Source organism: Wolbachia endosymbiont (group B) of Athalia cordata (genome assembly GCF_947251845.1).
Lineage (GTDB): Bacteria > Pseudomonadota > Alphaproteobacteria > Rickettsiales > Anaplasmataceae > Wolbachia.
In genome coordinates this window covers 980,417-1,211,102 of the sequence record NZ_OX366383.1, presented here as the reverse complement: position 1 = coordinate 1,211,102, position 230,686 = coordinate 980,417, and the positions used below count along the sequence as shown (strand labels likewise).

The following is a 230,686-nucleotide window of genomic DNA, read 5'->3' as shown; positions in this document are numbered from 1 at the left end:
GAGATATTTTCTTTGAGCGTTGTTAAAATAAAAAAAACTGCACAACTTAAAAAGCAGAAAATTCCTGAAGTTATAAGTAATCGCTTATGTTTCTTCTTCATTATTATCTTTCAGGCTTTCTAGAATTTTTTTACTTTTAGTATAGCAAGAAACGGTAAAAATCAAATTTCCACCAATCAGTATGAAACTAATAAGGTAAGCAAAAATTACATATGTATTCATAATGCACTGCCAATAAATAACTCACCTGCATCAAAATAAATTAAGCTTCCATCCTTTTGCTGCAACACCAATTTACCACTTTTATCTATATCAGCAAAAATTCCTTCATACAATTTGTCAGCTAACTTTACACTGATTTGCTCATTCATTTTGAATGCTTTTTTTAACCACATTTCTCTTATAGCATAAAACCCATCAAATAGCCATTGCTTTCTTAGCTTATTAAAATTTATTATTAATTCCTTTAACAGATCCATGTTAGACACAGATTCACCGTAATTGCTAATGCACGTTGTGCCTGGAAGTGGCGCATGATTGACATTAATTCCAATTCCTATAATGAGCCAATTTGAATTGGATTTTTTTTCAAGCAATATTCCGCTTATTTTCTTGCCATCGATTAGAATGTCATTTGGCCATTTATGTTGAAGATTGAGATCGTTTATGAATTGATCTCTTGTCATCCCAGTGCTTTGACACTGGGATCCAGAAGAAAAAGTATGGATTCCAGTGTCACGCACTGGAATGACACCGCAGTGGGTTTGATTATTCAAGAAATTTAACGATAATAAAGTATTTCCAACAGCAAGAGCAGTCACAAAAGTCAATTCTGTCAATTTGCTGACATCCGTTTCTTGGTTAATTATCAAACTCGCATAGAGATTACCCTCTGGAGAAATCCAGCTTTTTCCAGTGCGTCCCCTGCCTTCTTCTTGTTTATCGGCAATAATAATAGTTTCATTAGATATCCCTTTCTCAATTAAACCCAATGCTTCTTTATTAGTACTTGGAACTTCTTTGTAATGATAAATACGAAAACCTTCAAGGATCACCTTGTCAGCCCTTTAGTTTAATGAGTGAGTCAAGATCTTCTACATACAAGAAAAGAACGAGATTGATCAGTGAAACTACTGAAGTGATAATGAATAGACCCCTAGAATAAGCAACCTTATTACCACTAGCTTTATCAAAATACATAACTTTCATGATATTTAAATAATAGTAGCATGATATCACACTCGCTATTACAAGGATCAAAGACAGGCTGATAAAGCCAGAATTTATTAAACTTTTGAATATAAAAAATTTAGCGATAAAACCTGCAAGTGGAGGTATTCCCGACATCGAGAGTAATAGTATAGAAAGATGGAATGCTAAAATTGGTTGCTTTTTTCCTATACCAGATAAATTTGCAATATCACAATCATCATCGTCAATTTGTACGAGATATGAGAATAGCCCTATGCTTGTGATGATATATATCACCAAATACATTAAGGCACTATCTGTTCCTGCTTGTGTAAAAATAGAAAGTGAAGCAAATATAAAACCAATGTGACCAATTGAACTGTAAGCAAGCAGCCTTTTTAAGTTTTGCTGACGCAAGGCCCCAAAAGCTGAGATAAGCACAGACAATGCTGAAACGTATAAGAAAATAGGCTGAACATAACTTTTTACATTTACTAACTCTTCATTCATCAATCGAATTAAAAATGTTACAAGTGTAGCTTTTGGGGCCGTAGAAAAAAACGCAGTTACTATGGTAGGTGCACCTTGATAGACATCTGGAGCCCACATATGAAAAGGAGCAATAGCAAGCTTGAAACACAAACCAATAAGGATAAAAACTAACCCAAAAACTATTCCATAAGTTATCTGATGGTTTTGCAAGAATGAACCGAGCTCAGAGAAATTGACTTGTCCTGTATATCCATAAAGCAGCGACATTCCATACAGCATAATGCAGGAAGATAGTGCACTAAGTGTAAAATATTTCACTCCTGCTTCACATGAATAAATCGAATCTTTATTAAAGCTCGCAAGAACATACAAAGATATACTCATCAACTCAAAAGCTAAGTAAAAAGAAATCAGACTATTTGCTGAAACTAAAGTTATCATGCCAAACAGTGCAAAAAGAATCAGTATTGAAAATTCATATTTATAGTCATATTTTGATAAATTCAGCATCAAAAGTATTAAAATTCCTGTGCTGAGAATTAACCCTTGGGCTGACCTGATGTATAAATTGAGTTTTAACAACGAATTAAAGAGAAAAATTTCATTGTTTTCTGCCGAAAGAATTAAAATAATCAAAGTTACCACTGTGCAGCCAAGTGCTAATAAGTTGATAGTTCTGCGGTTAAATATAATCCCAAGCAGTAGCAACACTAACGAGGAGATAATAGAGAACATTTCCGGCAATATCTGTATATAATTCATAGCGCATTATATTTGACTAACAAATTTGCCATACATGGCTTCAAATAATTCAGTGCAAGGGTTGGGTAAAATCCAAGCAAAATAACAAACACTGCAAGCAGAATTAAGACAGAAAATTCTATGCTATCCAAACGGTTATTTAATAATTTAGAATAGCTAACCCCCCATATTATTTGCTTACATAAATTCAGCATATAAACTGCGCTTAAAATAGTGCCAAGTGCGATAAATCCTGTAAAAAACCCTATGCTCTTAAACATCCCAACCATAGCCAAAAACTCACCTGCGAACCCAGATGTTCCAGGCAGCCCTATTGAAGCCATTGAAAATAAAATGAACATAAAACCAAATTTTGGCATTGTGTTTACTATGCCAAAATATTTTGCAATCTCCAAAGTCCCAGTTCGAGTATATAGCATTCCAACACATAAAAATAAAGCAGCAGAAATAAGGCCATGACTAATCATTTGAAATATACTACCCAGTACTCCTTCCTCACAAAATGAAAAGAGGCCAGCGGTAACGATCCCCATATGTGCTATTGAAGAATAAGCTATTAACTTCTTTATATCATCTTGAGCAAACGCAACTAGCGAAGCATATATCACCGCAATAATGCTCAGTACAACAACAAAATTTGAAAAATACAAACTTGCCTGAGGAAGCATTGGAATAGAAAACCTTAAAAATCCATATTCCCCCATTTTAATAAGCAAGCCAGCTAAAATCACAGATCCAGAAGTTGGTGATTGCACATGCGCATCAGGAAGCCAAGTGTGAAATGGAAACATCGGTACTTTTATTGCAAAAGAAATAAAAAATGCAATCCACAGCAATGACTGCACTTCAAGATCAAGGCTTGGCACTAATGTAGCTAATTTTTGTATATTAAACGTTCCAAAAATGCTATAGATGTACACCAATCCAAGTAGGAATAATAATGAGCCAGTTAATGTATAAAGAAACAACTTAAACGTTGCATATACCCTATGTTTTCCTCCCCAGATGCCAATAATAAAGAACATTGGTATTAAAACAGCTTCAAAAAACACATAAAAGCTTATAGCATTCAGTGAAACGAAAAAACCGACTACAAAACTCTCAAGCAGTAGAAACAATGCCATATAGGCTTTTAGGGTCGTATAATTCATTTTGCAGTTGTAGAGTATACAAATTACAAACAAGAAAGTTGTAAGCAGAAGGAAAAGCAATGATATACCATCTATCCCTATTCCAACATTTCTAATTGGGTAGCTGACAAACTGAAAGTCCGCATCGTTATAATCAAATTCTATACAAGCTACAATGCTAAGCAAAAATGGAAGTACAGCAAAAAATAGGGCAAGAAATCTTAAGTGTATAGATTGATGATTAATCCTGATTAAGGGTAAAATCAACGCTCCTATCAGTGGAAGCAAGAATATACTAAGTAACAACACCTTCTATTTAATTCCAATAATATATAAAGCACCGATTATTAGAGTAACAAACATAATAAATGCATAATCAAATATATAACCAGTTTGCAACTTTACAGAACTTTTTGAACATTCATTAACCAACCTTACAACACCATTTGGTCCAAATGAATCAATAGCCTTAACATCAAACTTCCATAGAAGCCTAGATATAAACCTTATCGGTGCAATTATAACAAACTCATACACCTCATCAAAGTACCATTTATTCTGCAAAAACTTAAGTAAAAATTTACTCTTAATTTGCCTAATTACTTGATATTGGTAAATTAGGTACGCAAGAGCTATTCCACTTAGGCTCGCTAAGGTTGGCAGCAGTTTTATAAAGAAATTATGAGTTCCATGCTCATCAATCACCATTAAACTTGATTTCCAAAACGCATTACTAGTTATGTTCAAAATATTTGCTCCCCACACTCCAGAAAATACCGATCCAAAAGCAAGTATCAGTAATGGTATAAGCATAATCTTTGGTGCCTCATGTATATTAATTTTACTTTGTTTTTGGCTATGGAACACAAGAAGCAATAACCTCCAAGAGTAAAACGCTGTGAAGAATGCAACAACTAAGCTTATTACAAAAGCAAAGCTATCCGTGCTATAAGCATGTTCAATTATCAAATCCTTTGAGTAAAAACCTGCAAATGGAAATATTCCAGAAAGCGCAAGAGATCCAATCCACATGAGAGCGTAAGTGCAAGGGATTTTCTTCCAGCAATTTCCCATTTTCTGAATGTTTTGCTCATGATGCATTGCATGAATTACATTGCCAGCACCGAGAAATAGTAGAGCTTTAAAAAAAGCGTGTGTCATTAAATGAAAAATAGCAACATTGTAAGCAGAAAGCCCACATGCCATGAACATATAACCAAGTTGACTGCAGGTTGAATAAGCAATTATTTTTTTTATATCGTTCTGAGTAATCGCAACCGTAGCTGCAAAGAAAGCAGTAAGTGCCCCAACAATAACTATTAATTCTCGTGCCACATTTGATAGCTCAAATAATGGAGAACATTTTGCTACTAAAAATATACCTGCTGTTACCATCGTTGCTGCGTGAATGAGTGCAGAAACAGGGGTTGGCCCTTCCATTGCATCTGGCAACCAAACATGTAAACCAAGCTGTGCAGATTTACCCATACAGCCAATAAAAAGTAATATGCATATTATATGAATTATTTTAAATTCACAGCAGAATGCCCTAATGTTCTGCGTGCCAAGAAGATCAGTTGTGTCAAAAACTTCAGTAAAATTCAAAGAGTGAAATGTATAATAAATGAGAAAGATCCCAATCAATAGGGCAAAATCTCCTACCCTATTCACAACAAATGCTTTAATTGCTGCATTATTTGCAGAATATTTTTGGAACCAAAATCCTATGAGTAAATAAGAACATAGGCCAACCCCTTCCCAGCCAAAAAAAAGCTGCACGAAATTATCGCTTACAACCAGCACAATCATGCAAAACGTAAACAGCGATAGGTAAGAAAAAAACCTCGACTTCCCTTTATCATGCTCCATATAACCGATAGAATAGAGGTGGACTACTAGTGAAACGGTGGTAATAACAATAAGCATTAAGGATGAGAGAGCATCCACACTAATTGCCCAATTTACTTTTAAGATGCTCAATGAAAACAAAGGAAATAAACTCAAGTAATAATTTTCAGAGAAGGTGAGAAAAACATACCAAGATAAAACTGCAGATATTCCAATCCCTGCCGTTGTAACTAACTGACTTTTTCTAAAAAGTGCTGCAAATAGCGAACCAAAAAGTGGCAAAAATACTATTAATTTCAGTATATTCATCATTCTTTCATTAAGTTTGCTTGTTCAACATCTATATTGCCACGGCTCCTATAATATATAACCAATATTGCAAGCCCAACTCCTGATTCTGCTGCCGCAACAGTCAACACAAACATCACAAAAATTTGCCCAACTATATCATTCATAAAGGCAGAAAAAGCAACTAAGTTGATATTAATTGCCAAGAGTAATATTTCTATTGATAACAATATATTGATTATGCTCTTACGGTTGATGAAAATACCGCACACTCCAATAGTGAACAAAACAGCAGCAACTATCAAAAAATGATTTAATCCTATTTCCATTCTACTCCTTTTCCAAATTTAGCCTTAATCAATCTTACAGATGAAGATTGCGTCAATTGCTTTAACACGTTCTGTTTTCTAACTCCTTTTTTCTTGTTCTGCAAAGTAAGAGCAATTGCACCAACAATTGCAACAAGTAGCAAAATGCCAGAAAGATGAAAAGCGTACATGTAGTCGGTGTAGAGCAAATTACCGATAGCTTTCACGTTATTGGTATTATAGTTTATAACATTGCTTATATTCGGTGCTGAGCTGCGAATTACAAAGCTGATGATTAGAAAAAACACAACACATAATATAGCACCAAGAGTGAAATGCTTTGCAAAACCCTGGTGCAATCTTATGTAGTCAATATCGAGCATCATAACTACAAAGAGGAACAACACTGCAACTGCACCGATGTATACTATCAATACCATCATAGCAATAAATTCAGCTCCAAGGAGAATAAAAAGAACTGCAGAATTAACGAAGGTAAAAATTAAAAATAATACTGCATGCACAGGATTTTTTACACTAATCACACAAACAGCAGATAAAATGCTAAGAATCGCAAAAAAATAAAAGAAAAAAGGCATTAACGTACTACTTTCAACGCTACTTACCTAATTAAAGCACTATTACAATAAAGTCAATATCATATTAAATATTTGAAACTCTACCCTTACTTAACCATTGAGGGGTAAGCACTTCTCTCAAGGCGGTCAATGTATCTATTTCTGGCTTTTTTTCCTTCTTTTTACTGACTTCTTCATAAATTTTTGCAATACCAAGTATTAATGCACTAATTACAGGGACTGCTATAAAGACTCCTCCAAGAACTGGATTACCTGTAGCACATAACATCACTCCAATTGCTATAAAACCGACAACAGCAACACCTAAAGCGCTATACATACCGGCTTTGTTGCATGGCTCAAGTAAAAAAAACTGGAAGTTACTGACAGAAATCATTATAAAACAGGTATTTAACCACCAATATGCCAGTCAAAATGAAGGTCAGTAACTGCTACGAATATAACAAATTTCTTCAAAAAAGAGGAAATGTTTTTCATTTTGTTAATCAAGCCATAGAAAATTGGTATGAAAATAGTCCAAAAGTTGCAGGTGGCAATAACATTTATAGTGATAAAGTTGTAATTTTGATACATATAGTAGTCCATTTTTTTAGGATTGGCTTAAGACAAGCAGTTGGTTTCGTAAAAGGTTGTATAGAGCAAATGGGAAAAGACCTCAAAGTCATTAGCTATACTCAAGCTTCTAGAAGATTCAAAAAGCTTAACTTGAAAATTGATGATTGTAGAATTGATAAAAATGGTATGGAAAACATTGAAATAGCTATAGATAGCACCAGTATTTGTATCTATAACAACACCCATCAACGTAATAAAGAAAATGCAAAAGTAAGAAAATATAATGGATATGATCAAGTAAGAAAGTTACATATTATTTTAAGTATAAATAATAAAAAAGTTATAGATATGAAGTACACTAATGGTACTACACTTGATTATCATGCGATATGTTAAAGGGAACAGTAGATAAATATAATATTTCATCTGTTCGCGCAGATGCAGCTTATGATAAAGCTAGTATGTATAAAGTGTGTAAAGGACATAATATAAAACCAATCATTCGACCAATAAAAGGTGCGAAAATCTATGAGAAAATTGATTATCAATTAGAAAGAAATAGCAACATTAATGTGATTAAATTATGTGAAAACTATGAGAACGGTATAAAGAAATGGACACAAGAAACAAAATATGGACTAAGATCCTTTGTTGAATGTTTTTTCTATAGGTTGAAAAAAACGTTTGGGTTTAGTCTCAAGAATAAATCTGAAATAAATCGTGAAAAAGAACTACTAATTAAGTGCTATTTGCTTAATAAATTTACTGATATAGGTATGGCTAAGTTCGAATTAGCTGCATGAATTTACTGTACCTACCTGCCTTATCAGGAGCTATGCAACAAAGCCCCCCGAGATTAGAAAAATTACAAGAGCACTGTAACCTAAGAGCAATTTTTATCAGCAAGTAAATGATTGACAGCAGAATGAAGCTTTTTTCATATAAATCACTGCATATCATATTCTATCGCTCAAGTTTATAAAATAATTGACAATGTTAATTTTCTAATTTATAAATGGATTTTGAAGTGATTACCGAAGGAGGTATAGAGTTTGATTGAAGTATCAGTCCATTATGGTGATGTAGATAGAGCTCTTCCAGTGTTGAGAAAAATAATTCAAAAGGAAGGAAGAGGGCTCAAAATGAAAAAAAAATATCACGAAAAGAAATCAGAGAAAACAGCTAAAAAAAAAGCTGAAGCAAGGAAAAAGAGGTATCAGCAAGAATGCAGAAGACAGCGTTATGGTTGGTAGTTTTTACTAAGGTTAATAATTAGTTATCTTATGAATATTCATGAATATCAAGCAAAGGAAATTTTACACAAGTTTAATGTCCCGGTACCAAAGGGTTTTGTTGCTACATCTGCAGAAGGAGTAGAAACTCAAATAAATCAACTAAAATCTGACGTGTTTGTGGTTAAAGCTCAGATTCATGCAGGTGGTAGGGGTAAGGCTGGTGGCGTAAAGCTAGCAAAGTCAGTTGAAGAAGCTCAACAGTTTGTAAAGAACATGATTGCTATGACTTTAGTTACTCATCAAACAGGGCCAAGCGGGCAGCAAGTAAGAAAAGTGTACGTTGAAGAAGGCTCAAGCATTAAGAAAGAGTATTATTTAAGCCTTGTAATCGACCCGAAGCTCAGTAGGCCAATATTCATATTTTCCTCAGAAGGTGGAATGGACATCGAAGAAGTGGCAAAAAATTCTCCTGCAAAAATTGTGAAATTTGATATTGATTCTGCTACAAGTTTTGATAGCAGCAAGTTAAGCAGCAGTTTTCATTTGAGTCCAGAACAAATAGAAAAGATATCGAACATTGCAAAAAAAATATATGATGCGTTTATTGCAACTGACGCGAGCCAAATTGAAATTAATCCACTGGTTGAAACAAATTCTGGAGATTTTATTGCGCTCGATGCGAAAATTAATTTCGATGACAATGCTTTATATCGTCACCCAGAAATTATGGAACTTCGTGATTATGATGAAGAAGTGAAAGAAGAGATAGAGGCTTCAAAGTATGGGCTCAGTTACATCAAAATGGATGGCAGTATTGGTTGCATGGTAAACGGTGCAGGTCTTGCTATGGCAACAATGGATATAATAAAATACTACGGAGCAGAGCCTGCTAACTTTTTGGATGTTGGTGGTGGAGCGAGTAAAGAAACTGTAACTGAAGCATTTAAAATCATATTGTCTGATAGCAACGTAAAAGGAATTCTGGTTAACATATTTGGTGGTATAATGCGTTGCGATATTATCGCAAGTGGAATTGTTGCGGCTGCAAAAGAAATGAGCATTAAAGTTCCTCTAGTGGTTAGATTATCAGGTACTAATTTTGAAGAAGGAAAAAAAATCTTAGAAGAGTCAGGATTAAATATTATTGCTGCAGATGAACTGGGTGATGCTGCGCAAAAGATAGTAAAAGAGGTAAAATAAAGCATGTCCGTTCTAGTAAACAAAGATACAAGATTAATATGCCAGGGTTTTACTGGTGCACAAGGCACATTTCATTCAGAGCAAGCAATTGATTACGGAACGAAAATGGTGGGAGGTGTAACTCCTGGAAAGGGTGGTAGCACTCACCTTAATTTACCGGTTTTTAATACTGTAGCAGAAGCCAAAGAAAAAACCGGTGCAAATGCTACAGTTATATATGTACCTGCTAAATTTGCTACTGCTGCGATACTTGAAGCAATAGATGCAAAAATAGAATTGATAATTTGTATTACAGAGGGCATTCCTATACTTGATATGGTGAAAGTTAAGCGTGCGCTTATCGGCTCAAAAAGTCGATTGATTGGTCCCAACTGCCCGGGAATTATTACACCTGAAGAATGCAAAATAGGAATTATGCCTGGCCATATCCATAAGCGTGGACACATAGGAATTATGTCTCGCTCCGGAACTTTAACTTACGAGGCAGTAGCACAAACAACCGCTGTTGGTCTTGGTCAATCCACATGTATCGGAATTGGGGGGGATCCAGTTCATGGTATGACATTTGTTGACTGTATGGAGCTCTTTTTAAAAGATGACGATACTCATGGTATTGTAGTTATTGGTGAAATAGGTGGAAACGAAGAAGAAGATGTATCACATTTTGTGAAAACAGAAAAAACTAAAAAGCCAATCGTTGGTTTTGTAGCAGGCCAAACGGCACCTCCAGGAAGACGTATGGGACACGCTGGAGCAATCATCTCTTCCAGCGGTGGAAGTGCTGGTGCAAAGTTAGAGGTTATGCGCAGTGCTGGGATTGCGATTGCAGAAACCCCTGCTGTGATTGGTAGAAAGGTGTTAGAAGTAATGAGTGTCAGTGCCTAGCCTAGGTCATAAAAACCCTATATCCCCAGTCATCAGTATATTTTTTGACCACTCAATCAGTAAATGACCTCCTGGTAAATGTACTGAAGTTTGTTTAGTAGCCAAACACTTACGAAGTATAGATGCAACAAATGCTGCACAAGCCGCACTACCACATGAAGCAGTAATACCTGTTCCTCTTTCCCAAACTCTTAAGTTTATTTCTCCAGATTTTTCTATTTGTGCAATACTAACATTTGTTTTCTGAGGAAATAATTCGTGATTTTCTAGCTTTGGTCCTAAATTCTGCAATGGTATTTCGCTTATGTTATCAACAAAAAAAACTATATGAGGGTTACCAATATTTACTGCAACTGGCTCTTTCAGCATTTCAAGCTCTATAGGTAGATAAAGGGGATCGCATTCACAAGAAAGAGGAATTTCATTCCATTTAAGCAGTGGTTTACCCATATTGACCTTTATTGATTTATCACCTACTTTAAAACATTCTAAGATACGATTATTTATCAGCTCAATAGTGATATATTCAGTACCTTTTTCTAACATTATCAAATATCCAACACAGCGTGCTGCGTTTCCACACATTTCAGCTCGACTACCGTCAGCATTGTAGATATGCATAAAGCAGTTTGCAGCATTAGACATTGTTATAATTATCACTTGATCACAACTGCCTTGATCAGCAATTTGTCTATAATTCCAGTCTAAATTATTTGCTGAACGTGAATCTATGATAACAAAACTATTGCCAGTACCGTGCATCTTTACAAACGGGATCTTGTCTGTTAGGTTACTTACCATTATAGCAAAATTACATAAGTGAAAATTTTTCTTCTAATTACAGCTGTTTTGTATTCTATAGTTTTCTGTAATGTAAGTGCTAAGTCAATACCGGAGAACAGCAAAATGCTCTTTTGGCAAACTGGAGTTAGAAAGGGAGCAAATGTTTTCAATAGAAAAGTTGATAGTGACTTAATCAAAGCAGCAAAGGAATACAAAATTGGTTTTATTCGTCTTGCTCCTGACAAATTTGAAACTACGCAACGTGACTTCCTCTTAGGCAATGTAGACAATTATCCGGGCCTGATTTCCAAAGATCTGAAAGTTCTGAAAGATGTTTTAGATGCTTTTCATCAACAAAAAATACCAGTAGTATTAACGATGCTTAGCTTACCTGGATCTAGATGGAAGCAAAATAATAACGATAAAGATGATTTACGTTTATGGTCAGATCAAGCTTTTCAAAAACAAGCAGCAAAATTTTGGCAAGATCTTGCGAAAGAGCTTAAAGATCATCCTGCTATTGTTGGATATAATATCTTAAATGAACCACATCCAGAAAGGCTTTATAATACTGCAGATTCGGCTATTTATAACGTAGAACAAAGCAAAGTTCAGAAAAATCTATTTGGCTTTTATAGCAGCGTGGTAAACAGTGTCCGCCGAATTGACCTAAAAATCCCTATCATACTGGACAGCAGTAGTTATGGCGATCCTCAGGCTTTCGATAAATTAAAACCACTTAATGATCACAATGTTCTTTATTCATTTCACATATACGAGCCTTTTGTTTATACAAATTTAAAACTAAACCAGGGGAAATTTTTCTATCCAGGATATATTTGTTCTGCTGACACAAATAAAACAGAGTACTGGAATAGAAATACACTCAGATCATATATAGAACCAGTCAAAGTTTTCCAAGAGAGATATAATATACCAAATTATAAGATCTTTGTTGGAGAGTTTGGCGGGCATCGCTGTTCAAAAGGATTAGAGAACTATTTTCGAGATCTTACTTCTATTTTTAATGAATATAATTGGCACTTTGCTGTTTATGGTTTTCGTGAAGACGTGTGGGACGGTATGGACTATGAACTTGGAAACGAGAAGCTTTCATGGAAAGACTGGCAAGCAATTGAAAAAGGTACAATGAAAAAAAATTACTTACCAGATAATCCTATTTTTAAGGTATTGAGAGAGGGGTGGTCAAAGTAAGTTAACTAGTTTTTGGCCACTCATCATAAAAAAATATTTCTTCTATTGGTCTTCTTTTCTTCTTACTTGTTTCAGCGCCATCTTCTTCGTAACCAACCGCTATCACTGACATTACATTAAAATCATCGGATATGTTGAATTTTTCTACTATTTTATCTCTATCAAATCCACCCATTTGATGAGCCATTAAGTTCATAGCTGCAGCCTGTAGCATAAGTGCATAATTTGCTGCACCAGTATCGTGATTAGCCCAAAAATTTTCACCTTTGTCAGATTTACGGAAATTCTTAGCGCTTAGAGATATAATTAGTATTTGTGCATCTTTTGCCCACTTTTGATTAGATTCATCAAGGCAATTTAGCAGCTTTTCCCATGCGCTTTGATTGTTCTGTTTGTTGCATATTACGTATCTCCAGGGTTCATCACCAAAACATGAGGGAGTCAGCCTTACAGCTTCCATTAAAATATCCATGTCTTCCTGAGATATTGCTCTTGTAGGATCGTATGAACGTCCGCTGTGTCTTGCTTTCATCAACGATAATAGATCTTGTTTACTCATCATTTTTAATTTAATAGTGCATAAATAATTCATTGTAGCACAATATGAGCAAAATTTAAATTGCAAAACCTCTCATACACATATATGACATTTAATAAGTTATTTTTATTGGGAAAGTATGTTTATAACACAATCTAGCAGCAGATCAACACTGGCTGAAATATTGTCTTGCGTTTTACTTTTATTCTTGATGGCTCAAATAAGCATACCATTGCAGCCTGTGCCTATCACATTGCAAACTTTAGGAGTAATGCTTATTGGGCTTAAATTTAACCGCAGAACAGCATTCTATTCTGTGCTTACATATCTATCACTTGGTGCAGCAGGATTGCCTGTTTTTGCGAATTTTTCTGGTGGTTATCACATTTTTCTCGGGCCAACAGGTGGATATTTGATTGGCTGTTTAGTTGCTGTTGTAGTAATGAGCAGAGTAAATGAATTACTGAACTCTAAATATAAATCATTTATGTGTAATTCTTTAAGTTGTCTGGCGGGTACAGTCGTAATCTTTATTTGTGGTATTAGTTGGCTTACTATTTACGTGGGTCTGAAACAAGCAATAATGGTAGGTGTTTTACCATTCATCCTTCCTGGTTTGGTAAAAATTTTTCTACTTGTAGCAGCTTTGCAGTATTTGAAAAAGTGATAAGGTTTCGTCCTCATCATTTTATGTGCACTCTTGCATTTCAAGGGTATGGATATTCTCAGAGCTTTGTAGAAAATTACAAAAAGATAGCAAGTAAAGTAATTAGTGATCCTAATACTAAAATCGAAGTAGTTGATAATCTTGACACTATTTGTAGTGTTTGCCCAAACCAGACTAAACAAGGTAAATGTACCACACAAGCTAAAGTTTTAGAGCTAGATAGAAGGCATATGGAAATTTTAGGAATAAAAATTGGCGAGATTTTGACCTGGAGTAAAGCAGTAAAAAGAATTAGAAAGAAAATGTCTTTAGAGAAATTTGACTACGCATGTGAGGAGTGTAATTGGCAACCATATGGAATCTGTAGAAGTGCTCTTTTAACTCATTCTAAATAGTATCTGCCAATTAATAATATCTTTATTATTATATTAGATAAGTAATTTAGCATTTATGAATTTGTAATGTGTTGCGTATAGTTCAAATAAATAAGATTTACTGGTTACGCGCTGCAGCCAATGCCACAACACTAGGATCTATGTTTGTCTGCATGTTAATTTGCGTTGTGATTTTATGGAGGTCTTCTGTTACCTATGCTAGTGAAAATTTGGAGATACAGAAGGTCTTTGATAGTGTTGTCAAGCATATAAAAGCTGATAAAAAATATAAAGATCTTGATGTTATCGAGAGAAAAAGTGACAAATTTAATATCAAAATTTCGCAGAATTCTGGCAAGAATTTTGACATATACTCTATTTTAAAAAAAGCAAAAGATTCCTTTGAGTTAGGAGATAGTGAAACAGCTACTTCTCTCCTCAATCAGATTATCGCAAAATTTCCTTATCATGAAAGTGCTTTAATTGGACTAGGGAATATCTATTACGCTAACAAAGAATTTAAAAAAGCTGTAGAGATTTACACAAGACTGTTAAAAGAATATCCTAGCAACCCTTATGTATTAAAGAATTTTCTGACGATAATCTCACAATATGATCCTAATTTAGCATTGAGTGAAATGTTGAAATTGTATGATACACTCAGAAATAGCGCCCCTTTATCAGCAAATTTAGGTTTGATCTATATGAAAAAAGGGGATTACGTAAAAGCTAAAGAATATATGAAAGCAGCAATTTCTTTAGATCAAAACAATATTTTTTATACCTATAATTTAGCTGTTATTCTAGATAAGCTCTCAGATTTTAAAAATGCCACAGCATGTTATTCAAAGTTGTTGAACATGTCAAAAAATGCAAGTGAAAGAATACCTTTATACAAGGTAGTAGCAAGGCTAAAATTTATACAACTCCATAGTGCGCACCCAGCGATTCCATAAGAGTTGCTTGTATCGCTATTTTTGTTTACAACAACAACATTGAACTATAGAATTATATCTAGAGGGGCAATTAGCTCAGCTGGTAGAGCATCTCGTTTACACCGAGGAGGTCGGCAGTTCAAGTCTGTCATTGCCCATTAGCCTAGTTGAATATTAATATTACAATTATTTCAATCAAAGTATAGAAAATGCAAGACAACATAGTACCAGTTTCAATAGTGAAAGAGCTAGAGGATTCTTATCTCTCCTACGCAATGAGTGTGATCATAAGTCGAGCTATACCTGATGTGCGAGATGGATTTAAACCTGTTCATAGGCGCATATTATACGCAATGTCGAGGGCTGGGTTCGATGCCGGTAAACCGTATAAAAAAGCAGCTCGTATAGTCGGGGATGTAATGGGAAAATATCACCCACATGGTGACATGGCTATCTATGACTCCTTGGTCAGGATGGCTCAAGATTTTTCTCTTCTTTTACCACTTATTGATGGGCAAGGTAACTTTGGTTCGATAGATGGAGATCCGCCAGCTTCAATGCGATATACAGAAGCAAGACTCCACAGAGTGTCGCATTTTTTACTAAATGATATTGACGAAGATACAGTTGATTTTAGGCCAAACTATGATGGAAATGAAACAGAGCCTGTTGTACTGCCTGCAGAATTTCCGAATCTATTGGTAAATGGTGCAAGCGGTGTTGCAGTTGGTATGGCAACCAATATTCCTTCTCACAACCTTGGAGAAATAATAGATGCTTGTATGTTATATATAGATAATCCTGAAGTTACTTTGGATGAGTTACTTGAAGTGATGCCAGGACCGGATTTCCCAACTGGGGGAACGATTCTTGGAAGGTCTGGAATAAGATCAGCATTTGCAACGGGTCGTGGATCAATTGTTGTGCAAGGCAAGACTCACATGGAAGACCTGTCACAAGATAGGCAAGCAATAGTGATTGATGAAATACCTTACCAGGTAAATAAAGTAAAATTAATTGAGAAGATAGGTGAGCTTGTAAAAGAAAAAAGAATTGATGGCATAACAGAAATTAGGGATGAATCTGATAAGTCTGGTATTAGGGTAGTAATTGACCTCAGAAGAAATGCTGAAGCAAGTTTTATACTTAATCAAATATTGGGACTAACTCCACTAAGAAGTAGTTTTAGTGTTAACACTTTAGTCCTCAACAACAACAGGCCTGCTTTGATGTCGTTGAAAGAAATTATAGCTGCTTTTATTGATTTTAGAAAAGAAGTATTAATCAGGAGAACAGAGTTTCGTCTAAGAAAAACGAGGGAAAAAGCTCATATATATATAGGGCTCTACATTGCGGTCTTGAGCATAGATGAAGTGATAAAAATCATCCGTGGTGCAAAAGATCCTGCGGAAGCAAGTAGAGAACTTTTAAATAAAGAATGGAAAACTTCAGCTGAGATAAACACAATTATTGGATTAATCTCAGACAGCACAAGCTTTTTGAAAGACGGAGTGTATAGATTAACTGAGCTGCAAACGAAAGCTATTCTTGACATGAAATTGCAACGTTTAACAGGCCTTGAAAAAGACAAATTAGAAGCTGAGCTAAGTTCAATGATCAACCTGATAAAAGAATATATCGCTTTTCTTGGCTCAGGAGAGAAGTTGATGAAAGAAATAAAAAACAATCTACAAGAAATAAAGAACAGATTTGCTGTGCCGCGAAAAACTTCAATAGAGGAATCAGATACGGACATTGAAGCTGAAGATCTAATTCCACAAGAGGATATGGTGATAACCGTAACTATGAATGGTTATATCAAGCGTGTGAAGCTTTCTCATTATAGAACTCAGCGTCGTGGTGGAAAAGGAAAGCTAGGACAAGGATTAAAAGAAGAGGATGTAACCACAAAATTATTTGTTGGGAATACCCACACTAGCCTTTTATTCTTTTCTAATATTGGCCGAGTTTATAGATTAAAAGTTTATAAGTTACCTCTTGCAGAGCCAACTGCACGTGGAAGAGCACTTGTTAATATATTTCCGCTTAGCGATGGTGAAACTATAACTAATATAATGCCATTACCAAGTGAAAATGACGAAAATCAAAACATAGTTTTTGCTACTGCTCATGGGAACATAAGGCGCAACTCTTTAGCGGATTTTCACTATATTCCAAGCAATGGAAAAATAGCAATCAAGCTCGATGAAGGAGATAAGTTAATATCAGTTAAAGTATGCAATGAAATTGATCATGTTTTTCTTTCAACAAGATTCGGCAAAAGTATCAGATTTGTTGTAAGTGATGTGCGTCAATTTAAAAGTCGCAATTCAGATGGCGTAAGAGGTATCAAACTTGCAAAGAATGACAGCGTGATATCTATGACCATATTAAATGGGATAGGTGTAGCAACAGAAACAAAAGAACTTTACTTAAAAGTTCCACTTGCAAAAAGACTGGGGACTGCAATTAATAACTCCATTGATTCTAAATTGGAAAAGACTTTGAATGATTTAGGAATAGATAACAAACTGTTCTTAACACTTGCAATGAATGAGGAGTTCATATTAACTATTACTGAAAATGGCTTTGGTAAAAGAACTTCTGCGTACGAGTATAGGGTAACAAATAGAGGTGGTGTTGGTATTACAAATATCCTTACTACCGACAGAAACGGTAATGTTGTTGCTAGCTTTCCAGTTGAACAGGGTGATAATATCATGCTTATTACAGATAAAGGAAAGTTAATTCGTATTTCAGTAAATGATATCAGAATTGCAGGACGTAGCACTCAAGGAGTCACTCTGTTTAAAACAGAGAGTAGAGAAAAGGTGGTGTCAGTAGCGAAAATTGAGGATCCCGATTCCACTGAAGATAGTATTTCCGAAATTGAAAACTCTGTTTATTCTTAACTGTATAGCAAAGGTTAAGCAAATAGTGCAAATTTCTATTGATTAATCTATAATATTTAAATTAAAATATATGTCTATGTTCAAGTAGAGATTGATGGATAAGAAGTTAACTAAAAATAAAAAATCATTGACGAATGAGAAGAATAAAAAAACATCTCTTGTTAAAGATTTTGCCAAAAATAAGAGTAGAAGAGATTTTATCACATTAACTACGTGTGCCATGGCAGGTATAGGAGCTGCAAGCGGTCTTTGGCCATTGGTTAAGTCTATGAATCCTTCTGCTGAGGTTTTAGCGATGTCTACGGTTGAGGTTAATCTATCTGATATTCAAGAAGGACAAGGAAAAAAGGTAAAATGGCAAGGTAAGCCAGTATTTATCCGCAAGCGCACAAAACAAGAGATTGAGGCTGCAAGAGCCATAAATGCAGAAAATTTGAGAGATCCTGAATCAGATGAAAAAAGAGTATACAAAGGAAAAGATGAATGGTTAATTATGATTGGAATATGCACCCATCTTGGATGTGTACCAGTTGATCACGCTACAAAAGACGGCAACGGTTGGTTCTGCCCTTGTCACGGTTCATATTATGACACATCAGGCCGAGTAATTGGCGGTCCTGCACCAAAAAATATGGCTATACCTGACTACTTTTTTCCAAGTGAAAATATTGTAGTAATTGGCAAGAAGGCTTAACGGATTTTCATAATTAAAGTAATAAAAGTATATTGCATTTCAAGAAGCACACTGACTTCATAGGCAAAGCTCTTGAAGTCTATCAAGCTAATTTTATACTATGCACATATTCGGGTGATAATTAAGAAACTTGCCTGCCAAATCTTCAGAGTTGACAGCTAAATTTAAAACTTGTTCCTTTGCGTCAGAAAAATTCTGACTAACTTGCTTAAAGTTATTTTCTAACTCTTCGAGGATGGAGCTGAAATTAAAAAAACTTTTCTGCATTTTATCAAGATTTTGAGTTATATAGCTTAATACATAAAGATAGAGACAAGAGGGGAAGAGATATGGTAAAGCAAGAAAAAGCTGAAAGTGAGGGAATAAATGGAGTCACCATATCAATATGAATTAAGGGAAAGAGTGATTTCAGTGGAATCGGGATGGCTTTGTTGCATCGCTCAAGTGAAAAGAACTGGCAGTTACTGACAAAATTCATTATAAATAGCCATTTAACTGTTGAAGAAAAAATATGCCACAGAAAATGAAAGTCAGTAACCAAAACGAATATAACAAATTCCTTGAAAAAAGGGGGAATATTTTTCGTTACATCGATGAAGCTATCGAAAATTGGTATGAAAATAGTCCAAAAATGCAGGGCGGCAACTATATTTATAGTGATAAAGTTGTGATTTTGGTGCATATAATCGTCAGTTTCTTTAGAATTGGTTTAAGACAAACAGTCGGGTTTATAAAAGGGTATTTGCAACAAATAGGAAGAGATTTGCAGCTATTCACAAGCATCAAAAAAAACTTAATATTAAGATAAATGATTGCAGAAAATAATATAGAAGATATCGAAATTGCTATAGACAGTACAGGAATTAGTATATACAACAACACACAGCAAGGAAAATAGCACTGACAGAGTGGCTATGAGCAAACGAGAAAATTGCACGTAATGTTGAATATAAACAACAAAAAAGCCATAGCTGTAAAATACAGTAACGGTGTCTACTCTGATCACTTGTGATTTGCTAAAAGAAGTTGATTTTCAGCATGCCATAAAAGCACTATATGCAGATAGAGCATGTGATAGGCACAAGTTTTATAAGTTGTGTAACGAATATGATATAAAGACAAAAATTCCACCAATAAACAATGCGGCAGAACATCCAGAAATAGATTATATGTCTGACAGGAATGCTGCTATTAGGTTAATAAAATTATACGGTGAAGATGGCATGAAAGAATGGAAAAAGAAGTAAATTATGGGAAAAGATCTTATATTGAAGGGTTTTTCTCAAGATTAAAGCAAATATTCGGATTTAGTTTTAGGAATAAATCTGAGATAAATCGAGAAAAAGAACTAAATGCTATTTGCTTAATAAATTCACTGATATTGGTATGGCTAAATTTGAGATAGTTACATGAATTTACCATAAATCACCATCTCATAAAGTGTGATGGGGAGTGTTAAATAAACTGTGTCAAATCGCATTTTTAGTTCAACTCGATTTTTAACCTACTAGGAAAAAAGATATCAAGTTGAGAGATAGTTAAAGCCCAATCATGTATAGGCATAGTCCATTTTTCTCTTACCTTTTTTATAGCACAATATACCTGTTTATACAAGGCATTTGTGCTAGTAAATGAACCCTTGGTTTTAGTAAATTTTCTGATCTGTCTATGTAGTCCCTCAATAGGATTTGTGGTATAAATTAATTTTCTTACAGGGCCAGAATATTTTAAATAACTAGACAGATTTTCCCAATTATTCTCCCAAAACCAACGGATATTTTTCTCCCCATTTTTCCTCCAGTTCAAGTAAATAATTCTCGGCAATTTCTCTACTTGATATGTTTTTTTCAAATCATTCATGAAAACTTTTGCTCGATGCATATTTCAGTGAATTTCTTATCTGATGTACTATACATTTCTGCTTTAGGAAATACACTGTTTATAGCTTTAGGAAAGCTTTTTAACACAAGCTATCAGAATATCATCTACTCCTCTCTCTTTTAGGTCATTTAGTACTCCCAACCAGAACTTCACTTTCAGCCAAATAAAAACCCAAAACTTCTTTTCTGCCATTTTGCTAATATGTTATACATACATTTGCTTACACAATGCCCGTCCTCCTTGACCTTAAAAAACCATAAACACTATTGGATACACTGATTGCAGCGGACGACTGCGCCATTCGTTGATTACCGGTAACAATTTGTCAGTAATACTTGATATCTCTGCTGCAGATATTTTATATTTCTTCTACATGCGATGCTATATCCCATGCCACTGGCATATGTACTTAAAACCTTTGCTTCAAGTTCGGTTTGTTTGCCTTTTTCTGACTACTTGTGGCTCGAAACTTCCTTCTCTATCTCTTGGTATCAATAGTTCAAATACTTGTCCGTAAAGTCTTTGAATTTCTTCGGTTGTTTTCTTCGCTTTTAGCCGACAAGTGATTTTTTATTTCACCTTCCAGAATCGCTTCCAGTAGCCTTTTTACAAACGGTGTTAATGCACCATCTCTTCCTGTCAATGGTCTTCCTTCTCGTATAGATGATAAGATATTTGTTTCTAATTCTTTATAGTCTACCAAAACGGTAGTTCTGTTTGCTTGACTCATTGTCAAACCTCCATTTTTTTATCAATTTATTACTTTACTTCTCGGTTTGACACAGTTTATTTAACACTTCCCTAAGTACGTAAGAAAAAACACTCCTATACTGAAAGTACAAGCATTTGTTGAGATTATTAGGAATGTAAAACCTAGCAGAAATCTTGATAATTCAAACGCTGAACAACTTCAAGCTATTGATAGAAAAATCCCTTAATTGTACATAGGCCAAGTCGGCTTATGTGTTCTTATTCTCACTTTGTAAACATGCCAATAATTTTATCCATTATTCCGCCCATATTTGCTTCAGCTTGAGTGTGTGCTATCTTACCACCGTGTGAAATTAATTTGGGATCTGCGCCAGGTGATATATTAACAAATTTACTACCAACAACTCCACTGCTAGTGATTAGGGCTGAGCTATCAAATGGGAGTTTTATATCCCTACTTATACACATGTCGATTCGTGCTATGTAGGTAGCTTTGTCGAGTGATACACCAGTTATGCTTCCGACTTCCACACCAGAGATCTTGACACTATCACCAACTCCTACACCGTTAGCATCAGTAAAAAGGCCATGTATTTTATAACAATCCTTATAGTTTTTCTTTATGTAAGATAATTTATCAATAGCGAAGAAGATAAGAAAAACAGTAAAAATTAATACAAATGAACCAGCAGTTATTTCAAGTATATTTGACCTTCGCATCTTTAGTTATTAGGATTCCAGCTTTCATAGTAATTTTTCACCTTTTGGTTTGGGTAGTATGCATCTTTTGTACCTGTTAAATTAGGAATTTTTCTTTTGTTATTATTCACTGGTACTGCATTATCAGTATAATGCAGCCATATATGCCATGCTGGAGGAATTGTTGTAGGCTCAGAAACATTGTCATATATTACCCATCTTTTTCCTTTACTTGATTCATAGTAAGAATTTCCGTTTTCGTCCCTTCCTATAAGTTCACCTTCTCTCCGCAATAGGCTCGTTACTGTATTATAAATTTTAGACAACATAAAGGTGTTAAAACAAAAAGTATTATATATACTAATACTTTAACGATGTATTAACAACAGTTTAATGCAATTACCAATTCTACAAGTTATTATACCAATAATTGCGTCGATGTTCTGCTTTCTTACCAGGAAACATAGGGTGTCCTGGTTTATCTCTTTTTTTACAACGGCAGCTATTTTCTTTATTTCATTAACGTTGCTAGTGAAAACATACAATGGTGAAATTATAACTTATTATCTTGGAGATTGGGCTCCTCCATACGGAATAGAATTGAGAATCGACATATTGAACTCCTTGATTCTAACTTTGGTGAATTTTATAGCGCTGATTAGCGTGCTTTATAGCTTTTATATTAACGAGAAAGAAATTAGCAAAAACAAGATCACTGGTTTTTACTCTCTATTTCTACTGTGCTTAAGCGGACTACTTGGGATTCTAGTAACAAACGACATATTCAATCTTTATGTTTTTTTGGAAATTTCATCTCTTTCTTCTTATGTATTAGTTTCAATGGGAAGGGACAAAAAAGCCCTGATTGCAGCATTTGAATACCTAATTAGTGGTACTGTAGGAGCAACATTTTACTTGTTTGGCATCGGCCTTTTATACTCTATGACCGGAACGCTCAACATGTCTGACATGGCTGAAAGAATAGTACCATTATACGATAATAACATCATAAGACTTGGTACATTATTCATTTTTGTTGGTCTCTCAATCAAAATGGCACTATTTCCACTCAGCAGATGGCTGGTTAACGCATATAGTGAAGCACCTAGCTTCGTTAGCGTATTCTTTTCAGGTACAGTAACCAAAGTGATGATATATGTTTTTATCAGAATCTTTTACACTGTTTTTCAGCAAAATTTTTTCTTACCACTGCATAATGTGATAATTATCCTCGCACTTTGCGCTATTGTATTTGGATCAATATCTGCAATAATCGAAAAAGATATAAAAAGACTGTTTGCTCACTCCAGTATCAGTCAGATTGGCTATATACTTTTAATGCTGGGTTTAAATTCAAAATCAGGTTTGTTTTCAGCAGTTCTTCACATAGTAAATCATAGCATGATAAAAACGTCTTTATTCATGGTTGCAGGGTGTATTTCTTATAAGGTTGGTATGACAAAAATAGAAAATTTATCAGGACTAAAAAAGTCAATGCCCTATACAACACTCGCATTTACTCTACTTAGTTTAGCATTAATCGGTGTACCCTTGACAAATGGCTTTGTAAGTAAGTGGTATATGATGCAAGCAATTCTTGAATCTCATGCATGGGTCTCTCTGATGGTTTTTGCTGTTAGCTCTTTTTTTGCATTAGTATACATTTGGAAAATGGTTGAGAAAATGTATTTTGAAAACAGTACAGCATCAAACGCTGGAATGACACTTAATGAGGTACCATTGCTTATGCTCTTTTGTCTATTATTTATGGCAATTTTAACGGTAATAACTGGGATATATAGTAATCCAATTCGGTTGGTAATTAATAAATTTGCTTTTTGATTTTCTTATGTTTTATTGTATCTAAAAGTCTGTAAAGTTTTCGCTGTGGATAAGCTGAAGAAGATTCACTTATTATTAGTCATGAACGTAATAGCTCTGTTTTGCGTTGGCATTGTTGTTCAATATTCTTCTGCTGGAGGAAAGTGGGCTCCATTTGCAATTCACCAATTGGTCATATTCTCTTTCTTCCTTTTGCTTGCTATAGCTATGTCATTTATAGAGCTAGATTTTTATTTGAAGCACGCTTATTTTTTTTACATAGCAGCAGTAATTGCGCTGTTAGCAGTAAATTTTTTTGGCTCGCATATAATGGGTGCAACGAGATGGATAAGAATTGGGTCAATTAGTTTACAACCATCAGAATTTGTAAAAGTGGGCTTAATACTTGCACTTGCTTGTTATTTTAATAAACAAAGTGTGTATAAAATGATGAAATTTCAAAGCTTATTTAAGCCACTTATAATTATTTTCTTACCTGTATTCCTTGTATTGAAGCAACCTAATTTAGGAACAGCTGTAATAATATTGTTTATAGGAGCATCAATCATATTCACAGCAATAATGGAGAGACCTCATTTAATAATTTTTGGAACTCTTGGCATTTTCGCAATACCAGCTATTTGGCCTTTTTTGCGCCCTTATCACAAGCAAAGGATATTATCATTTTTGGATTCATCAGTAGATCCACTTGGAATAGGTTATAATGCACAGCAATCTCAAATAGCTATTGGTTCAGGAGGTTTGTTTGGTAAGGGATTTATTAATGGAAGTCAAACTCAACTTGGATTTTTGCCAGAGAAACGAACAGATTTTGCTTTTGCGGTACTGAGTGAGGAATGGGGTTTTTTAGGCAGCATGACTTTGGTTTTACTCTATACCACATTGCTTGCTATAATATTCTCCATTGCTTACAGGTCAAAAAATTACTTTTCTAAGTTAATATCTATCGGGGTTTTTGCCTTTTTTAGTGCTCATTTCTTTATAAACATTGGAATGACAATAGGCTTCTTACCTATAATAGGTGACCCACTTCCATTTCTATCCTATGGCGGAAGCACAACTGCTGCGAGCTTAATATGTATAGGATTGCTACTTAGTTCCGTGGCATCTACAAAGGACTTAAAGCTAAGTTTCCGATTTCACCCATAGAAAGAGCTTAGACAACCATCACTCTGCTAATGGTTAACGTCTTATTCTTCAATGAGAATCCCATTTTACGGTGCTTAAATCTATTCCCTCTTGTACCATTTCCAAAAGTGGGCTCATCTCTCTTAGCCGTCCAACATTTTTAGTAACAAGATCTGCTGCATATAGAACTTCATCTTTAGTTGTAAATCGGCCAAGGCCAAATCTAATTGATGAATGCTCAAGATCGTGGCCATTGTTTAGTGATCTTATGACATAAGAAGGCTCAAGGGATGCAGATGTGCATGCAGAACCAGAGCTTACTGCTAAATCCTTGATTGCCATGATAAGAGACTCACCCTCAACATAAGGAAAACTTAAGTTAAGGTTACCTGGAATCCTATTTTCGTAGTCACCATTTAAAACAACATCAGGAAATGCCTCTTTTATTTTGTTGTACAAAATATCTCTCAACTCTTCTAATTTGCTTGCTTCTATTTCCATTTCTTCTTTAGCGATACGTGCCGCTTCACCAAAACCAACTGCAAGGGGAGTAGGAACTGTTCCAGAGCGCATGCCTCTCTCCTGTCCACCACCACTAATTAGTGGCGTCAACCTAACACGAGGATTTTTTCTACGGACATATAATGAACCTATTCCCATAGGTCCATAAATTTTATGGCTAGAAAGGCTCATAAGATCAATGTTCATTTCATTTACGTCTATTGGAACTTTTCCAAAGCTTTGGGCAGCGTCTGTATGAAAAAATATATTATGCTTTCTACACATTGCACCAATTTCTTTGACAGGTTGCATTACTCCGATTTCATTATTTGCCATCATCACTGAAATCAGAATTGTTTTATCAGTGATTGCCTCCTCAAGTTTCAACAAATCTATAATTCCGTTTTGCTTAACGGACAAATATGTAACTTTAAAGCCTTCATTTTCCAGATGTCGACAAGAATCTAAAACGCACTTATGCTCTGTGCAGACAGTTATTATATGATTTCCCTTATTCTTATAAAAATGAGCAACACCTTTGATAGCCATGTTATTTGATTCGGTTGCACCCGATGTAAAGACGATTTCTTTGCTGTCTGCATTCACTAAATCAGCAATGTGCTTCCTTGCTTTTTCTACTGCTTCCTCAGCTGTCCAACCAAATGAATGGCTACGAGAGTGTGCATTACTAAACTCACCAAAATAAGGTATCATCACCTCCAAAACACGAGGATCTACTTTAGTAGTAGATTGATAATCGAGAAATATTGGTAATTTTATTTTAGCATTGCGTATTTTTTCCATATTCATAGTCAGGTTTCAGCATAGAAGTTACAATATTTAGTAGCACTAAAGCTTAATTTTTTCAAGATATTGATCTTACCCAGAAAAAGTAGACAGGTAGTTAAGACGTTTTTTTCATGAAAATGATGAATCAAATTTTTCAGGAATGCAATAGTTAATAGTAGAATGTCTACGTTGTTTGTTATAAAAAATTTCTATGTATTCAAATATTGCGGTTCTAGCTTCTTGTGCGGAGTGTTGTGAGGTATCAATGAGTAATTCCCTCTTTAGTGAACTAAAAAAGCTCTCCGAAATGGCTTTGTTGCATGGCTCAAGTAAAAAAAACTGGAAGTTACTGACAGAAATCATTATAAAACAGGTATTTAACCACCAATATGCCAGTCAAAATGAAGGTCAGTAACTTCCAGTTTTTTTTACTTGAGCCATGCAACAAAGCCATCCTTGATCGCTATGAAATAGTAGATTTTTAACGGGTTTGCGCCTATCAACAGCCATCAATAAAGCATCTATAACTAATTGCTTATTTATTGAATTACTCATTGACCAACCAACTACCATGCGTGAATATAAATCTATTATTGCTGCCAAATATAGCCATCCTTCGTTGGTGTTTATGTATGTAATCCCATATCTTGTTTGGCTGATCAGTGGTGAAATTCTGATCCAATATGTTAGGAGTTATAACTCTATTGTCTGTTTGAAGTTTCTTAGTCTTAAACCTTCGTCTAAGTTGGGCTTGAATGCCATTTTCCTGCATAACATTTTGCACTGTTTTGATGTTATAATTTTTACCTAAAACCTTTAATTCAGCGTGGAGCTCCGTATCTGCATTGTGACGCTTGATATATCTTTTGAATATCTTTTATGAGCTCTTCTCTTGTTGATTTTTTATTACTTTTTTCCTTAGAAATCCATTTATAATAACCACAAGCAGATACGTTCAAAAACCTGCATAGCTCTCTTATTTTACAGCAGTTTTCATGCTCTTTTATAAAAGAATATTTCACTCTTTTTGGTTTGCAAAATATCCCAGGGCTTTTTTTAAAATATCTCTTTCTCTAGTTACTCTTGCCAGTTCTTTCTTTAAATCAAACCGTTCTTTGTCATAAGGAGCCAACTTTCCTTTTCCTGGAAACGCGTCTGTCCCAGACATTTTATCATTGTATTTTTTTACCCACCTGCTTAATGAATCGCCGTTAATACCCAGATCTCTTGCTATTTTTGCTGATGATTGACCTGTTTCTTTAAATTTTAAAAAGTTCATGTTAGTCTCCTATAGTGTTAGTGGAATTTACTTTATGGTGGTGTCAGCCTCTTTGGTGTCATCTCAGCGTCCTTTTTCTTGTCATCTAAGTAGCCCTTTCCTTGTCATTCCAGTGCTTGACACTGGAATCTAGTTTCACCTTATGATGGTGTTATTCAAGTAGCCTCTATCCAAGTGCCCCTTTGGTGTCATCAGAGTAGCTGACACTGGGATCACTGCCATTAAGTTAAGGGGAAGTGATGGACTGTATTGTAAAATCAGGTAAGATCCACAAATTAAAAGAAGTAATGACATGAGTAAAAAAAAGAATAATCATGTTTATAAAAAATAAATTGATGAGTTTAAACTTTATAAACGCACACAGAGCATCCTCAAAAGACTTCTCACGAAAAAGAAAGCTGCCCTTCATTAATGTATTTCTCCTGATTTTTAGAAAGAGTGTAAAGTCATTACAAGTAATGCTTAATGAGTTTGTTCTGCATACAAGAAAAGATTACACAATTACGGCAAGTGCATTTACTCAAGCAAGAAAGAAGCTAAAGCATACTGCGTTTTCAGAGTTAAATGATGATATAGTTTCCCTATACTACCAAGATCAGGAATTTAAAACCCACCATGGCTTCAGAGTACTTGCATTTGATGCTTCAATACTGATTCTGCCAAAGAGCGACAAAATAATAGGCGAGTTTAGCTCAAGAGCAGTATGGAATGGAATCCAGAGATTTGAAGACTATACAAGTGCAACCTTTGAAGTTTGCTACGATGTGCTAAATAATATTGCAATAAAATCTGTGCTAAGTAGAGGTGACAGCTATGAGGTTGATTTAGCGATCGGTATGCTTGAATCCATAAAATCAGACGATTTGTTAATCTGTGATAGAGGATACGTATCTTATCGATTTCTTGCTGAGCTTACAGGAAGGAAAATCAATTATATAATTCGCTGTCCAAGTTCGTCTTTCAATGAAATAAACGCTATGTTTAAGCCGGAAAGCCCATCTAGTACGGTGGTAGTGTCTACCGCACCTATTAAAGTAGCAAGACAGCTACGAAAGCTAGGATTACCTGATGAGATGAAATTCAGGTTAGTCAAAATAATACTTTCTTCTGGAGAAGTTGAAGTGTTAGTAACATCATCTGTTAGATGAGCAAAGTTTTACAGTCGAAGAGTTTGAGAGATTATATTACTTGCGCTGGGGAGTAGAAACATTTTTTTCTAGGCTGAAGGGAAGATTAAATTTAGAGAATTTCACAGGAAAAAGTATTGAAACTATCAAGCAGGATTTTTGGTCAACTATCTTCATCAGTAATCTAGAAAGTATCATGATAGAAGATGATGAAGAGACATTGAGCGCACAGAATAGTAAACTAAAAAAAAGCATCAATAAATCTGTCTCATTTAATGCGATTAAAAACTTAGCCTTTGATATTTTTTCTACAGAGTCAGACATAGACTGCATTATGGATCGACTATCACAGTTATTTTTGATGAACACTTTAGTGGTAAGAAAAGGGAGAAGAGTTGATCGTCATAAGATATCTGATATTCGTTCACTCAACTACCAGAAAAGAGCTAGAAAACATGTGTTTTAAATTCAAGATATCTTTTCAGTATCATTGTATTAGTACATTCTTTGCAAAATAACCTGCAATTATTACTTTTTTAAATAACTTGCACTTTTCAGACTCCCTTTTCTTAAAAATTCACCCTAGTATTTACCATAATTATCAATCACTTCAAATTTTTTGTCCAATCTTAACTTCTCTTTCCCTTAACTTAATGGCAGTGTAAACAAAGTAATCTAAAATATAGAGAAAATACAACGGTGCTTGATACATAGCTATTGCGATTTTATCCTCTTTTTGTCATTTTAGTGCTAGAATGATATTCTGCTAGTGAAGTTTATTCTTTGATATATTAACTATAAATATAGAGAAGTCTTACTAAATAAAAAGGTAAAAGGAACCTCTGAGTAGTGAAATTTTGACTCTATATTACTGTAAGTGGTGCTGTAATAATGTTCTAACAAGCGCGACTTGGCTGAGTATAGAAAAAATTTAAAAAACCGCTATAATTTTACGTAATCTACCAATAAACACCTAAGTTTTTACTGGATTTTGTGATTGATCCTACAGTCAAAAACAAATTTTGAGTCATAAATACTTTTAGTGCCATAATAAAATAGGGAGGTTTGTCAAGTAAAGTTCTTTATTTCATCAGATGCGCTGCCAAATTGTTATGCAAGCAAGTTTTTTAGTTTTCGTATATCCGAAGTAATTCTTGCGCATTGGCCTTGATTAGAGTCGGACATTCTCTATCATTTAATAATGAATGCAATATTTCAATTGCACCTTTAATGTCGTTACTGTGTATCTTTACTATAGCGATAGCTTCTTGGCTTGAATAAGGGTACACCGCATTTGATTCTAAATTACTAATTTTATCTCTATTTGTTTTTTCACCGCTGGAGTGAAGTAAGCTCATTACTTCTAAGTATTGTGCTAACTCACGCAAAATATCAGGAGCATCTTTATCGTCTGCCAAATCATTATAAATAATAGATGCTGTGTCTGTTGGCATTGAATCTGAGATATGATTGAATGCGCGTTCAAAATTTGCTAAATACTCCCAATTTGAATCTATTTCTTCTAGCAGTGACTTATTATCTTTTTTTAAGAATAATACTTCGTAAAATTTGTCACCTGCAGTTATAGATTGTTTTGTGTTATCAATGTTGCGCAATAAGTATAATGTGATGCCAACTAACATTGGCGCGAGTGCAAGCAGAAAGATGTATTTTTTCATGGTAATATTCCAAATAGTTATATATTTATACATTAATGCTTTTGATTTGCAAAAACATATTGACATAGTGATTATATCACATAATAATATTCTTAGAGTTGTTTGAATAGTTGGAGATTAAAATATTTCTAAAGTAGAAATAAAGACAGCAGTATCAAGCTAAATTATTTTTTGTCGGATTTATCCGATGTACCCTCAACCTTTTATAGGTTGAAGTCTAAATTTGAGAGTTTGATCCTGGCTCAGAATGAACGCTGGCGGCAGGCCTAACACATGCAAGTCGAACGGAGTTATATTGTAGCTTGCTATGGTATAACTTAGTGGCAGACGGGTGAGTAATGTATAGGAATCTACCTAGTAGTACGGAATAATTGTTGGAAACGGCAACTAATACCGTATACGCCCTACGGGGGAAAAATTTATTGCTATTAGATGAGCCTATATTAGATTAGCTAGTTGGTGGAGTAATAGCCTACCAAGGCAATGATCTATAGCTGATCTGAGAGGATGATCAGCCACACTGGAACTGAGATACGGTCCAGACTCCTACGGGAGGCAGCAGTGGGGAATATTGGACAATGGGCGAAAGCCTGATCCAGCCATGCCGCATGAGTGAAGAAGGCCTTTGGGTTGTAAAGCTCTTTTAGTGAGGAAGATAATGACGGTACTCACAGAAGAAGTCCTGGCTAACTCCGTGCCAGCAGCCGCGGTAATACGGAGAGGGCTAGCGTTATTCGGAATTATTGGGCGTAAAGGGCGCGTAGGCTGGTTAATAAGTTAAAAGTGAAATCCCGAGGCTTAACCTTGGAATTGCTTTTAAAACTATTAATCTAGAGATTGAAAGAGGATAGAGGAATTCCTGATGTAGAGGTAAAATTCGTAAATATTAGGAGGAACACCAGTGGCGAAGGCGTCTATCTGGTTCAAATCTGACGCTGAAGCGCGAAGGCGTGGGGAGCAAACAGGATTAGATACCCTGGTAGTCCACGCTGTAAACGATGAATGTTAAATATGGGAAGTTTACTTTCTGTATTACAGCTAACGCGTTAAACATTCCGCCTGGGGACTACGGTCGCAAGATTAAAACTCAAAGGAATTGACGGGGACCCGCACAAGCGGTGGAGCATGTGGTTTAATTCGATGCAACGCGAAAAACCTTACCACTTCTTGACATGGAAATCATACCTATTCGAAGGGATAGGGTCGGTTCGGCCGGATTTTACACAAGTGTTGCATGGCTGTCGTCAGCTCGTGTCGTGAGATGTTGGGTTAAGTCCCGCAACGAGCGCAACCCTCATCCTTAGTTGCTATCAGGTAATGCTGAGTACTTTAAGGAAACTGCCAGTGATAAGCTGGAGGAAGGTGGGGATGATGTCAAGTCATCATGGCCTTTATGGAGTGGGCTACACACGTGCTACAATGGTGTCTACAATGGGCTGCAAGGTGCGCAAGCCTAAGCCAATCCCTAAAAGACATCTCAGTTCGGATTGTACTCTGCAACTCGAGTACATGAAGTTGGAATCGCTAGTAATTGTGGATCAGCATGCCACGGTGAATACGTTCTCGGGTCTTGTACACACTGCCCGTCACGCCATGGGAATTGGTTTCACTCGAAGCTAATGGCCTAACCGCAAGGAAGGAGTTATTTAAAGTGGGATCAGTGACTGGGGTGAAGTCGTAACAAGGTAGCAGTAGGGGAATCTGCAGCTGGATTACCTCCTTAGGCTTTGTACGTAATTCACCATTTCAAATAATAGTGTCATTATGTACTATACTGCTGTCTTTACTTCTACTTTATTTTTTAATTTCTCGATAACGAAATTTTATGAGTAACAGGCCTCTTTCCCCACATTTACAAATATATAAAGTACAAGTTACTAGTTTTTTTTCTATTATGCATAGATTGACTGGTATCTTGCTATTTTTTTTATTAATCATACTTTCTTGGTATTTTATATTATATGTTTACTCCCCTAAGTTAATTATAGTAAGGTGCTTAAATGCATTATTGTTCACTCCTGTTGCTAAATTAGCTTATATCTTATGCTTTGTAAGCTTTATGTATCATTTTCTTAATGGTATTCGTCATTTATTGTGGGATGCTGGGCTTAATTTAGAAATTGCTAGTGTTTTAAAAAGTGCTATGTTACTAACAATAATGCTATTTCTTTCTACTATGGCTTTTTTATTTATATTTATATGAGTCAATCTGTAAATTCAGTACATCATTGGTGGATCCAGCGTGTTTCTGCGGTGATTTTGTTATTTTTATTTCCTTGGTTTATTTACTCATTTTCTTGCACATTTTATGTTGATAGCCCTTTATCTTTTAATGAAAAATTATTTCAGGCTATTAATCATCCACTAGAGCTTTTGTTTTTTGTTATACTGGTGTTTTGCATTTTTTGGCATGCAGTTCTTGGAATGCAGGTAGTGTGTGAAGATTATATAGACAGCGTACCTCTAAGGATTTTTACAATTACATGCATGAAATACTTATCAAGCATTACTTATATAGTCCTTGCTTTTACGACTTTTTTCTTTTATAGGCATATTTTCTTGTAAAGTTGCCAGTTCTATGTTAATATATTATTAGTGTACTAGTTTTATTATTGAACTATAGCGATTTTGGTTTAGCAATATGTTAGAGACATTGAAAAAGTTGGGGATAGACCTTACGCTAAAGGTGAAGGATCTATTTAGTTCATCTGAGTCTCAAGTTTATGTCAAAGACCTTAGAAAGGTAATGATATATGAGGATGGAAGAAAGTGTCAATATCCAAAAAATTATGATCAGATTGTAGATTCTGGGAGAGTTGTAAAAAAAAATGACAAGCTTGTAAAAGATAAAGACGGAAATCCAGAGTACCAGCTTATATATAATGAATACAAATTTGATCTAGCCTTGGTTAAGGAAATTGATAAAAAATCTTACTTTACTACTGACTTTTTAGTTAGTAAAATTGGGCGTGAGGTTAATGATTATAGTAAATTTTATAATCCATTTAAGTTTTCAAAAATAGATCTTGAAAAACACTTGCCGGTCTTTGAGGTTGATACTAAGTTACTTAGATTAACTAATTCTTCTTTTCTTGCTAAAAAAGGTTGTTTCATCAATGATGAAACGGGAGAAGTTGATGAGAAAGATAGAGATGAAAAAGGAAGAAATGGAAAATTACTATACGCTAGTGATTACAAGAAGCTAAGCACCCATTTTTCAGAAATTAGAGATCAGGATGGTAATCTAGAGCTAGATAAAAGTCTTATATCTGTTTCTATCGTTTTTGCTACAAGCTTGGCTAAAGTTTGTACTAAATTGTTGACCTCTCTTCCTATAAAGTTAGGGGAGTATTTAATAAGCGAACAAAACCCAATTGCAAAGTCTTTTGGCTATCTTTTGTTCACCCCTGCAATGGCAGTAAAAAATTTAGTGAATATGGGAGCTACCATACTTAAGGCTCCAATTTTATTGTTTGTAGCAAATGAGAAAAAGTATGGTGATGCTTATCTTACTATGTGGAAACACCAATTGAAAGAATGTTGGAAAGAAGTAAAAAGCGACTTTAATGTTGTTACAAATGGGGAAAGGCCAAAGCCGAAGCAGAAGGATCATAAGCCACTTAGCATAGCGGGTACATGGAAAGAGCTTAACGCTAGAAAATCAGATATTGAAAAAAACTTAGAGAAGGGGTTGAGCAAAAATAGTGAAAGTATAGATAAATCTAGAGAACTAGGTGTTGGAGAAAGCTTAAAGGAAAAGTTGCAAAACAAAACTGATGAAAAAGTAGCTGCAGCCGTTAATCAAAAAAGCAACACTCCTTATATTGATAGAGAGAGAGAAAGAAGACAAGATTCATCAAAAAATTTAGGGACTCCATCACGCTCGTAGTCAACCATCACTTTAAATTACTTTTTACTTTAATCATCTCACAATAAAAACTTGCATGCATTTTGCCGTTAGTATAAGATATTAATCAAATAATTAATATCTTAATTAAATGCGCCCTGTAATACTGTGTGGTGGTAGTGGCAGCAGACTTTGGCCTCTATCTAAGCCAAAGCAATTTCAGAAAATATTTAGTCAGAATACTATGTTTCACAACACTTTGTTGAGGTTAAAAGGCGATTATATGCCACCCATCATTACCACAAATATACAATATGAGTCATTATTGATGCAGGAATTACATGCATTACAGGAATGTAAAGTAGTTTTTGAACCAGTTAAAATTGGGACAGCGGCAGCAATACTAATTGCTGTGCTTCTCTGCGATAGGAACGAGACAATCTTAGTTCTGCCTTCAGACCATTTTATAGGTGATTTGAATAGTTTTTATGTTTCTATTGAGAAAGCGTCTGAGCTAGCCTCTAAAACTAACTCTATAGTCACTTTTGGGATAAAGCCTCATGAATTCAATTCGGAATACGGCTATATAAATGCAGTATATGGTCAGAAAGGGAAATATCACATAGTAAAGAGCTTTATAGAAAAGCCTGAATATGAGCTGGACAATAATCATTATTGGAACTCTGGAATATTTGTGTTTAAAGCAAAACGCTATATAGATGAGATAAAAAAAATTGCTCCGACTTTCTATAATTTATGTTGTGAAAGTATGAAGCATTTTGTACCACGAGAGAGATTTCTGTATTTAGAACAGCAAAATTGTGCAGGAATGGGTGATACATCTATTGATCACCTAGTGATAGAAAAAGCAGAAAATATTGCAATGGTAGAAGCTAATTTTGATTGGATGGATATTGGTACTTGGAGTTCAGTTTTAGAACTGAGTAAGAGATTTAGTGAGAATTTAGTTTCATTTCAGCATGTAACAAAAGGAAGAGAGCCAGTTTTGATGACAGAAAATGGTGAAAAGATTTTATTAGGTAGAGTTTATAAACGGCAAAATAAGAGCCTAATGTTGTTCATTAATAAAGTTAAAGAAGCAAAGACAACAAGGAAAGAGATTAAGCCATGGGGATTTTATAGTGTGATTTTAATGGGTAAGGATTTTCTTATAAAATACCTTTTTATAAATCCACTGAGCTGCACTTCTAAGCAATTTCACCACTATAGAGATGAGTACCATATAATACTATCAGGGGTTGGATGCGTGAGTTTAGATGACAAAACATATGCTATAACAAAAAATCATGTAGTAGAGATTCCAAGGAAGGTGTTTCATAAAATTGAGAATAAAAGTACAAGATTTCCTCTTGAGATAGTTGAGTTTCAGGTAGGAAAGTTTTTATCTGATAATGATATAGTAAGATTGGACGATATATATGGAAGGTCTTAATATAGAATATTGAATATATTCTATAAGCTTGCTAAATTTAGACAACCTAATTTGAGGTAAAGGAAAAATTACAGTTATATGAAGCATAAAAAGTATGATATTTAAATCTTAGTATAATGTCTATTGCCTTTGAATTTACTATGGCTATTCGCTATTTGCGAGCAAAGAATTCTAGATTTTGCTCTATAATGGCCTTGTTTTCTATTATTGGTATTGCTCTTGGAGTTGCAACGCTAATAGTAGTAATGTCTGTAATGAATGGGTTCAGAGCAAAGCTGCTCGACTCTGTACTTGGCATTAATGGCCATATTAATGTTTACTTTGATAGAAGCATAAATTCAGATTACCACGCAGTGTTAAAATCTATTGAGAAAATCCCAGGTGTATTAAAAGCTACTTCTATGACCAATGATCAAGTAATCGTTGCAGCAAATGGTGGAATTGCAGGTAGTGTAGTTCGTGGTGTATCAGCTAAAGACTTATTTAATAACACTACCGTTACAAATAATGTGATTGTGGGTAATGTGGAAAAATTCGATGAAGGAGTAATAATAGGGGCACGATTGGCAGAAGCCTTGAATATTGATTATGGTGATAATATTATACTTGTATCTCCTGAAGGATTTGATGTATTGCTTGATGAAATGCCAAGAATGAAAGAATATAAAGTTGTAGCAATATTTGATATGGGTATGTTTGAGTACGATAATACCTTGATGTATATGCCCATGAAATCAGCTCAGGCTTTTTTTAATTATAAAGATAGTGTGAGAAATATAGAAGTGTTTGTAGATGATATTGCTATGGCTAATAAGCTAGCAAACGCTATAGCAAAAGAAACAGGAATGAAAGCTGAAAGTTGGCAATCTCAGCAAAGCCATTATGTTAATGCTTTAAAAACTGAAAGAAATGTGATGTTTTTAATTCTTACTTTGATTATAGTTGTGGCAGCATTCAATATTGTTTCAAGTTTGATGATGATAGTGCAAGAAAAGAAATCCGCAATTGCAATTATGCGTACGTTTGGTGCAACAAGTGGAAGCATTATGCGGATATTTTGTGCTTGTGGGCTGTTAATTGGTTTTACAGGAACTTGTCTTGGCTCTGTTATAGGAGTTATTTTTTCTCTCAACATTGAAAATATTAGAGTGTTTTTAGAAAACATTACCAACATCAAGCTATTTGATCCTATGATATACTTTTTTTCAAGTTTGCCAGTGATATTAGTTTCTCAAGATGTAGTGAACATTTCTGCACTTGCATTGTTCTTGTCATTTTTAGCAACAATTCCTCCTGCATTGCAGGCAGCTGCACAAGACCCAGCGGAGATATTACGTTATGAATGATACTCGAAAAAAATGCATAGGTTGGTTCTTAATTATATTGTTATTTGTTAGCCATATTGCAATAAATAACATAATATTTTTCAAAATAAATCAGCAAGAAAGTGAAAATAGTATAAATGGTTTAACGGAGAAGATGGATGAACTTAGAGTATTGCTTGAAGTGAATCAATCTAGGGTAGAGAAAAGGATATTTGACTTAAAGAGAAATCTGCACACTCAATGTGAGCAAGGTGATGGTAGTTTAAGGCATAAGAACCTCGCAAAGTTGCTGCTACTTGTGATTAAGATGAAGAATTCGTTATTGCGAGAAGCCAAGTTTGATAATCATATAAATTCAATAAAGCCTTTGATATCAGAGCTTGACGATCCAGAGATAGAAAATGCAGTAAATGAATTGGAAAATTTGAAAGAGGTAGATACTTTACGCGGGTTGAAATTGTCTTTTGAGAAGAACATGACTGTTATTAACTACAATAAAAGTAACTTGTTTAAAAAAATCATTTCAAATTGGATAAAGATAGATGATCGTAGTGATCCACTCAGGTTAAAGCTTGCGGAAATTGAAGAATTAATAAGCGATAATGATTGGCAGAGCATAGCCACCGCAATAAGTGACTTAACATACCCAGAATTCAAATCATGGCTTAATAAATTGAATGATTTTATTGTAGCTTTCAAGAATACTTCAATAATATATCGTCACTTATTACAATACATCTCATGATTTATTTTATAATTTTTGCTTTTTCGTTTTTATTTGGCATATGGATCAAGGTAAGTGGTGAAGTAATAAAATTGGAATTAGGCAATTACACTATAAGTATTGATCTATATTTCGTTATTCTTGCTTGCGTAGTCTTATTATTTTTATTGATTGCAGTTGCACGTTTTTGTTCTTCTATTTCATCAACATTTGCTAACATAAAAAATAGAAGAAGAAGTAGGGAAGAATTGCTTCTCTTTGAAGCTTTCTTTAGCTTAGACTTAGGTAATATAGAGAACACCAATAAGCTAATTAAAAATCTAAATGAAGAAAGTGATAAATTATCTTTAGTAAAGCTCTTTAATTCAGGTAAAACGGGAAATTACAGCTTTTTCAGCCATAATTTAACGAGTATTGCAAGTAAAAATCGCAACTTAGCTCTACTTCTGATAAATAAACTGATTATTCACCTAAAGCAAGAAAGGTTAGTCTTTCAAAAATTTATAGAATATTGCTCTAGTTCAATTAATGATAAAATTTTGTCTATTCCCTTTCAAATAGAGCATTGTATATTGCAAGAAGATTGGATAAATGCAATTTCAAAGTTAAAGGAAGCTATCAAATTCAATATTTTTCTTCCCTTTGATCGTAAAAAGATGTTAGCGGTTTTTTATTGCGCTTTAGCAAAGCAATACGAAAGTAAAGGAAGTTTTTACAAAGCTATAGATTATTTAGCTAAAGCACAAAGTTATTATGCAACTTTTCAGCCCATCAATTATTTAAAGGCAGAATTATATATCAAGCTTGAAAAAATCAGAAAAGCTTCCACAGTATTAGAGGAAGAGTATAGAGTAAATCCTACTCCTCAATCAGCTAGAATGTATATCAAGTTAAATAATAAAGGCGCTGAAAGACTATATAACTTACGCCCTGATTATTATTTTAGTTATTGCTTGCTTGCTTTGTCTTCAATTAGCTTAGGGAAATATGATCTTGCAAGTCATCATTTAGATATTGCTATGAAAAAAGCTAATTACATATCAATCTACCTTGTTATGGTACAGCTCAAGATTATGTTGCAAGAGTATGATCAAGCAATTTATTGGTTAAACAGGATGGACTCAGAAGCTGTGCCTGATCCAGGTTGGAAATGTGCTGATTGTAATAAAGAGCTAAAGCAATGGGATTATAAGTGCTCAAGTTGCAATAGTCTTAATTGTATTTACCTTATATTATAAGACTCCATAAGGTGTGATACTTTTACATCGAGATTGCTTTAATATAATCTTTATCTCAAAACAGTAAATCTGTGAGTTTCTTAATTAGGTTTGACTCCAATGTCAAAAAAACTTGTTTTTAGACATTACCAGTTATATATTTTAATAAATTAGAATTATATACAAAATGAAGAGCTTAAAGGAATTATCCTTAAGAATTAAAAATATTAAGTCTGTGCAGAAAACCACGAAAATAATGCAAATGGTTTCTGCAGCAAAATTATTACAAAGCCAAAAGAAATTATCAAATTCAAAATTGCATATATCTAAGCTGCATAGCATTATTTCTTCACTAGCGCTATCAGCGGATCAAGAGTTACTAGCAAGAATTCTAAATATCAATAATGAAGATTCTTTCCTAGTATTTATTATTGCATCTGATCGTGGTTTATGTGGCAGCTTTAACTCCTCTGTTGTTAAATTCAGTCAGGAGCATATAAACAAATTAATTGCAAATGATAAGAAAGTAGACATTGTTTTTTTTGGTAAGAAAGCTTTTGAGACAGGCAAAAATAGATTTAATTCTAAAAATATCTTGAAGGTTGAAAATAGTAAGGGAATCAAACTAAAGCGTGTGGAAGCCTTGGTTAGTGATATAGATCTAAGTAAATACAATAAAGTTAAGGTTTTTTACAGTAAATTCTATAATACCTTCATGCAAAAGCCAATATTAGAAACAATAAAACCATGGAGTAAAGACTCATTATTAATTGATAATTCTGTAGTTAGTCCTCTAACAGATTACGGCTATGAGTATGAACCACAAAATATTGAGTTTATTTTAAAATCTTTGACTCAAGATTATGTTACAGCTGCTCTTTATTCTGCTTTACTTGAAAGTGCAGCAAGTGAAAATAGTGCTAGGATGGTTGCTATGGAATCAGCAAACAGAAATACAAAAGAAATGCTAAATAAACTAGCATTACTTTATAATCGTTCTCGTCAAGCAGCAATTACAACTGATTTGATTGAAGTTATAGGTGGTGCAGAATCTTTATAGAAACTCAAGGAATGAAAAATGAATATATTAAATATTGCAGCAGATATCACTAAACTAATAAAAAAGCAGAATCAAGACGCAGAAGTTACAATATATGAAACTAATAAGACCTCGGTTTCTCAGCGTCTATCAAAAATTGAACAAATATCACAATCTAGAAACTGTACTGTCGGAATTAGAGCTATAGCAGGTAATAACAAAGCTGCGTATATTTCCACAAACGATTTGAATAATCTTAGTAGTGCAGTGAGCCAAGTGGTGGAAATGGCAAAGAATGCCCAGGAAGATCCTTATATTAGTTTTGCTGTAGATGGCAGTAATTATATCTCTTCTGCAGATTTAAATATCTCAGATAATAATGTTGTAACAATTGATAAATTAAAAGAAATTACTGAAGCTACAGAAAATTCAGCTCTTGCACATAAAAATATTATTAATTCCGAAGGAGCTTCATCTTCACATACTTCAGTAAATACAGTATTATCAACCGTTTCTGGTTTTGTTGGTTCATTTAGTAAGTCAACTTTTGTTAATCAGGTTTCTGTTGTTGCTGGAGAAAAGAGTGAAATGAAAATAGGCTACGATTACGATGTAGCATGCAACTTCAGTGATTTAAAAACACCGGAGTCAATAGGGAAAGAAGCAGCAAAAAGAGCAATAGATCAATTGGGTTCATTTACAATCAGGACAGGCAAATTTCCGGTTGTTTTTGAAAAAAGAGCAGCAAAAGAGCTAGTAAAGAGCTTTGCTTCTGCCATAAATGGTAGCAATATTGTAAATAATAGCTCTTTTTTGAGAAATAGTTTAAATAATCAAATTTTTAATACTGAGATTAGCATTATTGATGACCCATTGTTACCAAGGGGTATAACATCAAGACCGTTTGACGGGGAAGGAATAATGAGCAGAAGAAATGAATTTGTAAAAAATGGAGTACTGCAAAACTGGATTTTAGATCTATATTCGGCTAGGAAATTAAACTTGGAAACGACCGCAAATGCAACTCGTGCAAGTAATGCTGCAATTATTCCTTCAGCTAGTAATTTCTATTTCAAAAATGGTAATAGATCATTTGAGGAATTAATTGAGGAAGTAAAAGAAGGAATATATGTAACTGATTTATTTGGTTTTGGTGTTAATTTAATCAATGGCGATTATAGTCAAGGTGCATGCGGATTTTTTATAGAAAATGGTAAAATAACGTATCCAATACACGAGATTACTGTTGCCGACAATTTGAAAAATATGTTTAGCAATTTAGTTGTTGCAAATGACCTAACTTTCTGTGGGCAGTTTAATTCACCAACGATTAAAGTTAGCGAAATGACAGTAGCAGGTTCACTTAGTGATTAAAAATTTTAGTTGCATTAAGTACAATAATTGTGTACTATTACTATGTAATGTTAAGAATAGACTATGGAGTATAGAAGTTTAGTTGCAGTAACTAAGCTTAAAGCATTCTAAATCGTAATTTCAAAGTTTTTCATCACATTAATAATATTAGTTAGTAGTTTAGGAGTTATCCATATGGAATTTGGTAATATAAAATGGTTTAATGTTGAAAAAGGCTATGGTTTCATCAAGCCAGAAGGTAAAGGTGAGGACGTTTTTTTACATGTTAGTACATTAGAACGTTCAGGAATAAGACCTGATGCACTTCGAGGAGAGGATAAAAAGAGAGGAATGAAAGGGGAAAGAGTAAGTTATGAGCTTAAAGAAGAGCGTGGTAGGAACGGAGAAGATAAAAAGTCTGCAATAAATTTAAGATTGGAAGATTAGTCTATCGTAAAGCTTTTTAATAGGGTAATGTATTGTGAGTAATTTTCATGAAATGGGGCTTCCAACTTTGCTTAGGCAAGCTCTAAGTAAAAATAATCTTTGTGTTCCAACCCCGATTCAGGTGCAAGCGATTCCTCTAGCTCTTCAAGGCAAAGATATTCTTGGGTCTGCTCAAACGGGAACTGGAAAAACCTTAGCGTTTGCTATTCCACTGGTTGCTAAATTGATGAATGAGCCAAGCATTGGTTCAGCTTTAGTCATCGTGCCAACCAGAGAGCTTGCTCATCAGGTAACAAGTGAGATAAGAAAACTCTTATCTCAAAGTTCTTTACTAAGAGTTGCTTTGTTGATCGGAGGCGAGCCTATTTTTAGGCAGCTAAATCAGCTTCAGAAAAAACCACAAATTATAATAGGTACTCCTGGTCGTATTATAGACCATATTGAGCGTAAAACTTTAGTTACTCGGAATGTTGGTATTCTTGTGCTTGATGAGACGGATCGTATGTTTGATATGGGCTTTGGAATTCAGATTGAAGAAATTATGAAGCATTTGCCTAAAATAAGGCAAACTCTTATGTTTTCTGCAACTCTTCCTGGAGAAATAGTAAAACTTACTGAAAAATATCTTAATCAACCAGAGCGTGTTTCTGTTGATTGCCAGGCTACAACTTCTGTAAAAATTAAACAAGAAGTTGTTTATGCATCAGAATCAGAAAAATATGGCAAGCTTGTTACACAATTATGTCAGCGCAAAGGATCGATCATTATTTTTGTCAAAACAAAGCGAGGAGCGGATCAGCTAGCTGACAAATTGCACAAAGATGACTATAGCGCTTTGGCAATTCATGGTGATTTAAGGCAGCACAAGCGTGAAAGAGTCATTGATTCTTTTCGTCGTGGCCGCAATCAAATCATGGTTGCAACAGATGTTGCTTCTCGCGGCCTTGATATTCCGCACATTCAACATGTTATCAATTATGATGTACCACAATCGCAAGCTGATTATGTTCATCGTATAGGTAGAACTGCACGTGCGGGAGCTGAAGGATTTGCATTATCTTTTGTTACACCTCAAGATAAGAGAAGACTGCCTGCACTAGCAGATAAAGAAGGAGAGCCAAATTTTGATTGTAGTATGCAATCTCAAAAACGTAACAGCAAAAAGATCTTTAAAAGGCCAAGTACGTTAAAGGCTAAATACGGTAGAAAAAAGATCAATGTATTTAAGAAGAAAAGCAGAGTACTAGAAAAAGCGTATTAATGTACTTAACTATTCTTCTATTCTTTAAAAGCTCCAGTAAACTTGCTGCAAAGTGAAGTGATTGGAGGATGGTAGAAAGAATATATAGCTAGCCCAAATTAGATTTACCTACAATTTGATAATCTTAATTCTGCTGCTTATAACGTTTTGAGATTATCACAACGGTATAATGTTAGGCTGTGTGGACTATAATCTGTAGCTTAATTCAATTTGGCTACAACGAGCTGCTAGATTTCAGTTTTTTTAATAATTGTGTGCTACTAATTATATATAAATTTACACTTTTAAAGAGAATAGATGATTTCTAAAAATTTAGAGGCAAGTTTAAATAGAGCGTTACAGATTGCTTCTGATTGTAAGCTTAAATATGCAAAAGTGGAACATTTGTTGCTAGCATTAACCAAAGATGTGGATGTAAATTATGTTTTATCAAGATGTAACATCAGAGCTGGTGAAATCATAAATATAGATAATATTATATTAAGGAATGATCGTGGTAATAATACAAAAGGTTTTTTACAAGACAACTCCGAATTAACTGTCAATAAAGTTGAGCCTGATGTGCTATTTCAACGCATAATACATAAAGCCATGATACAAGCTCATCGTCTGGGAAGAAAAGAAATAAATGGAGCAAGTATTCTATTAGAGATTCTGTCTGAGCGAGATTTATACATTGAAGAGCTATTACGCAAACAGAATGCAAAGGATTCTAATTTGATTTATAACATATCCAATATAAAATATTCAGGTGATATAGAAGAATATGTAACTAATCGCAAGATAAAACTTGATAAGAATAACGATATCTCTACTGTAGCAAATAAAGGTGAATTATTAAAAGATGAAGAAGTTCTACAAAATTATTGTAGAAATTTAAATGATTATGCAAGAAGCAAAAAAATAGATTATGTCATTGGTCGTGATTATGAATTAAATCGCACTATAGAAATCTTGCTAAGACGGAGAAAAAATAACCCTTTATATGTCGGAGAACCAGGTGTTGGTAAAACAACAATAGTTGAAGGCTTGGTATTGAAAATTATTGAAGGTAGTGTTCCGAGTGCACTGAGATCCAGCATAATTTATGCTTTGGATTTAGGATCACTTCTTGCAGGAACACGCTATAGAGGTGACTTCGAAGAGAGAATAAAATCTATAATAAAAGTAATTGAGGCAAAACCTGGCGCTATTCTTTTCATTGATGAAATACACACTATTATTGGAGCGGGTTCAACAAGTGGCAGCTTTCTTGATGCTGGCAATCTGCTCAAACCTGCACTTGCAAGAGGTGCGTTGCGTTGTATAGGTGCAACTACATATAGAGAATATAGCAATAGCTTTGAAAAGGATAAAGCATTAGCAAGGAGGTTTCAAAAAATTAATGTAAAAGAGTCTTCTATTAATGATACAGTAAAGATACTAGATGGTATAAAGCATTACTATGAAAGGTATCATGGAGTATATTACACGAAACATGCCATTAAATCTGCAGCTGAACTTTCACACAAGTATATTACTGGGCGAATATTACCTGATAAAGCAGTTGATGTTATAGATGAAGCAGGGGCATATTGTAAGTTACAAAAAAACAGGCGAAAAATTATAAACAGTAGAGATATTAAGAATACTATCACTAGGATTACAAACGTACCTTGCGAGCTTGATGATGTGCAAAGAGTAAAATCTTTGAAAGAAAATCTCAAGAAAGCCATTTTTGGTCAAGAGCAAGCGATAGAGTCTCTTGTTAATTCTATTAAAATTGCTAAATCTGGTCTGAGAAGTTACAGTAAACCCTTGGCAAATTATCTTTTTGCAGGACCAACTGGCGTAGGTAAGACTGAGCTTGCAAAGAAATTAGCACAGAATATGGGTATGAACCTTATACGATTTGATATGTCCGAGTATATGGAACCTCACACAATATCTAGAATGATTGGTTCCCCTCCTGGATATGTGGGTTACGACCAAGGTGGATTGCTTACAGAATCTGTATCTAACAATCAATATAGTGTGGTACTTCTTGATGAAATTGAGAAAGCTCATAGTGATATTTACAATATATTACTACAAGTCATGGATTATGGTTATGTTACAGATACTTACGGGCGTAAAGTTAATTTTTCCAATACAATTTTAATTATGACAACCAATGCAGGTGCATTTGAGCGTAGCAAAAGTTCTATTGGCTTTGGGTATAAGGACTTTAATATTGGTGATAGCGAAAAAGCAGTAGAACGGATTTTTAGCCCTGAATTTCGTAATCGCTTGGATGCAGTCATTTCTTTTTCTGACCTCAATTTAGATGTCATTTTGTATATTGTGGATAAATTTGTTCAAGAATTGAAAAAGCAACTTATGCAAAAGGGCATAAGTTGCTCAGTCGAAGAGGAAGTAAAGTTTTATCTTGCACAAACTGGCTACAGCAAAGAAATGGGAGCACGTCCGATAGAGAGGTTGATTGAAAAAGAGATAAAAAGTCATTTGGCTGAAGAAATGCTGAATCGTCAATTAATCAAAGGAAAGAAATTAAGGATTTATATGGATAAACAAGAAATTGCTTTTAATATAGTTTAAATTCTTGCTTGAGTATTAAATTTGTAGTATAAGCCTCATTTTTTAATGAGGCTAAAGTGGCAAGTTTAACTAGAAATCAATATTACAGTAATCAAGATTTACGGAATTTATTTTCAAGACTGGGAATAAAAGCGGAAGAAGTAATAAGCCAGGAGTTTGATGATGTAATTAAGTTAGTTGAGCGGCGCTTTAGAAAAGCTTCATTAAAATGTCACCCTGATAAAGTAATAGGAGAGAAAGAAAAAAAAGTAGCTGAAGAAAAGTTTAAAAAACTTAGTGCAGATAAAGATAAGCTAGAGCAATATCTTAATGCTTTAAAAGCAGCTGGCATATCTATACCATTACAGCAAGAAGAGCAAAGAAAAACCTATGAGATTTTATCACGTAGAAGTAAAGCTATAAATAGAGCATTTTTATTTTTTATATTAGCAAATGTGATACTTGGTCCGTCGCCTAAAGTCAAATATTGCTTATCGCAACTTGCTAACAGTGGCAAAGTGCAAAACATCGCTTCTCAATTTTATGCATTCAGCATAGGGATTTGGCCATTGTTGTTCATGATATCCTTTGGCATTATTTATGCAGCAAGTAAACAAAGTGGTTCACAAGAAGGAAATATGGATAGATTCAACCGAAGGTTTAATTTACTTATTGCTGCTGATAATTATGTGATATGTATTGCAGTAGCGTTTGCTGTGTGCAGTTTAGCATCGGAAATTGCACAAAATGGCTGGCCTGTTCAATATGGAACAATGCTGATAGTTAATTTGGTATTGGATTTATTACTGATTGCTTTACTTAGAACTTTTACGAAAGCTTCTGAATTATATAGTGAGCACTGCATCCAGCGTTTATACGAAGAAGATGCAGAATTTAGCTACAAGGAAAAGTTTGCATGGTATGACTATAAATTAGTGCTTATGCCGCTCATTCTTCCTATTGTTAAAATGTATTTTGAAGATTTAATTCAAGAAAAACCACAACAGCACACCACCGATCCTAAAGTTACACCTTTAAATATAGGTGTAGGAGCAAGAGTATAAAAAGGTCTTTGCTTCAACTATAGTTTTTGCTACACTTTAAGTAAATTTGAAGATGTTAATGAGTGAAGAAGTAAAACAAATCCTAAGTTATTACGAAAGTGAAAATCCTGGAGTAAAAGCAAATCTTGCTCGTATTCTTATGCATGGAAAACTTAGTGGAATTGGCAAGTTAGTAATTCTTCCTGTAGATCAAGGATTTGAGCATGGGCCAATAAAAAGTTTTGAAGTTAATCCTGATGCTTACGATCCGCATTATCATTTTCAGCTTGCAGTTGATTCGGGAGTAAGCGCATATGCTGCTCCGCTTGGTATGATCGAAGCTGGTGCTTCAACTTATGCTGGAATGCTACCACTTATTTTGAAGCTTAATAGTGCTAACTCCTTGCACTCAAAAAACTTAACTTCTGATCAAGCAATAACTGCTTCTGTAAAAGATGCGCTGCGTTTGGGTTGCGTAGCTGTTGGGTTTACTATATATCCTGGTTCTGCTAAGTGCTTCGATATGATGGAAGAAGCTCGCGAAATTATAGCTGAGGCTAAGTCTTGCGGCCTTGCCGTAGTGCTATGGTCTTATCCACGCGGTGAAGGAATTTCCAAAGAAGGCGAAACAGCAGTTGATGTTATTGCCTATGCTGCGCACATAGCAGCTTTACTTGGCGCTAATATAATCAAAGTAAAACTTCCAATTAACTATTTGGAAAGGGAGAAAATAGAAACAGAAAATATTGAGTCATTATCTAAAAGAATTGAATATGTTAAAAGATCTTGTTTTGCAGGGAAAAGAATAGTAGTTTTTTCTGGTGGCGAGTCGAAATCAGTGAATGACATATGCAATGAAGCGAAAGAAATTAAGCAAGGCGGTGGTAATGGTTCAATTATCGGGCGTAACACTTTTCAAAGAAAAAGAGAGGATGCTTTATCTATGCTAAAAGATATAATGGATATCTATGCATAAAAAACGGCTGGGTGGCAGAATGGCTTATGCGGAGGACTGCAAATCCTTTTATACCGGTTCAATTCCGGTCCCGGCCTCTTACTCCAATTAGATCGTTTTTTCTTCTGAAATTTTAACAAGAAGTGTGGCTTTTAATGAAATATTTAAAAAAATAAGATACTATATTCAAAATATAAGCAGTAAAATGCCAAAGAGATTAACAGAAGTTTTATTATTGATTGGTTTGCCCTTCTTGCTTACCAGTTGCACTTTTCACTATTTATTAAAGAGCTCGTATACTCATCTTGCACCAGAAAAGTACCCTTCATCCAACAAACAGCCGGTTTACGTCGGTACAGCTTACAGTGCACAGACTATATATAATGCGTTATTTAATGACTTTCTGTTAATAGGTAAGTCATCATTCACAGCCAAACATGGGCGTGCTAGTCAATATGTTAACTATGGAAGAGAAGTTGGAGCAGATGTGATAATCGTATCATTTCAAAATATGCAAAAGGATAAAGAGCATTTTAGCATCACAGAAAAACTATTATGGGACACAAGCTTAACAACATTTCATACAAGGACCATTATAAACTTTGATCAGGACGTACTCTTTCTAAAAAAGGTAGGTGATGCAAAAGCTCCATGGGAATATGTCAAAGGAGAGTTCAAGCTTCACGAAAAAGACGATACTGATCCATATCTAGGGAATTGGGTAGGGTATAGAATATGCAAGATTGCAATATCTTCTTCAGAAGATGAATACTTAGGATTTGTAAATGAAGATAATTGTAAAGAAAAATCTGGAATAAATAAGATGCTTGCTTGGAAAAATGGGGATGTAAGGTTGCGGATTAATAAACAATCAAAACAGGGATTTTATTTAAATCGAAATAAGATTCCTATACTAATAAAATCTCAAATTAACAAATTTGGCTACCTCGAATTAGTAGATAAAAATACTGATCAAGTTCTGGTTTCCCTTCAGAAAAATTAGTTTTTACTACTCATAGAAACTATATACTTACTATCTTGATAAACCTCAAGCTTTCTAAGTTATTCTTGTTGCATGGTAAAAAATAAACTAAAAATAAGCAAAGTGTTTTACAAAATGATATTACGTAATTTATTGTTTTTACTGCCGCCTGAAATTGCTCACTCCTTGGTAATAACGGCGTTAAAAAAGATGCCCTGTAGGAAACCTATAGAACTACCTAAGTCTTTAAATGTAAACTTTTTTGGTAATAAAATTAGGAGTCCTGTAGGTCTTGCTGCAGGTTTTGATAAAAATGCGGAAGTTGTAAAGCCGATGCTCTCATTTGGTTTTGGATTTATTGAGGCTGGTACTGTAACTAAACATCCCCAATATGGAAACAAAAAACCGAGAATTTTTCGATTAATTAAAGATGAAGGAATAATTAATAGATTGGGATTTAATAATAAAGGAATAGACTATCTTCTTAAACAGATCAGCGAAGCTAAGCTTGATGATTGCATTTTTGGCATCAATATAGGAAAAAACAGTACATCAAAGGATCAAATAAGCGATTATGTTGAGTTGCTAAAGATAGTATATGGAAAGAGCAATTATATAGTACTGAACATCTCATCTCCAAACACACCTAACTTGCGCAATTTGCACAATAAACAAGAATTATCCAAATTGTTGAAATCTATCACTCTAACCCGAAAATCAATCGATAGCTCTGAATCCATACCGATAATATTAAAAATTTCTCCAGATATAGATCAGCAAACAAAAGAAAATATCGCTGAGCTTACACTAGAATATAAAATTGACGGCTTAATAGTAAGCAACACTACGATAAGTCGAGATTCTTACTATAATGAGAGCGGTGGGTTGAGTGGCAGACCATTGTTTCAACTTTCAACTGAGTTATTGAGTGATATGTACAAGCTTACTAAGAGCAGAATTTTATTGATAGGATGTGGGGGAGTTTCAAGTGGTGTTGACGCATATGAAAAAATAAAGGCAGGAGCTTCTTTAGTCCAGCTATACACTGCTCTTGTATACCAGGGGCATCAAGTTGTGAACAAAATTAACCTGGAGCTTGCGGAACTAGTAAGAAGGGATGGATTTAGTAACGTTACTGAAGCGGTGGGTTGTATACATTAATTTTGGAAGTGGTGGTATTATTTTAATAAAATAAAACTAATTCTCTGGTATAAAGGTGGTAGAAAGCGTTTTTCTTTTGAATGATGAACATGAAAGTTTTGAACGATATAATATCTAAAGTTATTAATTATAAATTTACAGATCATGCAATATTAGAAGAGGCATTAACCCATCCAAGCGTAAATAAAAGGAATAGCGAAGACCAGATCGTAAGCTACGAAAGGCTAGAGTTTTTGGGCGATAGTATTTTGAACATGGTTGTATCTGCTATGCTGTTTAAAATGTTTCCTGAAGAAAAAGAAGGAGCATTGGCAAAAAGAAAAACGGATTTAGTTTGTGGTAGTACCATTGCTAATGTTGCTAAAGAAATAGAGTTAGGTAACTTTATCATCATGAATAATAGTGAACGTTGCAACGGAGGGAAATGTAACTTAAAAAATTTAGAAAATTCGCTTGAGGCACTAATAGGTGCAATTTATATTGACGGTGGACTTGAGAGTGTTGAAAAATTTATTATCCGACATTGGGAAAAGCTAGCTAAAGACATCCTCGATCCTCCTCAAGATCCTAAAACTTCACTGCAAGAGTGGACTCAGAAAAACAAATTACCTTTACCAGAGTATGAACTTGTAAAACAAACTGGACCAGCACACAATCCTGAGTTTACTATATCAATTTTCATAGAGAATTATGGCAAAGTTTCTGCATGCGCTTCTAGTAAAAAAATTGCTGAACAAAAAGCTGCTGAGTTGATGCTAGAAAAAATTAGAAAAAACGACTCATTTTAAGCAAAATAGACACTAACATAAATTTTAAGTAAGTGAATAGCGAATACTCTTTAGTTCAGTTTACATATTTTTTTATCTCAGCCAAAATCTTATCAGATTGACTTTCATCTGAATTTAAATCAGCGACAAAGTGTGTGACATATTTCCCTTCAGGGCCAATAAGGTATATTATTGAAGAATGGTTAATTTCCTCTTCCCCATCTGTTTTACTTGCATATACTTTATACTTTGCAACTACTTCGTCTATTTTTTGTCTTTCACCAGTTAGCATTTGTATTCTATGGTCAAATTGCTGCTGAAATTCTTTAAGCCTTTCTGTATTATCGCGCTCAGGATCAACTGTGATAAAAAATGTTTGTAGCTTGTTGTCAGTTTTCTCGTCTAACTTTGCAAGTGTTTCTGAAATTATGCCGAGATTCATAGGGCAAATTCTTTTACATGAGGAAAATCCAAAAAAAATCATCATATACTTATCTTTGAAATCACTACTGCGTACTATTTGCCCGTTTTGGTTAATCAAAGAAAAATCCCCACCTATTTTAATTTCTGTATTGTATGGGACAAAGATGCCTTTCTTAGTAAAATAACAATAACCTAAGAAGACAGCTGCTAATGCTATTAGTAGACTAGACAATAACCTTATAGACTTTACCATTAAAGCGTTCCTAATAAAATTAAATCATATATTAACTAGTTGACTGATTCAACATATTCCTTCCAAAGTGGATTGTTAATTTTGTCTAACAGTTTCTTATGCTCATCAAATTCTTCACTACTTGGTGAGTGTTCTCTGCGAGCTAAATTTCGCACTTTGTGCTGGATAAACGTGGAGTTATTGTCCTGATCACATTCATTATTAAACAGAAAGGTTTGCAATCCTCCTGTAAGCTCAACATAGACCTTTGCAAGCAATTGAGCATCAACTAATGCTCCGTGTAACTCTCTACCTTCCAGAGATATATCAAAACGTTTACATAATGCATTTAAAGAAGCAGGTGACCCTATGAATTTTTTTCTTGCAAGTGGCAATGTATCTAGCACTCTATCTGAGGAAATTAACCTAGCATTTAACTTGCCTAATTCCATATTAAGGAACTTAACATCGAACTCAGCATTATGAATTACCAAAATGTCATTAGATATGAAGTCAAGAAATTCAAGTGTAACATCTGAAAATAGTGGTTTATCTTCCAAAAACTCCTCACTAATACCATGAATCTTAAATGAGTGGTAAGGTATATCTCTTTCTGGATTAAGATATCGATGAAATGTTTTGCCTGTTGGAATACGATTAATTAATTCCACACATCCTATCTCAATAATTCGATGACCAGACTCAGTGTCAAGACCTGTAGTTTCAGTATCAAGTACTATTTCTCGTAGCCTACTTTCCATCAGTTGTCATTTGTTGTTAAATTTTTATCATTACTTGCCTTCTTATAGTTAATAGAAACAAGTAACCAAGTTGGGTCTGATGAATTAATATTTTTTTTGAATTGCCATACATCCTCAACTTTGTTAATGGTAGACATACTACCTGATATGATGTCTCCTTCATTATTCTTAACAAAGTTAATTTGCTCTGAAAGGAAATATACTGCAACAAATATTACGTTTTTTACTAGTTTTATTTCTAAGATCTTTTGTGAAACGATAGAAACAATTATAGACTCGTGTACCTCTTTACGATGTTTAATTTTGTCCACAAAGCTGTTATACAAATCTTTGTCCAGAAGGGATTTTAATTGAGGTAAATTTCCTTGGTTAAAATATTTAATTATTAATTCAAAAGCTATGCTTGAACCTTCGATAAAATTGGAAATAGAGAAATCTCTGTTTTTTTGTAATATTTGTTCATAAGTAGCTTCTATTGAACTTTTGTCATTGCTATAAATATAATCTTCGATATTTTCTACTACATCCTCTTTACTTTGACTTACATCCAATACACCTGTTAGCTTTTTTAGGTTGAGACTGGCTGATTTTCCTAAAGAATTATATAAGCGTGAAAAAATAAACGCCGCTAGTAAAGCATATATTACAAGCTCTATCATGGTAACTTAACCCCTTGGTATATAAAGTATCTAAATATTATTAATTTTTGATAAAAATATGTTTTGCATATTAGCCTATAGTTAGGTTTGCTATTCGTTTATAAATGAATATATTATATAAGAAAGTATTAAATATCTCAACTTAATTAAAGGAGAAGTAAGAAATGTTACAACACAAAATGAAAATTCATGGTCAGTATGTCAAAGATTTTTCGTTTGAGAATCCAAATTCGCCATTCCTTCCTTCTAGTAAAGCTCCTGATATTAATGTAATGGTTAATATTAATTCAGCAAAATTAGAAGGAACAGAAAATAAAAAAGGAATAAGTGAAGAAAAGCCTTTTCATGAAATTACTTTGCATATAGAAGCCAAAGCAACGGTAAAAGATGAAGATGTAAAAGATGATATAGCTTTCATTTGCGAGGTAAAGTATTGCGGTATTTTTTCAATAGAAAACTTTACAGAGCTAAGTGAAGAAGAGGTGAGACAAGCTTTATTTATTGGTGGACCTACTTTTCTTTTCCCTTTTGCAAGAGAAATAATTGCAAGAGTTACAAGTGGTGGTGGATTTCCCCCACTGATGCTAGATCCTATAGATTTTGAAACTATATATGAGCAGCAAGGTCAACAACAAAAAAGTAACGGTAGTAATTCCAATTTTAACTAATATGATGTAACCTGATGAATAATTCTTTAAACGCAAAAACGACTTTAAACATTGACGGGAAGTCGTACAACTATTTCAGCCTAAGTAGTGCTAGTGAATTTTTAGGAATAGATGTGACTAAGTTGCCCTGCTCGCTTAAGGTTCTGCTTGAAAATTTATTGCGCAATGAAGATGGAGTAAACGTAAAGCTGGATGACATAAGAGTACTAGCAGACTGCGTCAATAAACACACTAATCACGAAATTAGCTATAAACCAGCAAGGGTGTTGATGCAAGATTTTACAGGGGTTCCTGCTGTTGTTGATCTAGCTTCGATGCGGAGCTATGTAAAGCAAAATGGAGGAAGCCCGAGTAACATAAACCCATCTGTACCGGTTGATCTTGTGATTGACCATTCTGTTCAAGTAGATAGTTATGGAAGCACTTCCGCATTCAGTAAAAATGTTGAGCTAGAAGTAAAAAGAAATTTGGAGAGATATCAATTTTTAAAGTGGGGAGAGTCGTCCTTCACAAATTTTAGAGTAGTACCACCAGGTACTGGAATTTGCCATCAAGTAAACCTTGAGTATTTAGCGCAAGTTGTGTGTAATAATGATGGGGTCATATATCCTGACACTTTAGTTGGTACTGACAGTCACACTACAATGATTAACGGGTTATCAGTCCTTGGTTGGGGTGTTGGAGGCATAGAAGCTGAGTCTGTGATGCTTGGTCAACCAATTAGTATGGTGATTCCAGAAGTAGTTGGATTTAAATTAATTGGCAGACTACCGGAAGGAGTAACTGCGACTGATTTAGTGCTGACGGTTACCAGTATCCTAAGAACAAAAGGTGTTGTTGGTAAATTTGTAGAATTTTATGGTGATGGTTTAGATTATTTATCTCTAGCAGACAGGGCCACTATAGCTAACATGGCCCCAGAGTATGGTGCAACTTGTGGGTTTTTTCCAATTGATCAGAAAACACTCGATTATTTACATTTAACAGGGCGACCAGAAGAGCTGATCAAATTAGTTGAAGTCTATTCAAAAGAGCAGGGATTGTGGCGTAGCAGTAATGAGTTAGCATTTTTTGACACACTAGAGCTTGATTTATCAAGCGTAAAGCCAGTGATGGCTGGTCCTAAAAGACCACAGGATAAGATTTTCCTTTCAGAAGTAGCGGAATCTTTTTCTACATCTTTTCCTATTAATGAGACAAACAGACCTCCGTTGGAACCTATCTATGGCGATCAGCTCCAGAGTGGCAGCGTAGTGATTGCAGCAATAACAAGCTGCACTAACACCTCAAATCCAAGTGTGATGATTGCTGCAGGTCTTGTAGCTCGTAATGCAATTAAACTTGGATTAAAATCAAAGCCTTGGGTTAAAACTTCTCTTGCTCCAGGGTCACAAGTTGTGACAGAATATTTAGAAAAGTCTGGATTGCAGGTAGATCTAAATGCTTTGGGTTTTAATCTAGTTGGATATGGCTGCACAACTTGCATTGGAAATTCTGGTCCACTTAATAAGGATATAGAGGATGATATAAAAAACAAAAACTTAACTGTTGCTGCAGTTTTGTCTGGCAATCGTAACTTTGAAGGAAGAATTCATCCGTTAGTCAAAGCTAATTACTTGGCATCTCCGCCACTTATTGTTGCATATGCACTTGCAGGCACTGTGCAAATTGATTTGACAAAAGATTCAATATGCAAAGATAAGAATGGAAATGATGTCTATCTCAAAGATATATGGCCAACAAATAATGAAGTTGAGAGCTGTGTTAAAAGTGTTGTGACGCGTGAAATGTTCATACAAAAGTATAAGGATGTTTTTTCTGGTGATGAGCATTGGCAAAAGATAAAGTGTGAGAAAGGTGAAATCTATGATTGGGACGCGAAAAGTACTTATATACAAAACCCTCCCTATTTTGATAATTTATCGACTAAGAACAATGGAAGCAACATAGTTGATATAAAGAATGCGCAAATACTAGCGATGTTTGGCGATAGCGTCACTACCGACCACATTTCCCCTGCTGGAAATATTGCCTCAAATAGTCCTGCAGGCATATATTTAAAAGGTCTTGGAGTTGAACCGCAAGATTTCAATTCATATGGATCTCGCCGCGGTAACCACAACGTAATGATGCGTGGAACCTTTGCTAATATCAGAATAAGAAATAAAATGGTGAGCGCTGAGGGTGGCTATACAAAACATATTCCTTCTCAAGAAACTATGTCAATTTTTGATGCAGCAATGCAATATAAAAGAGAAGCTGTTCCATTAGTTGTTATTGCAGGACAAGAATATGGTACAGGTTCAAGTAGGGATTGGGCAGCAAAGGGTACTGCATTACTGGGAATTAAAGCTGTGATTGCAGAAAGTTTTGAACGCATACATAGGTCCAATTTGGTCGGTATGGGTGTTCTTCCACTTGCATTTCAGGATGGAGTAACGAGAAAGGTATTTGATGGTAGTGAGATAGTGAGCATAAAAGGTGAAGTAGTACCAAATGGAAATCTAGAATGTATCATTAAAAGAAAGGATGATTCAGAGCAATCCATTCAACTCAAGTGCTGTGTACAAACTGCAACTGAGGTTAAGTACTTGATGAGTGGTGGAGTGTTGAGCTATATACTTGCGCAGTCCTTTTGAGCTATCACAGTCATTAACTAGGTTTTTTGAATCGATTCTGGCTCTTTATTTAAATAATAATTTATTCGATGCAAAGTTATGATATAATCTTACCTTACATATGGTAAAGGGTGTTTTATAGATAATTATGATTAGCTCTATACAAGAACCTAATGAACTCAGAAAACGTTTACAAGGATTTTATCGTACTGATGAAAAAAGCTGTGTACGTTATCTTGTAGAAAAAGTAGAACTTTCGGTTGATTCGAAAAACAGAATTTACAATATTGCAAAACAAGTTATTGAAAAAATCAAACACAATAAATTAAGTATTGTAGATTCCTTTATGCAGCAATATTCGCTTTCCAATGATGAAGGAATAGCATTGATGTGCCTTGCTGAATCGCTACTTAGAATACCAGATGATTACACAATAGACGAATTGATCAAAGATAAAATTACCAACCAAGAATGGAATAAACACTTGGGGCGTTCCTCTTCATTGTTTGTTAATGCTTCCACATGGAGCTTGATGATAGGTAGCAGTATATTGAGAGATAATGAAGGCGATTCGAAGTTCTATTACGCAATTTCTAAGTTACTTAAGAATTTAGGAGAATCGATCATTCGCAAAGCAGTAAAACAAGCAATGTCTATGCTTGGTAATCATTTTGTTGTTGGAGAAACCATAGAAGAAGCTTTAAGATATGCAAAACTAGATGACAATAGTAAGTTTTTATACTCTTTTGATATGCTTGGCGAAGCTGCTCACACAGCTGAAGATGCAGAAGAGTGTTTTGATTCATACATGCACTCAATAAAAGCTATAGGTGCAACTACTGAAGTGAATGATTGTTTTAAATCCCATGGAATTTCAATAAAACTTTCTGCTTTGCACCCACGTTATGAATTTGGTCAATTTGACCGAATTGCTGGTGAGATATTTACTAGGGTTTTAGAGCTCTGTCGTGAAGCAAAAAAATACAACATTTCACTATGCATAGATGCAGAAGAATCAGAAAGACTTGAGATGTCATTAGTTTTATTCGAGCAACTGCGTCTTGATGAGTCACTTTCTCAGTGGGGAGGGCTTGGCTTGGCTGTACAAGCATATCAAAAACGTGCTTTATCTGTGCTTGATTTTGTTGAGGATGTTGCTATCCGATCAAAGCATAAAATTATGGTGAGGCTTGTGAAAGGTGCATATTGGGACTCAGAAATCAAGTGTGCACAAGAGCTAGGGTTAAGTGGTTATTCAATATTTACAAGAAAAAGCTATACTGATGTATGCTACCTTGCGTGTGCACAGAAGCTTTTAAGCAAAGTAAATCACTTTTACCCATGCTTTGGAACTCATAATGCCTATACTTTTGCTACTATAATAGAGCTTGCTGACAAAGATCATCCTGGATTTGAGTTTCAGCGTTTACACGGAATGGGTGAGGATTTATATGATTATGCAATGTCAGAACTTGCAACAAGCATCAGCTGTCGTATATATGCACCAGTTGGTAAACGTAGTGATTTATTACCATATCTTGTTAAGCGTCTTCTTGAAAATGGAGCTAATAGTTCGTTCGTCAATCAAATAAATGATCCTAACGTTAAAATTGAAGAATTAGTCTCGGATCCATTAGAAAAAGCTAAAAGCTTAGAATATGAGCCTCATCCAAGCATCCCGTTGCCACGAGATATTTTTGGAGAGGAAAGAAAAAACTCCTTGGGGATGGATATTAGCGATTCAATTGCAGTTTCACAATTTGCAAATGATATAAGGGAATTTAGTGAAAAGAAATGGCAAGTTGGCCCAATAATTGATGGAGAGTCGTTTCTTGACAGTGCGGAATTTACCGAAGTAGTGAATCCTGCACATTTGGAAAATGTAATTGGAGAAGTGTCAAGTGCAACAAGTGCTCAGGCTTTAAATGCTCTTGAAATAGCACATAGTGCTTTTACTAAGTGGCAGAATGTTTCAGCAGAAGAGCGCGCTAAATGCCTTGAAAAAGCTGCAGATTTGCTTGAGGAAAGGATGAAAGAGTTAATTTATATTCTGATTGTAGAAGCAGGAAAAATTTTATCCGATGCAATAGCAGAAGTAAGAGAGGCAATCGACTTTTTGCGCTATTATGCAATGATAGCAAAAAATGAACTGAATGACTGGAAAAAATTGCCAGGTCCAACAGGTGAAGATAACTTCATCTTTTTTGAAGGCAGAGGAGTTTTCTTATGCATATCACCGTGGAATTTTCCACTCGCTATCTTCATTGGACAGGTTTCAGCTGCACTTGCAGCAGGTAATGCAGTGCTGGCAAAACCGGCAGAGCAAACGCCGATTATTGCCTGTGAAGCCGTTAAGATACTACACGAAGCTGGAATACCAAAAAATGTGCTACACCTTATTCCAGGGGATGGTTGGTATTTAGGTAAAACATTAGTGCCAGATAATAGAATTTCCGGTGTAGCTTTTACTGGTTCAACACAAACTGCTCAAATAATTAATCGAATGCTTGCTAGTAGAGATGGTCCTATTGTGCCACTTATCGCTGAGACTGGTGGATTAAATGCTATGATTGTTGATAGTTCTGCTCTTTTAGAGCAGGTAACTAAGGATGTTTTAATTTCTGCATTTCGCAGTGGCGGTCAACGTTGTTCTGCTCTCAGAGTGCTATTTATTCAAGAAGATATAGCAGAAAAACAAATAAAAATGATATGCAATGCAGCTCAAGAACTAAAGATAGGTGACCCAATACAACTGAGCACAGATATTGGTCCAATAATTGACAAAGCATCTATTGATATGCTCACTAAACATACGGAAAAGATATCAAGGGATGAAGATTCAAACCTTTTGTCCAAGGTACCCATGGATACAAATTCTTATAATGGTTATTTCTTTCCTCCGTACATTTATGAGATACAAAAAATTTCGCAATTAAAGCAAGAAGTGTTTGGGCCTATTTTACATATCATACGTTTTAATAAGTCGCAGTTAAATGAAGTTATAAGTGATATAAACAATACAAGATATGGACTTACGTTTTCTTTGCAAAGCCGTGTACAAAGTCAGATCGATTTAATAAGCAAGAAAATATCAGTTGGAAATGTATACATCAATCGCAATCAAATAGGTGCAGCAGTTGGAATACAACCATTTGGCGGTAGAGGACTGTCAGGTACCGGACCAAAAGCTGGTGGTCCTAATTATCTGCAACGTTTTTCTATAGAAAAGGTTGTAAGTGTCAACACTACAGCATGTGGCGGTAACATTACACTTGCGTGTTTGGATTGATTTGCAATTTCTAAATTGGAAGTCCGTGCAGTTGTGTATGCAGTACTAAAACCTAAAACTCATACACTGAAAGGATAGTTGTGATTCTAAGGAGGCTTCAAAGAAAGTCTTGTCTTTAATAAAAGAAAAAGGTTGCTATAATTCTGATAAAAGCACTATAAACAAAATGAATGTAAAAAATATCTTATTAGCGTTTTTAGTACAGTTTATATTCGATTTGTCATTATTTGCAGCTGATCCTATTTTGCTTAATTGTATTGAAACTCCAGGGATTTATGATCTTGAAACAAGGCCAAAAAGCTTTAACTCTTCAAATAATTTAAGAAGAAAACCTGGCTCTCCAAATAATGCAGCAGGAGAATTAATAAATGTAGTGGGTAGAGTTACTGATGTAAATTGCTTACCGATACAAAATGCTGTGGTTTCTATATGGCACGCAGACTCACTTGGCATGAGCTATTATGATGAAAATGTGGAGCTTGATCCAAATTTTGCTGGATCAGGAAGATTTGTAGTAAATAACCTTGGCTATTATAATTTTATTACAATAGTACCAGGTAAAATTGGTGATAGGGCTCCACACATCAACTTTTTGGTCCAACATCCAGATTTTCCAGAATTCACAACACAAATGTTTTTTGCTGATCATAATTGCGATAACTGTGATGATCTTCTTCTTGGTAATCTTATTGAGAGTGGACTTGCAAGCCTTCTGATAGCACCATTTACTTATAACAATCAGGCCATGAAGACCTACACATTTAATATAACCCTAGGTGGGCATAACAAATTTTCTGATAAAAGATAAAGCCCTTGCATATCAGGGGAGTTCATAGTAGTCTTAAGCGCTATTGTACTTAAAATGTATATGAAAAATATCTTACTAATGTTTTTACTATATTTTATGTGCAGCTTACAATTATTTGCAACGGAGATGTCAACGATGAAGATAACAATTTCTAAAGCTTTACCCGATTTTGAGACGCTAGTGGTAGGTTTGTTTGAGGGTGATAAGTTTATAACTAATGTTCTACAAGATAAGCAAGCTATAGATAACATCAAGAAATTTAGTGGTTTTAATGGAGGTTTTGGTGAATTTTTCTCCATTACTTCATCAGAGGGAAAAAATATTATAGTTGCTGGTCTTGGAATGAGAGATGAATGGGATGAAAGCAAAGGATTAAATATTGGTGGTAAAATATATTGTGAGCTAAGCAGATTAAGAATCAAGCGAGCGGCAATCTCAATCGAAGGCAATGCAGCAAATGTTGCATACGGTGCATTTTTGCGCAGTTTTAAATTTGATAAGTATAAAACCAAAAAGGATGAAAAAGTTACAGAAGTAGAGGAGATCACAGTGCTAACGAAAGATGAGCAATTCAGTAGTGCTGAAAAATCATTTGAGCGTTTAAGACAAGAAGGTGAAGGCATATTTCTTGCACGTACTCTTACCATTGAACCACCTAATGTTTTATATCCAGAATCCTATGCTGATTATATAAAAACCGAGCTTACTAAGCTTGGCCTTGAAATCGAAGTGCTTGGTAAGAAACAGATGGAAGAGAAAAAAATGGGAGCATTGCTTGGGGTAGCACAGGGAAGTAGTAAAGAGCCAAAATTAGTAGTGATCAAATGGAATGGAGCTTCCAAGGAACAAAAGCCTGTAGCTTTTGTGGGTAAAGGCATAACGTTTGATACTGGTGGAGTGTCACTCAAGCCTTCGCGTGGCATGGAGTCAATGAAATATGACATGGCGGGTTCTGCTACTGTGGTTGGGGTGATGCGTACTCTAGCTGGACGAAAAGCAAAGGTAAATGCAGTTGGTGTAGTTGCACTTGCAGAAAATGCAGTGGACGGTAATGCTCAAAGACCAAGTGATGTAGTAACTTCGATGTCTGGACAGACGATAGAAGTGTTGAACACTGATGCAGAAGGAAGGCTCATACTTGCAGATGCTTTGTGGTATACGCAAGACAGATTCTCACCTAAATTTATGGTTGATCTTGCAACTTTAACTGGTGCTATAGTGGTTGCGCTTGGAAATAATGAATATGCTGGTCTTTTTTCAAATAACGATGAATTAGCAAATCATCTGATTGATGCAGGAAATGAAGTAAATGAAAAATTATGGCGCTTTCCTATGAATGAAACTTATAACAAAATTATTGATTCGCCGATTGCTGATGTGCAAAATATAGCTCCTGCAGGTTCTGGTGGAGATAGTATAATGGCTGCACAGTTTCTACAGCGTTTTGTAAACGACACTTGTTGGGCACATTTAGACATTGCAGGCACTGCTTGGCACGAAAAAGGCACTGATATTTCTCCAAGAGGGGCAGTAGGTTTCGGTGTAAGGTTGCTAAATAAGTTGGTTGAGAAGTACTATGAGATTAATAATTAAGGATCTTTGTATTGAGTTTATAGCTTAATTTACGGCTACATGAATGTCTATTTATAAGACGTAGAAAATGATATCATCAAAGTAACTTACATTTTCTTTTTTGGGGATTCTAAAGTTACACACTTGAGCAGCATCAAGAGAAAGTATTTTGTTCAAATGATGATTGTAATGATGGACTATTAAAACTTTAAAGCTATTTAGCATTGACGGTGTATACTTAAGTGTTAAAATAAAATAAGAAGTTTTTAGGAGTTTATATGGCAGCAGGTGGGAAAGCAAAGACAGCTAGTAAAAATAACCCTACTCAGCGTAAGAAAGCCGAGCAAAAAATGTATAAAGATAAACCGGTAAAACCTGTTAGATATATAGATCGTGATTCGCGCATGAATTATATGTCTGCTCAATATGACAACGGCAATCTGGTTGAAGATGAGGTGAGCGGCAATCCTATAAAGTGGGAAGCTGTATAATAGTTGTGGTTAAAGTTACTATTAATTCTAAGGAATGTGAAGTAGAGCATGGGCTCACTATAATTCAAGCTTGTGAAGTTGTGGGCGTTGAAATTCCACGTTTTTGTTATCATGAGCGTTTAGCAATTGCTGGTAACTGTAGAATGTGTTTGGTTGAAGTGGAGGGTGGACCTCCAAAACCAGTAGCCTCTTGTGCAATGCCAGTTGCAGAAGGGATGGTTATTCACACTGATACCCCTAAGGTTAAAAAAGCACGTGAAGGTGTGCTTGAGTTTTTGCTAATTAACCACCCGCTTGATTGCCCAATTTGCGATCAAGGTGGTGAATGCGATTTGCAAGATATCACGATGGCTTATGGGAAAGGAACCAGCAGACTTGATGAGCATAAAAGAGCTGTGCCAAAAAAACATTTTGGTCCACTGATTGGAACTGCAATGAATAGATGCATTCATTGTACTCGATGTGTTAGATTTTTGTCCGATGTTGCAGGTACAAATGAACTTGGAGGAATTGGCAGGGGAGAAAATATAGAGATTAGTACTTACATAAAAAGGCATATTAGCTCTGAATTATCTGGGAATATTATAGATCTCTGCCCGGTAGGGGCTTTAACTTCAAAGCCTTACTCCTTTACAGCGCGTCCATGGGAGCTATCACATTGTGAGACTATAGATGTGCTAGATGCTGTGGGAAGTAGCATTAGAGTTGATTGTCGTGGTCCTGAAGTTATGCGAATATTGCCAAGACTCAATGAAGAAGTGAACGAAGAATGGATATCAGACAAAACTCGTTTTGCTTACGATGGACTCAAAGTACAACGCCTCGATCGACCTTATATAAAAAAAGAGGGCAAATTAATTCCAGTTGATTGGAATGAAGCATTGGCTTTTGCTGCAAAGAAATTAAAGAATACAAAATCAAATAAAATAGCTGCAATTGCAGGTGATTTAGCAGATTGTGAGTCTATGCTTCTACTCAAAGAAGTGATGCAGAAGCTTGGTTCGGGGAATATAGACTGCAGGCAAGATGGTGCAAATCTTATATCAAGTAATCGTGGATCTTATGTGTTCAATACCACTATTCAAGGTATAGAAAGTGCAGATTTATGCTTGCTAATCAATACGAATCCAAGGATAGAAGCACCAATAATTAACGCAAGATTGAGAAAGAGATATTTACAAGGTAATTTCACTATTGCAAATATTGGTCCTAATCTTGAATATCTATATAATGTTGAAAGATTAGGTGATGGTCCAAACGTTCTAAAAGAAATAGAAGAGGGAAATCACAAATTCTGCGAGTTACTGAGTGCGGCTCAGAACCCTATGCTAATTATCGGTCAAGATGCATTAATAAGAGATGATTCTGAATCAGTTTTAGCTCTAGCTGGCAAAATTGCAGAAAAATTTAACATGATCAGAGATGACTGGAATGGCTTTAACGTACTGCATAAGGCTGCAGCAAGGGTTGGTGGACTCGATATTGGATTCGTTCCTAGCAAAGGTGGAAAAGACATTAATCAGATGCTAAAACAGGCAGAAAGTGGTGAGATAGAAGTAGTCTATCTTCTTGGCGCAGATGAAATTGATATATCAAAGTTAGAAAGTACATTTGTAATTTATCAAGGTCATCATGGTGATAGTGGAGCACACATAGCAGATGTTATTCTACCTGGAGCTGCTTACACAGAGAAATATGCAACTTATGTAAATACTGAAGGGCGAGTACAGAGAACAAATTTAGCTGTTTTTCCTCCTGGTGAAGCAAAGGAAGATTGGTTGATTATAAAAAATTTATCCCAATATTTGGGCCTTTCCTTACTATACGATAATTTATTTGATGTGAGGAAGAAATTATACACTATTGGTCCACAGTTTAGAGATGCTGACCAAGTGGTGAAAAACAAATGGGTACCAATTACCTGTGATGAAATAAAATTAAGTAATATCTCTTTCACTCTAAAAAAGTGTAATTTTTATATGACAGACTCAATAAGTCGCGCTTCAAAAATAATGGCAGATTGTACTAAGGATTTTTATGAACACTCTACTTAATATTTTATTTATTCTAACACCATTATTACTAATAACTCTGGTATATTTTCAACGAAAATTAAACTCTATATTTTTGTGTAAAGAACAAAATACATTAGAAAAACAGTTCGTTTATAAGCTAGTTGATTTTATCAATGATATTATTGCACTATTTACGGAAGGATATGTATGGATGGCAATAACATTTATTATAGTTACCGAGGGAAGAGGGAATTATTTGCCTCTTACAATGATCTTAATTATGATGTCACTAGTGTCATTCATATGCATATCATTTTACTATTCTATTAAGCTAAATGCTGTACAGAAAAGTGTTGTCCTATTGATTTCAATAGGGACATTGTCTTTTGTGTCTAGAGCATTTGCTGTATTTTTTATTGCCACAATTATGAACTATTTTTTTGATTTAGGGTTGCATGTACTTGATATTTGATATTCTTTTTCTTCTTATTCCACTTTTGCTTTCAGTAGCATATTTAGTGTACTTTGAGCGTAAAGTTATTGGTGCAATTCAACTAAGGCATGGTCCAAGTGTAGTTGGACCTTTTGGGCTATTGCAGCCATTTGCAGATGCTATTAAGCTACTGATTAAAGAGCCGATAATACCATTTAGAGCGAGCACCATACTGTTCATTATGGCTCCAATGCTTACCTTTATCTTGGCATTAATTGCCTGGGCAGTTATACCGTTTGGTGCTGAAGTAATTGTAGAAAATGGCCAGCAAGTAGTTATTCCTAAGGTTATAGCAAATATTAATGTTGGAGTGCTTTACGTGCTAGCTATATCGTCGCTGGGAGTATACGGCGTGATTATTGCAGGCTGGTCAAGCAACTCCAATTATGCATTCCTTGGCGCTATACGGTCGGCTGCTCAGATGATTTCATATGAAGTTTCAATAGGTCTAATAGTTGCTACAGTTGTTATTACAACTGGCACATTAAATCTTGGAGAGATGGTGGTAGCGAAACATAATATGCCATTTTGGATTGATTTATTACTAATGCCTATAGGAATAATATTTTTTATTTCTTTGCTTGCCGAAACTAATCGTCACCCATTTGACTTACCAGAAGCTGAAGCAGAGCTCGTCTCTGGGTATAACGTCGAGTATTCATCAATGCCTTTTGCTCTCTTTTTCTTGGGAGAATATGCAAATATGATTTTAGCAAGCGCTATGATGACAATATTCTTTCTAGGAGGGTGGTATCCTCCATTAGAGCTTAGTTTGCTGTATAAAATTCCTAGTTTAATCTGGTTTGTTTTGAAGATAGTTGTACTTTTGTTTATATTTGTTTGGATTAGAGCTACAATACCTCGTTATCGTTATGATCAATTAATGCGTCTTGGTTGGAAAGTATTTTTGCCAATATCGGTACTTTGGGTAATACTCATTTCAGGAGTGTTGCTTTTTACTGGGAATTTGCCTGGATCCAATGTTTAATTTCCCAAATACAAGGTTAAGGCGTAGGCGCTCAGGCAAGTGGATTCGCAATTTAACAAGTGAAAGCACTTTATCAGTAAATGATTTGATTTTTCCCTTATTTGTTCATGACGGAGAAGAAACAATTGAGCCAATTTCTGGCTTACCTGATATCAAATGTTATTCAATAGATGGATTAATTTCTATAATTCAGAAAGCTAAGGACTCGGGGATTAATGCTGTTGCAATTTTTCCTGTAGTTGATAGTAAACTAAAATCTGAAAACGCCGAGGAAGCTTACAATCCTGACAATTTAATCTGTAAAGCAATTTGTGCTGTAAAATCAAATGTACCGGATATTGGCATTATTGCAGACATTGCACTAGACCCATACACTACTCACGGTCATGATGGCATTTTAAAAAGCAGTAGGATAGATGTAGAAAATGACGAGACTGTGTCAGCATTATGTAAGCAAGCACTTGTTTTAGCAAAAGCAGGATGCGATATAGTTGCTCCTTCTGATATGATGGATGGCAGGATAGGAAAAATAAGAAAAACATTGGATGATAATAACTTTCAGAATGTGTCGATATTGTCCTATGCAGTAAAGTACTGTTCTAGCTTCTATGCGCCGTTCAGGCAAGTTGTCGGTTCGTGCGCATCATCAAATTTCATCGACAAAAGTGGTTATCAAATGGATTATAGAAATGCACGTGAAGCAATCTGCGAAATCGAAATGGATATAGATGAAGGTGCAGATTTTATTATGATAAAGCCGGGTATGCCATACTTAGATGTAATAAAAACAGCAAGTGAAAAGTTTAATTTTCCGATTTTTGCTTACCAAGTAAGCGGTGAATACGCAATGATAAAAGCTGCAGCAAATAATGGCTGGCTGGATTATAACAGAGTGATTTATGAGTCCTTAATTGGTTTTAAACGTGCAGGTGCAAGTGCAATATTTACCTATGCTGCACTTGATGTTGCAAAAAATTTGGTATCTACTTAGCGGTGTGGAACATCTAAGTAGGTAGCTGGCCGAAGTGACTTGACAAACCTTCCCACTTTCCTTATCATATCAATAAGAGTATTTATCCTTGTTTTTAATCTCTGCAGATTTAACAACAAAAATTCAGTAAAAAACTCAGGTATATATTGGCAGATTACATAAAATTATAGCGGCTGCATGTCTTTTTTATTTTTTCTACGTTCAGCCAAATTGCGCTTGTTAGCACATTATTACAACGCCAATTTAAATTATAAAACTCGCTATAAGGGGGTTCTTTTGCCTTTTTTTTACTTAGTAAATTTTTTAATATTTTGAATTAGCTATACATACTGACATCATATCACAGTGCGTGACACTGTGATCCAGAAAAACTAACCGCAAATTGAATCATAATAAAGACTAGATTCCAGTGTCAAGCACTGGAATGACAAGGAAAGGGCTACTTGGATGACAGGGTATAAGTGTCATTAAAGTAGCTGACACTAGTTCCTTTATGACGGTGTCATTCCAGTCTGGAATCCAGGAGTTTTATTAAGTTGGTAAGCACAAAAGTAGCTGCTTTATGTTAGAATACATTGTTTCCGATGATTACGAAAAAGCTGGATTCCAGCGTCATGCGCTGGAATGACATCAACTTTTGAATTCCAGTTATGCAAGAGATCTAATGACGCAAAGGGCTACTTGAATGACAGGAAAAGGAGCACTGGGATAGAGGCACTAATATGAAGAAAGAAGGGATAACGGTTATTGGTAAATTTAGATCGTTTTTAACTATTTGCCTTTTTTCTATGCAAGAAGTGTATTGATAAGTCCATTACAATTCAGTATTGTGAAAAATATAAGTCAAGTGTTAGTTAGGACATGGGGATTTTTTTTCAATTTTTGGGTAAGGTGCTAGGCAAGGTTTTTCCTGCCAAAATAGTAAGCTCTTTTTTAGGAGTAGGGTATTTACCGGGTTGGCAGCATTATTGGTCTGCTTTTCTAATATTATTTATTACCGACATTATATTAATGCTTACATACGGAGGTGATTTTATACTATATAAAATGCCGAATTCAGGCATAGTTGTAGCTGCTATTTTTACCAAGCTAGCAATAGTTATGTTAGTGCTGCAATTAGTTGGCATATCTATTTTTCACACTCAAGATCCTTCAGCTAGCAGTGATGAGAATATAGTAATACAAATAGCATCAGGACAGGTGCTGACTGTTGCGCTTTCGATGCCGGCAATAATGTCAATTTATTATATTGTAAGTAAATTCTATCTAAGTATATGTAAAGCAATACTTCAATGTCCATTTTGGTTTAATGATCTTATGCATTTGTTCTTTTTCTTTATAATACCTTATTTATTTTTTAATATTGTAGAAGTAATAAAACCATGGCCGATAAGTACGATACAGCTTAGTTATAACAATGCAATATCAATCACATTTGAAGGGATTTTTCATGTGTTTTATGCAGTGATTTTATTGTACTTGACTGCATTTATATTCTGCGATCTGACTATGCATGATGCGATTGTTTTAAATAAAAGCATATTTGAGTATGTAAAAGAAAGTTCAATAGCCTTGAGTGACTATTTTCATGGCACTATTAAAAAAATAAGTATAGAATAGTACTTATTTGCTTATGTATTCAGTTTAAAAGATATACAGTTTGCGTGAATCTACAGGATATAATAAAGGGATTACAAGATTTTTGGGCAGATGAAGGGTGTACTATACTTCATCCATATACGTCTGAAGTTGGAGCTGGAACACTACATCCCGCAACAATCATGTCAGCGATTGACGAAAAATCAACAAAAATTGCGTATCTACAACCAGTAATCAGACCTGCAGACGGACGCTATGGCGACAACCCTAATCGTTTATATCAGCATCATCAATACCAAGTTATAATAAAACCATCTGGCAGCAATTTGCAAGATATTTACTTAAATAGCTTAAAAGCTCTTGGTGTATCGACAAAAGAATATGATATTAAGTTTATTGAAGATGATTGGGAAAATCCAAGTGTTGGTGCATCCGGTCTTGGTTGGGAGGTTACATGCAACGGAATGGAAGTAACACAACTTACTTATATACAGCAAGTGGGAGGTATTGACTGCAGAATAATTCCTGGTGAAGTAGCATATGGGTTAGAGCGTTTAGCAATGTGCATACAGGGTGTAGATAATGTTTACGACATAATGTGGAACGGTAGCGGTGCAACTTATGGAGATATTTTTAAACAAAGAGAGCGAGAGTTTTCTTACCTGGCACTTGATTATTATGATACTAAAGTAGTACAACAGCAGTTTGAGGATACAGAAAAACTGTGTAAATTCCTTGTTGAAAAAGAATTGCCGATAGCAGCTTATGACCAATGTATTAAAACGAGCCATCTACTTAATCTACTTGATGCAAGAGGTGTGCTTGGTGTGAATGAACGTACAGCCTATATTAGTAGAGTGAGAGAGTTAACAAAAAAATGCTGTGAATTATATAGAGCAAAGTAGAATATGTTGTCACAATTATTGTTTGAATGTCTTTCAGAAGAAATTCCATCAAGAATGCAGAATTCATCTGCAGCTCAGGTTAAGAGCTATATCACTAATGCTTTTAGTAAAAATAATGTGAAATTTGCATCTATAGAAGTTTATGTGACTGCACGTCGCATTGCTCTTTTTATTGATGGTATAAGTGCTTTGGAGCTAAAAGATTCTAACAATGAGATTAAAGGACCAAGAGTTAATGCACCGAAAAGTGCTATCGAAGGTTTTTTGAGAAAAAATCGGAAAGGTGAAGAAGATTTACTCATTCGCAAAGTAAATGATGAAGATTTTTACTTCATTAAGAGAGAAAGCTGCTTATTTAACATCAACGGGTTTCTCAAAAATCAACTGGAGGAAATGCTAAAAAACTTTTCTTGGCCAAAGAGTATGAGATGGAGTGAAAGAAAAGAGAGATGGGTTAGGCCAATTAAAAATATTCTATGTATTTTAAATGACGAAATAATACCTATATCTTTTGCAGGGGTTACAGCATGCAACGTGACGTATGGTCATAGGTTTCTCTCAGGTGATGCAGCACTTACTGTTAAAACACCCAAAGACTATTTTGAATTGTTAGAAAAAAATAATGTCATTCTCCAGTTGGACAAAAGAAAGCAATTTATACTAGATCAGATTAATAAGTTTACAAAAGAGGAGAACTTACAACTTGAAAAAAATGATTATTTACTTAATGAATTGGCAGGGCTTATAGAGTGGCCAATAGTATTATTTGGTAAAGTAAAATCATCAGAGTTACCGAAGGAAGTAATACTTAGTATAATTAATACGCAGCAAAAGTATCTTGCTTTAAGTAATGGACAGAAAATATCACATTTTGTTACTGTTGTAAATGTTAACAACAATGAAGTTGTCAAAGGTCATGAAAGAATATTAGAAGCACGTCTTGCTGATGCCCAGTTTTTGATATCTCAAGACAAGAAGGAAAACCTAGATTACTATGTCAAAAAATTGAGCTCTATTTCATTTCATGCTTCGCTCGGTAGCGTAGAAGAAAAAGTGAAGCGTATTATCGCTCTTTCAAAGTATATAGCGATATTTATTCCACATGCTTCATTAATTAAAGTTGAACGTGCTGCATATTTAGCAAAGGCAGATCTTGCAACGTTGATAGTGAAAGAATTTCCGGGATTGCAAGGAGTAATGAGTGGATACTACGCTTCTTATTTTCAAGAGGATAAAGAAGTAGTGGAAGCTATAACTGAGCACTATAAGCCAATTGGATCGGACCAAGAATGCCCTAAATCTCCTACTGCGATTGCTGTAGCTATTGCAGACAAAATGGATAGTTTGGTTGGCTTAATTGCAGCAGGTGAGAAAATCTCTGGTTCGTATGATCAGTTTGGTTTGCGGAGAATGACAATTGGTATAATTAGAACAATACTTGAAAATAATTTGCATATTCCAATTAGATTGCTGATAGATAAGTCAGTATCTTTATGTTCAAGGCTTCTATTGAATAAAAATATAACTCCAGTTGATAAGCCAAGTGAAAAACAAATTTCAGAACTAGTATTTAAATTCTGCTTAGAAAGGTTCAAGGTTATTTTAAAAAATAGAAATATAAGGCAAGATGTTGTAGATTCAATACTATATAAAGTCGATATTAATGATCTGCTGAAAGCGGAAAAGCAAACTGTGATATTGGATCGTTATCTTAGTACAAAAGAAGGTGAACAGGTTCTAAGCACTTATAAAAGAGCCAGTAACATGATGAGCAAAGTGAGAAAAAGTGATGGCACTACTTATAATGCATCTTACAGTAAGAAGTTTTTGATTGAAGATGAGGAGATTGCGCTATCAAATTGTGCTATAGCTGCTTGTAAAAACATCAAACAAGCGATAGAAAATAACGACTTTAATACAGCGCTTGATGAACTTGCTCGTTTTGCTCCATTTATCAATCAATTTATGGACAGTGTAAAGATTAACTGTGATTCTAATGAGCTTAGAATAAACAGGTTATCTTTGCTTGCAAATGTTGTTTCTACCTTTCATTTAGTAGCAGAGTTTAACCTTATACAGGTTAAACAATTGATAAATGCTCAGGCAATATAAGGAACAAATCAAATCATCTCCACAATCCTGTGGCGTTTATAAGATGATTGGAGATAAGAGTAAGGTTTTATACATTGGTAAAGCAAAAAACTTGAAGTCGAGATTATCCGACTACCTTCAATTCGAAAACCTTTCTGAACGAATCAGAGTAATGATCTCACAGGTTATTAAGGTTGAAATATTCATCACTGAGAATGAAATCGAAGCATTGCTTCTTGAAGCACAGTTAATAAAATCGTTAAAACCATCTTATAATATTTTACTTAGGGATGGAAAATCTTATCCTTATATAACAATTTCTAAGCATGATTATCCAAGAATAGCGAAATATAGAGGTAAGTTTAAGAAGAATGAGTTTCATTACTACGGCCCTTTTCCATCTGCCGCTGCTGTTAAGAACACTATATTATCATTGCAAAAAGCTTTTCTCTTAAGAGTATGTTCAGATCAATATTTCTCTTCAACAAAAAGACCATGTCTTGAGTATCAAGTTAAGCGCTGTTCAGCACCATGCGTAGATAAAATTACAAAAGATGATTACTGCAAATCAGTAAAACAAGCACAAGATACTCTGCTAGGAAGGAATAAAGAAGTGCAAAGACAGCTATTTTCTACAATGGAAAAGTGCAGTAGGGAGATGAACTACGAGCTTGCTGCTGTCTATAGAGATCGATTGAAATTTCTTCAGCAAATTCAAATGCAGCCAATGGATTTTTCTTTTGAAGAAGATGCAGATTTCTTCAGCATTGTACGTGAGGCAGACTTAGCATGCATTGGTGTACTATCTTTCAGAGATAAAGGTAACTATGGAAGCATTCCTTACTTCATTGAGAATTGTAGTGATCATCCAAATGATGAAATTTTATCCACCTTTTTGGTCAATTTGTATAATCCAGTTAGCACACTACCAGCGCAAATTTACGTTCCCGATTTTATTAAGGATAAGGAAATTATAGAACAAGCACTTTATGCTCTTACTCAAAAATCAATAAAAGTTTTGTATGCGAAAAATAGTAAAGAGCGTGATTTGTTGAATTTTATTTACAATAATTCTAAGCATAGCCTAGAGCAGAAGCTTACTGATTATAGAAATAACCTAGAAAAGCTCGAAGAGCTTAGCAAAATCTTTTTGTTACCAAATATTCCAAAGCGTATCGAAGTTTATGACAATAGCCATATATCTGGAAATCAACAGATTGGTGTGATGGTTGTTGCAGGGCAGGAAGGTTTTTTAAAAAGTGAATACAAAAAATTTACTATAAAAGAAGAAATTTCAGGTGATGACTATAAAATGATGAGAGAAGTGCTGACTAGACGTTTCTCTGGCAATATAAAAGACATCATTCCTGATTTTTTACTGATAGATGGTGGGCCAGGACATGTTTCCATAGTGCAGAATGTGTTGGAGATATTGAATATAAACGTTCCTTTTGCTTGTATGGCAAAAGGTCATGATCGTAACGCAGGAAATGAAAGATTTTATGTGCCGAGCAGAGAAGAATTTACTCTAGCAAGTGACAGCAAGGTCATGCTTTATTTACAATTGCTGCGTAATGAAGCTCACCGTTTTGCAATAACTTCGCACAGAAAAAAACGCGATAAACAGTTTTTTGCTTCACAATTAAGCAAAATATCTGGTGTTGGCAGTAAAAGAAAGAAGGCACTCATGTCTCATTTTGGTTCGGTAGAAAACATAAGCAAAGCTTCTCTAGCTGAAATTCAAAACGTACCTGGAATTAGTAAAGGTTTAGCAGAAATCATTCTTCAACACGTGAATTCTAAGAAAGGTACTCCTAAATAGGTACTCTAAAATTAACCTTTATTTCTTCTTAATAAGACATAAAAAGCTCCTTTGCCACCATGTTTTTTTATGGCTTGCTGATAGTATAAGATCATATTTCGAACTTTTGTATCATTCAACCACTTATTTAAGCTATTCTTTATAGTGTCTATTTTATCTGTACTATTACCATGCCCCGTAATTACCAATAAGCACCTATTCCTTGCTTGATAATTTTTGATAATAAAATCTATCAATTTACAATAAGCATCATCTATACTATAGCCATGCAAATCGAGTTTATCGCTTATAAAATATTTGCCCCTATCGATCTTTAATTTTGTATTGTAGTCAAGACAAAATGATGAATCACCATTATCAGTATTAAGAAAATTTTCTTGTAAGCCAGAGATACCTTTATCAATCATAGATTTTATATTTACTTTGTGATCAACTTTCAAAGTAACTTTTCCACATTCTATTGGCTTAACATTTTTTTGCCAATCTAACTCATCGTCTGACATAAATTCATTAATTGAACTGCATAATTTTACAACAATATATAAACACAGTAAAATATTGCTTATTCTATAAGAACCAGGCTTTCAATAATACAATGAAATCATCAAAAGCTAATGAAAACTGTTGGATATATGGAAAGCACACTTGTATTTCAGCATTAAGAAACAAAAATAGGCGGTGTATAGAACTGTTAGTAACAGAAAATTTCTACAGAGAATTTGAGAAAGAAATTAAACAATGTGCAGATAGTAAGGGCATTAAAGCTCGACTGGTAGAGAACAAAATGTTCAATGATGTTTTACCCAAAGGTGTAAATCACCAAGGAATTGCTTTAAAAGTTACTCCTATTTTTCACAGCTTAAATATTGAAGAAATAGCTGAAGGTTCAGGTGAAAACTCTACTATAGTCATTTTAGATCAAATTACTGATACACACAATATAGGTTCGATTTTAAGAACCTCAGCTTGTTTCAACATTGATGCATTGGTTTTACCGTATCACCATTCACCAAGCGAAAATGCATCTATCGCAAAAACAGCAAGTGGCGCATTAGACATTGTTCCTCTAATATACGTTACAAACATAGTAAAGACGATGGAGTCTTTAAAAAAGATAGGCTACTGGTGTTATGGGTTTGATTGCAATGCAAAGGAAAATATAGATGAAATAAAGAATTTTGGGCAAAAAAGAGTAATTGTTTTTGGTTCTGAAGAGAAAGGAATGCGGAGACTAGTTAAAGAAAATTGTGATTATCTTTTAAAAATCCCAATGTCAAACGTAATTAACAGTCTAAATGTTTCAAACGCAGCAGCAATAGGACTATATTCCATTTACATTAAAACAAAAATCACTGCAAATTAGTTGCAATAAAACAAGGATGTCATTCCAGTATGTGATACTGGAATGACAACAGTGAATGACATCTTGCGATGTCATTTACTAGCACTTACATTACCAATCCCAAGAAAGAGGTGAACTTGAATCTGTTGGAATCTCGAAGGATGGCTGTGACACTATCTCTTTTATCTCATTTCTAAGCCATTCACTACCTTCTTGCCCAGCATCCGTGATAGCTTGCTTGAAACTGCTCTCTAGTACAGCTTTAGCAGCTTCAGTGACGTGACCATTACCATTTATAGCATTTCCTATTGTAGTTAACTTAATTAACTCAGCGTTTAAGTCAGCAGGCATCTTATCAGTCTTAGTTTGTATTGCAGTAACCTTATTTCCTAAATTAGCAGCACTTGTAGCATCTTTTATAGCAGCAACATCAGCAGTAAAGGTATCTGTGATCTTATCAGTCTTAGTTTGTATTGCAGTAACCTTGTCTCCTAAATTAGCAGCATTTGTAGCAGTTTCTATAGAAGTTACTTTAGCTGTTAAGTCAGCTGGAATAGTATCAGTTTTAGCCTTTATAGCAGTGACATCAGCTCCTAAGGTATCTGTGATCTTATCAGTCTTAGCCCTTATTGCAGTAACATCAGCAGTTTTAGCTAAAGGAGCTAGTTCAGCGGTTTTAGCCAAAGGATCTAATTCAGCAGTTTTAACTAAAGGAGCTAGTTCAGCAGATTTTGCTAACTTACCTAACTCAGTTCCTAAATCGTCGGGCATCTTATCAGTCTTAGCCTTTATAGCAGCAACATCAGCAGTTTTAGCCAGTGGAACCACTAGTGTATCTATATATTCAAATCCAGGCAATGCATCTAATTCTTCTTGTAAATCGTCAGGCATCTTATCAGTCTTAGCCCTTATTGCAGTAACATCAGCAGTTTTAGCTAAAGGAGCTAGTTCAGCAGTTTTAGCTAGAGGAGCTAGTTCAGCGGTTTTAGCCAAAGGATCTAATTCAGCAGTTTTAACTAAAGGAGCTAGTTCAGCAGATTTTGCTAACTTACCTAACTCAGTTCTTAGATCGTCAAGCATCTTATCAGTTTTAGCCTTTATAGCAATGACATCAGCTCCTAAGGTATCTGTAATCTTATCAGTCTTAGTTTGTATTGCAGTAACCTTGTCTCCTAAATTAGCAGCATTTGTAGCAGTTTCTATAGCAGTTACTTTAGCTGTTAAGTCAGCTGGAATAGTATCAGTTTTAGCCTTTATAGCAATGACATCAGCTCCTAAGGTATCTGTGATCTTATCAGTCTTAGTTTGTATTGCAGTAACCTTGTCTCCTAAATTAGCAGCATTTGTAGCAGTTTCTATAGAAGTTACTTTAGCTGTTAAGTCAGCTGGAATAGTATCAGTTTTAGCCTTTATAGCAGTGACATCAGCTCCTAAGGTATCTGTGATCTTATCAGTCTTAGCCCTTATTGCAGTAACATCAGCAGTTTTAGCTAAAGGAGCTAGTTCAGCGGTTTTAGCCAAAGGATCTAATTCAGCAGTTTTAACTAAAGGAGCTAGTTCAGCAGATTTTGCTAACTTACCTAACTCAGTTCCTAAATCGTCGGGCATCTTATCAGTCTTAGCCTTTATAGCAGCAACATCAGCAGTTTTAGCCAGTGGAACCACTAGTGTATCTATATATTCAAATCCAGGCAATGCATCTAATTCTTCTTGTAAATCGTCAGGCATCTTATCAGTCTTAGCCCTTATTGCAGTAACATCAGCAGTTTTAGCTAAAGGAGCTAGTTCAGCAGTTTTAGCTAGAGGAGCTAGTTCAGCGGTTTTAGCCAAAGGATCTAATTCAGCAGTTTTAACTAAAGGAGCTAGTTCAGCAGATTTTGCTAACTTACCTAACTCAGTTCCTAGATCGTCAGGCATCTTATCAGTTTTAGCCTTTATAGCAATGACATCAGCTCCTAAGGTATCTGTAATCTTATCAGTCTTAGTTTGTATTGCAGTAACCTTGTCTCCTAAATTAGCAGCATTTGTAGCAGTTTCTATAGCAGTTACTTTAGCTGTTAAGTCAGCTGGAATAGTATCAGTTTTAGCCTTTATAGCAATGACATCAGCTCCTAAGGTATCTGTGATCTTATCAGTCTTAGTTTGTATTGCAGTAACCTTGTCTCCTAAATTAGCAGCATTTGTAGCAGTTTCTATAGCAGTTACTTTAGCTGTTAAGTCAGCTGGAATAGTATCAGTTTTAGCCTTTATAGCAATGACATCAGCTCCTAAGGTATCTGTAATCTTATCAGTCTTAGCCTTTATTCCTGATATCAGATCTGTTCCGACTTGAGTTTTTATGGTAACTAAGTCAGCGCTTAAGTCAGCTGGAATAGAATCAGTCTTAGTTTTTATTGCACCTACGTTAGTTCCAATACCTAATAATGTAGCAATTGCACCTCCAGTCATGAAGTTTGTTGCTGTAGCACTGTAATCTATTTCAGCAGCACCATTAGGTTCATACCTAAAAGTGTTGAAAACACTAGTATTACCTACACCAAAGGTATACTTATTCTGTGCAGCATATTCATAAATTATGCTTTTAATGGTAGGGGATACTACATTTGCTCCAGCACTGTCTTTAAAAGTTAAACTAGCCATATCACTTTCCGTTAATTATAAAAACCATAATGTGCATGAAAATAATATAAATTCCGTAAATACTAGATTTTGCATAAGATTTCCTTGAAGCTTTTCGCTTCAGAATTCTTCTCTTGTGATCTAAGTATGTAGCAGACGATGTCATCCTAGTAGCCCCTTTGGTGTTATTCCAGTGCTTGACACTGGAATCCATTTTTCCATCATAAGAAACGTTGATTACTTTTATACTAGCAAATTTAACTGGATGCCAGTGTCTGGGCATTGGAATAACAAAAAGAGGGCAGGGCACTCCTTGTATATTAGATATAGGCTGAGTTATGATCGTGATAAACGTGATCGCTTGCGCAGTCGAACATTTTCACAAAACCATTCTCTAGATAGAGATTATATTCATGATGTTGATCTAATAACTCAAAGTTATCTTGTGTTTCTAAGCTGAAGTGACTTGAATCTGATAGCAATTCGTAATTTGGATTATCTATTTTACTAATGCTGCTTATTACTTTGCCATTACCATTTGATATAGCCAAACTATAACTATCACCATCCTTCATTATTTTGATGGATACCTTATCTTCAGGTAACACTATAAGCTTTTTCGTGTCACTATCGTGAATTAGAAATTTGCCATCTTTAAAGTAATACTTGTCTTCCGGCAAAGCACCAATCTTATAATCCGATGTATGCAGTTTGTTCCAAAAATCTAACACAGATTGCTTATCTGCTCTTTCTGCTCTATTATACAAGGCTTGCACATCATTATAATCTATGATTACATTTGCCTTATGCTTTCCTTCTACATCTCTATCATAGCTCTTTTCTATTTTCAAGATTGTGTCTTTCAACACTACCTGCTCAGTCTTAGTTTGTATTGCAGTAACCTTGTCTCCTAAATTAGCAGCATTTGTAGCAGTTTCTATAGCAGTTACTTTAGCTGTTAAGTCAGCTGGAATAGTATCAGTTTTAGCCTTTATAGCAATGACATCAGCTCCTAAGGTATCTGTGATCTTATCAGTCTTAGTTTGTATTGCAGTAACCTTGTCTCCTAAATTAGCAGCATTTGTAGCAGTTTCTATAGCAGTTACTTTAGCTGTTAAGTCAGCTGGAATAGTATCAGTTTTAGCCTTTATAGCAATGACATCAGCTCCTAAGGTATCTGTAATCTTATCAGTCTTAGCCTTTATTCCTGATATCAGATCTGTTCCGACTTGAGTTTTTATGGTAACTAAGTCAGCGCTTAAGTCAGCTGGAATAGAATCAGTCTTAGTTTTTATTGCACCTACGTTAGTTCCAATACCTAATAATGTAGCAATTGCACCTCCAGTCATGAAGTTTGTTGCTGTAGCACTGTAATCTATTTCAGCAGCACCATTAGGTTCATACCTAAAAGTGTTGAAAACACTAGTATTACCTACACCAAAGGTATACTTATTCTGTGCAGCATATTCATAAATTATGCTTTTAATGGTAGGGGATACTACATTTGCTCCAGCACTGTCTTTAAAAGTTAAACTAGCCATATCACTTTCCGTTAATTATAAAAACCATAATGTGCATGAAAATAATATAAATTCCGTAAATACTAGATTTTGCATAAGATTTCCTTGAAGCTTTTCGCTTCAGAATTCTTCTCTTGTGATCTAAGTATGTAGCAGACGATGTCATCCTAGTAGCCCCTTTGGTGTTATTCCAGTGCTTGACACTGGAATCCATTTTTCCATCATAAGAAACGTTGATTACTTTTATACTAGCAAATTTAACTGGATGCCAGTGTCTGGGCATTGGAATAACAAAAAGAGGGCAGGGCACTCCTTGTATATTAGATATAGGCTGAGTTATGATCGTGATAAACGTGATCGCTTGCGCAGTCGAACATTTTCACAAAACCATTCTCTAGATAGAGATTATATTCATGATGTTGATCTAATAACTCAAAGTTATCTTGTGTTTCTAAGCTGAAGTGACTTGAATCTGATAGCAATTCGTAATTTGGATTATCTATTTTACTAATGCTGCTTATTACTTTGCCATTACCATTTGATATAGCCAAACTATAACTATCACCATCCTTCATTATTTTGATGGATACCTTATCTTCAGGTAACACTATAAGCTTTTTCGTGTCACTATCGTGAATTAGAAATTTGCCATCTTTAAAGTAATACTTGTCTTCCGGCAAAGCACCAATCTTATAATCCGATGTATGCAGTTTGTTCCAAAAATCTAACACAGATTGCTTATCTGCTCCTTCTGCTCTATTATACAAGGCTTTCACATCATTATAATCTATGATTACATTTGCCTTATGCTTTCCTTCTACATCTCTATCATAGCTCTTTTCTATTTTCAAGATTGTGTCTTTCAACACTACCTGCTCTTTCTCCTCCACTGAAGCTGACCTTTTTGCCCTTGTTGGAATTTGTGGTTGATCAGACTGTATTTCACTATTGTCGTTTCTCTCTTCAGCAACAACATTAGTAGTACTATGTTCTGTCTTAGTTTCACTTACTTGCCCTTTTGGACTTTCGGTTTCCCTTGTGTATATCCTTTGATAGTCAGTGTAGCCTCTATTAGTGTCACCGATATCGCCACTGCCTTGATCGAAAGTTATTTTTTTGCTTCCATTTCCCATATTCTCAATTTCAACTTGAGGAGAAACAGATGCGAGGAAATCATTATAGCTGTAGTTATAATCAGCAGAAAAGAATATTTTTCCTTTGAAGTCATGGAAATTATTAGATAACATTCCAATTTCTTCATCAGTATCACCATCAAATAGTTTTACTTTAGTGAAATATCTTTGATTGTTGATTCTCACTATTTCACCACTCGAGTTTCTTTGTATCTGATAATCATTTGGATCATGTTTAATGGTAAAAAGTTTACCAGGGGCATATTTTTCTAAGTTTATAAGGCCCACATTTATATGTTTATGAGAATAATCTCTCTTTTCATATTCATGTGCAAATACTGGGTCAATATATTTGTATTCGTCTGGTATGCTACTGTATTCTCTTCCTTCAGAATCAGATGGTGCTAATTTATATTGTCCATCTTTTTCCACCAATTTTAGGTGAGTAACATTGCCTGGCAATTGAAACCTTACGTTTTTTCCATGATCATGAATGAACAAGTTACTTTCATTTATAACTTCACCTCTTTCATTTTTCATCTCTTCAGTGATATAGAAGCCCATATTTTTGAATGCATGTAGATTTTCGCCTTCTTGCTTTACAATCGCTTCGTATACATCGTCGTCTGTCCTATCTGTTCCCTTATTATCCAGTAATGTTCCTTTTTCCACGATTACTCCTTTTGCCTTTTGCTCATCAGAATATTGAGCATGCTTTGAATCCTGATGATTTAGAATTTTGGTCCCTCTAAGAAGCAGAGAATCTAAATCTTTTTGAATGTGTCCAGTGCTAGGATGCAACAATTCATTTTCATGTAAATGTGCTTCATCAAAGTATTCATCACGTTCAACTGTTCTGCCATCTATCAGAGAAGCTTTATAATGACCATTTTCTTTTGTAATAGCCATATAAGCACCACCGTCATATTGAGTATTCAAGTTGTGCAATATGTCCTCAAAAACAAAAGTTTCTTTAGTTTGACCTTCAACTTGCTTAAAAAAGCCCGATTCGCTCGACAACTCTCCAAGCTTTGTATTCCCATCATATATAGATAGTGCACCCATATCTCCGTGACCAAGAGCTTTGATAGAGAAAACTTTACCTTCTTGTAGATTAATATGAGCACCTCTGATTAGGTTTGGATCGATATTAACCATCTCTTCTAACATCTTTTCTACGTCAATGTTCTGAGTTTCTTTTACTTGTTTCAAGCCAGCGTTTATGGTTTTATCAAGCAAATCATCTTTCAGTTGTGTATATTTGTCCTGTGTAGCATTATATAATCTCTTATCTTCATTATGATAATTAGTGCTGGCTGAATTGCATTTTTCTACAAATTTCTCATAAGAGATCTCTTCTCTTTTGTATTGCTCGTATGCATCATGACGCTGTGTTTCTTCCTGTTCACGAAGGCTTTTCAACACATCATTATATTTTATATCCTTCTGCTTATCTAAGTCTTCTTTCCCATCATAGTAAGATTTTCTAAGATCTTCACCATATTTTGATAATATCCTCAAAGCTTGCATTTTATACTCTTGACTGTTTTGATATTCATTACCTTGTTGATCAGAGTAAGTCAGCTTAACCTGTCCATCAGTAGTTTTTACTGCCTTTAAGAAATGATATTCCTTTGATATATCGAGGGTATCATTTGTTGCCCTATTAACAGCACGAGCATAATCGTAAAATGACACATGCTCTACAGCAGAGAAACTTCCAACGTTTTCTCCATCTATTTTTTCTATATTTGCTTTATAATACGATACATCTTTAATTTCTCCACCCACTATTTCTTGACCAGTTGCTATAAAATCTCCTTTTGTAACTTGCAAAGCGTTGAGATGTTCCATTGCAGTTTCTGTATCATTCTCAGCAAGCCAACTTTTGAAGTCAGCATCATGTCCTTTTATGTCTTTCAAGAAACTTTTTGATTCATCTGAGTTACCTTGACGTAAAGCATCTAGGTAGTCTCTTAATAAACTAGGATCTTTTTCCTGTAAGTACATTATCAACGCATGACCAGTTTTATACACTAAACTGTTTTCTTCACCATTGGCTGAGTATTGTAAATTTAAAATTTCACCTAGATCCAAATTTGCGGCTTCAGTTTTATCAATGCTTGACCCTTGAGCATTGAACTTGTGATCTGAATGATGTTCAAAGTAATCTGCAATTCCCTCCATTAATACTGTAGGTAGAGATTTTCCTCCTGTAGCCAAGTAAGTTAAACCATGTGCAAATTCATGCTGAAGGTTATGAACGCCACCTTGCTGATAGACATACATCTCAGCAAAAATATCAGCTTCTCCTTTGTAGTAACATTTACCACCTTCATCTCCAAGGTAAGAACCAAAACGTTCGCTTCCACCAAGGTGAGTGTAATCAGCCTTATCATCAAACACATAAATTTTGAATGTTTGTTCTGAGCTACCAGGCTCCAGCTTAAATGCATCTTTAAAATTAGTAGCTGTTTCTCTTATCTCACTTTCAATGTGAGCAACTTTACTTGTTCTTAAATCATGAGAATGAACCTCTACTTTGATATTTAAATCTTTAACTTCTATGATATGCTTGTTGTTAAAATATTCATCTTTAGATATATTTTTATTTACTTGTCGATTGATTGTCATTACTTTAACCCCTAATTTATTAGTCTTTACAATATCAAGCATAAAGCTACTTCCGCTAAGAAAGTGTAAATTCTCATATTGATATAATTTATATCTTAATAAAAAAGTATAGATAGTTAACTCAATATGAAAAATCGAGAATATAGCTAAAATTCCATAGCTGTTAATAAGTAGCGGAATTATAATTAAGAAATTTACTGAGTAGAAAAAAAGGTAAAAAAATCCTTTAGTAGCGAGTTTTATAATGTAAATTGGCGTTGTAATAATGTGCTAACAAGCGCGATTTGGCTGAATGTAGAAAAAATTTAAAAGACATGCAGTCGCTATAATTTTTATGTAATTTGCCAATAAATACCTGAGTTTTTTACTGAATTTTGTTGTTAAATCCGCGAAGATAAAAACAAGCATAAATACCCTTGCTAATATAGTAAGGAAGGTAAGAAGGTTTGTCAAGGAATTTCATCCAGCAAGAAGTCTAAAAGCAAATTGACTTTCATTTCATTGAAGCACTATACTAAAGCTACGATGGGTAATTAGCTCAGTTGGTAGAGCACTTGCTTGACGTGCAAGGGGTCGCTGGTTCGAGCCCAGTGTTACCCACGATTTTTGCTCATAAAAAGATTTTGTATGACAGCAGTGCACAATGGCAAACACTCAATAGCAGAGTCCAAGCGCTTAATTTATTCCATAATAATAGTTGCTATAACAATGCTTATGGAGATAGCAGGTGGAATAATTTCACATTCGCTTGCTCTGTTATCAGATGCAGGGCACATGCTCACTGATCTTTTTGCCTTGATTTTAAGCTGGATAGCACACAAATTTTCAGCTAAGAAATCTGATTTACAGAGGTCATATGGGTATCACAGATTGCAGATAATTGCAGCATTTGTTAATGGTTTAACTCTATTTTTCATTGCAGTAGTCATTATAATTGAATCAATAAAAAGATTTATTTTTCCAGTTCATGTTGAATGGAAAATAATGTTAATAATTTCCACACTTGGCCTGATTTCTAATATCATAGTTTTTTTTATATTACATAGTAAATGCGAAAGTAACATAAATATAAAAAGTGCTGTATTGCATGTTATCGGAGATATTTTAGGTTCTGTAGCTGCTATACTTGCATCCATAATTATCATGTTTACCGGATGGCAAATAGTGGACCCTATTTTGTCAGTATTTGTCAGTGTAATAATCTTAAACAGTGGCTATAAAATTCTCAAGAATTCTTGCCATATACTCCTTGAAGGTACACCTGAGAGTTTATCTGCTGAGGAGATAAAAAGTGAGATTGTATCTAAGTTACCTGAAGTGATAGATGTGCATCATATACATGCATGGTCACTATCTGATAATTATTTTATACTTACTATGCATGCCAAGATAAAGCAAAATGGACAACACACTAATATTTTGTATGAGATAAAAAAAATACTATTAAATAGGTTCGAAATTGCGCACTCTACAGTTGAAATTGAATACGATGAGTGCGTAGACAGTAAAATACTTAAGCATTGACATCTATAGGCTATTTGTTATTACTACAATATCATAATATTATAGAGAGTAGGCTATGATAGGTATTTCCCAAATACAATTTCCTGGAAAGGATTCTTACAGATTAAAGACAGCAAGTTACTTCGCAGCTTTTGTTTCTTTAAGCATTTTAGTTAATCCTGCCAATGTCTTTTTATCTTTTGCCACATTGTTTTTTAGATCTGAAATAAAAACTTTTTACGTTTATAAAGACATAAAAGCTGCAAAGCAGGAAAAAATAAGTAAAAAGGAATATGGGGAAATATTTTTTGAGAAAAATAAAATTAAAATAGCATCTTTCCTTTTATTTTTTGCTTCTGTAACATATCTAACCTTTACAACTACTTTTCTGCTCGTTTCGTTACTTGCAACAATACCACTTGCAATGGTTTTAATTCTATTACAAAGTGAATTAAGGCCAAAGGATTTTAATCCATTTACGTTACTCAAAGCTGCTATAAGTTTCTTTTTAGAAGGCATAAAAGAAAATACTCGCAGTATGACAAATAAGTTTGATGATACTTATGAGCATTTACTGCCCCATCAATTGAATGACGATATTAGTAATAATATTGGTAAGTTAATACGCAAGTATAATGCAGTAACAGAAGACGCTATTAATAGTAGGGAATTTGAAGAATTTATTGAATATATAAATTACTTACATATGCTTGATGGCCAACCATTTAGTAATGAGAATAAGGGAAAATTAGTAATGTTTTTACAAGATTTTTGCAAAGGTAATGAGAAACATAGCTCTGGTTTCACTGGTGGACAAATTCTTCTGTTAGTTCTTAGAGCCTGCAATGATGGAGATAGAGAAGCTGTAAAAAATAAAAAAGACGCGTTGATTGCAAATTTACTAGATAGCCAAACTTTCTCTAGAAAAGAACGAATTCCTAACACGTGTTTTACTGGTGTTATCTACAGAATGTTAAGTACATTAGAGGGTATTCATTCCGATCCAGAGATTAAATTTACACCACCTAGACAAATGCTCCTTACAGAAGCAGAAAATGAAGCACGTAAGTTTATGTTAGACAGGCTAAAAAATAAGAAGAACAGTAAAGAAATTCTTAGGGCTTGGCATAACGCCCAAAATAATTATGAAGATGATAAAAGTCAAAAAATAGTTGATGATTTTATTGCAGAAGTAAGCGTTCCTTTAATGAGAAGATTACTGAATTTTACTTCTCAGTATAGTGAACAAATTGCGCTGACATTAATGAAAAATATCAGCTCTGTAAAGTTAAATAAATTAGAGCACTTTGCGCTGTCTCAGCACATAACAAATGAACTACAGGGGGATGGTTTAGACGATCAACTCGAAAACATCAAAGGAAAAGTCTTTTTGGAGCTTTTAAACCAAAATTTACTTAGAACAGACTTTTTTCTCAAGGACTCATCTTTAACTGAAGCTAAGAGAATAGCTAGCAAAATAATAAAAGAAGAAGTAAAAGAATTAAAATTGAAAGCTAAGAAGGCTATTAAGGGTCAAGTGGCCAGAATGTTAGATAGTTTAAGAACGTTACCACTAGAGAAAAGGTGTTATAGGGTATACACGGAACTGAGTAAAAATAGCAGAGACGATAAAGAAGAAATAAAGAAAATTCTGCAAGAAAAGCTAGCAATAACAGAAGCAGTGATAAATAACATGTTAAAAAAAGAAGCTTCACACAGGCTAGAGATAGAGATTGAAGATATTTATAATCAAAATAAGCGCAATGTAACCACACTTTATGAACAAATACAAGAAGTGAAGCAAAGATTCATTGAAGATGAATTTTTAATACCTCAAGAAGTAGAGAGTATAACAAGAGTAAAAATTACAATCTTAAATAAAGAAGATAAAATAATACCATCAAGCAGTTTATCTCGTAGTTTAAGTGTCAGTGATTTAACATCTCATCGCTTATAAAAACTTATGCTCTCTGCCTTGCAGAAGATTTGCAATATTTTTATAATGCTTCAAGAAAATTAATATCGCTACAGTGAGTAGTATAAGGAATAACTCCTTTTGAAAAAAGAAAGATGCTATAACAGCTGCTGCAGTAGCAGCCAAGGAAGCAAGAGAGGAGTACCGAAAGATAAAAAATACTATTAGCCAGACAAATACAAATGCTAATGCTAATGCTATAGAAATGTTAAGTGCTACTAAAACTCCCAAAGTTGTTGCAACCCCCTTTCCTCCATTGAACCTTAGCCAAATAGGAAACATATGCCCTAGAACTGCTAAAATTGCAGATACATATATATATAAATCGTTATTATCACAAAATTGTTGTGCTGTATAAACTGCGATAAACCCTTTAGAGGTATCCAGAAATAACGCAAGAGCAGCAAGAAATTTATTTCCTGTCCTTGCAACATTTGTAGCACCAATGTTTCCTGAACCTACTTCTCTTAAATTTATACCATTTATTTTTGCAATAATTAAGCTAAACGGTATTGAACCTAATATGTAAGATAATACAAAAACTACAAATATCTCTATCATAGCAAAAATCTAGCTAATTTTATTATTCCTTAGCCTTTTTAGATAACATTGGACTTCATTGTTAATCTGATTGCTAAACAGTATAAGTGCTGTCATATTGATGAGTGCTAAGCAAGAGAATAAAGCCCCACCAATATTAGCAATAGCCATTATATCTTTGGAAAGACCAGAGAGAAATGCCACAATTATTACCGATATTCGGTATATCACTATACTCTTTGGACCAAATAAATATAACCATCCCATTTCACAGCAATAGACAAATGAAATTACTGAAGAAAATGCAAACAAAGGTGCAGCTATGGTTAAAAGGATAGGAAACCAAGAAGAAACTGTCTCAAATGCTTTTTGGGTGATCAGTATTCCCTCGCCAGTGCTGGTCTGGTATGCACCTGTTATTACTATTGTTATTCCTGTTAAGCAACAAATTAACATTGTATCAAAGCATGGTTCTATCATCGCAACTAGTCCAGTTCTTACTGGTTCTTCATCCTTAGTTGCTGCATGAGTAATTGATGCAGAACCAACACCTGCTTCACTGGCAAAAATTGCCCTTTGAATTCCAGCAACAAATGCTCCTACCACTCCTCCACCAACGGCATTGAAGTCTATCATACTGGAAAACAATATTTTTAATGTATTGCCAAAATTGTGAATATTGAATGCAATGATTGTGGCACAACTCAAAATATATATTAGTGACATGATAGGCACTAGTGCAGAAGATACTCTAGCTATTCTCCTAATTCCACCGATAATCACCAGAGCAAGTAGCGTAGAAATTATGGAAGAGAGAAACCAAGGATGACCATCTATCCAATTTGAATAGCCAGATAATATTGAAACCATTTGGTTAGTTTGAAATGCTACACTTCCACCAAGGCCTGATAATACAAAAACCGCTGCATATATTGCAGCCAGTACGATACCAAATTTTTTAAATCCAAACTCTTCTAGCCCATTTCTTATATATTGGAAGGGACCACTGAATAACTGCTCCTGACCTTCTGTTCTGTGCCTAAATGCTAAAGTTACTTCAGCAAACTTTGCAGACATACCAAAAAAGCCTGTTATCATCATCCAAGGTACCGCTCCTGGCCCTCCCATTGAAATTGCAATTGCAACACCAGCAACAGTTCCAAGACCTACAGTGCTTGAAAGTGCAGTAACAAATGCCTGAAAATGCGTAATGTGACCATCGTGATGATCTGTATCATATTTTCCACATAAAATAGCGAACGCATGCTTAAACATCCTTATGTTGAGGAACTTAAAACGTAGTGTTAGAAATATATAACCAAAAGCCAATAGAAGAATTATAAATGGTACGTGAAAGATCTTGAAAAACAATACTTCATTCATGAAGTTGCTTATTCCATTTAATGCAATGTCATAACTTTTGTAAAAAATTGAAGCAGCGTATACATCGTTAAACGATAGGCAAAATAACATCATGCAAAGCAATCTATAAATCATGTTTAATACCTTTTGTAATAAGAATCTATTGTATTTAAGACTTCCCTTCTCAGTAGATATATTGCAACAGCATTTGGAATCATAAGGCACATAAACAGGCTATCGCCTAAATAAGATATAAATTCTATATTTTTTGACATACAACTGATATACACTGAACCCACTATAAGAATTTGGAACAATATCAGTACTTTTTTGTTACCAAATAAGTACAACAGGGCAACTTCACAATAGTAATAGTAAGCTATTATTGTGGAAAATGCAAAGGAAAACATTATCAGCGGAAGAGCTAGCTTGCTCAATAAAGGCAAGGCTGTTGAAAATGCTGAGCTAACTAACGTAATATCACCTACGGTATTAGTGCTATGCATATCGGTGATAATTATCACAATACCAGTCAAAAATGAGACTAATATTGTGTCTACAAATGGTGCAATCATTGCAACACTTCCAACTTTAACTGGGTCTTTCTCTTTTACAATCGAATGTGCTATAGCTGCTGTTCCAGTACCTGCTTCATTAGCAAACACTGACCTTCTTACCCCTGCTATTAATCCACTCAATACTCCACCTCCTATAGCTGATTTGTTAAAGATATCTTGAAATATTATAGATAGAGCATTCAGTAGATTATTTCCGTTTACACAGATTAAATATATACACATGCCTATATATAACATTATCATGATCGGCCCTAAACCTGTTGCAACTAAAGCAATTCGCTTTATTCCTCCCAGTATTACAATTAATACAAATAGCGAGATAATAACAGATGTGTTGTATTCAAATAAGTTACTTGACAACGCTGCAATTTGATTTGCCTGAAATGGTATGCCGCCTAGAATCATTGCAACAAGCAGCATAACTGCGTAGATAAATGCAAGGAATTTGCCAGTCTTCATAAATCCAATCTTTGCAAATCCACGCTCCATGTAATAAAAAGCTCCACCTGTTGTGCTTTCAGAACGATAGGTAAATGCAAGTACTACTTCAGCAAACTTTATCGACATACCGAGTATTCCAGTAATTATCATCCAAAAAATTGCACTTGGGCCCCCTATTGTAATAGCTATTGCAACTCCTGATATTGTTCCAAGGCCAACTGTTCCTGAAATGACTGTTGTAAACGCTTGAATATGAGTGATTATACCATTGTTATTACCATTACATTTTAGGTTGAATAGCGTCTGTATTCCATACTTGAATAATCTAAAGTTAATGAATTTGAACCGAACCGTACAAAAAACTCCAGTTGCAATTACCCAAAGAATTATAAATGGAATGTTGAATATCTTTATATACAGAAGAGAGTTTAATAGATCAGTTGCTTTTACAATCATGCTGCTCACTACTTTTATATAGCTAATGAGTTTTATATGTGTAGTATATATAAAGTCCAGTGCTTATTGGAATAGTAAGTATATACAATGCACCTAAAATTGGTAGTGTTATCCAGGGCTTGCTTATAAACAGTATGATCAATATTCCAAAAAACGACACAAATATATAGGATAGGCTTCTAGGAACATAAATGTACTTTGCAGAGAAAGTTGGAATATGACTTATCGAAAAAAATGAAATGGCCAAAAAGTAACAAGCTGTATTCTTTACGTTAAAAAATTGCTCTATAAGAAGTAAGTATTCACTCTCATGAGATTGAAAGGTAATAATTATTGGTAACAGAGCAAGTAAAGCGCATACAGGAGCTGGAACGCCGGAAAAGAAAAATTTTTTCCAGTATAATTGTTCTGAATGTAGTAAAACATTGAATCTTGCAAGTCTTATTGATATGCAGATTACATATATCATTACTAAAATCCATCCTACAACTTTAATTTCCTTTAATTTCCAAAAATATAAAAGAAAAGCAGGTGCTGAACCAAAATTTAGAAAATCTGCAAAAGAATCAAGCTGTGCTCCAAAATCGCTAGTTGATTTTAGAATTCTTGCTATTCTGCCATCCATTCCATCTATTATTGCTGCAATGATAATAAAAATTGCTGAAAATTCCCATTGTTCATTAAATGTGAATTTAAGTGAAGTAAGGCCAGCACATAAACCCAGTAAAGTTATAAAATTTGGAAATAACTTGGTAATAGGTAAGGATTTACCGTTACTTTCATCGTTATTCATACAATGTCAAAGGTAAGCTTCTCTTGTTTATTTAAATCTGCTATAACTGTCTCACCACCAATAACAGTTTGGCCTTCTGAGACTCTTACCTCTATTCCAGCAGGGATATAAATATTCACTCTACTGCCAAATCTTATAATTCCAAACCTTTCACCTGCTTTTACATTCTGAGACGCTCTTAAATTACAAACAATGCGGCGTGCGATAAATCCAGCTATTTGTTCCACAATGATTTCTTTTTCCTTTTCATACTCAATCACAATAATCTGCTTTTCATTTTCATTACTGGACCTATTACTCATTGCAGAAACAAACTTGCCTTTCTTGTAGCTCATTTCCTTTATCGTACCAGATATTGGTATACGATTCACATGGACATTCAAAACGCTTAGAAATATGCTGACAAGTGTAAATTTCTTTTCTTCTTCATTCTCTTCTGATAAAGAGTAACTAACTTCTTCTATCTTTGAAATCACACCATCAGCGGGGCTTAATATAAAATCCTTATTGCTTGGTACAGCTCTTGCTGGATCACGAAAGAAATAAGTACATAATAACGTTGGAAATAAGCAAGTAATTCCAGCTCCCCAAGATATAGAGAATGCTATACATGTTACGATAAAGGAAACAACTATAAATAAATAACCTTCTCTGTTTATGTTAGGTAAACCAAAGCACATAATTTATTCTCGATAATTCATTATTAACAATTTATCATTTATAATTTCTCATGAAAAGCTTTTTTTCACTTCTTCACTTTTGGAATGCTTATATAAGCATTGATGGATATTAAATCTTTAATAAAAATTAAAGATTTTTAGCTGTTGTTAATATTATTTTAATAAAAAATTAACAATAATTCTTAATAATGTATGAATTATTATGTTCGTAATTTCGTATGACAGGGGAAATAGAAAAAGATGAATCTCCTTCCTTATACTCTGCAATTCGGATGGGTGATATTGAAGCTACAGAGCTACTAATAAAGTCTGGTGCAAACGTCAATGATAATTATGAACGTAATCGTACGCCACTGCATGTTGCTATCGGGTATAAGCAGTTTGAAATAGCGAAATTGCTGATAAATAACGGAGCAAACGTTAACGCAAAAACTGGAAATCATGGCAAAGATGACTTAACACCAATGCACCTTGCAATTTTTGCAAACACGCCAGAGTTTATAGAATTGCTAGCTAGCAATGGTGCGTCAATTGATGAAAGAGAAAGCACTGAAGGACATACACCTTTTCACCTTGCTACTTTATATGGAAATAAAAGTGTAATACAAGCCTTAGTTGACAAGGGACAGAATATTGAAGATATTGATAATAATGGGCGTACAGCTTTATTTTTAGCTATTAGGCAATGCACTGAAGCAAAGAATGATAGCAGAGTAGAAGTTATCGAGTATTTGATGAATAAACTCAAAGCAGACATAACGAAAAAAGATAATAATAACAACACAATACTTTTTCCTGCTGCTAATAATTGTCCTGGAAAAGTAGTGGAACTCATCATTAAACAATATATAGAAAGCTTTGGTAGAGATCAGTTGAAGGATTTTATCAACCACAAAAATAAAGATGGAATAGATGCTTTGGATATTGCACTCAATAGTGGAAATGAAAAGGCCATTGAAGTACTTAGCTCATATGGAGCAGATATCGAGAATAAAGTAACTCCCAAGATTACTGTAGAAAAACCACATAGTACCTTAGATGGAGCAGAAAGTATAGAAGTGGTATCCCCAATCAAACAAAAATAAAAGCAGCTCTAAATTCCTTGCTTTATTTACATTCTTTCTATAGCATGATATATTAATGTTAGAATAGGGTATGTTTGCAGGTCAAAATAATAATCAACAGCAAAATAGAAATAGAGTACAGGCTTTAATAGAAAGAGTGCAAAATGCTTACAACAACACTAATAAGATTAAAAGATTCATTAATATAGTTTTATTAGTAAGTATGATTCCTTCATTTTTTCTTCTTGTACAGCTCTCTTTGTATTTATCATTAGTAAATTATTTTTTCAAACCAAGGGAAAATGAAAAAAGATTATCAGCGTGGCCAAAAAATGTTATTAGAATAACATTAAGGATTTTTTTAATTGTACACATTATTAATTCTTGTGTGCTTTTGGTACTGCCTATATTGTGTTTATGGTTGCTAAACAAATCACTCATTGAAGACATACAGCAGTTTAACGATTTAATACAACAAATTCCAGAGGAAGAAAGGCCTATTTTCTTTCAAGATTTAGCAGCCATTCCTTTTATGGCACAAACTACTCATGACCCAAGTGCAGTTGCTAGTATAAACTTGAGTGTTGATAGACTCATAGAAAAGTATAAAGAGAATTTAAGCAAAGATGAATTCTATGTACAGCTAAATATAGGCAACACAACCGACATTGAAGAGTACATCAAACAGTCAAATGAATTTACAGAAGGCGATAAATCTCATGCACTTAAATGCTTAAGATTTATCAATAGAACAGGAGATGATTTTAAAGACAATCATAGTAAGTTAACACTAAAGCAAGCAGCTATTTTATGTTGGAAAGCCTGCAATGATAGAAATACAGGGACAGAAAATCAAAGAACTCCTTTGAATGATGAAGACATAAAAAACAGAAAAGATATGTTTTTAAAAGGTCTTGTAGACGCTGCAACAACTTACGGTAATCAAGGTCAAAGTTGTGCAGGTGGAACATACAATAAATTATTTGAGTCTTTATCTGGCTTACATCCATCAGTGGTTATTACACTCGATGGAGAAGAGGCTAGAGAAATGATAAAAGAAACGATCACACAAAAATTCCCTGAAATGGCCAAAGCCAATTTCACCAATTTCCCTGGAATAGAACAAGAAAGGATCCGTAGCGAGTTACAAGAGTTATCATCTGAAACAGTAAGGTATATTATGACTACGCATTCAGCTCTTGAGAGAAGGTGTCAAGAGTTCAGCGATAGATTAAACAATGATAAAAAGAATGAAATATTAAAAGAGTGTATGAGCAACTTATCCTGTGTTAATCTAGAAAGTCCAATTGAAAGAAGAAGGTAAATTGTATTTGATTGTGGCCATTTATTTTGAAATATGAAGCAGAATTTTGTATGGTTGTTTCAATTTAAGTCTATGTATTGAAATAACATGTAAAACCACTTCGTGTAGGTGATGTATTATATTTTATCTATATGTCAAGAATCCTTCTCTCAACTTAAAGATGTTGCTAATCAGCACATACAAATGTAATATTAATTAATATTTATAAATAAAGCAATTCCATGGAAAGTAATTACAACGCTGATGCAATAAAAATCCTAAGAGGTCTTGATGCTGTAAGAAAGCGTCCAGGTATGTACATTGGTGATACTGATGATGGATCTGGTCTGCACCATATGGTGTACGAGGTTGTTGACAATGCGATAGATGAGTCTTTAGCTGGTTATTGTAGTAAGATTGAAGTTAGCATAAATGAAGATGGCTCAGTATCTGTAACCGATAATGGTCGTGGCATTCCAACTGATATTCATGCAGAGGAAGGAATATCAGCAGCAGAAGTAATAATGACCCAATTGCATGCAGGAGGTAAATTTGACAGCAATACCTATAAGGTTTCTGGAGGATTACATGGTGTTGGAATTTCAGTTGTTAATGCGTTATCGAGTTGGCTGGAATTAACCATCTGGCGCAATAAGAAGGAATATTTCATACGCTTTGAAGATGGTGAGTCTGTTGAATCTTTAAAGGTAATTAATGAAAACACAAATAAAAGAGGAACTAGAGTAACGTTTATGCCATCAACGGGGACTTTTAGTAGTATTGATTTTAGTTACTCCACTCTTGAGAGTCGCATCAGAGAATTGGCATTTTTAAACTCAAATATTGAGATCATTTTGTGTGATCTCCGTAATAAACCACATGTAAAGTCTTATTTTAACGATAGTAAAGAGTCTGAAGATAATTTTGGTACAGCTAATTTTGTACGGTACTTAGACAAGAATAAGACACATGTTACTAAAATTGCCAGCATTAGAGATGATGTAAAAGATCTAGGTACCAGTGTAGAAATATCAATGGAGTGGAATGATTCCTACTATGAGAATATGCTATGCTTCACAAATAATATAAGACAACGGGATGGTGGTACGCATTTGGCAGGGTTTAGATCTGCACTAACCAGATGTATCAATAACTATGCAAACAATGAAGGTTTTTTGAAGAAGGCAAAAGTGAATTTGACTGGAGAAGATGTTAGAGAAGGCTTAACTTGTGTTTTATCTCTCAAGATGCCTGATCCTAAATTTTCTTCACAGACAAAAGATAAATTGGTCAGTTCTGAAGCGCGGGCAGTTGTAGAGAGCATAGTTTTTGACAAGTTGAGTACAATACTTGAAACTGACCCCAAGTTAGCAGCAAGTATAGTAGAAAGAGCGATTAGGTCAGCAAAAGGAAGAGAAGCCGCAAGAAAAGCACGAGAGTTAGTTAAAAATAAAAACAATATTAATATTGCAACTCTACCTGGAAAGCTTGCCGATTGTCAGGAAAAAGTTCCTGAGTTATCGGAATTGTTTATAGTAGAGGGTAATTCCGCAGGTGGTACTGCAAAGCAGGGACGTAATCGTAAAACACAGGCGGTACTTGCTTTAAGAGGGAAAATTCTAAACGTAGAACGTGCAGGGCTGGATCGTATTTTTTCATCTGCAGAAATTGGCTCTCTGATCACGGCAATTGGGGCTGGAATAGGGAGTGAGCACTTCGATATTGAAAAAACTAGGTATCATAAAATTATCATTATGACAGACGCAGATGTTGATGGCTCTCATATAAGAACTTTGATTCTAACTTTCTTTTTTAGACATATGCGTGAAGTAATTGAAAAAGGATATTTATACATAGCGCAGCCACCGCTCTATAAAGTTACAAAAAATGCTAAAGATACTTATATCAAAGATGATGAAAATTTTGAAGAGTATATAGTAAATTCAGCGATTAAAAGATTAACATTAAATGGTGTAGGCAAAGATTTGCGTTTCGTTTTGAATAACTGCCTCAGTATTTCAAACATTAGCAAAAATTATGATAGGGAAATACCAAAAGATCTCTTAGAATCATTGCTAATTTTAAGCAAAAAGAATGCTCTATTGTCTGCTGATGAGATATTAAAATATTTAAAATTGATGTATAGTGAATATAATTGGGAAGTAGAAGTAAAAGATGAGGAAATTCACATTGCTAAATTGTTTCAAGGGTTAGCAGACAAATATGTATTCTCGCTTAGTATGCTTGAAAGCAAAGAAATACGGAATATATTGAGTTCTCTTGATAACATAATTGACTTATTTAATGGTGATTCATTTTTACAGTCACAAGAAACTGAAATAAAAATAAAGTCTCCAAGTGCACTCGCAAAAATAGTGATGGATTATGGTAAAAAAGGTTTAACTCTGCAGAGATTTAAAGGCCTTGGTGAAATGAATGCTGATCAGCTTTGGGAAACTACACTCAATCCAGAAACTAGAACTCTGCTAAAAGTTGAAATAAAAGATTGTGAAGAAGCAGATAGCATATTCTCGGTGCTAATGGGTGATATAGTTGAACCACGTCGTGACTTTATAAATAACAATGCACTTAACGTGCATGATATTGATATTTGATTTTAGAAATCTAGATATGAAGGCCCTTAGGGCTTAGCATTGTGTGCCAACACAACATTTAAAACGTACTACTAATCAGTCTATTTCAGAAATCTGAATTGATCTTGATTGTATTCCTATTTTCGATCATAAATATATAGATTTTCTGCCCTATTGTTGTTATAATTAATACCTCGCTAAAATTGAATATTAATGAATGAATTGAGAAGGCTCACTATTACAGAGATGCATGATGGACTTAGGCGGGGAGATTTTTCTGCTGTTGAGCTTGTAGAGACGCATGTTAATGCAGTCGAAAATGAGCAACTAAATGCATTTGTAACAAAAACCCCAGAAATCGCGATAAAAGCTGCTAAAATAGCAGATGAATACTTCTTGAAACAAAAAGATAATATTTCACCACTTATGGGCATACCAGTTGGTGTTAAAGATTTATTCTGTACAAAAGGAATAAAAACAACAGCATGCTCAAAAATGCTGGAAAATTTCATCCCGACTTATGAATCTACGGTGTCTAACTTGCTTTTAAAAAATGGAGCAGCCATGCTTGGTAAACTTAACATGGATGAGTTTGCTATGGGTTCTGCGAACACAAACAGCTATTTTGGTCCTGTTGAAAATGTGTGGGTTAGAAAAAGTGACGGAGAAAAAGTTGTTCCTGGTGGGTCCTCTGGTGGATCTGCAGCATCAGTTGCTGGGTTTTTATGTGCTGGAGCATTAGGAAGCGATACTGGTGGGTCTGTACGTCAACCAGCAGCTTATTGCGGAGTAGTGGGAATAAAGCCAACTTATGGAAGGTGTTCGCGTTTTGGTATGATTGCATTTGCGAGCTCTCTTGATCAAGCAGGAGTAATTACTCGTTCCGTTTCTGATTCAGCGTTAATGCTGGAAACAATTTGTGGCTATGATGAAAAAGATTCAACATCGAGCAAAAGGCCAGTGCCTAAATTTTCCAGTTTTATAAGTGGTGATATTAAGGGTAAGCGCATTGGTATACCAAAAGAGTATAAGATGGATGGAATTTCAGATGAAATAGTTCATAATTGGGAAAAAGTTTCTTCCAATTTAAAAGAAAATGGTGCTGAAGTTGTTAACATTACTCTGCCTTATACTAAATATGCTATACCGGTTTACTATCTAATTTGTTCTGCTGAAACTTCATCTAATCTTGCTCGCTATGATGGTGTACGTTATGGATTCAGGGTTGATGCTGATACCCTTGAAGAAATGTATTCGCTAACAAGAGCAGAAGGTTTTGGTAAAGAAGTGAAAAGGAGAATTTTAATTGGTTCTTATGCTCTTTCTTCAGGTCATTACAATGAGTATTATGAAAAAGCACAGTGCATTAGGGCATTAATCAGAAATGATTTTATAAAAGCGTTTGAAAAAATAGATTACATACTTGTGCCATCTGCTCCAACAGAGGCTTTTGGCTTAAATGAAAAGCCAGACCCGCTAATTATGTGCATCAATGATGTGTTTACGGTGCCGGCAAGCTTAGCAGGGTTACCTGCTATTTCTGTTCCTGTTGGACTTTCCAATGAAGGCTTACCACTTGCTTTACAAGTAATTGGAAATTATTACGATGAAGCTGGAATATTAAATATGGCAAGTGTGATAGAGCAAAATTGTGGCAGAATAGTTAATTCCCTTACGTAATATGTTTTCTTATAGTAACTATAGCATTATGATTATTTTGGCTATAGGAAACAAGAGCTTGATTTTTATAGCTAAATAACAGACCATCAAAGGCACACATAAATATCTACAATGAAAGAAAAAACTTTCACAATCATTGATGGTTATGGTTTTCTTTTCAGAGCTTACTATGTCTTACATCATTTAACTACCACAGCTGGTATTCCAGTAGGTGCTGTGTACGGTTTTCTTAATATGGTTCTGAAGTATATTTCCCATTCGGACTACTTAACTATAGCACTTGATTCTGGCAAAAAAAATTTCAGGCACAGTTTATATTCTGAGTACAAAGCAAACAGAGTAACACCTCCTGAGGATCTAATTCCACAATTTACAATACTGAGAGAAGCGGTAGAAGCTTTTAACTTCAGCTATGAAGAGATTGAAGGCTATGAAGCAGATGACATAATTGCAACACTAGCTGCAAAATATGCCAAACACGAAGACTTTAAAGTAGTAGTAGTCTCATCAGATAAAGACTTATTTCAACTTTTGAATTACAACATTCTAATATTTGATCCTATCAAAAATATATACGTAGATGAAAAACAAGTGATAGAAAAATTTGGTGTAAATTCAAATAAGCTTCTTGATTTATTTTCTCTAACTGGAGATGCATCTGATAACATTCCAGGCGTTCCAGGAATAGGGCCAAAGACTGCAGCTAAATTGCTGGATAAATTTGATTCGTTGGATAACGTTATAGAAAACATCAATAACATTGAGCAAACAAGAGTTCGTAATATTCTTACTGAGCATAAGGAAAAAGCACTAATTTCAAGAGAACTTTTGTCACTATGCAAAAAAGTAGATCTTCAACATGATATTGTAAAATATGAAGTCCATCCTCCAAATATGGAAAAATTGTTATCCTTTTTGAAGAAATATGAATTTAATTCATTGATAGGAAAAGTAGAAAAGCTCTTTTCTTATAGTGGATCTAGCACAAAAGAGAAAATAGAATATAGTAGTGAAGAATTAGAAAAATTTTTGGAGCATTGCAGATATGAAGGTAAAATTGCAATTCATTGCCACTTTGAAAACAATAGATTGAACAAAATCTCCTTATCTTGTAGTGAGGATAATATTTTCTACATAGATCAAAGCTGCCTACAAGATGCACTTACTATAATAAATTCAACTTTATTTTCAAATGGGGTGCTTAAAATAGTACATGATATTAGAAAGATCAGAGAAATATTTCCTACAATAGAGAGAGTGCTAGACTCAATTGATGACCTGATGATCATGTCATACAGCCTTGACACAGGTAAGCATGATCACAGCATTCCAAACATAATTGCACACAATTTAAGTAAAAATGTAGAAACTTTCTCGGCAAAAATTTTAATAGCGATCCATGAGAAACTGACACAAAGATTATTTCAGGAAAAACTTTTTACGATTTACGAGCGCTTTGATAGACCTCTCATGAAAGTAATATTTGATATGGAGCAAAATGGAATACTGCTCAATATTCAAAAACTACAGGAATTGTCTGATAAGTTTGAGCAGCTAATTGCTGTACTTGAAAACGATATACATAATTTAGCAGGAGAAAAATTCAACATTGCATCGCCAAAACAATTAAGTGATGTTTTGTTTAATAAAATGGAGCTAAGTAAAAAGAAAAAGTCAAAATCTGGGTCTTATAGCACAAACTCTGAAGTTCTAGAGGCACTTGAAGAGGAGGGGACAGAAATCGCAGGTAAAATTTTAAGTTGGCGACATTCAAGTAAATTAAAGGGTACCTATACTGACGCGTTAATAAAACAGGTTGATCCGCTTGATGGTAGAATACATACAAGCTTTTCAATCACTGTGACTGCAACTGGAAGGCTGAGCTCTAGCAATCCTAATTTACAAAATATTCCTATCAGAAGCGAAGAAGGTAGTCTTATCAGGCAAGCCTTTATTGTGCCAAAAGGTTGCAAGATAATTTCTGCTGACTATTCACAAATAGAATTAAAACTCCTGGCACACGTTGCAAATGTTACCGCATTTAAAGAAGCTTTTGCAAACAGGCAAGATATTCATGATATCACTGCAAGACAAGTTTTTGGAGTGCAAGAAATAGATGAGCAATTAAGACGCAAAGCAAAAACCATTAATTTTGGCATTATATATGGCATTAGTCCATTTGGCCTTGCAAAGCGACTTGGCATTACCTTTCAAGAGGCTGCTGAATACATTAATTACTATTTTTCTTGTTACCCAGAAATAAAGGTCTATATGGAAAAAGCAGTATCTATCGCGAGAAATCATGGTTATGTAGAGACTTTGTTTGGTAGAAGATGTTTTGTAAGAGACATCAACAATAAAATTCCTTATCTAAGACAATTTGCAGAAAGGGCAGCAATAAATGCACCACTGCAGGGAACTGCCGCTGATATAATAAAACGCGCGATGATTCGGCTTTTTGATCAGTTAAAGTCAGGTAAAATAATCCTCCAGGTTCATGATGAATTACTTGTAGAAGTGGAAGAGAGCAGAGTGCAAGAAACAGCAAAACTTATGAAAGATATAATGGAAAATGCAGTAGAAATTTCTATACCACTTGAAGTAGAAATAAAAATTAGCGACAACTGGGGCTTTTCTTAATTATACCGTAGACCCTAAGAACCTGTCTTGAAAGGACTTAATTAACAAGCATAGTCATATTAAATATTTCTTGAAGTAAGGAGAGTACACTCATACGTCAAGCAAACAACATTTACCTAAAATTCTGTGACATTAGCAGCTTTCTTGCCCCGTTTTCAGTAAACAGTGATTCTTCTATATATTAGAAAAATTTTTATTTTAATTAGCGTTAAACTATAGGCGCCTATTGGTTTTTAGCTAAAGTAAAGGTCAAATATCTGGAATTCTGAACATAAAATCCCCCTGTGTAAAAAAAAGATTAGAAAAAAGTGCAGCGCACATACAACAGAGATTAAGCATATTTACATGCACTAAAGAAGATACGCTACGCTTTTTGATTAAAAATTTGACTGAAAAGTCTGCAGACAAAGATAGATTTTGAGCTCTTAAAATATCTCTAACTGTAATTATAATCAGATTTAAAATATATGGAAGCAATTTTTTACATTCCCTTATCATTTGTTACTTTTCTATTTCTTGCTTTATTCTTTTCTTTTTTCCCTTTCAAGACAGGTTCTAAGAAATTTGAATTAATGCGAAAAATATGCTATAATTAAAGCATAGGTTAGTACGGATAGATCAGTTATGACAGGAATACCAATTTCACAATCAAAGAATCAGGAACCTTCGAAGCCACCTGTTCAGGCGGTGGAGAAAAATGAGATGGTCCTCAAGGAGGAACATAGGGTAATTTATGATGACTTTGTGAAAGTGCTACAAGATAAGGCCAAAGAGAATCAAGGAATAACTAATGCTTTCATATCAGTTTATAAGGACATACTACTTAATAATGTCAATCCAGAAAAGATAAGACCACTCAGTGAAGAGAATTTTTGTCAGTTTTTACTTTCTGTGCTTAAAGAAATTAGAGAGAAAAAATTAGCTAGAGAGGAAGATAGTAAAGTAAAGCAAATAGTAGAAGGATGCTTAGATGATGTACGTGGTACAGAAGCTAGGGATTGGGTTGTTGATTTTGTTAAGCGTAAAATACCTGGAAGAGGATTATTAAAAAAAATACCAGGTCTTGGAAAAGTTTTAGATGTTAAGGAAGAAGAGGATAAACCACTACTTAGTGATGAAGAGATGGTAACAAAGTTCTTACGTAAAGTTTTTCTTCCTATTCTTTTTTCCATTGCTTCAATATTAATTTTTGGTCCTACTACACTTGCGATAATTGCTGCTGTTATTGGTACAATATTTGCTGTAAAGGGAGGAATTGAAGTTCTTTTTTCAAATAATAGGCCAGGTACTTTATATGACCCTAGCTCACCAGATAAAGATGATATAGAAAAGAGAGAAAAATTGAATGAAAAAATTCGCAATGGCATTGATGATATTTTCAAAACCGAAATCAAAGAAATTACTGAACAAATTTCTCAGGGAGACGGAGAGAATAAACAGCATTTTGCTTCTGAGCGAGTTTGCAGTCCACGAAAAGAAACACCTGCTACCCTTAAACAACCTACTTTAGATCAGCCAGCCAAAAGCACAGAAAAGACAGCAGTCAATTAAGACCTATTTGCCAAAGGTGAATTGTGTAATAGGTCTTTTATTGTTTTATAACACATACAACGGGAGTATGATCAGATGGGTTTTCTAGTTTACGCAACCTATCATCTATGTAACATGTTTCCAATTTATCTGCAGCTTGTGGCGATAGCAGCATATGATCTATTCGCATTCCTTGATTGTTTCTGAGTGAATTACCTTGATAATGCCACCAAGTGAATTGTTGTAAGTTGAGGTGAGATATTCTAAATGCATCTTTAAAACCAAGATTCAAGATCGCTCTTAATTTCTCACGCTCTTTTATATGAAAGCACACTTGGCCATTTAATAAATTTGAATCAAAAACATCAATTTCATCCAGTGCAACATTATAATCGCCAGCTATAATAGTTAACTCTTCATTTTTCAACAAAGTGCCCATCCTTTCATATAGGTTATCAAAAAACTTGAGTTTATACTCAAAAGTATGAGAGTCTGGGCTTTGACCGTTTGGAACGTATACACTTCCTACCCTTACCTTATTATTGGTGTGTTTTATCACACACTCTATATAACGTGCTTCTTGATGACTCTCTACAACATCAATTTTTAATTTTTCCAGTATTGGATATTTAGATAAAACACAAACACCATTTCTTGCAACCTGTCCATAGACAGCATATTCATATCCTAACTTTTCTATCTCTGCATAAGGAAATTGCTCTTCTGTACATTTTATCTCTTGCAGCAAAACTATATCTATCTGACTATCAACTATAAAACTACAAAGTTGGTTAATTCTTTTACGTATGGAGTTTACATTCCAAGTTGCAATCTTTAGCATCAACAATCCTTATTAATTATATCAATTAAACTCTCCCCTGTGGGCAACCTCGATGTTATAATTTTTTTCCACTTGATTAACTTTAAACTATCAGCAATGTTTTTACTCATGGTATATGCAACTGTATTATTCATCACAGGAGATAGCCCACTTTTTAGAACTAATGAACAAAATACCCTTGCAGTTTGTGAGGAAAAAAAAGCAACGCTATCAATTTTACCGTCCAATAGTAAATTTTTACACCTATTAGTTAGACTCCTTTTAGTAATTGTTTTATAGAGTACAACTTCTCTTACGTTAAAACCTTCTTCAGATAATCTTTTTTTTAGGTCACATGATACTTCTTGTCCCCTTATATATAAGAACTTTATTGCATTTGAATAATGAGATTTTATGAATGATATCAGACCATCAACGTTGCTGTCTGCTGAGATTATATCGGAAAATCCCAAATTTTTTGCAGCCTGCATAGTTGAATTACCAACTGTAATAATCGAAAAGTTATCCTCTTTACATATTTGACTGAAAGCCTTTACACTGTTTTTACTTGTAGATATCACAACATCAAATTCGTGCGCGGATATATCAGGATTGAAGTACTTTATTGTGAATACTGGCTCTATAAAAACTTTGTATCCATATTTTTTTAGCGTGCTTCTTGTGCTCAACGAATCTAATAAAGGCCTTGTCAATAAAATAGACTTCATTCTGGTTTATTTCACTAGCAGTAAAATAATATCCTTTATACACAAATTATTGAATAAAAACTTTCATTTTTTAAGTTTCTTGCATAATCTAGAAAAAAGGCAAAAGAAACTCCATAATTGGCCCAGTGCTAGAAAACTGATCTTAAATAAGTGAAAATTTTGACTAAATGGAAAAAAGGATGTTACTCATTGAGTAACATCCTTTTGGAGAAAGTAGGTAGTTTTATTTACTTTACTTTTATGTGTGGAGTTTGCTGCTCTGCTTTAGCTTCAGCAGTTACTGTTGAAGAAGGTCCCACCAATTTTTCCAAAGAACCTGTCTTTCTTAAGTTATCTTGGGTTTTTAACTTGCCATTTTTCTCAGTGAACATACCATGTTGCGGAGAAGAACTTGGTGAATTGAACCCACTATCAGAACTAAGACGGTAACTGGCAAAGCTAGAAGTTGTAGCAGTACTGTGAGTGCTTAAAGAACCCATTGAATTGCTTCTTAGCGGTTTCTCCGGAGCAACATAAAAACGGCTCTTTCCTATCTCCGCAGATGGCATCTCATCCTCAGAAATCCTTTTATATCCTGTGCAAGTAACTTCCTCTGGCTTTTTGACACCTTTTAGTGGTGATAACAACTTGCTCCAAAATGAAGTAGGTTCTTTTACTTCCCTATTCTCATTAGGATTTAATAATTCTGCTTTGCTGCTAACAGTACTTATAGAACTCGTTGAACTACTACCTGATAAGCTATTTTCCAGTGAATTCATAGAACTTGCTTTATGCCTTTTTTCTGACTTATTAATCCTTTCTAAAGTATTAAAACGAGTATGCTCTTCCTTGCATTCTTTAATGCATTCTTTAATAACTTCCTTAATCTCATCATGATGTTCAGAAAAAATTTCATATAGTCTGCTATTATCTTTATCTAACAAATGTTGCAACTTCTTAGCATCTAATTTATTGATAAAATCTATTTGCTGATCCAATTGGTTGGTCAACTGGTAGTTTTTGGCACTGTGTTGAACATTAACAGAATAAGCTTTCTCTGATATTTTTTCCCCCAGCTTAGAAAATATTTTCCTAGTGAAAGCAGGGCCGTTTACGGTCTTGTCTTCAAAAACTTTCTTGGTAAGCATTTCCTTTACACTGTTGAAATTTCTTGTTTTTTCTTCTGTTTTCAAAATAACAGTTTGATCTTCATTACCTATTGAATATGGGATGACATCTAAACTAGACATGCTTGCACCACTATCACTCATCTTCCTTCCAAGGTTTTGAATGTTATCCCCCATTTTTCTTAATGTAGAGCTAGCTCTCTCTTGTGTTGCCTGTTTTACAGAACTTGCAGTTTCTTTTACCGAATTCTTGGCATATACAGCACCATCTTTGATTTTTCCGCCAATATGCTTCGCCCCTTCAACTGTTTTTTCTGCTGACCATTTGAGTCCTTTATATCCAGATTGAACTGCTTTTACAGCAACTTTCACAGCGAAAAATAGAGTAAGACCAACTATAGCACCTGGTATAGCAAGTGTTGCACCAACTGCCAAAAGTGGTAGCACTGCTGTAAATAATCCACTTGCTGTACCTACTACAAGGGCCTTATCTCCTTGCTTCATTTTAGAGAATTCTGTATCTCCTTTTACCAGATCCATAATTCTGTCTTTTAGCTTCTTGGGATCGTGAATGATATCTGAATTTAATGAAGAATCTTGAATCATTTTAAGATCATCTTGCTTAGTTTCAACAAAATTTGAAGAGTTTTTTTCACTAGGTGACATTTTTAACCTCACTATTAATTAAACATACTAATATTGTATATATCTGATTCTTAAGTTAGGGTTAATTCATCTAACAATGTTCATTTGCACTCAAATGATTTTACTTGATGTGTTTTGTTGAAAGGACAGAAAATTAGTGATTGTTGCGGTATGATGTTTCGTTTGGATTAGCTATAGTTGAAGTAAAAACTCATAATCCTCAAGGGGTAGATTTTTCCGTAGCCTTAGCAGAGACTGCGCTTGGATCTGATAGTTCTGTTCTGACATATTTGCCTTCTTTATTGTATAAATCAATCACTTGCTCTTCAGTTTGAACTTCCACTGTATTAGCCTCTTTTTGATCTGTTGAAGATGATGCATCAACCCCTGTACCTTTAGTAACTTTTTGCCTTAGTTGTGTATTTTCTTCTTGTAATTGCTTTGAATTTTTCTTTAACTCACCAATCTCTTTTGTTTTTTGCTTTAATTGTTCAGATATCATTAGTTTGTCCCTAGCCAAATTTTTATTTTCCTTTCTTAACTCACTAATTCTTTTGCTTGAAGATTTATCCGCAGCTTGTGTACCTTGGTCTTGTGTTTTAGGAACTGTAGTTTCCTGATCACTTGACTGGATTCCTACACTTTTATATTCAACTTCAGTTTGAGTTGATGTAGCTACTTTCGTAGTTACTTCACTGAGCTCATCTGCAAGTGATTTTCCAGGTTCAAGTTGTTGAATTTTCCTCTCTAAATCTTCGTTTTTTCTCTCTAATTCCCCCTCTAAATCTTTGTTTTTTATGTTTACTTCATTTAATTCTTTAACCAAATTATCGATTTTTTCCTTCAATTTTTCTGCCAACAGCTTTTCATTATTATCTGTTTCCAGTATTCTTTTTGTAATATTTATCAGCTCTGTGTTTTCTTCTTTCAACTTACTTAGTTCAGTCTCACCTTGATCCAATTTTTTCTGTAGTTCTTTATTTGTTGACTGAATCTCGCTTTCTTTATCTTTCAACTGATTAATTAAATCTGTTATTCTAGCATTTTTATCTTTTTGACTTTGTTCTAGTGTGCTTACCTTTCGTTCTAATTGCTTAATGTCTTGATCTTTTTCTTGCATTATTTTTTTCAATTCAGCTTCAAGTCTTTTAACTTTTCCTTCCAAAATTTGCTTTTCTTCACTTAGTGTTCTTATTCCTGTATCACCTTCCTTTTCTATATTTTGATTAAGTTCTTCTGATTTTTTGAGTTTCTCTGTAAGCTTCTTAATAGAAGCATCTTGTTCCTTGATTTTTTGATCTCTTTCACGCATTGCTTCCTGTTGTTCATTAACTTCCTTTTTCAAGGAGTTACGTTCTGACTTTAGATCCTCAAGCTGCTTTGCCTGCTTTGCAAAATATTGAGCAAGCGTTTCTTTTTCTTCTTTTAACTCCTCAATTCCATCTATAATTTCATCCACTCTATTTTCTGATCCTTCTTGTTCGTACTCTTTCTCGTCATCAGACATGCTATTCTCAAGCATTTCATCTTCTTCGTCACTAAATTCACTAACGCCAGAGAAAGAACTTCTACGCGAATCAGGAGAAGAATATCCACTACTACTTGGTATAGGTGACTGTGGTGGATCTTTTGTAAATATTTCCTCTGCCAGCGTTTGCTGCTCGTTCACACTTTTGCCCATGTCAGTAAAAGTTTGATGCAGAGTTTTTCCGTTGATAAAAACTTCTGTGTTTTGTTCTACTAATTCTAATATTTTCTTTTTTGTTTCTTCTGATTCTAAATCTTTGAAAATTAAATCACCAAATTTTGGTGCATCAATCACTTTTTTTATGCCCTTAGAATTTACTTCTACAGTCATGCTACAATCTACGCTATTGCCTTTAGAATCCTTAGCCTGCCAGTTGATGGTCATCTCACATGAGCTTGAACCAGTAAAATCATAGTGCCTTTCGCTGCCTTTTTTGGTTGCAGTTATTTGACTCTCTTTCCCTAAAGATAGGTTATAAACCTTGCCTTCGTCGCTGGCTCTTAAAAGGGCGCTAATCTCTATTGGTTTTTCTTTATTTTCAAACCTAATTTGAAAGTCATTATCTTTTGTTGTATATACTAAGAAATTTTCACCTGGTAGAGATTCTTCAAATTTTTTATGTGTTGCAGTTATTGATTGCTCAAACTTTTGAAACTCATTTTCCCACTTTAAATTTATCTGTTCTTTAATGTCCTTATCTTTGTGTAAAGGGCCAATAAAATACCAAATTAAGTTTTCTTCCTCTAGTTTTTTTATAAAATCCTGAAAATTGTTGCAAGATTCAATGAAACTTAAAATATCATTTTTCTTTTGCTCATCTACATCTAAATCTTGATTTTCAGCTATAAATAAGTTTTCTTTTGGCATAATTTCTATTTTTAGAGAACTGTGTTATAATATTAACATATTTTCTTAAAAAATCAACTAATCTTATAGTTAAATAAACTTGAGTATTTGGCGGGAATGTTATATATTAACCACTCCAAGAAGTGCAGTATGGACAATACTATTATAAGAAAATACGATATTAGAGGTGTGGTAGGCAGAGACCTGCAGATCAGTGATGGGTATGAAATAGGCAGAAAATTTGGTCAAACTGCAGCTAACGTTTGTGTAGGCTATGACAGCAGGATAGATTCACCAAGTATAGAAAAAGAATTAATCAGAGGCTTAATTTTATCCGGTGCAAATGTTATACGCGTTGGGCTCTGTTCTTCACCTATGCTCTACGCTGCAACAATGCAGGTAGATCTTGGGATTATGATCACTGCTTCTCATAACCCCAGAGAATATAACGGCTTTAAATTTTTCAGTAGTAAAAAAGTTTACTCAGATCAAGAAATGAAGGAAATTATAGGCAGTACAATTAAAAACAGCACGAAAATTGGAAGCTTAATTAACACGAATACATATAGTGAATACATTCACATATTAAAAAATGCACTAAAAAATAATACTACACGCAAGCTAAAGATAGCCTGGGATTTTGGCAATAGTCCAACAATTGTAAGGTATATTGAAAAAGTTTTACCAAGTCATATACACATCATAACCAATAACTCTATAGATGGGACGTTTCCACTGCATGACCCAGATCCCATAGAAGAAAAAAATCTTGCTCAGTTAATCAGTATTGTCAAGAAAGATAAATGTGATCTTGGTATTGCACTTGATGGTGATGGTGATAGGGTACGCTTGATTGATAATAAAGGTAATGTTGTTTCCAATGATCACTTGTTTATGATTTTTTCACGTGAAGTATTGGCGGAACACCCAAAAAGCAAGGTTATTGCCAACGTAAAAATGAGTATGAAAGTGCATGATTTCGTTAGCAAATTAGGAGGGCAAATAATTACCTGTGCCACTGGACACTCACTAGTTAAGAAAAAGATGGTAGAAGAAGGAGCAAAGTTTGCCGGTGAACTGAGTGGACATTTTTTCTTTTCTGAGTTAGGTTTTGATGATGGACTATATTCTGCTATTAAAGCCATTGACATTTTACTTAAGAAAAACCAAAGCCTATCTGAGGCGATTGAAGATTTACCAAAGTTATATATCACTCATGAAGTGAAAATTGTGGTGAAGGATGAGAAAAAATTTCAAATAATTGAATCAATCAAGGAGACACTAAAGCAGCAAAACATTGTATTTTCAGAGCTTGATGGAATTAAGGTAACTGATGATAAAGGTTGGTGGCTTCTTAGAGTATCAAATACGCAAAACTGCATAACAGCAAGATGTGAAGGAAATACCTTAGAAAATTTTGAACTCACTAAAAAAGTTTTGTTTTATTACATTGATGCACTAAAATTATACATTTAAATTTTTTTGATGATTTACTTATTCGTCAATGTTTGCAGTTTTGTTTGATTAGTAATGGGAATTGGTATGATCTATGGCGCACTGCTGTGGCGCTAACAAGTAGCAGAATAACACTGTCTAATCTAGTTTAGCTATAGAAAATGAACACTCACTTTTCTTTATTGTTTTGAGATTTTTCTTGATCAACCATTTCCTCACCAATCTCTTTTATTTTTAGTATCAATGACTCTGGTACATACATGTTAATTACTTCTTCTGTTGTCACAAATAAAGCCTGATAAGAGTGTGAATTTATTATCCAATTGGGCAATATGTCTTCTGCGTCTATTTTAGACTCTCCCTCTTTTTTATCGTATACTGTGTGGCAATATAAGTGCACAGCAAAAAATAGTACATAAGAAAGCAATATTCCTCTGAGTGCTCCGACAAAGATTCCAGTAACTCTATCCATTAATCCCAACCTTATAGGTGATAATATGTACATTAGCCAGTTATTCATTGTCATGAATGTAAGATTAAGTATGATAAATACAGAGATTGTAGAAAGTATGTTTTGTGTAACTTTAGAGTCAAAATACTTACTATAATTTATAATAAAAAAATCATAGTAACTAGCTGTCAAAAAGACTGATAAGAGCAAGAACATTAATGCACATAGCTCTTTTATAAAACCTCTAGTTATCGATATTATTACACACAAGACAATAATAAAGATAATTAGGCTATCGAAAAACATATTTTGTATCTATATGATTTTCAAGATATAATAGTTGTAAATAACAAAGTTGTAAAATTAATTGTGTTGATATTTTATCAGCTGGTCTAAGTACCGAGCAATCATATCAACTTCTAAATTTAGGTAATTACCTGTTTTGTTATATTGAAAAGTTGTATTTTTCCATGTGTAGGGAATAATGTTCACAGTGAATTCTTGGTTGATAACTAAATTGACCGTAAGGGAAACCCCATCTAGCGTTACAGAACCTTTTTTTGCAATAAATTTAATTAATTCTTGTGGGCATGATAGTCTGATTTCATGAGATTCTAAATTTTGATTGATTGTTAAAATTTCTGCCGTGTCATCCACATGACCCTGAACCAAGTGGCCGTCAATTCTGTCACTCAGTTTCATTGCTTGTTCTAGGTTTATTTTTTTCCCTGTTTTCCACGTATTTAAGTTAGAAACCTTCATGGTTTCTTGAGATACTTGAACTGTGAATACATTGCTCATTATGTTGACAACAGTTAAACACACTCCGGAGCAGGATATTGAATCTCCTTTGTTTATAGAGGATAAATTTTGTGTCTCAATATGGAAGATTTGATCAGAGTTAGGGTGGATAGTGATATCAGTTATAGTGCCAATATCTTTGATAATTCCTTTAAACATGCAATAAAATAAATAATTATATCACAAAAGATCTTATTTGTTAGGTGCGCAAAGGAAGATCTTTTTTACTTATCTGCTCAATAGATTCTACAGAATATTCAGAATATAGAAAGTAAGCCAGGTTCAAAACGCACAGCGTAATTAATATTGGTAACCCTATGTTTAATGTTAGACCGATACTTTCCCTTTTTTCTGCTGGCACCAATTCCTTTAAAATTGACACTTTTCCCAGCGGCAAATGCCATAGGCAGAGTGCTGATATAGAAGCTGCTACTAAAAATAGACAAAAATAAGTCTCTTTCGAAGAAAACATAGCTTTTAATGGTGATTTGAGCCTAATATTAGTAGGCAATCGAGTTTTAGCTTCATTTGTTTTTGGTAAATGATCTACAGCTTTGCTTGGTAAAATTTCATGAGAAACATTTTTAGGCTGTGGAGAAGGTTGGCCTGAAACTAATTTAATCAACTGCTCTTTTTTTCTATATACTTGCTTTTGTAAATATTCTTTACCTAAAAGTGAATTATTAGGGGGTTGTGGCCTTTTGAGTACCTCTAGCACTTCTGATATCTCATTCGGCTCTAATATTTCATGTAGTTGTTTATCTTGGAAATAAATAATATTAAACACTGAGTTGAAAATATTGTAAAATGCATCTGAATCTTGATTTTTATATTCACTTATTACTTCTACGAATATTTCATCAAGTTTTTTTCCCTTGTGCTCAGCCAAATTATCTATCATAGCTACTCTAGCATCAAGTTGAACTTGTTTTATGATTGATTGTTTTTCCTCTTCTGATAGTTCTTGAGCTTGCTTTTTTGACTTCTTTTTTCTGTTAGCCTTAAAATAATCTGTGTGCGAAGTAGTTTGACCTATATCCCGCTCTATTTCTTGAGGGACTAAATTTCTTGTGGCATCCTCATTTTTAGCTTTTTCTGCATGCTTTAGCTGTTCATTCAAAAATGCCTCGATTTGTTGCAAGCTATTGAGGTTGATGTTTTTAACTTCTGTTTGTAGCGTTATTGTTATGCCCTGCAGGAGGATTTGAATTGGAGCATTATTTATGAATTCTTCTACAGTTTTATTAGCTTTATGGTAGTTATTATATAATTCTTCACTTTCTTTTGCTACTTTTATATTGGCTGTGAAGTTTTTCTCCTGAGAAAGGCTGGTTTCAAAAAAGTCAATCAAATGTTTTATTTGAGGTAATATTGTATTAGGGTTTACCTCTGTCAGCAGTTTGATCTTAAATGAAAACTCTTGTGTGTCACTTGTAATATTTTGTGAGCGAATGGTTCTAATCTCCAGTACTTCATTAGAAAATGCCTTACTTATTTTTTTAGATCTATCCTTAAAAAACTTAGTTAAATCCTCAATTTTGTATTTTTTCTTAGTTTCTATGTTACTACTATGCATGAGTAAATTTTTTAATGTAGAGTGAAATAAAAAACATAATTAGTCAATAAATTAATAATTATAACACCCTTGCATAACAGCGGCGCGTTGGATTCAATAAGAGCAGAAGAAGTTACTTTACAAACCTCATCAGTTTCCTTATCATGACAATAAGAGTATTTATCCTTGTTTTTGATCTCTGCAGATTTAATAACAAAATTCAGTAAAAAACTCAGATATTTATTGGCAAATTACATAAAATTATAGCGGCTTTTTTATTTTTTCTACATTCAGCCAAAATCCGCTTAAAATAAGCGTTAGCACATTATTGCAACGCCAATTTACATTATAAAACTCACTACTGGGGGATTCTTTTGCCTTTTTTTCGCTTGATAAATTTTTTAATATTCTGGATTAGTTAGGAGTCCTATAGAGATGTCATTCCAGCACTTGATGCTGGAATCCATACTTTCTGCAATCTCATCGAAAACGTTGTACCACTTTCTATGCTAGTTTGCTTGTGAGTAACTTGGATCCCAGTGTCTGGGCACTGGGATGACACCACAGAGAGCACTGGAATGACAAGAAGGAGAGTGCTTGGATGACAACGTTTTATCAAAATAGTTTTATTGATGATTTTATTGATGATATTAAAGATTGCACTATAATGAAAGTTTAAGCTAGCGTTTTTAAGGTGAACAAAGAGCTAATAAGTGAAATACCTTTACTTGAAGATAAGGCAGTTTCTGAGATTGAAAATGCTGCTTCTTTGCAGGATTTAGAAAAAGTTAGGTTGTCATACTTGGGGAGAAAGGGTGTAGTAAAAGCTTATTTCGATGACTTAAAGAATATAGATGATGCAGGAGAAAAACGCGACCTAGGTGCAGTGATTAATGTTTTACGCAATAAGATAGACCAGCTTATAACAAGCAAAGAAAATGAACTAAAAGATAAAGAAGTTAAGTTAAAACTGCAAAATGAAGCAGTTGATATCACACTGCCTGTCAGACCAGAAAGAATTGGCAAGATTCATCCACTGAGCAAAGTTATAAGTGAAGTAAAGCTCATTTTTGCACATATGGGCTTCAAAGCAGTTGATGGTCCTGATATTGAAGATGAATTTCACGTGTTTGATGCGCTAAATACTCCAAGTCATCATCCTGCGCGAGAGGAGCAAGATACCTTCTACTTAAAGAATAAAATAAACGATAAAAGAATGGTGCTGCGCACTCATACCTCATCTGTGCAGATTAGAACTATGGAAAAGATAAAAGCTTTTCCAATTAAAATAGTGGCTGCAGGCAGGGTATACAGAAATGACTTTGATGCAACTCACACTCCTATGTTTCATCAGATAGAAGGGCTTTATGTTAATGAAAATGTCAATATGGGCCAATTAAAATTTACTATTCATCGCTTCCTTAGTAAATTTTTCGGAGATAAAGGTCTAAAAATACGCTTTCGTAATAGTTTTTTTCCTTTTACTGAGCCTTCTGCAGAAGTGGACATAAGTTATAAAGGTAGTAAATGGATTGAAGTACTTGGATGTGGTATGGTGCATCCAAATGTCTTTAAAAATGTTGGAATAGACCATACTAAATACAGTGGTTTTGCTTTCGGTATTGGCATAGAAAGGCTAGCAATGCTGAAATATCAAATTAGTGATCTAAGGAGCTTTTACGACAATAGAGTTAGTTGGCTCAACCATTATGGTTTTCATTTTTCGTCTTTAAGATAAGTGACAAATAAATCTTATACATTTGTTGTACTTGCTGCTGGGCATGGTAAACGAATGAATTCAAGCTTGCCTAAGGTTCTGCACAAAATAGGTAATTTCTCCATGCTTGAGCACGTCATTTACAATGCAAAGCAGCTGAATCCTGAAAAAATAGTTATTGTAGTCGATTTGCCTTTAACTCAAAGGCTGAAATGCTTTGAGGGTATAAAACTAATTACACAAGAGTCAACGCTCGGTACAGGGGATGCAGTCAAAATTGCAATGAGAAACCTGAAAGAATTGTCAGATATAGTTGTTGTGCAGTATGGGGATACTCCACTAATAAAAAGCAGCACAATAACTAAAATGATAAGCTGCTTAGGAGAGAGCAATGCTTTAGTTTGTCTTGGGTTTAAAACTAATAATAAAGGATACGGTAGACTAATTATTGAGAATGGTTCCCTAAGAGAAATCGTAGAAGCACAAAATGGTAGAAATAATGATGAGGAATTTCTTGCTAATGCCGGAATAATGGTTGCACGTGAAAAGAATCTACGTGAATTGGTGGAGAAAATAGAGTCTAATAACCAAGCTCATGAATATTACTTGACCGATATCGTTTCCATTGCAGTAAAGAGTAATTTAAATGTCGGCTATGTTATTGCTGATGAGGAGGAGGCAACTGGCATAAATAATAGGAATGACCTTGCAACGGCCGAGTTTTACTTTCAAGAAGAAAAAAGAAAGTTTTTCACTAACTCTGGAGTAACGCTTGTTGCTCCAGAAACTGTTTTCTTCTCTCTTGATACGCAAATTGGTATGGATTCGATTGTTTACCCATACGTTTTTTTTGGTCCTGGAGTAAAAATAGGATCTGGTGTTAGGGTTGGTCCATTTGCCAAATGTGAAAATACAACAATAGGTGATGGTGCAATCATAGGTAATTTTGTTGAAACAAAAGCAAGTGATATAGGTATAAATACTAAGATAAAGCATTTAAGTTATATAGGAAATACTCAGGTAGGGCAGGGGAGTAACATAGGTGCAGGTACCGTTATTTGTAATTATGATGGGAAAAAGAAACATAGAACAAATATTGGAAGCAATTGTTTTATTGGTGCCAATAGTTCATTAATTGCACCGCTTAATGTGCATGATGACTCTGTCATTGCAGCAGGTAGCGTTATAGTGAAAGATGTGCCAAAGGGAAGTCTTGCAATTGCAAGAGAAAGGCAAGTAACTAAAAAAATAAAATAATTCCAATTTTTTTCTTGATGGTTATGCTTATATATGCATATGCTGAGATCTTAGATAAAAATGAAAAAATTATTTACCTTGTTGGTTTGTTGTTCTCTTTCAGTACCATCTTTTGGAGTTGATTGGATTAAAGATAGAATTTATACTTCTTTGTCATATAGCCGACTTGGTGTTAATTATGACGTTGGTTTTCACTATACAGATAGCGTTAAAATTTCAGTTGGCTATGTAATCAAACCTATTATTAATTCTCTAATCAAACCTACTCTTGATGAAGAATTTGGAGCAGTGGTGGGGATTATGGCAAAGCTTCATTATCATCATAAATTTGAAAATACGGGTATTACTCCTTATATTACTGCTGGTGTTGGTGCTGTTATAGTGCGTACAATGAAGGCTAAACCTAATGTAGGTAGAGCTGATAGTATAGGTGAAAACATAAGTGCTCTACTTGGAGAGGCTTTCAAAGCTGTAGTCAATGATGAATTTTTTTCTTATCAAATAGGTTCTGGTATTAATCTTCCACTTTCTGAAAGAACAAGTGTTTTTGCTGGCTACAAATTGCAAAGGTTTCATAAAATTTTCCATGGAATTGAGCTAGGAGTGAGTTTTAATTTATAAACTCTGATTGAATATTTTTAGTAAAGGCTAGTGGGAAATTATATTGAAGTGAAAGTAAGTGATGTAGACTCAAATGATGATTGCAGCAGATAGTGAAAGATATGCCAATTTGCAATTGCAAGAGAAAGACAAATAACAAAAAAAATAAAATAATTCCAATTTTTTACTTGCAATTTATACTATTTTTAATATTTATATGCTTGTATATGCATATATTAATCTTTGGAGGATAAAAATGAAAAAGTTACTTACTTTCTTGGCTTGCTGTTCTTTGTCAGCACCGTCTTTTGGAGTTGATTGGGTTAAAGATAGAACCTACACCTCTTCGTCGTATGGTATGCTTGGTATTAATTATGATCTTGGCTATCATTGTACAGATAGCATTAAAATTTCATTTGGTCCTGCAGTTAAACTTGTTATGAGTGAAGGGATTTTAGACGCGGGACTTATGACAAAGCTTCATTATCATTATAAATTTGAAAATACAGATATTACTCCTTATGTTACTTTTGGTGTAGGAGGAGTTGCTAAAATTCCTCTTTCAGAAAATCAAGGGCCAGACGTAGAAGAATTTTTTTCTTATCAAATAGGTTCTGGTATTAATCTTCCACTTTCTGAGAGAACAAGTGTTTTTGCTGGCTACAAGCTGCAAAAGTTTCATGAACTTTCGCATGGGGTTGAATTTGGAATGAGTTTTAATTTGTAAGCTCCGATTGAATGTTTTTAGTGAAGTCTGGTTTGAATTTTTTTTGAAAAAAAGCAAGTGATATAGGCTAAAATGATGATTGCAGTAGGTAACAAAATGTGACAAAGAGAAGTTTGGCAATTGCAAGAGAAAGGCAAGTAGCTAAGAAAGTGATTCCAATTTTATTATGTAAGTTATGTAATTTTTAACTTTTCTGTGAGTATATATGCGTATATTCATGGTTAGAGGGTGAAAATGAAAAAATTACTTACTTTAGTAGTCTGCTGTTCTCTGTCAGCACCGTCTTTTGGAGTTGATTGGATTAGAGATAGAATCTATACTTCGTCGTCATATGGCAATCTTGGTGTTAATTATGATCTTGGTTATCACTATACAGATAGTGTTAAAATTTCGGTTGGTTCTGTAGTTAAACCTATTCTCAATAGTCAGTATAACCTTGCTGGACTAGAGTTGGGACTTATGGCAAAGCTTCATTATCATCATCAATTTGAAAGTACGGATATTACTCCTTATATTACTTTTGGCACAGGAGGCATTATTGCAATGTCTCAAAAACAAGAAGGATTTTTTTCCTACCAGATAGGTGCTGGTATTAATCTTCCACTTTCTGAGAGAACGAATGTTTTCGCTGGCTATAAACTTCACAAGTTCAGTGATTTTTCTCATGGGTTTGAACTTGGAATGAGTTTTAATTTATAAGCTCCGATTGAATGTTTTTAGTGAAAGCTTGAGTTTTTATTAACGTCGTAAAGTTTTCATGAGACTAAGAGAATTTGAGAGTAGTCAAGTTTTAAAACTTGACTACTCTCCACGAGGAAAAGCAGATAAAGGTAGAAGTATTTCATGTTTTTATTTATATTGACAGTATGTGTGACATCATTTACGATTAGTGTTAATAACAATAATTGATATTTGTCATGTTTGCAGTAATCGAAACTGGTGGAAAGCAGTATTTAGTAAAAAAAGGCAGCATAATTAAAGTAGAAAGATTACAAGCTGAAGAAAAAGAGGAAGTGGAAATCAATAAAGTGATTTGTGTTTCAAGTAATGGCTTATCTTGTTCATCTAATGCTGTTGTTAAAGCTGAAGTACTGGAGCAGTGTAGAGATAAAAAAATTATAATCTTTAAGAAAAAGAGAAGAAAAAATTACCGTAGGAAAAATGGTCATAGGCAGTATATTACTGTTCTTCGTATCAATGAAATTAGTCTTCAAAAGTAAGAGGTAAGATATGGCAACTAAAAAATCAGGTGGTAGTTCCTGTAATGGTAGAGATTCGGCAGGGCGTCGGCTCGGGATAAAGAAGAATGGTGAGGTTATTCCAGGTAACATAATTGCACGTCAAAGAGGTACAAAATTTCATCCTGGAAAGAATGTTGGTATGGGTAAAGATCATACGATTTTTGCTAAAACGAAAGGCTGGGTGAGTTTTAGAAAATCAGCAAATAAAAAGACGTTTATTGATGTTGTGCCTACAGATGATATGCAAGCCTTGGCTTGAATAGATACGGGTCTGTAGCTCAGGTGGTTAGAGCGCACGCCTGATAAGCGTGAGGTCGGAGGTTCAACTCTTCCCAGACCCACCATTTAAATTTGCAATAGTTTTGATATCGTGTAACTAAGCGATGGTTTTACATAAGAATTCAGTAACCAGTGAATCAGTAGCAGCCGGTCATCCAGACAAAGTAGCAGACCAGATTTCAGATGCAATACTTGACGAATACCTTTTTAATGACTCTTCCTCTCGTACTGCAATAGAGACTTTAGTTACTAAAGATAATGTTATTATAGCTGGGGAAGTATTTGGGCCGAACATTGAAAATAGCAAGATTGAAAGTATTGTACGGAATACAATAAAAGATATTGGTTATGAGCATGATGGTTTCCACTGGGAAACAGTGAAAGTAAATATATTACTACATGAACAATCAAATGACATTGCAATAGGTGTGGATCAAGGTGCTGGGGATCAGGGCATAATGTATGGCTATGCAACAATAGAGACAGAAAGCCTCATGCCAGCACCCATTTTTTATGCACACTCGATTCTGAGAAATATCATGAGTATGTTCAAAGAGGTAAAGTTTGGTCCGGATGCAAAATCGCAAATCACTTTGGCGTATGAGAATAACCTTCCAGTGCGTGCTGAAAGTATTGTTGTTTCAATACAGCATCTTGAGGATCTGAGTCAATCGAAAGTGAAGGAAATAATTTATCCTTACATAGCTTCATCTTTACCTGAAGGGTGGATGTGCCCTAAAGAAAATCTCTTAGTCAATCCAACAGGTAGATTTGTTATTGGTGGACCAGTTGGTGATTGTGGATTAACCGGACGAAAAGTTATGGTTGATACTTATGGAGGCTATATTCCACACGGTGGAGGAGCGTTTTCTGGAAAAGATGCAACAAAAGTTGATAGATCCGCAGCTTATATGGCGAGATACCTTGCTAAAAATATTGTCTTTGCAGGTTTAGCTGAACGTTGTCTTGTGCAGCTTTCTTATGCAATTGGTGTCTCAAAACCTACTTCATTTTACATTGATACATTTGGCACGAATACAATAGATGAAGAGAGGATTAAAGGGTTTATTGAAGGTAACATAGATTTATCAACTAAAGGCATAATAAGACATTTATCACTTAATCGTCCTATATATAAACGTACAGCCTGCTATGGGCATTTTGGTAAAAAGTTAGAAAGTGATGGTGGATTTTCTTGGGAAGGTGTGGACTTATCTACTGATTTTTGTAAAGAATTTAATATAGAAGAAAAAAAGAGAGAATTTCTTTAAACTATTAAACTCTTTTATTTCTAGCTTGATACTGATATAATAACTTATTATTAAATTGTAAGTAACTTTTTAGTAATTATACCAGTTTTAATATTTATGAGGCTTACAAGATGTCCGACAAACCAAAAGAAGAATTTTATGATATTGCTATAAAAGAATCATCTGGTCTTATTGAAAAAATAAAAGGACATCCTTTCAATGTTGAGTTGATGAATAATACGCTAGATTATGAAAAGTTCAAATTTTATCTTCAGCAGGATTTTTTATATTTAGTGGACTGTACTCGTGCTTTATTGATTATTGCAGCTAAAGTTCATGACATTGAAATAATGAGCAGCTTAATAAATGTGGCAAGAGGAACATTTGATGTTCGGAGGCAATATAAAGAACATTTTGGAGATTGTGATTTATCTGATAATCACAAAAAATCAAGATCCTGTTCTGCCTTTACTGACTTTTTCATGCGCGCTGCATATCACAGTTCTGTTGCTGAAGCTTTATCAGCATCTTACCCTTGCTTTAACATATACCAAATCATTCTACATAATATGATGAGTGAGCTAACACCCGATGAGGTTAAAAATAGCAAGTACGAAGGATGGGTCAATATTTACAATAGCAAAGCAATGAATGCTGCAATTGATGAGTTTACTAATGTTACGAATAAATTTTATGAGAAAGCTGGCGATTGTGAAAAAAGAAGGATGCATGAGTTTTTTAAGAGAGGTTTAGAGCTAGAAATATTGTTTTGGGATGAGATGTATTCTCTAGCGTAGTCTGTAGTATTAACACTAAATTATATTCTAGTTTATGTGATGTTCAGTGGTATAATTAAGAGCTATTATGGGTCAAATCTTTTAAAGGATATTATTGAGCATCCTTTCAATGTTGAATTAGCAAATAATACTTTAAACATAGAAAACTTCAAATTTTATATACAACAAGATGCATTCTTTTTAGCTGATTATATTCGTACTGTTTTAATGATTGCATCAAAAATGGAGAGTTGTAACAACATTGTTCCATTTATTGAGGTGGCTAAAGGGGTAATAGAGATTATGAAAGTGTTATACAACCACTACTTTGCTGTGTATTCCATAAATCGTGGAGAAAAGTCGCTTGAGTGTTTCAATTTTACTAACTTTCTTTTGTCTACTTCATATAGCGATGTTTATGAAGCTGTAACAGTTCTTTACTCTTGCCATTTCATATATAAAATTGTTGTTGATAATATGAGAAATAAAATTAAAAAAAATAATAGGTATAAGGATTGGCTTGATTTTTTTGGCGGTAGTTTAATGGAATCTGGATGTGTTGCTTTGGAAGATATTGTTGACGAATATTGTAACAAAGTAGGAGAAAGTGAAAGAACCAGAATGCTAGAATTATTTAAAATAACTGCACAATTTGAGTTGGATTTTTGGAGTGGGGCATATAATTTTTCAAGATTTAATCAATTTCCTAAGAAATATTGACAATTTTAAGCTAATTTGTATGCTTAATACGTATTTTTGAAGATGATATGAAAAGTAAAGAACATGATTTTCATTTAGTGGACCCAAGTCCCTGGCCAATTGCTATATCAGCAGCAATTCTTGTTCTTGCACTTGGATTAGTTGGTACACTCCATAAACAAATTTCTGGAATATTTGGTTTAGTTTTGGGAATCTCTGCGGTATCAGGAGTGCTGTTTTATTGGTGGAGAGATGTAATAAGAGAAGCAATTTATGATAAATGCCATACTGCCATTGTAAAACATGGACTCAAGCTTGCAATGTACTTATTTATCCTCTCGGAAGTTGTGTTTTTTATAGCGTTCTTTTGTTCATTCTTTAAAGCCTGGCTTGATCCGGTTTTTTTATTTGAAGCGTTTTCTCCTACAAAAAAAGTTGAATGGCCCCCTGAAGGGATTTTACCACCGGATCCGTGGTCGTTACCATTTATGAATACACTAATATTATTGCTTTCTGGTACAACAATTACTTCAGCACATCATTTTTTACTTGAAAATGATAAAAAAAGCATGATTAAAATGCTGTCTATAACTATATTGCTTGGGATGTTCTTTATAATAGTGCAAGCAATCGAATATCATGAAGCAAGTTTTTCTTTGCGAGAAACAGGAGAAAAACTTATTTATACATCTAACTTTTACATGATTACTGGTTTTCATTGTGTGCATGTTATAATAGGAATAATATTTTTGTCAGTATGCTTATTTAGAGCTCGAAAAGGTCAATTTACACCTCAAGATCACTTATGCTTTGAGTTTGCTTCTTGGTATTGGCACTTTGTCGATCTAGTCTGGATATTTTTATTTCTGTTTATTTATTGGTTAAGCCTTTATTAAGTGATTAAAATAATAGGCCTAGATCCAGGGATGAGTAAGACTGGTTGGGCCATTATTAGACTGGAAGAAAAGAATAATATTAAATTTTTGGGTGGCGGTACCATATCAACTGATGGTAAATTGGGTGTAGGTGAACGTCTACATATAATTTTTGAACAATTAAAGAAAGTAATTTTCCTATACTCTCCAAATGAAGCTGCTGTGGAAAAAATTTTTATTAATAAGAATCCAAAATCTTCGCTAACTTTAGGATATGCAAGAGCAATTGCAATTTTAATATTACGAATGACGGATTTACCCATGAATGAATATGATGCAAACTATATAAAAAAGAGCATTACTGGAAATGGTCATGCTGATAAGGGTCAGATTATATTTATGGTCAAGCAAATAGTTAAAAGCTCAAATATAAAATGTCACCATACTGCTGATGCTCTTGCTACAGCAATTTGTCATGCTTATACGAGAAATTTTTGTTTTATTGAGTAGTTTTACATGAATTCAGTTTAAAAAACTATTTGATGGCGTTTATCTTATCTAATGTTTGTTGTAGAATAATACATGCAGCAATTTTATCATCTATTTTTTTTGATTTTGTGATTGATATTCCAGTAATTTTTAGTGCGTGAGTTGCAAGAGATGTTGATAGACTTTCGTCTTGTAGGTATATGTGTACTTTGCATTTTTTTATTATTTTATTTGCAAACTGGATTATTACTTTGCACCATTCGGTCTCTTGTTCATCTATTGTGAATGGTAGTCCTATTACCATTGATCCAGCTTCATTTTCTTTAAGCACTCTATTTAGATAACCTAAATCTTTGCTCATATTTCTTCTATAATATATACTATGAGCTGTAGCTATAAGCTGTGTTTTATCACTAAATGCTATGCCTATTTGTTTTTCTCCCATATCAAGGCACATTATACGTTTATCTCTTGGAATAGACTTTAGAAATTCATCTGGATTTCTATGTAGCATCTATGAAAACATAACTTTTGTACAATTGTATTTTTGTGACAGTAAGTTATGTACAGTCTACTGGCATGATAGACATTCATCATAATTAATATCTGTTTTTTGTTGCAATATTTCACTTTTTTTGAATATGTCATGTGAGACCTTGTCAGCTCTCTGCATTGATTGTGATCTGCAATAATACAAGCTTTTTAATCCTTTTTTCCAAGCAAGCATATGTATTTTGTGTAAGTAACGTTTATGCACATTGGCAAGTAAGAACAGATTTACTGATTGAGATTGACAAATATAAGGAGTTCTATCACTTGCATGTTCTATGATCCATTGTTGATCAAGTTCGTATGCTGTTTTAAATGTCAGTTTTTCATGCTTGCTAAGAAAATCTAAATGCTGAACAGAACCCTCATTTGTTGAAATTGAGGACCATGTTTCATCATTGTCTTGATTTTTTTCTGCTAGTAGTTTTTGCAAGAATTTATTTCGTACTACAAATGAACCTGTAAGTGTCTTCTGTATAAATACGTTTGCTGCATACGGCTCTATTCCAGGAGAAGTGTTGCCTGCGATAATCGAAATTGAGGCAGTTGGAGCAATAGCGAGCTTATGTGTAAACCTTTCCATTAGATCGATTTCTTTAGCGTCAAGACATGGCCCTTTTTCTTCTGCTAATTTTTTAGAAACTACATCTGCTTGCTCGCGCAAATGCTTAAATATTTTTTTATTCCATTGTTGGGCTGTTACTGATTCAAAAGGAACCATTTTACTTTGTAAAAATGAATGAAAGCCCATCACACCAAGACCGATACTACGCTCTCTTATTGCGGAATATTTTGCTCGCTGTATTTCATTTGGTGCGTGGTTTATGAAATCCTCTAATACATTATCAAGAAAACGCATTATATCTTCTATGAAAAGCTCATTATCTTTCCATTCTTCGTAGTATTCAAGATTTACGGATGATAAACAACATACAGCAGTGCGTGACTTTTTCAGGTGATCGTAACCTGTAGTTAAAGTTATTTCACTGCATAGGTTTGACATTTTGATGTCTAAGTTGAGCTTTTTGTAAGATTCTGGCTTATTGTTATTTGTTGCATCAAGGAAAATAATGTAAGGTTCTCCAGTTTCAACTCTTGCTGTTAATATTTTAATCCATATATCCCGTGCTTTTACTGTTGAAATAACTTTATTGTTATGAGGGCTTATTAAATCCCATTCTTGATCATCTTCAACAGCTTGCATAAACTTATCTGTTACTATTACAGCATGATGTATATTTAATGCTTTGCGATTTGGGTCACCACCAGTTGGCTTACGTAAATCTAGAAACTCTTCTATTTCTGGATGCCATACAGGAAGATAAACTGCTGAGCTTCCTCTTCTTAAGGATCCTTGGCTGATTGCAAGCGTCAGAGCGTTTTGTACTACGATAAATGGCACAATTCCTGATGTTTTACCGCTACCTTTGACACTTTCACCAATTGAACGTAAATTTCCCCAATAACTACCTATTCCACCACCACGTGCAGCGAGCCAAACATTTTCATTCCATAGATCAACTATTCCCTTCAAGCTATCTTCAGTTTCATTAAGAAAGCAGGAAATAGGCAATCCTCTTTTGGTACCGCCGTTACTAAGTATTGGTGTTGAAGGCATGAACCACAAGTTGCTCATGTAATCATAAAGACGTTGTGCATGTTTTCTATCATCAGAATAGTAATTAGCAATACGTATAAAGAGATCTTGATAACTTTCATTTTCTATTAAATACCTATCCAATAGAACTGCTTTTCCAAAATCGGTTAATTTACTATCTTTTGCGTAATTAATAGTAATGTAATTCATAAGGCTCCTTTTATGATAATATAGAAATTTATTTGAGCGATTTCTCGATTAAGTTGTTGAATTTGTTTGTGGATGTTGTAATGCAAATAAGATACCATCAACCTGACTGCCATATATTTTACAGTAACTCATTTGACTTATTTGCATATTTGTTTCTTTTGCAACATGCTGAATATAATCTTCTGAATGACGAAAATAATCTCCTTTGTTTACAAAGTCAATACCTTTACCTTCCTTTCTTCTTACTAAACATACAATAACCCCTTTTTTGTTTGTCAATCCTTTTGCTAGTTCCAATTCTGCTAGAAAATCATGTAGATAGTGTAGCACTTCAGCAAAGATAATTACATCATACTGCTGGTTCTTCTCTTGTTTAAGAAACTCTTTCATTTCTGTATGTATTAACTCATCGTAAACAGGTTTACCTTTTATAAGGCATCCTCTTGCAATATTGAGCATTCTATTTGAGATGTCAACTCCTGTTATGCGACTTCTAATATTACTTATTTTTAGGAAGTGACCACATATTCCAGTACCGCAACCAAGGTCGAGTATATTCAGTTTAGAAGTGGAGTTGTTAAAGACTTTTGTAATTATCATGTGTACGAGTTCATGCCCTCTGTATTGTTTGGCAATTAGCCAATGCTCAACAAAATATTCACCTGTGTAATCAAAATATTGTTTTATGAGATTTTCAGGCAATTCTACGATATCTGATGTGTTTGTTATTTTTTTTAAGTAGTAAGAAGCTTCTTTGTGACTACTATCTAATTTTAGCGTCTTTGTTAAATAATTATAAGCTTTATTAGTATTTCCTACTGCAAAATGACATCTTCCAATATTATACCAGATTATAGGTAAATTGGGGTAGAATATGCTAATTAACCAAAATCTTAACTTTGCATCTGATATATTACCTTTATAGAAGTGATATAACCCGATTTCAATGTTGGTATTTAACAGGTTTTTAGATTTTTCAAGAAACACTACAATTTCTTTATGGAGAGTATTGTATTTATCCATAATGAAATTTTTTACTTTTTTAATATTTAATAAGCCAGTGAGCTTAGATATACAATTTAAAGCAAAGTTTTTTATAAAAGATAGATTACTTTTCATACATTAGAAATACTCCAAATGTTCATTTTCATTTTTAGGTAACTAATTTTAACACATTTTATCTTACAAAATATCTTTTTCATTAATTTTTCTGTACATATCAATTTGTCGAATATTTCTCAGATTGTACTGTTTTAGATTGCTGGTATATTGTTGTTGATAATAATAGGTAAATGTTTTGTGTAAAAAGGCGTTGACATATGATTTATCAGATTGTAACATATAAAAGATTAGTTTTTAGATGTTTGAAAAGTTTTATGGTAGAGATTATTTAATCTCAATTCAATTGTAAGTTAATATTTAACTCTGCATATTCTACATATAGTCAGATAAATAAATTATTAAGAGCACTTGATGGATGCCTTGGCGTTAAGAGGCGATGAAGGACGTGGCAGGCTGCGATAAGCTGTGGGAAATTGTCAACAAATTTTGATCCGCAGATTTCCGAATGGGGAAACCCAACTAGCTTAGCTAGTTATTATATACTAAGTATATAAAGCAAACTTGGTGAACTGAAATATCTAAGTAGCCAAAGGAAAAGAAATCAACCGAGATTCTGTTAGTAGTGACGAGCGAAAGCGGAAAAGGCTAGTGATTTAAAAATAAGAATTAGAATACTCTGGAAATGGTAACCATAGAAGGTGATAGTCCTGTATAAATAGAAAGTTTTTAAATCCTTGAGTAGAGCGGGGCACGTGAAATCCTGTTTGAATATGGGGGGACCATCCTCCAAGCCTAAATACTCCTTAACGACCGATAGTGAACAAGTACCGTGAGGGAAAGGTGAAAAGAACCCCGGGAGGGGAGTGAAATAGAATCTGAAATCAAGTGCTTACAAACAGTTGGAGCTCTATATCAATTTATTGATATTTAGAGTGACAGCGTACCTTTTGCATAATGGGTCAGCGAGTTAATCTATGAAGCAAGCTTAAGCCGGTAGGTGTAGGCGTAGCGAAAGCAAGTCTGAATAGGGCGTTTAGTTTTATGGATTAGACCCGAAACCAAGTGATCTAGTCATGACCAGATTGAAGGTATGGTAAAACATACTGAAGGATCGAACCAGTTAATGTTGCAACATTATTGGATGAGTTGTGATTAGGGGTGAAAGGCCAATCAAACTTGGAAATAGCTGGTTCTCCGCGAAATCTATTTAGGTAGAGCGTTGTATGTATGTTGTTGGGGGTAGAGCACTGGATAGACTAGGGGGATTCATCATCTTACCAAATCTAACCAAACTCCGAATACCAACAATTAATTATACAGCAGACACACTACGGGTGCTAAGTCCGTGGTGGAAAGGGAAACAGCCCAGATCACTATCTAAGGTCCCAAAATTGCAGCTAAGTGGGGAAGGAAGTAGAAAAACCATTACAGCTAGGAGGTTGGCTTGGAAGCAGCCATCCTTTAAAGAAAGCGTAACAGCTCACTTGTCTAAATAAGTTTTTCTGCGCCGAAAATGTACCGGGGCTAAAGCTGTATACCGAAGATGTGGGTGCTTATTGATTTCGATTAATAGGCGCGGTAGCGGAGCGTTCCGTAAGTCTGTGAAGGCGGTTTATGAAAACTGCTGGAGATATCGGAAGTGAGAATGCTGACATAAGTAGCGTAAAAGAGTGTGAAAAACACTCTCACCAAAAATCTAAGGGTTCCTACGTTAAGTTAATCTGCGTAGGGTTAGTCGGTTCCTAAGGCGAGTCCGTAAAGGAGTAGTCGATGGCAATTAGGTTAATATTCCTAAACCTCTTAAGTGTGACGGGTTTTGTATTTGTATAGGTCTTATTGGATTGATCTATGCTTAAAAGAAGCTCCAGGAAATAGCACTTATATTTATGAGGCCGTACCGTAAACCGACACTGGTGGATGAGTAGAGTATACTAAGGTGTTGAAAGAATGATGTTGAAGGAACTCGGCAAATTATACCTGTAACTTCGGAAGAAGGGTAACCTGCTTTTAGGCAACTATGAGTAGGTGGCACAAAATAGGGAGTAGCGACTGTTTACTAAAAACACAGGACTCTGCAAACACGTAAGTGGAAGTATAGGGTCTGACGCCTGCCCGGTGCTGGAAGGTTAATAGGAGGGGTGCAAGCTCTGAATTGAAGCCCCAGTAAACGGCGGCCGTAACACTGACGGTCCTAAGGTAGCGAAATTCCTTGTCGGGTAAGTTCCGACCCGCACGAATGGCGTAACGATTTCTCCACTGTCTCCAACATCACTTCAGCGAAATTGAATTCCCCGTGCAGATGCGGGGTACCCGCGGTTAGACGAAGAGACCCCGTGCACCTTTACTATAGCTTTACATTGCTATTAAAAGTGTGATGTGCAGGATAGGTGGGAGACTTTGAAGTTATGGCGCTAGCTATAATGGAGTCAACCTTGAGATACCACCCTTTACACTTTTGATATCTAACTATGTTTCATTATCTGGAACTAGGACATTGTATGGTGGGTAGTTTGACTGGGGCGGTCGCCTCCTAAAAAGTAACGGAGGCGTGCGAAGGTAAGCTAGAGCTGGTCGGAAATCAGCTTGATAGTACAATGGCATAAGCTTGCCTGACTGCGAGGCTGACAAGCCAAGCAGAGACGAAAGTCGGTCATAGTGATCCGGTGATTCTGTATGGAAGGGTCATCGCTCAACGGATAAAAGGTACGCCGGGGATAACAGGCTGATGGTGTTCGAGAGTTCATATCGACGACACCGTTTGGCACCTCGATGTCGACTCATCACATCCTGGGGCTGGAGAAGGTCCCAAGGGTTCGGCTGTTCGCCGATTAAAGTGTTACGTGAGTTGGGTTTAGAACGTCGTGAGACAGTTCGGTTTCTATCTGCCGTGGGTGAAGGAAATTTGAGAAGATCTGACTCTAGTACGAGAGGACCGAGATGGATATACCTCTGGTGTACCAGCTGTTATGCCAATAGCATCGCTGGGTAGCTATGTATAGATGGGATAATTGCTGAAAGCATATAAGCAAGAAACCCTCTTCAAAAAGATTTCCCAATTAAGGCCGTGGAAGACTACCACGTTGATAGGCTAGGTGTGGAAGCATGGTAACATGTGAAGCTAACTAGTACTAATAGCCTGATTGATTTATTTCCTTTCTATATGTGCATATGCAGTGTTAAATATTAAATTGAAATTTGTTAAGTCAGAAATTTTTATTGACTTGGTGACTATAGCAAAAATGAACCACCCGATCTCATTTCGAACTCGGAAGTGAAACTTTTTAGCGCCGATGATACTTAAAAAGGGAAAGTAGGTCGTTGCCAAGCTTATAAAAATTTCTTTTTATCTATATCTGTTCAGTAGAGCGATGAAACAAGGTAAACATAGAGTAGCTGTGAGGTAATATAACTGATCTTTTAGAACTTTGCGAAAACTTTAAAATAAAAGTAGAAAATTTAAAAGTAGAATTTGTCACCTATTTGCAAATGAGGAGGAGAGATAGCAACATTTAACAAATCATCAAACAATTGATCTTCCGAAAATCAAACTTTATATAATTGAATATTAATTAAGTTGTTGGAGATGAGGAGAAAGAAGAAGTAGCAAACTACCAAAAAGCAGATACATTTGGTCCAATAGTTAGGTGATAATTGTAGCACTCAGTGGATTTTATAAAAATTCAAAACGTGAAAATTATAAGTGATGTTTTTAATGTGAATTGAAAGCGTATCAAATAGTGAATATAGAATTCCCTCAAAATGCAAAAAGGTGTATGAGCAAATCGAATAAGAAAAGTGAGGTTTTGCGCATCAACGTGTTATAATAAAGGTAAACTTGGTTAGTGCTGAAGCAATACTGCAAGTTTTAAAGGGAAAGAAGATTTAAAAGACAGTGTATGTTGCAATCGTAATAGTCGCTGACAGGTACTTTGAAACATAGCTGGACTATTGAAGTTAAAATTCTGGGCTGTTACTTAAAAAACGCATCCACTGAATTATTTATGCTAAAAAAAGCTTTATTAAAAAATGAAACAGAAGTGTAAGAAAGTTGCAAAACGTATAAGGTATTACTTGAAGCTACCTATCTGAAGCAACTGGAGCTTTTCAAGTTGCGAAAAATATTTTAAAATCTGAAAGAATGGTGTGAAATTTTTTAAGTAAACCAGAAAGTATTCCACTATCGCGCTGAACAGCAAATTAGGCATTATATCATTTACTGTAAAAGCTCATATTTTACGTAATCAGAGCTAGGAATTTGAAAGGATAATTTCATTATACTTAACATGGAAACAAAGAGAACTATACAATCCCCTGCCTATCGTTTCTTGAACCACTCCCTTGAACGGATACTTTTACTTTTATCAAACTATTCTCTTATTGTAATAAGTTGCTTCTATATTTAAATTTAGCAACTTCCCTCTAGGATTATCCTTATTTTGTTCTAAGTATTGGCTTTGTTCAAATGCCATTCCCCATTGTGTACGATAGCTAGACTTTCTATATTCATAAAAACTCTCTTCAGCATTATTTGTATCGAGCTTTTTATCTTCTTTTCTTATACTCTCTACCATCAAGCACCCACATCTATTAATTTATTTTAAAAAGTTTACTTATCTTATCATAAAAAATATATCTGTAAATACTTTAGTGAAAATTTCTTCTTATTTTATCTTTCTTTAAGCAAATATTGAGGTCTTTTTGTAAATTTTTATAGCCTGCTTGCATAATGTTTTTATGGGTTAGTATTATGTAATAGTATCCTACATTACTTATATTAGAAATGCTAACTTTAGCTAGCATTCGTAATTGCCTTTTTATTTTATTTCTTTTTGCTGCTTTTCCGACTTTTTTACTGATAGCCAGACCTACTCTAATAACATGAATATACTTTTCAGGTTCTCTTTCTTTTATAGCATATAGTGATATATATACCCCTCGATAAAAAAGACTGTCAGGTGCTAATCTGTTTTTAAAAGCAAAGGAAAACTCTTTTTTTTTATGCTTACTATGCGCATAATTTATTACACCCTAATGAGCGACGCTTATTAAGAATTTTTCTTCCAGCTTTTGTTGACATACGTGAACGAAATCCATGTTTGTGCTTTTTTTTTAAATTTTTTGGTTGAAATGTTCTTTTCATTGTTTTTATATTAATATAACTATTTATTTTAAATTATTTTTCTCTATTGTCAAATAATGGTCAACTTCTATGGCATTCTTATTGAATAAAATTTGATATATGGAAAAATGAATTTAATTATAGGCGTACCTGTTTTACTAATCCTTTTATTTTATTTGAGTAAGTTTCAAGCAGTAAGTAAAGTTAAGTCTTATATATATTTGAGTTGTATGTGGATGCTACCTTGTTTGTTAGCATTCTATGATGGTTATTTTATAACTTCTATTTCTATAGCGTTACTTTTTTTTATGCTGATTTTTATCTTTAAAGGTAAAAGAAATAAGATGGTAAAATTTTTGTTATTTATGGCTTTAGCAATATCACTTTTTATCACTTTATTTATAATGCTATCTATTTTTGTTCAGTCCATTTCTTTTTTTAATAAAGTAGCTATTTCAGAATTCTTATTTTGCTTAAAATGGAAGCATAATGTAGCTATTATTGGCGAAGGAGAGGTGGGATGTTTTGGTATAGCGCCACTTTTAGTGGGGACATTACTTATAACTATTGTAGCAATGTTAGTTGCGGTGCCGCTTGGTTTATTTTCTGCAATATATATTAGTGAGTATGCGAGTGAAAAAGTGCGTTATGTTATTAATACAGCCTTACAGGTTTTGTCTGCTATTCCTACTGTTGTATATGGATACTTCTCAGTTGTATTTTTGTCTTTTTTTATAAAGCAGGTAGCAAATTTTTTTAATTTAAGTATACACTCAGAAAGTGCTTTGATTGCTGGTTTATCGATCGGGGTAATGATTCTTCCTTTTATTATTTCTTTGCTTGAAGATGCTATAAGATCTGTTCCAAAAAGTTTGCGTTATGGTTTTATGGCGCTTGGTGCAACTCCAGCGGAAACTATATGGCATATAACAATACCTTATGCAATGCCTACAATTTTAAGTGCAATTTTATTATCAATTTCAAGAGTGATAGGTGAAACAATGATTGTACTAATGGCTGTGGGAATCAATGCAAATTTGACCTTTAATCCTCTCAATTCAGTTACTACTATCACTGTACAAATTGCTACATTACTTACCGGAGATCAGGATTTCAATAGTGTGCAAACTCTTGCTGCTTATGCGCTTAGTTTGGTGCTGTTTGTTATTACTTGGCTATTAAATGCATTTGCACTATTTATAATGAAACGTAACTAGTAAGTGTTTTAATATTGCAAAATTTCTGTTAATAATATAGGATTTATTTTCTTTAGAAGTTCTTTTATAGAATTTAGTGTTAGGTGATGAAAGAGATGAGTACAGGTAAAGTAGTTAAAATAACTCAAGCAGTTGTTGATTTAAAATTTGAAGACGGGTTGCCTAAGATATTTAATGCTTTAAAAAGCAAACTAAAATGTAAGGGCAAGGAGCTAGTTTTAGAGGTTTCACAACATATAGGTGACAATGTAGTTCGTTGTATTGCTATGGATAGCACAGATGGTATGTCAAGAGGTGATGAGTTTGTTGATACAGGTGCACCAATATCAGTTCCGGTTGGACGCTCAACTTTAGGAAGGATTTTTAATGTTGTAGGAGAGCTTATAGATGAGTGTGGTCCGCTAAAAGGAAAGTATAATTTAGAACCTATACATAGATCACCTCCAAGTTTTACTGAGCAGAAGATACAGGAAGAAGTTTTAGTTACAGGAATAAAGGTTATAGATCTTCTTGCTCCTTATCTTAAAGGAGGAAAAATTGGCTTATTTGGTGGAGCTGGTGTTGGTAAAACAGTTCTGATAATGGAGCTGATTAACAACATAGCAAAAGCTCATAAAGGATTTTCTGTGTTTGCTGGAGTAGGAGAGAGAACGCGTGAAGGTAATGATCTTTATAACGAGATGATTACTTCGAATGTAATAGATATAAATGAGCACGAAAAATCTCAAGCCGTTTTGGTTTATGGTCAAATGAATGAACCTCCTGGAGCAAGGGCTAGGGTTGCTTTAACAGCACTAACTATGGCGGAGTATTTTCGTGATCATGAAAATCAAGATGTTCTATTTTTTGTAGATAATATCTTCCGTTTTACTCAAGCTGGCTCTGAAATTTCTGCTTTGCTTGGAAGAATACCGTCGGCTGTTGGTTATCAGCCAACTCTTGCGACTGATATGGGCGCTATGCAAGAGAGAATAGCCTCAACTACTGCTGGTTCTATTACTTCTGTACAGGCTATATATGTTCCTGCAGACGATTTGACCGATCCAGCTCCAGCAACTACATTCTCTCATCTTGATGCAACCACAGTGTTGTCAAGGCAGATAGCTGAAATGGGTATATATCCTGCTGTTGATCCACTTGACTCAACTTCTCAGTCTTTATCTGCTGAAATCATTGGTGAAGAGCATTATAATGTGGCTTCTGAAGTGAAACGTATATTGCAAACTTATAAGTCGCTGCAAGATATTATCGCAATACTTGGTATGGATGAACTATCTGATGAAGATAAAATTATTGTTGATAGAGCTCGTAAAATTCAGAAGTTTCTTTCTCAACCTTTTCATGTTGCGGAGGTATTTACTGGCATGTCTGGCAAATTTGTTTCACTTTCTGATACTATTTCTAGTTTTAAAGGAATTATTGAAGGTAAATATGATCATCTGCCAGAAGCTGCTTTTTATATGGTGGGAAGTATAAGTGAAGCAATAGAAAAGGCTGAATCAATAAAAGCTGAAGTTGGAGCCGGACATTAAAGATTATGAACACTTTTAAGGTGCAATTTTTTTCTCCTGATAATCGAATTTCATTCGATGAAGTGGTTTCGCTTTCAGTGAATGGGCTTGAAGGAGAGCTAGTGATTTTAGCTTACCATTCTCCTTACTTAATTTATTTATTGCCTGGTATAATTACTGCTCAAATGAGTAACCAGACAAAGGAAAAAGTTGTAATTGATAATGGTATATTAGAGGTTGCAAATAATAATTGTAGCATTATAACGAATCAAATTCAGGTTTTTGATCATTTGACTCATGATGAGGAATCATTAAAAGATAAGAGAGTTGGTATATATTTAAGTTATCTTGATGTCAAATCTCTTTAGGGGCTCTTTTTTGTTCAAGAAATAAGTCTACTCTTGTCATCTCAATGTTTGTCGTTCAAGTAGCTGACACACAACTCGGATGACAAGAGGGGCTACTTGAATAAAGAAGCCGCTGGTCTCATGTGCATCTTTAAACATTTCCACGCTGACTTTGGCTACACACCTTTGAGGGACTGCTGATTAAGTCTAGAAGTGAATTACAGCAATCATCATCACTATAAAATGCACTATCAGAGCTTGAAGATCTAGATTTTCTTTCTGCATTATCAACTTCCCCTACAAGCTGATCAGATATTTTTGCACGATTGTTCAAAGGTTCCTGTTGAGAAATCTCTGTACTTAACATTTCTACTTGGTTATTTAGATGTTGCTCTTTACCGTTTAGCTCTTCTCTTTCTCCCGTTATTCTTTCAATTTCCATATCTTTAATCTTTTCTTTCAATATTTCAATCTCATTCTCATACTCTTCAAACTTTGGTTCTATAAATGAACGGTATTGATCCATTATTTCTTCTTCCATCTCCTGCCGTAACTGTTCTCTTTGCCTCTCAATTTGCTCATCTTTAGTCTCTAGCTCTCCCTCTGACGATTTAAAATCCCACTTTTCATCCCACTCTAGCTCACTTACCTCTTGTTCATCAGATTCTAAATGTGCGTTATGCTCACTTTGCAAATTTTGCATTTGAGGTTTTAAATTCGTTAAACGTTCATCCTGCCGTAACTGTTCTTCTTGACTCTTAATCTGCTTATTTTTAAGCTCTACCTCGTTCTTTAACTCTTCATATTTCCACTTTAGCTGATCTACCTCTTGTTTATAAGATTCCAGATTTGTGTTTTGCTTATCATCTAAGCTTTGCATTTGAGATTTTAAATTCATTAACGATTTACTGTGTTCATCTCTCATGCGTTCTACTTCCTTTTCATTTTCACTTGCATCTTCTTCTAATTTATTCACTTCACCTTTCAGTTTCTCTCGTTCTGCATTAGCAATTTCCAACTTTTTCTTCAGGTCTTTCTTTTCTTCATATGCACCTTCAAGTTCTTGTATTTTCCCTTGCAGCTCTGTTGATATATTTTCTAGCTTCTCATCTTTTTGTGTTAGTCCAATTTGCAATTTTACGTTTTTTTGCTTTTCTTCTTCAAGTTTATTCTGTAAATCACTATTGCACTTCTCTAATGCTTCAATTTCTTGCTTAGCCTCCATGAGTTCCTGTTCTGATTTTTTTTGCTTTATTATGCAATTACTTAACAGCTGGTCTAATTCCTCTTGCAATTTTCTTACCTCACTTGTCAACTCTTCTTTTTCTACATTAGCAACTTCCAGCCTCTTCTTTAGATCTTCTTTTTCTTCTTCATACACTCTCTCAAGTTTTTGCGCTCTTTCTTGCAGCTCTGTTGACATATTTGCTAGTTTTTCATTTTTTTGTGTCAGTTCAGTTTGTAATTTTGCATTTTCTTGCTTTTCTTCTCCAAGTTCATTCTGTAAGTCACTATTGTGCTTTTCTAACTCTTCAAGTTCTTGTTCAGCCTTGTCGAACCTATATCGTAATTCGTTCCTCTGCTCATTTAATTCTCTAATTTCTTGCTCAGCTTTTGTAAGCTTTTGATCTAGTTGTTGTGAATTAACTTCTGTTTGAGTTGCAATTGCCTGAGTTGCAATCTGCTGTGGATTAACCTCTGATACATTGTTGCTAGTGAAAGAAAGAATAGGATTGCTTTTAGCATCATTTTCAAGATCTTTCATCTTTTCGTCTTGATTGATTACGATATGTTCGTTATTTTGCAGATTACTAACAGCCGGTGCAATGTTAGCATTTTTGTTCTTTTTCAATAATGCTTTTACAGCATCATGTAGAGAGAGGTCTTGAATATATAATTCTTCATTTTGTCTTATTAATTCCAAAAACTCCTCAGGTGGCGATTCAAAATCTTTACCATTAAACTGTAGTACTTTAGCTATACCAGAATTACTTACATTCATAACCATAGTACAGGTAAAAGTTTTCCCATCCTTGTCCTGCACAGGCCAAGTGCTTGTCATTTCATAATATGCACCCTCTTTAAATTCATAATGTCTTTCCTTACCTTTTCGGTAAGCGTATATGTCATGCTTTTTATCGCAATAGATATTCAATGTGCTAATATCCCTTTCTTGCTGTAAGATATCACTAATTCTTATTGGCTCACTTCTATTGTAATTAATAAGATTAATGTTTAACACTTTATCAGAATTGTTAGTTTCTACATAAAAAGCTCGAAGGTCTATGTCTTTGTCTCTAAAATACTTACTTACAGCTTTTTTTGCCTGATTTGCTAATTCTATAAAGTTTTTTTTAAAGCTCTTGTTGAAAGATAGATCTATATATGCTTGCTTAAAATTTTCATCATTTGTTAAATCCATGAGCAAGTCATAAACCTCCCATTTTTCCTGACAATGTTCTTCTAAAACAGTAATGCTATTTTTTCTTTTCAGCTCTGCTAATATGTTTTTCAATGTCGGGAAATTTGTTGACATAGTATACCCCTTGTTACTATTGTTCTGATAATATATTTACTTTAGGAGTGATTAACTCCTTTTATATTAACCTTTTTAGTTGAATTTAATTGCGAGCGTTAAACTCGAACTTAGTCATTTTGTTTATTGTTCCTCACTACCTATTTGTGTTACTATACTAATAGTAGCACTAAGTTTTAGGCTATGCAAGAATTTCTATTGAACGTAAAGCTAGTAAACTTCAGAAATTGGTTATGCTAATTTTGTTAATAAAATGCAACCAATTAAGGAAAGCGCTATACTGTGTCTCAGTGCAATATTTTCTTTCCTAAAGGACTGAAAATTGAGTTGAGTTAAAAATCCGATTTTATTTAATACTTTTCAAAGATGACAATATTTTGTAAAAATAGGTTTTTAATAGGACAATAATATGGAAATTTTTCTTGATAGTGTTGATTTGAATGAAATTAAGGAGCTAAAAGAGTTCATTGATGGCATAACAACTAATCCTTCTTTAATAGCAAAATCTGGACATAAAGATAAGTACGAAGATTTAGTAAGCGAAATATGCTCTATTATAAAAGGGCCTGTTAGTGTTGAAGTTGTTGCAGATAGCCATGAAGATATGGTTAAGGAAGGCCTTAAGTTAGCGAAAATCGCTAGTAATATCGTAGTAAAGTTACCTCTTACACATGAAGGATTAATTTCTTGTAAAAAGTTGTGGACAGAACATAAAATACCTGCTAACATTACATTATGTTTTTCTCCTGGACAAGCACTGTTTGCCGCTAAGGCCGGTGCTTGTTTTATTTCTCCCTTTGTTGGTCGCCTTGATGATATAAGCTATGATGGCTTATCGCTAATAGAAGATATATGCACTATATATTCTAATTATAATTTTAAGACAAAAGTTCTTGTTGCATCAGTAAGAAGTCCAGCACATGTAATAGAAGCTGCACGGCTTGGTGCTCATTCAATTACTGTGCCAGCAAAAATACTTAGACAGTTAATTAATCATCCACTTACTGATCAAGGGCTCGCAATATTTGAAAAAGACTGGGGCGTAAAACAATAAATGACATTGCTAAAAAAGACATAAAAACACAATAATTTATATAAAAAGGACATAGGTACCATCTGTCCTTTAAAGACATGTAGGTCAATGATATGCGTAATTCAGTGTTTTAAACATGATAGTCCTCCACTAATAAAAAAGATTGAGAAAAATGTATACAGCTACGACCGAAGTATAGCTAAAATATATTTTAACTGAAGATTATAGATTAATTGAATTGAAAAGTCTGCAGACGAAGATAGATTCCGAGCTCTAGAACACCTTCACTGTGCATGGTAACAAAACTATTAGAGTTTGTCAAGTAATTTTTTATCGTAATTTTACGAACGTGCCATGCCAGTAATTATATCTAGTTAAATTTGTAAAGTAATACAGTGTTTTCGATAGTTATAAAAAAGCTGGATTTCAGTACTGGAGTAACATTTTGGAAATTGGGATGAAAAGAGGGAAAGTACTGGTTTGAAATTAAGTTTTCTGGATTCCAGTGCTGGAATGACAAGAGAGGAGCTCCAGGTACAGCTGTTACCTATAGAATGGCAGTACTAAAATGATAACAAACTGAATGACATATTTAATCTCTATACAGATGTACATCACGCACCGATTTCCATTCAAGGTAATGTCATTCCAGCACTGGAATCCAGTTAGATTTACGAGTATAAAATTAATACAACATTTTTGATGATGGAAGCCATTACTAGGATAACAAGAAAGGAAGTGCTGATTTCAGTGTTTATACGTTAGCCATGCATCTAAAAATTTATAAACAAAAGATTACACTTCACAACTTTGTGATGGAATAAGTTTTTCAATGCTGTTGACGCAAAACTCAGTTGTATTATTAGCTATTTTATCGAATTTATCATTTATATCCTTACCTATTTTTTCATCTTTAATATATTCATACAGAGCTAAAATAGCTATAGTTGAACATATTGCGATGAAACTAACTTTTGCTGTAATAAGTAATGATATCCCACCTGCAAGTATGGACACTGCTCCAATAGCTAGGTTTATAATTTTATTTTGTGTTGATTGATTCTCTTTATCCTCTAAAACGTTTGATATTGCTTTTGAGGCAATTTTTATTGCTATTGCTGTAGTTGAGATTATAATAAACATCATAGCTATTTTTGCTAAGAGAAAAATTGATGGTAGCATTATTACAAGAAACAGTGAAGCACCTCCTATAAATAACCATTTCTCATTTATTTTTTTAGACTGATCTGTATTATTAGGCATTGCAACCCTCCACTTTCATTAACAGTTTATTCATATAATATGAAACATGCGATAGTCAAGATGTTTTTGTGTGGAGAAGCTTGCGATTGAGTTTTGAAGAGCTTTAGCTTTACAAGATGGTAGATTTGGTGATTATCGTAAGATTCTTGCAGTCATTTTAGTGGGAAGAATTTGTAAAATATTAAAAAATAACCGCCAGAAAATTGGAAACGCTATAACTTTCTTTCCTTTAAATATACTTTTTAAAATATATGCTGCAGCTTTTTCTGGCTCCCATATGAAGGGAAGTGGTTTATTAGACTTAAACATATCTGTTTTTACTGGCCCTGGCATTATGGTGATAAACTTTGTGCTACTGTTAGCATATTGGATTTTTAGTGATTGAAAACAACTTTTTAGTGCTGCTTTGCTGGCACAGTATGCAGAAGCATGTGGTGTTGCATGCATAGCAACAAGAGAAGATATAACCGCAAAAGTTGCCAAGGAATTATGATGAATCCATTCTTCAATCCAGTTGATAACGCCAAAATAATTGGTTTCAAATGTTTTTCTATGAATGTTGGTATGAAACTTATCTTCTATTTCGCCACATCCTGCATTAAGAAAAAAGAGATTTGGTATAATATTTTGCTTTTTTAAAAAATCAGACGAGTTTTTAATATTTTCACTTTTGCTTACATCACATGTTATAGGTAAAAAATTACTACCTAATTCTTCTTTTAATTTTTCCAGTTTTTCAGTGCGCCTTGCAATGCCAACCACAAACCATCCATCTTTAATGAGCAACCGTGCTAGACTTTCTCCAATGCCAGATGATGCTCCTGTAATGAGACAAGTTTTTCTATCCATGTGAATTTACATAACGTGAAGTATGAATGTAATGACTATTGCCTATTCACACAAGTTAAGTTTGCTATAATTTTGCTAAATAATAAAAAAAGAAAGCTACTTATAATTTTGAATTTTATATAAACTTAAAGGGAAGTTTAGTATTTGCTTACTTGTAATTTAAAATTCTTATATAATATTTTAAATGAGTTGAGAGAATTAAATGCAGGATGCAGCTTTAGTTTTACAAGATGGCAAGTGCTTTTTGGGAAAATCGGTAGGTAAAAGAGGCAAATGTATAGGTGAAGTTTGTTTTACCACTGGTATGACAGGTTATCAGCATACTATAACCGATCCTTCTTTTGCTGATCAAATAATAGCGTTCACTTTTCCTCATATTGGTAATGTTGGAATAAATCACAAAGATAATGAAGGAGAAAAAGTTTTTGCAAGTGGTGTGGTTATGCGTGAACTTTCTCCTATGTCTCACTCTTCTTCATATATTAGTTTAAATGATTGGTTGGAGAAAAATAATGTAGTTGGGATATCGGGAATTGATACTAGAGCTTTGACGAGATATTTGAGAAAACATGGATCTCAAAATGGAATGATATGTCCGTCAAGTGAGGCACATATATTAGATGAATTGAAGAAATACAAATCTGTAAATGGAATAGAAATAACTAAGAAAGTCAGTTTAAGTAATAACTTTCAAAGCGCTCTTAATGCAAAATATAGGATTGTAATTGTTGATTTCGGTATAAAAAATAGTATAATCTCACGCTTAGTAGAACTTGATTGTACGGTTGAATTAGTCAAACCAGATACAGGTTTTGCTCACAAAATATTAAGCATGAATCCAGATGGTATAGTGCTTTCAAATGGCCCTGGTGATCCACAAGAGATAGGAGAGAGTGTAATTTCAGAAATAGAAATTATTGTGAAATCTAAAATACCAGTTTTTGGCATATGCCTGGGCCATCAATTACTTGCAGTTACTTTGGGAGCAAAGACTGTCAAGATGGATATTGGTCATCGAGGGAGTAATCATCCAGTTTATGATCTGGAGAGTAAAAAAGTTGAGATAACTAGCCAAAATCATGGTTTTGTTGTTGATTCAGCTTCTCTTCCAAGTAACGTTGAAGTTACTCATATTTCTCTATTTGATAATAGTGTAGAGGGGATAATGATGAAGGATTACCCAGTCTTTTCTACTCAATACCATCCAGAAGAAGCGCCAGGTACACATGATTCACATTACTTGTTTGGGCGTTTTATTGACAATATTTTGTTATATAAAAGTAAAATCTAACTGAAATCAGTTAGATTAGCTTTTATTACTTGATCTTTTGGATTTGGATGTTTAATATTAGGAATAATAAAACTTAAGTTAAGGTAGTGTTCTCTTAACAGATTTTTGTGGAGGAGTGACCGAGTGGTTAAAGGTAACAGACTGTAAATCTGTCCGCATTGCGTACGTAGGTTCGAATCCTACCTCCTCCATTGTGCGGGTATAGCTCAATGGTAGAGCTCTAGCCTTCCAAGCTAGTGACGTGGGTTCGATTCCCACTATCCGCTCTTTTTTTTGTTGTATTTATATAAAATCAACATATTATTTGTTGATGTATTTATATTTTAGGTAGAAGAGTTAAAATTATGACAGCGATAGTAGAAGCATTTGGAAAGCCGCATGTAAACGTGGGAACGATAGGACATGTGGATCATGGGAAGACAACGTTAACAGCGGCGATAACAAAGCATTATGGTAATTTTGTAGCATATGATCAAATAGATAAAGCGCCAGAAGAAAGAAAGAGAGGTATAACAATAGCAACAGCGCATGTTGAATATCAAACAGAAAAGAGACACTATGCACACGTTGATTGCCCTGGACATGCTGATTATGTAAAGAATATGATAGTAGGTGCAGCACAGATGGATGCAGCGATATTGGTAGTGTCAGGGGTTGATGGGCCGATGCCACAAACGAGAGAGCATATATTGCTGGCAAAACAGGTGGGTGTTGGATATATCGTGGTATATATAAATAAAGCTGATGTTGCTGATGCTGATATGATAGATTTGGTAGAAATGGAAGTGAGAGAGTTGCTGAGTAAGTATGGATTTCCAGGTGATGAAGTGCCTGTGATAGTTGGGTCTGCGTTAAAAGCATTGGAGGATGATAGTAGTGAGTATGGAAAGAAATCAATAGATAAATTGATGGAGAAGTTAGATGAGTATGTGGCAGCACCTAAAAGGCTTATAGATTTGCCGTTTTTGTTGCCAATAGAAGATGTATTTTCAATATCGGGCCGAGGGACGGTAGTAACAGGAAGAATAGAGAAGGGGGAGATAAAGACAGGGGATGAGATAGAGATAATAGGTCTGAAAGCGACGCAAAAGACGATATGTACTGGTGTTGAGATGTTTAAGAAGTTGCTAGATAAGGGAAGTGCAGGACTCAATGTAGGAATACTACTAAGAGGAACAAAGAGAGAAGAAGTGGAGAGAGGGCAAGTATTGGCAAAACCAGGGACAATAACCCCGCATAAGAAATTTAATGCGGAGGTGTATATATTGAAGAAAGAAGAAGGAGGAAGGCATACACCATTTTTTGGAAATTATCAGCCACAGTTTTATTTAAGGACAACGGATGTAACTGGGAGCATAAAATTGCTAGATGGAAAGGAGATGGTAATGCCAGGGGACAATGTAAGTATAGAAGTGGAGTTGCAAGTACCAATAGCAATGGATAAAGGATTACGTTTTGCGATAAGAGAAGGTGGTAGAACTGTTGGTTCTGGCGTTGTTTCGGAAATTTTAGAATGAGTGTAATAACTAAGATGAAGCAAGATATATATATTAGAATCAAAGCTTTCGATTGTTCTTTGTTGGAAAAGTGTATTCGCGAGTTTATTGATCAATTAAAGCAGTTTAATGCAGATTTATCTGGTCCGATTGCGTTGCCAAGAAAAGATTCTAAATTTACTGTTAATAGGTCTCCTCATGTTGATAAAAAATCTCGTGAGCAATTTGAAATGAGAATTTCTAAGCGGTTAATTATTGTACATAATCCTACTTCTACTATGATGAAGATGCTTGCAGATTTATCTTTTTCTGCTGGTGTAGAAGTGGATTTAAAGGTTAAGGAAGTTAATATTTAGGAAAAGGAAATGAAGAGAATAAATTCGCTTAGGAGGATTGGTTTGCTAATGACGAATGTTGGCCATACTGCTATGTATTTTGATAATAGTCGCATGGCTGTAACCTTATTGCATCTCAGCGAAACTTATATTATCGATATAAAAGGACAAGATAAATGTGGCTACAATTCAGTTATTTTAGGCACAGGGGATTTAAAAAAAATAGCAAAACCTCAGTTGGAATATTTAAAGAAAAAGGGTATAAATAGTAAATGTAAATTATACGAAAGTAGATTAACTGATCTATTCGGAATAGAATGTGGTAAAAAGGTGGGGGTTAATCATTTTGTAGTTGGTCAATATCTTGACATTACGGGTTATTCTTTAGGTAAAGGGTTTGCTGGTGTGATGAAGCGGCATAATTTCAGTGGGCTTAGGGCATCTCATGGCGTTTCTATTGCTCATAGATCACAAGGTTCTACTGGTCAATGTCAAGATCCTGGTAGAGTATTCAAGGGGAAGAAAATGGCTGGTCATTTAGGTAATAGCAGAGTAACTGTACAGAATATGAAAATATTATCCATTGATTATGAAAATAGCATAATTGCTGTAAAGGGTAATAATGTTCCTGGGTTTAAAAACTCTTATGTTTTTGTGAGAGATGCGGTTAAAAAGCCTTTACATAAAGATGTTCCTTTTCCAGCAGGTCTGCTGTTGAATATGAGTGATGATGCTAATAATTTGGTGAGTTAGTTATGGAATGTGAATTAGTTGATCTATCTAATAATAATGTAGGTAGTGTTGAGCTTAATCCCTTGATATTTTCTGCCAAGCAAAAATTGAGTATTTTGCATGATATAGTGAGATGGCAATTAGCAAAGAGAAGAGTTGGTGCTCATAAAACAAAGGGTATCAGTGATGTTTCTGGTACAACAGCTAAGCCGTATGGTCAAAAACGTACCGGTAGGGCGAGACAGGGGAGCTTGCGGTCTCCTCAGTTTAGAGGTGGTGGAATTATTTTTGGTCCTGTTGTGAGGAGTCATGCTTATTCTCTTAATAAAAAAGTACGTAAATTTGGTTTGAAAATTGCTTTATCTCTAAAATATTTAAATAATCAAGTTATTGTTCTTGATAGTTTAAATGTTGATGTGAAGAAAACATCTAAAATGTGTGAATATATTAAAAATTTTAAATTTTCTTCTTTTTTAATAGTTGGTGATTATGGAGATGATTTGTTACGTGCTGCTAAAAATTTGCATTATGTAGATTTAATCAAACCTATTGGGTTAAATGTTTTTGATATATTGAATCATGAATGCGTGATGTTAACAAAAGACACTTTAAAGCATCTTGAAGGTAGATTGTTATGATTAAATATAATAATATAATAAAATCTCCTGTAATCACAGAAAAGGCTTCTCTTTTAAGAGAGAAGTTTAATAAATACTCTTTGTATGTTTTTGTAAATGTAAATAAGCGTCAAATAAAATCGGCAATAGAGTCTTTATTTAATGTCAGAATTTCTTCTATAAATGTTATTAGAGTTAAACCTAAATATAGACGTTTCAGGGGTGTGGTTGGTTGTAAAAAACAGAGAAAAAAGGTTTATTTTTCTTTGATAGATGGTCAAAAATTAGATATAATGAGCGTTTAATATGGGTATGAAATTTTTTAATCCTGTTACTCCGTCTTCTCGTGGGACTATATTAATAAGTAAAGTTGGTTTATCAAAAGATAAGCCAGAGAAGTCTCTTGTGTTTGGTAAGAAATCCAGTGGTGGAAGAAATAATCATGGTAGAATTACAACTCGTCACAGGGGTGGTGGTCACAAGAAGAAGTATAGAGTTATAGATTTTAAACGTAATAGAAGTGATCAGGGTATGGTTGAGAAAATAGAGTATGATCCAAATAGAAGTGGGTTTTTAGCATTAATATCATATAAGGAAGATGATACTAAATCTTATATATTAGCTCCTCAGGGTATGAAGCCTGGTGATGTTGTGACAGCTGGAGATGATGCTGATATTCTGCCAGGTAATTGTTTGTTGTTGAAATATATACCTGTTGGTTCTTTTGTTCATAATGTTGAATTGAAGCCAGGTGGTGGTGCTGTAATTGCTAGAGCTGCGGGTTGTTGTGCGCAAATTGTTGGTCGTGATGGTCAATATGTTTTATTGCGGCTTAGATCTGGTCAAGTTAGGTTGATTTTATCTTCTTGTAAAGCTACTATTGGTGTAGTGTCTAATCTTGATCATAAAAATAGAAAGCTGGGTAAGGCTGGGAGAAGTAGGTGGCTTGGAATTAGACCTGCTGTGCGTGGAGTTGCAATGAATCCGATTGATCACCCTCATGGAGGTGGAGAGGGAAAAACTTCTGGCGGTCGTCATCCTGTTACTCCTTGGGGTGTTGCAACAAAAGGAAAGAAAACTAGGAAAAAAAATAAATCTAGTGATAAGTATATAAAAAAATTGAAAGGTTAATTTATGAGTAGATCTGTATGGAAACCACCTTTTTTACATCCATCTGTACTAAGATTAGTTCAGAGGGCTTTAAAAGAGGGTTCTATTAATAAGGTGATAAAAATTCATTCCAGGGCTTCTGTAATTCTTCCTAATTGTTTGGGTTTAAAGTTTGCTGTTTATAATGGTAAAGATTACATTCCTGTTAGTGTTGATAATCAGAATATGATAGGTCATAAATTCGGTGAATTTTCACCTACTCGTAAATTTACTGGGCATGGTGGTGATAAAAAGGCAACAAGAAGGTAGGCAATTGATATGAAAAATAGGGATATAATAGTTGAGGCTGGTTCTAAGGTTTTAAGATCAACTCCTCGCAAATTAAATTTGGTTGCTGATTTAGTGCGTAATAAAAAAGTTTCTTTTGCTAATGTACAATTAAGATTTTGTGAAAAAAAGGCTGCCGGTTTTATAATGAAGGTGTTGAATTCTGCAATTGCTAATGCTCAAAATAATTATGGATTGAACGTTGATAATTTATATATAAAGGAAATTTTAATAGGTAAGTCACTTACTTTGCGTAGAGTATATCCAAAAGCTATGGGTAGGGCTAATAGAATGAGCAAATTTTATAGTAATATAACTATAAAATTGAAAGAAATTGTATGATTTATAGAAATGGAAAATTAATAAGGAAAGTGTAAAAATATGGGACAGAAGGTTAATCCTAAAGTATTTAGATTGCAAATAAATAGTAATACCTGGGATTCTGTTTGGTGTGCTACGGACGATTATAAACAGAAATTGCATCAAGATCTATTTATTCGCAGTTATATAAATGAATCCTTTAAGCATGCTGGTATTTCTAAAGTAACTGTAGAGCGTACAGTTAATTTAGTGTCTGTAATAATACATTCTTCTAAACCTGGGGTTATAATAGGTAAGAAAGGTTTGGATGTTGAGAAGATAAAGCAAAAAATAGCTAAAAAAGTAGAAAGTAGTGTTGAAGTGAATGTAGTAGGAGTTAAAAAGTCTGAAATAGATGCAGTTTTAATATCAAGGAGTATTACACATCAGCTAGAAAAAAGGATTTCATGTAGAAGAGCGATGAAAAAAGCTATTCAAAATTGTTTGAAGGTGGGTGCTGAGGGTATTAAAGTAAGTTGCTCTGGGCGTCTTGGCGGAGCTGAAATAGCTCGTACTGAATGGTACAAAGAAGGTCGTTTGCCTTTACACACTTTGCGTGCTAATATAGATTATGCTTTTTGTGAAGCGAAGACTATATGTGGTATTATAGGAGTTAAAGTTTGGGTTTATGTTGGTAGTTAAGGTATATTGAGATGTTTGTTCCCAAAAAGAGTAAATATAAAAAGGTATTTAAGGGGAGAATAAAGGGTAATGCTAAGGGTGGTAGCACGCTGTCTTTTGGAGATTATGGATTAAAAGCTATGGAAGTAGGTAAGGTTCAGTCCAAGCATATTGAAACTGCAAGGCGCGTAATATCTAGAACGTTAAAACGCTCTGGTAAAGTATGGATAAGAATTTTTCCTGATACTCCGGTTAGTAAAAAGCCAGCAGATGTACGTATGGGTAAAGGGAAAGGTAGTGTTGAATTTTGGGTATTTAAAGCTAAGCCCGGTAGGGTTTTGTTTGAAATTAGTAGTGATGTTCCCATGCATTTAGCAAGATTGGCGCTTGAAAAAGCGACTGCTAAGCTTCCTATGAAGTGTAAATTTATATCTAATCATAATTGAATGGAGTTGCAATGGATATAGTTAAATTTGAATCAGAATCTTCACAAGGATTACATGAACTTCTTGTGAATTTGAGGAAAGAATTTGTTAATTTGGCTTTTCAAAAAAAGCTGGGCCAGTGCAACAATTTTTCGCGTTTTAGCTTAATAAGAAAGAGCATAGCTCGTAGTCTAACTGTATTAAATAGAAGAAAGAGAGAGGGAAAAAATGCCTAAGAAGGTTTTTTGTGGTGTCGTAACTAATGCTGAGTCTGATAAGACTGTAAAGGTTTCGGTGTTACAAGTGTATAAGGATAGGCTGTATAAAAAAGTTATTAAAAAATACAAGAAGTATACAGCACATGATGAGAATAATAGTTGCAAAAAGGGAGATAGGGTTTTAATACAGGAACATAAGCCTATTTCTGTTACTAAAAAATGGGTTGTTATCAATAGCTAAAAAGGAATAGGTATTTATATGATTCAAAAAAATACATTGTTAGAAGTAGCTGATAATTCTGGTGCGCGTGCAGTGCTTTGTATTGGCTTGTTAGGTGGTAGGAAATCTGCATCTGTAGGTGATACGATTATTATATCTACTAAGTCCATTAACCCAAAAGGTAAAGTTGAAAAAGGAAAAGTGTATAAAGCAGTTGTTGTTAGAGTAAAAAATAGTGTTAAGAAATCTGATGGTTCTGTAATTCGTTTTTCTAGCAATGCTGTGGTTTTAATTAATGATCAAGGTGAACCACTTGGCACTCGGGTGTTTGGTCCAGTAAAAAAGTTGTTATCTGGTTCTTTTATGAAAATAATGTCATTAGCTGATGAGGTTTTATAATGAGTGCTAAAATAAAAAGTGGTGATGATATTATAGTTTTAACTGGTAAAGATAAGAGAAAAATTGGTAAGGTAATCAAAGTTATAATACGTGATGCTAAAAAGAAAGTAGTTGTTTCTGGCGTAAATGTGTGTAAGAGACATACTAAACCAAGAGCTGGTAGTGGTGGTGGTATATTGAATAAAGAGTTAGCTATTGATGTATCCAATGTTGCAATATTGGATCCTAAGTGTAAAACTCCAACTAAAGTAGGATTTAAGATTATAGATGGTAGAAAAGTGCGTTTTGCAAAAGTTTCTGGAGAAGTGATAGATTAGGTTGATATGTTTAAACAATTGTATAAAGATAATATAGTAAAATCCTTAAAGGATAAGTTTAATTACGGCAATGTAATGCAAGTGCCTAAACTTGTCAAGGTGTGTATCAATATGGGCGTTGGAGATGCTGCTACGGACAATAAAGCGATAAATGAGCCATTTGATAATCTACATTTGATTACTGGGCAAAAGCCTGTGTTAACCTTTGCAAAAAAATCTATTTCTGGTTTCAAAATTAGAAAAGGTGCAACTGTAGGTTGTAAAGTGACTTTGCGTAGAAATAAAATGTATGAATTCTTAGAAAGATTAATATATATTGCTTTGCCAAGGGAAAAAGATTTTAGAGGGTTTAGTGTGAAGCAATTTGATGGTCATGGTAATTTTTCCCTTGGTATCAAGGAGCATATATCATTTTTAGAAATAGACTATGATAAAATAAGTAAAATTAGAGGTATGGATATTAATATTATAACAAGTGCAGTTAGTGATAAGGAAGCAAAGGAATTATTACTGGCTCTTAAATTCCCTTTTTTTGATAATTGAGAGAAAATATATATGGCAAAAAAATCCATGATACAGAAGAATCTTCGTAGAATAAAGTTATGCGATCAGTATAGGGAGAGAAGGGAAGAATTAAAATCTATAATGAATAATAAGGATTTATCTATTGCAAAAAGGTTTGCAGCTCAAAGTAAGCTGATTAAAAAATTGCCTAGAGATTCTTCTAAAATCAGAATTAGGAATAGATGCGCTTTAACTGGTAGGCCGAGAGGAGTATATAGAAAATTTGGTTTATGTAGGATTGTTTTACGTGATTTGTGTTCTTTTGGACAAGTTCCAGGGGTTACAAAATCTAGTTGGTAAATGTGATATAAGGAGTGTAATAGTGTCGTTATCTGATGGTATTGGTGATTTTTTAACAAGAATACGTAATGCTCAATTGGCAATGCATAGGGAAACAAGAGTCCTATTCTCTAAAGTGAATTCTTCTATATTGAAGATCTTAAAAGAGGAAGGGTATATTCTTAATTATGAAAAGCAAGAGAGTGATAGTATCCCTTCGCTTGTTGTGCAGTTGAAGTATTATGATAAATCACCTGTGATTAATGATATAGCTAGGGTATCAAAGCCCGGTTGTCGTTATTATTCTAAGTGTAAGGACATTTCTAAAGCATATAATGGTCTTGGAATTTTTATTATATCTACACCGAAAGGAGTGATGACCGATTATAATGCACGTAGATTAAAAGTTGGTGGAGAAGTTTTGTGTCGTGTATTTTAAATGATAGGAGAAATGTATGTCTCGTATAGGTGCCGCACCTATCAATATTCCTGCTGATCTTTCAGTTGAATATAATGATGGTAGGGTATTAATAAGAAGTGTTAGGGCAGAAAAAGAGCTGAACTTGTGTAGTGGCATTCTGTGTCAGATAGTTGATAATCAATTGTTACTTTCTGTTGATCAAGGCAGGGATGATTATGATAAAATAAAATCTATATGGGGCACTTATAGAAGTAATATTAATAACATGATTAACGGTATGGTTAATGATTTTTCTGTTGATCTTGAGATTAATGGTGTGGGGTATAAAGCAGAATGTGATGATAAGTATTTGACTTTATATCTTGGTTATAGTCATAATATTAAGTATAAAGTGCCTAAAGACGTTGAGATTAAGTGTATAAAGCCAACTCATTTAGTGATTCGCGGTATGGATAAGCAAAAAGTCTATATGGTGGCTTCTGATATATGCAAAATTAGAAAATATGATCCTTATAAAGGTAAGGGTATTGTAATAAAAGGCAAATTTATGCTGCGTAAGATTGTAAATAAAAAGAAGTAATTAAAATGAAAAGATTGTATAATTTTTTAAGTAGCTATGAAAAAAGGAAACTTCGTAATAGAGCGAAGCTCGATAAGAGCGCTGGACGTTTACGTATATCCGTATTTAAGTCTAATAAACATTTTTACGTTCAGTTGATTAACGATGCAAAAGGAATAACCCTAGCTTCTGCTTCTACTTTGGATGATAAAATTAGGAATGTATGTAAAGGTAGGGTCAATGCTGAAACTATAAAACAGGTTTCTTCTTTAGTGATTGAGCGTCTGCCTAGTACAAAATTGCAGCAGCGGTTCGTCTTTGATCGGGGAGCATATAAGTATACAGGATTGATTTCTCAATTTGCTGAGGCTTTAAGAAGCTCTGGATTTAAATTTTAGAAGGTTTTAAATATGGCTGTAAAGAATTTACAAAATAATAATGATTTATCAGAACTTTTGGTTTCAGTGCGAAGGGTAACAACGGTTACTAAAGGTGGTAGAAGATTTTCATTTTCAACTTTGGTTGTTGTTGGTGATGGTAAGGGTAGGGTAGGATGTGGAATAGGTAAACACGCAGAGGTTGCTGAAGCAAGAGTGAAAGCTGTAAATGCTGCAAAGAAGTCGATGATTAGGGTGCACTTACGTGAAGGTAGAACTTTACATCATGATATTAAAGCTAAATTTTGTTCTGGTGAGATAGTTTTAAGAGCTGCAAGAACTGGAACAGGTATTATTGCTGGTGGAGCAATGAGGTCGGTTTTTGAGGTATTAGGTATAAAGGATGTGGTAGCTAAGTCTACTAGATCAAATGATCCCCATAATATTATATGTGCAGTATTTAAGGCTTTTGATGTTATGTTATCTCCTCGCCAAGTGGCAGGTAAGAGGGGTAAAAAGATTAGTGAGATAGTTGGAAATAGGTAAAGTATGAATGATGCTGTAAAATTAAATTCTGTGTTTACCAAATTATCTAAGAAAAAGAAGCCTAAATTATTAGGTAGAGGTATTGGTTGTGGTAAAGGTAAAACATCTGGTAGGGGGCATAAAGGGCAAAAAGCGAGAAGTGGCGTTTCTATAAATGGTTTTGAAGGTGGACAGCAGTCTATATATACTCGTTTACCTAAAAGAGGTTTTAAGCCTATACGCAAAAACTTATACTCTATATTTAATGTTGGTGATGTACAGTGCTTAATGGAAGCTAAAAAAATAGTCAAGGATTCTATCATAGATAAGGAGCTACTGCATAAATTAGGTTTTATCAGATCTGTTAAAAGTAAAATCAAACTTCTTAATAAGGGTAAATTAAGCGAAAAATTTGTGTTTCATGTTGATTTTGCATCAGAAGCTGCAAAAAGATCTGTAGCTTCAGTTGGTGGTAGTGTAGAAATACTATCGTAAATCATGAGCAGTAAATTTGCATTTAATAGTTTGGATTCTACGTTGTTATATAAAAGTGATTTACTAAAGCGTATATTTTTTACGCTAATGGCTTTAGTTTGTTATCGTTTAGGTACTTATGTTCCTATTCCTGGAGTTAATCTTGATATAATCAATGATATATTTCCAAAAGAGAGTTCTGGTGTTTTTGGAGTATTTAATTTATTTTCTGGTGGCGCTTTAGCTAGAATGACGATCTTGGCGTTAAACGTTATGCCATACATAGTTGCATCCATAGTTATGCAATTATTATCTTCTGCCGTTAAAGGAATCAATGAAATTAAAAATGAAGGAGAGTTAGGACGTCGAAAGATGAACTCTTATATACGCTATATGACTATAGTGTTTTGTATCTTTCAATCAATTACGATCTTAATAGGGTTAGAAAGAATGAATAGGGAAGGGGTATTAGTTGTAGTTGAACCTGGTATTATGTTTCGTACTATAGGTGTCTTTAGCCTTTTAGGTGGAACTATATTTTTAATATGGCTTGGTGAGCGGATCAGTGTGAGCGGTATAGGCAATGGTATCTCATTAATCATTTTTACTGGCATAACATCTGAATTACATAATGCTTTATCATCTCTGCTAACATTAAATAAAAATGGTAGTATGTCGTTTTTCATTACCCTTTTTGTTATAGCATTGTTTTTTTTACTGCTCCTTTTAGTCATTTTTACAGAATCTTCTTATAGAAAGGTAATTGTTCAATATCCCAAAAAACAGTTTAAAAAATTACATAATGATGATTTTACTTACATTCCATTGAAGATCAATTTATCTGGTGTAATACCAACTATTTTTGCTAACGCAATTCTATTAACGCCTATTTCAATTGCAAATTTCTATAAAGGTCATGCCATTGCTGATTTTATTTTAAACTACTTTATGGCAAATAAAGTGATGTACATTATAACTTACTTAATACTTATAGTACTTTTTAATTTTTTCTATACCAATTTTATATTTAATCCAGAGGAAAATGCTGATTTTCTTAGGAAAAATGGTGGTTTTATTCCTGGTAGAGGGCCTGGAAAACATACTTCTGATTATCTTCAAGATATAGTTTTTAAATTAACATTTATTGGGTCTGCGTATTTGGTGGTAATATGTACTATACCTGAAATTATGAGGTATCATTATGATATACCATTTATTTTTGGTGGGACGAGCTTGCTGATTATAGTTAACGTTATTACTGATACTATTATGCAAGTACAATCTTATGTTTTTTCAAATAGGTACGATAGTTGGATAAAGAAATATGAGTCTAAAACAAGGAGACTAAAGTGATCATTACAATTTTTGGTCCTCCTGGCTCTGGTAAGGGTACTCAGTCCAGTTTGTTAATAGCAAAGTATAATTTTAAATTAGTTTCAGTAGGAGATTTATTAAGGAATATTATATCTAGTGGGAGTAAATTAGGTAAAGGAATAAAGGATACTGTTGAATCTGGTAATTTAATTCAAGATGAAGTTATATGTAAATTATTGTGTGACCAGCTTGCATTAATAGATGGTGATTTTTTGTTAGATGGTTTTCCAAGAAATTTAAATCAAGCTCATTTTTTAACTCAAGTTTTGCAAAAAAGATGCAATAGGGATGTTGATCTTGTAATTGAGTTGCAGCTTGACGATAATATTGCAATTGATAGATTAAAAGATCGTCTTACTTGTTTGGATTGTAAAAGTATATATAGTATATCTTCTTTTAAGAATACTACTTGTGCTAAATGTAAAAGTACGAGATTGGAGAAGAGAATTGATGATGCTAATATGCTTGCAATTAATAAGAGGATAAGAGAATATCATTCTCAGATAAAGGGTTTGCGCGAGTATTATAAGGGCAAGTTGTTAACAATTAACGCTAATTTGAGTGTTGATAGAGTAATGCAAGAGATTGAAAGTAAAATTTCTTGTAATTTGATTTGACTATAAGTTGTTTTATGGTATAAATTAAGAGTTATTATTAATAAAGTATCGAGGTATCAGTGGCACGTATTGCAGGCATAAATGTTCCGGTGAAGAAGTGTATTCCTTTTGCATTAACTTATATACATGGTATAGGTATTACTACTGCGAATATAATTTGTCGTAGCTGTAAAATTGATGAGCGTAAGCGTGTTTCGGAATTACAAGATGAAGATATAGAGAAAATTAGTAGTTTTATTAGGCAAAAATATGTCATAGAGGGTGAGCTCAGAAAAAAAGTGGCTATGGATATAAAATCTTTAATAGAAATCGGTTGCTATAGAGGATTAAGGCATAGAAAAGGTTTGCCTGTGAGGGGACAAAGAACCCATACTAATGCTAAAACTCGTAAAGGCAGATCTAAATTGCCTATTGCTGGAAAAAAATAAAATTTGTTATTATCGTGAGTTTTTATGAAAAAAGTTAAAACGGTTGGTAAGAATACAAAAAGGTTTATTACTGGTATTGTCCATATTCGTGCAACTTTTAATAATACTTTTGTAAATGTGACTGATGTTTGTGGTAATACGCTTTACCAGACTTCTGTTGGTGCATGTGGTTTTTCTGGTTCGAGAAAATCCACACCTTATGCTGCAGGTAAGGTTGCCGATTCTGCTGCGAAGAAAGTAATAGAGAGATTTGGTATGAAGGTTGTTTCTGTAATAATTCGTGGTCCTGGTTTTGGTGCAGAAGCTGCAGTTAAAGCACTTAGGAATTGTGGATTGACTGTCACTTCAATTGCAGATAAAACGGCGATACCTCATAATGGGTGTAGACTAAGGAAAAAAAGAAGAGTATAGGATATTTGGAAGGTTTTTGTATGTATTATAGTGATAATGTCTCTTTCTGTGGAAATTTAGATAGATTAACTAAGCCTAATGCGATTAAGGTAATATCAGGTGATTCAAGTAAAAAAGGTGATATAGTTCTAGAACCTTTGGAAAGTGGTTTTGCTTTAACGTTGGGTCATGCATTAAGGCGTGTAATGTTGTCTTCTCTTCGCGGTAGTGCTGTTTATGGAATAAAAATTGAAGGCGTGAATCATGAATTTACTTCGATCCAAGGAGTTAGGGAAGACATAACTGATATAGCATTAAATATGGGCATGTTGAGATGTAAGCTAAATAACACGTCTAATAAGTGCTTAAATTTGAGCGCTAAAGGGCCTTGTCAAGTATTAGCTGGAATGATAGAAACTGATGACCAATGCTCTATTGTTAATAAAGATTTGGTGATATGTACACTAGGTCAAGATGTGGAGCTTAACATTACTATATATGTTGCTAGCGGAAAAGGTTATCTTCCTGTAAATAAATATAAAGAAAATGAATTTTTAAAGCTTATGAATGAACAAGATTTAATTGGTTTTATTCCAGTTAATGCTTTATATAGTCCTGTCGAGAGGGTTTCGTATAGAGTAGAGAATAGTCGTGTTGGTCAAGTTACTGATAAAGATAAGCTAATATTGTCAATTGAAACTGATGGTACAATCTCTCCAAGTCAAGCTGTTGACTATGCTGCAAGAATATTACAGGAGCAATTTCAGCCTTTTATTAGTTCTGATATTAGTTATAAAAAATCGCAAGTTTCTTTGTCTAGTGGTGCTAAAGATTTGGGCTATGATCCTGTTCTATTGCGTAAAGTAGATGAAATGGAATTATCTGTTAGATCTCATAACTGTCTGAAAAATGAAAATATCACTTATATAGGTGATCTTGTGCAAAAGACGGAAGTTGAAATGTTAAGAACTGCTAATTTTGGCCGAAAGTCTTTGAATGAAATCAAGGCAATTTTAAATAATTCAGGTTTGTCTTTGGGTATGAATATACCAAATTGGCCGCCTAAGGATATAGATGAACTGGCTAAACAACATACTGATGAGGATTAGGTAGTATATGAAACATGGAATAAAGAAAAATAAACTGTCTCGTTATACCGAGCATAGGTTATCAATGTTAAAGAATCTATCTATCTCGTTAATTAATCATGAGCAGATTGTAACTACTTTACCAAAGGCTAAAGCACTTCGTCCATATGTGGAAAAGTTTATTACAATTGCTAAGAATAACGATTCTTTACATGGTAGAAGGCTTTTGCTTTCACGTCTTCATAATAGTAAGTTAGTAGTTGATAAATTATTAAGCGTTCTAGCTAATCGTTATCAAGACCGTAAAGGTGGATATTCTAGAATAATAAAATTTGGTACTCGAAAGGGTGATTGCGCTCCAATGGCAGTGATAGAGCTAGTTGATAGAGATATTTCAGCAAAAGGTGAGATTTATAGTAAAAATAAAAAAGGAAGCAAAGTAGTTACACAAAGCTAATTATTCTTTTTATGGTAAGTAGGTTACGCTATTTTGTAGGTTACTTTGGAGAATTGTTAGTTTCGATATATTTAAAGCTGAAATTCTATAATGTTATAAAACGTCGCTTCCGTTGTAAGTTGGGTGAAATTGACTTAATTGTATCTAAAAAAAGGGAGCTGATTTTTATAGAAGTTAAAACAAGTTTATTTGGAAAAGAAGTACCGATATCTCATTTTCAGTGTCAGTCTATTATAAATTCTTCTAAATATTTCTTAAGTAAAAATCTTGATTTTTTAGATTATTCAGTCAGATATGATTTATGTTTTCTTTCCTTAAGGAGAAGACCTATTTATATAAAAAATGCTTGGATTGAACAATGGTAGCTAAAATAATTTAGATTTACTAGAACAGGTAATTGAATATGAAAAACAATAATTTAGTTTCATCTTATGCTAGAGCACTGTTTCATGTCTCAGGAAGCAGATTAGGTATTATAAGAAAAGAAGTAGAATTTTTGTTAGCTTTTTTTAAAGATCAAGATGTTTTTGTGTATCTATCTCATCCTATGGTTTCTCTTTTGCACAAAAAAGAAGCGATACTTTCTATAAAGGAGAACTTGAGTGAAAACTTAGTCAAATTTATTATGGTTACACTTGCAAACAAGCGCTCCCGTTTATTAATCCTTATATTAGAAAAATTCTTAAATCTTGTAAGGGAAAGTGAAAATGAATTGGAAATTACTATAAAATCAGCAGAGATTTTAAAGAAACCTGATATAAAAATAATTACTGAATCTTTGAACTTTCTTGGTAAAATAATAAAAGTCAGTCATGTGGTTGATCCTTCTATACTAGGTGGCTTTGTAGTTAGGTATGGTTTTAACTTGATTGATGCTTCGCTTAAGAGTTATTTGGATAGATTGGTTGATTTGAGTAAAATGGAAATGTTGAAAATAAGGAATTGTATATGAAGAATAGCATAAATGCCTCTGAAGTAGTAAACATAATAAAAGAGAAGGTTGAGACATTTGATAATCCTATAAAACGAGAAAATATAGGTGAAGTAATTTCAGTAACGGATGGTATCACATTGGTCTATGGGCTGGAAAAAGCAAAGTTTGGTGAAAAGGTATCTTTTGCAAGCGGTGTAGAAGGAATAGTTCTTGATTTAGATCATGATACAGCTGGAATAGTTGTGCTTGGCAATGACCGTGATGTAAAAGAAGGGGACGTTGTAAAATGTAGTGGTGATGTTGTACAGGTGCCTGTAGGTCATGAATTATTAGGGAGAGTTGTAAATGCATTAGGAGATCCTATAGACGATGGCGGAGAAATTAGAGCCAAGAACAAAATGTATATAGAATCTAAAGCGCCAGGTATTATTGACCGTAAATCTGTGCATGAACCTCTGCAGACAGGAATTAAAATTATAGATTTGTTGATTCCTATAGGTAGAGGGCAACGTGAATTAATTATTGGCGATAGACAAATTGGTAAAACCACTATTGCGATTGATACTATTATCAATCAGAAGAAGATTAATGATGAGGTAAACGAAAATCAAAAAATTTACTGTGTTTATGTTGCTATTGGACAAAAAATTTCGACAGTAGCAAAAGTGGTGAATAAGCTAAAAGAAAGTGGAGCATTAGAGTATACAACCGTAGTTGTGGCTAGCGCATCTGACTGCGCGCCTATGCAATTTTTAGCACCTTATACCGGTTGCACTATTGGAGAATTTTTCCGTGATAATGGAATGCATTGCTTGGTGGTATATGATGATTTATCTAAGCATGCTGTGGCATATAGGCAGATGTCCTTATTGCTCAGACGTCCTCCTGGTCGTGAAGCTTATCCTGGAGATATATTCTATGTACACTCTCGCTTGCTTGAAAGAGCTGCCAAAATGTCTGATGAAAAAGGACAGGGATCTTTGACTGCTTTGCCGATTATTGAGACTCAGGCTGGCGATGTATCTGCATATGTTCCAACTAATGTGATTTCAATTACCGATGGACAAATTTTTCTTGAGTCTGAATTGTTCCACAAAGGATTTCGCCCTGCAGTGAATATAGGTTTATCGGTTTCTCGGGTTGGCTCTGCTGCACAATTGAAATCTGTGAAAAAAGTTGCTGGTTCTATAAAGCTGAGTTTGGCCCAATATAGAGAACTGGAAGACTTTGCTAAATTTGGTTCTGATCTTGATGCTACTGTTCAATTGTCCTTAAACAAAGGTAAATACCTTATTGAATTATTAAAGCAAAAACAGTATTCACCTATGCAAATAGAAGAGCAAGTATTGCTTATGTATATCTTTTCTAATCTGTATGGTCAATTAAATAAGGTACAGGTGAGCAACATCAATAGGTTCGAGTGTGATCTTATCAATTATTTTCAAACTGTTCACCCTGGAGTTTTAAAAAAGTTGTCAGGTGACATGAATGATGATATAAAAGATGATATTCTTGGTATTGTGAGTGATTTTGTCACTCAATTTAATTGCGTTTAGGCGGTGATTATGACTTCATCCATTGTTAACAAGTTTCCTATTACAAGGGAAGGTTTTGAGAGTATGCAAGTCGAACTTGAGAAATTAAAGGAAGAAAAACCTTCTATCATACAGGCTATTTCTGATGCTCGTGATCAAGGCGATTTATCTGAAAATGCAGAATATCATGCAGCACGGGAAAGATTAAGTTTTATTGAAGGCCGCATAATTGAGGTAGAGAGTAAACTTTCACATGCAGAAGTGATAGAAGTAAAAAATTTGTCTGGTGATACAGTAATGTTTGGTGCAACTGTTACGGTAAGCATGCTCGGTGATGATAACAGTGAAATAGAATATGTTTATAAGATTGTAGGTGGGTATGAAGCTGATGCTTCAAAGCAGTTGATCTCTACGGATTCACCACTCGGTAGTGCTTTAATTGGCAAAAAAGTTGGTGAGTATGTGGAAGTGATAGTGCCAAATGGAGAGAAATTGTATAAAATAGTTAAGATTGAGTTTAAGTAAATCATGGTACAAGTAACTTATCCTTCAATTAGTCTACCCGGTATTTCTTCTGTGGAAGATGTATTGAGGGATGCTAGTTCTGGTAAATTATTCATTTTAGTTGACGATGAAAACAGAGAGAATGAAGGTGATCTGATTGTATTAGCTGAGAAATTAGAGCCAGAACATGTGGCTTTTATGGTTAGATACGGTACAGGGATTGTTTGTTTAGCAATGACTAAAGTTCACATGAAAAGGTTAGGCCTTAGTTTCATGGAAAAAAAAAATGTTGGTGAAAATCATACTGCTTTTACTACATCAATTGATGCACGTTATGGTATTACTACGGGTGTTTCAGCTGAGGATAGAACAAAAACTATACATGTTGCTATTGATAAAAATAGAACTCAGGATGACATTATAACTCCCGGTCATATTTTTCCTGTGATTGCACATGAGGGTGGAGTAGAGCAACGTGCTGGTCATACTGAAGCAAGTGTTGAGATAGCTAAGTTAGTGGGATGTAATCATTCTGCAGTTATTTGTGAATTAGTGAATGATGATGGCTCTATGATGCGCTTACCCCAGTTGCTTGAATTTGCTGAACAACATAATATTAAGTTAACTACCATTGATAAACTTATCAGTTACGTTCAAAATTTAAACTAGCGTTTATAGATTCGTATAGTTTAAGTGTTAAAATACAAAATTCCTCAAAGTTATACAAACAAGGAATTTCCATGTCTAAGCTTTTTGTTTTACTATTTTTTTTCGTATACTGTAATAGCGCTTACTCTGTTAGTATTATTAGAGATAGTGAAGTGGAAGCGGTAGTTAAGGATCTAGCGCAACCTTTATTTTCTGCTGCGGGTATTGATAATGATAAAATAAAAGTTTTTATAGTTGATGATAGATCGATTAATGCTTTTGTAATTAACAATAATAGCATTTTCATTCATTTAGGGCTTTTACAATATTCGACTGAACCTTATGTCTTACTTGGTATATTAGCACATGAAATTGCTCATATATCTGCTGGTCATGTATTACAAATGAGTAGTGCTGTAGGTTATTTTCAATCAATAGCAATGATTAGTTATATGGTAGGATTAGTTTCTAGTATTGTCATTAACCCTCAGGTTGCGAGTGCAATCTTGCTTAGTGGTGTAACGCTTAGTTCAAGGTTGTTTTTTAACTATTCTCAAGAGCAAGAGAGTGTAGCAGATAGCTATGCTTTAAGATACCTAGATGAATCTGGCTATGATAATTTGGGTATGAAAGAGATTTTTGACTATTTTAAGAGTATTGAGCATGAAAACACTGAAGAGTATTTCCGCACTCACCCACTTAGTGATAAGCGTATATTTGCTGTACAGAATTATAAGGTTAAAAACAATATAAAACCAATCCTTGCAGATAAATTGCTGAAGTTTGAGCGTATGGTTGCAAAGCTAGACTCTTTCTTTGCTCCTATTCATGTGTTATCTAATAAATATGAAGGTAGTTCTAAGTATGTAAATGCTGTAATTCATTATAGGCAAGGAAAGATAGAAGAGGCTATTACTAAAGTTAATTCATTGATTCAAGAGTCACGCAATGATCCTTATTTATATGAATTAAAAGCGGAGATGTTATACAAAGCTGGAAATTTAAGTGAAGCAATAAAAATGTATGAAGAATCACTTAGATATTTATCTGAGAAGAATAACTATTTAGTGAAACTTGCGTTATCTCATACTTTATTATTACACGGTGAAATAGAGAAGGCAATTTTTTACCTAGAGCAGGTTGCAAACGTAGAAACAAATAACGCCTTTGTCTGGAAGTATTTAAGTATTGCATATAAACGTAGCGCTGATATGGCAATGTATTATTTTGCTTTGACGAAAAAGGCTTGTATTGAAGGTAATTTAGAGAAATTTATGAAATACGCCGATTTAGCTGTTAAAAGCTTACCAAAAGATAGCTCTTACTTGCTACAAATTGAAGATATGAAACAACAATACACACAAAAACACGCTTACTTTTAGGATTATTTTCCACACTTATCCAACATATCTTTTACTTCAGTACTTATATTGGGTATAATTTTCATTATAATCGTTTTGGCGCCAAAAAATACACCACAAAACATACCTAAGGCAAAGAGAGCTGGCCATGGCATTCTACCAAATATTGCAAGCAAAGCTGCACCTATTATGACTACAGTCATAAGTGGTCCGCCTATTCCCCAAACGTAACCAATAATGTTGCATATTACTTGGGCAGTTGTATCTTCTATGTCGCTAGCAGCACTTGCGTAATCTGAAAAAGAGAGAAACAGCACTATACATAAAGCATTAAAAAATTTTTTTATTATATAGCTCATTCTTTTGCCTCCAAGTAATAAACTAGTGTGAATCTAAATTTATATATATTTATTTTAAGGTAAAACTCATAGTTTGTCCATAAATAAGTGTTGCTACATAAATAGCCCACCATTGATGTTAAGCACATGCCCCGTTATATATCTTGCTTCGTCGCTTGCTAAAAACAATACCCCTGCTGCTATTTCTTCTCCTGTTCCCATTCTTTTCATTGGAATATTATCTAATATTTTTTCTTTTTGTTTTTCATTTAAAACTTCAGTCATCTTAGTATCTATAAACCCAGGAGCAATGCAATTTACTGTTACACCGCGACTTGCAACTTCTTTTGCTATAGATTTGCTCATAGCTATTATTCCAGCTTTTGATGCTGCATAATTTACTTGCCCGGCATTTCCTGTCAATCCTACTATTGAGGAAATATTTATGATTCTTCCCCAGTTGTTTTTAATTAATTTTCTGCATGCTTCTCTATTTAGTTTAAATGTAGAGTTCAAATTAATATCAATTACCTTTTGCCATGCTTCATCTGTCATTCTCAACAATAAGCTGTCTTGTGTAATTCCTGCATTGCATATGAGTCCATCAAAGCCTTTCATCAACTCACTTGCTTTATTTATTAGTTGATTTACCTCTTCAGGATTTGATAAGTCGCAAGGAAGTACGTGAATGTTTTTTTCATATTTTTTAGCAACTTCTTCGAGTACTTCTTTTTTTGTACTAGAAATACATAAAGTTGCTCTGGCCTTATGCATAATTTCTACAATTGCTTGCCCTATCCCGCCTGATGCACCAGTAATCAGAAATTTCCTGTCTTCTAATCCGAACATGATAATTTTTATATTATCCCAGCTCTTAACAGAATATTAAAAGACTTGCAATAGATTTTTTTCATAACTTTCATTTAATAGAAGCTTCTTGACAAATCTTGTGTTTATTGGCGAAATTATGGCAGCTGCATGCCTTTTTTTATTTTTTTCTATTCAGCCTAAACACGCTTCGTTTAAGCGTTAGCACATTATCAATTACAGTAATAAAATCAGCACCATGTGGATTCTTTTGCCTTTTTTTGATTGGTAAATTTCTTAACACTTATAGCTAAAGTAATTTAAGAGAGCCAGCGCGTGACTAGTTCTTATTACTTGATCAGTCTTCTGGATCCCAGTACTGGAATGACAGGAGTGTGAGATAAGGCTACATTCATACTCCAACAGGTATGACATCATAGAGGTCATTGAGATGACAGACTTGAATGACAATAGGGACATTAGAATGAAAGGAAAAGAGGCTATTTAATTGTGCTGAATTTTACAAAATTTATTACTCCTGCCTGACAAATTTATTAGAATAGTATGTATAGTATGTTTATTAGTGAAAATCCGAAAAAAATGCAAGAAAAGTTAATATATTACTTTAGCCAAAGCAACTGTGAAGGTAATGCAGCAATGAGAAATCTACTAGGAGGGAAGGGAGCAAATCTGGCAGAGATGTGTAACATTGGCATTCCTGTTCCACCTGGTTTTACAATTTCCACTGCTGTTTGTCAGGCCTATTGTCAAGATAATGAATTGTCTTGTGATCTACGTAACGAGATAAAAAACTACATGGCGATGCTCGAAAGTGACATCGGTTGTAAATTCGGGGATTCAAATAATCCTTTATTAGTTTCCATACGCTCTGGTAGTGTGAATTCAATGCCGGGCATGCTCGATACAGTCCTAAATGTTGGCCTAAATGATGCAACCGTTGTTGGTCTTGCAAAAAAAAGTGGAGAACGTTTTGCCTATGATAGCTACTGTCGTTTCATCATGATGTACTCGAGTGTTGTACTACAGCTTGACCATCACTTATTTCAAGACATTGTTGATAGTGAACAGCAAAAAAGTGGAGCAAAAAGCTTAGCTGATCTTAATGTTGATGTTTTAAAGAAAATTGTTAATGATTTCAAAGAGATAGTATATGAAAAAACTGGAAAGCATTTCCCGCAGAACGTTGAAGAGCAATTGTTAAACTCGGTTAATGCAGTATTTGCCTCTTGGAAAAACGATAGGGCTGTTTCCTATAGAAGAATACATAGTATTTCTGAAAACCTTGGAACTGCAGTTAATGTACAAGCAATGGTTTTTGGCAATCTGAACGATAATTCTGCAACCGGCGTGATATTTACACGTAATCCTTCAACTGGAGAAAAAAAGCTTTTTGGTGAGTTTTTAGTTAATGCTCAGGGTGAGGATGTGGTTTCTGGTGTTTATACTCCTATGCCAGTTAACGGCGAGCAAGAAAACACCATAGAGAAGTTGCTACCAAGCATCTACCGAGAATTATGCGCGGTATGTGAAAAACTTGAAAGGCATAATAAGGACATGCAGGATATCGAATTTACTGTACAGGACGGTAAGTTATGGATTTTGCAGACTAGGTCTGGCAAGCGCACAGCCGAAGCTGCTATTCGCATAATAGTTGATATGGTAAACGAAGGAGTGATTACAAAAGAGGAAGGAATATTGAGAATTGATCCAAAAACCTTTGACAATTTATTACATCCAGTTCTTGATGTTAAAATCGATCAAGAAGTAATAGGCAAAGGACTGCCAGCTTCTCCAGGTGTTGCTTCTGGATATGTAGTATTCAGTGCAAGTGATGCTGAAAAAGCTGCAGAGCAGGGTAAAAAAGTAATTTTGGTAAGATCAGAGACGAGCCCTGAAGATATTAATGGAATGAATGCCGCAAGTGGAATAGTAACAGCGCGAGGAGGTATGACCTCGCATGCCGCTGTTGTAACTCGTGGAATGGGTAAACCATGCATTTGTAGTCTAAATGGACTTTATATTGATAAAGATGAAAAATTTCTTTCTATGGGGGATATAAAAGTAAATAAAGGTGAATCAATCACCATCAATGGAGGAACAGGAGAGGTTATGCTTGGTATTCTTCCTACAATTTTGCCTGAATTATCTCAAGAATTCAAAACGATAATTAACTGGGTAGATGAAATCAAAACAGTGAAGGTGAGAGCGAATGCTGATACTCCAAAAGATGCAAAAATTGCAAAAGAATTCGGTTCAGAAGGTATAGGATTATGTCGCACAGAACATATGTTTTTTGCTAGTGATAGAATCGAATTCATTCAAAAATTGATAATAGCTGATGATGAAAATGAAAGGGCAAATGCATTAAATAAACTCGAAGAAATGCAAAAGTCTGATTTCAAAGAAATATTTTCTATTATGGAGGGCAGGGAGGTTACTATACGTTTGCTTGATCCACCTCTACATGAGTTTTTGCCCCACAATCAATCTATTATAGAGAAAATTGCCAAATCACTGAATAAGTCAGTTGAATCAGTAAAAAATAAAATAGCACAGTTATCAGAAAAAAATCCAATGCTTGGCCATCGAGGTTGTAGACTTGCCATTTCTCATCCTGAAATATATGGCATGCAAATTAGGGCAATACTCAGTGCTGCAAGTGAATTAAGGAAAGAAAAGAAGATAGAAGTGAAACCTGAAATCATGATTCCTTTTATCATGAGTGAGAAAGAGTTTATTCTGATATGCGAGTTAATAAAGAAAGAAGCCGAAAATTTCGATGTGAACTATTCAATCGGAACGATGATAGAACTGCCACGAGCAGCACTGATTGCTGATAAATTGGCAAAACACGCAGAATTTTTTAGTTTTGGCACTAATGATTTAACACAAACAACTATGGGACTTTCACGAGATGATTCAGTTAATTTCCTCGATTCTTATAAGGAAAGCAACATATTTGAAAACGATCCATTTGAAGTGCTAGATGTTGAAGGGGTAGGGGAATTAATCAGAATAGCTATCGAAAGGGGCAAAAAAACCAGAAAAGAAATTAAACTTGGTATATGTGGAGAGCATGGAGCGAATCCACAGTCCATAGAGTTTTTCATCAAATCAGGGGTTGATTATGTGTCATGCTCGCCCTATAGAGTACCGGTTGCAAAGTTAGTGGCAGCACAGTTTAGCATAAGTTTGTTGGGTAGCACAACTGTACGAACATAGATTTCGCTAACAAGTAGCGGAATGATGATTTTTCAAATTGTCGATAAATCTAAGTCAGTTTAGCTATTTTGCTGCTACTTTTTTTCTTAATATCTTAAGAAAGATTGACTTTTTGTCTAAAATAATATAGGATAAAATAGTAGTGAGTGAGGTAAAAATGTCAATATCAAAAGAACGTAAGGAATATTTACTAGAAAAGTTTAAATATGCTGCCAAAGAATTTGGCAAGTCTGGTACAAAGTCCAATCATCTAGCAGTACCAAAGGAACAGCAACTCTCTATTGATTTAGGTAATAGAAAAGTTTTTGGTATCATAAATAAGATTCTGTATTGGATAGAGAATAATTTTACTTATTTTTTTCCACGATATAATTTGTTTCCAGAAGTTGGAGTTGAAGGAAGAAAAATTCCTGGAACTAATACAAGGGTTAAGTATTTTACTCCAGATGAGCAAGCAGAATATACTAAAATTCCTCATGAAGGAAAATTATACGTGGACTTAATGCCAGAAGTGGAAGGTAACAAGTTAAAAGGCTTTGAAGACAAACTATATGATACAACTGATAAAATTAGTAAGGGTAAAAAAGGTTGTGTAGCTTATGTGATCACGCTTGATGGAAAGCTAGTAACTCATGAACATATTAATGTTAACAAAAGCGAATGGGCTTATCGTCATTCAACTCTTGCAGGTGGTAGGCCAGTTTTATGTTCTGGTTTAATGAAAGTGGTAAATGGTAAAATAACTTATATAGACAATAATAGTGGGCATTATAAACCAGAATCAGCAAACTTATACAATGCAGTGAAAAAGTTAGAAGGTCTATTTTCGAAAGATGCGAAAGTTGTTTGCCTACCATATTGGATTAGCTTGAAAAAACAAATTCCGCTTATACGCAAAATTAGTCTAGCCAAACGAGAACCTGTAGAGAAATTCTTGGAAAGGATGGAGAAAAAAGGGAAAGATGGATTGACTCAATATGAAAGACATTTTCACAGGATAAAAGAATTTAATGAAAAATACTCAGAGAAATTAGAAAGCCAGTCGGTTTATGCTAAAGTAGCTGCTCATAATTATAAATCAGTGCCTATTTCAGACTGCAGTAATCCTAAAATAATAAAAATGGCAATAGAACACTCAATAAGGAGAATTATTGGAGCAAATTATGTCTATAAACCTACAGTTGCGCTTGCTAAGGCACAGGTAATAGATAAAGATGGAAAGCTGCAAGAAACGGACGAAATAGTAGATATAAATGTTGCTTTTCACCATGAGAATGATCGTGATGGCTTTGCTAAACTTCTAGATTTTAAAAAGTATAGCTATATTTGCGAACCTCATTTGCAAGATAAAAAAAATAGAGCCGATATGGAAAAATTAATGCCCAATGAACATACAGTTTTTATGAGTACAGACCAGGCTAATAAATTTATAAAGGGCACTTTACAAATTAAAATTGATAGTGTTGAACAATTGAGTACCAGTTTGGTGATGGGCTAAAGCTCTGTTTAAATATATATTTAGTTTTGTTACAATATTCTTATTTTCATCATATAATATGATGGAAATTTTATGCACAACTTTTTTATTTGATTAAAAATTGCATTTTTGCAATAAAAACTTATTTATTGTAAGAAAACTTGCTCATATAAAACTATTTATAGAGTGACAATAGCTGTGTTATACTTACACTTCTGATTCGAAAATTTATGCAGTTATTTCTAACAAGATTGGTCAATAAATTTTACTGTTTAAGGATGAGAAACAAAGTAATCATCGTTTCCGGTATTGCTCTTATTCTACTGTTTTTTATCAACAGTACATTTTTAAAAAAAGATCAGGCGGTTCATAGTGATAATCCAATTAGTAGTTTTTCAGTAAAAACTCAGGATTATACTCCACAAAATCGCACTGTATATTTAAATTTTTCTGGTACAGTAAATCCCTTGCATAGGGCAAGCCTTGTCTCAAGAACAAGTGGTCAAGTTATTGCTATTTATTTGTCTGATGGTGAAAAAGTAAAAAGAGGCGATGTAATTTTAAAGATAGAAGATTATGACAGAGTTGCACAAGTTGAGAAAGCCAAAGCTTTGTTAAATCAGCGTGAAATTGAGTATGATTCCTCTCGAAAATTGAATAAAAAAGGCTATGGAGCACAGATAAGAGTGGAAGCAGCTTTTACTGCATTGCAGAGTGCAAAAGCTGACCTAAAAAGGCTAGAGTTGGATTTAGAAAATACTGCGATTAAATCCCCTATTGATGGTTATGTAGATAAGATCAACGTAAATGAAGGGGATTTTGTTAATCTTGGACATAAGATAACTGACATAGTTAATTTTGATCAGGTTCTTGTAGTGTTGTATGTTTCAGAAAATGAAGTAAATAAAATAAAACTGGGTAGTGCAGCGCAAATTAATTTGCTAGACGGAAGGGAATTAGTAGGTGAAGTGAGTTTTATTAGTAAAATTGCTGAGCCTAAAACTGGATCTTATAGAGTGGAGGTCAAGGTAACTGATAATGAAATTATATCCTTGCAAGGACTGACTGCTAGTGTAAGCCTACCTTCAGGTGAAAAATTTGCATATAAAATTCCTTCTTCAGCCTTGAGCTTAAGTGACGATGGTGTTCTTGGAATAAAGATTGTTGATGACAATAATTATGTAGTATTTACACCAATAGAAATTGTTGATCATGAAAACGATGGTGTTTGGGTGGTGGTAAATAACGAAAATAAGCCTATAAATTTAATAACATTGGGTCATCTATCTGTTAAGCCTGGTGATAAGGTATAACTCGAATGTAACATGACAACGAATCCTGTCATCCCAGTGCGTGGTCATAATCTCATCAAAAACTCAAAATTCCTGGACCCCACCTGGGATGACACCAAATGAGCTACTCGCATTTTTGAGGACAATATTTGTACAGTTGTGTGTGTGCTACTAAAAGGATGTCATTCAAGTAGCTGACACTGAAATCGAGAAAAGAAGGCAGTGTCTGGACACTAACACTATGTTTTTATCTATCTTATTTTGCCACTCTGCTGTGTAAACTTACTCTGCAATAACCTTTTTTTCTTTTAGCAAATTTTGTAACTCACCTTTTTCATACATCTCGCGGGTTATGTCACAGCCACCAACAAACTCTCCCTTTATATATAATTGTGGAATTGTTGGCCAATCAGAAAAACTTTTTATGGACTGACGTATTTCATCATTCTCAAGTACGTTGATGCATTTAAACTTTACATTCAATTTTTTGAGAATTGACACGACAAGTCCAGAGAATCCGCATTGAGGAAAGTCAGAGGTGCCTTTCATATACAGCACTACATCGTTTTCTGCTATGTCTTTTTTTATTTGTTCAAAGTTGTTCATAAATATCACCTTAATTTTAAGCTCCAGTTTCTAGTTGCAATGCATGTATAGACTGACCTTCAAGAGCCTTATATACCATTCTGTGTTGTTCTATTTTTGTCTTTCCAGAAAAACACTTGGAAGTTATTTTTAAATGATAATGATCATCATCTCCAGCAAGGTCCTTAATCTTTATATCAGCATCAGGAAATGATTGTTTGATAATTTTCTCTAACTCGTGAATTGTAATAGTCATTGGTTTATTTTAATTATAAGCCTAAAATATGCAATTGATTATTGTGAAGACAATAAATTGAGCGTATTGAGAGCACTAGCAAGACGAGATTTTAGTTGACTTGCATACTCATTCCAGTCCTCTATTTCCTTTCTTGCAACGCCTGAGGTAACTGCAGCTTTTGCAACAGCAGGAGATACCATAGAAATTAATCTTGGATCAAATGGAGTGGGTATTATATATTCACGTCCATAGCTCATTTTACGACCGCCATAGGCTGCAGATATCTCATTTGGCACTGATTCGCGGGCAAGCTTTGCTATTGCATCTGCAGCGGCAATTTTCATTTCTTCATTTATTGTCGTTGCATGTACATCAAGTGCTCCTCTGAATATATAAGGAAATCCCATTACGTTATTGACTTGGTTGTTATAGTCTGATCTACCAGTTGCAATTATTGCATCTGGCCTGACAGACTTTGCAAATTCAGGCCTTACTTCTGGATCAGGATTAGCAAGAGCAAAAATGATTGGGTCTTTATCCATGCTTTTTAACATCTCTTCGCTGAGCACATCCTTTGCAGAGAGTCCGATGAATACATCAGCGCCTTTTATGGCATCAAGTAGAGAACGTTCTTTAGTGTCAATTGCATATTTTCCCTTCCACTCATTCATGTCCTCTTTTCTGTCTTTGTGTATTACTCCTTGTTTGTCACATAGTACTATGTTTTTAGCGCCCATGGACTTTAGTATTTCCAAACACGCAATACCAGCTGCTCCAGCTCCATTCATGATGATCTTGACATTCTCTAATTTCTTTTCAGCAATATCGAGGGCATTTTCTATACCAGCTGCAACAACTACTGCAGTGCCATGTTGATCATCGTGGAACACCGGAATATCCATCAATTCATTTAGACGTTTCTCTATTATAAAACAATCAGGAGATCTTATATCTTCTAGATTTATTCCCCCCCAACTTGGCCCAAGATACCTTACTGCATTGATGAAATTTTCTATATCTTCTGTGTCAACTTCTATATCAATTGCATCAATGTCAGCAAAACGCTTAAATAAAACAGCTTTGCCTTCCATGACGGGTTTTGAAGCAAGAGGACCGATATTGCCAAGTCCCAGCACTGCGGTGCCATTTGAAATGACAGCCACATAATTGCTTTTTGCCGTGTAATCATAAATAGCCTCAGGATTTTTAGCTATTTCAAGGCATGGAGCTGCAACGCCAGGGGAATAAGCAAGTGATAGGTCATGCTGTGTGGATAAGGGTTTTGTTGGTATAACCGATACCTTACCAGGTTTACCACCCCTATTATGATACTTCAGTGCTTCTTGTTTTGTGGTGTTATCTAAATCATTATTCATTCTTATGCTTTGAGCTTATTGTTAGTAATTTTTTAAGTATATGGGGTTTTTATGAATGTTCAACTATTAGCTTGTGAACTCTATTGTACTTCTGTATAAATTTATCTACTACGTAGGGTGATGTGACATGCTTAAGAAAAACGTGCCTAATTTGCTAACAATTTCTCGTGCGCTCGCAATACCGGCAATAATATCAAGCTTTTATATAGAAAGTAAGTATGCAAGTCTAATAACAATATTGATCTTTATGTTTGCGTGCATTACAGATTTTTTTGATGGTTATTTAGCGCGTGCATGGAAAGTCCAATCGAATTTTGGCAAATTATTTGACCCAATTGCTGACAAGTTAGTAGTAGCTTCAACAATAATCATGCTAGTTTATAAGCATAAGATAGATGATATTACAATTATACCGTCAGTTATAATTGTTTGTAGGGAGATATTAGTTTCAGGCTTGCGGGAGTTCTTGATAGCTACAAACGTTAGTTTACCTGTGAGTAAGGCTGGAAAAATTAAAACATTTTTGCAGATGGTTGCTATAGTAGCGTTAATAATGAGTGATTATGAAGCAACTAAATATATAGGTGTGGTTTGCTTATGGGCTGCGGCTGTTATGACTATGTGGTCAGGCTATAATTACGTTCTAGCTGGCATCAAACAGATTGACTAAATTACTTAAGAGTATACAAAGAAAGTTAATAATTTCACAATATTGACTGATTAGTTAAAATCCTGTATAATGTATTAGTTTGTAAGTCAGTAGGATTTATATGACTAGTATTACAGGCACTAAGTCTTTTTTTAAAAGATCCCAAGATAAAAAAGGTGCTAAAATGGAAGATTTTTTCTGGGATTTTTGGCCAACAGTTGATGAAGAAGTCAGAAAAGAAAGAGAGGAAGAAAAAAGAAAAAAGCTCGAACAAGAACTATTAACACTAAAAAAAAGAGAGCTACATAGGAAATGTGTATCATTGGTAACAATGGTTCCATTTGCATTATTGATGGCAATTGAGCTCGAAAAAACATGTAGCGATCAGGTATTACTTGGCCTTATAAGCAGCTCATTAGGCCATACTATATTACCTTTCACAGTCTTATCCCTTATTTGCACGCTATATTTAATTTATAATAATAGAAAAATAGCAGAAAAAGAACGAGAGTTGGAGAATATTGAAGATGGAGAAAAAGAAAAGAGAGATATTCCTTATACAGTTGATGATTACTTTAACTATGCTGATGCTGCTTTAGTTACATTAGTTATTGTGGCTAACATAGTAAGTGAAGCATTGGAGCAAGGAATAATAGGAGACGTAGCTTTTTCAATTTCTAGTCTATTTTACTTTGTAGCGAGTGCTACTTTCTGCTATCGCGAGTACAAGAAAAGTAAAAAATATGAAGTAGAAAAAGAGCAAGACTTTGATGAGAAATCTGAAAAAAAGATAAGCAATATGTCTTCAGCTAAGTTAATGCTCGCTGGTTCTTCTTTATTACTAATCAGGAAAATAATATTGATTTCTGGAGTAGCATTAGCATCATCTGCTGTTGGGCCTGCTTTAGGTCTGGTAGGTATTGCTCTTTTGATGGTAGGAAGTGGATTGATCACACATTCTTATAGTAGAAAGCTAGAGAACGTAGAAGTGAGTGGAAAGGGTGTTGCAATAGGTGGTGGTGCGAGCAATATAGGTAATGGTGGCCAAGAGACGCTTTTCGTTCGATGATAATGCCAAAAATTTGTTTATTTAGGTAATATTTAGTCTATACTTTATTTTGATCAAAAAAAATCTTATGTATAAGACTTTAATCATATGCTTTTTTCTTCTGACTTGCCCCTTCACGCAGTCGTATGCGAATGATCTTGAACACACTGAAACTGAACTATATGAGGAGGCAGTTAAGCTTTATGATCAGAAAAAATATAAGCAAGCTATTAGAGCATTTCAAAAGATAGAGGATTTGTATCCTTTATCTTATTGGGCAATGAAAGCCAAATTATTGTCTGGGGTTTCTCACTATAATATGGGTAAATACAGCGGTGCTGCAAGTGATATGGATGATTATATATACGTTTATCCAAATGGTGAAGATTTGCCATATGTATATTACTTAAGAGTATTATCTTATTACATGCAAATTAACAAAGTGCAGCTTGGGCAACAAATTGCATATAAAACTTTAGAGCTAGCTACTGAATATATTAATCTTTTTCCGAATAGCGAATATATAGAAGAGATCAAAGAAAAAGAAAAATTAATCACAGAACATATATCAAAAAAAGAGTATTCTATTGGTGAATTTTACCTAAAGCGTGGTGAATATTTAGCAGCAATTAAGCGTTTTCAAGATATGATAAGCAATAAAGATTCTAAATATTCTTCTAGAGTTATTAGTTATTTAATAACAGCTCACTTAGCTCTTGGCCTTGACTTAGAAGCTGAGCAGTATGAAAATATGTTAGTAGAAGGGGTGAATTAGTTTTCTTATGGCTGGTCATTCACAGTTTTCAAATATAAAACATCGAAAAGGTGCTCAGGATGCAAAGCGCTCGCAAAAATTTACGAAGCTCATTAGGGAAATAACAGTTGCTGCAAAACAAGGGCTACCTGATCCCGAGCTTAATCCACGTCTTCGCTCTGCTATCTTTGCTGCGCGAAAGGAAAATCTACCAAAAGATAAAATAGAAACAGCAATAAAAAATGCAGCTGGTAACGTTGCTGGAGAAAGTTATGAAGAAATACAATATGAAGGCTGCGGACCTTCTGGTTCTGCACTTATTGTCCATGCTCTGACAAATAATCGCAACCGAACTGCTTCTGAGATACGTTATATCTTTTCTCGCAAAGGCGTTAATTTGGGAGAAACAGGATGTGTGAGTTACCTTTTCGATCATGTAGGCTTAATTGTCTATAAAGCAGAGGGTATAAATTTTGAAGATTTATTTAACTATGGAATTGAATTAGAAGTATTGAATGTTGAGGAAAATAACAAGGAAGAATTATATGTTATAACTTGTGCAGTAAAAGACTTTGGTAAAGTACGTGACGCTTTCTATACAAAATTTGGAGAACCAGAACTTGCTCGTCTTTCATGGCAACCAAAGGACCTGATTGAAGTTAGCGACAAAGAATTAATTGATAAATTATCTACATTAGTTGAAGAGCTAGAAGATAATGATGATGTGCAGTATGTTGAAGGTAATTTTATTTTTGCTGATAAACTATGAGGCTGGTAATATTTCTACTGCTTTGTATTTTATCAGCATATGCGACTGAAACATCTGCAGTGCCGCTTCAGCATGGGATCAGGAAAAAAGAGCCAGTGTCAAACAAACAACTGTACGAACATTGTGATATGAGCGCCAAGAAAGATGTCATCCCAGTTCCTAGACACTGGGATCCAGAGAATTCAATTGCAAATGGACACACCAAGCGATTGTATAATAAAGACTGGTCAAGCATTGGAATGACACTAACCCACTCTCCAGTGTTATTCCAAGACGGGATCAGAAAAAAAAAAGCTACAGAAAGTGATAGAAAGTTGTTATTCATATCCAGTGACATAAAATCCTCTTTTTTTGATGCAGAAGGTTTGGCGCCAGATACAATAATGAGATTAATCGGCATATATAAAGATTATGGTGTAGATTTTAAAAAAGACATTGTGCCAAAAGGTAAGTTGGAGGTTCTTTTTGAGAAATCGCTCGGTAATCAGAAGGCTGAAGAAAAAATTTTATATACTTCACTCACAACAAGCAATAAAGCTATAAGTTTATATTATTATGAGTCACAAAACAGCAAAGAAGAGTATTTTAATAAAGAGGGGGTAAGCTTGAAGAGTAGCGAAATTTTTGTAAGTCCTTTAAACGGAGATTTTCGTATATCCTCGAATTTTGGTAATAGAAAGCATCCCATTCATGGTAAAATTGCTTTTCATAAAGGAGTAGATTATGCAGCTAAACTTGGCACTCCTATACACGCCACTGCAGAAGGTGTAATAGAATATATAGGAAAGAATGGTGGCTATGGGAATTACATCAAAATAAAGCACAACAATAAATATTCAACTTGTTACGCACATATAAGCAAATTTAGTAGCGATGTAAAGTTAGGCTCTAAAGTAAAGCAGGGACAAATCATTGCTTATGTTGGCAGCACTGGTGTTGCAACAGGACCTCATTTACATTATGAAGTTATATATAATGGTAAACATATTGATCCGCTTACGATAGCTCATGGCAATGAGATAAAGTTGCCTGATCGTGAATTAAGAGAGTTTAAATTATTTGTAAGTAAGGTAGATGAAATAATCAGCAGAGAGGGTGCAAGTGAAAAAGCAATCTGATGAAGACAGTACAGATAAAAATACAATAAATGATAGAAATCTAAGTAAAATTCGGGCTTTTCCTGTACTAATAGCGCTAGGGTTAATTTTATTGGTACTTTTTGTGTATGACAGCACAATTGCACTTGGAGTTGCTGCTGTTTCAATATTGACTTTTTCTCAAGGATTTTTCGTTAATGATCCTAATGAAGCAAGAGTGATAGAGTTTTTTGGTCATTATATTGGAACTTATTTTAAGTCTGGAATATGCGTAACGCTTCCATTTTCGAGTAAATATAGAATTTCTTTGAAATTTCAGAATATCAATACAGAAAAAATTAAAGTTAATGATGCTAATGGAAGTCCGATAGAGATTTCAGTAGTAATTGTTTGGAGAGTGAGCAGTCCTGCGAAGGCATATTATAATGTTAATAATTATCATGATTTTGTTTTTGTGCAAAGTGACTCGGTAATTAGAGAACTGGCAAGTAATTATCCGTATGATAGCGAAAACGATGAAGAATCTTTGCGTAAAAACTCTGACAAAATTTCAAATGAATTGCGGTCAATGCTACAACAAAGATTGAATATTGCTGGAATTGAAATTGCAGAAGCGAGAATATCGCATTTGGCGTATTCATCTGAGATTGCACAAGCAATGCTGAGACGTCAACAAGCACATGCCATCACCTCTGCAAGAAGGCATATAGTGCAAAATGCAATAGGAATTATCGAAGAAGTAATAGCCCATTTTGAAAAAAATAAAAGCTTACAATTGGATGGAAAACAAAAGGTTCAATTGATAAACAATTTGCTAGTTGCTCTGATCTCTGAGCAGGATGCACAGCCGACTATTAGTTTGGATAATAATTAGCATAGAAGCCGATTGGGTTTCATGAATGCAAGTCACTGTTAATTTCTTGATTAATAGACTAAATGATGTTATAAATTACACGCATTAGGGGTGCTCTAAAAAAGCTGAGAGTACATAAAGTACAACCCTTTGAACCTGATCTTGTTAAAACAAACGTAGGAAAATGTATGTATATAAATATTGAAGAATGCTTTGGCTTCATCGCGTTCATTACATCTCTCATTGGGTTATTGCCTCAAGTATATAGAGCATATATCACAAAACTTACTCGTGACATATCGATGCTAATGTTGGTGAATTATCTTATTTGTTCATCATCTTGGCTTATTTACGGTATTTGTCAGGGTTTAACTTTTGTGATACTCAGTAATATTGCTGGATTAGTGATCAGTATAATATCAATTGTTCAAAAATGTTACTACGATGCAAAAACTGCACGGAGCGTTTTATAACCATATGCTACATTGTAGCGTGGAGCAAGAATATCGTTCTATTGTAGTACTAAATGGAGAAATACCTGATTCATCGTTTTTTAAACAAGATATACCTGTTATTGCTGTAGATGGAGGAGCAAATAAGCTTCTATCAATTGGCGTAAAACCTGATCTTGTAATAGGAGATTTGGATAGTATAAATCCGAATTTACGTGCTAATTTAAATACAGTATATCTACCTGATCAAGATTATTGCGACTTTTCTAAAGCAATGGCTCACTTAAAAACAGTAAAGTTATTGCCATCAATAGTAACGGGTATTACTGGAGGAGCAATTGATCATATACTACAAAATATTAACTTTTTTTTAAGTACAGATAGTATCTTTTATATGCCTTCGCCTCCCATGGTGGGGTACGCCTTACAAAAAGGTATTAGCTATTTTTCCTCTTTGCTAAAAAATACTAAAATATCCTTACTTGGTATACCGAAAGCTCAAATATCAACTAAAGGATTAAAATGGGAACTGTACCTTAGTAACCTTGCTTTTCCAGGAAAGAATTCTTGCTTTAATCGAAGTCTAGGCAATGAGTTATCTATAGAAATACACAGCGGCGTGTGTTTAGCAATGATATATTTAGAAGCAGTAAATGATGATGGTGTGTATTGAGTTAAAACATTAAGAAAAAAAAAGTAGAAAAACCGTGTTAACACTAATTCTAAAAACTACAGGCGCCTGTTGTTAGCTAAAGTAAAGGTCAAATATCTGGAATTCTGGACATAAAATCCTCCTGTATAAAAAAGATTCAGAATGTACACACAACAGATGTGGCTGAATTTTTATTGAAAAATTGGTTAAAAGGTCTGCAGACCGAGATAGATTTTGAGCTCTCTAAATATCTCTACCATCATTATAATGGCATCTTGAGTATGCGGAAGCAATTTTTTCATTAAAATAAAAAATTTTATTCTACAGCGCGGCTACTTGAATGACAAGAAAAGGCCAGTCGGATGATAAGAAAGGAACCAATGAAAGCAAATAGGTGTTATTCCAGCGTGTGACGATGGAATCCACTCTTTTCGTCATCTCATCAACTTAGGATTACTTTTGTACCTAAAATTTCTGGATCCCAGTGGGCTTTGTTGCATCGCTCAAGTGAAAAGAACTGGAAGTTACTGACAAAATTCATTATAAAACAGCCATTTAACTGTTGAAGAAAAAATATGCCACAGAAAATGAAAGTCAGTAACCAAAACGAATATAACAAATTCCTTGAAAAAAGGGGGAATATTTTTCGTTACATCGATTAAGCTATCGAAAATTGGTATGAAAATAGTCCAAAAATGCAGGGCGGCAACTATATTTATAGTGATAAAGTTGTGATTTTAGTGCATATAATCGTCAGTTTCTTTAGAATTGGCTTAAGACAAACAGTCGGGTTTATAAAAGGGTATTTGCAACAAATAGGAAGAGATTTGCAGCTATTCACAAGCATCAAAAAAAACTTAATATTAAGATAAATGATTGCAGAAAATAATATAGAAGATATCGAAATTGCTATAGACAGTACAGGAATTAGTATATACAACAACACACAGCAAGGAAAATAGCACTGACAGAGTGGCTATGAGCAAACGAGAAAATTGCACGTAATGTTGAATATAAACAACAAAAAAGCCATAGCTGTAAAATACAGTAACGGTGTCTACTCTGATCACTTGTGATTTGCTTGAAGAAGTTAATTTTCAGCACAAAATAAAAGCATTATATGCAGATAGGGCATACGATAGGCAAAAACTTTATAAATTGTGTAAGAAATACGATATAAAAACAAAAGTTCTACCAAAAAAGGATGCAGCAGAACATTCAAAAATAGATTATATGTCTGACAGGAATGCTGCTATTAGGTTAATAAAATTATACGGTGAAGATGGCATGAAAGAATGGAAAAAGAAGTAAATTATGGGAAAAGATCTTATATTGAAGGGTTTTTCTCAAGATTAAAGCAAATATTCGGATTTAGTTTTAGGAATAAATCTGAGATAAATCGAGAAAAAGAACTAAATGCTATTTGCTTAATAAATTCACTGATATTGGTATGGCTAAATTTGAGATAGTTACATGAATTTACCATAAATCACCATCTCATAAAGTGTGATGGGGAGTGTTAAATAAACTGTGTCAAATCGCATTTTTAGTTCAACTCGATTTTTAACCTACTAGGAAAAAAGATATCAAGTTGAGAGATAGTTAAAGCCCAATCATGTATAGGCATAGTCCATTTTTCTCTTACCTTTTTTATAGCACAATATACCTGTTTATACAAGGCATTTGTGCTAGTAAATGAACCCTTGGTTTTAGTAAATTTTCTGATCTGTATATGTAGTCCCTCAATAGGATTTGTGGTATAAATTAATTTTCTTACAGGGCCAGAATATTTTAAATAACTAGACAGATTTTCCCAATTATTCTCCCAAAACCAACGGATATTTTTCTCCCCATTTTTCCTCCAGTTCAAGTAAATAATTCTCGGCAATTTCTCTACTTGATATGTTTTTTTCAAATCATTCATGAAAACTTTTGCTCGATGCATATTTCAGTGAATTTCTTATCTGATGTACTATACATTTCTGCTTTAGGAAATACGCTATTTATAGCTTTAGGAAAGCTTTTTAACACAAAGCTATCAGAATATCATCTACTCCTCTCTCTTTTAGGTCATTTAGTACTCCCAACCAGAACTTCACTTTCAGCCAAATAAAAACCCAAAACTTCTTTTCTGCCATTTTGCTAATATGTTATACATACATTTGCTTACACAATGCCCGTCCTCCTTGACCTTAAAAAACCATGAACACTATTGGATATACAGATTGCAGCGGACGACTGCGCCATTCGTTGATTACCGGTAACAATTTGTCAGTAATACTTGATATCTCTGCTGCAGATATTTTATATTTCTTCTACATGCGATGCTATATCCCATGCCACTGGCATATGTACTTAAAACCTTTGCTTCAAGTTCGGTTTGTTTGCCTTTTTCTGACTACTTGTGGCTCGAAACTTCCTTCTCTATCTCTTGGTGTCAATAGTTCAAATACTTGTCCGTAAAGTCTTTGAATTTCTTCGGTTGTTTTCTTCGCTTTCAGCCGACAAATGGTTTTCTATCTCGCCTTCCCTCTAGCAGTTTTTTTATAAATGGTGTTAATGCTCCATCTCTTTCCGTCAATGGTCTTCCTTCTCGTATAGATGATAAGATATTTGTTTCTAATTCTTTATAGTCTACCAAACCGGTAGTTCTGTTTGCTTGACTCATTGTCAAACCTCCATTTTTTTATCAATTTATTACTTTACTTCTCGGTTTGACACAGTTTATTTAACACTTCCGAGAAATAAGATTATGCTATTTTTTTAATGAAATTTCTTGAGTGGTAGATTATTTTTTACAGCTCTAGCTTAGGTAGCTGTCACTACCTGAAATGTAACAAATAAAATACCAATCTTAAATATTGCTATATTTCACGATAGTTTCTCAACTTGACGCACATGCTTTTGGAACATTCTCATTTGTCAAATAGTTTCTGGCATGCTACACAATCTGTAATGCAGGTTTTAACTTACTTTTACGCAATATTGATCATTCTTGAAAAGCAATCTAACATTTTCTATTCCTTGATTACGAAGCTTTGATGCAGCTGATTTAGCTACTTGAGCGTTTACAAAAAATGCTACATATCCCTTACTTTCTGCATTGTTTTGTTTTGGGTGACGTTTCTGCATTTCTTTTTCATATTGCCTTTTGTAATGAGGAGTATTTTGTATCAATTGTTCTGACCTCTTTCTTAAGTACTCGACTTTTACCTTCGCAAGCCCAGACTTATGAAGTCCTAAAACTTGTGCTGCTTTTTCTGACAAGTCTATTATTCTACCTTCAACAAATGGCCCTCTATCATTAACTCTTATAACAAGCTTTCTTCCATTTTCTAAATTAGTAACACGAACAAAGCAGGGTAGGGGCAAGGTCTTATGTGCTGCAGAAATCAAGTGACGATTAAACACTTCACCGTTGGCTGTAATTGTGCCATGATCTTCTATTCCATACCACGATGCTATTCCTACTTCTTCGTAACAGCTACAGTATTTTGGGTGGTAGGTGATACCATTTATTGTATAGCTATTGCCAATTTTATAATGACCTGCAGTGTGATTACACCTATTGCTAAAACTACAACTACTCATCAAAACGAATATTAGACATAGAAAGGCTAGTTTTTTTATCATTGTACTTAGTGAAATGGTTCGATACCATGAGGATTTTAAATTATACTATAATAAATTTAGTAATAAGTAAACGTCTATTGCCAAATATGCACAGCACTAAAAAAGGTTCTGTCGCATCTATAATCCCACCTTTAATGATCTTCTTTCCTATGGTTTATAGATGCGACAGAACCGTTGGTAAACATGAAAGCGCTTTACAACGTTTTTTATGTGAAAGCCAATGTCAGCTACTCAAATGATACCATTTGTTATAAACTCACTTTTACTCTATGGTCTTGTCGATATCCTGAACAGATACAATATTTTTTATTTATAAAATGAAGTAACTACTTATCGTAAAGTTGATCTATAGATATAATACTACCATTTGATGACTTTTCAGCACATTTCTCACTTTCATATTCTTTATCAGAATCAACGCTAAATACTAAAGTATCTCCTGAAATTTTATCATGAAACTCACTAATAGCAAAAAACGGTACAGTGACTTGTTCTTGTTTTCCACGAAAGCTCAAACTGACGCTAAACTTATCTTCAAGAACTTTTAGACCAAAAAATTGATGCTGTAATATAATAAGCATTTGAGTAGGGTATGATTCTTTCAAGTAGTCTGGCATGACAACACCATTAAAGCGCGTAAAAAATACTATTTCTAAGTGAGGAGTAAAAACATTATCTAATATAGTATTCAAAGCCTTTTTGATAACTTGAAATTTAGCATAACTAAGCGACTTCTGATAATCTGTTTTATCCATATAACCCTTACATGTTTGGGGGAACTTCTGTTACCCGGCGTTCCCTAAACCGTGCTTATAGCAATGAAGTTATAGTGCCTAAATTAAGCAGCTAATGCAACATTGTCTTCAGCAGCAAAGTTATCGTTTGCATCTAAATTGTGAACTCTTAGCGGTGGTATCTAACCGAGCAAAGCTACCATCTTTACTATGCATGTCGATCCTTACTCGCCCCCGTATCAATCAAAAAATATGGTGGAGGCGCCGAGTACTGCCCTCGGGTCCAATACACCTATTACAAGGTAATTTTATTGCCATAGTGTATAAAAAATACACATGCTTATTATACAGTAGTATTGAATAAATGTCAAGTTATTGAACTCCAAATTGATTGGCAACTAAAAAACTAATATAAAAATTACTTCGCCTATTTATCTAATCTTAGTATACTCACAGTAGAGGTATTTTTAGAGCTCAAAATCTATCTTCGTCTGCAGACTTTTTTATCAAATAATCAAACTCAGTAAAGAATGTAGCGTATCTTCTTCAGCGCAAATGGGTGCACACATATGCTTAATCTCTGTCGTATGTGCGTTACATTTTTTCTGTTCTTTATTAATAAATATGGGGGATTCTATGCCTAATTCTTAACAAAAAACTACTCAAATGCTTTTGTAGCTATTGAATTTCTGAGTTCAAGAAAGCAAGAGACAGTGTGAGAAATGGCACAAGCCGAAAAAAAGATAAGTTGTGGAACAAAAAATGCAGACAACTGTGGAAAATTACCCACTGGAATCCAGACTTTGATTGTCAAATAAAAAATTCACATCTTAAAAGGATCATACACATCAATTTTTTTAGGGTCGCTTTTTTTCATTTTCTCACTCAATAACCTCAGAATGGGCTGTAAATCATCGTCGATTGATAAGCACAGTACTTCTCTATCAAGATAATTGGCTAAATGATTCTTCTTCTCAAGAATTTCTGTTTCTTCCAATAAGTCACATTTATTTAACACTACAATTTCCTCTTTTTCAACAAGATCGCTATTGTAAAGCTTCAGTTCATTATGCGTACAATTATAAGCTGAGATAACGTCATCGCGCGTTACATCAATTAAATGCAGTAAAATTTTGCACCTTTCTATGTGCTTTAAAAATTTGTGTCCGAGCCCAACTCCAAGATGAGCATCAGCGATTATTCCAGGAATATCTGCTATTACAATTTCGCTATAATCCACTTTTGCTACACCTAAATGTGGTCTTATAGTAGTAAATTCATAGTCGCCTACTTTCGTATCAGAATTCGAGCAGCGGGTTAAAAATTTAGATTTACCTACATTTGGCATACCAATAATGCCAACATCAGATAAAACTTTTAGCTTCAATATTATATTTCTTTCTTCACCGGGCTGACCATGGGTAAAATGTCTTGGTGCCCTATTAGTAGCAGATTTAAAGTTAGTATTTCCAAGCCCACCTTTTCCACCTTTCACTACTTGAAATTCCATGTCAGGTTTATCAAGATCTACTATTATTTCCTCACTTTCTTCATCGATTATTTGTGTACCAACTGGAACTTTAAGTATAATATCTTTTCCTGCCGTGCCAGATCTATCTCTACTCGTACCACTTTTTCCATTACTCGCTTTAATGTGTCTTCGACAACGAAAATTAAGCAAAGTGTTGAGATTTGCATCACTGATGAAAATTATGTCTCCTCCCCTGCCACCATTACCACCGTTTGGACCACCAAATTCAACGAATTTTTCTCGACGAAAACTCGCGCAACCATCGCCACCATCACCTGCTTTTAAATATAATTTAACTTCGTCTATGAAATCCATGCTAACCCGCGATAATATTTAGCATTTTCTCCTAATGAACTTTCTATTCTCATCAATTCATTATACTTTGCAAGCCTATCAGAACGCGACAGCGAGCCAGTCTTTATTTGCCCACAATTCGACGCAACTGATATGTGGGATATCGTTGTATCTTCTGTTTCACCTGAGCGATGCGAAATAATAGCCCTGTAGCCATTTAATTTTGCCATTTCAATGGCAGCAAAAGTTTCCGTAAGTGTTCCTATCTGGTTTGGCTTGATTAGTACAGCATTTGCCATTTTCTCCTCTATTCCTTTACTTATTAGTTCACAATTTGTAACAAATAAATCATCCCCGACTAATTGAATTTTACTTCCCAATTTTGCAGTAAGTAATTTCCAACCTTCATAGTCGTCTTCATTCATTGCATCTTCTATAGAAATTATTGGATATTTGCCTACAAGGTCAAAATAATACTGAACCAATTCCTCTGAAGTGAGTTCTCTGTTTTCAAATTTATAAACTCCATCTTCATAAAAAGTAGATGCAGCAACATCAAGACCCAGTGCAAAGTGATTTTTCATCGAATAACCGGCAGATTCAACAGCCTGAATTATCAGATTAAGAGCTTCTTCAGTGCTACCAATGTCTGGTGCAAAACCACCTTCATCTCCTACGTTTGTGCTATAACCTTTTTTCTTAAGAATGCTGCGCAAGTTATGAAATACCTCCGCAGATATTCTGATTGCTTCACTGAAAGTTTCAGCACCAACCGGAAGAATCATAAATTCTTGAAAATCGAGTTTATTATCTGCATGTACTCCACCATTAATGACGTTAATTAGCGGAACTGGCATCTGCTCTTCCCCTACTCCCAAATACTTATATAACGGCATTTTAAAGCTGTTTGCTGCTGCTTTTGCAACAGCAAGAGACACACCCAAAGTTGCATTTGCTCCAAGTTTAGATTTATTTTTTGTTCCATCTAGTTCAATTAAAACTTTATCAATTGCACTCTGGTTTGCTGCATCCATGCCAATGATTTTATTTGCTATCACTCCACTCACAGATTGAACAGCTTTCAGCACTCCTTTACCACAATACCTTTTTTCATCTTGATCTCTCAGCTCCAATGCTTCTAGTTTACCGGTCGAAGCCCCAGAAGGGACAGCGGCTCTACCTGTTGCTCCATCACATAGTTCTATTTCTACCTCAATTGTTGGGTAACCCCTGCTATCTAAAATTTCTCTTGCAAATACACTGCTGATCGTCTTTTTCATCATGCTAAACCTCCACTAGATTCACAATTGTGTTCACGTTCGGGAAATGTCACCCCAGCGCTGTAACATTTCAGTGTACGAACATTGCAATATACAGGTAATTTGAGTAGCGGATGGTCAGTGCTTGACACTGGAATCCAGTTTTTATTATACAGCCACTTATTTAAAGTTAAGTTTTCTGGATCCCAGTGTCTGGGCACTGGGATGACACCATTCTTAATGGAAGCTATCCCCATATCGCAATGTCTGTACAGTTGTTTGCCTAGACAATGGGATCCAGTTTTACTACACAATTTTATCATATAAATCACCAATGCTTAAGTTTATTTTACTAGCAGCAGCTTTGCAGTTTCTTTCGCTAGTTTAGCTATATTACTACCAGCACCAATAAATAATACTACATCTCCTGAACTTGTCGAATTACTAATAAAATGTGAAATGAGTAAAGCATCATTCATAATCTTCACATCATTAAACCCATTACTGATCAAGGCTTTTTGTATATCATCAATTCCACAGCCAGGAATAGGCTTATCTTCTGGAGGATGGACAGGAGTGAGAATTACATAATCAAACATCATGAAAATTCGTACGAACTCATCAAAAAAATTACGAACACGAGCAAAACGAAGCGGCTCGATAATTCCTGTTACCTTTCCTTTAGTGGTCAAACGTGCTGCTGCCAGGGTTGCTTGTATTTCATTTGGATGATGAGCATAGTCCTCAATTAACTTAACACCTTTAATATCGGCAATTAAAGAAAATCTCCTTGCTACTCCTTTAAATTCCAAAAGACCTTTTTTAATCTCTTCATCACTAATTCCAAGTTTCACTGCAACTGATATTGCAGCCAGGGCATTGCTAACTTTATGCATTCCTATTGCATTTGATAGCACTACATTCTTTATAATTCTGGTACAAGGTTGAATATCTTCTTTTTGTCTTTCGAGAGCGAGTTCTTTTAATCGAAACACCATATGTACATTATCATCATCAATTTCAATACGCTGAACTAACTTTCTAATTATATTAAATTTAGTCTCCCAATCTACCTCTGATAAATCACACTTTTCCTTCGTTATATGCCCTCTTAACATCTTCACTTCTTCCCATACTACCCCTTCTAGTATATCTGCGCGTATTGATTTGCTGTTACATTCACCAAAACGTTTTCCAGGACAACGATAGTAACTTCTTCCTCCCTTAGCATTACTCATTCCATAATAAACGGATTTGCAACACTGACATATCACTAACCCTTGTAATAAGTATTTTCTTCCACTTTGTTGCATTTTTTCTATTTGTAGCTTTTCTTTTTCCACACTGTATCTCTACGACTTATATATATTTTGCCTATAGTAAAATACGCACATAATGAGCCAAATCAAGGAAAGTGCAAACCAAGTAATTGCGTATTCAAGATGCTTTATTGGCTGTATAGTCAATTTGCCACCAAAATTATCTTGCCACAATATACATTTCTCTAGCTTAATACCTAGATCATTGGAGATTTCTTCTGTACTTAAGGTAAACCATGTATTTGAAGCAATATCATTTTTGATAAACCAATTTTTGCTACCATCACAATACAAAACGCCATCAGCAGCTACTTTTTCAATTTTTGCTTTTTCTTCTTTTTTTTCTCTGACTATTCCTTTATTTATTAACATGTAATGTCCATTGATAAGCAACATAGGAGACAGCACATGATAGCCACGTTGACCTGCGAAAACATATAGTTCTATATCACTTAAAATTCCGTCGATTTTAACGTTTCTGTAGTTAAACTTTGAAAGATTATCACTAGGCAGTAGATGAATAACTGGAAGATCCATATTTTTGATAATATTATTCTTCCAGCTCAATCTAAATAACTGCCATAACCCGAGTGAAAAAAGAAATAAAAAAGGTATAATGAAAATAAATACTGTTTTTCTTAACACTCTATATTTGTGTTCTCAAGTAATTTTCAATACCCATAAGCTCAATAAGGTCAATCTGTTCTTTGATCCAATGTAAGTGCTCTTCCTCATTTTTCAGTAGTCCTTCTAATAACATTACACTCACGAAATCCTTTTCTTTTTCAGCAACGGAAATTGCCTCTTTGATGCCCTTGATACCTTCTTCTTCTAAGTTAGAATTATCTTCTAAGATTTTCTGCATTGTATCTTTTGTGAACTTTCCTTCATACTTTGAGATTTTATTTGTATCTTGAAAATTTGGCATGCCCTTAAGCAGTAAAATTCTTTCTGCCAACCTATTTGCATGCTCAAGTTCTTCATTAAGCTCCTTTCTCATCTTTTCTGCAAGTTTATTAATTCCGCTATCTTTAAGAATCGCAAAGTGCAAAAGATACTGGCGTACAGAAGTCAGCTCATTTGTAAGTAATTTATTTAAATGTTCTACTATTTCTTTATTCATAACCTTTCTTTAGCTAATATACCAATGTAATCTACATAACAATCAAGGCAACATCAATTCATTTTTCTCACAACAATCGTATCAAATAGCACATCATGAAATGCCTGTTTCCTCTGAGAGAAGCAAGCAACTAAATACCAACTGAAGGTAAGCATCACTATAATCACTTCTAGTGTACTTAAAGCATTTACTGATGTTTGAAAAAGTTTGATAAAGGTGATAATTGAATTATTTAGCATAGGAAGGAAAAACTGAGAGATAGTGCGATCAAATGCTAAGCTCAAACCTATTTTAGAACTATCTAAAGTGATAGTATATATATTCATTAACTGTTGACCAGGAGTTGCTTGAGCTGTTGAAGATATAAAATATGTAAAGTAGCCACAATTTATACACATGTATGACAGGTGTAAAATTAATGGAAAATCCCCTAATGACAACACAATTAGTAAGGTTGGAATTAATAAAATTGCTACATCTATTAAATATGCGCAAAAGCGCCTGTGTACACTAGCGATCTCTGTCATTACCACCTATCTTTCAAATACTTTACTATGAATTCTGTAAGTTTATTAAAATGTTGAAAATATAACAAATCTTCATAACCTCTTATTGATTGTCCGTATACAATAGGTAAGCAATTTGCATTTTGTGCACATAGAATGTCTGTGATGCTGTCACCAACAAAAAACACATTTTCTCTATTTACAGGTAGCGTACTCTCCTCTAGTGCAAATAGCAGTGGAGTTGCAGATGGCTTATCTTCTGCAGTATCACATGATCCAACTATTCTTTCAAAGTAAGAATCTAGTTTAAAGTAGGCAACTTCTTGACGTAAATTAGTATTTTTCTTATTGCTAACTATCGCTAGGTAAATATTGTGGCTTTTCAGTGTCTGCAGCATTTTCTCTACTCCTTCATTCAGAGTAATATTTTGTAACAATGCATTATCTAGGTATTTTTGATATATCTGATTCGCTTTTTTCCACTGATCACCAAACAAATTGACCATGTAGCTCTTTCTTGATTCATGAGAATTTCTATCAACAACTTTACTGCCAGATCCCATCAAATCTAAAGTATGCTTAATGGCATTAGAAATATTATCTTGAGTATCAACTAAGGTATTATCCCAATCGAATACTACCGCTAATCGGCTATTTTTCATTTTTATATTGTGACGTATTTTAAACTAATAAGTAAATAATATTTTGATGATAAAGCTTCTATGTTAATCATTTTTACATAATTAACTAATATACTTATTTTAGTATAAGATTTTACGTAACAGGTATGACACAGCTTCAAGACACACCAAATATTGACAAGCAACCAGATAATAATGTTAAACCATTGCAGAAAACTAAGCAAGTGTCTAAGCAGAAAGGCATGGGCGCTCAAGACGGTTCTGTCGCATTTGTAGGGAAGTAGAAAGAAGAATGATATAATTGTCTAAAAAAAAAGCAAAGATGTTTCGTATCAATCAAAAATTGTTGCCATATTTCAAAGGATTTAGCTTTTCAGAGGATGTTATCTGTATACATGAAATGTCGATTCTCTTTGAGCTATCGAGATTTGGAAGAAATGATGAGTATAAGGGGAGCAAAATGCTACGTTACAAAGGTGGGTTATCACCACTGATAGATGAGGCAGTAAGGAAAAGAAAGAAGCAGGTTGGTAGTAGTTGGAGAGACTTACATTAAATTAAACGGTAAATGGGTTTATTTATATACTGTACTCTTGTGTGTTAGTAGAGACAAGTCTGCAGCACTTGCATTCTTTCGTAAAGCCTTCAGGAGTAACTATCTTCCTGAGAAAATTGTAATTGATAAAAGCGGCAGTAATACTGCTGCTCTTGATTATTTGAATGCAGAAATTTCTGAAGATTACAGTTCTTCAAATAAAATATCTAAATAATATTGTTGATAGATTTATCAAAAAACTAATAAAGCCAATGCTTGGGTTTAAAAGCTTCCATTCCGCAAAGATTACCATCACAGGCATAGAAAATATTTGTATGATTCAAAAAAGACAAATTATTAAAATAATGTTTCTACTTTTGAGAATTTTGCTATGTTAATGGCTTCATAACTCCTATAATCCCACCTTTAATGATCTTCTTTCCTATGGTTTATAGATGCGACAGAACCCCTGAAAATACCTTGATAATTCGAGTGAATGTGAACCTGAGTGGTTTCAAGACTTAAATAGTTGTTGTAAACTTGCTTTTATTATCTTTTAGTTTAAGAAATTAAAAATTTAACGATGAGAATTATAATTACAGACCAAAGTAAAAAGTAGGCTTTTCCATTTGATCTATTTTTCACTTGTAATTTTTTGTCAGCTATTAGGTTTAATTTTTCTATAAGGCTAAATATTCCTTGGATTGTTTTGATGGGATAAGAGCTTTTAATTTTTTCCCTATACCCTATTTTACTTTCATGTTGACTGTTTATCCATGTTTCAACTACTTTCCACATATTGATTTCTGGATAGACTTTCCTACATGTTCCTTCTAATAAAATCATAGTTTTCTGCAGCAATAACAATTGTGTTTGAACTTTCATATCAAAATCACCAGTTATTTTTAGTAGCTGAGTAAGTAATCGAGCAAATGAAATCTTCTGTATAGGCTGTCCAACAATGGGCTCACCTATTGCTCTGCAAGCTGTAACAAAATTTCTATGCTGTGATGGAACATAACCAGCTTTAAAGTGCATTTTTGCAACGTGATCGTAATCCCGATTTAAAAATCCCTTGAGTATCTCTATAACGTAGTAGCATGTCTCACGATCTATTCTACCCATGATTCCACAATCCAGGGCAATAATATTGTTATTACTATCGATCATTAGATTTCCTGGATGCATATCAGCATGAAAAAAGCAATCCCTATACACCTGATTACAAAACGATTCTATAAGATTGATAGCTATTTGCTTGCGGTTATTCAGCTTTTCAACTTCGTATATTGGTATAGCTTCCATCCATTCTAATGTTAAAACCTTTTTTGAAGTTCTACTCCAATCTATTTCAGGTACGTAGAAACCTCTGTCATGTTTAGTATTTTCCTTCAGTTCCGAAGAGTGGGCAGCCTCAAAGCGTAGATCTAACTCTAATCGGCAAATTTCAGCAAAAGTTTTGACTAATTCAACTGGCTTCAGCCTTTTTGATTGTTCACTAAATTTTTCTGCAATTTCTGCAAGCCAAGAAAGCATTTTTATATCCCTTGAGAATGTTTTCTCAATATTTGGCCTCAAAACCTTTACAGCAACTTCCTTACCCTCAATTGTAACTGCTCTATGCACCTGAGAAATTGATGCTGCTGCAATTGGCTTTTCAGAAAAACTTGAAAAAATGTCGCTTAATTTACAATTAAACTCACTTTCTATAGTTTTAACTGCTATTTTATACGAAAATGATGGCAATCTATCACATATCAATAGCAAGTTATTTGTTATGTCCTCATTTAAAATATCAGTGCGTGATGAAATGGATTGCCCAAATTTAATGAACACCGGACCTAATCTTTCAAGAGCACGCTTTAGTTTATGACCTTGTATTTTATTTATTGATTTTTTTGATGGTGGAAGTAAATAAGGTAACACATTGTAGCGTGTTAGCACTGTAGTTATTTGCAGAAGACGTAGAATATTTTGAATCATTTCGCTGCGTAACTGCCAAATATTTCATTTATCTCCATAATTTCATCAGGTTTACCTTGATAATAGATAGTATTATTTATGCAAATTATGTAATCTGAGGATGGTAGAGCAGAGTTAAGGTCATGAGAAGTCATGAGAATCGACACTGATCGTTCTTTTGCGATTTTATTTATAATATCATAAAATTTAGCTCGTGCGTTAATATCCATTGCACTGACTGGCTCATCTAAAATGATCAAATCAGATTCTGAAATTAAACAGCGTGCAAGCAGCAGTAATTGTGTTTGTCCTGCAGAGATTTCTAATACTTGATTTTTTAGGATGTTACCGATACCAACCAATTCTATTGCTTCTGTAACAATGGGTTGATTTTTCTTCAATTTCTTCGAGGAGCTATTGAAAAGGAAAGACTCAACTGTTATTGGCATCAAATTACCAATACTAAAATTTTGTGGCATATAGCTAATTTTTATATTGTCAGCGAATACAATACTGCCAATAAAACCTTTATTTATACCAGCAACTGCTTTCACTAAAGAGGTTTTACCTCCGCCATTTGGACCAAGTATTGTAACTATATCTCCTCTTTCTACTGATATATTGATATTATCAAGAACTTTTTTACTACCATGTGCAAGAGTAAGGTTTTCTATTTTTAGAATGCAGTTATTGACATTACTTAACTTTTTGGCGAAAATTGACTTCTTCTCAATATTTATATGAGACATTTACTGATTTTTTTTCTATTACTTTCACTTACACTATACTACAATAGTGCCTTTTCATCCAATTTAAAAATTGTAGCTACAATCAAACCTATACACTCACTTGTAGCTTCTGTTACAGATGGGATTTCAAAGCCAGAATTACTAATGTACGAAATAGTGTCTGAACATAACTACATGCTCAGGCCTTCAGATGCAAGTAAATTAGAATCTAGTAATATTATATTTTATATCGATGATTCTTTGGAAACATTTGTTAAAACTTTCGCTAAAGAAAATAAGAAGTTAATACCGCTATCAAGTGCAATCGATCTACTTCCTGCTCGACCACATTCGTTTTCTAGTCACATTCAAGATGAAAAAGATTTGCATATTTGGCTGAGTCCTGAAAATGCAAAAAGTATGATACTTTCTATCAGTGCAACATTATCTAATATAGATAAAGAAAATGCCTATCGATACAATACTAACGCAGAGGAGGCTATAAGAAAGATAGACCAAGAAGTAGAAAAAATTACGAAAGAATTGGATGAGTTAAAAAATCAAAAATACATAGTTACTCACGATGCTTATCAATATTTCGAAAAATATTTTGATTTAAGTTACCCAAGCGCCATTCTTTCTATAGAAGAGGATTCTTACATAGGTATGAAGAGTTTAATGAAATTAAAAAAGGTAATGAAAGAGGAAAACGTTAAATGTATTGTTTCTCATTCACGAGAGGATAGCATAAAGCCTAATGTCTTTTCTAGTGACGTAAAAATGGTGATTCTTGATCCTATTGGATCAGATGTAGAGCCTGGAAAGGATGCATATCTAGATATAATCAGCAGCATTGCACAAAATTTCAAGTCTTGTTTCACTGAGTAATGAGTTCTTTTATCTATTCAGATAGCATTGCAAACTTAGTGCTTTCTATTCCAATCACAACTATACCGACATTATCTACCAGAAGTATATCATCCCAGTCTGGGATTCAGTTAAGTTGGTAAGCATAAAAATATTATGTTAAAGCACAACGTTCTTGATGAGATTAGGGCAAGCCAATGTCAGCTACTTGAATGACACCATTTGCTATGCCCTCAAAAATGAATGCTCGTACAGCTGTGTGCCAGCTACTTGCATCTGCTATTTTTACTCATAATTATCTTGCCTGAACGAACTTAATTTCAAGTAGTTAATTATAGAAATAATCGTATAAAAAAAAGAAGATAACCAATATCTTCTTTTACTCTAATTAAAAAGACATTGAATTGTAATTGTCTATTTCATCTGATATAAGCGATAATTTTATGCTCTCAAAACGGAGATTACTTGCAATATCTGTTAACTGTTCACTAAGGTTACTTTTTCTGGTGAATGGTGTTCAGGAGCTTTTAATTTTCTATTACAGTCAGCCTTACACCAAGATCTATTAATTTTTGTCAATAAATCATTACCCTCGTATTTATTTTCACACTGTCTGTGGCACAAATTAAGTAAATCAACACCATGCACTGTCAATGAAGCAGAATCTTGTGTAAATTTTACCATAATATACTCCTTAATCTGATTATATCTATATTAACATATAAATGTGAATATCATACTAATATAGTTACTTTTTATGGCAAGTGGTTTTTGGTTATTTTCTAAACTTTCTTTATAAAAACCATAGGCGCCTATGGTTTTTAGCTAAAGTAAAGATCAAGTATCTGGCATTCTGGACATAAAATCCTCCTGTGTAAAAAAGATTAGAAAAAAAGTGCGGCGCACATACGACAGAGATTAAGTATGTGTGTGCACCCACGTACGCTGAAGAAGATACGCCACATTTTTTAATGAGTTTGATTGTTTAATGAAAAAAGTCTGCAGATAAAGATAAATTTTGAGCTCTTAAAATATCTTTCACTATGATTATAGTCAGATTTAAAATATGCGCAAGCAATTTTTTTCTGTAAAAGTTTAACAAAAGAATTCAAAAGTTTGTGAACAACCTCTAAGTGTATGGTCCCAGAGTGTGATGGTATATAGACTATCTGGATCATTTAAAGTATCAGATCAAGTCCCATTTAAGCAATAAAAAGACCAGATCAGGACAAAAACGCTACCATTTTCAGCCCTTATTCAGGTGGCTCAATTTCCCGTAACTTATATAAGTTACCGTAATCTTTCAAAACCTCAAACAGACTTTCCCTAATGCAAAACAGTATAACTAGTGAGCAATAAGCTACACTCCTTTTAGCTGTAAGCTTTGCATGATAATATACTTACTTTAATTTTTCTTCTTTAAATAATACGTGTCTTCTGACCACTGGGTCATACTTCCTAAACTCGAGCTTCTTGGGAAGGTTCTTAGGATTACGTTTTTTTACACAAAAATAGCCTGTTAGTTTCTCTTCTCCAGTTTTTGTTGTTTTAGTTGCGGTGCTAACTAGCTTGACAAGCAAAGAAGCATTTTTTTTCGCCATAATTGTAGTGATATAATAAATTCTATGCAAGTTTAGAACGCAAAACACTGAAAGTCAACCCAATAATGCAGGTCGCAAAATTCTTGACAATCAATAATATATTAAGTAGTATAAGAAGATTTCAGAATGAAAAGCAGACGGTAAATAAGTGGCGAGTGATGGCAAAAGGTTATTATTGATAGAAAGTACTACCTGTTCTAACGAGGTAAGGGTTGCCCTACTAGTTAATGGTAGGGTTGTAGAGTTTGAACAAGAATTCAAGGAAAAAAGACAATTAAGAGGTAATATATACGTTGCTTATGTAAAGCGTATAGAGCCTGCTTTGCAGGCCGTGTTCATTGAGTATGGAAAAAATAAGCAAGGTTTTTTGTCTTTTTCTGAGATATCTCTAAATTACTTTAATATTCCAGAAAAAGAGAAGGAAATTTTCCCTGACGAAGGCTATTCGAGCGGTGTGGACTGTTCAAATGATAATTGCACAGAAGAAGGCCTAGATTCTACAGCTAGTAATGAATCCAGCAGTGGTTTTGTGAGGGAGGTACCTTTACATAGAAAATATAAGTTACAAGATGTGATTTCAGTAAATCAAAAGTTATTGGTTCAATTAACTAAAGAAGAACGAGGAAATAAAGGAGCTTCATTTACAACATACGTAACTTTGGTCGGTAGATACTGTGTTTTCATGCCCAATTCCATAAGTAGGGGTGGAGTATCTCGCAGAATTGAAGATACCAACGTTAGAAAACAGTTAAAGGATATATTAAATTCAATAAATTTACCAAAAGGCTCAGGTTTAATAGTAAGAACTGTTGGTGCAGGAAAAAGTAAGAAAGAAATTGAGCAAGATTACGATAATTTGACCTTATTATGGCAAAATATCCAGCAAAACTTCTCTTCTTTAAATGTTCCATCATTAATTTACAACGAAGCAGATGTAGTTATGAGATCTGTACGTGACTTTTGTAGTAATGATACAGAAATTATAGTATCTGATAGAGAAGTTTGTGAAGCGGTAAGAAAATACACTAAAAATGTGTTACAAGGAAAATTACGTCCTAGGTTATATAGAGGCTCTGTTCCAATCTTTACTTACTATCGAGTCGAAGATCAAATTTCTGAATTATATAGCAATAGAGTAGAATTACCATCTGGTGGGTCTTTGGTGATAACCTTAACTGAGGCATTTGTTTCAATAGACGTAAATTCAGGGAAAATGACAGGAGAAGATAACATAGAAGAAACAGCTTATAGAACTAATATGGAGGCATTATCTGAAATATCAAGGCAAGCGAATCTCAGGGGCTTATCAGGGTTAATAGTTGTTGATTTTATTGACATGTTGAAACTTGAGTATTGCAAAAATGTTGAATTTGCTATCAAGCAGGCGTTTAAAGATGATAGAGCTAAAGTTCAATTTAGCTTTATCAATGACTTTGGTTTAATGGTCTTTTCAAGACAAAGAATTAAACCAAATATACAGGAAATTAATACTACAGAGTGCTTACGCTGTAAAGGTATTGGAAGAGTGAAATCAAACGAAGTGGTTGTTGCATCGATACTAAGGGATTTGCAACATATTGCTAATAAAAATCAAAATAAGTCCTTTGATTTAATAGCACGCAGTGCAGTTATAGCGCACATTTTTAATAATAAGCGTGATATGGTTTCTACAATCGAAAAAGAGTTCAATATTACATTAAATGTTAGTATTGATAATAGTTTAGATGCAGATACATTTATTTTAAAGCAAGGAGACCATATTAATTTTAATGATTATAAGCCATTGCAGAATTCTGGATGTAAAATTGTGAATAGCAGGAATAAAGAAGCTGGTAGTTCAGATAAACTACCGGGCAACTTTTGGTTAACTAAATGGCTTTCGCGCCTTTTGGGCTCTAACAACTAAACGGGACTTGTAATTAACGAGTTTTATACTTATATATTTTACATCAGATAATATTTAAAAGGGAGTATTCATTATGGGAAGAGCAATAGGTATAGATCTTGGAACGACAAATTCTTGTGTTGCAATAATGCAAGGTAAGGATACAAAAGTAATTGAGAATAAAGAAGGAGCAAGAACTACTCCATCTATAGTTGCATTTACTTCATCTGGAGAAAGGTTGATTGGTGCTCCAGCAAAAAGGCAAGCAACTACCAATGCAAGTAATACTTTTTTTGCAACTAAGAGATTGATAGGTCGCCAATATAGCGATCCTGAAATGAAGAATCTAGGTGTACCGTATAAGGTATTTGCAGCAAAAAATGGTGATGCATGGGTTAAAACAACTGATAGTAAAGAATACTCTCCTAGTCAAATTGGTGCATTTATATTACAAAACCTGAAAGAAGCAGCGGAAGCTTATCTTGGGGAAGAAGTAAAGGATGCTGTGATAACAGTGCCGGCGTACTTCAATGATTCTCAACGTCAAGCAACAAAAGATGCAGGAAAAATTGCTGGATTAAATGTCCTCAGAATAATTAACGAACCAACTGCTGCAGCACTTGCTTATGGTCTTGATAAAAAGCACGGACACACAATAGTAGTGTATGATCTTGGTGGTGGTACATTTGATGTTTCAGTTCTTGAAATAGGTGACGGAGTTTTTGAAGTAAAGGCTACAAATGGTGATACTCACCTTGGAGGGGAAGACTTCGATAATGCAGTAGTGAATTATTTACTGGGTGAATTCAAGAAAAGTAATGGCATTGATTTGAAAAACGATCCAATGGCTATGCAAAGAATCAAAGAAGCTGCAGAAAAAGCAAAGGTAGAATTGTCAAGTGCAATGGAAACAGAAGTAAATCTACCGTTTGTTACAGCTGATGCAAGTGGCCCAAAACACTTAAATATGAAGCTAACAAGAGCAAAGCTTGAAAGCTTAGTGAATGATTTGATTGAAAGGACTATAATTCCTTGCAAAAAAGCTCTTGAAGATGCTGGTTTGTCTGCTAGTCAAATTGGTGAAGTAGTTCTTGTTGGTGGCATGACTCGTATGCCAAAAGTCATAGAGAAAGTTAAAGAATTCTTTGGCAAAGATCCACACAGAGGGGTTAACCCTGATGAAGTTGTAGCAATTGGAGCTGCAATACAGGCGGGAATCATTCAAGGTGATGTAAGAGATGTATTACTACTTGACGTAACTCCACTTTCTCTTGGTATTGAAACTCTAGGTGGAGTATTCACTCCACTTATTGAACGTAATACTACTATTCCCACAAAAAAATCTCAGGTGTTTTCAACTGCAGAAGATAACCAAACAGCCGTTACAATTAAGGTACATCAAGGTGAAAGAAAATTGGCGATTGATAATAAACTGCTTGGTCAGTTTAGTTTAGAAGGAATACCACCTGCTCCTCGCGGGGTTCCTCAAATTGAGGTGACATTTGATATAGATGCAAATGGAATAGCGCATGTTTCTGCAAAGGATAAAGCTACTGGAAAAGAGCAAAAAATACGTATTCAGTCTTCAGGTGGTTTATCGGAGGATGAAATAAATCGGATGGTGAGAGAAGCTGAGGAAAAAGCACAAGAAGATGAAAAGCGTAAGAAATTTATTGAAGTGAAGAATCAAGCGGATAGTTTAGTTCATTCTACAGAAAAATCTTTGACAGAATATGGTGATAAAATTTCTCCAGAAGATAAATCTGCTATTGAGAATGCAGTTAATGAATTAAAGGAAGTTAGTAAGTCTGATAATATTGATGATGCTGATTCAATACAACAGAAGGTTACTAATCTTTCTCAACTTTCTATGAAGCTTGGAGAAGCTATGTATCAAGCATCTCAGCAAAACAGTGCTGAAAATGGCTTTTCATCAGAAGGAAATCCAAATGATAAGGAAGAAAAAGTAGTAGATTCTGATTATCAAGACATAGATAATAAAGAAGAGAATAAGTAATTCGATTGTCATCCCAGTGCCCAGATACTGTGGGATGACAAGAGGAGCGTATTGTTGCTTAAAGGAACTATTGTGGATATTATTAAGACAATAGAAGAAAAATTACGCGATTCAATAGGTATAATTGGTATTAATGTTATAGATGAGTCAGCGAAGCATGCAGATCATTATTTTGCTTCTTCTTCGACACTACCTTCACATATCAAATTAGTATTAATATCTAACGACTTTTCTGGAATGAGCTCTTTAAAGAGGCATAAATTGATCTATGAATTATTAAAGAGTGAAATAGAACGAGTACATGCGATTTCTCTTCACTTGTATACGCAAAGCGAATACAATCTAAAAAATAAATAATAAAAATGTGAACGAAGAGTCTTTATTAGTTAAAGCAGGAAGAAAATTTAATGATTATAAAGGGTCGATGAACCCACCAGTTTATCATTCTTCTACTATATTATTTCCTACTTACAAGGACTACTTAAATGCAGCAAATGGAGAAAGTATATACGATGTAATCAATGATGGTGTTGCAAGGGATTACAGTTACAGTAATGTTGGTACGCCTACTGTTCATTATTTTTCAAATGCACTGGCTGAAATTGAGGGTAGGGGACAAGCACTCATCTACCCTTCTGGATTATTTGCACTTACTTTTGCTATTTTGACTTTCACTAAAGCAGGTTCACATGTCCTGATACAAGATAATAGTTATTATAGGCTAAAGAGATTTGCCGAAAATGAGCTACCAAAAAGAGGAGTAGAAGTAACTTTTTATAATCCGACACAGGATATAACTGATTTAGTTCAGAGTAATACTTCACTCATCATGATTGAGACTCCTGGTTCTATAACGTTTGAGATTTCAAATATAGAGCATATAGTAAAAGTTGCTAAAGCACGTGGAATCGTAACCGTTTGTGACAATTCATGGGCCACTCCTTTGTTGTTTAAGCCGCTTGATTATGGAATTGATGTTGCACTATACGCGGTGACAAAGTATCTAGCCGGTCACTCAGATCTAGTGATGGGAGCTATGGTTGCTGAAAGTAAAATTTTTAAATTGCTTTATGAGAGCTATAAAAATTATGGAGTCACCATTCAATCGCATGACTGTTACCTTGCACACAGGGGACTTAGAACACTGCAAACACGCATGAGGAAGCATCAAAGTACAGCAATGCAAGTGGCAAAGTGGCTGGAAAAACATCCAAAAATCAAAAGAGTTTTGTATCCAGCACTTCCCTCCCATCCTCAACATGAATTATGGAAAAGTTATTTCAAAGGGGCAAGTAGCGTATTTAGTATAGTACTAGATAGAGAATATTCATGTGAAGAACTAGGCTGCATGGTTGATCACATGAAAGTTTTCGGCATTGGTGCTTCTTGGGGAGGATGTGACAGTTTGATATTACCAGTAGACCATAGATCTATGTCAAGATCTGTAATGAATTCAGATTATGGTGGAAGTTTTGTGCGAATATTTTGCGGACTAGAAGATCCTGAAGATTTGATTTTTGACTTGAATACTGCATTAATAAGACTGCCATGTTCAAGTGTTAAAGATGATTGTGAGACTGAAAGAGCTACTGCATAACATTGTAAATGCTGACTTTGATATTGAAATCAAAGGCGTCACATGTAATCCTAAGAGAGTTAAAGAAGGTTACCTTTTTGTTTGTGTGTCAGAAAGGAGTAAAGAACACGTAACATGTCTTCCTAATGGATGTGTACACAACTGTGTAGACGTTGTAATACAAGGGGCCAAGAAAGATGTCATACCAGTGCTCAGACACTGGGATCCAGAAAATTTAATTGTAAACAAGCATACTAGACAATTGTATAATGAAAACTGGATTCCAGTGTCCGCTACTCGAATGACAAGTACTCCAAGTTTTGCAGTGCTTTACCACTCGGACCCTCAAGGAATATACAGTGAAATAGTCAGCAGGTTTTATCAATTCAAACAACCTAAATATGTTGCTGCTGTAACTGGTACGAATGGTAAAACTTCAGTGGTGGAATTTTGTCGCCAGATTTGGCAAGATAATGTAGCGTCTATAGGAACACTGGGAACATGTGTCAATAATAATAGAAAAGATAATAGCCTTACAACGCCAAGTGCAGATGATCTTTATTCCACATTGCGTGACATAAATAATAAGAACGTAGAACACTTAGCATTAGAAGCTTCAAGCCATGGAATCGATCAATACAGAATCCATGGACTCAGGCTCAATGCTGCAGCTTTTACTAATTTCTCTCAAGATCATTTGGACTATCACAAAAGTATCGATGAGTATTTTGAGGCCAAGAAAAGGTTGTTTGATGAGGTATTGCCAAAAGAAAAAACAGCGATTTTAAATGCAGATATAGGCGAATATGGAGAGTTGCTCAACATAGCTGAAAAGCGTGGCAACAAAGTTATAACCTATGGAAAAAAAAACTCTGACATTACTTTATTAAAGCAGATACCCACTGCCAATGGTCAATACCTGACAATTCAAATCGGTGATGAAATTTATAACGCATTTTTTCCGATTTTTGGGCAATTTCAAGCATATAATTTGTTGTGTGCAATCGGTATAGTTATTTCATCTGGTATGGACTATCAAAGAATGTGTATAGATAAACTCGCTTCTCCATCTGGAAGAATGGAAAAAGTGAACACTTTTGCATTTGTCGATTACGCTCATACTCCAAGTGCACTCAAACAAGCTCTGTTGTCTTTAAAATGGCACTTCAATAAAAAGATAGTTCTAGTGTTCGGTTGTGGCGGGAATCGTGATCAAACAAAACGTGCAGAGATGGGTAAAATAGCACAAATGCTTGCAGGTAAAGTTATAGTCACAGATGACAATCCGCGTGATGAAGATCCGGGGAAAATTCGTCACGATATTTTGTTACATTGCCCTGATGCACTGGAGATAGGAGATAGAAAAAAAGCTATAGAGAAAGGTATAAATATAGCACATGATGAAAATATGATTCTGCTAGTTGCAGGAAAAGGACATGAAAGATTCCAAATAATAGAAGGCCAATCCCTTGAATTTAGTGATGTTGAAGTTATTAGAGAGGGCCAAAAATTTGCTACTGCTGTTTTGCTCTCTCCTTCATCCAACGCCTGAATGGCTTTTTTCCTTAAGTCATAACTGTACGCTGCTGGCATTTTTACCTTCTTGTTACACTAAATCACTATCTTATCTTGTTCCTACTATTATGAGAAGAGCTATACAAGGATATGAAAGTGGAGATTGTGGTTACAAGATTAGTGAGAGAATATAGAAAAATTGAGGATGAAATATTGCGTGATATAGTTCATTTAGTGATAAAGGCTCTTACAGGTATAGTAGCGCTTCATAAGTAAGAATATTTTTACAAAGAATTTAATAATCACAATTTAGGCAATGATGAAAGTTCTTTAAGAAAAAAGTTTAATACTATCAAGAAAAGTTTGCATAGGCATAGCAATATAATACATAATAATCAAAATATCTAAAATTCTGTCAATTTATTTGCACAGTCAATCACTTGAGAATTCGGAAATTGATTTTTAAACCAAGTGTACTGGCGTTTTGCATAATGCCTTGTGTTTGTTTGAGCAATCTGTATTGCTTCGTCTAAAGTAATCTCCCCTTTTAAGTATCTTATAATTTCTGGTACTCCATGTGCTTTCATAGCTGGCAAATGTGGAGATGGGTTCATGCTAAGTAGGTTTTTTACTTCATCAATTGCTCCATTTTCAACCATTTCAATAAAACGAGAATTTATTTTTCGGTATATATCCTCACGTTTAGGTAGAATTGTATATACCTTAAAATTATTGAACAAAGGAGGCTGTCTATTTTCTTGCCATACAAAGATTGTCTTGCCAGTTTCAGTGATAACTTCAAGTGCTCTTGAGAGGCGATGTGAGTCATTAATAAATATTTTACCTTGAATCCTTGGATCTTTGCTTAGCACTAACTTATAGAACTCCTCTTTACTTAAATTTTTCCTTAATTCGCTTACATTTTTCCTAACTTCCTGACTTATTTGTGGCATTGATGATAAGCCTTTGATTAAACTGCTGATGTAAAGCCCACTTCCTCCAGTAATGATAGGTATTTGCGCATTTTCTAATGCGTGATTAACTTCTTTTTCTAAATCCTCTAACCATAGACCCACGGAATAATTTTCTTTTGCTGAAACATAACCGTATAGTTTATAAAATTTTTCTTGCCTTGGCGGTTGAGCAGTAATTATGGGAATCTCTTTGTATACCTGCTTTGAGTCACAGTTTATTATGCTAATGTTTTTATACTTTTTTATCAAGTTATCGCATAATTCTGATTTACCTGAGGCTGTAATTCCTGTAATAATTACTATATTATCCTTCATTTATATTAATTTAACTAACCTATGATAGGGTGTAGTAAAAATTTGGATTCTACAATCTAAAATTTGGAGACTTTTATGGCAGAAAATGATAACGATAACTCGTTTACTAAGCGTTTTACAAATAGGACCTCTAATGAGACAAGAGGAGGTTTTTCCAGTAAGTATTCATCTCAAAATACCAAAGAACATGCACTAGGAGCAAAAGGAAAAATTTCTGAATTGGCAAACAAAAAAGCTGAAGCCAAGGAAGCTTTTTCTGAAAGTGGCGGCATAAAGAGTAAAAGCAGAACTATCAACGAAAGATCCTTTGCTGATGCAACAAGAAGAAGTAGATCAGATCTCATATATCTAGTTCGTGGTAAAGACCGTGGAAGGTCAGCTTGGCACTATGTATTAGTTGATAAAGAAAAAAGAGAGATGTTTCTAGCAAAAAGCAGAACTGGCTCTATAGATGTTGCAGATTATGGAGAGATTTTATATTCAGGATGGGGAGATGATCCACCACAGACGATAGTCGATAAAATCAATGAGGAGTTCGGATTGTAGTAAATCTGTTGTAAAAACGAGCAGTTGCTAATAAAATTTACTGTAAGTATACAACAGTAGCCATTTCGGTATTTTAATTGCTATCATATAGCGAGATAATCAGGGATATTGTAAACACAAGTTTAGCTATATGATATTTGAAGTAATAAACGCAATACAAAATAATTTGTTAGCATGCTTTCCAACAGAAACAGTATATGCTCTTGCTTGTAATGCGCTAGATCAGGAATCTATAGAAAAAATATACCAGATAAAGAAGCGTTCTCAAAACAAGCCACTCTCTATATTTGTTAGTGATGTTGATAGTTTGACAAATATAGCAAAGGTAAAAGAAGAATATATCAATTTAATAAACTACTTTTCTCCTGGACCAATTACCTATATTTTACCGCTTAAAAATAATAACATATTACCAAATGAATTCTTTAAAGGCAGCATAGGCATAAGAATTCCTGATCATCCTATTGCGATTTCAATATTAAATGAACTGAAAACTCCAGTAGTTGCAACTAGTATTAACATTTCAGGAGAAAAAAGTATATGCAAAGCAAGAGATATACCTCAGTCTATTAAGCAACACTTATCTGCAGTAATTGAAGATGATGAATTAGTTTCTGGTATAGAATCTACTATTATTGACTTAACTGGAGACAAGATTAAGGTTTTAAGAAAAGGTAAAATTTCATTACAAACAATAAATAACGAATTTTCAAACTAAGATCTATAGGAGAAAGAATGAAAAAGGTGATAGGCCACAACCAAGCAAAAAAAAAGATAATGAACAACTTGTCTGTTCAATCTTGGCTGATCTGTGGTAAAAAAGGTATAGGAAAAGCAACACTTGCACAATCCTTTTCTAATTGGTTTCTGATAAAAAATTACGATGAAGTAGCATTAGACTTACACATTGTTGAAGGTGATACAATAGGAGTGGAAAAGGTGAGAGAAATGAAAAACTTTTTGCACTTAAGCCCCATTCAATCAGAATATAAAATAGCTATAATAGATAGCTTAGAGTCAATGACTAATAATGCTAAAAATGCAATATTAAAAATATTAGAGGAGCCGCCACAAAATTCTAAAATATTTGTAATTAGCCATAAGCCATATGATGTACAAACCACCATCCGGTGTAGGTGTTTTCAGCTGAATTTACTTCCATTAACTTACGATGAAACAAAGCAGGTTGTTTCATCTCAGTGTAAATTCGACGATAAAATATTTAGTGAGATCATTACTTTGTTTCCTGGAACTCCGGGAATAATAATAGATGCAATAAATAGTGGTGCTTATGAGTCACATAAGCATTTTTATACATTTTTCCGTAATCTAAATAATTCTGATATAGTTAATAAAATAATTAATAGTGAGATTGAGCTAGAACTAGCATCACATATAATTCAAACCTCCATTTTAGAAAGTATAAAGAAAGAAGTAAATAATGTTGAAATTCTACTAAGTCAATGGAAAGAAATAGATGAACTTTTCGTTGCTGCAAAGCAATTTCGCTTAGATAAAAAGCATGTTTTAGCTAATGTAGTTAATATCATGACACAAAAATGTAATACTTTTAACATAAATTTATGATAAAATTCTGTTAATTTAATACTGAAAGTATATAACTTGAATGATAATAAATTAACTGTATGGCAATCAATAGAAGTTTTAACAAACACTATACTGAACATGCAGAAAGAATTGAGTTTAATCAAGAATACATCTTTAGATCAAGACGTCACTTTAGAAAAAGGGAAGGAGCTATCAAGTGGCATCTATGAGGCAAATTTTAAGCTAAACAAGGCAATCAATATAGCTACTTTGCCAAGAATTGGCTATTATATGATTAATGATGAACTTGTTGTACGTAATCATATTACGAAAGAGGAAGTAAAGATCCCTAGAGATTTTCATTACTTTAAAGTTGTTAAATCCAATCACGATGATTGTAAATTAACGTTTTGTAATTTTTTAGGTAATGAGTTTTTTGAATATAAAAAGTATGATCCACAATATTCTGGTCTTTCAGATGAATATAAACTCATGGATTTTGGTAGTATAAAAAAGACTAATAATCTAAAACTTAAGGAGTATGTTGGTCATGCACCTAAATTTTTTGCTGTAGAAGGATCTATTGAGCCTGGATCTGAAAACCATGTAATTGATCTATTTGAGCTAGTCAGAGACGGTAAAGGCAAAAAAGTGGGAACTCTTGCTGATGAATTTGGTTATTTTGATGATCAAAATAAATTACACTACTATAATTATCACAAAAGTGCAGAAAGTAATACTTATGATCCTGAAAGCTTCAGTGTAAAAATGATAAATTTAGATGTGAGCAAAATTGATAAATTTTACCTTATTGCAGAACAAGGTGATATAATAATTCATCCTATTTTGGAAAATTTAGACATATTTTAAAGTTTTTTAGAGTATCCAGTATATTATATAATTGGGTTTGTATTATGGAAGATAAATTACTTGAATCAGTAAAAAACAAAAGTTACTTCAGGAAAGCAGTTGAATGGTATTGCCACAGATACCTGTTCTGCGTTGTAGAAAGATCTTGGATGGCGTTAATAGCGTTACTTCTCTTAGTATGTTTATTTTTATCACTACTAAACATATACCTATTACTTCCTGTTAAAAAAGATTTAAATTTTGTGAAGTATATGAACCACACAGAAGATGAGTTCTCTGCAATACATAAACTTAGTTTTAGTAAAAAAGAAGATGAGTACATTTCCATAGCAAGGTATTTAATAAGTAAATATATTGAAACATATGAGTCCTCTCGGACTGTTGAGCCAAAGTATCAAGAAAATTTTATAAAAAACAATTCTGTATACAAAATCTACCAAAACTTTCAGGAAAAAGTGAACAATGAAGCTGTTTCATCCACAAGAAAAATTACCAACATAAACGTAACAACATTATCTATTGACCGGTTGACCAAGAACTTAGTTACATTTGCTGGAAACGCTACTGTAGTTTTTACAGCTGAGCAAAATAAGAAGATGAAAGATTATGCTGTGGAGGTCAGCTTCACTTTGTCAAATATAAAAGCAACTCTAGCTGGAATAGTGCCATTTAAATTTATTGTTAATAGCTATAAATATAGATGATTATATTTATAACATTATTTGGTAGCTAAAAAAAATAACTAAAGTGCATATAGCAGTAATAACTGGGGGTAAAACTAGAAGCATTGGTGTCTTTTTAATAAAATAATTTCTAGAAGGTTTTGAGAAAAAGGCGTTGTAAATTATTGGTAAAAAGTATAGAGCATTGAGTATAGTACTAACAATTAACACTAGAGTTACAAACACAGAAAGTGTTACATTACTAGAGTTGAAAACAGCTTGAAAGATGAGAAATTTGCTCCAAAAAGTCGGAGCAGGAGGTACTCCTATCATGGACAATGCACCTATAGTGAATGCTATCATGCTAATTGGCATACTACGTCCTATACCGTGAATTCTATCTATATATTTTTCACCCGTTTTCGTTATTATGATACCTGCAAAAAAAAATAAAGTAATTTTTGCAAATGCATGGCAAACTAATTGAAAGATTGCAATCTTCATGCTGAATTCACTAAAAATTGAAGCGAACAATATAATATACGACAATTGGGAGATGGTAGAGTAAGCAAGCAATTTCTTTAATTCCTTTTGCTTTAATGCAATCAACGATGCAGTAATGATAGTAAATCCAGCAGCGTACGGAAGCCACCCTGCAGCAAACCAATTTTGCTGCACAAAACGTTGCATATTATCGACGCCAAAAGTGTATAATATAACTTTGATGATGATGAAAACTCCGGATTTCACAACAGCAACAGCATGTAATAGTGCACTCACAGGAGTTGGTGCAACCATTGCTTTTGGTAACCAAAAATGCATTGGCATTAATGCAGCTTTTCCTATTCCATAAATCAGCATAGCAAAACACACTGCAATAAAAGTGATGAGTGAAGTATCAAACTTGAATATTCCACCACTTACAAAATCTAAAGTATGGAATTCATTATATAATAGGCCTATTGCAGGAAAAAATAATACTAAAGAAGAGAAAAATAGTAAACCAAAGTAATAGCGTCCTGCAATTACTGATTCATTTGTTGAGTTGTAAGTAATCAGAGGGTATGTACTAATAGTTAGAAGCTCATAAAAGACAAATGTAGTGAGCAAATCTCCAGAAAAAGCAATAAACATTGCACAACTGATTGATGTTGAAAAAAAGCATAGAAAACTTGAGTGATTGCTATCAGCATAGTTATTTCTCATATAACATATTGCATATATACTGGTTAGTACCCACAAAAATGATATTAATAAACTGAATATTGCTCCACTAGACTCTAGCTTTAAACTAATATGCAAATTATTACCAAAATCCATGAGAATAAATTGAGAATGATCACCATACACCAAATATAAAGTGCATAGAGATGTATACGCAAACAGAAGCATAGAAGAAGCAACAGTAACGCTACTGTTCACTCTGGGCCATTTACTAGTAAAAGAAATAGCTAATGCACTTAAAAGTGGGATCAACGCAGTAATTAACAAATAATTCTCAGTAATAAAAAGTGGCAAGGAAAGAGATATTAAAACAAAATCCATTAAGTAATTCATCTTTCTGTTTAGGTAAAGCTAAAATTATATTCAAGTTATAGAGAATTTGCTATTTTTTAGTTGTATATCGGAAGTGTTAAATAAACCATACGCATCAAGTTAAGAAAAAGTGGCGTAAGGAAGAAAGGAAATAAGAAAAAAACTATTTTATATATTAAGTAATAAAGTTAGTAATTTATAGATTTTTCTAAAAAAATATCTTATCCTAGATAAGAATTTCCTAAAAAAATAAATGTAACAAATAAAATGCCAATCTTAAATATTGCTATATTTCACGATAGCTACTTAATTTGGCACGTATGGTTTGTTAAACACTTCCAGAATTACTCAAAACCGCTACAGACTATATCTTTCTGTATAATCTTTAAATGCACCTCTATTGGAGTCAAAATGTAGTTTCACACTACCAATTGGCCCGTTTCTTTGTTTTGCAATGATCAGTTCTGCAATATTTCTAATTTTCTCCATTTTCTCTTGCCACTCTCGATGTTTATTACTTCCTTCATTTGGTTGCTTTCTTAATTCATAATATTCTTCTCTATAAAGGAACATTACTATATCCGCATCCTGCTCTATGCTTCCTGAATCACGTAAATCAGAAAGTTGTGGTTTTTTATCATCCCTTTGCTCAACAGAACGAGAGAGCTGTGATAGTGCAACAATGGGAATATTTAGTTCCTTTGCAATTGCTTTTAAACCCTGCGTCACTTCTGAGATTTCTTGCACTCTATTTTCACTACTCCTTTTTGTTGTTCCTCGAATTAACTGCAGATAATCGATAAAGACCAACTCTACATTATATAGTTGATAGAGAAGACGTATTCTGGTACGAAGAGCACTAATTGATAACGCAGGAGTGTCATCTATGATGAAAGGTAATTCGGATAGATCTGTACTAGCATTAATGAATTCGTGTAATTCAAAATCACTAATTCTCCCAGTCAGTGCCTTATAATAACCAATGCCTGAATCTATAGTAATCAATCTTGCGGTCAATTGCTCTGCTGACATTTCAAGTGAAAAGAATGCTACATAATGTTGTTTATCTGTTCTTTTTTGCAAAATCTTACAAGCATTAAGTGCGATGTTCAGCGCCAATGCTGTCTTTCCCATTGAGGGCCTTGCAGCTATAATTAACAGATCAGATTTCTGCAAACCACCAAGAAGCTGGTTTAGGTCTTGAAGTCCGGTTGTAATACCTAGAGCCTCTGGGTTATTCTTCAGCTTGCTGATCTTCTCAACCACATCTTTAATTGAACTTGCAAGCTTTATATATGTCTTATCACCTTGCTTTTTTACTGCTAAGTTGAACAACTTTGTCATTGCCTGCTCAATTTGTACCTGTGCAGGATTTTCAATGTCGTAGTTGTAACTATCGTCAACTATCTCCTGCCCGAGCTTGATTAAGCATCTCCTTAAATAAGTATCACGGATTATTCTGGTCAAGCTATAGATGTCAAGCGCAATGCTTGCCTTTGCTGCAAGTTTTGCTAGGTACTCAACTCCACCACATTCGGCAAATGCTTTATCATTCTCGAAAAACATCTTGAGGCTCAGTTCATTAGCAACTATACCGTGTTTTCTGGTTTTAGATATCTGGGTAAAAATGCTTTGATGTAGTGGATCATAGAAATTATCTGCTGCAATTATATCTTCGACTGCATCACAAATTCTATTATCACGAACCATTGCACCAATGAGCATTTGCTCTGCTTCTAAATTGTGTGGCAATTTACATATTTCTTCTCTTGAATCAATAAGATTGGCTAATTCATTCATTTTAAGTTTTCAGAGTAATGATTGATTATTGTAGAATATTCAGTCCTTACTTGAAAGAGAAAAAATTTGACTAATCCTGTGTTGCTTATAGCATTAAAGTAGGCCCCTGTGGTGGAATGGTAGACACGGCAGACTCAAAATCTGTTGCTTGCAAAAGCATGCTGGTTCAAGTCCGGCCAGGGGCACTCAAATATTGGAAAATGCTTTATGTTACACAAATTTTTTAATCGTTTATTTTCCATTCTTTCTTCGATAAATGCTATTCAAAGGGTAAAGAAAGATGAAAATGGAATATGTTACGTAACAGGACTTAGACGCTATTTGTCAGTGCTGCTTGATTTAATTATCATCGTTTTGTTCTTGCAGCTTTGCGGCCAAGCCTTAAGCCAACTCTTCATGAACTCAGAGAGCAGTAAAATATTAGGCCAAATTGCTGCGAAATATCAGATGCAAACACCATTATCTGCAGAGGAAACAGCAATGCAGAGTAAACTAATCAAGTTACTAGTTCTAAATCAGATAGTTCAATTTATTATGCTTTTTAGTTATGTAGCATATATGTGGATAAGATTTGGCGCTACACCTGGAAAGTTATTACTTGGACTCAGAGTTGTAAATGCACAAACTTTTGAAAAATTGACTCTAAAACAAGCAATAAAGAGGTTTTTTTCCTTTATATTGTCAACTTCACCACTATTCTTAGGTTTCATATGGGCAAGCTTCGACAAACGTTGCCAAACTTGGCACGATAAGATTGCAGGCACAGTAGTTGTAACAAGTAAAAGTCTTAGATGTATGGTCTCAGAACATAATAGAGTGGATTAAGGGTTCTGTCGCATTTGTAGGGAAGTAGAAAGAAGAATGATATAATTGTCTAAAAAAAAAGCAAAGATGTTTCGTATCAATCAAAAATTGTTGCCATATTTCAAAGGATTTAGCTTTTCAGAGGATGTTATCTGTATACATGAAATGTCGATTCTCTTTGAGCTATCGAGATTTGGAAGAAATGATGAGTATAAGGGGAGCAAAATGCTACGTTACAAAGGTGGGTTATCACCACTGATAGATGAGGCAGTAAGGAAAAGAAAGAAGCAGGTTGGTAGTAGTTGGAGAGACTTACATTAAATTAAACGGTAAATGGGTTTATTTATATACTGTACTCTTGTGTGTTAGTAGAGACAAGTCTGCAGCACTTGCATTCTTTCGTAAAGCCTTCAGGAGTAACTATCTTCCTGAGAAAATTGTAATTGATAAAAGCGGCAGTAATACTGCTGCTCTTGATTATTTGAATGCAGAAATTTCTGAAGATTACAGTTCTTCAAATAAAATATCTAAATAATATTGTTGATAGATTTATCAAAAAACTAATAAAGCCAATGCTTGGGTTTAAAAGCTTCCATTCCGCAAAGATTACCATCACAGGCATAGAAAATATTTGTATGATTCAAAAAAGACAAATTATTAAAATAATGTTTCTACTTTTGAGAATTTTGCTATGTTAATGGCTTCATAACTCCTATAATCCCACCTTTAATGATCTTCTTTCCTATGGTTTATAGATGCGACAGAACCGACATATCAGTTGATAAACAGACTAATCAGTTATTGTTTATACCTGTTTCAGTATGAAAATTATTGTGAGGCTTGATTTTATATATATCACTACACATAATAGACTTTAGTATAAATTAGTAATATGCATCCAATCATATACTTACTTAACTTGTTACTTGATCTTTACAGCTTAGTTCTAATATGCTCAGTTGCTCTCGATTTGTTGATTAAATTGAATGTAGTTAACATGTATAATGAGATTGTAAGCAGCATAATGCAAACTTTAAACAGACTTACCCATCCTCCACTAAAGGTTATCAGAAGGTATATACAACCGTTCAATGGATTAGATTTATCCGTGATGATATTGATAATAGCAATTCACTTTGTAAAATATACAATTACTTATTACTTTAAGTAGATGTTAAAAAAACAGCTAAAATCAGCGATATACCTGTTACTCTTAATGTATATATATATATCGGTTTTTAGCTATAATTATCAAGATCCATCCTTAAATACAGCTACAAATCAGGAAGTAACAAATTTGGGCGGAGTGGTAGGTTCATATTTAGCTGATATATTGGTTCAATTTCTTGGACTCGCTAGTATTACAATAGCTACAACCGTAGTTTACTTTTTGATATCAAAAAGGCTGCTGAAAATTCTCTATTTAATATTAATCAATTTAGGAATATGCGCTACATTAGCGCAACTTTCGCTCGGTATAACTGCAAGGTATGTGCATGGCGGAATGATAGGAAATGCACTAATTAGTAACTACCCATTTTACATCTTTGCAGTAGCAGCATCAATAGGTTTTGTAGGGTTAATTGGTTGGAAGAGAACGGTTTATTCTTTACTTTTCCTATGTAAAAAAATATTTTCCCTTTTTACAAAGGTTCTGTTTTTCAGGTTACGTAAAACTACTGATTATTCAATAGCACCGTTAGTAGTAGAAGAAAAATATAGAACCACTAGACAACAACCAAAAGAAAGACAGAAAAAAGCTACCGAAGAGATTTTTAAACCACCTTCTAGCGAGTTTGAGTTTCCAAGCATTCACTTACTTTCTAAAGTAGAAGAATCTGTGCAGAGAAAACAGTTGAATGCATTAGAGAGCAATAAGAATTTATCTCTGCTCGAGCAGGTTCTAAGTGATTTTGGCGTGCAAGGAAAAATTATAAGTGTATGTTATGGACCGGTTGTGACTTTATACAAACTTGAACCACAAGCAGGCACAAAATCTGCAAGAGTGATTGGTCTTGCAGATGATATTGCACGTTCAATGAGTGCACTTTCTGCACGTATTTCAATAATTCGTGGACAAAATGCAATGGGAATAGAATTGCCAAATAAAGAACGAGAAATTGTTATGCTGCGTGATTTACTGGAATCGCCAGAATACCAAAATGCAAACTTAAATCTTCCGATTGCACTAGGCAAGGAAATAAGCGGAAAACCAATTATTGCAGATCTGACTAAAATGCCCCACTTGCTTGTTGCCGGAACTACAGGATCAGGTAAATCAGTTGCGATTAACACGATGATTCTGTCGCTTGTTTATCGATTAAGTCCTGATGAATGCAAGATGATAATGATCGACCCAAAGATGCTTGAGCTTTCAATATATGATGCAATACCGCATCTAATAACGCCAGTGGTAACAGAGCCAAAAAAAGCTGTTATTGCTCTTAAGTGGATCGTGAAAGAGATGGAAAATCGCTATCGTATGATGTCATATTTAAATGTGCGGAATGTAATAAACTATAATCAAAAAATTACAGAAGCGATGAATAGCGGAATAGAATTGGAACGCGTTGTACAGATTGGCTTTAACTCAACAACGGGTAAACCTTTGTTTGAAAAAATACCGATTAAAATGGAGACATTTCCGTATATTGTGGTGATTGTAGATGAAATGGCAGATTTAATGCTTGTTGCTGGCAAAGATATAGAATGCTCTATTCAACGTTTAGCTCAGATGGCTCGTGCTGCAGGAATACACATCATAATGGCAACGCAACGTCCGTCTGTAGATGTGATAACAGGTGTGATAAAAGCAAACTTTCCAACGAGAATTAGTTTTGCTGTTACTTCTAAGATAGATAGCCGTACAATACTTGGTGAACAAGGGGCTGAACAATTGCTCGGTATGGGTGATATGCTTTATATGGCCTCTGGTGGTAAGATTATTCGAGTTCACGGTCCATTTGTAAGTGATGATGAGGTGCAAAATATAGTTGATCATCTAAAAACGCAAGGTGAGCCAAACTACATGGAGGAAATCACTCAAGAAGATGAAAATTCTTTCGCGGAATCAGAAGGTGAAACAGAAGATGAAGAGAACGATCTATACAAGCAAGCAGTGGCCATCATTCAGAGAGATCAAAAGGTTTCAACTAGTTACATTCAAAGGCAACTTAGAATAGGCTATAACAGAGCTGCAAATATTGTTGAAAGAATGGAGAAAGAAGGTATTGTCAGTGCTCCGAGTTACTCAGGAAAGAGAGAGATATTGGTAGAATAATCGCTAACTTAAACCAAGGAAAGTTATTTCTAAGATCAATAGATCTCTTGCATAACTGGAATTCAAAAGTTCCAGCGCATGACCAGATATTTCTTATTGGATCCCAGTTGTATAGTGTTTAATACTAAATTAACTACTAAAAACGTACAATAGTAATATATTAATTAGCTAGGGGGTTAAAAATGGGTATAACCAAATTTGTATTCGGTTTTGATAAATCGGATGTAACAGCATTGCAGGAAAGTCAAAATATTGATGCTAAAAAGTTTCAAGAAGTATTTAGCGCATTAAAAGAATGGCAAGAAGCTCAAAAGATAGATGCTAAACAGTTTGAAGAGGTATTTAGTGCATTAAAAGAGTGGCAAGAAGCTCAAAAGATAGATGTTGAGCAGTTTGAAAAAGTTTTTGGTGCATTAGAAGACAAGATTGGTACTGAGCAGTTTCAAGCTATGCAAGAGCACTTAAGCGGCTTGCAAGAAAAATTTACAGGCTTAGAAGAAAAAGTAGAAACATTTGCAGACATGGTAGGGGGACAAGAACAAGCAATACTAACTTGTGCCATAGTCAGTGCTGTTGCTGCAATAGCTGTAACTAGTTTTGTTGCATTCTGTATCTATCAGGGAGTTAAGCTTGATAAAGAGAAGAAAAACGAATTGTTTCAAGATATGCCAAGCGGAAAGTTTAATAATGTGAATGATACCGAAAAACTGAAGAATAACTTACAGCAAGGAAGAGTGTAATGCTCTTCTTGAAAGGGTGTTACGTAAAATTTGTAACACCTTAAATTTCCTTTAGATTATGTAGGTTTTGGTAGTAAATTTTTTAGAAAGATGTTTGTATTATAAAGTTGGTAGAGATTCTGATTTACTTGAAGTTTGTTAATTGGTATCTTTTAAAGTGCAATATTCACTATAGTATGCTTAAGATCTTTTCTAAAGTTTTATTTATATTAATACTTTTGGTTTCTAGTTTCTTTACTGTACATAATGTTGAAGCGAAGTCTAATGTAAAGTTCAGTAAGAGGTACATACCTCCTGGTAACCCTGGTGGTACAAACTTTCATGCAGACGAGGATTTTGCTGAGTCATATAAACTGTATGAGAAGCGTAGGGAGCTCCTCAAGAAAAAAAAGTTACAAGATCTAGCTATAAATAAAGAAGATCTAATCAAAAAATTAAAAGAAAAAAAAATTGCTAGCCTTGATAACGAGCCAAACAACGTGGGAGCTTGCATAGTTGAAGATGGGGAGGATGCTATGATCAATCAGCATGGTATTAATCTTGCACGTTTAAAGGGTGCTGTATTTATAGATCAAGAGCCAGTTTCTCAGTATGAAAGTAAGCAGCATAAAAGTGAACAACAAAAAGGGAAAAAAGTTACTTCAACACGAGAAAAAAAAGTTTCCCCTATAAATGTTACTATAAAAGAAAGTCCATCAAGAAGAACGTGCTCTCATGATTCTATTACTGATCTAAATAGAACACCACAGCATAGTTTAAATGGCTCAAGTTCATTTGGCAGTGTAGTTGACACAGTAAAATAGTGTCACGATTAATAATATGCTAGATAGAGACCTGACATTGAGTGATGATGCATATGAGTCATCGCCGGTTTCCAGGCATAAAACTCATACTGTAAAAGTTGGACAAGTGAAGATAGGTGGAAATAATCCTATAGTTGTTCAATCCATGGCACTTGGTGCACATATAGATTCTGACAACATAAAAAGCAGTGCTCAGAAATATGCAAAAGAAGTAATAGAACTAGCGCATGCAGGTTCAGAATTGGTGCGAATTGCTTTGAACTCAGAGGAAGTAGCAAAAGCAATACCTTATATAGTAGAGGAAATAAATAAAGAAGGCTTTGATGGTAAGATATTAGTAGGCTGTGGACAATATGAGCTCTACAGGCTGATTCAGGATTATCCAGACAACATTAAAATTCTGGGTAAAATTAGGATAAATCCAGGTAATATAGGCTTTGGTGATAAACGTGATGAAAAATTTGAAAAAATTATAGAGTATGCAATAACGCATGATCTTCCTGTCAGAATTGGAGTAAATTGGGGTAGTCTTGATAAGTACCTTTCACAAAAATTAATGGATGAAAACTCCTTATCTAGTAATCCAAAAACTTCTGATGTTATATTACGTAAGACGCTTGTAATGTCTGCTCTTGGTAGTGCAAAAAAAGCTGAAAAGATTGGCCTTAATGCAGAGAAAATAATCATTTCATGTAAAGTCAGTAGAGTGCAAGATTTAATTTTAGTTTATACTGCACTTGTAAAATCTTCCAATTATGCGCTGCATTTGGGTTTAACCGAAGCTGGTATGGGTAACAAAGGCGTAGTAAATACCACAGCAGGGCTTACTTATTTATTGCAAAATGGTATTGGAGACACTATCCGGGCTTCTTTAACTCAGCGCCCTGGTGAATCACGCACTAATGAGGTGGTAGTATGTCAGGAAATACTGCAGTCTATAGGTTTGCGCTACTTTAACCCTCAGGTGAGTTCATGTCCTGGTTGTGGACGCACAAGTAGCGATCGTTTTCGTATATTAACTGAGGAAGTAAATGGCTACATAAAAACTCATATGCCGGTATGGAAGAAAAAGAATCCTGGTGTAGAGTATATGAACGTTGCTGTTATGGGATGCATAGTAAATGGTCCTGGAGAGAGCAAACATGCAAATCTGGGGATCAGCCTGCCTGGGTATGGAGAAAAACCTGTTTCAGCAGTCTACAAAGACGGCAAATATTTCAAAACTTTACAAGGTGATAATATTTTTGAAGAATTTAAGGAAATTATTAGTGATTATGTGGAGAAGCATTACACATAAGCCTTTCACAAGTTTGTACTTAGACTACATTCTGTTTAGTGAACGTCAAATGAGACAATAAAGAACGTAAATTTAAAAAATAGATAATAGGGTTTCTTCTGCCTTTTTTTTATATGGTAAATTTCTTAATATTTAGATTGGCCCGGAGTAGTATAGAGATGTTATTCCAGTATCAAGGACTGAAGTTTCCTGATCTACAATATTTGTACAGTTATGAAATAGATGCAATTTGACATAAAAGCTTTACTTTTTGAAATTTTGGGTTACGTTTAATTTAACATATTTCAGTGGGGAATTTATTGTAAGTAGAAAGGAAGCTTTAAAAATATTAGGTTTTGAATCAAGCGATGTGCCCAGTGAACAAGAAATTAAATCAGCGTATAGAAAATTAGCCTTGAAATATCATCCTGATAAACATTCAGAAGCTGTAAAGAAACAAAATGAGGAGAAATTTAAAAAGCTAGGTACTGCATATGAATTTCTCACTAAGGAAAATATAGAAGGGGTTAAAAATCTAACTGACGGAAATTTAAATGGAATTAATTCGCCTGAAGATTTGAGGTTTTACTTAAGTAGGGCTCTCTACAATCAGGATATAAAGTTTCTTGAAAAGCTTTTTCCCAAATTCAAAAGCAGTAAAGATGGAAGATTTGGTGACTACATCAATGAAGAACTTATTTGTATTTACTTTCCATTATCTATTGCTTTAATGCAAGCTAAAGATTCAAGAAATTATAGTATTTTGAAACTTCTTTTAGAAAATGGTGCTGATCCTAATATAAAGCTATTACATAATGAAGCTTCGTTACACTATTATATGGTTCTCGATGACAGCAGAATTGTAGAGTTATTGTTACAATATGGTGCTGATCCTAATATGTTAGATAGAAATGGTAAAAATCCGTTGTTTGAAGCGTTTTTGTGTGATGATGATCATACTATGGAAATACTTTTGAAATATGGTGCTAATCCTAATATGTTAGATGAAAATGGTCGAGGTCCATTATATCAAGCAATCAATTGTGACAACGATAAACGCGAAAAATATGTAGAGTTGCTTCTAAAGTATGGTGCAGATCCTAATCAGAAGGTTAATGGCTCCAGAGTTATAGAGTGTGCTCCATATTTCACTAATAATTGTGTAATGAATTTGATTAAAACGCTTACTCTGCCATACGGTAACAATGATAAAGTTAAAAGGTTGATGGCTGAGTACGGTGGAGTTGATGGACGTTATCTACGTGATCAAACGATACTGACTTGTTGTTGCTTAATCGTCGCTTCTGCTACTTTTTTTAGTATAGCTTCTCCTTTGCGCTATGTACCGACAGCAATATTTGCACTTGCTGCATGTTTTTTTATTAAAAATGCTGTACATGCTGCATTTTTTGCAAAAGAACCTTCTACTGAGTTTACCGAAGCTAGAGCTTGTCCAGAGATTAGTAAAAGGCTATAATATCTAAAGTTTTAGTGCTGGGTAAAGATGAGAAAAAAGCATCCAGCAGACCTAAGTCAAAAGGAATGGACAAGAATAGAAAGCTACTCCAGAGTATCATACAGGAAAGGAGGAAGGTCGTCAAAGTATAGCAAAAGAGAAATATTAGAAGCAATTTTCTATGTATTGTGTACAGGTGTAAATGGCGGTATTTACTATGTGATGGGATACCAAGGAGAAAATTTAAAAAATCATATAAAGGAAGAATATGGTATGGATATTGAGATTGTCAAAAGGCCTTCATGTAGGTTCTAAGTCAACAAAGACACACCGCCTTAGCTACTACCAATGAGGGGTTTAAAGTACAGCCAAGAAGGTGGGTTGTAGAAAGGACTTTTGCTTTAGGAATAGAAGACTATCGAAAGAATAAGATTTACTCACTGAAAATTTCATATATCTGGCTATGAGTAGAGTTATGTTAAGGAGAGAAATATGCTTGAGTTTATCAATTCCCGGACAAGTTGGGAGTGTTAAATAAACTGTGTCAAATCGCATTTTTAGTTCAACTCAATTTTTAACCTACTAGGAAAAAAGATATCAAGTTGAGAGATAGTTAAAGCCCAATCATGTATAGGCATAGTCCATTTTTCTCTTACCTTTTTTATAGCACAATATGCCTGTTTATACAAGGCATTTGTGCTAGTAAATGAGCCCTTGGTTTTAGTAAATTTTCTGATCTGTCTATGTAGTCCCTCAATAGGATTTGTGGTATAAATTAATTTTCTTACAGGGCCAGAATATTTTAAATAACTAGACAAATTTTCCCAATTATTCTCCCAAAACCAACGGATATTTTTCTCCCCATTTTTCCTCCAGTTCAAGTAAATAATTCTCGGCAATTTCTCTACTTGATATGTTTTTTTCAAATCATTCATGAAAACTTTTGCTCGATGCATATTTCAGTGAATTTCTTATCTGATGTACTATACATTTCTGCTTTAGGAAATACACTGTTTATAGCTTTAGGAAAGCTTTTTAACACAAGCTATCAGAATATCATCTACTCCTCTCTCTTTTAGGTCATTTAGTACTCCCAACCAGAACTTCACTTTCAGCCAAATAAAAACCCAAAACTTCTTTTCTGCCATTTTGCTAATATGTTATACATACATTTGCTTACACAATGCCCGTCCTCCTTGACCTTAAAAAACCATGAACACTATTGGATATACAGATTGCAGCGGACGACTGCGCCATTCGTTGATTACCGGTAACAATTTGTCAGTAATACTTGATATCTCTGCTGCAGATATTTTATATTTCTTCTACATGCGATGCTATATCCCATGCCACTGGCATATGTACTTAAAACCTTTGCTTCAAGTTCGGTTTGTTTGCCTTTTTCTGACTACTTGTGGCTCGAAACTTCCTTCTCTATCTCTTGGTGTCAATAGTTCAAATACTTGTCCGTAAAGTCTTTGAATTTCTTCGGTTGTTTTCTTCGCTTTCAGCCGACAAATGGTTTTCTATCTCGCCTTCCCTCTAGCAGTTTTTTTATAAATGGTGTTAATGCTCCATCTCTTTCCGTCAATGGTCTTCCTTCTCGTATAGATGATAAGATATTTGTTTCTAATTCTTTATAGTCTACCAAACCGGTAGTTCTGTTTGCTTGACTCATTGTCAAACCTCCATTTTTTTATCAATTTATTACTTTACTTCTCGGTTTGACACAGTTTATTTAACACTCCCGGGCCACTTGAAACTGATTTTTCTTTGCATTCCAGTTATGCAAGAAATCTATTATATAATATTATGATCACCCTCTTGATAGTTTGTTAGCTCCTCTCCTCCTGAGTTACTTGGTGCAATTATTTGATCAGATTCAGTTGATGGTTCATCAGATCCAAACAACCATGAAAAGAAATTACCAAAAAATGACCCTATTAAAGAAAAAGGCTTCATAAGTATACTAAACAAGTTACTAAAAAAAGAGCTTGGCTGTTCTTCATTTGTTGATGATTCACTTCGTGGACTAACACCATTTTGTGTAAGTGTTATGTCAATAGAATGTCCATTATCAGCAGCTTCAATTTTTACATCACTTTCTTCTTCTGCACTGATCTCCTGTTGTTCTTCCTTTGGGTCTTGCTCTTGTGTAACTGGTTGGACATTACCTTCTTGTCCAACATCTTCCTCTTGACCTACTTCATTATCTTTTGATGCTATACTGTCATCAATTTTTTTGGGGGGTTTTAGTAATAGAGTTTTTATTTCTTCTGTGCTAGCTAAATCTAAAGGAGTCTTTCCATATTTATCTTGTGCATTAACATTTGCTTCTGCGTTTATTAGAGCTTCTACTATCTCTTTTCTATCATAGTTTGCAGCCCAATGTAAAGGAGTCCTCTCATCCTTATCTACTGCGTTAACATTTACTTCTGCGTTTATTAGAGCTTTTACTATCTCTTTTCTACCATATCCTGCAGCCCAATGTAAAGGAGTCCTCTCATCCTTATCTACTGCATTAACATTTGCCTTCATTTCTATTAGAATATCGACCATCTTTTCACGGCTCCACGATACATTAGGTAATGTATTCCAGTTGTTTTTTTCAATTACCAGGTGTAAAGGAGTCTTTCCATCTATATTTTGTAAATTAACATTGATACTTTCTACTTTCAGTAGATCGTCCAATTCAGGTATCTCCATCGCTTTCTTTTTTAAAAAAAAATGCAAAGGAGTCTCTTTATTTTTATCTGTTAGATTAACATTGATGCCTTTTTTGTTCAGTAGAGTGTAGAATTTATCTGTATCTATATCTAGGTCTATTTTTTGAAGAATTAAATGTAAAGGGGTTTCTCCTGCATTATTTTGTGCATTAACGTTTGCTTCTTTATCAAGTAGAAATTTTACTATCTTTTCTGTATCTTTATATCTACTTTTAGCAGCAAAATGTAAAGGGGTACTTAGATCATCACTTTGTGCATCAACCTTTGCTCCTTTGCTGAGTAGAAATTCTACTACGTCTTTATGTCCATATTTAGCAGCAAAATGTAAAGGGGTGCTTAGATCATCACTTTGTGCATCAACCTTTGCTCCTTTACTGAATAGAAATTCTACTACACCTTTATGTCCATTTTGAGCAGCCAAATGTAGAGGAGTCTCTTCAAATTCATTTTTTGCATCAATTTTTGCTTCTTTGCTGAGTAGAAATTCCACTACGTCTTTATGTCCATTTTGAGCAGATAAGTGTAGAGGGGTCTCTTCAAATTCATTTTCTGCGTTAACCTGTACTTTTTCTTCTCTATTTAACAGATTTTCTACATCATCAATATTACCGCTTTTAGCAGCTTCAAGCAATTTGTCATTGGCATCTTTTATGCTTTGTAATAGATTTTTTATTTCTTCTGTCTTAGCTAAATCTAAAGGAGTCTGTCCTTTATCATTTTTTGTATTAACATTTGCTTCTTTCTTTAATAGGTCTTCTACTGCTTTCAAGTCGCCAAGTCTGGCAGCCAGATGTAGAGAAACCTTACAATGCTCAGCTTTTACTTCTTCGTATTTATTTAACACGTGGCGTTCTCGAGAAGAGTCATAAGCAATAAAATCTGCTCCATTATCTAATAGAACTTTTGCTATATCAGAATGATTATTTTTAACAGCCCAATATAGAGAATTACCTTGAGATACATCATATGCATTAACATCAGCTTCTTCAGTTATTAGGCGCTTTGCTTCATTAAGATCACCTCTTTTAGCAGCATCAAGTAAAGCAGCATCTATATTTCTGATTGAATAATTCATTTAACACTTCTCTATAAAATTGCATTACTATAGTAAGGTAGTTAATAATTCATGAACTCTTGGTTGTAGAAATAATGATTATCCTTCGTGTTTTTCAGTGTATTTAAGTAAACTATATATAAGAATTGCAATTATAGAACATACAACTGTTAATAGTAAATTTGGTAAAATGCCATAAGAAAAGAATTTTCCTACTATGTATATTCCAACAGCCCCAAACATCATATTGCAAAATGAGAGAACTGCACTACCAAGCCCTATACTTTTGACCGTTTCTAAAGCAGAAGTTACGTTATTGCTGATTACGAGTGCAAGTCCTATATTGCTTGGAATCCAAAGAACTTGAAGAATAAGTACGTTCAATTTGTTCATGAAATAAAAATATACCAATAAACCATCAGATATTATTGGTAATACCAAACCTATGATTAGCATCTTGCTCACTCCTATTTTTGGTACGTACCTTCTGTTAATTAAAGTGCCGATTACGTAAAATATGACTATGATTGATATGAGATAGCCAAAATATTGTACTTCAATACCCATTGATTCAAATATGAACGGATAGTTAGCAATGTATGCCCAAAGCCACATGAAAGTTAATCCATGAATGGCTGAAAACCCAAGGAAACGATAATTCCTGAATATTGATATATATTGCTTGAAGATATTGATGGCTATGTTGGTTTGATTTTTATTTACAGTGAGCGTTTCTTGCAGCTTCAAGTAAATAAAAATGAGCATAACAATTGCTGCAAATGATATGATAAAAAACAAAAATTTCCAACTATATCCATGTGAAATTATATAACTGCCTACCACTGGAGCTATTCCAGGTGAAAGTGCTACTACCATATTTAACTTTGAGATTACTCTTGAGTATTCACTACCTGAGTACATATCCCTGATTGCTGCATATCCGACAACGCCTGCAACACCAGCTCCAGCTCCTTGTATAAAACGGATTAATATTAAAAGTATAATATTATCAGCTATGCAACATACAATACTTGCCAAAGTAAAAATTGTCATACCAATAAGCATTATTAGGCGCCTACCATAATAGTCTGACAATGGGCCATAAATTAATCCAGATATTGCAATTCCTAATAAATTTAAACTGATCGTAAGCTGCGCTATATTACCTTTCACCTTAAAATAGTTGGCAATACTTGGCAATGCAACTGAGTATAAGTCTGTTGCCATATCAACAACTGCTACAGATAATATCATAATAAGAGAGATGATATTTTGTGAAAAAGCTGTCGACACTAATGATTTACTGGATTAAATATGTTTAATTGTAGTATATTTTTCTCATTAGTATATTAATTTAACTGCTAAAGTTTAAAATAATTATGTAAGCAATCTCTATATAAAATATGGATAAATCACAACTAGTTAAAGAGGTTTTCGATTCTGTAGCAAATTGCTACGACATCATGAATGATATAATGAGTTTTGGAATGCACAGGCTATGGAAAGAGAAGATGGTAAGTAGTGTGCATTTTAAAAAGAACTCCAAGGTTTTGGATATTGCTGGAGGAACCGGAGATATAGCTATAAGAATAGCAAGAGGTGAACCAAGTACTCAAGTTACAGTATGTGATATAAATCAAAACATGCTGGACAAAGGGCGTGATAAAGCAATAAATTCAAATCAGCTAAATTTCAATTGGGTATGTGCAAATGCAGAGAGCTTACCATTTGAAGATTCCGAATTTGATTATTATACAGTAGCTTTTGGTATTCGAAACTTTTCCGACCGTAAGAAGGCTTTAAGTGAAGCATATAGGGTATTGAAGCAAAATGGACAATTTGTCTGCTTGGAATTTGCCCCTATGCATTATCAAAATGAGATATTCACCAAATTTTATGACTTATACTCATTTAAAGTAATTCCTAAAATTGGTAGCATAGTTGCTAAAGATAAGGGTTCTTATGAATATTTAGTGAAAAGCATCAGAGAATTTCCAACTCAAACTAATTTTAAAATGGAAATTGAAGAGATAGGCTTTAAGAATGTTGAGTTCTATAATATGAGTTATGGAATAGTAGCATTACATATTGGAACAAAATGAATATTAAACTCTGGTCTATTCAGTAGTTTTTTTGCTAACTTTCTGTAATTTCGCAGCGTTTTTTCTTCAGTAGAAATCAAGCTAAAGTTTCTTGAACGTATTGCTCTAACGAAGTACACTGTAAACTAATATTGTAACTTTTTCCTGAAGCTAAATACTTAACTTTAAAATAAAATGCGATCTAACATTAAGCAGCTATTTTACTATATAAAACCTAGTCTACATTATTTTACCGTAGCTTTTATTGCAGTTCTATTTTCAGCTTTAACGATTCTTCTTTTTGGTAGGGGCTTAAGCAACATAATTGATTCTGGCGCAGAGCATAACTTTACTACCAAGCTCGTAGTTGCAATACTGATAGTTTTAGGCATTTCTTTCACTGCATTTATTCGGTTATATTTCATTGGCATTGGCAGCGAAAAAGTTGTCGCAAGAATTAGATATGACTTATATAGCAGTATTACTGATTTACAACCAAGTTTCTTTGAGAATACAGGTGTGCAAGATGTTATCTCAGCACTCATTACTGATACCTCTGCATTGCAATCGATAATAAACAGCAGCTTATTGACAATATTGAGGAATGCAGTGGTACTAACTGGTAGTGTTGCAATGCTGTTATACACAAATCTACATTTAACCGCATATGCAGCTGCAATAATACCCATACTGCTCATTATCATGACTTCACTTGGAAAAAAAGTTCGCAATTATGCACGCTTTGCTCAGGATAAATTAAGTGAGCTTGCATCATTTAGTGAGGAAAATTTTAGATCTATAGTAACCATTAAATCATTTGTACTAGAAGAAAATGAAAAAATTCGTTTTCAGAAACATCTAAACTCAGTATCAAAATCATACGAAAAATTAGTACTCTTGCGTGCTATTTTAGTAACTCTAGTTATCACGTGTGTGATAGGTTCGCTAGTTATTTTGCTTTTTTTTGGAATAAAAGAAGTCTTAAGTAATAATATGACCATTGGAGAACTCTCCTCATTTGTGTTTTATTCAGCGCTTGCTTCAGGGGCTGTAAACAATCTAAGCGATAACATCAGTGATTTGCAACGAGGTCTTGGAATTGCAGAGCGTTTATTTGAATTTATGAACATGAAAAGCTCTATATTAGATAGTGATAATCCTATAAGGATCAATAGTGTTCAAAAAGGAATTTCGTTTAATGATGTAACATTTTTTTATGCTGATAAGCCAGCATTAAATAACGTATCATTTTCTATAGAGGCAGGTCAAGCAGTGTCAATTGTTGGACCATCTGGCAGTGGTAAAAGCACCATTTTAAAGCTTCTGCTCCGTTTTCACGATCCAAGTGAAGGCAGTATTACTATCGATGGACAGAATATTAAGACAATTGCGCTAAATGATCTAAGATCGCTGTTTGGCTTAGTACCACAAGATCACATGATATTTTCTTGCTCAATAATGGAAAATATACTATACGGCAAACCGGGTGCTGAATATGAAGAAGTGAAGCGAGCAGCTATCAGTGCGTATGCAATGGAATTTATTGATAAGCTGCCGGATAAATTTGATACATTTGTAGGAAAAAGAGGACTAAAGCTTTCCGAAGGACAAAAGCAACGTATTATAATAGCAAGAGCAATACTGAAAAATCCTCAGGTTTTAATACTGGATGAAGCAACCTCTGCCCTTGATTATAAAAGTGAGAACCTCGTGCAAAAAGCACTGAGCAAATTAATGCAAAACAGAACAACAATTATAATTACGCACAGGCTATCAACCGCACTCAAAACTGACAAGATTATAGTAATTAATCACGGAAAAGTAGAAGAAGTAGGGACTCATGATTCTCTAATGAGTAAAGATGGGCTGTATGCAAAATTGGTGAAGATATAGTAAAAACTGAAGGAAAATTTAAATCGTAACATTAGTCTCTATACTAGATTTAGCAATTAAGTTATTAAATCTTTAATGATTTTAACTTATAATAATATCATAGTATTTTTTAAGGATCGTTATGTTTTACAATAATCTGCCAAAGCTACAATCTATGGTTCATAGTTTACCAGTACCAGTATTGAACACAGCTTATAATTCGCCAGTACCAGGCTTACAAGCACCGGTATCAAGTATGGCTTATAATTTACCACCAGCTTTACAAGCACCAGTATCGAATTGTGCACAATCTTGTCCACCTACATTTGTACCTTGTGCTACTAATTCGTGCCATAATCATTTTAACTCATATAATAGCCATTATGACATATATCATAACCCTTATTGTGAGACATTTGATTATTTTTGCTAAGTTTGGATCACTTACAAATATATGTGCTGCCACTCTTGCTACACGTACTTCGAATAGCACATGGGAAACCATGTGCTTCACATTTTGCTTAAAAATATAATAAACAGATGCTTGCTTGTCATTTGCAGTGGCTATAGCAGTTCTACCAAAATTAACACAACTAATTTGACTACTGACAGCTTTTTCTTGAAATCTTAGCATTATTTTGCTGGCAAAGCTTTTTAGTTTCAATATCTCCTATGTTAAAGTCGTATTTTAAATGTATTATATTTGTATATGCTAATTTAGCATTAAAGTTATGAAATCGTTAACTTTTTTATCTTATAATAATAAGATAGTTATTTTTTTTAGGATTTTTATGACTTACAATTTTTCTTCATGTATAGACCCTTGTACTTCCGCACGTAAGGGCTGGATGATTGATCCACGAAATCATCATAAATTCAATCCATGGTATCATAACTTTGATCCATGTGACCATAATCGATTTAACCCGTACGATAATGGACTTGAGTTAAATATACAGCTTCCCGATATAAATATACCATCTTGTCCCCCTGCTCCTGCTTGTCCCCCTGCTCCTGCTTGTCCACCTGCTCCTGCTTGTCCACCTTGTCCACAAGTTAAACCTGAACCTGAATCTAAAACAGTCGTTGATTTTTCAAAGCTTGCAATAACGGTTAACCCAATAACTGATGATATCCTTGATGTTAAGACCAAAGATCCAACAGGCTACAAGTTTAAAGAGTGTGCAAAGATTATTCAGAATTCTAAAAATAATCTTAAGGTTGTAGATGGTAAACTTGCGGGTAGCTGTGAAGACAATTCTGAATGTGATAAATGTGTAGAAATAATAAACGGTTCTATAATAGATTCTCAAAGTGCTGCAGCCTTTCTTTCTACCTACAATACACCAGCAGAAGGAAATATTTATTTTCTATAAAAGTAATACAATGTGTGTATTGTTAGTACACACATTATTCTATGTTTAATTGTTTGATAAATTTATTTACTGATGGAGTTATTTTATGTTTAAAAGCGTCTATACTCATCCAATGCCAAATAATACATGTTATGTAAATGATATGGTAAGAGTTAATTTGTTTACAAAGTTGGATGATTGTAAAATTAATAAGAATAAGTTGATTCATGATAAATGTGGTAAAGATCTTGAGTGTAAGATTGATGATAACACTATGAATGAACTGAAAAAATGTTTTAAGTTTGAGATTGATGATAAGACTAAAAATGAACTGATAGAAAATATTAAGAATGAACTAGAAAAAGGTTTTAAGTTTGAGATTGGTGATAAGACTAAGAATGAGCTAAAAGAAAGTAAAGAAAGTATTAAGAATGAACTAGAGAAAAGTCTTAAGTTTGAGATTAGTGGTAAGACTAAGAATGAGATAAAAGAAAGTATTAAGAATGAACTAGAGAAAAGTCTTAAGTTTAAGATTAGTGATGATACTAAGGATGAGATAAAAGAAAGTATTAAGAATGAACTAGAGAAAAGTCTTAAGTTTAAGATTAGTGATAAAACTGAGGATGATAAAACTAAGGATGATAAAACTGAAGATGATAAAACTAAGGATGATAAAACTAAGGATGATAAAACTGAAGATGATAAAACTAAGGATGATAAAACTAAGGATGATAAAACTGAAGATGATAAAACTAAGGATGATAAAACTGAAGATGATAAAACTAAGGATGATAAAACTAAGGATGATAAAACTGAAGATGATAAAACTAAGGATGATAAAACTAAGGATGATAAAACTAAGGATGATAAAACTGAAGATGATAAAACTAAGGATGATAAAACTAAGGATGATAAAACTGAAGATGATAAAACTGAAGATGATAAAACTAAGGATGATAAAACTGAAGATGATAAAACTAAGGATGATAAAACTGAGGATGATAAAACTAAGGATGATAAAACTGAGGATGATAAAACTGAGGATGATGGTGACAACCTGTCGACAACTTCTAATAATCTAGAAAACTCTTACTACTCTGAAATTCAAAATGAGCTACTTTCTTCTTATTCTCATTCCGGCAATGACTTGGTATAACTACATTTTTCCTGGCTCACTTGAGCAAGGAAAAGCTTATATTAGAAATAATATACAATTAGTATCTGGACCAGGAATTACAGAAAACTGCAATGTAGATTACATTAGATAAACCTTTAACTAGCCCCACTTATTCGCTATACTGCTATAGATTTTACAGCAGTATAGTGAATGAACATTTTTAAACAGGTTGCCTCTCTAATCTTTAGTAAATTAAATGAGTTGAAGCAAAGGGGTGTTATAAGTACGAATGCAACAAACTTTATTGTAGAGCCTCCGAGCAATAGAGCACATGGTGATATCTATACAAATGTTGCTATGGTGCTTGCAAAACATGAAAAAAAGAATCCAGTTGAGATTGCAGGGATCTTAGCAGAAGAATTTAAATCTTTTGATGAAGTTGCAAAAGTGGAAATAGCAGGTCCTGGGTTCATCAATATGCACTTGAAAATGGAAGTATGGCATGGGATTTTAAAACAAATAAATGAGCTAAAAAAGGAGTTTGGCACTCTCAACATTGGAAACAATCAGGCCATCAATGTTGAGTTTGTATCTGCAAATCCAACCGGTCCACTGCATATTGGTCATGCAAGAGGGGCAGTGTTTGGTGATGTTTTAGCAAATTTGCTAAAGAAAGTTGGTTATAAAGTTACTAAGGAGTACTATATCAATGATGCTGGAGCGCAGATAGATACGTTAATTCGGTCAGTATATTTGCGGTATAAGGAAGCTCTGGGAGAGAAAATTAGCATCGAAAAAGGTTTATACCCAGGTGAATATTTAAAGCCAATAGGGAAGGGGCTAGCTAAAAAATATGGAAAGGAGCTTAGAGCAGAGGAAGATAACCAGATAATTAGAGAATATACTTTAAGTTCTATTTTAGAACTCATAAAGGAGGACATGAGCTTGCTTGGAGTCAATCATGATATTTTTACTTCAGAGTATGAGCTACAAAAAAATGGCAAAATCGAAGAGAGTATAAAGATATTGTCTGACAAGGGTCTAGTGTATGAAGGGTACCTGGAGAAACCAAAAGGCAAAGAAAGTGAAAGTTGGACTTCCAGAAAAGAAATGTTATTTCGCTCTACAACATTTGGTGATGATGTTGACCGCGCACTAAAAAAAGAGGGTGGTAGCTGGACTTATTTTGCATCGGATATTGCTTACCATTTTGATAAGATATCACGTGGTTTTAACAATATGATCGTAGAGCTCGGCAGTGACCATGGCGGTTATATTAAAAGGCTTAGAGCAGTTGTCTCTGCGCTCAGTGATGATCAAGCAAAGATAGAGGTAAAACTGCATAATATTGTGAATTTCTTCGAAAATGGCAAACCTGTTAAGATGTCGAAAAGATCAGGAAATTTTCTTACAGCTAGGGATGTAGTGGAAGAGGTTGGCAGGGATATAACTCGTTTTATAATGTTAACACGCAAGAATGATATGGTCTTGGACTTTGATTTTGCTAAAGTTAAAGAACAGTCAAAAGACAACCCTATTTTTTATGTGCAATATGCGCACGCCCGTGCTCATTCGTTAATGCGTAATGCTCCAAAAGAGCTCCCAACAGCAGACCCTTCACTTTTAAAGACAGATGGGGAGCTATTCCTCATAAAAACCTTAGCAAAGTGGCCAGATGTGGTAGAAATATCTGCAAGGCTTTGTGAGCCACACAGAATCACTTTCTACTTACTTGAAGTTGCAGAAGCGTTTCACGTTTTATGGGGATATGGCAAAAGTGATTTAAATATGCGGTTTATACTGGAGAATAACTTAAATCTCACCGCTGCAAGAATGTTTCTCGTCCAAGCCTTAGCACACGTCATTGCTTCTGGACTTTCGATTTTTAATATAGAGCCTTTGAAAGAGATGAGTTAATTTTAATGCGTAATATTAAATGTGATAATAAATTATTGATGTAAGTACAATAAGGCCAAAAATTATACAAGAGGTCTGTTAAAATCACGTATGTCGATTGTCTTGAAGTCACACAATTGTTCTGTAGAGCTATGTCCTGTAATAATTACTGTACCGTTCTGCTCAGAGCGTATTGAGATTAGGTTCAATACTAATTCACATGTTGTGCTATCAAGATTACAGAATGGTTCATCTATCAGCCAAATGTTTGCATTAGAAATTAAAAGGCGAGCAAGCGCAACTCTTCTTTTCCAGCCTGCAGAAAGTTCACCATATCTAATGTTAAATACAGGCTGCAACTCTAAACAATAAGCAGCTGCCATAACTGATTCTCTAGTGTTCCGTATTCTTGCCCAGAATTCTATGTTTTCACCAATTGTTAAACTATCTTTACAGGCGTTTTTATGTCCTACGTAAACCATGGAAGATATAAAGGATTTTGGATCATCATATATGTCTTTTCCGCAGTATCTTATATTGCCTGATACTGGCGGTAAGAGTCCAGATAAACTTCTGATTAAGCTGGTTTTGCCGCTACCATTTGGACCAGTGATTAAGATTTTTGATTTTGGCTCAGCTTTAAAATTGAGGTTTTTAAATAATACTTTGTTATTACGAGCACAGGATAGATTTTTACATTCAAGCATCTATTGGACCTTTAAAGAGAACTTGGAGCCTAAACACTTCAGTGTATGAACATTGGATAGCTTGCACAACAAACAGTCAGTGTTTGACATACAACTGTACGAACATTGGGTTTGTAGGTAGCAGATGGTGTCATCCCAGTGCTTGACACTGGGATCCAGGAATTTTAAGTAAGCACGCTGAGCTGGTTGGCATAAAAGTAGTTGCTTTATGTTAAAATTAATATTTTTAACTAGATTACATGAAGAGCTGGATCCCAGTGTCAAGCACTGGGATGACACCCTTATACTTGACTGACTATAACACTTAAGAAGTTTAATGCCAGAAAGCAGGTTATACAACGGATACGTCATCTGCCTTTTCCTTTATATTTACCCTTAGTTGAAGACTGAGCTTTTATAAATAGCTCCCAAAATCCTTTCTTATCACCTTCTCTGTGTATCAATTGTGCAAAATGTTTCATTAAACTATTACCCATCATAACCATCTTTGTCCATTTACCTAACGGTTTTGCTATATCAACTATTTCTAGATCTTCTTTGTAAACTTGCATATTCTTTTGTTTCTCCCTTAGCATTTCCTGTTGTTTCATCAACTCTTTTTGCTTATTTTTTTGATACAATTCATTAAATCTTCTATTTTCTTCCCACTCTTCTTTGAGAACTTTTAGAGGAAATATAATTTTTCTAATATGATTTTTGTATATTTTTCTCAAAAAGAGAAATACTGCAATTATAGTAAGTAATATCGTGCTATATGTAATGATTTGTCCGAACGGCATTTTTATACTCAGCTTATTGGCAAGCGGTATTTACAATTATACCATAACTATAGAAATTTTACAATTTTTTTCTGGATAAAGATAGTAGACTAAAAATTTCTAAAGGACAAAAGCAACGTATTTACGTACAGGCTATCAACTACTACACTCAAAACTGACAAGTGTTAATCATTGGAGAGTAGAGGAATCACGGCTCTCTAATGAATAAAGATGGACTGTGTCAAGCTGGTGAGTAAGGTGGAAATTGAAAGAAAATCTAATTGTTGGTTATCATGCTAGATCTACTTGGCTTATAATAATTTCTGAGTTAACCTTAGATTTCCTGAGCTGTGGTTTCTTTTACCCATGTTGAATTCCTAGCTTTTATACTCTAATTTAATTCCAGTTTTGACTATATAGGAGGTCACAATGTCAAACAATATCTATAGCGATCAAGTTGATAATAGTAATTTATATGCCAACAAACTTTTTTATGATGAAGAGGGTGAGCAAGTCGAAAATCTAGGAGATCAGGTTGCGGGAAAAGAGGATGATAAATCAGAAGAAGATTTACTTCGTGACTGTAGAGATGAAACTAAGAAGGCAAAAGATAAGTTAATACAGTGTAAAAAAGATGCTGTGGAATCACAAAGAGAAATTACACAATTAGAAGCAGAAGCTAGTGAATTAAAGTCACAGGTTCAAGAAGAGAAAGGGAAGGTAGAACAAACTAAGAATGAAGCTAAAGCAGCAAAGGCAGAAGTTGATGAGTTAAAATTACAGATTCAAGAAGAGAAAGGGAAGGTAGAACAAACTAAGAATGAAGCTGAGGCAGCAAAAGCAGAAGTTGATGAGTTAAAATTACAGGTTCAAGAAGAGAAAGGGAAGGTAGAACAAACTAAGAATGAAGCAAAAGCAGAAGTTGATAAGTTAAAATTACAGTTTCAAGAAGAAAGAGAGAAGGTAGAACAAACTAAGAATGAAGCAAAAGCAGAAGTTGATAAGTTAAAATTACAGTTTCAAGAAGAAAGAGAGAAGGTAGAACAAACTAAGAATGAAGCTGAGGCAAAAGTTGATGAGTTAAAATTACAGGTTCAAGAAGAGAAAGGGAAGGTAGAACAAACTAAGAATGAAGCAAAAGCAGAAGTTGATAAGTTAAAATTACAGTTTCAAGAAGAAAGAGAGAAGGTAGAACAAACTAAGAATGAAGCTGAGGCAAAAGTTGATGAGTTAAAATTACAGGTTCAAGAAGAGAAAGGGAAGGTAGAACAAACTAAGAATGAAGCTGAGGCAGCAAAAGCAGAAGTTGATGAGTTAAAATTACAGGTTCAAGAAGAGAAAGGGAAGGTAGAACAAACTAAGAATGAAGCTGAGGCAGCAAAAGATGAGTTAATACAGTGTAAAAAAGATGCTGAGAAGATGAAAGAAGGCTCTGAACAGGCAATTAATCAGGCAAAGTATGATGATGCTCAAGCAGAAGCTAAACAAGCAAAATTAGAAGCTAAGCAAGCAAAATTGGAAGCTAAGCAAGCAAAATTGGAAGCTGAGCAAGCAAAATTGGAAGCTGAGCAAGCAAGAATAGAAGCTTTGAGGTGCGAAATTGGACAAGAGAGAGAAGAAGTTATGCGGTGTAAAATTGACAAGGTAAAAGAAGAACTTATGCAGTATAAAATTGACATGGCAAAAGCAGAGAATAAGTGTTATAAAAAAGCAGCTGAAGAATGTAAAAAAGAGAAAGGAAGTGGTACAGATAAACCTTGTCCCAATGGAGGAGGTGGAACTAATGTAGTCAAACCTGTTACTAATGGAGGAGGAGATGAAACT

Annotated in this window: 209 protein-coding genes, 7 tRNA genes, 3 rRNA genes, 1 other RNA gene, 14 pseudogenes and 1 riboswitch (2 of these 235 cut by a window edge); of the genes and pseudogenes, 157 read left to right on the top strand and 77 right to left on the bottom strand. The window is 34.2% G+C overall.

The window, feature by feature from the left end; genetic code table 11:
• The 9 genes from ccmE to OPR30_RS05560 all read right to left on the bottom strand — a co-directional run.
• Nucleotides 1-101, bottom strand: the beginning of a protein-coding gene (gene ccmE / locus OPR30_RS05600; RefSeq protein ID WP_265025211.1) for a cytochrome c maturation protein CcmE. It extends 292 nt beyond the left edge of the window; 101 of the gene's 393 nt are visible here — the first part of the coding sequence; it begins with the start codon at nt 99-101; its stop codon lies beyond the left edge, outside the window.
• Entirely contained in the window at nt 85-222 is a 138-nt protein-coding gene (locus OPR30_RS05595; protein WP_007302385.1) for a CcmD-like small membrane protein, read from the bottom strand. The genes ccmE and OPR30_RS05595 overlap by 17 nt, the downstream gene beginning before the upstream one ends.
• On the bottom strand, nt 219-1,055 hold the full coding sequence (locus OPR30_RS05590) for a biotin--[acetyl-CoA-carboxylase] ligase (protein WP_265030600.1): 837 nt from the start codon (nt 1,053-1,055) through the stop codon (nt 219-221). Before OPR30_RS05590 ends, OPR30_RS05595 begins: the two co-directional genes overlap by 4 nt.
• A 4-nt stretch (nt 1,056-1,059) precedes the next feature.
• Complete coding sequence (locus OPR30_RS05585; RefSeq protein WP_254230030.1) at nt 1,060-2,445, bottom strand: NADH-quinone oxidoreductase subunit N; 1,386 nt, start codon at nt 2,443-2,445, stop codon at nt 1,060-1,062.
• Complete coding sequence (locus OPR30_RS05580; RefSeq protein WP_265030599.1) at nt 2,442-3,884, bottom strand: complex I subunit 4 family protein; 1,443 nt, start codon at nt 3,882-3,884, stop codon at nt 2,442-2,444. Before OPR30_RS05580 ends, OPR30_RS05585 begins: the two co-directional genes overlap by 4 nt.
• A 3-nt stretch (nt 3,885-3,887) precedes the next feature.
• Nucleotides 3,888-5,735 carry an NADH-quinone oxidoreductase subunit L gene (nuoL, locus tag OPR30_RS05575; RefSeq protein ID WP_265030598.1) on the bottom strand — a complete coding sequence of 616 codons (1,848 nt, stop codon included), beginning with the start codon at nt 5,733-5,735 and terminating at the stop codon, nt 3,888-3,890.
• A complete protein-coding gene (gene nuoK, locus OPR30_RS05570) occupies nt 5,732-6,040 on the bottom strand; it encodes an NADH-quinone oxidoreductase subunit NuoK (protein WP_265030597.1) in 309 nt (102 codons plus the stop codon). The genes nuoL and nuoK overlap by 4 nt, the downstream gene beginning before the upstream one ends.
• A complete protein-coding gene (locus OPR30_RS05565) occupies nt 6,031-6,618 on the bottom strand; it encodes an NADH-quinone oxidoreductase subunit J (RefSeq protein ID WP_265030596.1) in 588 nt (195 codons plus the stop codon). Before OPR30_RS05565 ends, nuoK begins: the two co-directional genes overlap by 10 nt.
• Before the next feature lie 64 nt (nt 6,619-6,682).
• Nucleotides 6,683-6,994, bottom strand: coding sequence for a hypothetical protein (locus OPR30_RS05560; RefSeq protein ID WP_265030595.1), 312 nt, complete (start codon nt 6,992-6,994; stop codon nt 6,683-6,685).
• A gap of 26 nt (nt 6,995-7,020) precedes the next feature.
• Here OPR30_RS05560 and OPR30_RS06440 point away from each other — a divergent pair.
• The 4 genes and pseudogenes from OPR30_RS06440 (at nt 7,021) to sucD (ending at nt 10,493) form a co-directional block, all read left to right on the top strand.
• Nucleotides 7,021-7,976: pseudogene (locus OPR30_RS06440) on the top strand (IS5 family transposase).
• A 249-nt stretch (nt 7,977-8,225) separates the two neighbouring features.
• The gene (rpsU, locus tag OPR30_RS05545; protein ID WP_007302350.1) at nt 8,226-8,426 is read left to right on the top strand and encodes a 30S ribosomal protein S21; all 201 of its coding nucleotides are present in this window, start codon (nt 8,226-8,228) and stop codon (nt 8,424-8,426) included.
• Between the two features lie 30 nt (nt 8,427-8,456).
• Nucleotides 8,457-9,608 carry an ADP-forming succinate--CoA ligase subunit beta gene (gene sucC, locus OPR30_RS05540; protein WP_265030594.1) on the top strand — a complete coding sequence of 384 codons (1,152 nt, stop codon included), beginning with the start codon at nt 8,457-8,459 and terminating at the stop codon, nt 9,606-9,608.
• Nucleotides 9,609-9,611: 3 nt separating this feature from the next.
• Nucleotides 9,612-10,493 (top strand): succinate--CoA ligase subunit alpha, encoded by an 882-nt coding sequence (gene sucD, locus OPR30_RS05535; RefSeq protein ID WP_265030593.1) that lies wholly within the window; start codon nt 9,612-9,614, stop codon nt 10,491-10,493.
• A gap of 6 nt (nt 10,494-10,499) precedes the next feature.
• Here sucD and dapF read toward each other — a convergent pair whose 3' ends face one another.
• Complete coding sequence (dapF, locus tag OPR30_RS05530; protein ID WP_012481958.1) at nt 10,500-11,294, bottom strand: diaminopimelate epimerase; 795 nt, start codon at nt 11,292-11,294, stop codon at nt 10,500-10,502.
• Nucleotides 11,295-11,399: 105 nt separating this feature from the next.
• On the opposite strand from dapF, the gene OPR30_RS05525 reads away from it, so the two are divergent.
• Nucleotides 11,400-12,491, top strand: coding sequence for a glycoside hydrolase family 5 protein (locus OPR30_RS05525; protein ID WP_265030592.1), 1,092 nt, complete (start codon nt 11,400-11,402; stop codon nt 12,489-12,491).
• Between the two features lies 1 nt (nt 12,492).
• Here the strand turns inward: OPR30_RS05525 and OPR30_RS05520 are convergent, their stop codons facing one another.
• Nucleotides 12,493-13,083 (bottom strand): nitroreductase family protein, encoded by a 591-nt coding sequence (locus OPR30_RS05520; protein ID WP_010403959.1) that lies wholly within the window; start codon nt 13,081-13,083, stop codon nt 12,493-12,495.
• 85 nt (nt 13,084-13,168) lie between these two features.
• Between OPR30_RS05520 and OPR30_RS05515 the strand changes: the two genes are divergently transcribed.
• From OPR30_RS05515 to OPR30_RS06435, 7 genes and pseudogenes are all read left to right on the top strand, one after another.
• Nucleotides 13,169-13,696 (top strand): biotin transporter BioY, encoded by a 528-nt coding sequence (locus tag OPR30_RS05515; RefSeq protein WP_010403957.1) that lies wholly within the window; start codon nt 13,169-13,171, stop codon nt 13,694-13,696.
• The gene (locus OPR30_RS05510) at nt 13,693-14,091 is read left to right on the top strand and encodes a DUF1284 domain-containing protein (protein WP_064085958.1); all 399 of its coding nucleotides are present in this window, start codon (nt 13,693-13,695) and stop codon (nt 14,089-14,091) included. Before OPR30_RS05515 ends, OPR30_RS05510 begins: the two co-directional genes overlap by 4 nt.
• Before the next feature lie 68 nt (nt 14,092-14,159).
• On the top strand, nt 14,160-15,026 hold the full coding sequence (locus OPR30_RS05505) for a tetratricopeptide repeat protein (protein ID WP_265030591.1): 867 nt from the start codon (nt 14,160-14,162) through the stop codon (nt 15,024-15,026).
• A 64-nt stretch (nt 15,027-15,090) separates the two neighbouring features.
• Nucleotides 15,091-15,163 (top strand) — tRNA-Val (locus OPR30_RS05500).
• Nucleotides 15,164-15,214: 51 nt separating this feature from the next.
• Nucleotides 15,215-17,917 carry a DNA topoisomerase (ATP-hydrolyzing) subunit A gene (gene gyrA, locus OPR30_RS05495; RefSeq protein ID WP_265030590.1) on the top strand — a complete coding sequence of 901 codons (2,703 nt, stop codon included), beginning with the start codon at nt 15,215-15,217 and terminating at the stop codon, nt 17,915-17,917.
• A gap of 94 nt (nt 17,918-18,011) precedes the next feature.
• Complete coding sequence (gene petA, locus OPR30_RS05490) at nt 18,012-18,611, top strand: ubiquinol-cytochrome c reductase iron-sulfur subunit (protein ID WP_006014178.1); 600 nt, start codon at nt 18,012-18,014, stop codon at nt 18,609-18,611.
• Between the two features lie 511 nt (nt 18,612-19,122).
• A pseudogene (locus OPR30_RS06435) lies at nt 19,123-20,024 on the top strand (IS5 family transposase).
• Nucleotides 20,025-20,093: 69 nt separating this feature from the next.
• On the opposite strand, the pseudogene OPR30_RS05475 reads toward OPR30_RS06435, so the two are convergent.
• From OPR30_RS05475 to OPR30_RS05465, 3 genes and pseudogenes are all read right to left on the bottom strand, one after another.
• Nucleotides 20,094-21,222 (bottom strand): annotated as a pseudogene (locus OPR30_RS05475) (IS256 family transposase).
• 245 nt (nt 21,223-21,467) lie between these two features.
• The gene (mlaD, locus tag OPR30_RS05470) at nt 21,468-21,923 is read right to left on the bottom strand and encodes an outer membrane lipid asymmetry maintenance protein MlaD (protein ID WP_265030589.1); all 456 of its coding nucleotides are present in this window, start codon (nt 21,921-21,923) and stop codon (nt 21,468-21,470) included.
• A gap of 2 nt (nt 21,924-21,925) precedes the next feature.
• Nucleotides 21,926-22,231: an NADH-ubiquinone oxidoreductase subunit NDUFA12 family protein gene (locus OPR30_RS05465; RefSeq protein WP_265030588.1), complete on the bottom strand. Its 306-nt coding sequence runs from the start codon at nt 22,229-22,231 to the stop codon at nt 21,926-21,928.
• 64 nt (nt 22,232-22,295) lie between these two features.
• Here OPR30_RS05465 and OPR30_RS05460 point away from each other — a divergent pair, with 64 nt between their 5' ends.
• The gene (locus OPR30_RS05460) at nt 22,296-23,744 is read left to right on the top strand and encodes a proton-conducting transporter transmembrane domain-containing protein (protein ID WP_265030587.1); all 1,449 of its coding nucleotides are present in this window, start codon (nt 22,296-22,298) and stop codon (nt 23,742-23,744) included.
• Nucleotides 23,745-23,789: 45 nt separating this feature from the next.
• Entirely contained in the window at nt 23,790-24,893 is a 1,104-nt protein-coding gene (gene rodA / locus OPR30_RS05455) for a rod shape-determining protein RodA (RefSeq protein ID WP_264376531.1), read from the top strand.
• 48 nt (nt 24,894-24,941) lie between these two features.
• Here rodA and OPR30_RS05450 read toward each other — a convergent pair whose 3' ends face one another.
• The gene (locus OPR30_RS05450) at nt 24,942-26,183 is read right to left on the bottom strand and encodes an IscS subfamily cysteine desulfurase (protein ID WP_264375172.1); all 1,242 of its coding nucleotides are present in this window, start codon (nt 26,181-26,183) and stop codon (nt 24,942-24,944) included.
• A 108-nt stretch (nt 26,184-26,291) separates the two neighbouring features.
• Nucleotides 26,292-26,480 (bottom strand): annotated as a pseudogene (locus OPR30_RS06345) (IS3 family transposase); the annotation flags it as partial.
• Here OPR30_RS06345 and OPR30_RS05445 point away from each other — a divergent pair.
• Nucleotides 26,428-26,577 (top strand): hypothetical protein, encoded by a 150-nt coding sequence (locus OPR30_RS05445; RefSeq protein WP_265030586.1) that lies wholly within the window; start codon nt 26,428-26,430, stop codon nt 26,575-26,577. The pseudogene OPR30_RS06345 and the gene OPR30_RS05445 sit on opposite strands and share 53 nt — an antisense overlap.
• Nucleotides 26,578-26,611: 34 nt before the next feature.
• Here the strand turns inward: OPR30_RS05445 and OPR30_RS06430 are convergent.
• Nucleotides 26,612-27,441, bottom strand: a pseudogene (locus tag OPR30_RS06430) (IS3 family transposase); the annotation flags it as partial.
• Between the two features lie 314 nt (nt 27,442-27,755).
• Between OPR30_RS06430 and OPR30_RS05430 the strand changes: the two are divergent.
• A pseudogene (locus OPR30_RS05430) lies at nt 27,756-29,034 on the top strand (IS4-like element ISWpi18 family transposase).
• Between the two features lie 661 nt (nt 29,035-29,695).
• Here OPR30_RS05430 and OPR30_RS05425 read toward each other — a convergent pair.
• Entirely contained in the window at nt 29,696-30,313 is a 618-nt protein-coding gene (locus OPR30_RS05425) for a hypothetical protein (protein WP_265030584.1), read from the bottom strand.
• A gap of 153 nt (nt 30,314-30,466) precedes the next feature.
• On the opposite strand from OPR30_RS05425, the gene OPR30_RS05420 reads away from it, so the two are divergent.
• From OPR30_RS05420 to rnc, 19 genes are all read left to right on the top strand, one after another.
• A 16S ribosomal RNA gene (locus tag OPR30_RS05420) occupies nt 30,467-31,970 on the top strand.
• A 102-nt stretch (nt 31,971-32,072) separates the two neighbouring features.
• On the top strand, nt 32,073-32,450 hold the full coding sequence (gene sdhC / locus OPR30_RS05415; protein ID WP_265030583.1) for a succinate dehydrogenase, cytochrome b556 subunit: 378 nt from the start codon (nt 32,073-32,075) through the stop codon (nt 32,448-32,450).
• A complete protein-coding gene (gene sdhD / locus OPR30_RS05410) occupies nt 32,447-32,812 on the top strand; it encodes a succinate dehydrogenase, hydrophobic membrane anchor protein (protein WP_010407127.1) in 366 nt (121 codons plus the stop codon). Before sdhC ends, sdhD begins: the two co-directional genes overlap by 4 nt.
• A 76-nt stretch (nt 32,813-32,888) precedes the next feature.
• A complete protein-coding gene (locus tag OPR30_RS05405) occupies nt 32,889-34,136 on the top strand; it encodes a hypothetical protein (RefSeq protein ID WP_265030582.1) in 1,248 nt (415 codons plus the stop codon).
• A 109-nt stretch (nt 34,137-34,245) separates the two neighbouring features.
• Nucleotides 34,246-35,547 (top strand): sugar phosphate nucleotidyltransferase, encoded by a 1,302-nt coding sequence (locus OPR30_RS05400; protein WP_265030581.1) that lies wholly within the window; start codon nt 34,246-34,248, stop codon nt 35,545-35,547.
• A gap of 116 nt (nt 35,548-35,663) precedes the next feature.
• Nucleotides 35,664-36,893, top strand: coding sequence for a lipoprotein-releasing ABC transporter permease subunit (locus tag OPR30_RS05395; protein WP_264377639.1), 1,230 nt, complete (start codon nt 35,664-35,666; stop codon nt 36,891-36,893).
• Nucleotides 36,886-37,617 carry a hypothetical protein gene (locus OPR30_RS05390; protein ID WP_265030580.1) on the top strand — a complete coding sequence of 244 codons (732 nt, stop codon included), beginning with the start codon at nt 36,886-36,888 and terminating at the stop codon, nt 37,615-37,617. The genes OPR30_RS05395 and OPR30_RS05390 overlap by 8 nt, the downstream gene beginning before the upstream one ends.
• Nucleotides 37,614-38,834, top strand: coding sequence for a tetratricopeptide repeat protein (locus OPR30_RS05385; protein ID WP_265030579.1), 1,221 nt, complete (start codon nt 37,614-37,616; stop codon nt 38,832-38,834). Before OPR30_RS05390 ends, OPR30_RS05385 begins: the two co-directional genes overlap by 4 nt.
• 166 nt (nt 38,835-39,000) lie before the next feature.
• On the top strand, nt 39,001-39,873 hold the full coding sequence (gene atpG, locus OPR30_RS05380) for an ATP synthase F1 subunit gamma (protein ID WP_264377641.1): 873 nt from the start codon (nt 39,001-39,003) through the stop codon (nt 39,871-39,873).
• A gap of 18 nt (nt 39,874-39,891) precedes the next feature.
• Complete coding sequence (locus tag OPR30_RS05375; RefSeq protein ID WP_265030578.1) at nt 39,892-41,226, top strand: TldD/PmbA family protein; 1,335 nt, start codon at nt 39,892-39,894, stop codon at nt 41,224-41,226.
• Between the two features lie 174 nt (nt 41,227-41,400).
• A complete protein-coding gene (locus OPR30_RS05370; RefSeq protein WP_264336822.1) occupies nt 41,401-41,652 on the top strand; it encodes a cold-shock protein in 252 nt (83 codons plus the stop codon).
• A gap of 34 nt (nt 41,653-41,686) precedes the next feature.
• Complete coding sequence (locus OPR30_RS05365) at nt 41,687-42,913, top strand: DEAD/DEAH box helicase (protein WP_012481988.1); 1,227 nt, start codon at nt 41,687-41,689, stop codon at nt 42,911-42,913.
• A 297-nt stretch (nt 42,914-43,210) separates the two neighbouring features.
• A complete protein-coding gene (locus OPR30_RS05360) occupies nt 43,211-45,490 on the top strand; it encodes an AAA family ATPase (RefSeq protein WP_265030577.1) in 2,280 nt (759 codons plus the stop codon).
• 56 nt (nt 45,491-45,546) lie between these two features.
• The gene (locus tag OPR30_RS05355; protein ID WP_265030576.1) at nt 45,547-46,533 is read left to right on the top strand and encodes a molecular chaperone DnaJ; all 987 of its coding nucleotides are present in this window, start codon (nt 45,547-45,549) and stop codon (nt 46,531-46,533) included.
• A 58-nt stretch (nt 46,534-46,591) separates the two neighbouring features.
• Nucleotides 46,592-47,488: a class I fructose-bisphosphate aldolase gene (locus OPR30_RS05350; protein WP_010404347.1), complete on the top strand. Its 897-nt coding sequence runs from the start codon at nt 46,592-46,594 to the stop codon at nt 47,486-47,488.
• A 5-nt stretch (nt 47,489-47,493) separates the two neighbouring features.
• Nucleotides 47,494-47,565: transfer RNA gene (locus OPR30_RS05345), tRNA-Cys, on the top strand.
• A gap of 107 nt (nt 47,566-47,672) precedes the next feature.
• Complete coding sequence (locus tag OPR30_RS05340) at nt 47,673-48,470, top strand: hypothetical protein (RefSeq protein WP_006015735.1); 798 nt, start codon at nt 47,673-47,675, stop codon at nt 48,468-48,470.
• A gap of 72 nt (nt 48,471-48,542) precedes the next feature.
• Nucleotides 48,543-49,610: a quinone-dependent dihydroorotate dehydrogenase gene (locus OPR30_RS05335; protein ID WP_264377646.1), complete on the top strand. Its 1,068-nt coding sequence runs from the start codon at nt 48,543-48,545 to the stop codon at nt 49,608-49,610.
• An 89-nt stretch (nt 49,611-49,699) separates the two neighbouring features.
• Complete coding sequence (rnc, locus tag OPR30_RS05330) at nt 49,700-50,398, top strand: ribonuclease III (RefSeq protein ID WP_264374804.1); 699 nt, start codon at nt 49,700-49,702, stop codon at nt 50,396-50,398.
• Between the two features lie 55 nt (nt 50,399-50,453).
• Here rnc and OPR30_RS05325 read toward each other — a convergent pair whose 3' ends face one another.
• The 3 genes from OPR30_RS05325 to OPR30_RS05315 are packed head-to-tail and all read right to left on the bottom strand — an operon-like array spanning nt 50,454 to nt 52,452.
• Nucleotides 50,454-51,053, bottom strand: a complete 600-nt coding sequence (locus tag OPR30_RS05325) for an SCO family protein (protein WP_264374567.1) — start codon at nt 51,051-51,053, stop codon at nt 50,454-50,456.
• Nucleotides 51,054-51,088: 35 nt separating this feature from the next.
• Nucleotides 51,089-51,793 (bottom strand): DNA polymerase III subunit epsilon, encoded by a 705-nt coding sequence (gene dnaQ / locus OPR30_RS05320; RefSeq protein ID WP_264374568.1) that lies wholly within the window; start codon nt 51,791-51,793, stop codon nt 51,089-51,091.
• Nucleotides 51,793-52,452 (bottom strand): Tim44/TimA family putative adaptor protein, encoded by a 660-nt coding sequence (locus OPR30_RS05315; protein ID WP_264374569.1) that lies wholly within the window; start codon nt 52,450-52,452, stop codon nt 51,793-51,795. Before OPR30_RS05315 ends, dnaQ begins: the two co-directional genes overlap by 1 nt.
• A 164-nt stretch (nt 52,453-52,616) precedes the next feature.
• On the opposite strand from OPR30_RS05315, the gene secB reads away from it, so the two are divergent.
• The 14 genes from secB (at nt 52,617) to uvrC (ending at nt 72,802) form a co-directional block, all read left to right on the top strand.
• Nucleotides 52,617-53,120, top strand: coding sequence for a protein-export chaperone SecB (secB, locus tag OPR30_RS05310; protein WP_264374570.1), 504 nt, complete (start codon nt 52,617-52,619; stop codon nt 53,118-53,120).
• 14 nt (nt 53,121-53,134) lie between these two features.
• Nucleotides 53,135-55,759, top strand: coding sequence for an aconitate hydratase AcnA (gene acnA, locus OPR30_RS05305; RefSeq protein WP_265030575.1), 2,625 nt, complete (start codon nt 53,135-53,137; stop codon nt 55,757-55,759).
• 127 nt (nt 55,760-55,886) lie between these two features.
• The gene (gene putA / locus OPR30_RS05300) at nt 55,887-59,027 is read left to right on the top strand and encodes a bifunctional proline dehydrogenase/L-glutamate gamma-semialdehyde dehydrogenase PutA (protein ID WP_265030574.1); all 3,141 of its coding nucleotides are present in this window, start codon (nt 55,887-55,889) and stop codon (nt 59,025-59,027) included.
• A 166-nt stretch (nt 59,028-59,193) separates the two neighbouring features.
• On the top strand, nt 59,194-59,835 hold the full coding sequence (locus OPR30_RS05295) for a protocatechuate 3,4-dioxygenase (protein WP_064085711.1): 642 nt from the start codon (nt 59,194-59,196) through the stop codon (nt 59,833-59,835).
• A 135-nt stretch (nt 59,836-59,970) separates the two neighbouring features.
• Complete coding sequence (locus tag OPR30_RS05290) at nt 59,971-61,428, top strand: leucyl aminopeptidase (RefSeq protein ID WP_264682614.1); 1,458 nt, start codon at nt 59,971-59,973, stop codon at nt 61,426-61,428.
• Nucleotides 61,429-61,685: 257 nt separating this feature from the next.
• A complete protein-coding gene (locus tag OPR30_RS05285; RefSeq protein ID WP_006279675.1) occupies nt 61,686-61,898 on the top strand; it encodes a hypothetical protein in 213 nt (70 codons plus the stop codon).
• 5 nt (nt 61,899-61,903) lie between these two features.
• Nucleotides 61,904-63,952, top strand: coding sequence for an NADH-quinone oxidoreductase subunit NuoG (gene nuoG / locus OPR30_RS05280; protein ID WP_458694716.1), 2,049 nt, complete (start codon nt 61,904-61,906; stop codon nt 63,950-63,952).
• Nucleotides 63,936-64,385, top strand: a complete 450-nt coding sequence (locus tag OPR30_RS05275; RefSeq protein ID WP_010404400.1) for a hypothetical protein — start codon at nt 63,936-63,938, stop codon at nt 64,383-64,385. Before nuoG ends, OPR30_RS05275 begins: the two co-directional genes overlap by 17 nt.
• A complete protein-coding gene (gene nuoH / locus OPR30_RS05270) occupies nt 64,369-65,394 on the top strand; it encodes an NADH-quinone oxidoreductase subunit NuoH (RefSeq protein ID WP_265030572.1) in 1,026 nt (341 codons plus the stop codon). Before OPR30_RS05275 ends, nuoH begins: the two co-directional genes overlap by 17 nt.
• Nucleotides 65,387-66,385, top strand: a complete 999-nt coding sequence (gene hemB / locus OPR30_RS05265; RefSeq protein WP_010404406.1) for a porphobilinogen synthase — start codon at nt 65,387-65,389, stop codon at nt 66,383-66,385. Before nuoH ends, hemB begins: the two co-directional genes overlap by 8 nt.
• A gap of 861 nt (nt 66,386-67,246) precedes the next feature.
• The gene (locus OPR30_RS05260; protein ID WP_264376723.1) at nt 67,247-68,005 is read left to right on the top strand and encodes a phosphatidylglycerophosphatase; all 759 of its coding nucleotides are present in this window, start codon (nt 67,247-67,249) and stop codon (nt 68,003-68,005) included.
• A gap of 44 nt (nt 68,006-68,049) precedes the next feature.
• Nucleotides 68,050-68,889 (top strand): glycine--tRNA ligase subunit alpha, encoded by an 840-nt coding sequence (locus OPR30_RS05255; RefSeq protein ID WP_265030571.1) that lies wholly within the window; start codon nt 68,050-68,052, stop codon nt 68,887-68,889.
• 3 nt (nt 68,890-68,892) lie between these two features.
• On the top strand, nt 68,893-71,001 hold the full coding sequence (gene glyS, locus OPR30_RS05250) for a glycine--tRNA ligase subunit beta (protein ID WP_265030570.1): 2,109 nt from the start codon (nt 68,893-68,895) through the stop codon (nt 70,999-71,001).
• A complete protein-coding gene (gene uvrC, locus OPR30_RS05245; RefSeq protein ID WP_265030569.1) occupies nt 70,985-72,802 on the top strand; it encodes an excinuclease ABC subunit UvrC in 1,818 nt (605 codons plus the stop codon). The genes glyS and uvrC overlap by 17 nt, the downstream gene beginning before the upstream one ends.
• A gap of 11 nt (nt 72,803-72,813) precedes the next feature.
• Here uvrC and OPR30_RS05240 read toward each other — a convergent pair whose 3' ends face one another.
• The gene (locus OPR30_RS05240; protein ID WP_029237658.1) at nt 72,814-73,305 is read right to left on the bottom strand and encodes a Smr/MutS family protein; all 492 of its coding nucleotides are present in this window, start codon (nt 73,303-73,305) and stop codon (nt 72,814-72,816) included.
• A gap of 92 nt (nt 73,306-73,397) precedes the next feature.
• Here OPR30_RS05240 and rlmB point away from each other — a divergent pair, with 92 nt between their 5' ends.
• Nucleotides 73,398-74,165, top strand: a complete 768-nt coding sequence (gene rlmB / locus OPR30_RS05235) for a 23S rRNA (guanosine(2251)-2'-O)-methyltransferase RlmB (RefSeq protein ID WP_265030568.1) — start codon at nt 73,398-73,400, stop codon at nt 74,163-74,165.
• A gap of 90 nt (nt 74,166-74,255) precedes the next feature.
• On the opposite strand, the gene OPR30_RS05230 is transcribed toward rlmB, so the two are convergent.
• The 3 genes from OPR30_RS05230 to OPR30_RS05220 form a co-directional block, all read right to left on the bottom strand.
• Nucleotides 74,256-76,784 (bottom strand): hypothetical protein, encoded by a 2,529-nt coding sequence (locus tag OPR30_RS05230; RefSeq protein WP_265030567.1) that lies wholly within the window; start codon nt 76,782-76,784, stop codon nt 74,256-74,258.
• A gap of 299 nt (nt 76,785-77,083) precedes the next feature.
• The gene (locus OPR30_RS05225; protein ID WP_265030566.1) at nt 77,084-78,304 is read right to left on the bottom strand and encodes a hypothetical protein; all 1,221 of its coding nucleotides are present in this window, start codon (nt 78,302-78,304) and stop codon (nt 77,084-77,086) included.
• 299 nt (nt 78,305-78,603) lie between these two features.
• A complete protein-coding gene (locus OPR30_RS05220; protein ID WP_265030565.1) occupies nt 78,604-82,092 on the bottom strand; it encodes a peptidase M2 in 3,489 nt (1,162 codons plus the stop codon).
• Between the two features lie 485 nt (nt 82,093-82,577).
• Here OPR30_RS05220 and OPR30_RS05215 point away from each other — a divergent pair.
• The 3 genes from OPR30_RS05215 (at nt 82,578) to OPR30_RS05205 (ending at nt 85,510) form a co-directional block, all read left to right on the top strand.
• Nucleotides 82,578-82,650, top strand: a tRNA-Val gene (locus tag OPR30_RS05215).
• Between the two features lie 27 nt (nt 82,651-82,677).
• Nucleotides 82,678-83,574, top strand: coding sequence for a cation diffusion facilitator family transporter (locus tag OPR30_RS05210; RefSeq protein ID WP_265030564.1), 897 nt, complete (start codon nt 82,678-82,680; stop codon nt 83,572-83,574).
• Between the two features lie 55 nt (nt 83,575-83,629).
• Complete coding sequence (locus OPR30_RS05205; protein WP_265030563.1) at nt 83,630-85,510, top strand: hypothetical protein; 1,881 nt, start codon at nt 83,630-83,632, stop codon at nt 85,508-85,510.
• Here OPR30_RS05205 and plsY read toward each other — a convergent pair.
• Genes plsY through OPR30_RS05180 form a run of 5 tightly spaced genes read right to left on the bottom strand, consistent with a single transcriptional unit; the run spans nt 85,505 to nt 90,378 of the window.
• Nucleotides 85,505-86,089: a glycerol-3-phosphate 1-O-acyltransferase PlsY gene (gene plsY / locus OPR30_RS05200; protein ID WP_406829197.1), complete on the bottom strand. Its 585-nt coding sequence runs from the start codon at nt 86,087-86,089 to the stop codon at nt 85,505-85,507. The two genes, OPR30_RS05205 and plsY, sit on opposite strands and share 6 nt — an antisense overlap.
• 9 nt (nt 86,090-86,098) lie before the next feature.
• Nucleotides 86,099-87,565, bottom strand: a complete 1,467-nt coding sequence (locus OPR30_RS05195; protein ID WP_265030562.1) for an alanine/glycine:cation symporter family protein — start codon at nt 87,563-87,565, stop codon at nt 86,099-86,101.
• Nucleotides 87,566-87,567: 2 nt separating this feature from the next.
• Nucleotides 87,568-88,905: an alanine/glycine:cation symporter family protein gene (locus tag OPR30_RS05190; protein ID WP_264374589.1), complete on the bottom strand. Its 1,338-nt coding sequence runs from the start codon at nt 88,903-88,905 to the stop codon at nt 87,568-87,570.
• Between the two features lie 22 nt (nt 88,906-88,927).
• Nucleotides 88,928-89,698: a CDP-alcohol phosphatidyltransferase family protein gene (locus OPR30_RS05185; protein ID WP_265030561.1), complete on the bottom strand. Its 771-nt coding sequence runs from the start codon at nt 89,696-89,698 to the stop codon at nt 88,928-88,930.
• Nucleotides 89,695-90,378, bottom strand: a complete 684-nt coding sequence (locus OPR30_RS05180) for a phosphatidylserine decarboxylase (RefSeq protein ID WP_265030560.1) — start codon at nt 90,376-90,378, stop codon at nt 89,695-89,697. The genes OPR30_RS05185 and OPR30_RS05180 overlap by 4 nt, the downstream gene beginning before the upstream one ends.
• Before the next feature lie 218 nt (nt 90,379-90,596).
• Between OPR30_RS05180 and OPR30_RS05175 the strand changes: the two genes are divergently transcribed.
• From OPR30_RS05175 to OPR30_RS05150, 6 genes are all read left to right on the top strand, one after another.
• Nucleotides 90,597-91,463, top strand: coding sequence for an ankyrin repeat domain-containing protein (locus OPR30_RS05175; RefSeq protein ID WP_264376507.1), 867 nt, complete (start codon nt 90,597-90,599; stop codon nt 91,461-91,463).
• A gap of 70 nt (nt 91,464-91,533) precedes the next feature.
• Nucleotides 91,534-92,766, top strand: coding sequence for a hypothetical protein (locus OPR30_RS05170; protein ID WP_265030559.1), 1,233 nt, complete (start codon nt 91,534-91,536; stop codon nt 92,764-92,766).
• A 221-nt stretch (nt 92,767-92,987) separates the two neighbouring features.
• On the top strand, nt 92,988-95,360 hold the full coding sequence (gene gyrB, locus OPR30_RS05165) for a DNA topoisomerase (ATP-hydrolyzing) subunit B (protein WP_265030558.1): 2,373 nt from the start codon (nt 92,988-92,990) through the stop codon (nt 95,358-95,360).
• Between the two features lie 192 nt (nt 95,361-95,552).
• Nucleotides 95,553-97,019, top strand: coding sequence for an Asp-tRNA(Asn)/Glu-tRNA(Gln) amidotransferase subunit GatA (gene gatA / locus OPR30_RS05160; RefSeq protein WP_265030557.1), 1,467 nt, complete (start codon nt 95,553-95,555; stop codon nt 97,017-97,019).
• Nucleotides 97,020-97,130: 111 nt separating this feature from the next.
• A complete protein-coding gene (gene polA, locus OPR30_RS05155; protein WP_265030556.1) occupies nt 97,131-99,659 on the top strand; it encodes a DNA polymerase I in 2,529 nt (842 codons plus the stop codon).
• Nucleotides 99,660-100,292: 633 nt separating this feature from the next.
• On the top strand, nt 100,293-101,210 hold the full coding sequence (locus tag OPR30_RS05150; protein WP_265031123.1) for a hypothetical protein: 918 nt from the start codon (nt 100,293-100,295) through the stop codon (nt 101,208-101,210).
• A gap of 37 nt (nt 101,211-101,247) precedes the next feature.
• Here OPR30_RS05150 and OPR30_RS05145 read toward each other — a convergent pair whose 3' ends face one another.
• The 4 genes from OPR30_RS05145 to OPR30_RS05130 all read right to left on the bottom strand — a co-directional run bounded on the left by OPR30_RS05145 (nt 101,248) and on the right by OPR30_RS05130 (nt 106,883).
• Nucleotides 101,248-102,030, bottom strand: coding sequence for an exodeoxyribonuclease III (locus tag OPR30_RS05145; protein ID WP_250120294.1), 783 nt, complete (start codon nt 102,028-102,030; stop codon nt 101,248-101,250).
• Nucleotides 102,030-102,737: a uroporphyrinogen-III synthase gene (locus OPR30_RS05140; RefSeq protein WP_265030555.1), complete on the bottom strand. Its 708-nt coding sequence runs from the start codon at nt 102,735-102,737 to the stop codon at nt 102,030-102,032. Before OPR30_RS05140 ends, OPR30_RS05145 begins: the two co-directional genes overlap by 1 nt.
• Nucleotides 102,738-102,964: 227 nt before the next feature.
• The gene (locus OPR30_RS05135) at nt 102,965-104,509 is read right to left on the bottom strand and encodes an actin-bundling T4SS effector WalE1 family protein (protein WP_265030554.1); all 1,545 of its coding nucleotides are present in this window, start codon (nt 104,507-104,509) and stop codon (nt 102,965-102,967) included.
• 199 nt (nt 104,510-104,708) lie between these two features.
• Nucleotides 104,709-106,883 carry a coiled-coil domain-containing protein gene (locus OPR30_RS05130; RefSeq protein WP_265030553.1) on the bottom strand — a complete coding sequence of 725 codons (2,175 nt, stop codon included), beginning with the start codon at nt 106,881-106,883 and terminating at the stop codon, nt 104,709-104,711.
• A 129-nt stretch (nt 106,884-107,012) separates the two neighbouring features.
• On the opposite strand from OPR30_RS05130, the gene OPR30_RS05125 reads away from it, so the two are divergent.
• Entirely contained in the window at nt 107,013-108,338 is a 1,326-nt protein-coding gene (locus OPR30_RS05125; protein ID WP_265030552.1) for a phosphomannomutase/phosphoglucomutase, read from the top strand.
• A gap of 148 nt (nt 108,339-108,486) precedes the next feature.
• Here OPR30_RS05125 and OPR30_RS05120 read toward each other — a convergent pair whose 3' ends face one another.
• From OPR30_RS05120 to OPR30_RS06350, 4 genes are all read right to left on the bottom strand, one after another.
• Nucleotides 108,487-109,074 (bottom strand): CvpA family protein, encoded by a 588-nt coding sequence (locus OPR30_RS05120; RefSeq protein ID WP_064085309.1) that lies wholly within the window; start codon nt 109,072-109,074, stop codon nt 108,487-108,489.
• A 57-nt stretch (nt 109,075-109,131) separates the two neighbouring features.
• The gene (locus OPR30_RS05115; protein WP_254229936.1) at nt 109,132-109,728 is read right to left on the bottom strand and encodes a riboflavin synthase; all 597 of its coding nucleotides are present in this window, start codon (nt 109,726-109,728) and stop codon (nt 109,132-109,134) included.
• 40 nt (nt 109,729-109,768) lie between these two features.
• Nucleotides 109,769-111,145, bottom strand: coding sequence for a hypothetical protein (locus tag OPR30_RS05110; RefSeq protein ID WP_265030551.1), 1,377 nt, complete (start codon nt 111,143-111,145; stop codon nt 109,769-109,771).
• A gap of 406 nt (nt 111,146-111,551) precedes the next feature.
• Nucleotides 111,552-111,743, bottom strand: a complete 192-nt coding sequence (locus OPR30_RS06350; RefSeq protein ID WP_265030550.1) for a hypothetical protein — start codon at nt 111,741-111,743, stop codon at nt 111,552-111,554.
• Between the two features lie 75 nt (nt 111,744-111,818).
• Here OPR30_RS06350 and pheS point away from each other — a divergent pair, with 75 nt between their 5' ends.
• The 13 genes from pheS (at nt 111,819) to ruvC (ending at nt 121,055) form a co-directional block, all read left to right on the top strand.
• Nucleotides 111,819-112,862, top strand: a complete 1,044-nt coding sequence (gene pheS, locus OPR30_RS05100) for a phenylalanine--tRNA ligase subunit alpha (RefSeq protein ID WP_265030549.1) — start codon at nt 111,819-111,821, stop codon at nt 112,860-112,862.
• On the top strand, nt 112,863-114,098 hold the full coding sequence (locus OPR30_RS05095; RefSeq protein WP_265030548.1) for an NTP transferase domain-containing protein: 1,236 nt from the start codon (nt 112,863-112,865) through the stop codon (nt 114,096-114,098).
• Between the two features lie 60 nt (nt 114,099-114,158).
• Nucleotides 114,159-114,719, top strand: a complete 561-nt coding sequence (locus OPR30_RS05090) for a P44/Msp2 family outer membrane protein (RefSeq protein ID WP_265030547.1) — start codon at nt 114,159-114,161, stop codon at nt 114,717-114,719.
• Nucleotides 114,720-114,954: 235 nt separating this feature from the next.
• Nucleotides 114,955-115,425: a P44/Msp2 family outer membrane protein gene (locus OPR30_RS05085; protein WP_007302508.1), complete on the top strand. Its 471-nt coding sequence runs from the start codon at nt 114,955-114,957 to the stop codon at nt 115,423-115,425.
• Between the two features lie 234 nt (nt 115,426-115,659).
• Nucleotides 115,660-116,124: a P44/Msp2 family outer membrane protein gene (locus OPR30_RS05080; RefSeq protein WP_265030546.1), complete on the top strand. Its 465-nt coding sequence runs from the start codon at nt 115,660-115,662 to the stop codon at nt 116,122-116,124.
• Between the two features lie 218 nt (nt 116,125-116,342).
• The gene (rplU, locus tag OPR30_RS05075; RefSeq protein WP_015588327.1) at nt 116,343-116,645 is read left to right on the top strand and encodes a 50S ribosomal protein L21; all 303 of its coding nucleotides are present in this window, start codon (nt 116,343-116,345) and stop codon (nt 116,643-116,645) included.
• Nucleotides 116,646-116,655: 10 nt separating this feature from the next.
• Nucleotides 116,656-116,925, top strand: a complete 270-nt coding sequence (gene rpmA, locus OPR30_RS05070) for a 50S ribosomal protein L27 (RefSeq protein ID WP_265014810.1) — start codon at nt 116,656-116,658, stop codon at nt 116,923-116,925.
• 8 nt (nt 116,926-116,933) lie between these two features.
• Nucleotides 116,934-117,010: transfer RNA gene (locus OPR30_RS05065), tRNA-Ile, on the top strand.
• Between the two features lie 39 nt (nt 117,011-117,049).
• A complete protein-coding gene (gene metK, locus OPR30_RS05060) occupies nt 117,050-118,216 on the top strand; it encodes a methionine adenosyltransferase (RefSeq protein WP_265030545.1) in 1,167 nt (388 codons plus the stop codon).
• Between the two features lie 110 nt (nt 118,217-118,326).
• Nucleotides 118,327-118,992: a TenA family protein gene (locus tag OPR30_RS05055; protein WP_265030544.1), complete on the top strand. Its 666-nt coding sequence runs from the start codon at nt 118,327-118,329 to the stop codon at nt 118,990-118,992.
• A 39-nt stretch (nt 118,993-119,031) separates the two neighbouring features.
• Nucleotides 119,032-119,691, top strand: a complete 660-nt coding sequence (locus OPR30_RS05050; protein WP_265030543.1) for a TenA family protein — start codon at nt 119,032-119,034, stop codon at nt 119,689-119,691.
• Between the two features lie 47 nt (nt 119,692-119,738).
• Nucleotides 119,739-120,566, top strand: coding sequence for a cytochrome c oxidase subunit 3 (locus OPR30_RS05045; protein ID WP_264374611.1), 828 nt, complete (start codon nt 119,739-119,741; stop codon nt 120,564-120,566).
• Complete coding sequence (gene ruvC / locus OPR30_RS05040; protein ID WP_010404586.1) at nt 120,567-121,055, top strand: crossover junction endodeoxyribonuclease RuvC; 489 nt, start codon at nt 120,567-120,569, stop codon at nt 121,053-121,055.
• Between the two features lie 25 nt (nt 121,056-121,080).
• Here the strand turns inward: ruvC and ruvX are convergent, their stop codons facing one another.
• The 3 genes from ruvX to OPR30_RS05025 are packed head-to-tail and all read right to left on the bottom strand — an operon-like array spanning nt 121,081 to nt 124,509.
• Entirely contained in the window at nt 121,081-121,548 is a 468-nt protein-coding gene (ruvX, locus tag OPR30_RS05035; RefSeq protein ID WP_010404588.1) for a Holliday junction resolvase RuvX, read from the bottom strand.
• A gap of 57 nt (nt 121,549-121,605) precedes the next feature.
• Nucleotides 121,606-123,390: a ribonucleoside-diphosphate reductase subunit alpha gene (locus tag OPR30_RS05030; protein ID WP_265030542.1), complete on the bottom strand. Its 1,785-nt coding sequence runs from the start codon at nt 123,388-123,390 to the stop codon at nt 121,606-121,608.
• A gap of 48 nt (nt 123,391-123,438) precedes the next feature.
• A complete protein-coding gene (locus tag OPR30_RS05025) occupies nt 123,439-124,509 on the bottom strand; it encodes a methyltransferase domain-containing protein (protein WP_265030541.1) in 1,071 nt (356 codons plus the stop codon).
• A gap of 331 nt (nt 124,510-124,840) precedes the next feature.
• Here OPR30_RS05025 and OPR30_RS05020 point away from each other — a divergent pair.
• From OPR30_RS05020 to OPR30_RS05010, 3 genes and pseudogenes are all read left to right on the top strand, one after another.
• Nucleotides 124,841-127,605, top strand: a 23S ribosomal RNA gene (locus tag OPR30_RS05020).
• 67 nt (nt 127,606-127,672) lie between these two features.
• Nucleotides 127,673-127,779 (top strand): 5S ribosomal RNA (rrf, locus tag OPR30_RS05015).
• 191 nt (nt 127,780-127,970) lie between these two features.
• A pseudogene (locus OPR30_RS05010) lies at nt 127,971-128,781 on the top strand (IS66 family transposase); the annotation flags it as partial.
• Nucleotides 128,782-128,813: 32 nt separating this feature from the next.
• On the opposite strand, the gene OPR30_RS05005 reads toward OPR30_RS05010, so the two are convergent.
• The 3 genes from OPR30_RS05005 to rpmH form a co-directional block, all read right to left on the bottom strand.
• Nucleotides 128,814-129,023 (bottom strand): hypothetical protein, encoded by a 210-nt coding sequence (locus OPR30_RS05005; protein WP_264374615.1) that lies wholly within the window; start codon nt 129,021-129,023, stop codon nt 128,814-128,816.
• Between the two features lie 73 nt (nt 129,024-129,096).
• On the bottom strand, nt 129,097-129,474 hold the full coding sequence (gene rnpA, locus OPR30_RS05000) for a ribonuclease P protein component (protein WP_080589533.1): 378 nt from the start codon (nt 129,472-129,474) through the stop codon (nt 129,097-129,099).
• Nucleotides 129,458-129,592, bottom strand: coding sequence for a 50S ribosomal protein L34 (gene rpmH / locus OPR30_RS04995; protein ID WP_010404613.1), 135 nt, complete (start codon nt 129,590-129,592; stop codon nt 129,458-129,460). The genes rnpA and rpmH overlap by 17 nt, the downstream gene beginning before the upstream one ends.
• Nucleotides 129,593-129,699: 107 nt before the next feature.
• On the opposite strand from rpmH, the gene pstC reads away from it, so the two are divergent.
• The 3 genes from pstC to OPR30_RS04980 all read left to right on the top strand — a co-directional run bounded on the left by pstC (nt 129,700) and on the right by OPR30_RS04980 (nt 132,667).
• Nucleotides 129,700-130,788 carry a phosphate ABC transporter permease subunit PstC gene (gene pstC, locus OPR30_RS04990; RefSeq protein WP_265030540.1) on the top strand — a complete coding sequence of 363 codons (1,089 nt, stop codon included), beginning with the start codon at nt 129,700-129,702 and terminating at the stop codon, nt 130,786-130,788.
• Nucleotides 130,789-130,883: 95 nt separating this feature from the next.
• On the top strand, nt 130,884-132,320 hold the full coding sequence (gene atpD / locus OPR30_RS04985) for a F0F1 ATP synthase subunit beta (protein WP_264374808.1): 1,437 nt from the start codon (nt 130,884-130,886) through the stop codon (nt 132,318-132,320).
• A 5-nt stretch (nt 132,321-132,325) separates the two neighbouring features.
• Entirely contained in the window at nt 132,326-132,667 is a 342-nt protein-coding gene (locus OPR30_RS04980) for a F0F1 ATP synthase subunit epsilon (RefSeq protein WP_012482002.1), read from the top strand.
• 130 nt (nt 132,668-132,797) lie between these two features.
• Here the strand turns inward: OPR30_RS04980 and OPR30_RS04975 are convergent, their stop codons facing one another.
• The gene (locus OPR30_RS04975) at nt 132,798-135,182 is read right to left on the bottom strand and encodes a coiled-coil domain-containing protein (RefSeq protein WP_265030539.1); all 2,385 of its coding nucleotides are present in this window, start codon (nt 135,180-135,182) and stop codon (nt 132,798-132,800) included.
• Nucleotides 135,183-135,591: 409 nt separating this feature from the next.
• On the opposite strand from OPR30_RS04975, the gene fsa reads away from it, so the two are divergent.
• Nucleotides 135,592-136,236, top strand: coding sequence for a fructose-6-phosphate aldolase (gene fsa, locus OPR30_RS04970; RefSeq protein WP_007302527.1), 645 nt, complete (start codon nt 135,592-135,594; stop codon nt 136,234-136,236).
• Between the two features lie 774 nt (nt 136,237-137,010).
• Here fsa and OPR30_RS04965 read toward each other — a convergent pair.
• Together OPR30_RS04965 and OPR30_RS04960 are read right to left on the bottom strand one after the other, a co-directional pair.
• Nucleotides 137,011-137,478 (bottom strand): hypothetical protein, encoded by a 468-nt coding sequence (locus tag OPR30_RS04965; protein ID WP_265030538.1) that lies wholly within the window; start codon nt 137,476-137,478, stop codon nt 137,011-137,013.
• Nucleotides 137,479-137,610: 132 nt separating this feature from the next.
• A complete protein-coding gene (locus OPR30_RS04960) occupies nt 137,611-138,327 on the bottom strand; it encodes an SDR family NAD(P)-dependent oxidoreductase (protein WP_264374618.1) in 717 nt (238 codons plus the stop codon).
• Between the two features lie 202 nt (nt 138,328-138,529).
• Here OPR30_RS04960 and carA point away from each other — a divergent pair, with 202 nt between their 5' ends.
• The 36 genes from carA to OPR30_RS04780 all read left to right on the top strand — a co-directional run bounded on the left by carA (nt 138,530) and on the right by OPR30_RS04780 (nt 159,351).
• The gene (gene carA / locus OPR30_RS04955) at nt 138,530-139,618 is read left to right on the top strand and encodes a glutamine-hydrolyzing carbamoyl-phosphate synthase small subunit (protein ID WP_010407192.1); all 1,089 of its coding nucleotides are present in this window, start codon (nt 138,530-138,532) and stop codon (nt 139,616-139,618) included.
• 109 nt (nt 139,619-139,727) lie between these two features.
• Nucleotides 139,728-139,809: transfer RNA gene (locus OPR30_RS04950), tRNA-Tyr, on the top strand.
• Nucleotides 139,810-139,813: 4 nt separating this feature from the next.
• Nucleotides 139,814-139,884, top strand: a tRNA-Gly gene (locus tag OPR30_RS04945).
• A 78-nt stretch (nt 139,885-139,962) separates the two neighbouring features.
• Nucleotides 139,963-141,135, top strand: coding sequence for an elongation factor Tu (gene tuf / locus OPR30_RS04940; RefSeq protein ID WP_265030537.1), 1,173 nt, complete (start codon nt 139,963-139,965; stop codon nt 141,133-141,135).
• 14 nt (nt 141,136-141,149) lie between these two features.
• Nucleotides 141,150-141,470 carry a 30S ribosomal protein S10 gene (gene rpsJ / locus OPR30_RS04935; protein ID WP_012482004.1) on the top strand — a complete coding sequence of 107 codons (321 nt, stop codon included), beginning with the start codon at nt 141,150-141,152 and terminating at the stop codon, nt 141,468-141,470.
• Nucleotides 141,471-141,479: 9 nt separating this feature from the next.
• A complete protein-coding gene (gene rplC / locus OPR30_RS04930) occupies nt 141,480-142,202 on the top strand; it encodes a 50S ribosomal protein L3 (RefSeq protein ID WP_029237662.1) in 723 nt (240 codons plus the stop codon).
• Between the two features lie 2 nt (nt 142,203-142,204).
• Nucleotides 142,205-142,819, top strand: coding sequence for a 50S ribosomal protein L4 (gene rplD, locus OPR30_RS04925; protein ID WP_006012216.1), 615 nt, complete (start codon nt 142,205-142,207; stop codon nt 142,817-142,819).
• Nucleotides 142,816-143,103: a 50S ribosomal protein L23 gene (locus tag OPR30_RS04920; RefSeq protein ID WP_010404680.1), complete on the top strand. Its 288-nt coding sequence runs from the start codon at nt 142,816-142,818 to the stop codon at nt 143,101-143,103. The genes rplD and OPR30_RS04920 overlap by 4 nt, the downstream gene beginning before the upstream one ends.
• Before the next feature lies 1 nt (nt 143,104).
• Nucleotides 143,105-143,929 carry a 50S ribosomal protein L2 gene (gene rplB / locus OPR30_RS04915; protein ID WP_265030536.1) on the top strand — a complete coding sequence of 275 codons (825 nt, stop codon included), beginning with the start codon at nt 143,105-143,107 and terminating at the stop codon, nt 143,927-143,929.
• Between the two features lie 3 nt (nt 143,930-143,932).
• A complete protein-coding gene (gene rpsS, locus OPR30_RS04910) occupies nt 143,933-144,217 on the top strand; it encodes a 30S ribosomal protein S19 (protein ID WP_010404687.1) in 285 nt (94 codons plus the stop codon).
• 9 nt (nt 144,218-144,226) lie between these two features.
• On the top strand, nt 144,227-144,577 hold the full coding sequence (gene rplV, locus OPR30_RS04905) for a 50S ribosomal protein L22 (RefSeq protein WP_007302537.1): 351 nt from the start codon (nt 144,227-144,229) through the stop codon (nt 144,575-144,577).
• Nucleotides 144,578-144,616: 39 nt separating this feature from the next.
• Nucleotides 144,617-145,237 (top strand): 30S ribosomal protein S3, encoded by a 621-nt coding sequence (gene rpsC / locus OPR30_RS04900; RefSeq protein ID WP_265030535.1) that lies wholly within the window; start codon nt 144,617-144,619, stop codon nt 145,235-145,237.
• Between the two features lie 11 nt (nt 145,238-145,248).
• Nucleotides 145,249-145,662 carry a 50S ribosomal protein L16 gene (gene rplP / locus OPR30_RS04895; protein ID WP_006012233.1) on the top strand — a complete coding sequence of 138 codons (414 nt, stop codon included), beginning with the start codon at nt 145,249-145,251 and terminating at the stop codon, nt 145,660-145,662.
• 11 nt (nt 145,663-145,673) lie between these two features.
• Nucleotides 145,674-145,877, top strand: a complete 204-nt coding sequence (rpmC, locus tag OPR30_RS04890; protein ID WP_007302540.1) for a 50S ribosomal protein L29 — start codon at nt 145,674-145,676, stop codon at nt 145,875-145,877.
• Nucleotides 145,870-146,100, top strand: a complete 231-nt coding sequence (gene rpsQ, locus OPR30_RS04885; RefSeq protein ID WP_010404696.1) for a 30S ribosomal protein S17 — start codon at nt 145,870-145,872, stop codon at nt 146,098-146,100. The genes rpmC and rpsQ overlap by 8 nt, the downstream gene beginning before the upstream one ends.
• Before the next feature lie 18 nt (nt 146,101-146,118).
• Nucleotides 146,119-146,478 (top strand): 50S ribosomal protein L14, encoded by a 360-nt coding sequence (gene rplN / locus OPR30_RS04880; protein WP_007302542.1) that lies wholly within the window; start codon nt 146,119-146,121, stop codon nt 146,476-146,478.
• Nucleotides 146,478-146,795 carry a 50S ribosomal protein L24 gene (rplX, locus tag OPR30_RS04875; RefSeq protein WP_010404700.1) on the top strand — a complete coding sequence of 106 codons (318 nt, stop codon included), beginning with the start codon at nt 146,478-146,480 and terminating at the stop codon, nt 146,793-146,795. The genes rplN and rplX overlap by 1 nt, the downstream gene beginning before the upstream one ends.
• A 6-nt stretch (nt 146,796-146,801) precedes the next feature.
• A complete protein-coding gene (gene rplE / locus OPR30_RS04870; protein ID WP_052265060.1) occupies nt 146,802-147,338 on the top strand; it encodes a 50S ribosomal protein L5 in 537 nt (178 codons plus the stop codon).
• Nucleotides 147,339-147,350: 12 nt separating this feature from the next.
• The gene (gene rpsN, locus OPR30_RS04865; protein ID WP_007302545.1) at nt 147,351-147,659 is read left to right on the top strand and encodes a 30S ribosomal protein S14; all 309 of its coding nucleotides are present in this window, start codon (nt 147,351-147,353) and stop codon (nt 147,657-147,659) included.
• Between the two features lie 22 nt (nt 147,660-147,681).
• Complete coding sequence (gene rpsH, locus OPR30_RS04860; protein ID WP_007302546.1) at nt 147,682-148,077, top strand: 30S ribosomal protein S8; 396 nt, start codon at nt 147,682-147,684, stop codon at nt 148,075-148,077.
• A gap of 16 nt (nt 148,078-148,093) precedes the next feature.
• Nucleotides 148,094-148,639, top strand: coding sequence for a 50S ribosomal protein L6 (gene rplF / locus OPR30_RS04855; RefSeq protein WP_264374632.1), 546 nt, complete (start codon nt 148,094-148,096; stop codon nt 148,637-148,639).
• A 5-nt stretch (nt 148,640-148,644) separates the two neighbouring features.
• Entirely contained in the window at nt 148,645-149,016 is a 372-nt protein-coding gene (rplR, locus tag OPR30_RS04850; protein ID WP_264377680.1) for a 50S ribosomal protein L18, read from the top strand.
• A gap of 12 nt (nt 149,017-149,028) precedes the next feature.
• Nucleotides 149,029-149,541 carry a 30S ribosomal protein S5 gene (rpsE, locus tag OPR30_RS04845; RefSeq protein WP_265030534.1) on the top strand — a complete coding sequence of 171 codons (513 nt, stop codon included), beginning with the start codon at nt 149,029-149,031 and terminating at the stop codon, nt 149,539-149,541.
• Between the two features lie 3 nt (nt 149,542-149,544).
• Nucleotides 149,545-150,015: a 50S ribosomal protein L15 gene (gene rplO, locus OPR30_RS04840; protein ID WP_006012263.1), complete on the top strand. Its 471-nt coding sequence runs from the start codon at nt 149,545-149,547 to the stop codon at nt 150,013-150,015.
• Nucleotides 150,016-150,018: 3 nt separating this feature from the next.
• Entirely contained in the window at nt 150,019-151,347 is a 1,329-nt protein-coding gene (secY, locus tag OPR30_RS04835; RefSeq protein WP_010404717.1) for a preprotein translocase subunit SecY, read from the top strand.
• Nucleotides 151,344-151,985 carry an adenylate kinase family protein gene (locus OPR30_RS04830; protein WP_264374634.1) on the top strand — a complete coding sequence of 214 codons (642 nt, stop codon included), beginning with the start codon at nt 151,344-151,346 and terminating at the stop codon, nt 151,983-151,985. The genes secY and OPR30_RS04830 overlap by 4 nt, the downstream gene beginning before the upstream one ends.
• Nucleotides 151,986-152,044: 59 nt before the next feature.
• Entirely contained in the window at nt 152,045-152,413 is a 369-nt protein-coding gene (gene rpsM, locus OPR30_RS04825) for a 30S ribosomal protein S13 (RefSeq protein ID WP_010404723.1), read from the top strand.
• A 24-nt stretch (nt 152,414-152,437) separates the two neighbouring features.
• Nucleotides 152,438-152,824 (top strand): 30S ribosomal protein S11, encoded by a 387-nt coding sequence (rpsK, locus tag OPR30_RS04820; protein WP_006012273.1) that lies wholly within the window; start codon nt 152,438-152,440, stop codon nt 152,822-152,824.
• 20 nt (nt 152,825-152,844) lie between these two features.
• The gene (locus OPR30_RS04815; protein ID WP_265030533.1) at nt 152,845-153,912 is read left to right on the top strand and encodes a DNA-directed RNA polymerase subunit alpha; all 1,068 of its coding nucleotides are present in this window, start codon (nt 152,845-152,847) and stop codon (nt 153,910-153,912) included.
• A 7-nt stretch (nt 153,913-153,919) separates the two neighbouring features.
• Nucleotides 153,920-154,348 carry a 50S ribosomal protein L17 gene (rplQ, locus tag OPR30_RS04810; RefSeq protein WP_264374637.1) on the top strand — a complete coding sequence of 143 codons (429 nt, stop codon included), beginning with the start codon at nt 153,920-153,922 and terminating at the stop codon, nt 154,346-154,348.
• Between the two features lie 11 nt (nt 154,349-154,359).
• A complete protein-coding gene (locus OPR30_RS04805) occupies nt 154,360-154,713 on the top strand; it encodes a YraN family protein (RefSeq protein ID WP_010404733.1) in 354 nt (117 codons plus the stop codon).
• A gap of 38 nt (nt 154,714-154,751) precedes the next feature.
• Entirely contained in the window at nt 154,752-155,300 is a 549-nt protein-coding gene (gene atpH / locus OPR30_RS04800; RefSeq protein ID WP_064085599.1) for an ATP synthase F1 subunit delta, read from the top strand.
• Nucleotides 155,297-156,838, top strand: coding sequence for a F0F1 ATP synthase subunit alpha (gene atpA, locus OPR30_RS04795; RefSeq protein ID WP_007302558.1), 1,542 nt, complete (start codon nt 155,297-155,299; stop codon nt 156,836-156,838). The genes atpH and atpA overlap by 4 nt, the downstream gene beginning before the upstream one ends.
• A gap of 9 nt (nt 156,839-156,847) precedes the next feature.
• Nucleotides 156,848-157,342: a transcription elongation factor GreA gene (gene greA / locus OPR30_RS04790; RefSeq protein ID WP_007302559.1), complete on the top strand. Its 495-nt coding sequence runs from the start codon at nt 156,848-156,850 to the stop codon at nt 157,340-157,342.
• A gap of 3 nt (nt 157,343-157,345) precedes the next feature.
• Nucleotides 157,346-157,990 carry a 3,4-dihydroxy-2-butanone-4-phosphate synthase gene (ribB, locus tag OPR30_RS04785; RefSeq protein WP_007302560.1) on the top strand — a complete coding sequence of 215 codons (645 nt, stop codon included), beginning with the start codon at nt 157,346-157,348 and terminating at the stop codon, nt 157,988-157,990.
• Between the two features lie 71 nt (nt 157,991-158,061).
• Nucleotides 158,062-159,351, top strand: a complete 1,290-nt coding sequence (locus OPR30_RS04780) for a M48 family metalloprotease (protein ID WP_264374638.1) — start codon at nt 158,062-158,064, stop codon at nt 159,349-159,351.
• A gap of 2 nt (nt 159,352-159,353) precedes the next feature.
• Here the strand turns inward: OPR30_RS04780 and OPR30_RS04775 are convergent, their stop codons facing one another.
• Nucleotides 159,354-159,689, bottom strand: a complete 336-nt coding sequence (locus OPR30_RS04775; protein WP_264374639.1) for a TrbC/VirB2 family protein — start codon at nt 159,687-159,689, stop codon at nt 159,354-159,356.
• Between the two features lie 93 nt (nt 159,690-159,782).
• Nucleotides 159,783-160,517: a 3-oxoacyl-[acyl-carrier-protein] reductase gene (fabG, locus tag OPR30_RS04770; protein ID WP_264374640.1), complete on the bottom strand. Its 735-nt coding sequence runs from the start codon at nt 160,515-160,517 to the stop codon at nt 159,783-159,785.
• A 531-nt stretch (nt 160,518-161,048) separates the two neighbouring features.
• On the opposite strand from fabG, the gene ppdK reads away from it, so the two are divergent.
• The 3 genes from ppdK to OPR30_RS04755 all read left to right on the top strand — a co-directional run bounded on the left by ppdK (nt 161,049) and on the right by OPR30_RS04755 (nt 166,508).
• Complete coding sequence (gene ppdK, locus OPR30_RS04765) at nt 161,049-163,718, top strand: pyruvate, phosphate dikinase (protein WP_265030532.1); 2,670 nt, start codon at nt 161,049-161,051, stop codon at nt 163,716-163,718.
• Between the two features lie 157 nt (nt 163,719-163,875).
• Nucleotides 163,876-165,216 (top strand): hypothetical protein, encoded by a 1,341-nt coding sequence (locus tag OPR30_RS04760; RefSeq protein ID WP_265030531.1) that lies wholly within the window; start codon nt 163,876-163,878, stop codon nt 165,214-165,216.
• Between the two features lie 257 nt (nt 165,217-165,473).
• Nucleotides 165,474-166,508 carry an efflux RND transporter periplasmic adaptor subunit gene (locus OPR30_RS04755; protein ID WP_265030530.1) on the top strand — a complete coding sequence of 345 codons (1,035 nt, stop codon included), beginning with the start codon at nt 165,474-165,476 and terminating at the stop codon, nt 166,506-166,508.
• Between the two features lie 261 nt (nt 166,509-166,769).
• Here OPR30_RS04755 and grxD read toward each other — a convergent pair whose 3' ends face one another.
• The 3 genes from grxD to OPR30_RS04740 are packed head-to-tail and all read right to left on the bottom strand — an operon-like array spanning nt 166,770 to nt 168,686.
• Nucleotides 166,770-167,093: a Grx4 family monothiol glutaredoxin gene (gene grxD / locus OPR30_RS04750; protein WP_264374644.1), complete on the bottom strand. Its 324-nt coding sequence runs from the start codon at nt 167,091-167,093 to the stop codon at nt 166,770-166,772.
• A gap of 16 nt (nt 167,094-167,109) precedes the next feature.
• A complete protein-coding gene (locus OPR30_RS04745) occupies nt 167,110-167,328 on the bottom strand; it encodes a BolA/IbaG family iron-sulfur metabolism protein (protein WP_006012412.1) in 219 nt (72 codons plus the stop codon).
• 38 nt (nt 167,329-167,366) lie between these two features.
• Entirely contained in the window at nt 167,367-168,686 is a 1,320-nt protein-coding gene (locus OPR30_RS04740; RefSeq protein WP_265030529.1) for a malic enzyme-like NAD(P)-binding protein, read from the bottom strand.
• Nucleotides 168,687-168,813: 127 nt separating this feature from the next.
• Between OPR30_RS04740 and pgsA the strand changes: the two genes are divergently transcribed.
• The 9 genes and pseudogenes from pgsA to OPR30_RS06425 all read left to right on the top strand — a co-directional run bounded on the left by pgsA (nt 168,814) and on the right by OPR30_RS06425 (nt 176,437).
• A complete protein-coding gene (gene pgsA, locus OPR30_RS04735) occupies nt 168,814-169,356 on the top strand; it encodes a CDP-diacylglycerol--glycerol-3-phosphate 3-phosphatidyltransferase (protein WP_006012406.1) in 543 nt (180 codons plus the stop codon).
• 100 nt (nt 169,357-169,456) lie between these two features.
• Nucleotides 169,457-170,404 (top strand): hypothetical protein, encoded by a 948-nt coding sequence (locus tag OPR30_RS04730; protein ID WP_265030528.1) that lies wholly within the window; start codon nt 169,457-169,459, stop codon nt 170,402-170,404.
• Nucleotides 170,405-170,471: 67 nt separating this feature from the next.
• Nucleotides 170,472-171,158: an outer membrane protein assembly factor BamD gene (gene bamD / locus OPR30_RS04725; RefSeq protein WP_264375545.1), complete on the top strand. Its 687-nt coding sequence runs from the start codon at nt 170,472-170,474 to the stop codon at nt 171,156-171,158.
• 7 nt (nt 171,159-171,165) lie between these two features.
• On the top strand, nt 171,166-171,906 hold the full coding sequence (locus OPR30_RS04720; protein WP_265030527.1) for a YebC/PmpR family DNA-binding transcriptional regulator: 741 nt from the start codon (nt 171,166-171,168) through the stop codon (nt 171,904-171,906).
• Nucleotides 171,903-173,024: a peptidoglycan DD-metalloendopeptidase family protein gene (locus OPR30_RS04715; RefSeq protein ID WP_265030526.1), complete on the top strand. Its 1,122-nt coding sequence runs from the start codon at nt 171,903-171,905 to the stop codon at nt 173,022-173,024. The genes OPR30_RS04720 and OPR30_RS04715 overlap by 4 nt, the downstream gene beginning before the upstream one ends.
• On the top strand, nt 173,008-173,877 hold the full coding sequence (locus tag OPR30_RS04710; protein ID WP_265030525.1) for an SPFH domain-containing protein: 870 nt from the start codon (nt 173,008-173,010) through the stop codon (nt 173,875-173,877). The genes OPR30_RS04715 and OPR30_RS04710 overlap by 17 nt, the downstream gene beginning before the upstream one ends.
• Nucleotides 173,878-173,953: 76 nt before the next feature.
• A riboswitch (TPP riboswitch) is annotated at nt 173,954-174,056 on the top strand.
• Entirely contained in the window at nt 174,045-174,329 is a 285-nt protein-coding gene (locus OPR30_RS04705; RefSeq protein WP_010404806.1) for a SemiSWEET family sugar transporter, read from the top strand. It overlaps the preceding riboswitch by 12 nt.
• Nucleotides 174,301-174,981: a thiamine diphosphokinase gene (locus tag OPR30_RS04700; RefSeq protein WP_320109773.1), complete on the top strand. Its 681-nt coding sequence runs from the start codon at nt 174,301-174,303 to the stop codon at nt 174,979-174,981. Before OPR30_RS04705 ends, OPR30_RS04700 begins: the two co-directional genes overlap by 29 nt.
• 554 nt (nt 174,982-175,535) lie before the next feature.
• Nucleotides 175,536-176,437: pseudogene (locus OPR30_RS06425) on the top strand (IS5 family transposase).
• 69 nt (nt 176,438-176,506) lie between these two features.
• Here the strand turns inward: OPR30_RS06425 and OPR30_RS04685 are convergent.
• The 12 genes and pseudogenes from OPR30_RS04685 to OPR30_RS04630 all read right to left on the bottom strand — a co-directional run bounded on the left by OPR30_RS04685 (nt 176,507) and on the right by OPR30_RS04630 (nt 186,021).
• Nucleotides 176,507-177,628: pseudogene (locus OPR30_RS04685) on the bottom strand (IS256 family transposase).
• 296 nt (nt 177,629-177,924) lie between these two features.
• Nucleotides 177,925-178,593 (bottom strand): septal ring lytic transglycosylase RlpA family protein, encoded by a 669-nt coding sequence (locus tag OPR30_RS04680; protein ID WP_012481726.1) that lies wholly within the window; start codon nt 178,591-178,593, stop codon nt 177,925-177,927.
• A 326-nt stretch (nt 178,594-178,919) separates the two neighbouring features.
• Nucleotides 178,920-179,348 carry a ClpXP protease specificity-enhancing factor SspB gene (locus tag OPR30_RS04675; protein WP_007302665.1) on the bottom strand — a complete coding sequence of 143 codons (429 nt, stop codon included), beginning with the start codon at nt 179,346-179,348 and terminating at the stop codon, nt 178,920-178,922.
• A gap of 16 nt (nt 179,349-179,364) precedes the next feature.
• Nucleotides 179,365-179,702, bottom strand: a transfer-messenger RNA (tmRNA) gene (gene ssrA, locus OPR30_RS04670).
• 448 nt (nt 179,703-180,150) lie between these two features.
• Nucleotides 180,151-181,173, bottom strand: a complete 1,023-nt coding sequence (gene cgtA / locus OPR30_RS04665; RefSeq protein ID WP_265030522.1) for an Obg family GTPase CgtA — start codon at nt 181,171-181,173, stop codon at nt 180,151-180,153.
• The gene (gene eno / locus OPR30_RS04660) at nt 181,161-182,435 is read right to left on the bottom strand and encodes a phosphopyruvate hydratase (RefSeq protein WP_265030521.1); all 1,275 of its coding nucleotides are present in this window, start codon (nt 182,433-182,435) and stop codon (nt 181,161-181,163) included. The genes cgtA and eno overlap by 13 nt, the downstream gene beginning before the upstream one ends.
• Before the next feature lie 66 nt (nt 182,436-182,501).
• Nucleotides 182,502-182,635: pseudogene (locus OPR30_RS06420) on the bottom strand (WPE palindromic element domain-containing protein); the annotation flags it as partial.
• A 120-nt stretch (nt 182,636-182,755) separates the two neighbouring features.
• A complete protein-coding gene (locus OPR30_RS04650; protein WP_265030520.1) occupies nt 182,756-183,754 on the bottom strand; it encodes a recombinase zinc beta ribbon domain-containing protein in 999 nt (332 codons plus the stop codon).
• A 9-nt stretch (nt 183,755-183,763) separates the two neighbouring features.
• Entirely contained in the window at nt 183,764-184,375 is a 612-nt protein-coding gene (locus tag OPR30_RS04645) for an SURF1 family protein (protein ID WP_265030519.1), read from the bottom strand.
• 1 nt (nt 184,376) lies between these two features.
• On the bottom strand, nt 184,377-184,853 hold the full coding sequence (gene bfr / locus OPR30_RS04640; RefSeq protein ID WP_265030518.1) for a bacterioferritin: 477 nt from the start codon (nt 184,851-184,853) through the stop codon (nt 184,377-184,379).
• Nucleotides 184,854-184,906: 53 nt separating this feature from the next.
• The gene (locus OPR30_RS04635) at nt 184,907-185,380 is read right to left on the bottom strand and encodes an RDD family protein (RefSeq protein ID WP_064085312.1); all 474 of its coding nucleotides are present in this window, start codon (nt 185,378-185,380) and stop codon (nt 184,907-184,909) included.
• Complete coding sequence (locus OPR30_RS04630) at nt 185,380-186,021, bottom strand: HAD family hydrolase (RefSeq protein WP_010401658.1); 642 nt, start codon at nt 186,019-186,021, stop codon at nt 185,380-185,382. The genes OPR30_RS04635 and OPR30_RS04630 overlap by 1 nt, the downstream gene beginning before the upstream one ends.
• A gap of 125 nt (nt 186,022-186,146) precedes the next feature.
• On the opposite strand from OPR30_RS04630, the gene OPR30_RS04625 reads away from it, so the two are divergent.
• Nucleotides 186,147-186,284 (top strand): hypothetical protein, encoded by a 138-nt coding sequence (locus OPR30_RS04625; protein ID WP_264375388.1) that lies wholly within the window; start codon nt 186,147-186,149, stop codon nt 186,282-186,284.
• Between the two features lie 38 nt (nt 186,285-186,322).
• Nucleotides 186,323-186,944 (top strand): annotated as a pseudogene (locus OPR30_RS04620) (IS6 family transposase).
• Nucleotides 186,945-187,096: 152 nt separating this feature from the next.
• On the opposite strand, the gene ubiB reads toward OPR30_RS04620, so the two are convergent.
• Entirely contained in the window at nt 187,097-188,518 is a 1,422-nt protein-coding gene (gene ubiB / locus OPR30_RS04615) for a 2-polyprenylphenol 6-hydroxylase (RefSeq protein WP_264377922.1), read from the bottom strand.
• Nucleotides 188,515-189,246 carry a metal ABC transporter ATP-binding protein gene (locus OPR30_RS04610; RefSeq protein WP_265015317.1) on the bottom strand — a complete coding sequence of 244 codons (732 nt, stop codon included), beginning with the start codon at nt 189,244-189,246 and terminating at the stop codon, nt 188,515-188,517. Before OPR30_RS04610 ends, ubiB begins: the two co-directional genes overlap by 4 nt.
• On the opposite strand from OPR30_RS04610, the gene OPR30_RS04605 reads away from it, so the two are divergent.
• A complete protein-coding gene (locus OPR30_RS04605; RefSeq protein WP_264374829.1) occupies nt 189,238-190,113 on the top strand; it encodes a zinc ABC transporter substrate-binding protein in 876 nt (291 codons plus the stop codon). The two genes, OPR30_RS04610 and OPR30_RS04605, sit on opposite strands and share 9 nt — an antisense overlap.
• A gap of 456 nt (nt 190,114-190,569) precedes the next feature.
• Here OPR30_RS04605 and OPR30_RS04600 read toward each other — a convergent pair whose 3' ends face one another.
• Entirely contained in the window at nt 190,570-190,776 is a 207-nt protein-coding gene (locus tag OPR30_RS04600; protein ID WP_265030517.1) for a hypothetical protein, read from the bottom strand.
• Nucleotides 190,777-191,492: 716 nt separating this feature from the next.
• On the bottom strand, nt 191,493-191,693 hold the full coding sequence (gene rpmG / locus OPR30_RS04595) for a 50S ribosomal protein L33 (RefSeq protein WP_012481745.1): 201 nt from the start codon (nt 191,691-191,693) through the stop codon (nt 191,493-191,495).
• A gap of 148 nt (nt 191,694-191,841) precedes the next feature.
• On the opposite strand from rpmG, the gene OPR30_RS04590 reads away from it, so the two are divergent.
• From OPR30_RS04590 to OPR30_RS04570, 5 genes are all read left to right on the top strand, one after another.
• Entirely contained in the window at nt 191,842-193,599 is a 1,758-nt protein-coding gene (locus OPR30_RS04590; RefSeq protein WP_265030516.1) for an Rne/Rng family ribonuclease, read from the top strand.
• A gap of 73 nt (nt 193,600-193,672) precedes the next feature.
• Nucleotides 193,673-195,595 (top strand): molecular chaperone DnaK, encoded by a 1,923-nt coding sequence (dnaK, locus tag OPR30_RS04585; protein WP_264374833.1) that lies wholly within the window; start codon nt 193,673-193,675, stop codon nt 195,593-195,595.
• A 72-nt stretch (nt 195,596-195,667) separates the two neighbouring features.
• Nucleotides 195,668-195,952 (top strand): BolA family protein, encoded by a 285-nt coding sequence (locus OPR30_RS04580; RefSeq protein ID WP_265030515.1) that lies wholly within the window; start codon nt 195,668-195,670, stop codon nt 195,950-195,952.
• Nucleotides 195,953-195,959: 7 nt separating this feature from the next.
• On the top strand, nt 195,960-197,192 hold the full coding sequence (gene metC, locus OPR30_RS04575) for a cystathionine beta-lyase (protein WP_265030514.1): 1,233 nt from the start codon (nt 195,960-195,962) through the stop codon (nt 197,190-197,192).
• Nucleotides 197,161-198,723 (top strand): Mur ligase family protein, encoded by a 1,563-nt coding sequence (locus tag OPR30_RS04570; RefSeq protein ID WP_007302714.1) that lies wholly within the window; start codon nt 197,161-197,163, stop codon nt 198,721-198,723. Before metC ends, OPR30_RS04570 begins: the two co-directional genes overlap by 32 nt.
• A gap of 367 nt (nt 198,724-199,090) precedes the next feature.
• Here the strand turns inward: OPR30_RS04570 and miaA are convergent, their stop codons facing one another.
• Entirely contained in the window at nt 199,091-199,975 is an 885-nt protein-coding gene (miaA, locus tag OPR30_RS04565) for a tRNA (adenosine(37)-N6)-dimethylallyltransferase MiaA (protein WP_264682654.1), read from the bottom strand.
• 75 nt (nt 199,976-200,050) lie between these two features.
• Here miaA and OPR30_RS04560 point away from each other — a divergent pair, with 75 nt between their 5' ends.
• The 5 genes from OPR30_RS04560 to OPR30_RS04540 all read left to right on the top strand — a co-directional run bounded on the left by OPR30_RS04560 (nt 200,051) and on the right by OPR30_RS04540 (nt 203,643).
• A complete protein-coding gene (locus OPR30_RS04560; RefSeq protein WP_015588435.1) occupies nt 200,051-200,521 on the top strand; it encodes a hypothetical protein in 471 nt (156 codons plus the stop codon).
• Nucleotides 200,522-200,651: 130 nt separating this feature from the next.
• Nucleotides 200,652-201,239, top strand: a complete 588-nt coding sequence (locus tag OPR30_RS04555) for an L-threonylcarbamoyladenylate synthase (protein ID WP_265030513.1) — start codon at nt 200,652-200,654, stop codon at nt 201,237-201,239.
• Nucleotides 201,240-201,256: 17 nt separating this feature from the next.
• Nucleotides 201,257-202,108 carry a DNA polymerase III subunit delta' gene (locus OPR30_RS04550; protein WP_265030512.1) on the top strand — a complete coding sequence of 284 codons (852 nt, stop codon included), beginning with the start codon at nt 201,257-201,259 and terminating at the stop codon, nt 202,106-202,108.
• A 36-nt stretch (nt 202,109-202,144) separates the two neighbouring features.
• Nucleotides 202,145-202,939, top strand: coding sequence for a hypothetical protein (locus OPR30_RS04545; protein WP_264682656.1), 795 nt, complete (start codon nt 202,145-202,147; stop codon nt 202,937-202,939).
• Between the two features lie 44 nt (nt 202,940-202,983).
• Nucleotides 202,984-203,643, top strand: a complete 660-nt coding sequence (locus tag OPR30_RS04540) for a VirB8/TrbF family protein (protein WP_139686506.1) — start codon at nt 202,984-202,986, stop codon at nt 203,641-203,643.
• A 6-nt stretch (nt 203,644-203,649) separates the two neighbouring features.
• Here OPR30_RS04540 and OPR30_RS04535 read toward each other — a convergent pair whose 3' ends face one another.
• Both OPR30_RS04535 and OPR30_RS04530 read right to left on the bottom strand, forming a co-directional pair.
• Entirely contained in the window at nt 203,650-205,146 is a 1,497-nt protein-coding gene (locus OPR30_RS04535) for a proton-conducting transporter transmembrane domain-containing protein (protein ID WP_265030511.1), read from the bottom strand.
• Between the two features lie 348 nt (nt 205,147-205,494).
• On the bottom strand, nt 205,495-206,937 hold the full coding sequence (locus OPR30_RS04530; protein WP_139686507.1) for a replicative DNA helicase: 1,443 nt from the start codon (nt 206,935-206,937) through the stop codon (nt 205,495-205,497).
• A 102-nt stretch (nt 206,938-207,039) separates the two neighbouring features.
• Here OPR30_RS04530 and OPR30_RS04525 point away from each other — a divergent pair.
• From OPR30_RS04525 to OPR30_RS04480, 10 genes and pseudogenes are all read left to right on the top strand, one after another.
• Nucleotides 207,040-207,122: transfer RNA gene (locus OPR30_RS04525), tRNA-Leu, on the top strand.
• Between the two features lie 22 nt (nt 207,123-207,144).
• Entirely contained in the window at nt 207,145-207,762 is a 618-nt protein-coding gene (locus OPR30_RS04520) for an RDD family protein (protein ID WP_264374840.1), read from the top strand.
• A gap of 66 nt (nt 207,763-207,828) precedes the next feature.
• A pseudogene (locus tag OPR30_RS04515) lies at nt 207,829-208,450 on the top strand (IS6 family transposase).
• Between the two features lie 183 nt (nt 208,451-208,633).
• Nucleotides 208,634-208,912 carry a YggT family protein gene (locus OPR30_RS04510; RefSeq protein WP_264374841.1) on the top strand — a complete coding sequence of 93 codons (279 nt, stop codon included), beginning with the start codon at nt 208,634-208,636 and terminating at the stop codon, nt 208,910-208,912.
• On the top strand, nt 208,913-211,021 hold the full coding sequence (locus tag OPR30_RS04505) for an FtsK/SpoIIIE family DNA translocase (protein WP_265030510.1): 2,109 nt from the start codon (nt 208,913-208,915) through the stop codon (nt 211,019-211,021).
• Between the two features lie 182 nt (nt 211,022-211,203).
• On the top strand, nt 211,204-211,761 hold the full coding sequence (locus OPR30_RS04500) for a hypothetical protein (protein WP_265030509.1): 558 nt from the start codon (nt 211,204-211,206) through the stop codon (nt 211,759-211,761).
• Between the two features lie 176 nt (nt 211,762-211,937).
• Nucleotides 211,938-212,564: a TRP75-related protein gene (locus OPR30_RS04495; protein ID WP_265030508.1), complete on the top strand. Its 627-nt coding sequence runs from the start codon at nt 211,938-211,940 to the stop codon at nt 212,562-212,564.
• 16 nt (nt 212,565-212,580) lie between these two features.
• Nucleotides 212,581-213,861: a flavodoxin-dependent (E)-4-hydroxy-3-methylbut-2-enyl-diphosphate synthase gene (gene ispG, locus OPR30_RS04490; protein ID WP_265030507.1), complete on the top strand. Its 1,281-nt coding sequence runs from the start codon at nt 212,581-212,583 to the stop codon at nt 213,859-213,861.
• Between the two features lie 250 nt (nt 213,862-214,111).
• A complete protein-coding gene (locus OPR30_RS04485) occupies nt 214,112-215,317 on the top strand; it encodes an ankyrin repeat domain-containing protein (RefSeq protein ID WP_265030506.1) in 1,206 nt (401 codons plus the stop codon).
• Between the two features lie 27 nt (nt 215,318-215,344).
• Nucleotides 215,345-215,834: pseudogene (locus OPR30_RS04480) on the top strand (transposase).
• Nucleotides 215,835-215,853: 19 nt separating this feature from the next.
• On the opposite strand, the pseudogene OPR30_RS04475 reads toward OPR30_RS04480, so the two are convergent.
• The 3 genes and pseudogenes from OPR30_RS04475 to OPR30_RS04465 all read right to left on the bottom strand — a co-directional run bounded on the left by OPR30_RS04475 (nt 215,854) and on the right by OPR30_RS04465 (nt 220,303).
• A pseudogene (locus tag OPR30_RS04475) lies at nt 215,854-216,974 on the bottom strand (IS256 family transposase).
• 122 nt (nt 216,975-217,096) lie between these two features.
• Entirely contained in the window at nt 217,097-219,097 is a 2,001-nt protein-coding gene (locus OPR30_RS04470; RefSeq protein WP_265030505.1) for an ankyrin repeat domain-containing protein, read from the bottom strand.
• Nucleotides 219,098-219,175: 78 nt separating this feature from the next.
• Nucleotides 219,176-220,303 carry a Bcr/CflA family efflux MFS transporter gene (locus tag OPR30_RS04465; RefSeq protein WP_458694710.1) on the bottom strand — a complete coding sequence of 376 codons (1,128 nt, stop codon included), beginning with the start codon at nt 220,301-220,303 and terminating at the stop codon, nt 219,176-219,178.
• A gap of 176 nt (nt 220,304-220,479) precedes the next feature.
• On the opposite strand from OPR30_RS04465, the gene ubiE reads away from it, so the two are divergent.
• Entirely contained in the window at nt 220,480-221,178 is a 699-nt protein-coding gene (ubiE, locus tag OPR30_RS04460) for a bifunctional demethylmenaquinone methyltransferase/2-methoxy-6-polyprenyl-1,4-benzoquinol methylase UbiE (RefSeq protein WP_265030503.1), read from the top strand.
• A gap of 174 nt (nt 221,179-221,352) precedes the next feature.
• Nucleotides 221,353-223,050, top strand: a complete 1,698-nt coding sequence (locus OPR30_RS04455; RefSeq protein ID WP_265030502.1) for an ABC transporter ATP-binding protein — start codon at nt 221,353-221,355, stop codon at nt 223,048-223,050.
• Nucleotides 223,051-223,396: 346 nt separating this feature from the next.
• On the opposite strand, the gene OPR30_RS04450 is transcribed toward OPR30_RS04455, so the two are convergent.
• Nucleotides 223,397-223,663: a hypothetical protein gene (locus OPR30_RS04450; RefSeq protein ID WP_265030501.1), complete on the bottom strand. Its 267-nt coding sequence runs from the start codon at nt 223,661-223,663 to the stop codon at nt 223,397-223,399.
• A 157-nt stretch (nt 223,664-223,820) separates the two neighbouring features.
• Between OPR30_RS04450 and OPR30_RS04445 the strand changes: the two genes are divergently transcribed.
• The 3 genes from OPR30_RS04445 (at nt 223,821) to argS (ending at nt 227,418) form a co-directional block, all read left to right on the top strand.
• Entirely contained in the window at nt 223,821-224,405 is a 585-nt protein-coding gene (locus tag OPR30_RS04445) for a hypothetical protein (protein WP_265030500.1), read from the top strand.
• An 85-nt stretch (nt 224,406-224,490) separates the two neighbouring features.
• Entirely contained in the window at nt 224,491-225,540 is a 1,050-nt protein-coding gene (locus OPR30_RS04440) for a hypothetical protein (RefSeq protein WP_265030499.1), read from the top strand.
• A 171-nt stretch (nt 225,541-225,711) separates the two neighbouring features.
• A complete protein-coding gene (gene argS / locus OPR30_RS04435; RefSeq protein WP_265030498.1) occupies nt 225,712-227,418 on the top strand; it encodes an arginine--tRNA ligase in 1,707 nt (568 codons plus the stop codon).
• Between the two features lie 62 nt (nt 227,419-227,480).
• Here argS and ccmA read toward each other — a convergent pair whose 3' ends face one another.
• Nucleotides 227,481-228,104: a heme ABC exporter ATP-binding protein CcmA gene (gene ccmA / locus OPR30_RS04430; protein WP_064085635.1), complete on the bottom strand. Its 624-nt coding sequence runs from the start codon at nt 228,102-228,104 to the stop codon at nt 227,481-227,483.
• Nucleotides 228,105-228,451: 347 nt separating this feature from the next.
• Complete coding sequence (locus OPR30_RS04425; RefSeq protein WP_064085636.1) at nt 228,452-228,883, bottom strand: hypothetical protein; 432 nt, start codon at nt 228,881-228,883, stop codon at nt 228,452-228,454.
• A gap of 408 nt (nt 228,884-229,291) precedes the next feature.
• Here OPR30_RS04425 and OPR30_RS04420 point away from each other — a divergent pair, with 408 nt between their 5' ends.
• Nucleotides 229,292-230,686, top strand: the 5' portion of a protein-coding gene (locus OPR30_RS04420; protein WP_265030497.1) for a hypothetical protein. 774 nt of this gene lie beyond the right edge of the window; the window shows 1,395 of its 2,169 coding nt (coding positions 1-1,395); the start codon lies at nt 229,292-229,294; the stop codon falls past the right edge of the window.

Excerpts from the sequence above, each read along its gene's own strand:
- OPR30_RS05595 (WP_007302385.1), bottom strand. The coding sequence starts at position 222 with ATGAATACATATGTAATTTTTGCTTACCTTATTAGTTTCATACTGATT.
- OPR30_RS05585 (WP_254230030.1), bottom strand. The coding sequence starts at position 2,445 with ATGAATTATATACAGATATTGCCGGAAATGTTCTCTATTATCTCCTCG.
- nuoL (WP_265030598.1), bottom strand. The coding sequence starts at position 5,735 with ATGATGAATATACTGAAATTAATAGTATTTTTGCCACTTTTTGGTTCG.
- nuoK (WP_265030597.1), bottom strand. The coding sequence starts at position 6,040 with ATGGAAATAGGATTAAATCATTTTTTGATAGTTGCTGCTGTTTTGTTC.
- OPR30_RS05565 (WP_265030596.1), bottom strand. The coding sequence starts at position 6,618 with ATGCCTTTTTTCTTTTATTTTTTTGCGATTCTTAGCATTTTATCTGCT.
- OPR30_RS05560 (WP_265030595.1), bottom strand. The coding sequence starts at position 6,994 with ATGATTTCTGTCAGTAACTTCCAGTTTTTTTTACTTGAGCCATGCAAC.
- sucC (WP_265030594.1), top strand. The coding sequence starts at position 8,457 with ATGAATATTCATGAATATCAAGCAAAGGAAATTTTACACAAGTTTAAT.
- sucD (WP_265030593.1), top strand. The coding sequence starts at position 9,612 with ATGTCCGTTCTAGTAAACAAAGATACAAGATTAATATGCCAGGGTTTT.
- dapF (WP_012481958.1), bottom strand. The coding sequence starts at position 11,294 with ATGGTAAGTAACCTAACAGACAAGATCCCGTTTGTAAAGATGCACGGT.
- OPR30_RS05525 (WP_265030592.1), top strand. The coding sequence starts at position 11,400 with ATGCTCTTTTGGCAAACTGGAGTTAGAAAGGGAGCAAATGTTTTCAAT.
- OPR30_RS05520 (WP_010403959.1), bottom strand. The coding sequence starts at position 13,083 with ATGAATTATTTATGCACTATTAAATTAAAAATGATGAGTAAACAAGAT.
- OPR30_RS05515 (WP_010403957.1), top strand. The coding sequence starts at position 13,169 with ATGTTTATAACACAATCTAGCAGCAGATCAACACTGGCTGAAATATTG.
- gyrA (WP_265030590.1), top strand. The coding sequence starts at position 15,215 with ATGCAAGACAACATAGTACCAGTTTCAATAGTGAAAGAGCTAGAGGAT.
- petA (WP_006014178.1), top strand. The coding sequence starts at position 18,012 with ATGGATAAGAAGTTAACTAAAAATAAAAAATCATTGACGAATGAGAAG.
- mlaD (WP_265030589.1), bottom strand. The coding sequence starts at position 21,923 with ATGCGAAGGTCAAATATACTTGAAATAACTGCTGGTTCATTTGTATTA.
- OPR30_RS05465 (WP_265030588.1), bottom strand. The coding sequence starts at position 22,231 with ATGTTGTCTAAAATTTATAATACAGTAACGAGCCTATTGCGGAGAGAA.
- OPR30_RS05460 (WP_265030587.1), top strand. The coding sequence starts at position 22,296 with ATGCAATTACCAATTCTACAAGTTATTATACCAATAATTGCGTCGATG.
- OPR30_RS05450 (WP_264375172.1), bottom strand. The coding sequence starts at position 26,183 with ATGAATATGGAAAAAATACGCAATGCTAAAATAAAATTACCAATATTT.
- OPR30_RS05445 (WP_265030586.1), top strand. The coding sequence starts at position 26,428 with ATGAGTAATTCCCTCTTTAGTGAACTAAAAAAGCTCTCCGAAATGGCT.
- OPR30_RS05425 (WP_265030584.1), bottom strand. The coding sequence starts at position 30,313 with ATGTCAATATGTTTTTGCAAATCAAAAGCATTAATGTATAAATATATA.
- sdhC (WP_265030583.1), top strand. The coding sequence starts at position 32,073 with ATGAGTAACAGGCCTCTTTCCCCACATTTACAAATATATAAAGTACAA.
- sdhD (WP_010407127.1), top strand. The coding sequence starts at position 32,447 with ATGAGTCAATCTGTAAATTCAGTACATCATTGGTGGATCCAGCGTGTT.
- OPR30_RS05405 (WP_265030582.1), top strand. The coding sequence starts at position 32,889 with ATGTTAGAGACATTGAAAAAGTTGGGGATAGACCTTACGCTAAAGGTG.
- OPR30_RS05400 (WP_265030581.1), top strand. The coding sequence starts at position 34,246 with ATGCGCCCTGTAATACTGTGTGGTGGTAGTGGCAGCAGACTTTGGCCT.
- OPR30_RS05395 (WP_264377639.1), top strand. The coding sequence starts at position 35,664 with ATGTCTATTGCCTTTGAATTTACTATGGCTATTCGCTATTTGCGAGCA.
- OPR30_RS05390 (WP_265030580.1), top strand. The coding sequence starts at position 36,886 with ATGAATGATACTCGAAAAAAATGCATAGGTTGGTTCTTAATTATATTG.
- OPR30_RS05385 (WP_265030579.1), top strand. The coding sequence starts at position 37,614 with ATGATTTATTTTATAATTTTTGCTTTTTCGTTTTTATTTGGCATATGG.
- atpG (WP_264377641.1), top strand. The coding sequence starts at position 39,001 with ATGAAGAGCTTAAAGGAATTATCCTTAAGAATTAAAAATATTAAGTCT.
- OPR30_RS05375 (WP_265030578.1), top strand. The coding sequence starts at position 39,892 with ATGAATATATTAAATATTGCAGCAGATATCACTAAACTAATAAAAAAG.
- OPR30_RS05370 (WP_264336822.1), top strand. The coding sequence starts at position 41,401 with ATGGAATTTGGTAATATAAAATGGTTTAATGTTGAAAAAGGCTATGGT.
- OPR30_RS05360 (WP_265030577.1), top strand. The coding sequence starts at position 43,211 with ATGATTTCTAAAAATTTAGAGGCAAGTTTAAATAGAGCGTTACAGATT.
- OPR30_RS05350 (WP_010404347.1), top strand. The coding sequence starts at position 46,592 with ATGAGTGAAGAAGTAAAACAAATCCTAAGTTATTACGAAAGTGAAAAT.
- OPR30_RS05340 (WP_006015735.1), top strand. The coding sequence starts at position 47,673 with ATGCCAAAGAGATTAACAGAAGTTTTATTATTGATTGGTTTGCCCTTC.
- OPR30_RS05335 (WP_264377646.1), top strand. The coding sequence starts at position 48,543 with ATGGTAAAAAATAAACTAAAAATAAGCAAAGTGTTTTACAAAATGATA.
- rnc (WP_264374804.1), top strand. The coding sequence starts at position 49,700 with ATGAAAGTTTTGAACGATATAATATCTAAAGTTATTAATTATAAATTT.
- OPR30_RS05325 (WP_264374567.1), bottom strand. The coding sequence starts at position 51,053 with ATGGTAAAGTCTATAAGGTTATTGTCTAGTCTACTAATAGCATTAGCA.
- dnaQ (WP_264374568.1), bottom strand. The coding sequence starts at position 51,793 with ATGGAAAGTAGGCTACGAGAAATAGTACTTGATACTGAAACTACAGGT.
- OPR30_RS05315 (WP_264374569.1), bottom strand. The coding sequence starts at position 52,452 with ATGATAGAGCTTGTAATATATGCTTTACTAGCGGCGTTTATTTTTTCA.
- secB (WP_264374570.1), top strand. The coding sequence starts at position 52,617 with ATGTTACAACACAAAATGAAAATTCATGGTCAGTATGTCAAAGATTTT.
- acnA (WP_265030575.1), top strand. The coding sequence starts at position 53,135 with ATGAATAATTCTTTAAACGCAAAAACGACTTTAAACATTGACGGGAAG.
- putA (WP_265030574.1), top strand. The coding sequence starts at position 55,887 with ATGATTAGCTCTATACAAGAACCTAATGAACTCAGAAAACGTTTACAA.
- OPR30_RS05295 (WP_064085711.1), top strand. The coding sequence starts at position 59,194 with ATGAATGTAAAAAATATCTTATTAGCGTTTTTAGTACAGTTTATATTC.
- OPR30_RS05290 (WP_264682614.1), top strand. The coding sequence starts at position 59,971 with ATGAAGATAACAATTTCTAAAGCTTTACCCGATTTTGAGACGCTAGTG.
- OPR30_RS05285 (WP_006279675.1), top strand. The coding sequence starts at position 61,686 with ATGGCAGCAGGTGGGAAAGCAAAGACAGCTAGTAAAAATAACCCTACT.
- OPR30_RS05275 (WP_010404400.1), top strand. The coding sequence starts at position 63,936 with ATGAACACTCTACTTAATATTTTATTTATTCTAACACCATTATTACTA.
- nuoH (WP_265030572.1), top strand. The coding sequence starts at position 64,369 with ATGTACTTGATATTTGATATTCTTTTTCTTCTTATTCCACTTTTGCTT.
- hemB (WP_010404406.1), top strand. The coding sequence starts at position 65,387 with ATGTTTAATTTCCCAAATACAAGGTTAAGGCGTAGGCGCTCAGGCAAG.
- OPR30_RS05260 (WP_264376723.1), top strand. The coding sequence starts at position 67,247 with ATGGGGATTTTTTTTCAATTTTTGGGTAAGGTGCTAGGCAAGGTTTTT.
- glyS (WP_265030570.1), top strand. The coding sequence starts at position 68,893 with ATGTTGTCACAATTATTGTTTGAATGTCTTTCAGAAGAAATTCCATCA.
- uvrC (WP_265030569.1), top strand. The coding sequence starts at position 70,985 with ATGCTCAGGCAATATAAGGAACAAATCAAATCATCTCCACAATCCTGT.
- OPR30_RS05240 (WP_029237658.1), bottom strand. The coding sequence starts at position 73,305 with ATGTCAGACGATGAGTTAGATTGGCAAAAAAATGTTAAGCCAATAGAA.
- rlmB (WP_265030568.1), top strand. The coding sequence starts at position 73,398 with ATGAAATCATCAAAAGCTAATGAAAACTGTTGGATATATGGAAAGCAC.
- OPR30_RS05230 (WP_265030567.1), bottom strand. The coding sequence starts at position 76,784 with ATGGCTAGTTTAACTTTTAAAGACAGTGCTGGAGCAAATGTAGTATCC.
- OPR30_RS05225 (WP_265030566.1), bottom strand. The coding sequence starts at position 78,304 with ATGGCTAGTTTAACTTTTAAAGACAGTGCTGGAGCAAATGTAGTATCC.
- OPR30_RS05220 (WP_265030565.1), bottom strand. The coding sequence starts at position 82,092 with ATGCTTGATATTGTAAAGACTAATAAATTAGGGGTTAAAGTAATGACA.
- OPR30_RS05210 (WP_265030564.1), top strand. The coding sequence starts at position 82,678 with ATGACAGCAGTGCACAATGGCAAACACTCAATAGCAGAGTCCAAGCGC.
- OPR30_RS05205 (WP_265030563.1), top strand. The coding sequence starts at position 83,630 with ATGATAGGTATTTCCCAAATACAATTTCCTGGAAAGGATTCTTACAGA.
- plsY (WP_406829197.1), bottom strand. The coding sequence starts at position 86,089 with ATGATAGAGATATTTGTAGTTTTTGTATTATCTTACATATTAGGTTCA.
- OPR30_RS05195 (WP_265030562.1), bottom strand. The coding sequence starts at position 87,565 with ATGATTTATAGATTGCTTTGCATGATGTTATTTTGCCTATCGTTTAAC.
- OPR30_RS05190 (WP_264374589.1), bottom strand. The coding sequence starts at position 88,905 with ATGATTGTAAAAGCAACTGATCTATTAAACTCTCTTCTGTATATAAAG.
- OPR30_RS05185 (WP_265030561.1), bottom strand. The coding sequence starts at position 89,698 with ATGAATAACGATGAAAGTAACGGTAAATCCTTACCTATTACCAAGTTA.
- OPR30_RS05180 (WP_265030560.1), bottom strand. The coding sequence starts at position 90,378 with ATGTGCTTTGGTTTACCTAACATAAACAGAGAAGGTTATTTATTTATA.
- OPR30_RS05175 (WP_264376507.1), top strand. The coding sequence starts at position 90,597 with ATGACAGGGGAAATAGAAAAAGATGAATCTCCTTCCTTATACTCTGCA.
- OPR30_RS05170 (WP_265030559.1), top strand. The coding sequence starts at position 91,534 with ATGTTTGCAGGTCAAAATAATAATCAACAGCAAAATAGAAATAGAGTA.
- gyrB (WP_265030558.1), top strand. The coding sequence starts at position 92,988 with ATGGAAAGTAATTACAACGCTGATGCAATAAAAATCCTAAGAGGTCTT.
- gatA (WP_265030557.1), top strand. The coding sequence starts at position 95,553 with ATGAATGAATTGAGAAGGCTCACTATTACAGAGATGCATGATGGACTT.
- polA (WP_265030556.1), top strand. The coding sequence starts at position 97,131 with ATGAAAGAAAAAACTTTCACAATCATTGATGGTTATGGTTTTCTTTTC.
- OPR30_RS05145 (WP_250120294.1), bottom strand. The coding sequence starts at position 102,030 with ATGCTAAAGATTGCAACTTGGAATGTAAACTCCATACGTAAAAGAATT.
- OPR30_RS05140 (WP_265030555.1), bottom strand. The coding sequence starts at position 102,737 with ATGAAGTCTATTTTATTGACAAGGCCTTTATTAGATTCGTTGAGCACA.
- OPR30_RS05135 (WP_265030554.1), bottom strand. The coding sequence starts at position 104,509 with ATGTCACCTAGTGAAAAAAACTCTTCAAATTTTGTTGAAACTAAGCAA.
- OPR30_RS05130 (WP_265030553.1), bottom strand. The coding sequence starts at position 106,883 with ATGCCAAAAGAAAACTTATTTATAGCTGAAAATCAAGATTTAGATGTA.
- OPR30_RS05125 (WP_265030552.1), top strand. The coding sequence starts at position 107,013 with ATGGACAATACTATTATAAGAAAATACGATATTAGAGGTGTGGTAGGC.
- OPR30_RS05120 (WP_064085309.1), bottom strand. The coding sequence starts at position 109,074 with ATGTTTTTCGATAGCCTAATTATCTTTATTATTGTCTTGTGTGTAATA.
- OPR30_RS05115 (WP_254229936.1), bottom strand. The coding sequence starts at position 109,728 with ATGTTTAAAGGAATTATCAAAGATATTGGCACTATAACTGATATCACT.
- OPR30_RS05110 (WP_265030551.1), bottom strand. The coding sequence starts at position 111,145 with ATGCATAGTAGTAACATAGAAACTAAGAAAAAATACAAAATTGAGGAT.
- OPR30_RS05090 (WP_265030547.1), top strand. The coding sequence starts at position 114,159 with ATGAAAAAATTATTTACCTTGTTGGTTTGTTGTTCTCTTTCAGTACCA.
- OPR30_RS05085 (WP_007302508.1), top strand. The coding sequence starts at position 114,955 with ATGAAAAAGTTACTTACTTTCTTGGCTTGCTGTTCTTTGTCAGCACCG.
- OPR30_RS05080 (WP_265030546.1), top strand. The coding sequence starts at position 115,660 with ATGAAAAAATTACTTACTTTAGTAGTCTGCTGTTCTCTGTCAGCACCG.
- rplU (WP_015588327.1), top strand. The coding sequence starts at position 116,343 with ATGTTTGCAGTAATCGAAACTGGTGGAAAGCAGTATTTAGTAAAAAAA.
- rpmA (WP_265014810.1), top strand. The coding sequence starts at position 116,656 with ATGGCAACTAAAAAATCAGGTGGTAGTTCCTGTAATGGTAGAGATTCG.
- metK (WP_265030545.1), top strand. The coding sequence starts at position 117,050 with ATGGTTTTACATAAGAATTCAGTAACCAGTGAATCAGTAGCAGCCGGT.
- OPR30_RS05055 (WP_265030544.1), top strand. The coding sequence starts at position 118,327 with ATGTCCGACAAACCAAAAGAAGAATTTTATGATATTGCTATAAAAGAA.
- OPR30_RS05050 (WP_265030543.1), top strand. The coding sequence starts at position 119,032 with ATGTTCAGTGGTATAATTAAGAGCTATTATGGGTCAAATCTTTTAAAG.
- OPR30_RS05045 (WP_264374611.1), top strand. The coding sequence starts at position 119,739 with ATGAAAAGTAAAGAACATGATTTTCATTTAGTGGACCCAAGTCCCTGG.
- ruvX (WP_010404588.1), bottom strand. The coding sequence starts at position 121,548 with ATGCTACATAGAAATCCAGATGAATTTCTAAAGTCTATTCCAAGAGAT.
- OPR30_RS05030 (WP_265030542.1), bottom strand. The coding sequence starts at position 123,390 with ATGAATTACATTACTATTAATTACGCAAAAGATAGTAAATTAACCGAT.
- OPR30_RS05025 (WP_265030541.1), bottom strand. The coding sequence starts at position 124,509 with ATGAAAAGTAATCTATCTTTTATAAAAAACTTTGCTTTAAATTGTATA.
- OPR30_RS05005 (WP_264374615.1), bottom strand. The coding sequence starts at position 129,023 with ATGGTAGAGAGTATAAGAAAAGAAGATAAAAAGCTCGATACAAATAAT.
- rpmH (WP_010404613.1), bottom strand. The coding sequence starts at position 129,592 with ATGAAAAGAACATTTCAACCAAAAAATTTAAAAAAAAAGCACAAACAT.
- pstC (WP_265030540.1), top strand. The coding sequence starts at position 129,700 with ATGAATTTAATTATAGGCGTACCTGTTTTACTAATCCTTTTATTTTAT.
- atpD (WP_264374808.1), top strand. The coding sequence starts at position 130,884 with ATGAGTACAGGTAAAGTAGTTAAAATAACTCAAGCAGTTGTTGATTTA.
- OPR30_RS04980 (WP_012482002.1), top strand. The coding sequence starts at position 132,326 with ATGAACACTTTTAAGGTGCAATTTTTTTCTCCTGATAATCGAATTTCA.
- OPR30_RS04975 (WP_265030539.1), bottom strand. The coding sequence starts at position 135,182 with ATGTCAACAAATTTCCCGACATTGAAAAACATATTAGCAGAGCTGAAA.
- fsa (WP_007302527.1), top strand. The coding sequence starts at position 135,592 with ATGGAAATTTTTCTTGATAGTGTTGATTTGAATGAAATTAAGGAGCTA.
- OPR30_RS04965 (WP_265030538.1), bottom strand. The coding sequence starts at position 137,478 with ATGCCTAATAATACAGATCAGTCTAAAAAAATAAATGAGAAATGGTTA.
- OPR30_RS04960 (WP_264374618.1), bottom strand. The coding sequence starts at position 138,327 with ATGGATAGAAAAACTTGTCTCATTACAGGAGCATCATCTGGCATTGGA.
- carA (WP_010407192.1), top strand. The coding sequence starts at position 138,530 with ATGCAGGATGCAGCTTTAGTTTTACAAGATGGCAAGTGCTTTTTGGGA.
- tuf (WP_265030537.1), top strand. The coding sequence starts at position 139,963 with ATGACAGCGATAGTAGAAGCATTTGGAAAGCCGCATGTAAACGTGGGA.
- rpsJ (WP_012482004.1), top strand. The coding sequence starts at position 141,150 with ATGAAGCAAGATATATATATTAGAATCAAAGCTTTCGATTGTTCTTTG.
- rplC (WP_029237662.1), top strand. The coding sequence starts at position 141,480 with ATGAAGAGAATAAATTCGCTTAGGAGGATTGGTTTGCTAATGACGAAT.
- rplD (WP_006012216.1), top strand. The coding sequence starts at position 142,205 with ATGGAATGTGAATTAGTTGATCTATCTAATAATAATGTAGGTAGTGTT.
- OPR30_RS04920 (WP_010404680.1), top strand. The coding sequence starts at position 142,816 with ATGATTAAATATAATAATATAATAAAATCTCCTGTAATCACAGAAAAG.
- rplB (WP_265030536.1), top strand. The coding sequence starts at position 143,105 with ATGGGTATGAAATTTTTTAATCCTGTTACTCCGTCTTCTCGTGGGACT.
- rpsS (WP_010404687.1), top strand. The coding sequence starts at position 143,933 with ATGAGTAGATCTGTATGGAAACCACCTTTTTTACATCCATCTGTACTA.
- rplV (WP_007302537.1), top strand. The coding sequence starts at position 144,227 with ATGAAAAATAGGGATATAATAGTTGAGGCTGGTTCTAAGGTTTTAAGA.
- rpsC (WP_265030535.1), top strand. The coding sequence starts at position 144,617 with ATGGGACAGAAGGTTAATCCTAAAGTATTTAGATTGCAAATAAATAGT.
- rplP (WP_006012233.1), top strand. The coding sequence starts at position 145,249 with ATGTTTGTTCCCAAAAAGAGTAAATATAAAAAGGTATTTAAGGGGAGA.
- rpmC (WP_007302540.1), top strand. The coding sequence starts at position 145,674 with ATGGATATAGTTAAATTTGAATCAGAATCTTCACAAGGATTACATGAA.
- rpsQ (WP_010404696.1), top strand. The coding sequence starts at position 145,870 with ATGCCTAAGAAGGTTTTTTGTGGTGTCGTAACTAATGCTGAGTCTGAT.
- rplN (WP_007302542.1), top strand. The coding sequence starts at position 146,119 with ATGATTCAAAAAAATACATTGTTAGAAGTAGCTGATAATTCTGGTGCG.
- rplX (WP_010404700.1), top strand. The coding sequence starts at position 146,478 with ATGAGTGCTAAAATAAAAAGTGGTGATGATATTATAGTTTTAACTGGT.
- rplE (WP_052265060.1), top strand. The coding sequence starts at position 146,802 with ATGTTTAAACAATTGTATAAAGATAATATAGTAAAATCCTTAAAGGAT.
- rpsN (WP_007302545.1), top strand. The coding sequence starts at position 147,351 with ATGGCAAAAAAATCCATGATACAGAAGAATCTTCGTAGAATAAAGTTA.
- rplF (WP_264374632.1), top strand. The coding sequence starts at position 148,094 with ATGTCTCGTATAGGTGCCGCACCTATCAATATTCCTGCTGATCTTTCA.
- rplR (WP_264377680.1), top strand. The coding sequence starts at position 148,645 with ATGAAAAGATTGTATAATTTTTTAAGTAGCTATGAAAAAAGGAAACTT.
- rpsE (WP_265030534.1), top strand. The coding sequence starts at position 149,029 with ATGGCTGTAAAGAATTTACAAAATAATAATGATTTATCAGAACTTTTG.
- rplO (WP_006012263.1), top strand. The coding sequence starts at position 149,545 with ATGAATGATGCTGTAAAATTAAATTCTGTGTTTACCAAATTATCTAAG.
- secY (WP_010404717.1), top strand. The coding sequence starts at position 150,019 with ATGAGCAGTAAATTTGCATTTAATAGTTTGGATTCTACGTTGTTATAT.
- rpsK (WP_006012273.1), top strand. The coding sequence starts at position 152,438 with ATGAAAAAAGTTAAAACGGTTGGTAAGAATACAAAAAGGTTTATTACT.
- OPR30_RS04815 (WP_265030533.1), top strand. The coding sequence starts at position 152,845 with ATGTATTATAGTGATAATGTCTCTTTCTGTGGAAATTTAGATAGATTA.
- rplQ (WP_264374637.1), top strand. The coding sequence starts at position 153,920 with ATGAAACATGGAATAAAGAAAAATAAACTGTCTCGTTATACCGAGCAT.
- OPR30_RS04805 (WP_010404733.1), top strand. The coding sequence starts at position 154,360 with ATGGTAAGTAGGTTACGCTATTTTGTAGGTTACTTTGGAGAATTGTTA.
- atpH (WP_064085599.1), top strand. The coding sequence starts at position 154,752 with ATGAAAAACAATAATTTAGTTTCATCTTATGCTAGAGCACTGTTTCAT.
- atpA (WP_007302558.1), top strand. The coding sequence starts at position 155,297 with ATGAAGAATAGCATAAATGCCTCTGAAGTAGTAAACATAATAAAAGAG.
- greA (WP_007302559.1), top strand. The coding sequence starts at position 156,848 with ATGACTTCATCCATTGTTAACAAGTTTCCTATTACAAGGGAAGGTTTT.
- ribB (WP_007302560.1), top strand. The coding sequence starts at position 157,346 with ATGGTACAAGTAACTTATCCTTCAATTAGTCTACCCGGTATTTCTTCT.
- OPR30_RS04780 (WP_264374638.1), top strand. The coding sequence starts at position 158,062 with ATGTCTAAGCTTTTTGTTTTACTATTTTTTTTCGTATACTGTAATAGC.
- OPR30_RS04775 (WP_264374639.1), bottom strand. The coding sequence starts at position 159,689 with ATGAGCTATATAATAAAAAAATTTTTTAATGCTTTATGTATAGTGCTG.
- fabG (WP_264374640.1), bottom strand. The coding sequence starts at position 160,517 with ATGTTCGGATTAGAAGACAGGAAATTTCTGATTACTGGTGCATCAGGC.
- ppdK (WP_265030532.1), top strand. The coding sequence starts at position 161,049 with ATGTTTATTAGTGAAAATCCGAAAAAAATGCAAGAAAAGTTAATATAT.
- OPR30_RS04760 (WP_265030531.1), top strand. The coding sequence starts at position 163,876 with ATGTCAATATCAAAAGAACGTAAGGAATATTTACTAGAAAAGTTTAAA.
- OPR30_RS04755 (WP_265030530.1), top strand. The coding sequence starts at position 165,474 with ATGAGAAACAAAGTAATCATCGTTTCCGGTATTGCTCTTATTCTACTG.
- grxD (WP_264374644.1), bottom strand. The coding sequence starts at position 167,093 with ATGAACAACTTTGAACAAATAAAAAAAGACATAGCAGAAAACGATGTA.
- OPR30_RS04745 (WP_006012412.1), bottom strand. The coding sequence starts at position 167,328 with ATGACTATTACAATTCACGAGTTAGAGAAAATTATCAAACAATCATTT.
- OPR30_RS04740 (WP_265030529.1), bottom strand. The coding sequence starts at position 168,686 with ATGAATAATGATTTAGATAACACCACAAAACAAGAAGCACTGAAGTAT.
- pgsA (WP_006012406.1), top strand. The coding sequence starts at position 168,814 with ATGCTTAAGAAAAACGTGCCTAATTTGCTAACAATTTCTCGTGCGCTC.
- OPR30_RS04730 (WP_265030528.1), top strand. The coding sequence starts at position 169,457 with ATGACTAGTATTACAGGCACTAAGTCTTTTTTTAAAAGATCCCAAGAT.
- bamD (WP_264375545.1), top strand. The coding sequence starts at position 170,472 with ATGTATAAGACTTTAATCATATGCTTTTTTCTTCTGACTTGCCCCTTC.
- OPR30_RS04720 (WP_265030527.1), top strand. The coding sequence starts at position 171,166 with ATGGCTGGTCATTCACAGTTTTCAAATATAAAACATCGAAAAGGTGCT.
- OPR30_RS04715 (WP_265030526.1), top strand. The coding sequence starts at position 171,903 with ATGAGGCTGGTAATATTTCTACTGCTTTGTATTTTATCAGCATATGCG.
- OPR30_RS04705 (WP_010404806.1), top strand. The coding sequence starts at position 174,045 with ATGTATATAAATATTGAAGAATGCTTTGGCTTCATCGCGTTCATTACA.
- OPR30_RS04700 (WP_320109773.1), top strand. The coding sequence starts at position 174,301 with ATGCAAAAACTGCACGGAGCGTTTTATAACCATATGCTACATTGTAGC.
- OPR30_RS04680 (WP_012481726.1), bottom strand. The coding sequence starts at position 178,593 with ATGATAAAAAAACTAGCCTTTCTATGTCTAATATTCGTTTTGATGAGT.
- OPR30_RS04675 (WP_007302665.1), bottom strand. The coding sequence starts at position 179,348 with ATGGATAAAACAGATTATCAGAAGTCGCTTAGTTATGCTAAATTTCAA.
- cgtA (WP_265030522.1), bottom strand. The coding sequence starts at position 181,173 with ATGGATTTCATAGACGAAGTTAAATTATATTTAAAAGCAGGTGATGGT.
- eno (WP_265030521.1), bottom strand. The coding sequence starts at position 182,435 with ATGATGAAAAAGACGATCAGCAGTGTATTTGCAAGAGAAATTTTAGAT.
- bfr (WP_265030518.1), bottom strand. The coding sequence starts at position 184,853 with ATGAATAAAGAAATAGTAGAACATTTAAATAAATTACTTACAAATGAG.
- OPR30_RS04635 (WP_064085312.1), bottom strand. The coding sequence starts at position 185,380 with ATGACAGAGATCGCTAGTGTACACAGGCGCTTTTGCGCATATTTAATA.
- OPR30_RS04630 (WP_010401658.1), bottom strand. The coding sequence starts at position 186,021 with ATGAAAAATAGCCGATTAGCGGTAGTATTCGATTGGGATAATACCTTA.
- OPR30_RS04625 (WP_264375388.1), top strand. The coding sequence starts at position 186,147 with ATGACACAGCTTCAAGACACACCAAATATTGACAAGCAACCAGATAAT.
- ubiB (WP_264377922.1), bottom strand. The coding sequence starts at position 188,518 with ATGATTCAAAATATTCTACGTCTTCTGCAAATAACTACAGTGCTAACA.
- OPR30_RS04605 (WP_264374829.1), top strand. The coding sequence starts at position 189,238 with ATGAGACATTTACTGATTTTTTTTCTATTACTTTCACTTACACTATAC.
- OPR30_RS04610 (WP_265015317.1), bottom strand. The coding sequence starts at position 189,246 with ATGTCTCATATAAATATTGAGAAGAAGTCAATTTTCGCCAAAAAGTTA.
- OPR30_RS04600 (WP_265030517.1), bottom strand. The coding sequence starts at position 190,776 with ATGGTAAAATTTACACAAGATTCTGCTTCATTGACAGTGCATGGTGTT.
- rpmG (WP_012481745.1), bottom strand. The coding sequence starts at position 191,693 with ATGGCGAAAAAAAATGCTTCTTTGCTTGTCAAGCTAGTTAGCACCGCA.
- dnaK (WP_264374833.1), top strand. The coding sequence starts at position 193,673 with ATGGGAAGAGCAATAGGTATAGATCTTGGAACGACAAATTCTTGTGTT.
- OPR30_RS04570 (WP_007302714.1), top strand. The coding sequence starts at position 197,161 with ATGATTGTGAGACTGAAAGAGCTACTGCATAACATTGTAAATGCTGAC.
- miaA (WP_264682654.1), bottom strand. The coding sequence starts at position 199,975 with ATGAAGGATAATATAGTAATTATTACAGGAATTACAGCCTCAGGTAAA.
- OPR30_RS04560 (WP_015588435.1), top strand. The coding sequence starts at position 200,051 with ATGGCAGAAAATGATAACGATAACTCGTTTACTAAGCGTTTTACAAAT.
- OPR30_RS04555 (WP_265030513.1), top strand. The coding sequence starts at position 200,652 with ATGATATTTGAAGTAATAAACGCAATACAAAATAATTTGTTAGCATGC.
- OPR30_RS04550 (WP_265030512.1), top strand. The coding sequence starts at position 201,257 with ATGAAAAAGGTGATAGGCCACAACCAAGCAAAAAAAAAGATAATGAAC.
- OPR30_RS04540 (WP_139686506.1), top strand. The coding sequence starts at position 202,984 with ATGGAAGATAAATTACTTGAATCAGTAAAAAACAAAAGTTACTTCAGG.
- OPR30_RS04535 (WP_265030511.1), bottom strand. The coding sequence starts at position 205,146 with ATGGATTTTGTTTTAATATCTCTTTCCTTGCCACTTTTTATTACTGAG.
- OPR30_RS04530 (WP_139686507.1), bottom strand. The coding sequence starts at position 206,937 with ATGAATGAATTAGCCAATCTTATTGATTCAAGAGAAGAAATATGTAAA.
- OPR30_RS04520 (WP_264374840.1), top strand. The coding sequence starts at position 207,145 with ATGTTACACAAATTTTTTAATCGTTTATTTTCCATTCTTTCTTCGATA.
- OPR30_RS04510 (WP_264374841.1), top strand. The coding sequence starts at position 208,634 with ATGCATCCAATCATATACTTACTTAACTTGTTACTTGATCTTTACAGC.
- OPR30_RS04505 (WP_265030510.1), top strand. The coding sequence starts at position 208,913 with ATGTTAAAAAAACAGCTAAAATCAGCGATATACCTGTTACTCTTAATG.
- OPR30_RS04500 (WP_265030509.1), top strand. The coding sequence starts at position 211,204 with ATGGGTATAACCAAATTTGTATTCGGTTTTGATAAATCGGATGTAACA.
- OPR30_RS04495 (WP_265030508.1), top strand. The coding sequence starts at position 211,938 with ATGCTTAAGATCTTTTCTAAAGTTTTATTTATATTAATACTTTTGGTT.
- ispG (WP_265030507.1), top strand. The coding sequence starts at position 212,581 with ATGCTAGATAGAGACCTGACATTGAGTGATGATGCATATGAGTCATCG.
- OPR30_RS04470 (WP_265030505.1), bottom strand. The coding sequence starts at position 219,097 with ATGAATTATTCAATCAGAAATATAGATGCTGCTTTACTTGATGCTGCT.
- OPR30_RS04465 (WP_458694710.1), bottom strand. The coding sequence starts at position 220,303 with ATGGCAACAGACTTATACTCAGTTGCATTGCCAAGTATTGCCAACTAT.
- ubiE (WP_265030503.1), top strand. The coding sequence starts at position 220,480 with ATGGATAAATCACAACTAGTTAAAGAGGTTTTCGATTCTGTAGCAAAT.
- OPR30_RS04455 (WP_265030502.1), top strand. The coding sequence starts at position 221,353 with ATGCGATCTAACATTAAGCAGCTATTTTACTATATAAAACCTAGTCTA.
- OPR30_RS04450 (WP_265030501.1), bottom strand. The coding sequence starts at position 223,663 with ATGCTAAGATTTCAAGAAAAAGCTGTCAGTAGTCAAATTAGTTGTGTT.
- OPR30_RS04445 (WP_265030500.1), top strand. The coding sequence starts at position 223,821 with ATGACTTACAATTTTTCTTCATGTATAGACCCTTGTACTTCCGCACGT.
- OPR30_RS04440 (WP_265030499.1), top strand. The coding sequence starts at position 224,491 with ATGTTTAAAAGCGTCTATACTCATCCAATGCCAAATAATACATGTTAT.
- argS (WP_265030498.1), top strand. The coding sequence starts at position 225,712 with ATGAACATTTTTAAACAGGTTGCCTCTCTAATCTTTAGTAAATTAAAT.
- ccmA (WP_064085635.1), bottom strand. The coding sequence starts at position 228,104 with ATGCTTGAATGTAAAAATCTATCCTGTGCTCGTAATAACAAAGTATTA.
- OPR30_RS04425 (WP_064085636.1), bottom strand. The coding sequence starts at position 228,883 with ATGCCGTTCGGACAAATCATTACATATAGCACGATATTACTTACTATA.